At 72.8% G+C, this 230,686-nt stretch carries 171 protein-coding genes, 2 pseudogenes and 2 riboswitches (2 of these 175 cut by a window edge); of the genes and pseudogenes, 87 read left to right on the top strand and 86 right to left on the bottom strand.

Annotated features, from left to right (window positions below; all coding sequences use genetic code 11):
- The 4 genes from ACFYMP_RS09295 to ACFYMP_RS09280 all read left to right on the top strand — a co-directional run.
- Nucleotides 1–1,283, top strand: the 3' portion of a protein-coding gene (locus ACFYMP_RS09295) for an extracellular solute-binding protein (protein WP_388853070.1). It extends 40 nt beyond the left edge of the window; the window shows 1,283 of its 1,323 coding nt (coding positions 41–1,323); the start codon falls outside the window, past its left edge; the stop codon is at nucleotides 1,281–1,283.
- Between the two features lie 91 nt (nucleotides 1,284–1,374).
- The gene (locus ACFYMP_RS09290) at nucleotides 1,375–2,379 is read left to right on the top strand and encodes a carbohydrate ABC transporter permease (RefSeq protein WP_388853067.1); all 1,005 of its coding nucleotides are present in this window, start codon (nucleotides 1,375–1,377) and stop codon (nucleotides 2,377–2,379) included.
- Nucleotides 2,380–2,395: 16 nt separating this feature from the next.
- On the top strand, nucleotides 2,396–3,325 hold the full coding sequence (locus ACFYMP_RS09285; RefSeq protein ID WP_388853065.1) for a carbohydrate ABC transporter permease: 930 nt from the start codon (nucleotides 2,396–2,398) through the stop codon (nucleotides 3,323–3,325).
- Nucleotides 3,326–3,394: 69 nt separating this feature from the next.
- Nucleotides 3,395–4,840: a GH1 family beta-glucosidase gene (locus ACFYMP_RS09280; protein WP_388853062.1), complete on the top strand. Its 1,446-nt coding sequence runs from the start codon at nucleotides 3,395–3,397 to the stop codon at nucleotides 4,838–4,840.
- Nucleotides 4,841–4,880: 40 nt separating this feature from the next.
- On the opposite strand, the gene ACFYMP_RS09275 is transcribed toward ACFYMP_RS09280, so the two are convergent.
- Nucleotides 4,881–5,756 (bottom strand): DNA-3-methyladenine glycosylase family protein, encoded by an 876-nt coding sequence (locus ACFYMP_RS09275; RefSeq protein WP_388853059.1) that lies wholly within the window; start codon nucleotides 5,754–5,756, stop codon nucleotides 4,881–4,883.
- A gap of 223 nt (nucleotides 5,757–5,979) precedes the next feature.
- Nucleotides 5,980–8,559, bottom strand: coding sequence for a PA14 domain-containing protein (locus tag ACFYMP_RS09270; protein ID WP_388853055.1), 2,580 nt, complete (start codon nucleotides 8,557–8,559; stop codon nucleotides 5,980–5,982).
- Between the two features lie 180 nt (nucleotides 8,560–8,739).
- Between ACFYMP_RS09270 and ACFYMP_RS09265 the strand changes: the two genes are divergently transcribed.
- The 10 genes from ACFYMP_RS09265 to ACFYMP_RS09220 all read left to right on the top strand — a co-directional run bounded on the left by ACFYMP_RS09265 (nucleotide 8,740) and on the right by ACFYMP_RS09220 (nucleotide 40,150).
- A complete protein-coding gene (locus ACFYMP_RS09265; protein WP_388853052.1) occupies nucleotides 8,740–9,783 on the top strand; it encodes a LacI family DNA-binding transcriptional regulator in 1,044 nt (347 codons plus the stop codon).
- A 161-nt stretch (nucleotides 9,784–9,944) separates the two neighbouring features.
- A complete protein-coding gene (locus ACFYMP_RS09260) occupies nucleotides 9,945–11,051 on the top strand; it encodes an ABC transporter substrate-binding protein (RefSeq protein ID WP_388853048.1) in 1,107 nt (368 codons plus the stop codon).
- Nucleotides 11,051–12,622 carry a sugar ABC transporter ATP-binding protein gene (locus ACFYMP_RS09255; RefSeq protein WP_388853045.1) on the top strand — a complete coding sequence of 524 codons (1,572 nt, stop codon included), beginning with the start codon at nucleotides 11,051–11,053 and terminating at the stop codon, nucleotides 12,620–12,622. The genes ACFYMP_RS09260 and ACFYMP_RS09255 overlap by 1 nt, the downstream gene beginning before the upstream one ends.
- Nucleotides 12,615–13,577, top strand: coding sequence for an ABC transporter permease (locus ACFYMP_RS09250; protein ID WP_388853042.1), 963 nt, complete (start codon nucleotides 12,615–12,617; stop codon nucleotides 13,575–13,577). Before ACFYMP_RS09255 ends, ACFYMP_RS09250 begins: the two co-directional genes overlap by 8 nt.
- Nucleotides 13,578–13,606: 29 nt before the next feature.
- A complete protein-coding gene (locus tag ACFYMP_RS09245) occupies nucleotides 13,607–14,605 on the top strand; it encodes an ABC transporter permease (RefSeq protein ID WP_388853299.1) in 999 nt (332 codons plus the stop codon).
- 191 nt (nucleotides 14,606–14,796) lie between these two features.
- Nucleotides 14,797–15,225, top strand: coding sequence for an SRPBCC family protein (locus ACFYMP_RS09240; RefSeq protein ID WP_388853039.1), 429 nt, complete (start codon nucleotides 14,797–14,799; stop codon nucleotides 15,223–15,225).
- Nucleotides 15,226–15,864: 639 nt separating this feature from the next.
- Nucleotides 15,865–16,083, top strand: coding sequence for an MbtH family protein (locus ACFYMP_RS09235; protein ID WP_388853036.1), 219 nt, complete (start codon nucleotides 15,865–15,867; stop codon nucleotides 16,081–16,083).
- 395 nt (nucleotides 16,084–16,478) lie between these two features.
- Entirely contained in the window at nucleotides 16,479–30,896 is a 14,418-nt protein-coding gene (locus tag ACFYMP_RS09230) for an amino acid adenylation domain-containing protein (RefSeq protein ID WP_388853033.1), read from the top strand.
- The gene (locus ACFYMP_RS09225) at nucleotides 30,893–38,467 is read left to right on the top strand and encodes an amino acid adenylation domain-containing protein (RefSeq protein WP_388853030.1); all 7,575 of its coding nucleotides are present in this window, start codon (nucleotides 30,893–30,895) and stop codon (nucleotides 38,465–38,467) included. Before ACFYMP_RS09230 ends, ACFYMP_RS09225 begins: the two co-directional genes overlap by 4 nt.
- Before the next feature lie 371 nt (nucleotides 38,468–38,838).
- A riboswitch (SAM riboswitch) is annotated at nucleotides 38,839–38,981 on the top strand.
- Nucleotides 38,982–39,364: 383 nt separating this feature from the next.
- Entirely contained in the window at nucleotides 39,365–40,150 is a 786-nt protein-coding gene (locus ACFYMP_RS09220; protein ID WP_388853027.1) for a glutathione S-transferase C-terminal domain-containing protein, read from the top strand.
- Here the strand turns inward: ACFYMP_RS09220 and ACFYMP_RS09215 are convergent.
- The 4 genes and pseudogenes from ACFYMP_RS09215 to ACFYMP_RS09200 form a co-directional block, all read right to left on the bottom strand.
- Nucleotides 40,095–40,698: pseudogene (locus ACFYMP_RS09215) on the bottom strand (type 1 glutamine amidotransferase). The gene ACFYMP_RS09220 and the pseudogene ACFYMP_RS09215 sit on opposite strands and share 56 nt — an antisense overlap.
- A 77-nt stretch (nucleotides 40,699–40,775) precedes the next feature.
- Nucleotides 40,776–42,245 carry a purine-cytosine permease family protein gene (locus tag ACFYMP_RS09210; protein ID WP_388853024.1) on the bottom strand — a complete coding sequence of 490 codons (1,470 nt, stop codon included), beginning with the start codon at nucleotides 42,243–42,245 and terminating at the stop codon, nucleotides 40,776–40,778.
- A 613-nt stretch (nucleotides 42,246–42,858) separates the two neighbouring features.
- The gene (locus ACFYMP_RS09205; RefSeq protein ID WP_388853021.1) at nucleotides 42,859–43,422 is read right to left on the bottom strand and encodes a type 1 glutamine amidotransferase domain-containing protein; all 564 of its coding nucleotides are present in this window, start codon (nucleotides 43,420–43,422) and stop codon (nucleotides 42,859–42,861) included.
- Between the two features lie 76 nt (nucleotides 43,423–43,498).
- Nucleotides 43,499–43,825, bottom strand: a complete 327-nt coding sequence (locus ACFYMP_RS09200; protein WP_388853018.1) for a plasmid stabilization protein — start codon at nucleotides 43,823–43,825, stop codon at nucleotides 43,499–43,501.
- Between the two features lie 371 nt (nucleotides 43,826–44,196).
- Between ACFYMP_RS09200 and ACFYMP_RS09195 the strand changes: the two genes are divergently transcribed.
- The 4 genes from ACFYMP_RS09195 to ACFYMP_RS09180 are packed head-to-tail and all read left to right on the top strand — an operon-like array spanning nucleotide 44,197 to nucleotide 47,460.
- Entirely contained in the window at nucleotides 44,197–45,300 is a 1,104-nt protein-coding gene (locus tag ACFYMP_RS09195) for an acyl-CoA dehydrogenase (RefSeq protein WP_388853015.1), read from the top strand.
- On the top strand, nucleotides 45,297–46,067 hold the full coding sequence (locus ACFYMP_RS09190; protein WP_388853012.1) for a PIG-L deacetylase family protein: 771 nt from the start codon (nucleotides 45,297–45,299) through the stop codon (nucleotides 46,065–46,067). The genes ACFYMP_RS09195 and ACFYMP_RS09190 overlap by 4 nt, the downstream gene beginning before the upstream one ends.
- Before the next feature lie 38 nt (nucleotides 46,068–46,105).
- Complete coding sequence (locus ACFYMP_RS09185; RefSeq protein WP_388853296.1) at nucleotides 46,106–46,693, top strand: class I SAM-dependent methyltransferase; 588 nt, start codon at nucleotides 46,106–46,108, stop codon at nucleotides 46,691–46,693.
- Nucleotides 46,690–47,460: a glycosyltransferase gene (locus ACFYMP_RS09180; protein WP_388853009.1), complete on the top strand. Its 771-nt coding sequence runs from the start codon at nucleotides 46,690–46,692 to the stop codon at nucleotides 47,458–47,460. Before ACFYMP_RS09185 ends, ACFYMP_RS09180 begins: the two co-directional genes overlap by 4 nt.
- Nucleotides 47,461–47,522: 62 nt before the next feature.
- Here ACFYMP_RS09180 and ACFYMP_RS09175 read toward each other — a convergent pair whose 3' ends face one another.
- Nucleotides 47,523–48,653 (bottom strand): glutathione-independent formaldehyde dehydrogenase, encoded by a 1,131-nt coding sequence (locus ACFYMP_RS09175; RefSeq protein ID WP_388853007.1) that lies wholly within the window; start codon nucleotides 48,651–48,653, stop codon nucleotides 47,523–47,525.
- A gap of 350 nt (nucleotides 48,654–49,003) precedes the next feature.
- On the opposite strand from ACFYMP_RS09175, the gene ACFYMP_RS09170 reads away from it, so the two are divergent.
- The gene (locus ACFYMP_RS09170) at nucleotides 49,004–52,834 is read left to right on the top strand and encodes a GH92 family glycosyl hydrolase (RefSeq protein ID WP_388853004.1); all 3,831 of its coding nucleotides are present in this window, start codon (nucleotides 49,004–49,006) and stop codon (nucleotides 52,832–52,834) included.
- Nucleotides 52,835–52,932: 98 nt separating this feature from the next.
- Here the strand turns inward: ACFYMP_RS09170 and ACFYMP_RS09165 are convergent, their stop codons facing one another.
- Nucleotides 52,933–53,616, bottom strand: a complete 684-nt coding sequence (locus tag ACFYMP_RS09165; RefSeq protein ID WP_388853001.1) for a ScbR family autoregulator-binding transcription factor — start codon at nucleotides 53,614–53,616, stop codon at nucleotides 52,933–52,935.
- Nucleotides 53,617–53,756: 140 nt separating this feature from the next.
- Here ACFYMP_RS09165 and ACFYMP_RS09160 point away from each other — a divergent pair, with 140 nt between their 5' ends.
- Nucleotides 53,757–54,638, top strand: coding sequence for a ScbA/BarX family gamma-butyrolactone biosynthesis protein (locus ACFYMP_RS09160; protein ID WP_388853293.1), 882 nt, complete (start codon nucleotides 53,757–53,759; stop codon nucleotides 54,636–54,638).
- Nucleotides 54,639–54,836: 198 nt separating this feature from the next.
- The gene (locus ACFYMP_RS09155) at nucleotides 54,837–55,526 is read left to right on the top strand and encodes an HAD family hydrolase (RefSeq protein WP_388852998.1); all 690 of its coding nucleotides are present in this window, start codon (nucleotides 54,837–54,839) and stop codon (nucleotides 55,524–55,526) included.
- A gap of 163 nt (nucleotides 55,527–55,689) precedes the next feature.
- On the opposite strand, the gene dhaL is transcribed toward ACFYMP_RS09155, so the two are convergent.
- The 3 genes from dhaL to ACFYMP_RS09140 form a co-directional block, all read right to left on the bottom strand.
- Nucleotides 55,690–56,400, bottom strand: coding sequence for a dihydroxyacetone kinase subunit DhaL (gene dhaL, locus ACFYMP_RS09150; protein WP_388852995.1), 711 nt, complete (start codon nucleotides 56,398–56,400; stop codon nucleotides 55,690–55,692).
- 31 nt (nucleotides 56,401–56,431) lie between these two features.
- Nucleotides 56,432–57,424 carry a dihydroxyacetone kinase subunit DhaK gene (locus ACFYMP_RS09145; protein ID WP_388852991.1) on the bottom strand — a complete coding sequence of 331 codons (993 nt, stop codon included), beginning with the start codon at nucleotides 57,422–57,424 and terminating at the stop codon, nucleotides 56,432–56,434.
- A 108-nt stretch (nucleotides 57,425–57,532) separates the two neighbouring features.
- Complete coding sequence (locus ACFYMP_RS09140; protein ID WP_388852988.1) at nucleotides 57,533–58,282, bottom strand: class I SAM-dependent methyltransferase; 750 nt, start codon at nucleotides 58,280–58,282, stop codon at nucleotides 57,533–57,535.
- Between the two features lie 340 nt (nucleotides 58,283–58,622).
- On the opposite strand from ACFYMP_RS09140, the gene ACFYMP_RS09135 reads away from it, so the two are divergent.
- The 3 genes from ACFYMP_RS09135 to ACFYMP_RS09125 all read left to right on the top strand — a co-directional run bounded on the left by ACFYMP_RS09135 (nucleotide 58,623) and on the right by ACFYMP_RS09125 (nucleotide 63,896).
- Nucleotides 58,623–61,001, top strand: a complete 2,379-nt coding sequence (locus ACFYMP_RS09135; RefSeq protein WP_388852985.1) for a GH92 family glycosyl hydrolase — start codon at nucleotides 58,623–58,625, stop codon at nucleotides 60,999–61,001.
- A gap of 200 nt (nucleotides 61,002–61,201) precedes the next feature.
- Nucleotides 61,202–61,762 (top strand): dihydrofolate reductase family protein, encoded by a 561-nt coding sequence (locus tag ACFYMP_RS09130; RefSeq protein WP_388852982.1) that lies wholly within the window; start codon nucleotides 61,202–61,204, stop codon nucleotides 61,760–61,762.
- Nucleotides 61,763–62,006: 244 nt separating this feature from the next.
- The gene (locus tag ACFYMP_RS09125) at nucleotides 62,007–63,896 is read left to right on the top strand and encodes a CocE/NonD family hydrolase (RefSeq protein WP_388852979.1); all 1,890 of its coding nucleotides are present in this window, start codon (nucleotides 62,007–62,009) and stop codon (nucleotides 63,894–63,896) included.
- A 33-nt stretch (nucleotides 63,897–63,929) separates the two neighbouring features.
- Here ACFYMP_RS09125 and ACFYMP_RS09120 read toward each other — a convergent pair whose 3' ends face one another.
- Complete coding sequence (locus ACFYMP_RS09120; protein ID WP_388852976.1) at nucleotides 63,930–65,489, bottom strand: cryptochrome/photolyase family protein; 1,560 nt, start codon at nucleotides 65,487–65,489, stop codon at nucleotides 63,930–63,932.
- Nucleotides 65,490–65,732: 243 nt separating this feature from the next.
- On the opposite strand from ACFYMP_RS09120, the gene ACFYMP_RS09115 reads away from it, so the two are divergent.
- Nucleotides 65,733–66,470: a hypothetical protein gene (locus tag ACFYMP_RS09115; RefSeq protein WP_388852973.1), complete on the top strand. Its 738-nt coding sequence runs from the start codon at nucleotides 65,733–65,735 to the stop codon at nucleotides 66,468–66,470.
- Nucleotides 66,471–66,687: 217 nt separating this feature from the next.
- Here the strand turns inward: ACFYMP_RS09115 and ACFYMP_RS09110 are convergent, their stop codons facing one another.
- From ACFYMP_RS09110 to ACFYMP_RS09100, 3 genes are all read right to left on the bottom strand, one after another.
- The gene (locus ACFYMP_RS09110) at nucleotides 66,688–68,043 is read right to left on the bottom strand and encodes an NtaA/DmoA family FMN-dependent monooxygenase (protein WP_388852970.1); all 1,356 of its coding nucleotides are present in this window, start codon (nucleotides 68,041–68,043) and stop codon (nucleotides 66,688–66,690) included.
- Nucleotides 68,044–68,053: 10 nt separating this feature from the next.
- Entirely contained in the window at nucleotides 68,054–69,166 is a 1,113-nt protein-coding gene (locus ACFYMP_RS09105; protein ID WP_388852967.1) for an LLM class flavin-dependent oxidoreductase, read from the bottom strand.
- A gap of 197 nt (nucleotides 69,167–69,363) precedes the next feature.
- A complete protein-coding gene (locus ACFYMP_RS09100; protein WP_388852964.1) occupies nucleotides 69,364–69,504 on the bottom strand; it encodes a putative leader peptide in 141 nt (46 codons plus the stop codon).
- A gap of 502 nt (nucleotides 69,505–70,006) precedes the next feature.
- Between ACFYMP_RS09100 and ACFYMP_RS09095 the strand changes: the two genes are divergently transcribed.
- The 6 genes from ACFYMP_RS09095 to ACFYMP_RS09070 all read left to right on the top strand — a co-directional run bounded on the left by ACFYMP_RS09095 (nucleotide 70,007) and on the right by ACFYMP_RS09070 (nucleotide 76,596).
- Complete coding sequence (locus ACFYMP_RS09095) at nucleotides 70,007–70,147, top strand: putative leader peptide (protein ID WP_388852961.1); 141 nt, start codon at nucleotides 70,007–70,009, stop codon at nucleotides 70,145–70,147.
- A 119-nt stretch (nucleotides 70,148–70,266) separates the two neighbouring features.
- A complete protein-coding gene (locus ACFYMP_RS09090) occupies nucleotides 70,267–71,886 on the top strand; it encodes an ABC transporter substrate-binding protein (RefSeq protein WP_388852957.1) in 1,620 nt (539 codons plus the stop codon).
- Complete coding sequence (locus ACFYMP_RS09085; protein WP_388852954.1) at nucleotides 71,883–72,830, top strand: ABC transporter permease; 948 nt, start codon at nucleotides 71,883–71,885, stop codon at nucleotides 72,828–72,830. Before ACFYMP_RS09090 ends, ACFYMP_RS09085 begins: the two co-directional genes overlap by 4 nt.
- Nucleotides 72,827–73,753, top strand: coding sequence for an ABC transporter permease (locus tag ACFYMP_RS09080; protein WP_388852951.1), 927 nt, complete (start codon nucleotides 72,827–72,829; stop codon nucleotides 73,751–73,753). Before ACFYMP_RS09085 ends, ACFYMP_RS09080 begins: the two co-directional genes overlap by 4 nt.
- Nucleotides 73,750–75,537: a dipeptide ABC transporter ATP-binding protein gene (locus tag ACFYMP_RS09075; RefSeq protein WP_388852948.1), complete on the top strand. Its 1,788-nt coding sequence runs from the start codon at nucleotides 73,750–73,752 to the stop codon at nucleotides 75,535–75,537. Before ACFYMP_RS09080 ends, ACFYMP_RS09075 begins: the two co-directional genes overlap by 4 nt.
- A 63-nt stretch (nucleotides 75,538–75,600) precedes the next feature.
- Nucleotides 75,601–76,596: a PLP-dependent cysteine synthase family protein gene (locus ACFYMP_RS09070; protein ID WP_388852945.1), complete on the top strand. Its 996-nt coding sequence runs from the start codon at nucleotides 75,601–75,603 to the stop codon at nucleotides 76,594–76,596.
- Nucleotides 76,597–76,657: 61 nt separating this feature from the next.
- Here ACFYMP_RS09070 and ACFYMP_RS09065 read toward each other — a convergent pair whose 3' ends face one another.
- From ACFYMP_RS09065 to ACFYMP_RS09040, 6 genes are all read right to left on the bottom strand, one after another.
- A complete protein-coding gene (locus ACFYMP_RS09065) occupies nucleotides 76,658–77,155 on the bottom strand; it encodes a GNAT family N-acetyltransferase (RefSeq protein ID WP_388852941.1) in 498 nt (165 codons plus the stop codon).
- Nucleotides 77,152–78,603, bottom strand: a complete 1,452-nt coding sequence (locus ACFYMP_RS09060) for an MFS transporter (RefSeq protein ID WP_388852938.1) — start codon at nucleotides 78,601–78,603, stop codon at nucleotides 77,152–77,154. The genes ACFYMP_RS09065 and ACFYMP_RS09060 overlap by 4 nt, the downstream gene beginning before the upstream one ends.
- A gap of 240 nt (nucleotides 78,604–78,843) precedes the next feature.
- On the bottom strand, nucleotides 78,844–79,605 hold the full coding sequence (locus ACFYMP_RS09055; RefSeq protein ID WP_388852935.1) for an amino acid ABC transporter ATP-binding protein: 762 nt from the start codon (nucleotides 79,603–79,605) through the stop codon (nucleotides 78,844–78,846).
- Nucleotides 79,602–80,498: an amino acid ABC transporter permease gene (locus ACFYMP_RS09050; protein ID WP_388852932.1), complete on the bottom strand. Its 897-nt coding sequence runs from the start codon at nucleotides 80,496–80,498 to the stop codon at nucleotides 79,602–79,604. Before ACFYMP_RS09050 ends, ACFYMP_RS09055 begins: the two co-directional genes overlap by 4 nt.
- Nucleotides 80,499–80,542: 44 nt before the next feature.
- Complete coding sequence (locus tag ACFYMP_RS09045; protein ID WP_388852929.1) at nucleotides 80,543–81,418, bottom strand: ABC transporter substrate-binding protein; 876 nt, start codon at nucleotides 81,416–81,418, stop codon at nucleotides 80,543–80,545.
- A 231-nt stretch (nucleotides 81,419–81,649) separates the two neighbouring features.
- Entirely contained in the window at nucleotides 81,650–81,865 is a 216-nt protein-coding gene (locus ACFYMP_RS09040; protein ID WP_388852926.1) for a hypothetical protein, read from the bottom strand.
- A 203-nt stretch (nucleotides 81,866–82,068) separates the two neighbouring features.
- Between ACFYMP_RS09040 and ACFYMP_RS09035 the strand changes: the two genes are divergently transcribed.
- Entirely contained in the window at nucleotides 82,069–82,530 is a 462-nt protein-coding gene (locus ACFYMP_RS09035; protein WP_388853290.1) for a hypothetical protein, read from the top strand.
- A 24-nt stretch (nucleotides 82,531–82,554) separates the two neighbouring features.
- Here ACFYMP_RS09035 and ACFYMP_RS09030 read toward each other — a convergent pair whose 3' ends face one another.
- From ACFYMP_RS09030 to rpmB, 12 genes are all read right to left on the bottom strand, one after another.
- Complete coding sequence (locus ACFYMP_RS09030) at nucleotides 82,555–83,457, bottom strand: sucrase ferredoxin (RefSeq protein WP_388852923.1); 903 nt, start codon at nucleotides 83,455–83,457, stop codon at nucleotides 82,555–82,557.
- Nucleotides 83,454–84,680 carry a cupin domain-containing protein gene (locus ACFYMP_RS09025; protein WP_388852920.1) on the bottom strand — a complete coding sequence of 409 codons (1,227 nt, stop codon included), beginning with the start codon at nucleotides 84,678–84,680 and terminating at the stop codon, nucleotides 83,454–83,456. The genes ACFYMP_RS09030 and ACFYMP_RS09025 overlap by 4 nt, the downstream gene beginning before the upstream one ends.
- Before the next feature lie 963 nt (nucleotides 84,681–85,643).
- Nucleotides 85,644–87,884, bottom strand: a complete 2,241-nt coding sequence (locus ACFYMP_RS09020; protein ID WP_388852917.1) for a PQQ-binding-like beta-propeller repeat protein — start codon at nucleotides 87,882–87,884, stop codon at nucleotides 85,644–85,646.
- Between the two features lie 134 nt (nucleotides 87,885–88,018).
- Nucleotides 88,019–88,846, bottom strand: a complete 828-nt coding sequence (locus tag ACFYMP_RS09015; protein WP_388852914.1) for an ABC transporter ATP-binding protein — start codon at nucleotides 88,844–88,846, stop codon at nucleotides 88,019–88,021.
- A 3-nt stretch (nucleotides 88,847–88,849) separates the two neighbouring features.
- Nucleotides 88,850–89,977 carry a FecCD family ABC transporter permease gene (locus tag ACFYMP_RS09010; protein WP_388852911.1) on the bottom strand — a complete coding sequence of 376 codons (1,128 nt, stop codon included), beginning with the start codon at nucleotides 89,975–89,977 and terminating at the stop codon, nucleotides 88,850–88,852.
- Nucleotides 89,974–90,999, bottom strand: coding sequence for a FecCD family ABC transporter permease (locus ACFYMP_RS09005; RefSeq protein WP_388852908.1), 1,026 nt, complete (start codon nucleotides 90,997–90,999; stop codon nucleotides 89,974–89,976). Before ACFYMP_RS09005 ends, ACFYMP_RS09010 begins: the two co-directional genes overlap by 4 nt.
- Nucleotides 91,000–91,069: 70 nt before the next feature.
- A complete protein-coding gene (locus ACFYMP_RS09000) occupies nucleotides 91,070–92,131 on the bottom strand; it encodes an iron-siderophore ABC transporter substrate-binding protein (protein WP_388852905.1) in 1,062 nt (353 codons plus the stop codon).
- A gap of 57 nt (nucleotides 92,132–92,188) precedes the next feature.
- The gene (locus tag ACFYMP_RS08995; RefSeq protein ID WP_388852902.1) at nucleotides 92,189–94,015 is read right to left on the bottom strand and encodes an ABC transporter ATP-binding protein; all 1,827 of its coding nucleotides are present in this window, start codon (nucleotides 94,013–94,015) and stop codon (nucleotides 92,189–92,191) included.
- Complete coding sequence (locus ACFYMP_RS08990; RefSeq protein WP_388852899.1) at nucleotides 94,012–95,703, bottom strand: ABC transporter transmembrane domain-containing protein; 1,692 nt, start codon at nucleotides 95,701–95,703, stop codon at nucleotides 94,012–94,014. Before ACFYMP_RS08990 ends, ACFYMP_RS08995 begins: the two co-directional genes overlap by 4 nt.
- A 776-nt stretch (nucleotides 95,704–96,479) precedes the next feature.
- Nucleotides 96,480–97,226: a phosphotransferase family protein gene (locus ACFYMP_RS08985; protein ID WP_388852896.1), complete on the bottom strand. Its 747-nt coding sequence runs from the start codon at nucleotides 97,224–97,226 to the stop codon at nucleotides 96,480–96,482.
- Between the two features lie 337 nt (nucleotides 97,227–97,563).
- Entirely contained in the window at nucleotides 97,564–97,869 is a 306-nt protein-coding gene (gene rpsN / locus ACFYMP_RS08980; protein WP_388852893.1) for a 30S ribosomal protein S14, read from the bottom strand.
- Entirely contained in the window at nucleotides 97,869–98,105 is a 237-nt protein-coding gene (gene rpmB, locus ACFYMP_RS08975) for a 50S ribosomal protein L28 (protein ID WP_388852890.1), read from the bottom strand. Before rpmB ends, rpsN begins: the two co-directional genes overlap by 1 nt.
- A 222-nt stretch (nucleotides 98,106–98,327) precedes the next feature.
- Here rpmB and ACFYMP_RS08970 point away from each other — a divergent pair, with 222 nt between their 5' ends.
- Genes ACFYMP_RS08970 through rpmF form a run of 4 tightly spaced genes read left to right on the top strand, consistent with a single transcriptional unit; the run spans nucleotide 98,328 to nucleotide 100,224 of the window.
- Nucleotides 98,328–98,585, top strand: a complete 258-nt coding sequence (locus ACFYMP_RS08970; RefSeq protein WP_388852887.1) for a type B 50S ribosomal protein L31 — start codon at nucleotides 98,328–98,330, stop codon at nucleotides 98,583–98,585.
- On the top strand, nucleotides 98,582–99,730 hold the full coding sequence (locus ACFYMP_RS08965) for a GTP-binding protein (protein WP_388852884.1): 1,149 nt from the start codon (nucleotides 98,582–98,584) through the stop codon (nucleotides 99,728–99,730). Before ACFYMP_RS08970 ends, ACFYMP_RS08965 begins: the two co-directional genes overlap by 4 nt.
- Before the next feature lie 42 nt (nucleotides 99,731–99,772).
- A complete protein-coding gene (gene rpsR / locus ACFYMP_RS08960) occupies nucleotides 99,773–100,009 on the top strand; it encodes a 30S ribosomal protein S18 (protein WP_388852881.1) in 237 nt (78 codons plus the stop codon).
- Nucleotides 100,010–100,053: 44 nt separating this feature from the next.
- The gene (rpmF, locus tag ACFYMP_RS08955; protein ID WP_388852878.1) at nucleotides 100,054–100,224 is read left to right on the top strand and encodes a 50S ribosomal protein L32; all 171 of its coding nucleotides are present in this window, start codon (nucleotides 100,054–100,056) and stop codon (nucleotides 100,222–100,224) included.
- Between the two features lie 263 nt (nucleotides 100,225–100,487).
- Here rpmF and ACFYMP_RS08950 read toward each other — a convergent pair whose 3' ends face one another.
- Nucleotides 100,488–100,910 (bottom strand): secondary thiamine-phosphate synthase enzyme YjbQ, encoded by a 423-nt coding sequence (locus ACFYMP_RS08950; protein WP_388852875.1) that lies wholly within the window; start codon nucleotides 100,908–100,910, stop codon nucleotides 100,488–100,490.
- A 123-nt stretch (nucleotides 100,911–101,033) separates the two neighbouring features.
- On the opposite strand from ACFYMP_RS08950, the gene ACFYMP_RS08945 reads away from it, so the two are divergent.
- Nucleotides 101,034–102,173 carry an NAD(P)-binding domain-containing protein gene (locus tag ACFYMP_RS08945; RefSeq protein ID WP_388852872.1) on the top strand — a complete coding sequence of 380 codons (1,140 nt, stop codon included), beginning with the start codon at nucleotides 101,034–101,036 and terminating at the stop codon, nucleotides 102,171–102,173.
- Nucleotides 102,174–102,189: 16 nt separating this feature from the next.
- Here ACFYMP_RS08945 and mltG read toward each other — a convergent pair whose 3' ends face one another.
- Both mltG and ACFYMP_RS08935 read right to left on the bottom strand, forming a co-directional pair.
- On the bottom strand, nucleotides 102,190–103,140 hold the full coding sequence (gene mltG, locus ACFYMP_RS08940; protein WP_388852869.1) for an endolytic transglycosylase MltG: 951 nt from the start codon (nucleotides 103,138–103,140) through the stop codon (nucleotides 102,190–102,192).
- Nucleotides 103,141–103,183: 43 nt separating this feature from the next.
- Entirely contained in the window at nucleotides 103,184–105,004 is a 1,821-nt protein-coding gene (locus ACFYMP_RS08935; protein WP_388852866.1) for an ABC transporter ATP-binding protein, read from the bottom strand.
- A 118-nt stretch (nucleotides 105,005–105,122) separates the two neighbouring features.
- Between ACFYMP_RS08935 and ACFYMP_RS08930 the strand changes: the two genes are divergently transcribed.
- Both ACFYMP_RS08930 and ACFYMP_RS08925 read left to right on the top strand, forming a co-directional pair.
- Nucleotides 105,123–105,674: a MarR family winged helix-turn-helix transcriptional regulator gene (locus ACFYMP_RS08930; RefSeq protein ID WP_388852863.1), complete on the top strand. Its 552-nt coding sequence runs from the start codon at nucleotides 105,123–105,125 to the stop codon at nucleotides 105,672–105,674.
- A gap of 83 nt (nucleotides 105,675–105,757) precedes the next feature.
- The gene (locus ACFYMP_RS08925; protein WP_388852860.1) at nucleotides 105,758–108,730 is read left to right on the top strand and encodes an FAD-binding and (Fe-S)-binding domain-containing protein; all 2,973 of its coding nucleotides are present in this window, start codon (nucleotides 105,758–105,760) and stop codon (nucleotides 108,728–108,730) included.
- 57 nt (nucleotides 108,731–108,787) lie between these two features.
- On the opposite strand, the gene ACFYMP_RS08920 is transcribed toward ACFYMP_RS08925, so the two are convergent.
- A complete protein-coding gene (locus ACFYMP_RS08920) occupies nucleotides 108,788–109,525 on the bottom strand; it encodes a hypothetical protein (protein ID WP_388852857.1) in 738 nt (245 codons plus the stop codon).
- 158 nt (nucleotides 109,526–109,683) lie between these two features.
- Here ACFYMP_RS08920 and ACFYMP_RS08915 point away from each other — a divergent pair, with 158 nt between their 5' ends.
- Both ACFYMP_RS08915 and ACFYMP_RS08910 read left to right on the top strand, forming a co-directional pair.
- The gene (locus ACFYMP_RS08915; protein WP_388852854.1) at nucleotides 109,684–111,651 is read left to right on the top strand and encodes an ABC transporter transmembrane domain-containing protein; all 1,968 of its coding nucleotides are present in this window, start codon (nucleotides 109,684–109,686) and stop codon (nucleotides 111,649–111,651) included.
- Nucleotides 111,648–113,429 (top strand): ABC transporter ATP-binding protein, encoded by a 1,782-nt coding sequence (locus ACFYMP_RS08910; RefSeq protein WP_388852851.1) that lies wholly within the window; start codon nucleotides 111,648–111,650, stop codon nucleotides 113,427–113,429. The genes ACFYMP_RS08915 and ACFYMP_RS08910 overlap by 4 nt, the downstream gene beginning before the upstream one ends.
- Nucleotides 113,430–113,728: 299 nt before the next feature.
- Here ACFYMP_RS08910 and ACFYMP_RS08905 read toward each other — a convergent pair whose 3' ends face one another.
- Nucleotides 113,729–114,520: a metal-dependent hydrolase gene (locus ACFYMP_RS08905; protein WP_388852848.1), complete on the bottom strand. Its 792-nt coding sequence runs from the start codon at nucleotides 114,518–114,520 to the stop codon at nucleotides 113,729–113,731.
- Between the two features lie 91 nt (nucleotides 114,521–114,611).
- Between ACFYMP_RS08905 and ACFYMP_RS08900 the strand changes: the two genes are divergently transcribed.
- Complete coding sequence (locus ACFYMP_RS08900) at nucleotides 114,612–117,185, top strand: DEAD/DEAH box helicase (RefSeq protein ID WP_388852845.1); 2,574 nt, start codon at nucleotides 114,612–114,614, stop codon at nucleotides 117,183–117,185.
- Nucleotides 117,186–117,401: 216 nt separating this feature from the next.
- Nucleotides 117,402–118,304, top strand: a complete 903-nt coding sequence (locus ACFYMP_RS08895) for an acyl-CoA thioesterase (RefSeq protein WP_388852842.1) — start codon at nucleotides 117,402–117,404, stop codon at nucleotides 118,302–118,304.
- 32 nt (nucleotides 118,305–118,336) lie between these two features.
- Here the strand turns inward: ACFYMP_RS08895 and ACFYMP_RS08890 are convergent, their stop codons facing one another.
- Both ACFYMP_RS08890 and ACFYMP_RS08885 read right to left on the bottom strand, forming a co-directional pair.
- Entirely contained in the window at nucleotides 118,337–119,605 is a 1,269-nt protein-coding gene (locus ACFYMP_RS08890) for a DUF6397 family protein (protein WP_388852839.1), read from the bottom strand.
- Nucleotides 119,606–119,751: 146 nt separating this feature from the next.
- The gene (locus ACFYMP_RS08885) at nucleotides 119,752–120,153 is read right to left on the bottom strand and encodes a roadblock/LC7 domain-containing protein (RefSeq protein WP_388852836.1); all 402 of its coding nucleotides are present in this window, start codon (nucleotides 120,151–120,153) and stop codon (nucleotides 119,752–119,754) included.
- Between the two features lie 94 nt (nucleotides 120,154–120,247).
- Between ACFYMP_RS08885 and ACFYMP_RS08880 the strand changes: the two genes are divergently transcribed.
- Nucleotides 120,248–120,676 carry a PPOX class F420-dependent oxidoreductase gene (locus ACFYMP_RS08880; protein ID WP_388852833.1) on the top strand — a complete coding sequence of 143 codons (429 nt, stop codon included), beginning with the start codon at nucleotides 120,248–120,250 and terminating at the stop codon, nucleotides 120,674–120,676.
- Nucleotides 120,677–121,016: 340 nt separating this feature from the next.
- On the opposite strand, the gene ACFYMP_RS08875 is transcribed toward ACFYMP_RS08880, so the two are convergent.
- Complete coding sequence (locus ACFYMP_RS08875) at nucleotides 121,017–121,610, bottom strand: histidine phosphatase family protein (RefSeq protein WP_388852830.1); 594 nt, start codon at nucleotides 121,608–121,610, stop codon at nucleotides 121,017–121,019.
- 269 nt (nucleotides 121,611–121,879) lie between these two features.
- On the opposite strand from ACFYMP_RS08875, the gene ACFYMP_RS08870 reads away from it, so the two are divergent.
- The 4 genes from ACFYMP_RS08870 (at nucleotide 121,880) to ACFYMP_RS08855 (ending at nucleotide 124,864) form a co-directional block, all read left to right on the top strand.
- Nucleotides 121,880–122,098 (top strand): CbtB-domain containing protein, encoded by a 219-nt coding sequence (locus ACFYMP_RS08870; protein ID WP_388852827.1) that lies wholly within the window; start codon nucleotides 121,880–121,882, stop codon nucleotides 122,096–122,098.
- A 19-nt stretch (nucleotides 122,099–122,117) separates the two neighbouring features.
- Nucleotides 122,118–122,894 (top strand): CbtA family protein, encoded by a 777-nt coding sequence (locus ACFYMP_RS08865; protein ID WP_388852824.1) that lies wholly within the window; start codon nucleotides 122,118–122,120, stop codon nucleotides 122,892–122,894.
- Nucleotides 122,895–123,017: 123 nt separating this feature from the next.
- Entirely contained in the window at nucleotides 123,018–123,722 is a 705-nt protein-coding gene (locus ACFYMP_RS08860) for a class I SAM-dependent methyltransferase (RefSeq protein ID WP_388852821.1), read from the top strand.
- A 128-nt stretch (nucleotides 123,723–123,850) separates the two neighbouring features.
- Nucleotides 123,851–124,864 (top strand): hypothetical protein, encoded by a 1,014-nt coding sequence (locus ACFYMP_RS08855; RefSeq protein WP_388852818.1) that lies wholly within the window; start codon nucleotides 123,851–123,853, stop codon nucleotides 124,862–124,864.
- A 106-nt stretch (nucleotides 124,865–124,970) separates the two neighbouring features.
- Here ACFYMP_RS08855 and ACFYMP_RS08850 read toward each other — a convergent pair whose 3' ends face one another.
- On the bottom strand, nucleotides 124,971–125,153 hold the full coding sequence (locus ACFYMP_RS08850) for a hypothetical protein (RefSeq protein ID WP_388852815.1): 183 nt from the start codon (nucleotides 125,151–125,153) through the stop codon (nucleotides 124,971–124,973).
- A 191-nt stretch (nucleotides 125,154–125,344) separates the two neighbouring features.
- Nucleotides 125,345–126,421 carry a fatty acid desaturase family protein gene (locus ACFYMP_RS08845; protein ID WP_388852812.1) on the bottom strand — a complete coding sequence of 359 codons (1,077 nt, stop codon included), beginning with the start codon at nucleotides 126,419–126,421 and terminating at the stop codon, nucleotides 125,345–125,347.
- A gap of 1,009 nt (nucleotides 126,422–127,430) precedes the next feature.
- Here ACFYMP_RS08845 and ACFYMP_RS08840 point away from each other — a divergent pair.
- Together ACFYMP_RS08840 and ACFYMP_RS08835 are read left to right on the top strand one after the other, a co-directional pair.
- On the top strand, nucleotides 127,431–127,778 hold the full coding sequence (locus ACFYMP_RS08840) for an SH3 domain-containing protein (protein WP_388852809.1): 348 nt from the start codon (nucleotides 127,431–127,433) through the stop codon (nucleotides 127,776–127,778).
- A 30-nt stretch (nucleotides 127,779–127,808) separates the two neighbouring features.
- Nucleotides 127,809–128,909 carry an MFS transporter gene (locus tag ACFYMP_RS08835; protein ID WP_388852806.1) on the top strand — a complete coding sequence of 367 codons (1,101 nt, stop codon included), beginning with the start codon at nucleotides 127,809–127,811 and terminating at the stop codon, nucleotides 128,907–128,909.
- A gap of 94 nt (nucleotides 128,910–129,003) precedes the next feature.
- Here the strand turns inward: ACFYMP_RS08835 and xylA are convergent, their stop codons facing one another.
- Nucleotides 129,004–130,170, bottom strand: coding sequence for a xylose isomerase (xylA, locus tag ACFYMP_RS08830; RefSeq protein ID WP_388852803.1), 1,167 nt, complete (start codon nucleotides 130,168–130,170; stop codon nucleotides 129,004–129,006).
- Nucleotides 130,171–130,387: 217 nt separating this feature from the next.
- Here xylA and xylB point away from each other — a divergent pair, with 217 nt between their 5' ends.
- The 3 genes from xylB to ACFYMP_RS08815 all read left to right on the top strand — a co-directional run bounded on the left by xylB (nucleotide 130,388) and on the right by ACFYMP_RS08815 (nucleotide 134,007).
- Nucleotides 130,388–131,848 (top strand): xylulokinase, encoded by a 1,461-nt coding sequence (xylB, locus tag ACFYMP_RS08825; protein ID WP_388852800.1) that lies wholly within the window; start codon nucleotides 130,388–130,390, stop codon nucleotides 131,846–131,848.
- A gap of 181 nt (nucleotides 131,849–132,029) precedes the next feature.
- Nucleotides 132,030–133,202: an ROK family protein gene (locus ACFYMP_RS08820; RefSeq protein WP_388852797.1), complete on the top strand. Its 1,173-nt coding sequence runs from the start codon at nucleotides 132,030–132,032 to the stop codon at nucleotides 133,200–133,202.
- A 199-nt stretch (nucleotides 133,203–133,401) separates the two neighbouring features.
- Nucleotides 133,402–134,007: an N-acetylmuramoyl-L-alanine amidase gene (locus tag ACFYMP_RS08815; protein ID WP_388852794.1), complete on the top strand. Its 606-nt coding sequence runs from the start codon at nucleotides 133,402–133,404 to the stop codon at nucleotides 134,005–134,007.
- Between the two features lie 62 nt (nucleotides 134,008–134,069).
- Here ACFYMP_RS08815 and ACFYMP_RS08810 read toward each other — a convergent pair whose 3' ends face one another.
- The 6 genes from ACFYMP_RS08810 to ACFYMP_RS08785 all read right to left on the bottom strand — a co-directional run bounded on the left by ACFYMP_RS08810 (nucleotide 134,070) and on the right by ACFYMP_RS08785 (nucleotide 143,428).
- On the bottom strand, nucleotides 134,070–135,029 hold the full coding sequence (locus tag ACFYMP_RS08810) for a PfkB family carbohydrate kinase (protein ID WP_388852791.1): 960 nt from the start codon (nucleotides 135,027–135,029) through the stop codon (nucleotides 134,070–134,072).
- Entirely contained in the window at nucleotides 135,026–136,507 is a 1,482-nt protein-coding gene (locus ACFYMP_RS08805) for a purine-cytosine permease family protein (protein WP_388852788.1), read from the bottom strand. Before ACFYMP_RS08805 ends, ACFYMP_RS08810 begins: the two co-directional genes overlap by 4 nt.
- 108 nt (nucleotides 136,508–136,615) lie before the next feature.
- A complete protein-coding gene (locus ACFYMP_RS08800; protein WP_388852785.1) occupies nucleotides 136,616–137,617 on the bottom strand; it encodes an ADP-ribosylglycohydrolase family protein in 1,002 nt (333 codons plus the stop codon).
- Complete coding sequence (locus ACFYMP_RS08795) at nucleotides 137,614–138,333, bottom strand: GntR family transcriptional regulator (RefSeq protein ID WP_388852782.1); 720 nt, start codon at nucleotides 138,331–138,333, stop codon at nucleotides 137,614–137,616. Before ACFYMP_RS08795 ends, ACFYMP_RS08800 begins: the two co-directional genes overlap by 4 nt.
- A 179-nt stretch (nucleotides 138,334–138,512) precedes the next feature.
- Complete coding sequence (locus ACFYMP_RS08790) at nucleotides 138,513–141,920, bottom strand: CARDB domain-containing protein (protein ID WP_388852779.1); 3,408 nt, start codon at nucleotides 141,918–141,920, stop codon at nucleotides 138,513–138,515.
- A gap of 575 nt (nucleotides 141,921–142,495) precedes the next feature.
- Nucleotides 142,496–143,428, bottom strand: a complete 933-nt coding sequence (locus ACFYMP_RS08785; RefSeq protein ID WP_388852776.1) for an NADP-dependent oxidoreductase — start codon at nucleotides 143,426–143,428, stop codon at nucleotides 142,496–142,498.
- A 339-nt stretch (nucleotides 143,429–143,767) separates the two neighbouring features.
- Here ACFYMP_RS08785 and ACFYMP_RS08780 point away from each other — a divergent pair, with 339 nt between their 5' ends.
- From ACFYMP_RS08780 to ACFYMP_RS08765, 4 genes are all read left to right on the top strand, one after another.
- Nucleotides 143,768–145,324 (top strand): Y4yA family PLP-dependent enzyme, encoded by a 1,557-nt coding sequence (locus ACFYMP_RS08780; RefSeq protein WP_388852773.1) that lies wholly within the window; start codon nucleotides 143,768–143,770, stop codon nucleotides 145,322–145,324.
- Entirely contained in the window at nucleotides 145,314–146,633 is a 1,320-nt protein-coding gene (locus tag ACFYMP_RS08775) for a pyridoxal-phosphate dependent enzyme (RefSeq protein ID WP_388852770.1), read from the top strand. The genes ACFYMP_RS08780 and ACFYMP_RS08775 overlap by 11 nt, the downstream gene beginning before the upstream one ends.
- Nucleotides 146,634–146,695: 62 nt before the next feature.
- Nucleotides 146,696–147,919 carry an aminotransferase class V-fold PLP-dependent enzyme gene (locus tag ACFYMP_RS08770; protein WP_388852767.1) on the top strand — a complete coding sequence of 408 codons (1,224 nt, stop codon included), beginning with the start codon at nucleotides 146,696–146,698 and terminating at the stop codon, nucleotides 147,917–147,919.
- 134 nt (nucleotides 147,920–148,053) lie between these two features.
- The gene (locus tag ACFYMP_RS08765) at nucleotides 148,054–148,809 is read left to right on the top strand and encodes a class I SAM-dependent methyltransferase (RefSeq protein ID WP_388852764.1); all 756 of its coding nucleotides are present in this window, start codon (nucleotides 148,054–148,056) and stop codon (nucleotides 148,807–148,809) included.
- 46 nt (nucleotides 148,810–148,855) lie between these two features.
- On the opposite strand, the gene ACFYMP_RS08760 is transcribed toward ACFYMP_RS08765, so the two are convergent.
- The 3 genes from ACFYMP_RS08760 to ACFYMP_RS08750 form a co-directional block, all read right to left on the bottom strand.
- Entirely contained in the window at nucleotides 148,856–149,014 is a 159-nt protein-coding gene (locus ACFYMP_RS08760) for a hypothetical protein (protein ID WP_388852761.1), read from the bottom strand.
- A 348-nt stretch (nucleotides 149,015–149,362) separates the two neighbouring features.
- Complete coding sequence (locus tag ACFYMP_RS08755) at nucleotides 149,363–150,895, bottom strand: DEAD/DEAH box helicase (RefSeq protein WP_388852758.1); 1,533 nt, start codon at nucleotides 150,893–150,895, stop codon at nucleotides 149,363–149,365.
- Between the two features lie 309 nt (nucleotides 150,896–151,204).
- A complete protein-coding gene (locus ACFYMP_RS08750) occupies nucleotides 151,205–151,408 on the bottom strand; it encodes a cold-shock protein (RefSeq protein ID WP_363143492.1) in 204 nt (67 codons plus the stop codon).
- Nucleotides 151,409–152,302: 894 nt separating this feature from the next.
- Here ACFYMP_RS08750 and ACFYMP_RS08745 point away from each other — a divergent pair.
- Nucleotides 152,303–152,947 carry a hypothetical protein gene (locus ACFYMP_RS08745; RefSeq protein WP_388852754.1) on the top strand — a complete coding sequence of 215 codons (645 nt, stop codon included), beginning with the start codon at nucleotides 152,303–152,305 and terminating at the stop codon, nucleotides 152,945–152,947.
- Nucleotides 152,948–152,976: 29 nt separating this feature from the next.
- On the opposite strand, the gene ACFYMP_RS08740 is transcribed toward ACFYMP_RS08745, so the two are convergent.
- The 3 genes from ACFYMP_RS08740 to ACFYMP_RS08730 form a co-directional block, all read right to left on the bottom strand.
- The gene (locus ACFYMP_RS08740) at nucleotides 152,977–153,930 is read right to left on the bottom strand and encodes an NADPH:quinone oxidoreductase family protein (protein ID WP_388852751.1); all 954 of its coding nucleotides are present in this window, start codon (nucleotides 153,928–153,930) and stop codon (nucleotides 152,977–152,979) included.
- Nucleotides 153,931–154,054: 124 nt separating this feature from the next.
- Complete coding sequence (locus ACFYMP_RS08735; RefSeq protein WP_388852748.1) at nucleotides 154,055–154,690, bottom strand: helix-turn-helix domain-containing protein; 636 nt, start codon at nucleotides 154,688–154,690, stop codon at nucleotides 154,055–154,057.
- Between the two features lies 1 nt (nucleotide 154,691).
- Nucleotides 154,692–155,993: an alpha/beta fold hydrolase gene (locus ACFYMP_RS08730; protein WP_388852744.1), complete on the bottom strand. Its 1,302-nt coding sequence runs from the start codon at nucleotides 155,991–155,993 to the stop codon at nucleotides 154,692–154,694.
- A 265-nt stretch (nucleotides 155,994–156,258) separates the two neighbouring features.
- On the opposite strand from ACFYMP_RS08730, the gene ACFYMP_RS08725 reads away from it, so the two are divergent.
- The gene (locus ACFYMP_RS08725) at nucleotides 156,259–157,419 is read left to right on the top strand and encodes an ABC transporter ATP-binding protein (protein WP_388852741.1); all 1,161 of its coding nucleotides are present in this window, start codon (nucleotides 156,259–156,261) and stop codon (nucleotides 157,417–157,419) included.
- Nucleotides 157,420–157,470: 51 nt separating this feature from the next.
- Here the strand turns inward: ACFYMP_RS08725 and ACFYMP_RS08720 are convergent, their stop codons facing one another.
- The 4 genes from ACFYMP_RS08720 to ACFYMP_RS08705 are packed head-to-tail and all read right to left on the bottom strand — an operon-like array spanning nucleotide 157,471 to nucleotide 161,182.
- On the bottom strand, nucleotides 157,471–158,865 hold the full coding sequence (locus tag ACFYMP_RS08720; protein WP_388852738.1) for a hypothetical protein: 1,395 nt from the start codon (nucleotides 158,863–158,865) through the stop codon (nucleotides 157,471–157,473).
- 33 nt (nucleotides 158,866–158,898) lie between these two features.
- Complete coding sequence (locus ACFYMP_RS08715) at nucleotides 158,899–159,846, bottom strand: ABC transporter substrate-binding protein (RefSeq protein WP_388852735.1); 948 nt, start codon at nucleotides 159,844–159,846, stop codon at nucleotides 158,899–158,901.
- A complete protein-coding gene (locus tag ACFYMP_RS08710; RefSeq protein WP_388852732.1) occupies nucleotides 159,843–160,514 on the bottom strand; it encodes an ABC transporter permease in 672 nt (223 codons plus the stop codon). Before ACFYMP_RS08710 ends, ACFYMP_RS08715 begins: the two co-directional genes overlap by 4 nt.
- Nucleotides 160,511–161,182, bottom strand: coding sequence for an ABC transporter permease (locus ACFYMP_RS08705; protein ID WP_388852729.1), 672 nt, complete (start codon nucleotides 161,180–161,182; stop codon nucleotides 160,511–160,513). The genes ACFYMP_RS08710 and ACFYMP_RS08705 overlap by 4 nt, the downstream gene beginning before the upstream one ends.
- A 142-nt stretch (nucleotides 161,183–161,324) precedes the next feature.
- Between ACFYMP_RS08705 and ACFYMP_RS08700 the strand changes: the two genes are divergently transcribed.
- Both ACFYMP_RS08700 and ACFYMP_RS08695 read left to right on the top strand, forming a co-directional pair.
- Complete coding sequence (locus tag ACFYMP_RS08700) at nucleotides 161,325–162,290, top strand: pirin family protein (RefSeq protein WP_388852726.1); 966 nt, start codon at nucleotides 161,325–161,327, stop codon at nucleotides 162,288–162,290.
- A 430-nt stretch (nucleotides 162,291–162,720) separates the two neighbouring features.
- Nucleotides 162,721–163,983 (top strand): glycoside hydrolase family 71/99-like protein, encoded by a 1,263-nt coding sequence (locus ACFYMP_RS08695; protein ID WP_388852722.1) that lies wholly within the window; start codon nucleotides 162,721–162,723, stop codon nucleotides 163,981–163,983.
- 219 nt (nucleotides 163,984–164,202) lie between these two features.
- On the opposite strand, the gene ACFYMP_RS08690 is transcribed toward ACFYMP_RS08695, so the two are convergent.
- From ACFYMP_RS08690 to ACFYMP_RS08635, 12 genes are all read right to left on the bottom strand, one after another.
- Nucleotides 164,203–165,210: a sugar kinase gene (locus ACFYMP_RS08690; RefSeq protein ID WP_388852719.1), complete on the bottom strand. Its 1,008-nt coding sequence runs from the start codon at nucleotides 165,208–165,210 to the stop codon at nucleotides 164,203–164,205.
- A complete protein-coding gene (locus ACFYMP_RS08685) occupies nucleotides 165,207–165,857 on the bottom strand; it encodes a bifunctional 4-hydroxy-2-oxoglutarate aldolase/2-dehydro-3-deoxy-phosphogluconate aldolase (RefSeq protein WP_388852716.1) in 651 nt (216 codons plus the stop codon). The genes ACFYMP_RS08690 and ACFYMP_RS08685 overlap by 4 nt, the downstream gene beginning before the upstream one ends.
- A 143-nt stretch (nucleotides 165,858–166,000) precedes the next feature.
- Nucleotides 166,001–166,804 (bottom strand): hypothetical protein, encoded by an 804-nt coding sequence (locus ACFYMP_RS08680; RefSeq protein ID WP_388852713.1) that lies wholly within the window; start codon nucleotides 166,802–166,804, stop codon nucleotides 166,001–166,003.
- Entirely contained in the window at nucleotides 166,798–167,946 is a 1,149-nt protein-coding gene (gene dgoD / locus ACFYMP_RS08675; protein ID WP_388852710.1) for a galactonate dehydratase, read from the bottom strand. Before dgoD ends, ACFYMP_RS08680 begins: the two co-directional genes overlap by 7 nt.
- Nucleotides 167,943–168,707 carry a FadR/GntR family transcriptional regulator gene (locus ACFYMP_RS08670; RefSeq protein WP_388852707.1) on the bottom strand — a complete coding sequence of 255 codons (765 nt, stop codon included), beginning with the start codon at nucleotides 168,705–168,707 and terminating at the stop codon, nucleotides 167,943–167,945. The genes dgoD and ACFYMP_RS08670 overlap by 4 nt, the downstream gene beginning before the upstream one ends.
- A gap of 49 nt (nucleotides 168,708–168,756) precedes the next feature.
- A complete protein-coding gene (locus ACFYMP_RS08665; RefSeq protein ID WP_388852704.1) occupies nucleotides 168,757–169,515 on the bottom strand; it encodes an SDR family NAD(P)-dependent oxidoreductase in 759 nt (252 codons plus the stop codon).
- Nucleotides 169,516–169,581: 66 nt separating this feature from the next.
- The gene (locus ACFYMP_RS08660) at nucleotides 169,582–171,687 is read right to left on the bottom strand and encodes an alpha-galactosidase (RefSeq protein ID WP_388853287.1); all 2,106 of its coding nucleotides are present in this window, start codon (nucleotides 171,685–171,687) and stop codon (nucleotides 169,582–169,584) included.
- Nucleotides 171,688–171,761: 74 nt separating this feature from the next.
- Nucleotides 171,762–172,631 carry a carbohydrate ABC transporter permease gene (locus tag ACFYMP_RS08655; protein WP_388852701.1) on the bottom strand — a complete coding sequence of 290 codons (870 nt, stop codon included), beginning with the start codon at nucleotides 172,629–172,631 and terminating at the stop codon, nucleotides 171,762–171,764.
- Nucleotides 172,628–173,566 carry a carbohydrate ABC transporter permease gene (locus ACFYMP_RS08650; protein WP_388852699.1) on the bottom strand — a complete coding sequence of 313 codons (939 nt, stop codon included), beginning with the start codon at nucleotides 173,564–173,566 and terminating at the stop codon, nucleotides 172,628–172,630. Before ACFYMP_RS08650 ends, ACFYMP_RS08655 begins: the two co-directional genes overlap by 4 nt.
- Nucleotide 173,567: 1 nt before the next feature.
- Nucleotides 173,568–174,860: an ABC transporter substrate-binding protein gene (locus tag ACFYMP_RS08645; RefSeq protein WP_388852696.1), complete on the bottom strand. Its 1,293-nt coding sequence runs from the start codon at nucleotides 174,858–174,860 to the stop codon at nucleotides 173,568–173,570.
- Nucleotides 174,861–175,144: 284 nt separating this feature from the next.
- Entirely contained in the window at nucleotides 175,145–177,289 is a 2,145-nt protein-coding gene (locus ACFYMP_RS08640) for a glycoside hydrolase family 27 protein (protein WP_388852693.1), read from the bottom strand.
- A 327-nt stretch (nucleotides 177,290–177,616) separates the two neighbouring features.
- Nucleotides 177,617–181,681 (bottom strand): discoidin domain-containing protein, encoded by a 4,065-nt coding sequence (locus tag ACFYMP_RS08635; RefSeq protein ID WP_388852690.1) that lies wholly within the window; start codon nucleotides 181,679–181,681, stop codon nucleotides 177,617–177,619.
- 713 nt (nucleotides 181,682–182,394) lie between these two features.
- On the opposite strand from ACFYMP_RS08635, the gene ACFYMP_RS08630 reads away from it, so the two are divergent.
- The gene (locus ACFYMP_RS08630; protein ID WP_388852687.1) at nucleotides 182,395–183,138 is read left to right on the top strand and encodes an SDR family oxidoreductase; all 744 of its coding nucleotides are present in this window, start codon (nucleotides 182,395–182,397) and stop codon (nucleotides 183,136–183,138) included.
- 107 nt (nucleotides 183,139–183,245) lie between these two features.
- Nucleotides 183,246–183,884 carry a TetR-like C-terminal domain-containing protein gene (locus tag ACFYMP_RS08625; protein WP_388852683.1) on the top strand — a complete coding sequence of 213 codons (639 nt, stop codon included), beginning with the start codon at nucleotides 183,246–183,248 and terminating at the stop codon, nucleotides 183,882–183,884.
- A gap of 146 nt (nucleotides 183,885–184,030) precedes the next feature.
- Here the strand turns inward: ACFYMP_RS08625 and ACFYMP_RS08620 are convergent, their stop codons facing one another.
- A complete protein-coding gene (locus ACFYMP_RS08620; RefSeq protein ID WP_388852680.1) occupies nucleotides 184,031–185,323 on the bottom strand; it encodes an MFS transporter in 1,293 nt (430 codons plus the stop codon).
- A gap of 99 nt (nucleotides 185,324–185,422) precedes the next feature.
- Between ACFYMP_RS08620 and ACFYMP_RS08615 the strand changes: the two genes are divergently transcribed.
- The 11 genes from ACFYMP_RS08615 to ACFYMP_RS08565 all read left to right on the top strand — a co-directional run bounded on the left by ACFYMP_RS08615 (nucleotide 185,423) and on the right by ACFYMP_RS08565 (nucleotide 200,005).
- A complete protein-coding gene (locus ACFYMP_RS08615; RefSeq protein WP_388852677.1) occupies nucleotides 185,423–186,346 on the top strand; it encodes a LysR family transcriptional regulator in 924 nt (307 codons plus the stop codon).
- Nucleotides 186,347–186,950: 604 nt separating this feature from the next.
- Nucleotides 186,951–188,813, top strand: a complete 1,863-nt coding sequence (asnB, locus tag ACFYMP_RS08610) for an asparagine synthase (glutamine-hydrolyzing) (RefSeq protein ID WP_388852674.1) — start codon at nucleotides 186,951–186,953, stop codon at nucleotides 188,811–188,813.
- Nucleotides 188,814–189,029: 216 nt separating this feature from the next.
- Nucleotides 189,030–190,055, top strand: a complete 1,026-nt coding sequence (locus tag ACFYMP_RS08605; RefSeq protein ID WP_388852671.1) for an ABC transporter permease — start codon at nucleotides 189,030–189,032, stop codon at nucleotides 190,053–190,055.
- Nucleotides 190,052–190,891, top strand: a complete 840-nt coding sequence (locus ACFYMP_RS08600; RefSeq protein ID WP_388852668.1) for an ABC transporter permease — start codon at nucleotides 190,052–190,054, stop codon at nucleotides 190,889–190,891. Before ACFYMP_RS08605 ends, ACFYMP_RS08600 begins: the two co-directional genes overlap by 4 nt.
- Nucleotides 190,888–192,558 carry a dipeptide ABC transporter ATP-binding protein gene (locus ACFYMP_RS08595; protein ID WP_388852665.1) on the top strand — a complete coding sequence of 557 codons (1,671 nt, stop codon included), beginning with the start codon at nucleotides 190,888–190,890 and terminating at the stop codon, nucleotides 192,556–192,558. The genes ACFYMP_RS08600 and ACFYMP_RS08595 overlap by 4 nt, the downstream gene beginning before the upstream one ends.
- Complete coding sequence (locus ACFYMP_RS08590) at nucleotides 192,555–194,165, top strand: ABC transporter substrate-binding protein (protein WP_388852662.1); 1,611 nt, start codon at nucleotides 192,555–192,557, stop codon at nucleotides 194,163–194,165. The genes ACFYMP_RS08595 and ACFYMP_RS08590 overlap by 4 nt, the downstream gene beginning before the upstream one ends.
- 101 nt (nucleotides 194,166–194,266) lie before the next feature.
- A complete protein-coding gene (locus tag ACFYMP_RS08585; protein ID WP_388852659.1) occupies nucleotides 194,267–195,595 on the top strand; it encodes an LLM class flavin-dependent oxidoreductase in 1,329 nt (442 codons plus the stop codon).
- Nucleotides 195,592–196,293 carry a hypothetical protein gene (locus ACFYMP_RS08580; protein ID WP_388852656.1) on the top strand — a complete coding sequence of 234 codons (702 nt, stop codon included), beginning with the start codon at nucleotides 195,592–195,594 and terminating at the stop codon, nucleotides 196,291–196,293. Before ACFYMP_RS08585 ends, ACFYMP_RS08580 begins: the two co-directional genes overlap by 4 nt.
- Before the next feature lie 5 nt (nucleotides 196,294–196,298).
- Nucleotides 196,299–197,489 carry a 3-deoxy-7-phosphoheptulonate synthase gene (locus tag ACFYMP_RS08575; RefSeq protein WP_388852653.1) on the top strand — a complete coding sequence of 397 codons (1,191 nt, stop codon included), beginning with the start codon at nucleotides 196,299–196,301 and terminating at the stop codon, nucleotides 197,487–197,489.
- 36 nt (nucleotides 197,490–197,525) lie between these two features.
- Nucleotides 197,526–198,602: an AMP-binding protein gene (locus ACFYMP_RS08570; RefSeq protein ID WP_388852650.1), complete on the top strand. Its 1,077-nt coding sequence runs from the start codon at nucleotides 197,526–197,528 to the stop codon at nucleotides 198,600–198,602.
- Nucleotides 198,602–200,005: an aldehyde dehydrogenase family protein gene (locus ACFYMP_RS08565; protein WP_388852647.1), complete on the top strand. Its 1,404-nt coding sequence runs from the start codon at nucleotides 198,602–198,604 to the stop codon at nucleotides 200,003–200,005. Before ACFYMP_RS08570 ends, ACFYMP_RS08565 begins: the two co-directional genes overlap by 1 nt.
- A 326-nt stretch (nucleotides 200,006–200,331) precedes the next feature.
- On the opposite strand, the gene ACFYMP_RS08560 is transcribed toward ACFYMP_RS08565, so the two are convergent.
- The 3 genes from ACFYMP_RS08560 to ACFYMP_RS08550 form a co-directional block, all read right to left on the bottom strand.
- Entirely contained in the window at nucleotides 200,332–202,113 is a 1,782-nt protein-coding gene (locus ACFYMP_RS08560) for a ThuA domain-containing protein (RefSeq protein WP_388852644.1), read from the bottom strand.
- Nucleotides 202,110–204,932 (bottom strand): PQQ-dependent sugar dehydrogenase, encoded by a 2,823-nt coding sequence (locus ACFYMP_RS08555; protein ID WP_388852641.1) that lies wholly within the window; start codon nucleotides 204,930–204,932, stop codon nucleotides 202,110–202,112. Before ACFYMP_RS08555 ends, ACFYMP_RS08560 begins: the two co-directional genes overlap by 4 nt.
- Nucleotides 204,933–205,962: 1,030 nt before the next feature.
- A complete protein-coding gene (locus ACFYMP_RS08550; RefSeq protein WP_388852638.1) occupies nucleotides 205,963–207,159 on the bottom strand; it encodes an FAD-dependent monooxygenase in 1,197 nt (398 codons plus the stop codon).
- Between the two features lie 138 nt (nucleotides 207,160–207,297).
- Between ACFYMP_RS08550 and ACFYMP_RS08545 the strand changes: the two genes are divergently transcribed.
- A complete protein-coding gene (locus ACFYMP_RS08545; RefSeq protein ID WP_388852635.1) occupies nucleotides 207,298–207,831 on the top strand; it encodes a MarR family winged helix-turn-helix transcriptional regulator in 534 nt (177 codons plus the stop codon).
- 174 nt (nucleotides 207,832–208,005) lie between these two features.
- Nucleotides 208,006–208,158: riboswitch (cobalamin riboswitch) on the top strand.
- Nucleotides 208,159–208,343: 185 nt separating this feature from the next.
- Nucleotides 208,344–210,662 (top strand): 5-methyltetrahydropteroyltriglutamate--homocysteine S-methyltransferase, encoded by a 2,319-nt coding sequence (gene metE, locus ACFYMP_RS08540; RefSeq protein ID WP_388852632.1) that lies wholly within the window; start codon nucleotides 208,344–208,346, stop codon nucleotides 210,660–210,662.
- Between the two features lie 57 nt (nucleotides 210,663–210,719).
- Here the strand turns inward: metE and ACFYMP_RS08535 are convergent, their stop codons facing one another.
- The 5 genes from ACFYMP_RS08535 to ACFYMP_RS08515 all read right to left on the bottom strand — a co-directional run bounded on the left by ACFYMP_RS08535 (nucleotide 210,720) and on the right by ACFYMP_RS08515 (nucleotide 216,047).
- On the bottom strand, nucleotides 210,720–213,113 hold the full coding sequence (locus ACFYMP_RS08535) for a SpoIIE family protein phosphatase (protein ID WP_388852629.1): 2,394 nt from the start codon (nucleotides 213,111–213,113) through the stop codon (nucleotides 210,720–210,722).
- 153 nt (nucleotides 213,114–213,266) lie between these two features.
- On the bottom strand, nucleotides 213,267–214,298 hold the full coding sequence (locus tag ACFYMP_RS08530) for an iron-containing redox enzyme family protein (RefSeq protein ID WP_388852626.1): 1,032 nt from the start codon (nucleotides 214,296–214,298) through the stop codon (nucleotides 213,267–213,269).
- Nucleotides 214,295–214,537 (bottom strand): CDGSH iron-sulfur domain-containing protein, encoded by a 243-nt coding sequence (locus ACFYMP_RS08525; RefSeq protein WP_388852623.1) that lies wholly within the window; start codon nucleotides 214,535–214,537, stop codon nucleotides 214,295–214,297. The genes ACFYMP_RS08530 and ACFYMP_RS08525 overlap by 4 nt, the downstream gene beginning before the upstream one ends.
- Nucleotides 214,521–215,210 carry a HemK2/MTQ2 family protein methyltransferase gene (locus ACFYMP_RS08520; protein ID WP_388852620.1) on the bottom strand — a complete coding sequence of 230 codons (690 nt, stop codon included), beginning with the start codon at nucleotides 215,208–215,210 and terminating at the stop codon, nucleotides 214,521–214,523. Before ACFYMP_RS08520 ends, ACFYMP_RS08525 begins: the two co-directional genes overlap by 17 nt.
- Nucleotides 215,211–215,489: 279 nt before the next feature.
- Nucleotides 215,490–216,047, bottom strand: a complete 558-nt coding sequence (locus tag ACFYMP_RS08515; RefSeq protein WP_388852617.1) for a TetR/AcrR family transcriptional regulator — start codon at nucleotides 216,045–216,047, stop codon at nucleotides 215,490–215,492.
- Nucleotides 216,048–216,442: 395 nt separating this feature from the next.
- Here ACFYMP_RS08515 and ACFYMP_RS08510 point away from each other — a divergent pair, with 395 nt between their 5' ends.
- The 8 genes and pseudogenes from ACFYMP_RS08510 to ACFYMP_RS08475 all read left to right on the top strand — a co-directional run bounded on the left by ACFYMP_RS08510 (nucleotide 216,443) and on the right by ACFYMP_RS08475 (nucleotide 223,602).
- Entirely contained in the window at nucleotides 216,443–217,957 is a 1,515-nt protein-coding gene (locus tag ACFYMP_RS08510; protein WP_388852614.1) for a DHA2 family efflux MFS transporter permease subunit, read from the top strand.
- A gap of 535 nt (nucleotides 217,958–218,492) precedes the next feature.
- A complete protein-coding gene (crcB, locus tag ACFYMP_RS08505) occupies nucleotides 218,493–219,068 on the top strand; it encodes a fluoride efflux transporter CrcB (protein WP_388852611.1) in 576 nt (191 codons plus the stop codon).
- 41 nt (nucleotides 219,069–219,109) lie between these two features.
- A pseudogene (locus ACFYMP_RS08500) lies at nucleotides 219,110–219,241 on the top strand (DUF190 domain-containing protein); the annotation flags it as partial.
- Nucleotides 219,242–219,300: 59 nt separating this feature from the next.
- A complete protein-coding gene (gene crcB / locus ACFYMP_RS08495; protein WP_388853285.1) occupies nucleotides 219,301–219,669 on the top strand; it encodes a fluoride efflux transporter CrcB in 369 nt (122 codons plus the stop codon).
- 129 nt (nucleotides 219,670–219,798) lie between these two features.
- On the top strand, nucleotides 219,799–220,137 hold the full coding sequence (locus ACFYMP_RS08490) for a tetratricopeptide repeat protein (protein WP_388852608.1): 339 nt from the start codon (nucleotides 219,799–219,801) through the stop codon (nucleotides 220,135–220,137).
- 549 nt (nucleotides 220,138–220,686) lie between these two features.
- Complete coding sequence (locus tag ACFYMP_RS08485; protein ID WP_388852605.1) at nucleotides 220,687–221,460, top strand: hypothetical protein; 774 nt, start codon at nucleotides 220,687–220,689, stop codon at nucleotides 221,458–221,460.
- A 6-nt stretch (nucleotides 221,461–221,466) separates the two neighbouring features.
- The gene (locus tag ACFYMP_RS08480) at nucleotides 221,467–222,459 is read left to right on the top strand and encodes an SRPBCC family protein (RefSeq protein WP_388853282.1); all 993 of its coding nucleotides are present in this window, start codon (nucleotides 221,467–221,469) and stop codon (nucleotides 222,457–222,459) included.
- A gap of 333 nt (nucleotides 222,460–222,792) precedes the next feature.
- Nucleotides 222,793–223,602, top strand: coding sequence for a GvpL/GvpF family gas vesicle protein (locus tag ACFYMP_RS08475; RefSeq protein ID WP_388852602.1), 810 nt, complete (start codon nucleotides 222,793–222,795; stop codon nucleotides 223,600–223,602).
- A 103-nt stretch (nucleotides 223,603–223,705) separates the two neighbouring features.
- Here the strand turns inward: ACFYMP_RS08475 and ACFYMP_RS08470 are convergent, their stop codons facing one another.
- The 3 genes from ACFYMP_RS08470 to ACFYMP_RS08460 form a co-directional block, all read right to left on the bottom strand.
- On the bottom strand, nucleotides 223,706–224,647 hold the full coding sequence (locus ACFYMP_RS08470; RefSeq protein ID WP_388852599.1) for a D-2-hydroxyacid dehydrogenase family protein: 942 nt from the start codon (nucleotides 224,645–224,647) through the stop codon (nucleotides 223,706–223,708).
- Between the two features lie 178 nt (nucleotides 224,648–224,825).
- Complete coding sequence (locus tag ACFYMP_RS08465) at nucleotides 224,826–225,305, bottom strand: MSMEG_6728 family protein (RefSeq protein WP_388852597.1); 480 nt, start codon at nucleotides 225,303–225,305, stop codon at nucleotides 224,826–224,828.
- Nucleotides 225,306–225,356: 51 nt separating this feature from the next.
- Nucleotides 225,357–225,953: a DoxX family protein gene (locus ACFYMP_RS08460; RefSeq protein WP_388852594.1), complete on the bottom strand. Its 597-nt coding sequence runs from the start codon at nucleotides 225,951–225,953 to the stop codon at nucleotides 225,357–225,359.
- 265 nt (nucleotides 225,954–226,218) lie between these two features.
- Between ACFYMP_RS08460 and pgm the strand changes: the two genes are divergently transcribed.
- The 3 genes from pgm (at nucleotide 226,219) to ACFYMP_RS08445 (ending at nucleotide 229,761) form a co-directional block, all read left to right on the top strand.
- The gene (gene pgm, locus ACFYMP_RS08455; RefSeq protein ID WP_388852591.1) at nucleotides 226,219–227,859 is read left to right on the top strand and encodes a phosphoglucomutase (alpha-D-glucose-1,6-bisphosphate-dependent); all 1,641 of its coding nucleotides are present in this window, start codon (nucleotides 226,219–226,221) and stop codon (nucleotides 227,857–227,859) included.
- Nucleotides 227,860–227,968: 109 nt separating this feature from the next.
- The gene (locus tag ACFYMP_RS08450) at nucleotides 227,969–228,601 is read left to right on the top strand and encodes a hypothetical protein (RefSeq protein WP_388852588.1); all 633 of its coding nucleotides are present in this window, start codon (nucleotides 227,969–227,971) and stop codon (nucleotides 228,599–228,601) included.
- A complete protein-coding gene (locus ACFYMP_RS08445; RefSeq protein ID WP_388852585.1) occupies nucleotides 228,598–229,761 on the top strand; it encodes a PrsW family intramembrane metalloprotease in 1,164 nt (387 codons plus the stop codon). The genes ACFYMP_RS08450 and ACFYMP_RS08445 overlap by 4 nt, the downstream gene beginning before the upstream one ends.
- Nucleotides 229,762–230,138: 377 nt before the next feature.
- Here the strand turns inward: ACFYMP_RS08445 and ACFYMP_RS08440 are convergent, their stop codons facing one another.
- Together ACFYMP_RS08440 and ACFYMP_RS08435 are read right to left on the bottom strand one after the other, a co-directional pair.
- Nucleotides 230,139–230,387 carry a hypothetical protein gene (locus tag ACFYMP_RS08440; RefSeq protein WP_388852582.1) on the bottom strand — a complete coding sequence of 83 codons (249 nt, stop codon included), beginning with the start codon at nucleotides 230,385–230,387 and terminating at the stop codon, nucleotides 230,139–230,141.
- Between the two features lie 118 nt (nucleotides 230,388–230,505).
- Nucleotides 230,506–230,686, bottom strand: partial view of a tetratricopeptide repeat protein gene (locus tag ACFYMP_RS08435; protein ID WP_388852579.1) — the final stretch only. 2,918 nt of this gene lie beyond the right edge of the window; only the last 181 of its 3,099 coding nucleotides appear in the window; its start codon lies off the right edge, out of view — the gene reads right to left on this strand; the stop codon is at nucleotides 230,506–230,508.

Genomic DNA, 230,686 nt, shown 5'->3' with positions numbered 1-230,686 from the left:
CCGCCGTCCTCGCGACCACGGCCCTCACGGCCTCGGCCCTGCTGCTGACCGGTTGCAGCAGTGACGACTCCGACGACTCCGCGGCCGATTCGGACGGGAACATCACGCTGACCCTCGCCGACTACGGTCAGTTCGGTTACAAGGAGGCCAAGCTCCTTGAGGAGTACCACAAGCTGCACCCGAAGATCACCGTCAAGGAGGAGACGACCGCCAACGAGGCGGACTACTACCCGAAGCTTTTGCAGCAGCTGAACAGCAACAGTGGTCTCGGCGACGTCACGGGCCTTGAGGTCGGCCGCATCAAGGAGGTCGTCGACACGCAGGCCGACAAGTTCGTCGACCTGAGCAAGTCGATCAACGTGGCCGACTGGGTCTCCTGGAAGGAGAAGCAGGCGACCAGCAAGGACGGCGCGGTGATCGGCGCCGGGACCGACATCGGGCCCATCTCCCTGTGTTACCGCAGCGACCTCTTCAAGCAGGCCGGTCTGCCGAGCGACCGCGAGTCGGTCGGCAAGGCCGTCGCGGGTGGCTGGGAGGACTACATCAAGCTCGGCGAGAACTACAAGAAGAAGGCCCCCCAGGGGACTTACTTCATGGACTCGGCCAGCGCGATGTTCAACGGCGTGGTCAGTTCCAGCGCCAAGCAGTACTACGACGCGGACGGCAAGGCGATCTACAAGGACAGCCCCGGCGTGAAGGCGGGCTGGGACCTGGCCGCCGAGGCGGCGTCCAAGAAGCTGAGCCAGGGGCTCGCCCAGTTCCAGGACCCGTGGGTCGCAGCGCTGCGCAAGGGCACCGTCGCGAGCGTCGTGTGCCCCGCGTGGATGGCCAACCAGATCCAGGCCAACTCGGGTTCGGCCTTCTCCGGCAAGTGGGACATCGCCAAGGCCCCCGGTGACACGGCCGCCAACTGGGGCGGCTCCTTCCTCGCCGTGCCGAAGTCCGGCAAGCACGTCAAGGAGGCCACCGCGCTGGTCAAGTGGCTGACGGCACCCGAGCAGCAGGCCAAGATCTTCAAGGCCGCCGGTCTGTTCCCGTCCAACAAGGGCGCCTACGATCTGCCCGACGTGAAGGCCGCGAAGCTCCCGTACTTCAGCGACGCCCCGATCGGTGAGATCTACGCCGAAGAGGCCAACGCCATCCCCGAGGCGGTACTCGGCCCGAAGGACGCGGCCATCAAGGACGCGATCTCGAAGGAGATCAACAACATGGAGCAGCGGGGCACCAAGCCCGGCGACGCCTGGAAGGCGGCGACCAGCTCGATCGACAAGACCATCGGCTGATCACCGGGCAGGCGCGGCCCGGCCCCCCGCGGCGGGCCGGGCCGCGCCTGCCGTCCCACGTTCCGCAGCATCCAGGGAAGGACTCCCGTCAGTGGCCACCTCGACCCCCACCCGGGGCACCCGCACCCCGCCTCCCGATCCGTCGGGAAACGGGCCGAAGAGTCTGCCGTCCGGCCGCCAGGCCTGGCGCAGCCGGCTGTGGCGTTTCGACGACAGGTTCTCGCCGTACGCCTACATCTCGCCCTTCTTCCTCGTCTTCGCCGCCTTCGGGCTCTATCCGCTGATCTACACCGGGTGGATCGCCCTGCACCGCGTGGAGCTGACCGGGCTCGACCAGATGGAGTGGGTCGGCTGGGACAACTTCAGCCGGGTGCTCCAGGACTCCGAGTTCTGGAACTCCGTCGCCAACACCTTCGTCATCGGTGTCATCTCGACCGTCCCGCAGCTGATGGTGGCCCTCGGCCTCGCCCACCTGCTCAACTACAAGCTACGGGCGAGCACCTTCTGGCGCACCGTCATCCTCACCCCGTACGCCACCTCGGTGGCCACGGCCGCGCTGGTCTTCGCGCTGGTCTTCCGCGCCGACGGCGGCCTGCTGAACTGGGTGCTGCACTTCGTGGGGCTGGGCGACACCAACTGGGCCAACGGCCACTGGACTTCGAAGATCGCCATCTCCGTCATCGTGATCTGGCGCTGGACCGGTTACAACACCCTCATCTACCTCGCCGCGATGCAGGCGGTTCCCACCGACCTCTACGAGGCGGCCTCGATCGACGGGGCCTCGCGCTGGCAGCAGTTCCGCAAGGTGACCATCCCCTCGCTGCGTCCGACGATCCTGTTCACCATCGTGATCTCGACCATCGGCTCGATGCAGCTCTTCGGTGAGCCGCTGCTCCTCGAGGGCGGCACGCTGGGCTCGACCGGCGGCAACGAGAACCAGTACGAGACCATGAGCATCTACCTCTACAACTACGGCTGGAAGCTCGGGCATCTGGGTCCGGCCGCCGCCGTGGCCTGGGCGATGCTCGGACTGCTGCTGCTGATCGCGCTGATCAACTGGATCGTCGGCCGTCGCGTGCGCAAGAGCGCGGCCTGACCGGGAGCGACCTCACATGACTTCGACGCCCACCACCACACAGGGCCGCCCCCGAGCCCTGACGTCCACCCCCGACATCCCGCCCGCCCCCGGCGGCGGACGCCGACGGTTCCGGATCGGCGCCGGCGAACAACTGCGCGGCGGTCCCCTCACCTACGCGGCGCTCGTCGTCGTCGGCCTGCTGTCCGTCTTCCCGCTCTACTGGACGCTGGTGGCCGCCTCGCACAACCAGCAGCGGGTGCTGGACTCGCCGCCGCCCCTGATACCGGGCGGCAACCTCTTCCACAACCTCCAGGCGGCCTGGGAGCAGGCGCACCTGGGCAAGGCCATCGTCAACACGGTGATCGTGGCGGGCTGCATCACCCTCGCCACCCTGTTCTTCTGCACTCTGGCCGGCTACGCCTTCGCCAAGATGCGGTTCCGGGGGCGCGGTTTCCTCATGACCGCCGTGATCGCGACCCTGACGATCCCCCCGCAGCTCAGCGTCGTCCCGCTGTTCAAGATCATGGCGGACATCGGCTGGGGCGGACAGCTGGAGTCGGTGATCTTCCCGACCCTGGTGAGCGCCTTCGGGGTGTTCTTCATGCGGCAGTACCTCCTGGAGGCGCTGCCCTACGAACTGGTCGAGGCCGCCAAGGTCGACGGCGCGAACAACCTGCGCATCGTGTGGACCATCGTCCTGCCGGTGGCCCGGCCCGCGATGATGGTCCTGGGCATGCTCACCTTCGTCCAGGCGTGGAACGACTTCTTCTGGCCCTTCCTGGCCCTCAACCAGCAGAACCCGACGATCCAGGTGGCGCTCGGTCAGCTCAGCGCCTCCTACACGCCCGACCAGTCCATCGTGATGGCGGGCGCGCTGATCAGCACGGTGCCGCTGCTCGCGGTGTTCGTCATCTTCGGCAAGCAGATCGTCGGAGGCATCATGTCCGGCGCGGTCAAGGGCTGAGGCCCCTGCCGCCGGGCGGTCCGCCGCCCTGACCCACCCCTCAGCACCACCGCATGGGAGCGCTCTCATATGACCGCTGTACGTTCCGAGACCACCCCCCGCCCGACCCCCGGCGGCGCCGGGTTCCCCACCGGCTTCCTGTGGGGCGCGTCGACCGCCGCCTATCAGGTCGAGGGCGCCGCGACCGAGGACGGCCGCACCCCCTCGATCTGGGACACCTTCAGCCACACCCCGGGCAAGGTACGCAACGGGGACACCGGTGACATCGCGGCCGACCACTACCACCGCTTCCGCGAGGACGTCGCCCTCATGAAGGAGCTGGGCCTGGGGGCGTACCGCTTCTCGGTCTCCTGGCCCCGGATCCAGCCCACCGGGCGGGGCCCCGCCGTCGAGCGGGGGCTGGACTTCTACCGCCGTCTGACCGACGAACTGCTCGCGGCCGGCATCACCCCGGTCGCCACGCTCTACCACTGGGACCTGCCGCAGGAGCTGGAGGACGCGGGCGGCTGGCCGCTGCGCGACACCGCCGAGCGGTTCGCGGACTACACCGCGCTGGTGGCCGGCGCGCTCGGCGACCGGGTGCCGGTGTGGACCACGCTCAACGAGCCGTGGTGCTCCGCCTTCCTCGGCTACGGCTCCGGGGTGCACGCCCCGGGCAGGCACGAGCCCGCCGCGACGCTGCGCGCCGCGCACCACCTCAACCTGGCCCACGGACGCGGGGTCGAGGTGCTGCGCTCCCTCCTGCCGGAGTCCGCGCAGACCTCCATCACCCTCAACCTGCATCAGGTGCGGGCGCTGACCTCCAGCCCCGAGGACGCGGAGGCGGCCCGCCGTATCGACGCGGTCGGCAACCGGGTGTTCACCGGCCCGATCCTGGACGGTGCCTACCCGCAAGACCTGCTGGAGGACACCGCGCGGATCGTGGACTGGGACGAGCTGGTCCACGAGGGGGACCTGAAGACGATCTCCGGCCCGATCGACCTTCTGGGTGTCAACTACTACACCCCCACGATCGTTTCGGCCGCCGAGGACGGAGCGGGCGACGCGCGGGACGACGGTCACGGCGCCAGCTCCCACTCCCCGTGGACGGGCGCCGAGGACGTCGCCTTCCACCTCGCGCCGGGCGAGCGGACCGCCATGAACTGGGCGGTGGACCCGGAGGGCCTGTACACGCTGCTGCGGCAGGTGGGTGAGGCGCACCCGGAGCTGCCGCTGATGGTCACCGAGAACGGCGCGGCCTTCGACGACTACGTCTCGCCCGAGGGCCGCGTCGAGGACCCGGAGCGGATCGCCTACGTGCACTCCCACCTGGACGCCGTGCGCAGGGCGATCGCGGACGGGACCGATGTGCGGGGCTACTTCCTGTGGTCCCTGCTCGACAACTTCGAGTGGTCCTACGGCTACGCGAAGCGGTTCGGCGCGATCTACGTCGACTACGCGACGCAGAAGCGCATCCCGAAGTCGAGTGCCCGCTGGTACGCCGAGGTGATCCGCCGAGGCGGGCTGCCGGCCTAGAGAAGCCGCGCCGCTGGAGTACCGCGGCCCCCGAGCGGAGCTACGCCTTCGGGCCGGGCTTGCTCTCGGGGGCCGCGCGCAGCAGGAAGGCGCACCACGAGCGCAACGGGCGCCACTGTTCGCCGATCTCGCGGTAGCGCTCCTCGGGCGCGTCCTTCGCCAGTCCGTAGGCGCTGCGCATCCGCTCCCTCAGCCGCGGCTCCGAGGCGGGCAGGACGTCGGGGGCGCCCGCTCCCCTGACGAGGATCAGCCCGGCGTAGAAGGGACCGACACCGGGGAGCTGACCGAGTCGTTCGACCGCCTTCTCGGTGGGCAGGGCCCGCAGGGCGGCCGCGTCCAGGGTGCCGTCGAGCGCGGCTTCGGCGAGGGCCTGGAGCCGGGCGAGCCTCGGCGGCTCGACCCCGGGCAGCGTGTCCGCGTCGACGACCTGCCGCGGCGGGGGGAAGGCCGCGCGTTCCTCCCCCTGCCAGGTCACCCGCGGGCCGGTCTCCCGCCGCACCCGCCGGCTGACGGTGGAGGCGGCCCGCATCGAGGTGCGGTGTGAGAGCACGGACCAGCACACCGCCTCCCAGGTGCTCCAGAACAGCACCGGGCGCAGTCCGGGGGCGGCCTTGAGACGGGCGGCGACGACCGGGTCGGCGGCGGCGATCCTGGACAGCGGGGTGGCGTCCACGTCCACCGAGAGGATGCGCGCGACGTCGGCGAGCAGCTCGTCGGTCACCGTGCGCGAGGCGTCCACCCGCAGGGTGCGGTTCTCCTGGGTGACGCGGACGGTGGTGGGGGTCCAGTCGCCGGGGGTGCAGTAGGTGAAGTCGAGGAAGGCGTCACCGTGCTCGCCTGCCGTGGGGGGCCAGCCCTCCAGGAAGGCGAGCGAGCGACGCAGGTCGAAGGCTCCGAGAGGGTGCAGCTCGGGCATGTGGGGACCTTCCCGTACGGCGGCCGGGGGTGAGCGGCGGGCGGGTGGCGCGGGCCCCTCCCACCGTGGGGCGCGGCCCGGGACTCACGCTAGGGCCGATCCCCCGCCTCCGCACGGCCGGTGTCACGCGAACGGGGCCGGTCCCGCCGTGGGACCGGCCCCGTTCACCCGTTCGGCACCGGGTCGGGCGGGCGTCGTGCGTCCGGCTGCCCGGTGTGCCCTCTCAGGAGGCCGGGCACCCCTTGACCACCGGCTGGGACGCCTCGTCGATGAGGGCCTTCTGCGCGGCCTTCACCCTTTTGACGTCGGCTTTCATGACGCTGCGGTCGTAGGTCATGAGTCCGTTGAGTTCTCCCTCGACGTCGGCGATCTGGGTGTAGACCGCTCCGTTGCTGCCCTTGCAGGCGAGGGCCTTCACCTCGTCGATCTTCTTGATGTACTCGTCGGTGTACTGCTCCTTCGCGACCCCGATGTAGCTCTGCTGCACGGGCCAGGCGTGTCCCGGTACGGCGAGCCCGAGCCCGCCGTACTCCCCGCTGACGAGGGCGCGTCTCCCGTCGGGCGCGGGCAGTGCGGGGCTCGGGTAGCCGTGCGCGTCGGCGATGTCGCCGTTGCCTCCGTCGACGGCGCCGCAGCAGTTGAGGCCGCTCATGTTGTTGACCAGCCGGGTCGGGTCCCAGGACTTGGCCTGGGCGGCGACGCGGGCCTGGTCGTACTGGCCCCAGCCCTCGTTGAAGGTGACCCACATGATCACCGAGGGGCTGCTGCTGTGCTGGTCGATCATCTTCTTCATCTCGTGCTCGTACTCGGCACGGGCGGCGGCGTCGGGGTTGACTCCGGCGGCCGTCGCGGGCATGTCCTGCCACACGAGCAGGCCCAGCCGGTCGGCCCAGTAGAACCAGCGGTCGGGTTCCACCTTGATGTGCTTGCGCACCGAGTTGAAGCCGAGGGCCTTGTGTTCCTTGAGGTCGTAGGCGAGGGCCTCGTCGGTGGGCGCGGTGTGCAGCCCGTCGGGCCAGAAGCCCTGGTCGAGGGTGGCCATGAGGAACACCGGTTTGCCGTTGAGTACGGTGCGCGGGGTGCCGTTGACCTTCTCGACGGCTATCTCGCGCATCCCGAAGTAGCTGCCCACCTCGTCCTGGCCGACGGTCACCTTGAGCTGGTAGAGGTGCGGGTCGTCGGGCGACCACAGGTGCGGGTCACGGACCGGGACGTCGAGGGGGGAGCCGGTGCGCCCCTTGGCGGTGGCCACCTTGCGTGTGCCGTCGTAGGCGGTCGCGGTGACCGGTACCCCCTCGCGCACGCCGCGCACGTCGACGGCCACCTTCTGGCCCTTGACGTCCGGGGTCAGCTTGAGCGAGTCGGCGTGGTCGGCGGCGACCGGTTCCATCCAGACGGTCTGCCAGATACCCGAACTCGGGGTGTACCAGATACCGCTGGGGTCGAGGCGCTGCTTGCCCATCGGCGGGTTCTCGCCGCCCTGGGCGTCGGTCGGGTCGTACACCCCGACCAGCAGTTCCTGAGTGCGGCCGGGCTTGAGCGCCTTGGTGATGTCGGCGGAGAAGCGGTCGTAACCGCCCTTGTGCTCGGTGACCTTGACGCCGTTGACGTAGACCTCGCTCTGCCAGTCCACCGCGTCGAAGTTCAGCCTGAGCTGTTTGCCGTGCCCGACCTTCCAGTTGGCGGGGACGGTGAAGGTGCGGCGGTACCACATCCGGTCCTCGTGGCGCTCGATACCGGAGAGCTGGGACTCCACGGGGTAGGGCACCAGGACGCGTTCGCCGAGCTTCTTGCCGACCGGTGGCTTCTGACCGGCCTTGGCCGCGGCGAACTGCCAGGTGCCGTTGAGGTTATGCCACTTGTCGCGGGTGAGCTGCGGTCGTGGGTACTCGGGGTGGGCGTTGGAGGGGCTGACGTCCTTGGACCAGCGGGTCTTGAGCTGGTACTCGGAGTCGTTGTCGCCACTGGCCCAGAACGCCTCGACGGTCTTGCCCTCGCGGGTACGCAGACCGCCCTTCCCGTCGTAGCTCAGGTCGACGGAGCCGCCCTGGCCGACGACCGGTTCCTTGAGCGCGACGATCAGGCTGCTCGGGTCCTTCGGGTCGGCCTTCACCCCGCTCAGTGGCCAGTCGGCGCCGCCGATGTTGGCGGTGAGGTGTTCGGCGAGAGCGGCGGGCGGCGCGGCGAGCCTCCGGGTGAAGCCGACGCGCAGGCTGCGGCCGTCCTTGAGGACGGTCGCGGAGGTCGCGCCCTCGTAGTCCCAGCCGTCGGGCAGCAGGAAGGCCGACTGCGGGACGGGCTCCTTGGCCCCTCCGGGCGGGGTCCAGTCGAGGTGGAGGTTGGAGCCCCCGGTGTGCTCGAAGTACTCGACCTTGATGTCGTAGGCGTGGCCGGCTTCGAGGTCGACGGGCTGGGACTTCTGCTCCACCTCCCAGTCGTCGATCCAGTGGTCGATGACGAGTTCGCCGTCGATCCACAGCCGGAAGCCGTTGTCGCCGATCATCGAGAAGGTGTGGGCGCCGGAGTGCTCCGGCACGAGCTTCCCGGTCCAGCGGACGTTGACGTCGTCGGCCTGCCCGGTGGCGGCGTTCAGCCGCGGCTCCAGGTTGTCGACGTCCAGGTCGGGGTCGAAGGCGGTGGTCTTCAACTGGTCGAAGTCGAAGGCGCCCGGGGCGCTCTGCGTGTAGTAGTCGCCCTTGAGCCCGTGGACGGCCACGGGGTCGTCGGCGGCGCTCGCGGCGGGGACCGAGGTCAGTCCCGCGGCTGCCAGAACCGCTGCGCACAGGAGGGCGAGGGGGGACATTCTGCTTCTAAAGCGCACGTACTCCTCCGTTGTCGAGGAAGGGTGGCGGCTCACCGCTGCAGTCTGTACAACGTTGCAAGCAACGGCAGATGGCATGAGAGCACGCCATCTCGCTTACTGTCCAGGGTCATGACAAACACCCCCAGTCGGCGGGGGTGTTGACAAAGCGGAGGAGATTCCGTGCGGGTGAGCCTCAAGGATGTCGCACAGCGGGCGGGTGTGTCGATCAAGACGGTGTCCAACGTCGTCAACCACTACGAGCACGTCACACCGGCCATGCGGACCAAAGTGCAGCGTGCCATCGACGAGTTGGGTTACCGGCCGAACCTGACCGCCCGACACCTGCGCAAGGGCCGTACCGGAATCATCGCGCTCGCGGTGCCGGAGCTGGGCAACCCCTACTTCGCCGAGCTGGCGGGCGCGGTGATCGACGCCGCCGCCGAGCACGACCTGACCGTGCTGCTCGACCACACGCGGGGCGAGCGGGAGCGGGAGGTGCTGGTGAGCCAGGGTTTCCGGGCCCGCGTCATCGACGGACTGATCCTCTCCCCGCTGGAGCTGGACACGGAGGACCTCGCCGCCCGCGCCGACGACGTGCCGCTCGTGCTGCTGGGCGAACGCGAGTACCCGCTGCCCTACGACCACATCGCGATCGACAACGTGGCGGCGGCCCGGCAGGCGGTGCGTCACCTGCTGGACCTCGGGCGCACCCGCATCGCCTTCCTCGGCGCGCGCACCGACTCCCCCAACCGGCCCGCCCAACTGCGGCTCCAGGGCTGGCGGGAGGAGCTGACGGCGGCCGGGATGGACACCTCCGACCGGTTCGCGGCGCCGACCGGGGGCTGGGACCGCGGTGACGGGGCGACGGGCATGGCGCGGCTGCTCGACTCCGGAGTGCGGCCGGACGCCGTGTTCGCGTACAACGATCTGGTAGCGGTGGGCGCTCTGCGCGTTCTGCACGAGCGGGGGCTGCGGGTCCCGTGGGACGTCGCGGTGGTCGGCTTCGACGACATCCCGGAGTCGCGGTACGGCTCGGTGACGCTCACGACCGTCGCCCCGGACAAGCGCGCGATCGCGAGGCTCGCGGTGGAGTCGCTGGTCAGGTCGCTGGCGCGGGCCTCGGACAAGAAGTCGGGCGTGCAGCCGCCGGTGGAGCCGGAGTTGGCCTCGGTGACCGCTCCCTTCGAACTGCTGCAGCGGGAGAGCACCCTCGGAAGGCGCTGACGGGGCCGGTGCGGGGGCGGGCCGGCGAAACCGCGCGTCCCGGAGGGTTTACAGCAGCCTTCCAACGATGTAAAAACCTGACCCACAAGCTGAGTTGACCGCAAGTGCCATTCACCCGCCGGCGCGTTGGCGCCCGGGTCCGTGCCGCAATGGGGACTTCCATGAAGCCGACCGCACTGCTCTACCGCACCACCGTGAAGACCGCGCTGGCCGCCTCCCTCGTCGCGAGCCTCGCGCTGGCGACCGGCTGCTCGAAGTCCGAGGACGAGGGCGGCGACACGAAGGACAAGGGAGCGAGCTCCGCGCAGAGCAAGGACTCCGATCAGGTCGTGCAGACCCCCGAAGCGGGGGGCAAGGGCTGCGCCATCGACACCTACGGGGCGAAGAAGACCGACCTTTCCTCGGCGACGGTCGGCTTCTCGCAGTCCGAGAAGGAGGCGAACCCCTTCCGTATCGCGGAGACCGCCTCGATCAAGGCGGAGGCGAAGAAGCGCGGGGTCAGACTGCTGACCGCCAACGCGCAGTCCCAGTTCTCCAAGCAGATCAGCGACGTGCAGGACCTCATCGCCAAGGGCGCGGACCTGCTGGTCATCGCCCCGCTCAACTCGGACGGCTGGGAGCCGGTGCTGCGTTCGGCGAGCGCGAAGAAGATCCCGATCGTCACCGTGGACCGAAAGATCAACGGGACCGCCTGCAAGGACTACGTGAGCTTCATCGGATCGGACTTCGTCAAGCAGGGCGAGCGGGCCGCCGACAGCATGATCGAGGCGACCGGCGGCAAGGGCGAGGTGGCCATCCTGCTGGGCGCGGCGGGCAACAACGTCACCACCGAGCGCACGAAGGGCTTCAAGGACCGCATCGCGCAGAAGGCGCCGGGCCTGAAGGTGGTGTTCGAGCAGACCGGTGACTTCGCCCGGGAGAAGGGCCAGTCGGTCACCGAGCAGCTCATCCAGTCCAAGCCCGGGATCAAGGGCATCTACGCCGAGAACGACGAGATGGGGCTCGGCGCCGTCAACGCCCTGAAGGGCGCGGGCAAGAAGGCCGGCGCCGTCAAGATCGTGACCGTCGACGGGACGCGCAACGCGGTGCAGGGCATCGTGGACGGCTGGATCTCCGGGGTCATCGAGTCCAACCCGCGCTTCGGCCCGCTCGCCTTCCAGACCCTGGACAGCTTCACCCAGGGCAAGGAGGTCCAGCAGGACATCGTGATCCAGGACAGCGCCTACTCCAAGGACAACGCCGAGGCCGATCTGGGGAAGGCGTTCTGATGCTGACGGTTTCGGGTCTGACCAAGGTCTTTCCCGGCACCCGGGCCCTCGACGGCGTGGACTTCACCGCCCACGCCGGCGAGGTGCACGCCCTCATCGGAGAGAACGGGGCGGGGAAGTCGACGCTCATCAAGGTCCTCACCGGGGTCTACGAGCCGGACGGGGGCACCCTCACCTACCAGGGTTCCCCGGTCCGTTTCGCCACTCCGCTACGGGCCCAGGAGGCGGGGATCTCCACGATCTACCAGGAGGTCAACCTCGTCCCGCTGATGAGCGTGGCCCGCAACCTCTTCCTGGGCCGCGAGCCGCGCCGCGCCTTCGGGCTGGTGGACTTCGGCAGGATGCACCGGGAGGCCGACGAGGCACTGCGCGCCCTCGGCGTCCGGGTCGACGTGCGCCGTCCCCTGCGGGAACTGAGCGTGGGCACCCAGCAGATGGTGGCGCTGGCCCGTGCGGTGGCGGTGGACGCCAAGGTGGTCATCATGGACGAGCCCACCTCCTCGCTGGAGCCCCGTGAGGTGCGGACCCTGTTCGGCGTCATCCGGATGCTGCGCGAGCGCGGGATCGCCGTCGTCTACGTCAGCCACCGTCTCGACGAGCTGTACGAGGTGTGCGACCGGGTGACGGTGCTGCGGGACGGCAAGGTGGTGCACACCGGTCCACTCGCCGAACTGGAGCGCCTGCGGCTGGTGTCCCTGATGCTGGGCAGGCAGCTCGGCGAGGTGCGCGCCGAGGGCGTCACCAAGTTCACCGGGAATCACAGCAACGACACCCGGCCTGTACTGGAGGCGCATGAGCTGACGCTGCGCCACCAGTTGCACGGGGTGTCCTTCTCCGTGCGGCCCGGTGAGGTGGTGGGTCTGGGCGGTCTGCTCGGTTCGGGCCGCAGCGAGACCGTGCGCGCGGTGGCCGGGGCGCTGTCCCCGGACAGCGGGCGGGTGCGGGTGGCCGGACAGGAGGTGCGCACGGGTTCCACCCCGGCCGCGATCCGCGCCGGGATCAGCCTCCTGCCGGAGGACCGCAAGGCCGAGGGGATCGTCCCGGGCCTGTCGGTGCGCGAGAACATCGCACTCGCCGCCCTTCCCGGGCTGTCCCGTTTCGGTCTGGTGGACGAGGGGCGAGTGGACCGGATCGTCGAGACCTTCGTGCAGCGGCTGCGGATCAAGTCGGCCGGGGTGCACCAGAAGGTGGGGGAACTCTCGGGCGGCAACCAGCAGAAGGTACTGCTCGCCCGGTGGCTCGCGATGCACCCGAAGGTGCTGTTGCTGGACGAGCCGACGCGCGGGATCGATGTCGGGGCCAAGGCCGAGGTGCAGCGGCTCGTGGACGAACTGGCCGAGGACGGACTGGCCGTCGTCCTCATCTCCTCGGACCCCGAGGAACTGGTGGAGGGTTCGGACCGGGTGATGGTGCTCAAGGACGGGGCGGTGGTGGCGGAGCTCGCGGGGGACGAGGTGAGCGAGGACCGGCTGATGGCGGCGATCGCCGCGGCGCCGCCGGCCAGGGACGGCGCGGTCGTGGAGACGGTGCGCGTGGACGGCCCGCTGGTGAAGGGGGCGGAGGATGACTGACCTGACGCTGCGCGGGTTCACCGCGGACCGCGACCGGCTGCGCCACCTGCTCCAGGAGTACGGGGTGTACGCGGGCGTCGTCGTGCTGCTGCTCGTCAACATCGTCTTCACGCCCCACTTCCTGTCCGGGGAGAACTTCCGCACCCAGGCCGTGCAGGTCGCCCCGGTCATCATCGTGGCGCTCGGCATGGCGCTCGCCATCGGGACGGAGGGCGTCGACCTGTCGGTGGGCTCCGTCATGGCGCTCGCGACGTCCCTGGTCTCGCTGTACCTCGGGTACGGACTGTGGGCGGCGCTGGTGGTGGCGGCTGTCGGCGGGATGCTGGTCGGGCTCGCGAACGGGGCGCTGGTCGCCTTCGTGGGGGTCCAGCCGATCGTGGCGACGCTCGCGCTGATGGTGGGCGGCCGGGGGCTGGCGCTCGTCCTGCTGCCGCAGCTCAAGGACGTACGCAACGAGGGCATGGCCTCCCTGGGGTCGGGTTCGGTGCTCGGCGTCCCCTACCTCGTGATCATCGCGGCGGTGCTCGCGGTGGTCGTGGCCTTCGTGGTGCGGCGCACGACCTTCGGCCGGCAGTTGCTCGCCGTCGGCGACAGCCGTCCGGCGGCCAAGCTCGCGGGTCTGCCGGTGCGCCGGGTCCTGATCGTGGTCTACGTGTGCTCGGGGCTGCTCGCGGCGATCGCCGGGGTGCTCGCGACGGCGCGGCTCTCGGCGAGCGACCCGACCTCGCTCGGCACGCTTATGGAGCTGTCCGCGATCACGGCGGTCGTGGTGGGCGGGACTCCGCTCACCGGCGGCCGGGTGCGCATCGGCGGCACGGTCGCCGGAGCGGTGCTCATCCAGTTGCTCACCGCCACGCTCATCAAGCACGATCTGCCGCCGTCCTGGACGCAGATCGCCCAGGCCGTGGTGATCGTTCTCGCCGTGTACGCGGCCCGGGAGAGGGGGAAGCGGTGAACAGCACAGTCACGACGCCGGGCACGCCCGTGAAGGACGGACCCGTGGCCGAGGAGGAGACGCTCGGGGCGAGCCGGTCGGAGCGGCTGAGCGCGCTGGCCCAGCAGCACGGCGCGCTCATGACGCTGGTGGTGGCCGTCGTGGTCGCCTCCCTGTGCTTCGACACCTTCATGACGGGCGACAACCTGGAGAACATGGCGGTCTCCTCGGCGTTCCTCGCCGTGGTCGCGCTGGGCATGACCTTCGTGATCATCACGGGGGGCATCGACCTGTCGGTCGGTTCGCTGTTCGCGCTGGGCGGGGTGCTCGCGGCGTGGGGCTCGCGGTACGGGACGGCGGTGGCGCTGCTGCTGCCGCTCGCGGTGTGCGGACTGATCGGTCTGGTGAACGGGCTGCTGATCGCGAAGTCGCGCCTCGCGCCGTTCATCGTGACGCTCGCGGCGATGCTGGGGGCACGCGGGCTGCTGCTCGCGGTGACCGACGAGGGCGCCAACACCTACCTCGTGGACAAGTCGACCTTCTTCGCCTCGCTGGGCCAGGACAAGCTGCTGGGTGTCGGCGTCCCGGTGTGGATCACGGCGGTGCTGTTCGTGGTGGGCGGCGTGGCACTGCGCCGCAGCCGCTTCGGCCAGTACGTGTACGCGGTGGGCGGCAACGAGGACGCGGCGGCCCTCATGGGGGTGCCGGTCGCCCGCACGAAGGCCACCGTGTACGCCCTGTCCGGGCTGTGCTCCGGCCTCGCGGGGGCGCTCAACGCCGCCTGGCTGGTGTCCGGGGTGACGATCCTCGGCAACGGCATGGAACTGGAGGCGATCTCGGCGGTGGTGATCGGCGGGACCCTGCTCAGTGGCGGCTTCGGCTTCCTGACGGGTTCCCTGGTCGGTGTCCTGCTGCTGAAGGTGATCCAGAACATCATCAACCAGATCGGCTCGCTGGACTCCGCGTACCAGCAGGTGGTCAGCGGTGCGTTCCTCGCGGTCGTGGTGATCGCCCAGACCTGGCTGGGCCGGCGCCGACGCGTGCTGTGACGCGTGCGGCGCGGGTGACGCGGGTGACGCGGCTGTCGCGGGCGCAGGAAGGGCGGGGCGGGGCCGGGGGGACCGGCGCCGCCCCGCCCTTCGCCACCCCTTACCCGCGGACATCACGGCCCCGGTGAAAGCCGCGGGTGCGGGTAGCCGGGAGTGGACCGAACGAGCTCCAGGCAGGGAGAAGACACACCATGGCATCCTCATTGCTCGAAGCCGTCGACATCAAGGCCCCCGTGGCGGTGAGCTGGTCGCTGTGGCAGGACGTCGAGCGCTGGCCCGCCTTCCTCAGCCACGTCGAGCAGGTACGGCGCGTCGACGCGAACACGTTCTCCTGGCGGCTCTCGCTTCCGGGCGCGGACAAGAGCTTCGTGGCCGAGCTGACGGAGGTGGTCCCGCAGGAACGCATCGCCTGGCGCACGACCGAAGGGGTGCACCACGCGGGTGTCGTCACCTTCCACCGGCTCAGCGACACGGAGAGCCGGGTGACCCTCCAGATCGAGTACGACCCCGCGGGCTTCGTCGAGCACCTCGGCGCGCTCACGAACCTCGACTCGGCCCTGGCCAACTACGACCTGGGCCGGTTCCAGCAGATGGCCGAACACGAGGCCGGGCGGCACTGAGCGGTCACAGCCTCTCGCGCCCTGCCCCCTCTCGCCCGGCTCGAAGTCCCGGACACGACCGCCGTACGGCTGCCGCCGTGCGGCGGTCGGCTGTTTGTGGGCCCGGTCCCTGTCGCAGTCGTCGTCACGCGGTTCCCCTCGGGACACCGCTCCTCGGGCTGCGGCGCGGGGAACGGGGCGCACACCCGGCGCACGGATGCTCGGGCCCGGGGTCGTGTGCGCGGGGGGACTCCACGGCACGTCCCGGGGTTCATCCGAAATCACCCGGTTCATAGCGGCATAAAAACGGGCAAGCGTGGCATCTGCCGACCGAATACGGCCACAGAGGGCGCTCCGGCATATGTCGCAGGCGCGTTCAGCCGCCAACCCCATCATTAAATACTCGTCGGTAACAGGGCAAGTGTGCGTTTTTTGGCGGCGCGTCCTCTAATGTGATTGGCATGAACGTGCAGACCCCGGGTATCTCGGTCTTCGGTGTGCCGACGGTATGCGGGGGTGTAACGTATCGACATTCCGAACGGCCGAAGTAGCGACGCGAGAGGGCGGGGGCCCGCAGGCCGCGGAATAGATGTGTCGCAACATTCCCGGAAATGACTGATGAACATGACGCGGAAAGAGCGAGAACAGGTGGGGAACGCCGTGACCAATCCGTTCGACGACGAGTCCGGGCGGTTCGTGCCCCTCGTCAACGGCGAGGGCCAGTACTCACTGTGGCCCGCGCATCTCGACATCCCGGGCGGCTGGCGTAGCGCCGGCCCGGAGGGCTCACGCCAGGAATGCCTGGACGTAATCGAAAGCGCGTGGAGCGACATGCGTCCCACCAGTCTGGTGCGGGCGATGGAGGCGGAGGCCGAGTAGCACGGGGCGCCGACGCCGAGGAGACCTCCCAGGTCAGGTGATACTCCGGCGCCCGCCGTACCAACTTCACCCTCGCTTCGATCAGAAATGATCAGGCACAGACAAGTTCGCTCTCATTTCGTCGACAAGTGCTCATTTCCTGTCTATGTGACGGGAATGCATGTCAACGGATGGTATTGGAGCCCGCCTTGTGTGCGCGCGAGGAAGGAAACGGCCGTATACCGGGTCTGAGCAGCCCGGTATACGGCCCTGATAAGCGCTGACGCCCCGGGCACGGTGATGCTCCTCCTCGCTTTCACCGGTCGGCCCGTCATCGACGATCGGCGCAAGGGCGTGCACGTCGTCACGCCTTCTCCGTCGTCCCAGAAAAACTCCTCCCGAAGGTGTCGACCGGCATGCACGAAAACCGCCCGCTCTCCCCGCACGCAGTTCCGGAAGAATTCCTTGAACTGACCCCGGCCCAACAAGGTGTTTGGTATGGGCAACTGGTCGACCCCGACAGCCCTAAATACAACATCGGCGAATGCCTGGAGATTCTGGGCGACCTCGACGAGGAGTTGTTCACGGCCGCGGTGGGACGGGCCGTCGCCGCCTGCGACAGCCTCAACCTCGAGTTCGTCGCGCGGGACGAGACGGTGCGTCAGCGCGTCCTGCCCCGGCCCCCGACCGCTGAGGACCGGCTCAAGGTGATCGACCTCAGCGACGAAGCGGACCCCCAGGCCGCGGCGGAGGGCTACATGGCCGGGGACATGGCCGCGGTCGACCGGCTGGACGCCCCGCGTCACCACCAGGCGTTACTGCGGCTCGGCCCCGGGCGTCACTACTGGTACGTCCGCTACCACCACATCGCTGTCGACGGGCTCAGCGGTGCCGTCCTCGCCCGCACCGTGGCCGACCTCTACGGACGTGCCGTACGCGGTGAGGACCCCGCCGGGATCGAGCTGCCCGCGGCGCCGCTGCGCGCGCTCATAGCCGACGAGGTGGCCTACCGCGACTCGGACCGCTACCAGGCCGACCGGGCCTACTGGACCAGCAGGTTCGCGGACCTGGCCACCGGCGAGGCGGAAGCCGGGCCGGACGGGGCGGACGAGACGCGGGCGCGCGGCGGCGCCCCGCTCATCCGCCGGCGCACCGACGCGCCGGCCGGGCCCGCCGGCGCAGAGGTGCATCTGCACAACGGCGAGACCCTGCCCGTCTCCGTCCTGGAGGACCTGCGCCGTCTCGCCTCCGCCGGGCGTACGAGCTGGACGGCCGTCCTCGTGAGCGCGGTCGCCGCCTACGTCGGCCGGGTCACCGGCAGGGCGGAGGTCACCGTCGGCCTCGCCTCCCACGGCCGGCCCGGTGGGCTGCGGCACATCCCCGGCATGACCGCCACCATCCTGCCGCTGCGCCTGGAGGTCGCCCCCGACACGACGGTCGGAGCGCTCGTGCGGACCGTGGCCACCGAGATGCGCGGGGCCCTGCGCCACCGTCGCTTCTCGCGTGAACAGCTGGTCCGCGAGCTGAACCTGACCGACGGCGCGGCTGGCCTGACCGACATCGTCGTCAACATCATGGGCTACGACTACGGTCTCGACTTCGCCGGCTCCCCCGCCACCTCACGGGTGCTGTCCATCGGGCCGGTCGACGACGTGTCCCTGTTCGTCTCCGAACGGTCGGAGAGCCAGGGCCCGCTGATCGGGTTCGACACCAATCCCGAGCTGTACCGCCAGGAGGACGTGGCCCTGCACCAGCGGGCGGTCGTCTCCTTCCTCGCGGCCCTGGCCCGCGCCGACTCCACCGTCCTGCTGCGCGATCTCCCCCTCCTCGACGGCGCCGCCGCGGAGGCGCTGCTCGCACAGGGACGCGGCGCCGAGCTGCCGGCCCCCGCCGAGGTCCCGGGTCTGCCGGCGGCCTTCTCCGCGCGGGCGCGGCGCACCCCGGCGGCCCCGGCCGTGGTGGACGGTGCCGACACCCTCTCGTACCAGGAGCTGGAGCGGGCGGCGGACGGAATCGCGACGTCCCTGGCCGGCTGGGGTGTCGGCGCGGAGGACGGCGTCGGTGTGCTCGTGGGCCGTTCGGCGGCCGTGGTGTGCGCGACCCTCGGGGCGGTGGGCGCGGGGGCCGCCTACGTGCCGATGGACCCCGACTGGCCGGCCGGACGACTCGACCGGGTCGCCCAGATCGCCCGGGTCCGCGCGCTGGTGGTCGACGAGGCCGCCGCCGTCCTGCCCTGGGTGCGCGAGCGGGCGGCCACACTGCCGGTGCTCGTCCTCAGCCGGCGGGGCGCCGTCCTGCGCGGCGCCCCGCCGCGTCCCGGCCCGCTGCCGCGGGTGATCCAGGGCGAGCGGCTCGCCTACGTCATGTTCACCTCCGGTTCCACCGGACTGCCGAAGGGCGTCGGTGTCACCCACGACGACGTGCTCGCCCTGAGCGCCGACACCATCTGGTCGGACGGCGTCTGCGCGGCGGTGCTGCTGCACTCGGCCTACGTCTTCGACGCCTCCACCTTCGACATCTGGGTGCCGCTGCTGAACGGTGGCCGGGTGGTCGTCGCCCCCGAGGGGGTCCTGGAGGCGCGCGTCCTGCGGGAGGCGGTGCGGCGGCACGAAGTGACCGCGCTGTTCCTGACCACGGCCCTGTTCAATCTGGTGGCCGAGACGGACCCGACGGCCTTCGCCGGGCTGCGCCTGGTCGCGGCGGGGGGTGAGGCCGCGGCGCCGGATCTGATGCGGCGGGTGGCCGCCGCCCTCCCCGGCACGCGGGTCCTGCACGTGTACGGGCCCACGGAGACCACCACCTTCGCCACTCGCCACCCGGTCTCGGCCGCGACGGAGGGCGTCCCGCCCATCGGCCGTCCCCTGGACGGGATGCGCGTGTACGTGCTCGACGACGACCTCGCCGTGGTGCCGCCCGGTGTCGTCGGGGAGCTGTACCTCGGCGGCCGCGGCCCGACCCGCGGCTACCTCGGCCGCGCGGGGCTGACCGCCGGCCGCTTCGTGGCCGACCCGTACGAGGGGAACGGCGCCCGGATGTACCGCACCGGCGACCTCGTGCGCTGGACCGCCGAGGGCGACATCGAGTACGTCGGGCGCGCGGACGGACAGGTCAAACTGCGCGGGTTCCGCATCGAGCCCGCCGAGACGGAGAACGCCCTGCTCGCCGACCCGGACGTGCGGGCCGCCTCCGTCCTGGTCCGCGAGGACGTGCCCGGGGACCGGCGACTGGTCGCGTACGTCGTGCCGACGGCCGGGGCCCTGCCGGACGAGGCCGCGCTGGCCCGTCGCGTGGGACGCGTCCTGCCCGCCTACATGGTGCCCTCGCGGTTCGTGTCCCTCGACGCGTTGCCGCTGAACGCCAACGGCAAGGTCGACCGTCGCGCGCTGCCCGCGCCGCGTGCGTCGGCCGCGGGCCGGGCCCCGCGCACCGCCTACGAGGAGGTCCTGGCCGGCCTGTTCGCCGACGTGCTCGGGGTGCCCGCCGTCGGCGCCGAGGACAACTTCTTCTCCCTGGGCGGTCACTCGCTGCTCGCGACGCGGCTCACCGGCCGGGTCCGCACCGCCCTGGGCGCCGAACTCGACCTGCGCACCGTCTTCGAGCACCCGACGGTGGCCTCACTCGCCGCCGTCCTCGACACGGTGGAGGCGGCCCGGCCCGCCCTCGTCCCGCAGGAGCGGCCCGAGGTGGTGCCGCTGTCCTTCGCGCAGCAGCGCCTGTGGTTCCTCAACCGCGTCGAGGGCCCGAGCGACACGTACAACGTGCCGCTCGTCCTGGAGATCGACGGGCCGCTGGACACGGACGCCCTGCGTGGCGCCCTGGCCGATGTGGTCGCCCGGCACGAGAGTCTGCGCACCGTCTTCGCCGAACAGGACGGCGTACCGCGTCAGGTGGTGCTCGACGCGGACACCGCCGCCGCGCTGGTCCCCCTCGTCGTCGAGCTGCCCCCGGCCGGGGAGGCCGCGGACGACTGGGCCGAGGCGACGGTGCGCCGTCTGACCTCCGCCGCCTTCGACCTGGCGGGCGACGCCACCTTCCGCGCCCACCTGCTGCGCCGGGACGCGGAGCGGCACCTTCTGGTCCTCGTACTGCACCACGTCGTCGCCGACGGCTGGTCCCTCGCCCCGCTGCGCCGCGACCTCGGCGCCGCCTACCGTGCCAGGACCGCGGGCGCGGAGCGCCCGGACTGGCCCCCGCTGCGCGTCCAGTACGCCGACTACACCCTGTGGCAGCGGCAGTTGCTGGGGGACGACGAGGACCCGGAGAGTCCGGGCGCGCGCCGGCTCGCCTTCTGGCAGGAGGCTCTGCGCGGCGCCCCCGACCTGCTCGACCTGCCTCTGGACCGGCCCCGGCCCGCCGTGCCCAGCCACCGGGGCGACGTCGTCCCCTTCGCGCTGCCCGCCGACGCGCACGGCGCGCTCCTCGGGCTCGCCCGTGCCGCCGGCTGCACCCCCTTCATGGTGCTGCACGCGGCACTCGCCCTGACCCTGCACGCCCACGGCGCGGGTACCGACATCCCGCTCGGGACCGCGGTGGCCGGCCGCGCGGACGAGGCCCTGGACGACGCGATCGGCTTCTTCGTCAACACCGTCGTCCTGCGCACGGACCTGTCGGGCGACCCGACGTTCCGGGAACTCCTGGATCGTGTACGGGAGTTCGACCTCGCCGCCTTCAGCAACGGCGACCTCCCCTTCGAGCGGCTCGTGGAGGTGCTCAACCCCGAGCGCTCCGGCGGTCACCACCCGCTGTTCCAGACCATGCTGGTCCTCCAGAACCAGCGCCGGGCCGGGCTCGACCTGCCCGGACTGACCGTCCACGACCGGTCGCGGCACACCGGGATCAGCAAGTTCGACCTGACCCTGTCGCTCACCGAGTACACCGGATCGGCCGAGGACCGCGAGGACGACGGGCCGGCGGAGGCCGGGGCAAGCGGCATCGAGGGATATCTGGAGTACGCCACCGACCTGTTCGACGCCGACACCGCCCACGCCCTGTGCGCCCGGTTCGCACGCGTACTGGAGCAGGCCGTCGCCGCACCCGACCGGCCGGTCAGCGCGCTGGACCCGCTCGCGCCCGGCGAACGCGAGCGCCTCCTCGGTCAGGGGCGTGGGGTGGAGCGTCCCGAGCCCGCCCCCAGCGTTCCGGAAGCGGTCCGCGAGCGGGCCGCCCGCACTCCCGACGCGACGGCCGTGCGGGACGCCCACACGCACCTCACCTACGCCGAACTCGACGCCCGAGCCGACGCCTTCGCCCACATCCTGCGCGAGCGGGGTGTGGGGCGTGAGGACCGGGTGGCGCTCGCCGCGCCGCCGTCGGTGGACGCGGTCGTGGCCATGCTCGGGGTGCTGCGGGCCGAAGCGGCCTACCTGCCCGTCGATCCGGGGTATCCGCCCGCCCGCGTACGGCACATGCTCGACGACGCGCGGCCCGCGCTGCTCCTCACCACCGCGGACCTGCTCGCGGACCTGCCGGTCGGCGAGGCGCCCCGGCTCGCCCTGGACGACCCCTCCCTGCGCCCCTCGGGGGCCGTCCGGCCCCTCCCGCGCACTCCGCATCCGGCGGACCCCGCGTACGTCATCTACACCTCGGGCTCCACCGGCCGCCCCAAGGGGGTGGTGGTGTCGCACGGCGCGCTCGCCAACCACATGGCCTGGATGGGGCGCCACCTCGGCCTGGGCCCGGACGACCGGGTCCTGGCCCGCACGTCGAGCAGCTTCGACGCCTCGGTCTGGGAGGTGTGGCTGCCGCTGATGTACGGCGCCGAGGTCTGCCTCCTGCCGCGGGGCGCCAACCAGGAGCCCCGCGAACTCGTCTCGTGGATGGGCCGGTTCGGCGTCACGGTCGCCCAGTTCGTACCCTCGCACCTGAACCTCGTGCTCTCCGAGGCGGCACACCACGCCGACCTGCCCCGGCTGCGGGCCGTCCTGTGCGGCGGGGAACCGCTGGCGCGCGCGCTCGCCGACGAGGTCCGTGAGCTGTGGCAGGCCGAGGTGCACAACCTGTACGGGCCCACCGAGGCGACCATCGACGCCACGGCCCACCGCGTGGGCGCCCCGGCCCCGGGCACCGCGTCCGAGACGGTGCCGATCGGCCGGCCCGTCGACGCCGTACGCGCCTACGTGCTCGACGGCCGGCTGCGGCCCGTCCCGGCCGGGGTCACCGGGGAGCTGTACCTGTCGGGGGCCGGTCTGGCCCGCGGCTACCTGGAGCGCAGGGGCCTGACGGCCGCCCGGTTCGTCGCCGACCCCTTCGCGGCCGACGGCGCCCGTATGTACCGCACCGGCGACCTCGTACGGTGGAACCGGGAGGGGCTGCTCGACTATGTCGCCCGCGCAGACGATCAGGTCAAACTCCGTGGATTCCGGGTGGAGCTGGGCGAGGTGGAGGCCGCGCTCCTGGCCCGGCCGGGCGTCACCGCCGCCTGCGCGGTGATCCGCGAGGACAGACCGGGAGTGCGCCGTCTGGTCGCCTACGTCGTGGGCGCCGACGCGCGGCCGCGTCCCGCTGCGCTGCGGGACGCCCTCGCCGAGCAGTTGCCGCACTACATGGTGCCCGGCGCCGTTCTCGTCCTGGACGCGCTGCCGCTGCTGCCCAACGGGAAGGTGGACCGGCGCGCCCTGCCCGAGCCGGAATCGCAGACGGGCGCTTCCGGCGGGCCACTCCGGCTCACCCCTCAGGAGGAGTTGCTCGCCGGGATCTTCGCCGAGGTCCTGGGGCGCTCCGTCGTCGGCCCGCACGACAGCTTCTTCGAACTCGGCGGTCACTCGCTGCTCGCCATGCGGGTCATCAGCCGGGTCCGTGCCGTGCTGGGCGCCGAGATCGCGGTGCGCACCCTCTTCGAGCACCCGACCGTCGCGGGCCTGGCCCGCGTGCTGGACGCCCCGGGCCAGAGCCGCCCACCGGTGGTGCCCGTGCGGGAGCGGCCCGAACCGCTGCCGCTGTCCTTCGCGCAGCAGCGCCTGTGGTTCCTCAACCGGCTCGAAGGCCCGAACTCGGCCTACAACATCCCGCTCGTCCTCGAACTCGACGGCGCGCTGGACACGGACGCCCTGCGGGCCGCGCTGCGCGACGTCGTGGAGCGGCACGAGGCGCTGCGCACGGTGTTCCCCGAGCGGGACGGGGTGCCCTACCAGTCGGTCCTGCCCACGGACACCGCCACTTCGCGCCTGCCGGTCGTGAGCACCGCGCCGGGCGAGGTGGAGGGGGCCGTACTGGCGGCGGTGCGCGAGCCGTTCGACGTGCTCACCGACCCGCCGCTGCGCGCGCTGCTGCTGCGCTCCGCACCCGGCCACCACGTCCTGGTGCTCGTCCTGCACCACATCGCGGGCGACGGCTGGTCCCTCGCGCCGCTCGCCCGTCACCTCGGCGCGGCCTACCGGGCCCGGCTCCTCGGCGAGGAACCGGTACTGAGCGCCGGTGTTCCGCTCCAGTACGCCGACTACGCCCTGTGGCAGCACGCCGAGCTGGGCGACGGCGCGCAGCCGGGGGGCGTCCTGCGGCGGCAGCTCGACCACTGGCACGAGGCCCTCGCGGGCCTGCCCGGACTGATCGACCTGCCGCTGGACCGGCCACGTCCGGCCACCACCGACCCGAGGGGGGACGTCCACACCTTCGACGTGCCGCCCGCGGTGCACTCCGGGCTGCTGCGCCTGGCGAGGGAGTCGGGCAGCAGCCTGTTCATGGTTCTCCAGGCGGCCGTGGCCACGCTGCTGCACCGGCACGGCGCGGGTGAGGACATCCCGCTCGGCTCCCCCGTCGCCGGACGCACCGACGAGGCCCTGGAGGACATGGTCGGGTTCTTCGTCAACACACTGGTTCTGCGCACGGACCTGTCGGGCAACCCGAGTTTCCGCGAACTGCTGGTGCGGGTACGGGAGTTCGATCTCTCCGCCTACGCGCACCAGGACGTGCCCTTCGAGCGGCTCGTCGAGAGCGTGAACCCGGTCCGCGCCCGCGACCACCACCCGCTGTTCCAGACCATGCTCGTCCTGCAGAACCAGGAGACGGCCCGCCCCGACCTGCCGGGGCTCACGGTGGAGGACCGGCTCGTCCACAACGGACTGAGCAAGTTCGACCTCACCTTCGCCTTCACCGAGCAGGAGGGCGCGGCGGGCCTCGAAGCCGGGATCGAGTACGCCACCGCCCTCTTCGACCGCGCCACCGTCGACACCCTCGCCGCGCGGCTGCTGCGCCTGCTGGAACAGGTGGCCGCCGATCCCGGGCTGCCGCTCGCGCGCTACGACCTGATGACCCACGAGGAGCGGAGCCGGGTCACGCGGTGGGGTACCGGCCGCGCCCTGCCCGCGGGCTTCGAGGACTCCACCCTGCCCGCTCTCTTCGCGGCCCGGGTGCGCCACGTCCCGCACGCCGTGGCCGTCACCGACGGGGACACCTCCCTCAGCTATGCCGAACTCGACCGGATCTCGGCCGACCTGGCGCAGATGCTGGCGGGCCTGGGGATCGGCCCGGAGACCGCGGTCGGCGTGCTGCTCGGCCGGGCGCCGGCCGTGGTCTCGGTCTCGCTCGGCACGGTCCGCGCGGCCGGCGCCTACGTCCCCCTGGACGCCCGCTGGCCGCGGGAGCGGCTGGATCAGGTCGCCGAGGTGGCGGACGTACGGGTCCTGGTCGTCGACGAGGACGCCTTCGCCAGCGCCTGGGTGAGCGCGGCGGCCCACCGGATGCCGGTCGTGGTCGTGGACCGGCTCGGCCGGGTGTTGCGCGGGGCGCCCGAGCGGCCGGGCCGCCCGCGCCCCGTACCGGGGCCGAACGCCCTCGCCTACGTGATGTTCACCTCCGGCTCGACCGGGCTGCCCAAGGGGGTCGGCGTCACGCACGCCGACGTGGTCGCGCTCACGGCCGACTCCGCCTGGGAGGACGGCGCCGCCGACGCCGTCCTGATGCACTCGGCCTACGTCTTCGACGCCTCGACCTTCGAGATCTGGGCGCCGCTCCTGCGCGGCGGCCGGATCGTCGTCGCGCCGCGGGGCGTCCTGGAAGCGCGCGCCCTCGGTGACGCCGTCCACGAGCACGGGGTGAGCGCCGTGTTCCTGACGACAGCCCTGTTCAACGTGATCGCCGAGACCGATCCGGGCGCCTTCAGCGGTCTGCGGCTGGTGTGCGCCGGGGGTGAACTGGCCTCCCCGGACGCGATGCAACGGGTCGCGGGCAGTGCTCTGGGCGTCCGGGTCCTGCACGTGTACGGCCCCACCGAGACCACCACCTTCGCCACCCGCCACGAGGTCTCCCCCGGCCTGCCGCCGGGCCCGCCGCCCATCGGGCGTCCTCTGGACGGGATGCGCCTGTACGTCCTCGACCAGTCCCTGGAACCCGTCCCGCCGGGCGTCGTGGGTGAGCTGTACCTCGCCGGACGCGGTGTGGCGCGCGGGTACACGGGGCTCGCGGGGCTGACGGCCACCCGTTTCGTCGCCGACCCCTTCGACGCCCGGGGCGGCCGCATGTACCGCACCGGCGACCTCGTGCGGTGGACGCGGGAGGGGCAGATCGCGTACGTCGCCCGCGCCGACAGCCAGGTCAAACTACGCGGCTACCGCATCGAGCCGGGCGAGATCGAGGGCCTGCTCACGAGCTGCGAGGGCGTCGCGGACTCCTTCGTCCTCGTCCGCGAGGACGGCGCGGGCGAGCGCGGCCTCGTCGCGTACGTGGTGCCCGCCGCCGGCGCCCGTCTCGACGCGGGCGAACTCGCCCGGGTCGTGGGCCGGTCCCTGCCCGTCTACATGGTGCCCTCGGCGTTCGTCGTCCTGGACTCGCTGCCGCTGACCGTCAACGGGAAGGTGGACCGGCGGGCGCTGCCCGCGCCCAAGCAGCGGGCCACCGGGGGCGGGCGGGCCCCGCGCACCGTGCGCGAGGAGATCCTGTGCTCACTCTTCGCCGGAGTGCTGGGTCTCGGCGAGGCGGGTGTGGAGGACGACTTCTTCGCGCTGGGCGGCCATTCGCTGCTCGCCACCCGTCTCGCGGCCCGGATCCGGACCGCGCTCGGTGTGGAGGTCGAGGTGCGGACCCTCTTCGAGCACCCCACGCCGGCCGCGCTCGCGGCCGCGCTGGACGGCGCCAAGGAGGCCAGGCCCGCCCTGGTACGCGCCGCGCACCGCCCCGATCCGCTGCCGCTGTCCTTCGCGCAGCAACGGCTGTGGTTCCTCAACCGGTTCGAGGGGCCGAGCGCCACCTACAACGTGCCGCTCGTACTGCGCCTGGACGGGGCGCTCGACGTGGACGCCCTGGAGAGCGCCCTCGTGGACGTCGTCGGCCGCCACGAGAGTCTGCGCACCGTCTTCCCCGACACGGGGGGCGTGGCGCGTCAGCTCGTCCTCGACGCCACCAGCGCCGACCTCGACCTGACCCCCCGGGACACCACCGAGGCGCGCCTCGACGAGGTGCTGACCGCCGAGGTGGCGCACGCCTTCGACGTGAGCGAGGAGCTGCCGGTGCGCGCGCGGCTGCTGCGGCTCGGCGCCGAGGCCCACGTTCTGGTGCTGCTCGTCCACCACATCGCGGGCGACGGGTGGTCCCTGGCCCCGCTCGCCCGCGACCTGGCGGGGGCCTACCGGGCGCGCGTGGAGGGTGTGGCACCGTCCTGGCCCGGACTCGCCGTCCAGTACGCCGACTACACCTTGTGGCAGCGGGCGCTGCTCGGTGACGAGGAGGATCCGTCCAGCCGGGCCGCCCGGCAGCTCGACTTCTGGCGCACCGCGCTCGCCGGCGCCCCGGAACTGCTCGATCTGCCCTGCGACCGGCCGCGTCCCGCCGTGCTGGAACACCGCGGCGACGCGTACGCCTTCTCGGTCGGCGCCGAGACCCACCGGGCTCTCGCCGAGCTGGCCCGCTCCCGCGGGTGCAGCCTGTTCATGGTGCTCCAGGCGGCCGTCTCGGTGCTGCTGTCCCGGCACGGCGCCGGCCCGGACATCCCGCTGGGCACCGCCGTCGCCGGACGCACCGACGAGGCCCTGGACGACCTCGTGGGCTTCTTCGTGAACACCCTCGTCCTGCGCACCGACCTGAGCGGCGACCCCACCTTCGGCGAAGTGGTCGACCGGGTGCGGGAGTTCGACCTGGCCGCGTACGCCCGTCAGGACGTGCCCTTCGAGCGCCTGGTGGACGCCCTGAGTCCGGTGCGGGCGCAGAACCACCACCCGCTGTTCCAGACCATGCTGGTCCTGCAGAACCAGGAGGACGCCGCGGTCGGCCTGTCCGGTCTCACGGTGACGCCGCAGCCGGTGCGCACCGGCATCAGCAAGTTCGACCTGAGCTTCACCTTCACCGAGACCCGCGACGGCGCCGGGCGGCCCGGGGGCCTGGCGGGGGTGCTGGAGTTCTCCACCGAACTGTTCACCCCCGCCACCGCGCACGCCCTGGCCGACCGGCTGACCCGTCTGCTGGGCCCGCTCGCCGCCGACCCGGGCCTGCGTGTCCACCGCGTGGACGTCCTGGACGACGCCGAGCGGGGGGCGTTGGAGAGTGTCGCGCACGGCTCCGTGCGGCCCGTCCCGGCGCGCACCGTGCCCGAGGCGTTCCGCGCGCAGCGCCTGCGGACCCCCGGGGCGGTCGCCGTGCGGGACGGCGCACACGACCTCACCTTCAGCGAACTGGACGCTCTGTCGAACGACTTGGCGCACCATCTGCACGACAGGAACATCGGCCGCGGCGACCTCGTCGCCCTCGCCCTCGCGGGCACCGCCGACCAGATCGTCGCGATGCTGGCGGTGGCCAAGGCGGGGGCCGCCTACCTGCCGGTCGACCTGGAGTACCCCGAGGCGCGGATCGCCCACATGGTCGAGGAGGCCCGCCCCGCGCTGCTCCTCACCCACGGCACCGCCCGGACCGGCCTGCCGCTGCCCTGCCTCGCGCTCGACGACCGGTCGGCGTGGTCCACCGGACGGGCGACACCGCCCGCCGCCGCCCCCGATCCGCGCGACGCGGCGTACGTCATCTACACCTCGGGCTCCACGAGCCGGCCCAAGGGGGTCGTCGTCACCCACGCCTCCCTGACCAACCACATGGCGTGGATGGCGGGCCACCTCGGCCTCACGGGCGCGGACCGGGTCCTCGCCCGCACCTCACCGAGCTTCGACGCCTCCGTCTGGGAGACCTGGCTGCCGCTGCTGCACGGGGGATCGACCTGCCCGGTGCCGCCCGCCGTCAACCACGACCCCGCGGGGCTGCTGGCCCGGATGCGGGAACTGGGTGTGACCGTGGCCCAGTTCGTGCCCGCCCACCTGTCGCTCGTGCTGACCGAGACCGCCTCAGGGGAGCGGCCCACGAGCCTGCGCGCCGTCCTGTGCGGCGGCGAGCCCCTGCCCAGGTCGCTGGCCGCTCGCGCCGCGCTTCAGTGGCGGGTCGAGGTGCACAATCTGTACGGGCCCACCGAGACGACCATCGACGCCACCGCCCACCACCACCGGGACGCCGGAACGGACCCCGCCGCGCAGGAGGGGAGCGTGCCGCTGGGCGGGCCCGTCGACAACACGCGCGCCTACGTCCTGGACGCCGCTCTGCGGCCGGTGCCGCCCGGGGTGACCGGCGAGCTGTACGTCGCGGGTGAGGGCCTCGCGCGCGGCTACCTGGGACGTCCGGGCCTGACCTCGGCACGGTTCGTCGCCGATCCGTTCGGCCCGGCCGGCAGCCGTATGTACCGCACGGGCGACCTCGTGCGGCGGGACGCCGACGGTCTGCTCGGCTATGTCTCACGCGCCGACGATCAGGTGAAGCTGAACGGTTTCCGCATCGAGCTGGGTGAGGTCGAGTCCGCTCTCACCGCGCTCGACGGCGTGTCCGCGGCCTGCGCCGTGGTCCGCGAGGACCGGCCGGGTGAGCGGCGCCTGGTCGCCTACACCGTGCGGGACGGGCACGGGGGCGCCGTTCCCCCCGACAGTGAGCTGCGGGCCCGGCTGTCGGCGGTCCTGCCGCCCTACATGGTGCCCGGCGTCTTCGTCGCGCTCGACGCGCTGCCGCTGCTGCCGAACGGAAAGACGGACCGGCGGGCCCTGCCCGTCCCGGCGCGTCCCGCCACCGACCGGACGGGCGGGCAGCCGCGCACGGCGCGGGAACGCGTCCTGTGCGAGGTGTTCGCGGCCGTGCTGCGCACCCCGGTCCGGGCCGACGACGACTTCTTCGCTCTGGGAGGCGACAGTATCCTCTCCATCCAGGTCGTCAGCCGGGTCCGCGAGGCCGGCCTCGGCATCACTCCGCGCGACGTCTTCCTGCACCGCACCCCCGAGGCCATCGCGGCGGTCGCCGGCACGCTCGGCCAGGACACCGCGGCGCCCACCGAGACCGGCACCGGGGTGCTGCCGCCGACGCCCATCGTCGCGCAGTTCCTGGAGCGGACCGGCGCCACGGACGGGTACAACCAGTCCGGGGTGGTGCGGACCCCGGCGGGCGCCGAGGAGGACCTCCTCGTCGCCGCCCTCCAACTCCTCCTCGACCACCACGATCTGCTGCGGCTGCGGGTGGTCCGGACGGCCGGGGGCGAGCCCGTCCTCGAAGCCCTGCCGCCGGGGTCGGTTCCGGCCCGCGGCCGCTTCACCCGGGTCGACGTCGCGGGGATGGACGCCGAGGCGGTCCGGGCCGCCGTGACCGCGTCGGGCGAGGAGGCCCGCAGGCGGCTGCGGCCCGCGGACGGGAACGTGGTCGAGGCCGTGTGGTGCGACGCCGGGACCCGGGCCCCGGGGCGCCTGCTGCTCGTCGTCCACCACCTGGCCGTGGACGCGGTCTCCTGGCGCGTCCTCACCGCCGATCTGGCCACCGCCTGGCAGATCGTCACCGCTCGCGCCGCGGCGGGCGGACGCCCCGCCCCGGCGGCCTCGCTCCCGGCCGTCCCGACCTCCTACCGCGCTTGGGCGCGGCTGCTGAACACCCAGGCGACCACCGCCGAGCGCGCGGCGGAACTGCCGCTGTGGGAGGCGGCGTTGGCGACGCCCGACCCGCAGCTCGGCTACCGGCCGCTCGACCCCGGTCTGGACACCGCCGACCGGACCCGCACCGTGGTGACCCATCTGCCCGCGAGCTGGACGAAGCCCCTGCTGACCACCGTTCCCGCCGCCTTCCACGCCGGGGTGGACGATGTGCTGCTCACGGGCCTGGCGCTCGCGGTCCGCGCCTGGCGCGGGGAGCGGGCGGCCCGGCTCGGCGGGGAGCGCCCGACGGACACCGGCGTCCTCGTCGACCTGGAGGGCCACGGCCGCGAGCAGATCGCCGAGCACCTCGACCTGTCGCGTACGGTCGGCTGGTTCACGAGTCTGTACCCGGTCCGGCTCGACCCCGGTCCGCTCGACCCCTCCGCCCCGGGCCACTTCGACGCGGCCGTCGTCGAACGGGCGCTCAAACGCGTCAAGGAGCAGTTGCGGGCCGTCCCGGACCACGGCGTCGGCTACGGCATGCTGCGCCACCTCAACCCGGCCACCCGCCCCCGGCTGGCCACCGTGCCGCAACCGCAGATCGGCTTCAACTACCTGGGCCGGTACGTCTCCTCGCCGGAGGGCTCCGGTGAGGCGGGCGCCGACTGGGAGGTGCTGCTCGACGGCGGCGGGCCGCGCAGTCAGGACCCGGACATGCCCGTGCACCACGTCGTCGACATCAACGCGCACACCGAGGACCTGCCGGACGGTCCACGGCTGGTGACCCGCTGGACCTGGCCGGGCGACCTGCTCAAGGACGAGGACGTCGAGGCCCTGTCCGACGCCTTCGCCGGCGCCCTGCGCGCTCTGGCCGAGTACGCCGAACGACCCGAGGCCGGCGGCTGGACGCCGTCCGACCTCCCCCTGGTCTCGCTGAACCAGGCCCAGATCGACCGACTGCAGAACAAGTGGGGTGGACGCAAGTGACCGGGTTCCAGTTGGAGGACGTACTGCCGCTGACACCGCTTCAGGCGGGGATGCTCTTCCACGCGCTGTACGACTCGCGCGAGGTCGACGTGTACACCTCGCAGTTCGTCTTCGAGCTCGAAGGCCCGCTCGGTGTGCCGCAGTTGCGGTCCGCGATCGGCGCCCTGCTGCGGCGGCACGCGAATCTGCGGGTCGGCTTCCTCCACGAGGGCCTGGACGAACCGGTGCAGGCCGTGGCCGCCGAGGTTCCGGTGCCGCTGGAGGAACTGGACCTGAGCACGGCGGACGGGACGGGTACGCCGCAGGAGCGGCTGAGCGCGTTCCTCGCCGCCGACCGGGTCCGGCGTTTCGACCTGACCACACCGCCGTTGATGCGGTTCACCCTGGTGCGTACCGCGCCGGGGCGCCACCGGCTGGTGATGACCAGCCACCACATCCTGCTCGACGGCTGGTCGATGCCGCTGCTCGTGCGGGAGCTGTTCGAGCTGTACGCGAACGGGGGCGACGACCGGGCCCTGCCGCGTGTCACCCCGTACCGCACCTACCTCGCCTGGCTGGCCCGGCAGGACCGCGCCGCCGCCCTGGACGCGTGGCGCACGGCCCTGGACGGCGTCGAGGCGCCGACCCTGCTCTCCCGGCGCGAGGGCGTGGGCGCGGCCGGTTCCGGTGAGCTGCCCGAGTCGCTCGTCCTGGACCTGGGCGAGGCCACGACGCGGCTTCTGCGTGAGACGGCCCGCGCCCACCGGCTCACCCTGAACACCCTGGTGCAGGGCGCCTGGGGGCTGCTGCTCACGCATCTCACGGGGCGTTCGGACGTCGTGTTCGGCACCACCGTCTCCGGCCGCCCGCCGGAGGTGCCCGGGATCGAGACCATGGTGGGCCTGTTCATCAACACCGTTCCGGTCCGGCTGCGCACGGTGCCCGGCGAGACGCTGGCCGCGCTGCTGACCCGGCTCCAGGAGGAGCAGGGCCGCCTTCTGGGCAGCCAGTACGTGGGGCTGACCGAGGTGCGCGACCTCACCGGTCTGGACGCGCTCTTCGACACCCTCGCCGTGTTCGAGAACTACCCGATGGACGCCGAGGCCCTGCGCACGGCGCGGCAGGGGCTGCCGGGCCTGGCCGTCACCGGTTTCAGCGGCACGGACGCCGCCCACTACCCGCTCACCCTCACCATCGCTCCCGGCGAGTCGCTGAGGATCACCTTCGGGTACCGGGCCGCCGCCCTGGACCGCGAGGAGGTGGCCCGTACGGTCGCCCGGATGCGGCACCTGCTGACGGAGATGGCGCAGGGCCTGGACCGCCGGGCCGACTCGGTCGCCGTCCTCCTGGACGGCGAGCGGGAGACGCTGCTCGCGCGGGGGCGTGGCGGCGTGCCGCGCCCCGTCGCCGAGGGCACGGGGGTGGCGGAGGCCGTCGCGCGGTTCGCCGCCCGCCATCCGCAGGCACCGGCCGTCTCGGGCCCGGGGGAGCAGCTGAGCTACGGCCGGCTGGTGGCCTTGGGCGACGAACTGGCCGGTGTCCTGACGGGTCTCGGGGTCGGCGCCGAGGACGGTGTCGGTGTTCTCCTGGGCCGCTCGGCCGCCCTGGTCACCGCCTCCCTGGCGGCCCTGCGGGCGGGCGCGGCCTATGTGCCCCTCGATCCGCGGTGGCCCGCCGAACGGCTCCAGCGGGTCGTCGAGGTGGCCGCCGCGCGTGCGCTGATCGTCGACGAGAGCACCCGCTCCCATCCCTGGGTGAGCGGGCTCGCCCCGGGGGTGCCGGTGGTGACGGTGGACCGCGCGGGGCGGGTGGTGAGCGGCGGCCCCGCGGTCCGGGGCGAGCTGCCCGGGGTCACGGACGGCTCCCGGCTCGCGTACGTGATGTTCACCTCCGGGTCGACCGGTCTGCCCAAGGGGGTCGGCGTGACCCACGCCGACCTGATCGCGCTCGCGGCGGACCGCACGTGGGGCGAGGGGGTCGCGGACGGTGTCCTGCTGCACTCGGCGTACGTGTTCGACGCCTCGACCTTCGAGATCTGGGTCCCTTTGCTCAACGGCGGCCGGGTGGTCGTGGCCCCCGAGGGCACGCTGCAACCCGCGGTGCTGCGCGAACTCGTCACCGAGCACGGGGTGACGGCGGCGTTCCTGACGACGGCGTTGTTCAACGTCGTCGCCGAGTCCGACCCGGGCGCTCTGGGGCTGCTGCGGCTGGCGGCGGCCGGGGGCGAGGCCGCCGCGCCCGGGGTGCTCCAGCGGGTGGCCGCCGCCCATCCGGGTACGGCGGTCCTGAACGCGTACGGCCCCACCGAGACCACGACGTTCGCCACGCTCCACCGGGTGCGCCCGGACGCCCCCGCAGGGGTGCCCCCGATCGGCCGTCCGCTCGACGGGATGCGCGCCTACGTGCTGGACGCGTCACTGCGGCCCGTCCCGGTGGGCGCCGAGGGTGAGCTGTATGTCGCGGGCCCGGGGGTGGCGCGCGGCTATCTGGGGCGCCCCGGCCTCACCGCCGGCCGCTTCGTCGCCGATCCCTTCTCCGGCACCGGGGCCCGTATGTACCGCACCGGCGACCTCGTGCGGCTCGGTGGCGACGGCGCGCTGCACTACGTGGCACGGGCGGACCAGCAGATCAAACTGCGCGGTCACCGCATCGAGCCCGCCGAGGTCGAGGCGGCGCTGCGCGCCCATCCGTCGGTGCGGGCGGCCTGCGTCGTGGTCCGCGAGGACCTGCCGGGCGATCGCACCCTCACCGCGTACGTCGTGCCCGCGCCCGGACACACCACGGACGCGGATCTGCTCACCGCGCACCTCGGCCGCCACCTGCCCGCCTATCTGGTGCCGGGCGCCGTGCAGCCGCTCGACGCGCTGCCCCTGACCACCAACGGCAAGCTCGACCGGGCGGCCCTGCCCGCTCCCGCGAAACCGCGCGCGGCGGTGGGCCGGCCGGCGCGCGGCGCCCACGAGGAGATCCTGGCCGGGCTGTTCGCCGATGTGCTCGGGGTGGAGCGGGTCGGCGCCGAGGACGACTTCTTCGCTCTGGGCGGCCATTCGCTGCTCGCCACCCGCCTCGTGGGCCGGGTCCGTTCCGCCCTGGGCACCGAGACCGAGATCCGCACGCTCTTCGAGAACCCGACGGTGGCCGCGCTCGCTACCGCCCTGGCCGAGGAGAACCGCCCGGCCCGGCCCGCCCTCGTGGCGCGGGAACGCCCCGGAACGGTGCCGCTGTCCTTCGCCCAGCAGCGCCTGTGGTTCCTGCACCGGCTTGAGGGCCCGTCCGCGACGTACAACATCCCCTTCGCCGTACGCCTGGACGGGCCGCTGGACGCGGAGGCGCTGCGGCTGGCCCTGGAGGACGTCCTCGCCCGGCACTCCGCCCTGCGCACCGTCTTCCCCGAGCACGAGGGCGTACCGCGTCAGCACATCGTCGCGCCGCACGAGGCGCGGCTGCCGTTCGGCCGCGAGGACGTGGCGGAGGACAGACTCCAGGCCCGTCTCGACGCGCTCGCGGGCGCGGCGATCGACATCGAGCGCGAACTGCCGCTGCGGGCGACCCTGTTGGGCCTGGCCGAGAACGCCCATGTCCTGGTCCTCGTCATCCACCACATCGCCGCGGACGGTTCCTCCCTGGCGCCCCTCTCCCGGGATCTCGGCGTCGCCTACGCGGCCCGTGTGCGCGCCGAGGCCCCCGGGTGGGCCGAGCCCGCCGTCGACTACGCCGACTACACCCTGTGGCAGCGCCGCCTGCTGGGCGACGAGAGAGCGCCCGAGAGCCTGGCCGCCCGCCAACTCGGTTTCTGGGAGGAGTCCTTGGCCCAGCTTCCGGAGCTGATCGAGCTGCCGTGGGACCGGCCGCGCCCCGCGGTGCCGCGACACGCCGGTGCCGGCCACGAGTTCGCCCTCGACGGCGACACCGCCCGGCGGATCGCGGACCTGGCCCGGACCGGCGGGAGCAGCGTCTTCATGGTGCTCCAGGCGGCGCTGTCCCTTCTGCTGTCGCGGCACGGCGCGGGCGAGGACGTCCCGCTGGGCACGGCGGTCGCCGGCCGTACCGACGAGGCCGTCGCGGACGTCGTGGGGTTCTTCGTGAACACGCTCGTGCTGCGCACGGACCTGAGCGGCGATCCGACCTTCCTCGAACTGCTGGATCGCGTCAAGGAGTTCGATCTCTCGGCGTACGCGCACCAGGACGTGCCCTTCGAGCGTCTGGTGGAACTGCTCAACCCGGCGCGCTCGCAGAACCATCCCCCGCTCTTCCAGACCATGCTGGTGCTCCAGAACCACACTCCGGCCGCCCCCGTCGTACTGCCCGGCCTCAGCGTGAGCGCCGTCCCGATCGGGCTGGGGGTCAGCAAGTTCGACCTGTCCTTCACCTTCACCGAGACGTACGGGGCCGACGGCGCGCTCAGCGGTCTGCGGGCTAGCGTGGACTACGCGACGGAACTGTTCGACGCGGCGACGGTGCGGGGCCTCGCCGAACGCCTCGTCGCGCTGCTCGACGCCGTGAGCGCCGACCCGGGCCGGCCACTGCACACGTACGAGGTGCTCCTGGCTGCCGAGCGCGACCGTCTCGGCGCCTGGGGCACCGGTCCCGACAAGGACCTGCCGCGCTCCACAGTGCCCGCGCTGTTCGAGCGGTGGGCGCGGCGCACTCCGGACGCCCCGGCGGTCCGTGACGCCGGCGCCACCCTCACCTACCGCGAGCTGAACGCGCGCGCCGAGGCGGTGGCCCGCCACCTCGTGGCCCGGGGCGTCGGACCGGAGGACCGGGTGGCCGTCGCCCTCCCCCGCGACCGCGAGCTGGTCGTGGCGCTCCTTGGCGTACTCAAGGCCGGGGCCGCCTACCTGCCACTCGACCCTGACTACCCGGCGGGGCGCCTGTCGTACATGCTCGACGACGCGCGGCCGCGCCTGCTGTTGACCACGCCCGAGGTGCGCCGCCGGCTCCCGCAGACGGAGGTGCCGTACCTGAACGTGGCGGACACCGGGGAGAGCGCCCCGCCCGCGGGCCCGCCCGCCGCGCCCGTGGTGTCCCTCCTGCCGGCGCACCCGGCGTACGTCATCTACACCTCCGGCTCCACCGGCCGGCCCAAGGGTGTCGTGGTCACCCATGGGGGCGTCGGCGCTCTGGTCAGGACGCAGGGAGAGCGGCTGGGCGCGGGGCCGGGCAGCCGGGTGCTGCACCTGGCGTCCGTGAGCTTCGACGCCGCGTTCTGGGAGCTGTGCATGGGCGTGCTGTCGGGGGCCTGCCTGGAGATCGACGCGCGCGAGGCGCTGCTGCCGGGGCCCACTCTCGCGGCCCTGGTGCGCGAGCGCGGCGTCACCCACCTCACCCTGCCGCCTCCCGCCCTCGCGGTCATGCCGCCCGGCTCGCTTCCTTCGGGGACCACGCTGGTGCTCGCGGGTGAGGCGTGCCCTCCCGCGCTGGCACGGGAGTGGGCGCGGGACCGGTTCCTCGTCAACGCCTACGGGCCCACCGAGACCACCGTGTGCGCCACCATGAGCGGCTTCCAGCACGCGCGGGGCCCGCTCGCCCCCGACCGCAGCGTGTCCATCGGTGTCCCCGTCGACGGTACGCGGGTCCACGTCCTGGACGAGCGGCTGGCGCCCGTACCGCCCGGTGTCGTCGGCGAGCTGTACGTGTCCGGTGCGGGTCTGGCCCGCGGATACCTCGGCCGGGCGGCCCTGACGGCGTCCCGTTTCGTGGCCGATCCCTTCGACACCGCGGGGGGCCGCATGTACCGCACCGGCGATCTGGTGCGCTGGACGGGCGAGGGCGAACTGCTCTACGTCTCCCGCGTCGACGATCAGGTCAAGCTCCGCGGCTTCCGCATCGAACTCGGGGAGGTGGAGGCCGCCCTGACCTCGATGCCCGGGGTCCGGGCGGCCTGCGCCATGGTCCGCGAGGACCGGCCCGGCGACCGGCGTCTGGTCGCGTACACCGTGTCCGAGCAGGACACGGCGGGCCCGGAGGAGGCGGAGATCCGGGCCCACCTCGCGGCGGCTCTGCCCGAGCACATGGTCCCTTCCGCCCACGTCCGGCTCGCCGCCCTGCCCGTCACCCCCAACGGGAAGACCGACCGGCGGGCCCTGCCCGCGCCCGGCCCGGCCGCCCCGGCCCTCGGCGGGGCACCGCGCACCGATCGGCAGCGCGCCCTGTGCGCGGCGTTCGCCCAGACGCTCGGCGTGCCCGAGGTCGGCGTCGGGGACGACTTCTTCGCGCTGGGCGGCCACTCGCTGCTCGCCGTGACCCTGGCCCAGCGGATCGGTGAACGCTGCGGCCGGCGGCCCTCCTTGCGGGCGCTGTTCGCGGCTCCCACCGTCGAGGGCGTCGACCGTCTCCTGACGGAGATGGAGGCGGGGACGGGGAAGGAGCCCGAGGAGCCCGCGCTGACGAGCGGCCTCGCCGCCGAGGTACGGCTCGCGGCGGACATCACGGGCGTGGGCCGGGCGGGCCGGGACGGTGTCCCCGCCCCGCGCCCCTCGCGCCCTTCGCCCCGCCCCTTCCTGACCGGCGCGTCCGGCTTCCTCGGCGCCTTCCTCCTGCGCGACCTGATCGAGACCACCGGCGAACCGGTCGACTGCCTCGTGCGGGCCGAGGACGAGCGACGGGCGGCCGGCCGGCTACGGGCCAACCTGGAGCGCTACGGCCTGTGGCGCGAACGGTACGCGGACCTGATCCGTCCCGTGCCCGGCGACCTCGCCGCGCCGGGCCTCGGCCTGCCGCCGCGGGAGCGGGCCGCTCTGGTGCGCCGTCTCGGTCTCGTGCTGCACAACGGGGCGCGCGTCAACTTCGCCGCCGGGTACGGGGATCTGCGGGCCCCCAACGTGGCCGGCACCGAGGAGCTGCTGCGTCTGCTCGCCGATTCGGCCTCCCCCGGCCTGCACTACGTCTCGACCACGGGCGTCTACGCCCCCGACGCCCCTCACGCCGTCATCACGGAGTCGACGCCGACCGGCCCGGCGGCCGGACTGCCGGACGGGTACGCGCGCAGCAAGTGGGTCGCCGAGGGGCTCCTCGGCCTGGCCCGCGAGCGCGGACTGCCGGTGACCGTCTACCGGCCGGGCCGTATCAGCGGCGACACCACCACGGGAGCCTGCCAGGACCGGGACCTGCTGTGGCAGCTCATCAAGGGCTGCCTCCAGGCGGGGATGGTGCCGGACCTGCCGCACGGGTCGACCGACTGGGTGCCCGTGGACTACGTCAGCGCGGCGGTCGTGGCGCTCGCCACCACCGGCGGGCAGGCCGCGGAGCCGTACCATCTCACCCACCCCGAGGCACCCGGCCTGCACACGGTCTTCGAGGTGGCCGCCCGCCTCGGCCACGAGCTGCGCACCGTTCCCGCCCCGCAGTGGCAGGCCCGTGTCGCGGCGCAGCGCGACAACGCGGCGCAGCTGTTCCTCGGGGACGAGGCCGGCGACCGGCACGGGGCGAACGACCGGCGCCGCTTCGACTCCAGCCGGACCATCACGGCGGCGGCGGCGCGGGGCGTGCACCTGCCGGCCCTGACCGAGGAGATCCTGACCCGCTACCTGATCTGGTTTCGCGCGACGGGGTTCCTTCCGGCGCCCGAGGGGGTGCCCGCCCCGTCCTGACGAAGGCCGTGCGTCCAGGCGCGCCCGACGGGGTAGTACCGGCCCCGTCGGGCGCGCGGGGCCGGGCCGGGGCACGGGCCGCCGGATACTGGCTTGCGCCGCCGGGGCGTGCCTTTGAGGATCGTGGCGGACCTCGACGGCACACCGCCGAGGGTCCCTGCCCCTCCGTCCGAGGAAGCCGCTCGATGAAGGGGGCCGGCTCTTCTGGCGCACAACCCCGGCGGTGGGCCGCAAGGGCCTCGTGGTGCGCGCCCGTCCTCGGGTACGGGCCGCGGCGCCCGGCCTCCGGACGCCCGCGCGCGCCTTTCCGAAGTCCGGAGCACGAGACCGGTCTTGACGGCCGTTGCGGGCCCCGTGACACTGGGAAGGACGGTCACGATCGTCAGCGCCCGCGTACGGAGACCCCGCACGCGGTTCATCGGCCCCGGCCCGCTGACAGGCAACCCTTCCGCCGCGATGGGGTGCCCCGGGTGACGACCGGGTCCCGCCGACGGCGGCGGGGCAAGCGTGGTTTGCCTCCGGCGAGCCCGGGAGGGGACTGGTGGGGATGTCCGAAACGGTGCGGGAAGCGACGCGGCTGCCGCGTCGGCGGCCGGCCTCTTCGCGCGCTCCCCGGCGTCGCACCCTGACCCGGCGGCTGCACATCGATCTGCTGCGGGTGTGCAGCGCCGCCGTCCGCCTCCGCTGACGGGACGGGCCGCCCACACTCCTGTGCGGGGCTCCGGCCCGTGTCACACCGCCAGGGTACGACGGGTCCGGACCTTCCTCCGGGCCCCGCCGGGCGGCCCTCTCCCAGACCGTCGTGCGCCGCTTCCGCCCTTCCTGCCGTACGCCCCTCCTTCCGCGCCCGTTTCGCCGGCTATGGACACCCCGCAGAGCCAGATGAGTTGGAGAGCCATGACCGCTACCGCCCCGCACACCCACGACCAGGCGCAGCGCCGTCCCCTCGCGACGCTCGTCCGTCCGTCCCTGCCCGCCCCCGTCTTCCGCGGCCGGATCGGCAGTTCGGCCGCCCGCGGCTTCTATCCGGCGCCGCACCGCTACGAGGTGTACCTGCGCGGCCACTGTCCCGACGCGCTGCGGGTGTTCGTCACGCTGGGCCTGCTGGGCCTGCGCGAGGAGGTGCCCGTGACGGTGCTGGGCACGCCCGGCGTCGCGCCCGCGGCGGAGGCGGGGCTGCGGCACGCCTACGAGGCGGCACGGCACCGCTACGAGGGACCGCTCTCCGTTCCGGCCCTGTGCGACCGGTGGAGCGGCCGGGTGGTCAGCAACCACGCCCCGGACATCCTGCGCGACCTCACCGACAGGTTCCCCTCCCCGGCCTGCGGCGACGGTACGTGCGGGTCCGGACTGCGGCCGGCCTGCCGCACGGCCGACATCGACCGGCTGGAGTCCTTGCTCCACCCCCTGCCCGAGGAGAGCGGACACGCCTGCTTCCGGGCGGCCCTGGACGAACTCGACCGGCGGCTGGCGGACAGCCCCTACGTGTGGGGCGAGGCGCCGACCGCCTCCGACGTCGACGCCTGGGCGGCGCTGCTGTGGCCGGCCGCCGGGTACGGGAGTGAACTGCGGGCCACGCTGGAGGAGCATCCCGGCCGTCGGCGTCTGCTGTCCTACGTCGAGCGGCTCAGCTCGCGCCCGGAGTTCCGGGCGGCGCTGGAGGCCGGGCTCGGTCCGCGCTGAGTCGGCTGTGGCGGCCTCGGTGTGCGGCCGAGGTCACCACGTCGGCGAAGCGGTGGGCCACCGTGCGCCAGGTCCTGGTGGCGGCCGGCTCCTCGCGCAGGGCGAGGGCGCGCAGCGTCTCGGGGTCCGGGGCGCCGTACCGGGACAGCCGGCCGGGGTTCCAGTGGCGGATGCGCTCGGCCGTCGCCTCCGGGTGGAACTGCACGCCCCACGCCGAGGGGCCGACCCGGAACCCCTGGTAGGGGCAGTGCTCGCTGCGCGCCAGCCAGTGGGCGCCACAGCGGGATCGCTCCGTCCAGGGCCCGGCGTACGAGGGCCCGGGTCGCGGGCAGCCACGGGGCACGCGCGTCCTCGTCGGGAAGGTAGGCGCCGCCCAGGACGACGAGCGCCTGGTGTTCGAGCCGTCCGGGGACCGGGGCCCCTTCGTAGGCGGGCACCACGTGTGCCCGTACGCCCCGTTCGGCCAGCCAGCCCGCCCAGGGGCCGAGCCCGCCGCCGGGTCCGTGCTGAAGCACCAGGGCCGTGGCCGTCGTCCTCGTGGTGCTCATGGCCGGCTTTCCCACCTCGTCGACGCGCTTGGGTTGCGTCGGCCACCCTAACCGGGGCCGTGTGCCCGTCCCGCTGTTCAGTCGGCCGTCGAGGCGGTGGGCCGCGGCGGCGCCGGTGCCGTTATCCGCGGCTGCTCGTGGCCCCAGATCATGCGATCGGGCACCCGGCCGCGGTCGCCGCGCGCCAGCAGGGCGTAGAGAGCGCCGGGGATCACGAGCCCCACGATCCAGGAGATGTCCGCTCCACCGAGCCGCCCGACCATCGGGCCGGTGTAGAACTCCGTTGCTATGAATGGGAGTTGGATGAGGATACCGAGGACATAGGTGAGGATGGCCCGCCACCGCCAGGTGCCGTAGCGGCCGGCCGGGTCGGACAGCGCGGGGAGGTCGTAGCGCTCCTTGGCGACGAGGTAGTAGTCGACGAGATTGATGGCGCTCCACGGCGTGAAGAAGATCAGCAGGAAGAGCAGGAACGTGGAGAACGAGTCCAGGAAGTCACCCCGGCCCAGCAGGGCGACGACCGTTCCCGCCAGCATGATGCCGAGCACGTAGCCCGCCCGCCCCCGCGGGCTGAGGCCGCGCTGCGCGCGGAAGCCGCTCACCCCGGTCAGCAGGGACATGAAGCCCCCGTAGGTGTTGAGCACGTTGATGGTGAGTTTGCCGAGCGCGATCACGAAGTAGAGCACCGAGGCGATCAGTCCGCCGCCGCCCAGGCCCACGACGTAGCCGACCTCGTCGCCCACGATGGCTCCGGCGGAGGCGGCCGCGGCGAGCGCGCCGAAGGCCATGGACCACTGCGAGCCGAGGACGGTGCCGGCGAGCGTCGCCCAGAACGTGGTGCGCGGCGAGGTGTCGCGCGGCAGGTAGCGCGAGTAGTCGGCGACGTAGGGCCCGAAGGCGAGTTGCCAGGAGGCGGCGAGGGAGACGGCGAGCAGGAAGGCGGGCAGGTGGAAGGAGTGGTCGGCGAGCAGGTCGCCCAGGGAGACGCGGCGCAGCAGGCGGATGCCGAGATAGACGAAGGCCAGCGCGCACACCGCCCCCGCGACCCGGCCCAGGCGGTGGATGACCCGGTAGCCGATGACGGCCATGACGGCGGTGGCCACGGCGAAGACCAGGATGCCGGTGGTGTCGCCGAGGTGGGTGAGGTGACCGACCGCCTGTCCGGCCAGGACCGTGCCGCTCGCGAAGAAGCCCACGTACATGACGACGACGCACACGAGGGGGACGACGGCCCCGTAGACGCCGAACTGGGCCCGGCTGGAGATCATCTGCGGCAGTCCGAGACGGGGGCCCTGCGCGGAGTGCAGGGCCATGACGGCGCCGCCGAGCAGGTTCCCGAGCAGCAGCGCGATGAGCGACCAGAAGGCGTCGGCGCCGAGGACGACGGCGAGCGCGCCGGTCACGACGGCGGTGATCTGGAGGTTGGCACCGAACCAGAGAGTGAACTGGCTGAACGGTGTGCCGTGCCGCTCGCTGTCGGGGACGACCTCGATGGAACGACGTTCGATCAGGCCGCCCTCGCTTGCGGAGGGCTGGGGAGCGGACATGGCGGACTCCTCGGGCGAGGGGGCGTCCGGGTGCCGCCTGCACACCCGGTTACATAATTTCATTCAGGCTAGGCTTGATTGAATTCTTGTCAATGCTCCCGGTGTCACCGCCCGGAAAACGTCGCGTGACGGAAACCGGCATGTCCACGCGAATACGCGCCAGGCGGGGTGTTCGGCGCGTCCCAAGGCGCGAGCGCCCCTCCTCGAACCCCGCCCGCGCGAAGCCGGGCGCGGTGCGCCTCACGGAAGGCGTCCACCCCGCCGGGGACGACGTCCGCTCCGCCCCTCGCCGCGGGAAGACAGGTACGGGGTGTCGCTTCCACGACCGCCGCGACGCGGGGCCGGAGGCTCGTCGTCCAGCCGCCCGCACGGCCGGCCGGTGCTCCCCCGGCCGACCGCCTCGTCCTCGCGCTGCCCCCGCAAAGGTGCCCCGTGGTGACCGCGGCGTCCGGGGCCCCGCCCGGCCTCCCGGCGGTCCGAAGACCGGTGTCCCGGTACAGCCGGAGACCGCCGACGCGGCTTGGCCCGGCCACTTCCCGGTGTTTCACCGGAGGTGGCCGGGCCAAGGGGATGACGCGGGCTTCGGAGCGGCGCCGAGCGGGGTGGGGGCGCTCTAGCCCAGCAGCGCCTTGTCCACCTCGCCGAGGAAGTCGTCCAGGTCGCCCGGGTTGCGGGAGGTCACGAGGGTGTATCCGCCCGCGGTGTCGGTGACCACGGAGCGGTCCACCCAGTCCTTCGCCCCGGCGTTGCGGATGTCGGTGCGCAGTGAGGGGTAGGAGGTGAGGGTCTTGCCCTCCACGAGACCCGTTTCGACGAGGGCCCACGGGCCGTGGCAGATCGCCGCGATCGGCCGCCCCGTCGAGGCGAAGGCCCGGACCACGCCGAGGGCGTCCTCGTCCAGGCGCAGCGTGTCCGCGTTCAGGGTGCCGCCCGGGATCAGGAGCAGCTCGTACCCGGCCGGGTCGAGGTCCGTGATCGTGGTGTCCGGCCGCACGGTGGTGCCGGGGTCCTTGTCGCTCACCAGGGTACGGATCGGCTCGTCCCGCACGGCCGCGACGGTGACCCGCGCGCCGGCCTTCTTGAGGTGTTCGACCGGGACGACGAGTTCGTCCTGCTCCACGCCGTAGTTGGTGACGAGGGCGAGGACGCTGTGCCCGCTGAGATCTGCGCCGGCCATGGTGTTTCTCCTTCGTGCTTCGGTGCTGTACGGGAACGCCGCCGCGTGCGGCGCCGGTGGGGCGCTGCCGTACGGGTCAGCGGCCCACGGCCTTGCGCAGCTCCTGCTTGTTCATCGAGGAGCGGCCCTTCACGTTCTTCTTCCTGGCCTCTTCGTAGAGCTGGTCGCGGGTGGGGCCCTGCGCGCCGCTGTGCGAGCGTTCGCCGCCGCGCTCGTAGGCGGACTTGGGGTCCTTGGTCGACACCTTGCTCGCGGTCCTCGACTCACCGGAGCGGGCCCGTTCCTTGTTGACGGTGCGGGCGGCGATCTCCTTCGCCCGCCCCTGCGAGGCTCCGCGCTTCTCCTCGCTCTCCTTGATGTCCTCGTACTGCCGCTCCCGCTTGGGGCTCGAACCTGCCGGCATGATCCACCTCTTCCTGCGGCTTCCAACGGTTTCTCCTGGCGGGGCGCCCGCCACGCGGACCGGGTACCCCCGCGGTACGGGATCGCACACCTCGACGCGGCTGCCCATCACCCCACTCCACTGGACGGCACAACGGCCCGGAGCGCTAGCGGGGAGCGCCGGCGGAGGCACCCACCACGCCGCGGCCCGTTTACGCGGCGCGGCCCCGGGCACCCAATCCCAGCCCCCCTTCGAAGCGGCGTCCGCCAGGGAAAGGGCCGGGGGTGGCAGAAGTGCGCGGCCCCGCCGCACCCCACAAAATGCGAGAAGCAGCCATCGAGCCGGATCACGCCCCCAAGGGCGGGTACGCGCCGCGCGAAAGGCACAGGTCGATGTCCCCCACCGTTGATAACCCGACCCAGGTCCCCGACTCCACCGCGCTGCGGGAGGCGGCCGCGGACCGGTTCGCGCGCTGGGCCGCCTCCGGGGCGGCCGAGCTGCCCCTGCCCGGCGGTGGCCGAACCCGGGAGCGGTTCCGGGCCCTGGTCGGCCTGGGCAGAACGGACCTGTCCCTGGCACGGCTCGCCGAGGGGCACGCGGACGCCGCGGCGATCCTCCAGGAGCTGGGGGCCGCCCCGCCCGGCCCCGGGGAGCGCTGGGGCGTGTGGGCGGCGCAGCCCCCCGGTCCCGGGCTCAGCGCCCGGCGCGAGGGCACGACCTGGCTGCTGGACGGGCTCAAGCCGTACTGCTCCGGGGCGCACTCCTGCACGCACGGCCTGGTGACCGCCGACACCGGCGAGGGGCACCGGCTCTTCGTCGTGCGCACCGACCACCCCGGCTACCGGCCCGTGGAGGACACCTGGCAGGCCCTGGGCATGGCGGGCAGCGACACTCCGGACGTCCGTTTCACCGCCGTACCGGCCCGCGCGCTCGGCGGGGTCGACGCCTATCTGGAGCGGCCGGGGTTCGAGCACGGCGGCGTCGGGGTGGCCGCCTGCTGGATCGGCGGGGCGCTCGCGGTCGCGGACACCCTGCACGAGGCCGCCCGCAGGCGTACGGACCCCTTCCTCGCCGCCCACCTGGGGGCCTGCGACACGGCACTGCACGCGGCACTCACGGTGCTCGACGAGGCGGCCGAGTCGATCGACCACGACCCGCTCGACCTGCTCGGCGAGGCCCGCATCCGGGGCCTGCGCGTGCGGGCACTGGCCGAGCGGGTGTGCGCCGAGGTCCTCGACCGGGTGGGACGCGCGACGGGCGCCGGACCGCTGTGCCACGATCCGGGCCACGCCCGCAAGGTCGCCGACCTGACCGTCTACATCCGCCAGCACCACGGCGAACGCGACCTGGCCGCGCTGGGCAGGCTGCTCGCCGAGGAGGAGGAGGTGCGGCCGGCGCAGGAGGGTCCCCACCCAGGCCGCGCCGCGCCCGCGACCGAGGGGCGGGCCGTGCCGACCGGTTCCTTTGCCGGCGGACCGGCGAAGGACGGCGCGTGACCACCACGGACCCCCGCCGGACGGCGGCGGCACAGTCCATCGACGCGCCCGGCACCCCTGAGGCCCGGTGGGCCGCCTGGGCCGCTCTCGCGGCGCTGCCCGCCGTGTCCCTGCCGCCGGGCCCGGTGGTGGTCGTCTCCGCGCACCCCGACGACGAGGTGCTGGGCGTGGGCGGCACTCTCGCGGGCCTCGCCGCGTCGGGGGCCGAGGTGCACCTCGTGACGGCGACCGACGGGGAGGGCTCGCACCCCGGAAGCGTCCACCTCACGCCGCGGGCGCTCGCCGCACGCCGGTCCGAGGAACTGGACCGGGCGCTGGACGCCCTCGGCCTCGACCTCGGCCGGGTGCACCGTGCCGGCATCCCGGACACGGCCGTCGCCGCTCACGAGGACCGTCTCACCGACGTCCTCTCCGCGCTGCTGCGCACGACGGGCGCCGCCCTGTGTCTCGCCCCCTGGGACGGCGACCTGCACGCCGACCACGAGGCGGCGGGCCGCGCGGCGACCCGGGCCGCACGCCGTACCGGCACCCGGTGCGCGCACTACCCGGTCTGGCTGTGGCACTGGGCGGTGCCCGACGACCCCCGGGTGCCCTGGGCCTCGGCCGCCCGGCTCCCGCTCGACGCCGGCGCCCTGGAGCGCAAGCGCCGGGCCCTGGAGCACTTCGTCACCCAGACCGCACCGCTCGGCCCCGGAGAGGACACCGTGATCCTCCCGCCCGAGGAACTCGCCCACCACATACGCCCCTTCGAGGTGATCTTCTCGTGACCGCCGCCTCCGCGACACCCGCGGACTACTTCACCTCCATGTACGCCGGCACCGAGGACCCCTGGGACCTCGCGGGACGCTGGTACGAACAGCGCAAGTACGCCCTGACCCTCGGCGCCCTCCCGCACCGGCGCTTCCGTCGGGCCTTCGAACCGGGCTGCTCCGTGGGGGTGTTGACGGGACTGCTCGCGGAACGCTGCGAGGAAGTGCTCGCCGCCGACCGGGTCGCCTCCGCCGTGGACGCCGCGCGCGCCCGCAACCGCGACCTGCCGCACGTCGCGTTCCGGCATCTGGTCCTGCCGCAGGACTGGCCAAAGGGGAGCTTCGACCTGATCGTGCTGTCCGAGCTGCTCTACTACTTCGACGACGCCACGCTGCGCACCGTCCTGGACCGGGCGGCGCACTCGCTGGCGCCGGGCGGCACACTGCTCACCGTGCACTGGGACCATCCGGTGCCCGACCACGTACGCACCGGCCGCGAGCTGGACCCGTTCCTGGACGCCGCAAAGGGGCTCAGCCCGCAACTGCGTCTGGACGACCCGGACTTCGTCCTGCGCACCTTCCGCCGAGCGCTCGCGGACGGCAGCGCGGCCCCGTCCACCGCCGCGGCGGAAGGGCTGGTGTGACCGGCGCCGGCCCGCGGTGCGGTGCCGGGCCGGCCCCGCGCCGTACCGCGCTCCTCGTCGCCGTCCCGGCGCACGACGAGGCCGAACGGCTCCCCGCTGCCCTGCGCGCCCTGCGGGCGGCGGCGCGGCATCCGTCCCTCCTGCGCGCCGGGGTGCGGGTGCTCACCGTGGTCGCCGCCGACGCCTGCGCCGACGCCACCGCGCGGGTCGCCCGGCGCCACGGCGCGCGGGTCGTGGAGGTGGCGCACCGGAACGTCGGCGCGGCGCGCGCCGCCGCCGTGGGGCACGGGCTGCTGCGGCTGGGGCCCGCGGCCCGCACGGCGTGGATCGCGACGACCGACGCCGACAGCCTGGTGCCGCCGGACTGGCTCGCGCACCAGTGGCTGCGGGCACGGGAGGGCTGGGAGTGCGTGCTGGGCACGGTACGGCTGGAGGCGTGCCCTCAGCTGCCGCCCGAGGTCGTCGAGCGCCACCGTTCGCTGTACTACGCCGACCGTTCGCCGGGCGCCGGCCCCTGGTCGCATCCGCACGTGCACGGCGCCAACTTCGGTGTGTGCGCGCAGGCGTACACCCGGGCAGGGGGTTTTCCCCCGCTCGAACACAGTGAGGACCGCGCTCTCGTGCGGGCTCTGGAGCGGGACGGTGCGCGGGTTCTGCGTACCGACCACTGTCCGGTGCTCACCTCGGGCCGCGGCGATCCGAGGGCCCCGCACGGGTTCGGCGCCTTTCTGCGGGATCTGGCGACGCCCGTCCACCCGGGGGACTGAGCGGCCGGGCCGCACGCGGTGCGCCGTGCGCGGCCCGGCCTCCCCGGGGCGAGAGAGCGGGATCAGGGCTTGAGGACCACCTTGGTCCAGCCGTCGAGCCGGTCGTCGAAGGAGCGGTAGGCGGTGGCCGCCTCGTCGAGCGGCAGTTCGTGGGACACGAGGAACGAGGGCGTGGCCCGCCCCTGGTGGATCAGCTTCGCCAAGGGGCGGTTGTACGCCTTGACGTTGGCCTGTCCGGTGCCGATGCGCTGCCCCTTGAACCAGAACTGGCCGAAGTCGAAGGGCAGCTTCCCCTTCCGGGTCAGTTCGGTGGGCGCACCGTCGTCCTGCGGAAGGAACACGCCGACCACGCCGATCCCGCCGGTGGCGCGCACCGAGGCCACCAGATCGTTCATCGTGGCCTCGGGCTTCTCGTTGCCCTGCGGGTCGTGGGCCTGGTAGCCGACGCACTCGCAGCCGCGGTCCGCTCCCCCGCCGGTCAGGTCGAGGATGCGCTCCACGTGGTCGCCCTTGCTGTCGTCGACGGGCGTCGCCCCCGCCTCCTCGGCGAGTTTGAGCCGGTCCGGGTGCCGGTCCACCAGGAGCACCTGGCTCGCGCCGCGCAGCCGCGCGCTGTAGGCGGCCATCAGCCCGACCGGGCCGCCGCCGTAGACCACGACGGACTCGCCGGGCGAGACGCCGGCGAGTTCGGTGGCGTGGTACCCGGTCGGGAAGATGTCCGCGAGCATCACGTAGTCGTTCTCCTTCTCGGCCGCGTCCTCGGGCAGCACGAGACAGTTGAAGTCCGCCCAGGGCACCCGCAGGTACTCGGCCTGCCCGCCGGCGTAACTGCCCATCTCCGCGAAGCCGTAGGCACCGCCGGGGGTGTCCGAGTCGACCGAGAGGCAGAAGCCGGTGAAGCCGCGCTCGCAGTTCTCGCAGAAGCCGCACCCCACGTTGAAGGGCAGGCAGACCCGGTCGCCCACCTTGACCCGGTCGACCCCGTCACCCACCTCCACGACCTCGCCCAGGTTCTCGTGCCCGAGGGTGCGGCCGGTCTCCATCGTCGTGCGGCCCTCGTACATGTGCAGGTCGGAACCGCAGATATTGGTGGACGTGATCCGTACGACCACGTCCGTGGGCCGCTCGATCCGGGCGTCGGGAACCTCCTCGACCGCCACGTCCTTGGGGCCTCGGTACACCAGTGCCTTCATCGGGTGATCACCTGCTCTTCCGTACTCGCTGGACGCCTGCGCGTGCCCGCCCCGCGGACCGCCTCCGCGGCGGCCGGGCGGACGCACGGGTCCGGGCCTCCCCGCGTACCCGGGCATACCGGCCGTACTCACCACCATGCGCGGCCCGGCCACGGGGCGCATCAGCTGCGCGGCCCGCCCGGCACGGCGGCATCCGCCCCGGGCCCAACCGTCGCTTTCAGGCCAACCTTCTCCCCCGTACGTACGGACTCTTGAACTTTGGCACCGCGCGGGCCCCTACTAAACGTTGCACAGCTTGTTGACAACGTTGTCCAAGGGTCCGTCAAGGACCGGAGTACGAGGAGGCCACAATGCGGTACCGGTCTCGGCACAGACGAGGCTTTCCCGCGGTCGTCCTGGGGACGGCCGTGCTTCTGCTGGCCGGCACGGCCCAGGGCGCGACGGCGGCCACGAGCGCCGCCCCGCACCGTCCGTCGGACACTTTCCGGTCGTCGTTCGAGGACGGGGACCCCTCCCCGGACTGGTTGAGCACGGCCGACACGGATGCCGCCGGACATCCGCGCACCTCGGGCGTGGACGGGAGCTACAGCTCGGGCATCCCGGGCAATGTCAGCGACCACGTCACCGATGTACGGGCCAGCGACGAGAACACCGGCGGCGGGGAGAGCGCGGCGAATCTCGTCGACGGCCTGCCCAGCACGAAGTGGCTCGCCTTCACCCCCACCGCGTGGACGGAGTTCGACCTCGACGCGCCGGCCGCGATCACGCGCTACGCGCTGGTCTCGGCCAACGACCACGACGAGCGGGACCCGAAGGACTGGACCCTCAAGGGTTCGGCCGACGGCAAGGACTGGAAGACGCTCGACACCCGCTCCGGCCAGTCCTTCGCCAAGCGCGCCGAGACGAAGACCTACGACATCGCGGGCCCGGCGGTCGCCTACGCCCACTACCGGCTGGAGTTCACCGCCAACAACGGCGCGAAGGACGCGACCCAGCTCGCGGACGTGCAGCTCTCCACGGGCGAGGACGCCCCCGGCCCCAAGAACATGCAGACGCTGGTCGACAAGGGCCCCTCCGGCTCGCCGACGGCCAAGGCGGGCGCCGGGTTCACCGGCAAGCGCGCCCTGCGCTACGCGGGCACCCACCAGGCGGACGGCCGGGGCTACGCGTACAACAAGGTCTTCGACGTCGACGTCGCGGTCAAGCGGGACACGGAACTGTCCTACCGGGTGTTCCCCTCCCTGCCGGAGACGAACCTCGACTACCCGTCGACCAACGTCTCGGTGGACCTGGCCTTCACCGACGGCACGTACCTGAGCGATCTGGGCGCGCTGGACCAGAACGGGTTCCGGCTCAGCCCCCGCGGCCAGGGCGAGTCCAAGTCGCTCTACGTCAACCAGTGGAACGACCGTTCCTCGGCCATCGGCTCGGTCGCCGCGGGCAAGACCGTGGACCGGGTACTGGTGGCGTACGACGCGCCGAAGGGCAAGGCGAAGTTCCGCGGCTGGGTCGACGACGTCGTCCTCGACCGGAAGGCCCCCGAGGCCCCGAAGGCGCACCTGTCCGACTACGCGCTGACCACCCGGGGCACCAACTCCAGCGGCGACTTCTCGCGGGGCAACGACCTCCCGGCCACCGCGGTGCCGCACGGCTTCAACTTCTGGACGCCGGTGACCAACGCGGCCTCCACGAGCTGGCTGTACGACTACGCGCGCTCCAACAACGCGGACAACCTGCCGACCATGCAGGCCCTGGCGGCGAGCCACGAGCCGAGCCCGTGGATGGGTGACCGGCAGACCTTCCAGGTGATGCCCTCGGCCGCCGCGGGCGCCCCGCCCACCAGCCGTACCGAGCGGGCGCTGCCCTTCCGCCACGAGAACGAGACCGCGAAGCCGTACCTGTACGGGGTCACCTTCGAGAACGGGCTCAAAGCCGAGGTCGCCCCGACCGACCACGCGGCGATGATGCGGTTCCGCTTCCCCGGCGACGACGCCTCCGTCGTCTTCGACAACGTCTCCGAGCAGGGCGGTCTGAGCCTCGACAAGGAGAACGGCACCTTCACCGGCTACTCCGACGTCAAGAGCGGTCTGTCGACGGGCGCCACCCGGCTGTTCGTCTACGGCGCGTTCGACGCGCCGGTGAAGTCCGGCGAGTCCTCGGGCGTCAAGGGCTACCTGGGCTTCGACGCCGGCCGCGACCGCACGGTCACCCTGCGGCTGGCGACCTCGCTGATCAGCGTCGACCAGGCGAAGGCCAATCTGGCCCAGGAGATCCCGGCGGGCCGGTCCTTCGACGCCGTCACCTCACAGGCGCGCGGTGCCTGGGACAAGATCATGAACGTGATCAAGGTCGAGGGCGCGAGCCGGGACCAGCTCACCACGCTCTACTCCAGCCTGTACCGGCTCTACCTGTACCCGAACTCCGGTTTCGAGAACACCGGCACGCAGAAGCAGCCCAAGTACCAGTACGCGAGCCCCTTCTCGAAGATGCCGGGCCCGGACACCCCCACGCACACCGGCGCGAAGGTGGTGGACGGCAAGCCGTACGTCAACAACGGTTTCTGGGACACCTACCGGACCACGTGGCCGGCGTACTCGCTGTTCACCCCGAAGAAGGCGGGTGAGCTGGTCGACGGCTTCGTGCAGCAGTACCGGGACGGCGGCTGGATCTCCCGCTGGTCCTCGCCCGGTTACGCCGACCTCATGACCGGCACCTCCTCGGACGTGGCCTTCGCGGACGCCTACACCAAGGGCGTGAAGTTCGACGCGGAGTCGGCGTACAAGGCGGCCCTGAAGAACGCGACCGTCGTACCGCCCGCCTCCGGGGTCGGGCGCAAGGGCATGGACACCTCCCCCTTCCTCGGCTACACCAGCACCGCCACCGGTGAGGGCATGTCCTGGGCGATGGAGGGCTACATCAACGACTACGGCATCAGCCGCATGGCGGACGCCCTCTACAAGAAGACGAAGGAGGCGCACTACAAGGACGAGTCCGCGTACTTCCTCAACCGCGCGCAGGACTACGTCAAGATGTTCGACGACAAGGCGGGCTTCTTCCAGGGCAAGGACGCCGCGGGCACCTTCCGGCTCCCGGCCGACAAGTACGACCCGCGGGTGTGGGGTTACGACTACACCGAGACCAACGGCTGGGGTTACGCCTTCACCGCCCCCCAGGACTCCCGCGGCCTGGCCAACCTGTACGGCGGCCGGGACGGTCTGGCCAAGAAGCTGGACACGTACTTCTCGACCCCCGAGACCGCCACGGCCGAGTTCACCGGCTCCTACGGCGGGGTCATCCACGAGATGACCGAGGCCAGGGACGTGCGGATGGGCCAGTACGGCCACAGCAATCAGGTCGCCCACCACGCCACGTACATGTACGACGCGGCGGGACAGCCCTGGAAGACGCAGGAGAAGGTCCGCGAGGTCCTCTCCCGGCTCTACACGGGCAGCGCGATCGGCCAGGGTTACCACGGCGACGAGGACAACGGCGAGCAGTCGGCCTGGTACCTGTTCTCCTCGCTCGGCTTCTACCCGCTCGTGATGGGCGGCGACGAGTACGCGGTGGGCTCCCCGCTGTTCAAGAAGGTGACCCTCACCATGGAGGGCGGCCACAAGCTCGTGATCCGGGCCCCGAAGAACAGCGCGAAGAACATCTACGTGCAGGGGCTGCGGGTCAACGGCAAGAAGTGGAACTCCACCGCGCTGCCGCACGAGGTGGTCGCCAAGGGCGGCACCCTGGACTTCGACATGGGGGCCAGGCCGTCGAAGTGGGGCACCGGCAAGAGCGACGCCCCGACCTCGATCACCCAGGACGACAAGGTGGCGAAGCCCCGTTCTGACGTCCTCACGACGGGGCAGGGCCCGCTGACCGACAACACCTCGGCCACCGAGGCCGCCTTCACCTCGGCGGAACTCCCGGTCCAGTCCACGACGAAGGCGATCCAGTACACGCTCACCTCCTCCGACCACACGAAGGCCCCGGCCGGCTGGACCCTTCAGGGCTCGGCCGACGGCAGCAAGTGGCGTGATCTGGACAAGCGTTCCGGTGAGACCTTCCCGTGGGACAAGCAGACCCGCGCCTTCACCGTCCAGCACCCGGGCGGCTACCAGCACTACCGCCTGGTCCCGGACAGCGGCTCGGAGGGCTCGCGGATCGCGGAGGTGGAACTCCTGTCCTGACCACCGCCCGGGGCGGACAGCCGGTTCGCCCCGGGCATCCGACGCGGGGGTGCCCCCAGCCGCACGGCTGGGGGCACCCCCGCGTCGGCCGTTCCCGCTCAGCGCGCCGTGCCGGCGGTCCGTCCCGGGCCGGTGCGCGGGGCGGGGGCGGACTCGGGGCCCATGCACCCGTAGACCCGGCCGAGCAGCCCCGCGGGGTCGGGCACGGACTGGAGGCCGGCGAGCAGCAACAGCCACAGCTCGTCGAGGCGTTCCTCGATCCTGCGGCGGCCGTCGAGCGCCTCCGAGATCGTATGCAGACCGTAGAACGCGCCGACGAGGCCGGCGGCCGCGGTGTCGGGCACGACCCCGGGCCCGAGGTCCCCCTCCTCGCGCGCCTCCGACAGGAGCGCCGACACCTCCTCGATCCAGCCGACGAACGGCACCGGAAGGGACAGCGCGATGCACTGGCGCTCCGTCCACAGCCGCGCGGCCGCCCTGACCACCACGTCGTCCCGGAAGGCGCGCGCCACGTCGTAGCTCAGGGCCACCATGCGCTCCAGGGCGGGCCGTGCGGAGGCCCGGCGCCGGGCGACCAGCTGCGGCCAGGTGTTGAACTGAGCGTCGATGACCGCTCTGGCCAGTTTCTCCTTGCTCGCGTAGTGGAAATAGATCGCACCACTGGTACGTCCTGACCGCTTCGCGATGTCACTGATACTCGTACCGACGAATCCGCGTTCGTCGAACAGGCCCGCCGCCGCCTCCAGGAGTATGGTGCGCGTTCCCTCAGCCCTAACCTGCATTTCGCCCCGATTGCCGTTCGGTTTCTTTCGCCGTAAATATAGTCAGCGACTAGCCCGTTCGGAGCACGCACGCGCGCCCATTCCCCAACAAGAGTGCATTCTGCGATAGGAAAATCAGTTCTATCGAGAGTCCTCAGATGATGTGTCCGTTGAGTTGGTCGCGTACGGTTCCGCGCGAATGGGTCCACCGGTCCTCGGCCGCCGAGGTGCTGATCACCGATGTCGTGGCCCGGACCGGGAACAGGTACGCGGCGGCCGCCGCCTGGTCGAGGTCCCACCCCACCTTCCCGCTCGACGGCAGTGACCTGCACCACCCCCTGCTCATCATGGAAACCCTGCGCCAGCTGGGCATCTACATCCCCCTGCGCCACTTCGGGGTGCCCGAGGACTCCCGGCTCGTGATCGCCGACGTCCACTTCCGCGCCGACCCGGCCGCCGAACCGCGGGCCGCCGCCGCGTGCACCGAGGTGAGCTGCGACGTCCTCGCCACCCACCTGCGCTTCCGCAACGACGGGACCCTCAGCGGTCTGCGCCTGGACGTGACCCTCTCCGCCGCGGCGGGCCCCTTCGCGAGGGGCGGGGGTCTCGTGCACTTCCTGCCCGCGGCGCGGTACGTGAGGATGCGGCGCGGCGGCGCCGACCTGCCGCCCCCACCCCCCGAGCCCGGCCTGCGCCGTCCGCCCCGCCGGCTGCTGGGCGTCGCCCACGACCGGGACGTGGTCATCGCCGCGGACGGCGGGAGCGCGCGCGTGGCCCCCTTCGACGTACGCCACCCGTTCTTCTTCGACCACCCCTCGGACCACGTCCCCGGCGTCGTCCTGCTGGAGGCCGCGCGTCAGGCGGCGGCGTACGCGAGCGGGGGCACGCTGGTGCGACCCAGGGCCGTTCGGATGAAAGCGGCGCGCTTCACCGAGTTCCGGCCCCAGGCCGGCGTCCACATCGCGATCCATCACCGGACCTGCGCATTTCGCATTGTCCAGGGCGAGAACCTGACCACGTTCGGCGCCTTCGAATACGAATAACCCGATGATCATAGCGTTCCGTGAATGATTGACGCGTTCTCACGACCCTCCGTAACGTAATGCTCGTTATTTTTCGGAGTGCACCGAGCATTTCCCCCGCCTGCGCTGGGGGCTCATGAGCGCCGGGACCCAGGCCATTGCGCCGGCCGTCGCGGCCGCATTCCGATCGTGTGGCGTGCCCAGAACGGAAAGAAGCCGATGCGCGCACATCTGTTGAGTTGGACCCCCGCCGCCATCGTTTTTGACTGCGACGGAACCCTGATGGACACCGAGAAGAGCTGGCAGGACGCCAGAACGCTGACGCTCCGGGACTACGATCTCGTGCCCGCCCCGGGTTTCGCGGAGCGCAGTCTCGGCGTCCACTACACCCAGTGCGGACAGCTCATGGCCGAGGAGGCGGGCCGTCCCGAGCTGTCCGACACGCTGGCGAACCGGCTGCTCGATCACTTCAAGAAGCTCGTCGCCGACCACCCCAAGACCATGCCGGGCGCACCCGAACTGGTCGCCACGGCCGTGAAGTTCGCCCCGCTCGCGGTCGCCAGCAACTGCCCCCGGGAGGTCGTGGAGGCATGCCTGTCCAACACCGGGCTGCGGGAACACTTCGATCACATCGTGGTGCCCGGGGAGGGCATCAGGCCCAAACCGCACCCGGACGTCTACCTCACCGCCGCGAGGGCGTGCGGAGCGGCTCCCGAGTCCGCACTCGCGGTGGAGGACTCGGCGGTCGGTGTCGAGGCGGCGGCCCGAGCGGGTCTGCGGGTCATGGGCGTCGGCCCCTGGCCCGGGGAACAGGTGGCCTCCCTCGTCGATCTGTGGGTCGAGGCGCTGGACGAGCCCGACGTCTTCGGCTGGGCGAGCGAGCGCATCCCGCGGCGCTCCAGGGACTGACCGGGCCGAGGACGGGCCGTCGGGGCCGTCGGGGCCCGCGAGGCCGTCGGGCCACCGGCCCGCACGGGCCCGGAAACCACCGGTCCGCCGGCCCGCCGTCCGCCGGCCCGCCGTCCGCGGGGCGGCACCGGCGGGCGGGCGGACGCGGGCGGCAGGGCGGCGCTCAGCCGGTTCCCGATCCCCCCTCGGTCTCGGCCAGGAACGGGGCGACCGCCTCGACCACTCCGCCCGCCGAGGCGAAGAACACGGCTATGCCGACCGCGCCGGGATCGGGCACGTTGGTGGAACGTTCCCCCACGTAGCTGGCGCGCCCCCGGCGGGAGCGCAGCCTCGTGGTGTCCCGCACCCCGCGCCACGCGGCGTCGGCGGCGCCCGCCAGCGCCGCCGACGCCTCCGTGTCGGCGCGGGCCGCCTCCTCCAGGGCCTTGGCGGCCGGGGCCAGGGCGTCCACGAGCGTCTTGTCCCCGGGCTCGGCCTCGCCCACGCGCTGTATGGCACGCAGGCCCTCAGTGGTGCCCTCGGCGAGCGCGGCGGCGCTGCGGGCGTCCTCGGACTCGGTGAGGGCGAAGGCGAGTTCCTGGAAGAGCAGGCCGAACAAGGGTCCGCTCGTACCGCCCACGTGGTCCAGGAAGGCGTCCGCCGCGTACCGCAGGGGCCGCGCCGAGGCGACGACGTGGGCGGCCGCTCCCTCGGCGGGTCCCGGCTCCCCCTCGTCGAGGGAGCGCACCGTCCGGGCGAGCCCGGCGCTGAGGTTGTTGCCGAAGTCCCCGTCGCCCACCTCCTGGTCGAGAGCGGTCAGTTCCTCGCGGGTGGCCGCGACGGAGGCCGCGAACTGCCGCAGCCAGCGTTCCGAGAATGCGTCGTCCATGGACATGTCGGTCTGCCTCCCTGCCGATGGAATCGTTTCACCAGGCGGCTGTACGCGCCGGCGCGTCGAAGTGGCCGACCGTCCGCGGATCGCTTCTGAGGAAGGTCAGGGAGAATCCGCGCATGTCGAGCGCCGTGACGTAGTCGCCCACCAGGGACCGGTCGACGCGCACCCCGGCCTCCTCGAGCACCTCGGTGACCTCCGCGTACACCGTGTACAGCTCCAGGGAGGTGACCGCTCCCAATCCGTTGACCAGGACGACGACCGAGTCGCCGGCCCCCACCCCGAGGGACTCGAGCAGCGAGCGGGACATACCCGCCACCAGCTCCTTCACGGGGGGCTGTGGGACCGTGGAGCGGGCCCGCTCGCCGTGGATGCCGACCCCGTACTCCAGATCGCCCCGCGCCAGTTCGAAGGCGGGCAGGCCGGTCTCCGGAGTGGTGTGCGCGGCCGAGGCCACGGCCAGGCTGCGGCTGCGGCCCACGAGGTCCTCGCCGAGGGCGGCCAGTTCGTCGAGGCCCATGCCGGTGTCGGCCGCCGCGCCGAGGATCTTCTCGACCAGCACGGTGGCCCCGGTGCCGCGCCGGCCGACCGCGACCTCCTCGGACTCGGTGGCCAGGTCGTCGTCGATCAGCACGCGGGCACAGCGGATGCCCTCCCGCGCGAGCCGTTCGGCGGCGATCCCGAAGTTGATCTTGTCGCCGGTGTAGTTCTTCACGAGGTGCAGGACCCCCTCGGGCCCGGCCACCGCGCGGGAGGCGGCGAAGATCTGCCGGTTGTGCGGGGAGGCGAATATCTGGCCCGGACAGGCGGCGTCCAGCATCCCGCGTCCGACGAATCCGACGTGGAGGGGCTCATGCCCGGAACCACCGCCGGAGACCAGGCCGGTCCGCCGTCCGGGCGCACGCTCGACGGCGCTCAGGTAGCCCTCGTCCTCGTGCCAGACGACCGTTTCCGGGTGGGCACGGGCGAAACCGGTCAGTGCCTCCCGCGTGAGGTCGTCCGTGGAGTTCACAAAATACTTCGGCATGGCACTCCGATCCCTCGCCCATCGGGAAACCTGAACTCGGCCGAGTGATGTCGCCCCATCCTCTGGCGTCCCTCGCCCGGCGGCAACCGTTGGGGCCGCACAGCCCGGTCAGTCACCGGTCCGCTCCACTCGGCGAGCGAGCAGGACCCCCTCGTGCACGGACTTCGTCGCGAAGCCCTCCGCCGCCAGTTCACGGCCCAGTTCCGCGGCCGTGAGGGGCCACAGGGTGAAGGTCTCGGCATGTCCGCGGATCTCCCGTCCGTCGCGATGCACGTGGTATTCGAAGCGGGCGCTGATCCGTCCGCGGTCGGGGCTCGTGACGACGCGCGCGCCGTACACGTCCTGTCCGAGCCGCACCCGCGGCAGGGAGGAGGTGCGGGTGGTGCCGGGAACGACGGAGGGGGGTGTCTCGACGGCGAGCAGGGCTCCGGGGCGCAGGGCCCGGTACAGCGCGGGCCACAGGGCCCTGCGTCCGGCGGGCTCCAATCCGGCCACGAGGTTGTGGCACACGGCGGCGTCCGCGACCTCCCGCAGCCCGCTGCCCTGGAGGTCGCACGCGTGGACCGTGACGCGGGCCCGCTGGTCGGCGCCCATCGCGGAGAGCCGGGACAGCAGGGCGGTACGCATCGGCAGGGCCGGTTCGACGGCGTGCACGAGCACCCCGGTGCGGCGCAGCAGCATCGCCGTGACGACGCCGGTGCCCGCGCCGACGTCCAGCACGGCGACCTTCGCCTCCGCGACGAGATCCCGGTAGAGGCGGGTGACGCGGCGCAGGTCGCGTTCCGCCTGGAGAAGGTCGTAGAACTCCGCCGTCACCCCGTACTCGGGCAGGTGCTCGGGCTGCTCGTCCAAGGCCATGCGCCATGCCTGCCCCGCGTCCGGGAAAACCACGCGTGGTTCCGCCACCGCGTGCGTCCGTCCGGGTCGGCCCGCGGAGGCGCGGCCCGGCACGCGGCCCGCGGCGGGCGCCGCGCGGCGATTCCCGGCGCCCGGGGAGCCGACCGTGGCTCGGGGCGCTCGGCCGGGCGCCCGGCGGTGGGGCCGCGTGTCCTCGGTGGGGTGGAAGGGGCGGCGCCGGGGAGGTGGGGGCGGAGCGCAACCCGCCGGTACGCCCCGGCTCTTGACGCTGCACCGGCCGCTGCGAAGAATAGGCGCCGCTTGACAACGTTGTCTCAGCGGCTGGAGGTCGTGCCCCGTCATGTCATGGACTCATCGATCCCGACGGAGGGCGGCCGGTGCGCTGCTCGCCGGGACGCTCGTGGGAGGGGTGCTGCTCGCGCCCTCCGCGCAGGCCGCCGCCGACCGGGGGGCGGCACGGGAACGCCTCACCGACCTCGTCAACCCCTTCATCGGCAGTGAGAACGAGGGAAACACCTACCCGGGGGCCGCGCTGCCCTTCGGGATGGTGCAGCTCTCCCCCGACACCGGCCACACCACCGGCTACGACTACCAGCAGGACCACATCAGGGGGCTGAGCCTCACGCACATCTCCGGCGTGGGCTGCGGGCTCGGCGGTGATCTGCCGGTGCTTCCCACCACCGGGGACGTCACCGAGACCGACGACGCCAAGTACGCCTCCGCGTACAGCCACGACGACGAGGAGGCGCGCCCCGGGTACTACCGGGTGGGCCTGAAGACGTACGGCGTGCGGGCGGAGGCCACCGCGACCGAGCGGACCGGTAAGCAGCGCTACACCTTCCCGGCGACGGACAAGGCCAACGTCCTGCTGAACGCGGGCCAGTCGCTGCACCGGACCGTCTCGACCAAGGTCGAGGTGCTCGACTCCCGCACGGTCCGTACCGCGATCACCGGACGGGGGTTCTGCCAGGACACCGTGCCCTACACGGTCTACACGATCACCCGTTTCGACCGTCCCTTCACCTCCCACGGCACCTGGACCGACGGCAAGGTGACGGCGGGCTCGTCCTCCTCGACCGCCAAGGAGGCCGGCAACGGCGCCTACGTACGGTTCGACACGCGCAAGGACCGCACCGTCGAGGCGACGACGGCCCTCAGCTACGTGGACGCGGCCGGGGCCGCCCGCAACCTGGCCGCCGAGGGCCAAGGCAGCTTCGACCAGGCCCGCCGGGCGGCGGACACGACATGGGAGAAGCGGCTGGGCCTGGTCGCGGCGCGGGGCGGCGACAAGACGCTGCGCCGCACCTTCTACTCCTCGCTCTACCGGTCCTTCCTCGCCCCGAACATCGGCAGCGACGTGGACGGCCGCTATACCGGCTGGGACCAGAGGAAGCACCGGGCGGACGGTTTCACGTACTACCAGAACTGGTCGCTGTGGGACACCTACCGCACCCAGGCGCAGTTGCTGTCGCTGCTCGCGCCGCGCGAGTCCCGGGACATGGCCCTGTCCGTGCTGCGGGTGGACAAGGAGAGCGGCTGGCTGCCCAAGTGGGGCTACGGCACCGTCGAGACGAACATCATGACGGGTGACCCGGTCACCCCCTTCCTGACCAACGCCTATCAGCAGGGCCTGCTCAAGGGCCACGAGGAGGAGGCGTACCGGGCGTTGCGGAAGAACGCGGACGGGGTGCCCGCGAAGGACTCCCCGGCGGTCGGCCGCGAGGCCAACGAGCAGTACCTCAAGGACGGGTACGCGCCCTACGTCAAGGACCGCCCGCACGCCAAGCCCGGGGACTCGGACTTCGACCACGGCGGTTCCGCGACGTTGGAGTACGCCCTCGCCGACGGCGTGCTGAGCCGGATGGCGAAGGATCTCGGGCACGACGCGGACGCGCGGCGCTACGCCGAACGCGCCCAGAACTACCGGAAGGTCTTCGATCCCTCGACCGGTTTCTTCCGGGCCCGCGACGCGCAGGGCGCCTTCACCGGCCCGGCCGACCCGGCGAAGAGCGAGGGCTTCCACGAGGGCACGGCATGGCAGTACCAGTGGATGGTGCCGCAGGACCTGCCCGGTGTGATCGGCCTGATCGGCGGTCAGGACGCCGCGCGGCAGCGGCTGGACTCCTTCTTCGCCTACGACCAGCTGGTGGCCGATCCGGCGAGGACGGCCCGTGAGGTGTGGGTCAACGGCCCGTACGACTACTACAACGCGGACAAGTACAACCCGCAGAACGAGCCGGACCTGATCGCCCCGTACACCTACCTGTCGACGGGGCAGCCGTGGAAGACCACGGACGTCGTGCACGCGGCGCTGACCCTGTTCACCGACGCCCCGACGGGGATGACGGGCAACGACGACCTCGGCACGATGTCGGCCTGGATGGTGCTCTCCGCGATCGGCGTGTACCCGGTGCAGCCGGGCACCGACACGTGGGGTCTGTCGACGCCGGTGTTCGACCGGGTCGACCTGAAGCTGGACCGCCGCTACTACCCGGCCGGCCGCTTCACGGTGTCGGCGCCGGGTACCTCGGCCGATCAGCGGTACACGCGGTCGGTGCGGCTGGACGGCAAGGCACAGCAGCGCACCTACCTGACCACGGACGACCTGCGCGCCGGGCACCGGCTCGACTTCACGGTCGGCGGCGCCCCCTCGGCCTGGGGCACCGCCGCGGCGGACGCGCCGCCGCCGGTGACTCCCTCGCGGCCCGGACAGGGCTGAAGGCGGCCCCTCGGGGCGAGGAAGCACTCCGCGACGCGAGGCGGGCCCACCGGTACCGGGCCGGTGGGCCCGCCTCCGGGCGCGCGGCGCGAGCGGTGGCGGGCCCGGGTGCTTTCGCCACAATGGACGGGGCGCGACACGGACGGACCGAGAACGCCCGACAGCGGGACATCAGCGGACCGAGGAACAGGAGCGGCGCCATGCGCACGCTGGCCATCACCCAGAACATCACCGTGGACGGATCGATCGAGATGCTCACCGACTGGTTCGACCCCGCCGTCCAGGGCGACGACTCCATGGGCGATCTCATGGCCGAGAGCCGGCGCCAGGACGAGCAGGCGGACGCCCTCGTGCTGGGACGGCGCACCTTCGAGGACTTCCGGGGCTACTGGCCCCGGCAGACCGCCGACACCTCGGGGATCACCGCGTACCTCAACCGGGTCCAGAAGTACGTCGTGTCCACCACGCTCACGGAGCCCGGCTGGGAGAACTCCCGGATTCTCGGCCCGGACCCGGTCGAGGCGGTGGCCGCGCTCAAGGCCGGGGAAGGCAAGGACGTCGTCGTCACGGGCAGCATCACACTGACGCACACCCTGATCGCCGCCGGCCTCGTGGACGAGTACCGGCTGTTCGTCTACCCGGCGGTCCAGGGGCGCGGACGGCGGTTGTTCCCCGAGGGCACGGTGATCCCCCGCCTGCGGCTCACGGACGCGCGGAGCTTCCGCAGCGGTGTCGTGTACCAGCGCTACGCCGCGAGCTGAGCGGCTCCGCCCTCCGGGGCGCACACGACCGGAATCCCCGGGCCGCGGCCCGGGGATTCCGGCTTTTCCGGCTCCGGTGCCACAGCCGACGCCAACACCCGTGTACTTGAGTGGGTTTGGGTCTACTTATTCCATAACTGGCCTGTGAACAAGGGGCCGTTGTGGCGTTGCCGTGTCGATCATAGACTTCTCCGCCGTCGGCACCACTTGCACCACTCCGCCCCCCAACGTTCGGGAGAAGCATGTGAAAGCACGTCGCGCGGCCGCCTGGGCCGTCTCCGCACTGGCCACCACCCTCGCCCTGACCGGCGCACTCACCGCCCCCGCCGCCGCTCAGCCGGGCGGGTCGCCGCAGGCCGCCACCGCTTCGCAGGGCGCGACCGGGACCGGGACCGCGACCGCCCCCGTGTCCCACGCGGAGAACGACCGGGTCCCCCAGGGCGCCCTCTGGACCCAGCACTACTTCCCCTCCTCGGACCGCTCCGGCACCGAACTGCACGCCGACGTCCTGCTGCCCGAGAAGAAGGCCCCGAACAAGCGGGTGCCCGTCATCCTGTCGGTCGGCCCCTACTTCGGGCACTCGGGACAGACCGGTCCCGAGGGCTGGACGCACACCGGCCCCTCCTCCCGCTTCCAGGACTTCGTCGAGGGGACCGACCTGTTCGACCAGGGCTACGCCTTCGTCATGGTGGACCTGCGCGGCTTCGGCGGCTCCACCGGCTGCCTCGACTGGGGCGGCCCCGGCGAGCAGGCCGACGTCAGGGCGGCGATCGACTGGGCGGCGAAGCAGCCCTGGTCCACCGGCTCGGTCGGCATGTACGGCAAGTCGTACGACGCGGCCACCGGGCTCATCGGCAACGACCTGGACCAGCGTGCGCTCAAGGCCGTCGTGGCGCAGGAGCCCGTGTGGGACATGTACCAGTACATCTACTCCAACGGAGTGCCGCGCCCGAACGTCACCGGCACCGCTGACGCGTACAACTCGATCGCGACGCTCGCGCCGCTGAGTGACGACGACGCGCGCTACCAGGCCAACGCCCGGTGGGAGGCAAGCCACCCGGAGTGCCTGACGCAGAACTCGGCCGGATACCGGATACCGGACCAGCGCGACAAGCACTGGACCTCGCGGGACCTGGCGAAACTGGCCAAGGGCACGGACACCCCGCTGTTCGTCACGCAGGGCTTCATCGAGAACAACACCAAGCCCGAGGAGATGCAGGAGTACCTGGACAACCACAAGGGCCCCGAGCGCGGGTGGCTCGGCCAGTGGGAGCACGTGCGCGGTGGCGACCGCACGAGTGACGGGCGCCTGTCCATGGGGCGCGAGGGCTGGTACGCGGAGACGCTCTCCTTCTACGACCAGTACCTCAAGGGCATCAAGCCGGCGGTCCGCTACCCGGCCTACTCCGTCGAGGACTCCACCGGCGCCTGGCGCGCCCAGAAGACGTGGCCGGTCGTCGAGCGGTCCGTGTCGCTGCCCCTGGGCGGCGGCACCTACGTGGACGACGGGGGCGCCTCGGGACGCGCGGCGCTCGCCGAGTCCGGCGGGACCGCGCCGAAGGCGCTCCCGCAGCCGTCCGGCGAGTGGGACATGGAGCACGCGCCCGCGCTCGATCCGGCCGCCCCGAAGAACCTGGCCAAGGGGCTGGCGAGGCGTCAGACGGCCGGTGCGGTCACGTCGAGCTTCTTCGTGTGGTCCCAGCCCGTGCGCAAGGCGGTCCGGGTGACCGGCACCCCGCGGATCTCGCTGGACGCCAAGGGGTCGGGCAACGTCATGCTCAAGCTGTACGACGTCGCCCCGGACGGCACCGCCGCGATGTTCGACGAGCAGGTCTCCCTGCTGCGGTCGGGCCGGCTGAGCGTCGACCTGAAGTCGACCGACTGGACGCTCCCGGCCGGGCACGTCCTGGCCGTGGAGATCGGCTCCATCCAGACGGGTTCGTGGCGCGACACGCCCTCCGGCGAGACCATCAAGGTCAGGGACGCGCGGATCGAGCTGGCGCTGGACGACCCGGCCGACGACGTCCGTACCGCCGGTGACCGCTCCCCGTACCTGGACACGTACCTGCGCCAGTACACGGTGGAGCTGCCGGCCGGGAAGCCGGGCTTCACGGTTCCCAGCGGCCGTCTCTAGCCGCCCGGGTCCCGACGTGACGGGAGGCCGGGTTCAGGGGGCGGCGCTCCCCCGCCCGGCCTCCTGGTCGAGCAGCGCGTCGAGGTCCTTCAACCGCTCCAGCCCCCGCACGGGTCGCGCCGTGCGGGGGTTGTGCGCGAGCAGGTCGCGGTGCCGGTGCAGGAAGGCCCAGTACCCGGCGGTGTACGGGCATGCCTCCGGTCCGGTGCGTGCGTCGGGCCGGTAGGCGCAGCCCCCGCACAGATCGCTCATCCGGTGCAGGTACGCACCGCCGGAGGTGTACGGCTTGGAGGTCATGCGGCCCCCGTCGGCGTACTGGGACATGCCCACGACGTTCGGCAGCATGACCCAGTCGTAGCCGTCCACGAAGCAGCGGTGGAACCAGTCGGTGAGCCGCCCGGGGTCCCAGCCGCGCTGGAGGGCGAAGGAGCCGAGCACCATCAGGCGCGGGATGTGGTGGGTCCAGCCCGTGTCGCGCACCTGCTCCAGCACGGTGCGCAGACAGTTCGCCGTCACCGCGTCCGCGTCCAGGTCGCGCCACCACCCGGGCAGCGGTTCGTGGTGGTCCAGGGCGTTGCGGTCCCGGTACTCCTCGCCGAAGTGCCAGTAGAGCTGCCACATGTACTCGCGCCAGCCGCACACCTGCCGCACGAAGCCCTCGACGCTGCTCAGTGGCGCCCGTCCCGCCCGGTACTCCGCCTCCGCGCCCTCGGCCACCTCCAGCGGGTCGAGCAGGCCCAGGTTGAGGGAGGAGGACAGCAGACTGTGGGCGAGCACCCCGTCGCGGGCGAGCAGCGCGTCCTCGTAGGGGCCGAAGGCGGGCAGCCGTTCGGTGAGGAAGCGGCGCAGCGCGGCGCGCGCCTCCCGCCGGGTGGCCGGGAAGCGGCGCGGCCCGTCGCGGCCGACGAAGCGCACCGTGCCCTCCCGCTCCCAGCGGTCCAGGTCCTCGCGCACCTGTGCGTCGACGGCGTCCTCGCGCGGCCGGTAGGGGGCCTTCACGTCGAGGTGTTCCTCGCCGCGGGGCGGGGGCTCGCGGTTGTCGTGGTCGAGGTTCCAGCGGCCGCCCACCGGCTGTTCGCCCTCCATGAGGAGGTCGTTGCGGGCGCGTACCCAGCGGTAGAAGTCCTCCTGCCGCAGGCCCCTGCCCTCGGCGCCGCGCCCGTGCTCGCCCGCCCAGTTCCGGAAGTCCGCGTGGTCCACGAGGAAACCGCGCGGGGGCAGCACGGTGACCCCTTCCAGGTCCCGCACGAGCCGCAGAGCCGCCCGTGAGGTGGGGTGGTGGACGGTGAGCGGGCCGGCGCCGGCCTCGCGCAGTCCCTCCCGGTACGTCTCGGCGCGCACGTAGGTCGCGCGTTCGCCCAGTTCGGCGGCGCGGTGCCGCATCGCCGAGAGGATCAGGTGGGCCTTGGCCCGGTGGAAGACGCGGCGGCGCAGGACCGCACGCGACTCGATCATCACGACGGGCGCCCCGCGGCCGGGTCCCTCCGGCCCGGGGCGCAGGAAGTGCGGGCCGAGCTGGTCCCCGAAGAGCCAGTGCGCACGGGAGGCATTGGCGTCTCCGGAGTGGTCCTGTCGTCGGTCGTGGCCGGCCATCACGGGCTCCTCGGTCGGAGGTGGGACGTTCGGGAGGAAACGGGCACACCACACGCCTACCACCGCGGTCAGACCGTTGCCGGCCGGACATGCGGGCGCACACCCGTCGGGGCGCGGGAAATTTTTCTGTGCCCCTTCTGTGAAGAGTGGTCACTCCTGGGTACTCGCGCTGCGACGTCACGTGCGTGACGGGGCGTCAACATGACAAGGCCGGCCGGACGGTGGGCCGAAAGGGGCGGGACCATGATGTGGACGAGGAAGCGGACGCCGGCGGTACTGGGCACTCTCTGTGCGGGAGTGCTGGTGCTCGCCGGCTGCGGGGACGACTCCTCCGACGAGCCGTTCAAGGGACAGAAGGCCGACGACATAGCGGCGAAGGCCGTCGCCGCCACCGACAAGGCGCCCTCCGTGCACATGAAGGGCACGGCGCACGTCAAGGGCGGCAACACGGTGCGGATCGACGTCCGGCTGGACGACAAGGGCAACTGCGCCGGCACCATGAGCGGTGACGGCGCCAAGGCCGAGCTGCTGCGCTCCGGCGGGGACCTGCTCATCAAGGGGGACCGCACCTTCTGGACCAACTCGGCGCGCGGCAGCGGCGGGAACAGCGGTGACGGCAAGAAGCTCGCCGACCAGCTCGCGGGCAAGTGGGTGAAGTCGCCGGCGAACGGAGCCGACGCCGGACTGTGTGACAAGAAGGGCTTCCTGGCCTCCATGGACCAGGACAAGACGGAGCGCCAGGGCATGCGGCGCGGCGGCACGGAGGAGGTCGGCGGCGAGGACGCGGTCCTGCTGAAGAAGCAGAAGGGCGGCAAGCAGCTGCGGATGCACGTCGCGACCGAGGGCAAGCCGTACATCCTCAAGACCGAGACCAAGGGCTCCGAGCCGAACAGCGTGACCTTCGACGAGTACGGCAAGAAGGTCGAGGTCCAGCAGCCCGCCGAGGACGAGATCGTCGACCCGGCGAACATGAAGGCGTGACGCGGACGGGGCGGGCAGCGGGGCGGGGTGCCGGGCGACCGGCTGCCCCGCCCCTCGCGCGTGTCCGGGGCTCGTCCCGAGGCGGCGTCTCCTCACCGGGACGTCGGCCCATCCGACGGCGCCCCGGCCGGCGGGCGGCCTGCCCGGCCGGAACGGCTCTCGCCTGCGTCGCCCACGGGCGGTGCGGCGCGCCTCGCCGCGCCGCGGGCCGCGCGGCTCAGTCCGCCGGAGGCAGGTCGAGGTGTTCGCGCAGGGTGGAGCCCCGGTACTCGGTGCGGTACACGCCGCGCTCCTGGAGTTGGGGGACCAGCTTGTCGACGATGTCGGCCACGGAGTCCGGGAGCAGGTGCGGCACGATGTTGAAGCCGTCGACGGCGCGGGTGCGGACGTAGCGGGTCCACTCGTCGGCGACGCTCGCGGGGGTGCCCACGAAGGACGGGTGGCCCGGCGACACCTCCAGCGCCAGCTCACGTATGGACAGGCCGCGTTCGGCCGCGAGGTCGCGCCACTTCTGGATGAGGGCCAGTTTGCCGCTGCGGCGCTCGATGGGGATCGTGCCCCGGGAAGGGTCGAGTTCCTCCTCGCTGGGCTCGATGTCGGGCAGGGGGCCGTCCGGGTCGTAGGCGGACAGGTCGGTGCCCCAGTACTGCTCCAGGAAGGCGAGGGCCCGCGGGCCGTTGATCTGCTCGCCGCGCACCCACTCGGCCTTCTCCCGTGCCTCGGCGGGAGTGTCCCCGAGGACGACGCTGGCTCCCGGGAGGATGCGCAGCGAGTTCGGTGACCGGCCGTGGCGGGCCAGCCGGTCGCGCAGGTCGGCGGCGTAGGCCACGGCCTTGCCGTACTCGGTGTTGGCGGAGAAGACCACGTCGGCGTGGCGGGCGGCGAGTTCGCGGCCGCCGTCCGAGTCCCCGGCCTGGAACAGCACCGGGCGCCCCTGTCGGCTGCCCGGCACGGTGGCGGTCGCCCGCAGTCGCACGAGGTCGGTGTCCCGTTCCACCGGACGGACGGAACCGGGGCGCGCCCAGTCGGCGGCCTGTCCGTCGGCGGCGACGGCGTCCGGGTCCCAGGAGGCCCAGAGCGCCTTGGCCGCTTCGACGAACTGCCCGGCGCGTTCGTAGCGGCGTTCGTGCTCCAGCCAGCCGCCGTGGCGGAAGTTGGCCCCGGTCCAGGCGTTGTCGGTGGTGACGATGTTCCAGCCCGCCCGGCCCTCCGAGAGCAGATCCAGGCTCGCCAGCCGGCGGGCCAGGTCGGCCGGGTAGTTGTAGGTGGTGTTCTGCGTGGCCACCAGGCCGATGCGTTCGGTGGCCGCGGCGAGTACGGACAGCTGGGTGATCGCGTCGGGCCGGCCGGCCGCGTCGAGGTCGAACACCTTGCCGCGGTTCTCCCGGACCCGCAGGCCCTCACCGAGGAAGAAGGCGTCGAACAGGCCGCGTTCGAGGAGCCGCGCGATCTCGACGAACGTCTCGACGGCGGTGTGCGAGGGCGCCTGCGGATCGCTCCAGACGAGCTGGGGGCCGACGCCGGTGTAGAACACGCCGAGGTGCAGCTGCGGGCTCGGATTCTGCTCGGTCATGGCACTCACCTCAGGCGCGCGTGGCCGCCGGGGCGGCGAATCGGTTGGTGGGACGGGGAAGGCCGAGCGTCTCGCGCAGCGTGTCGCCGGGCCGGGGCGGGTGCCGCAGCCCGGCCTCGGACAGGAGCGGCAGTACCCGCCCGGTCAGGACCGGCAGGTCGACGGCGAGGACGGCCGGGTGCAGTCTGACTCCGTCGACCGCACCGGCCAGTTCGCGCAGCAGCTCCACCAGTGACTCGGGGGAGCCGACGTGGCGCAGTCGGCCCGTGTCCGGCCAGTCGGCGGCGGCGTCGAGTGCGGCGAGCCGGTCCGCGGCCGGGGTCTGGGCGTCGAGGACCACCTCCACCTCGGCGAACACCAGCGGCGCGCCCGCCTCCCGTGCCGAGGCCGCGCGGGCGGCGACCTGGGCGAGGTCGGGCCGGGCGACGAGGACCACGTCGACGCGCGAATCGGCGGCCGGCCCGTCGGGGGCGAGGACGACGACCTGCCCCTGCGGGGGACGCGGGGTGATCAGGGGTCCCTTCACGGTGAAGGACTCGCCCTCGAAGTCGATGTGGTGCACGCGGTCCGAGTCCAGGAAACGCCCGGTGGCGGTGTCCTTGATCACCGCGTCGTCCTCCCAGGAGTCCCACAGGGCGCGGGCGGTGTCGATGACGTCGGCGGTCTCCTGGAGCACCTCCGCGGCGGTCAGCGGCTCTTCCCCGACGGTGGCGAGGTCGTCCTCGCCGGCCGCCGCGCCGACCACCCAGCCGGCCCGGCCGTGCGAGGCGTGGTCCAGGCTCGCCAGCTGGGTGGCGAGGTGGAAGGGTTCCGTGGTGGTGACGTGCAGGGTGGGCGCGAGCCCGATCCGGTCGGTCAGCGTCGAGACGTACGAGGCGCGGGTCCCGGCCTCCAGCCGGCCTGCGGCGCCCCGGCCCGCTTCGGGCGGCAGCGGGGCGTCGGCGAAGGTGACGAGGCTGAACCCGGCGTCCTCGGCGGTGCGGACCACCTCGCGTACCGCTCCTGGCGACAGGACCGCCCGGGGCGGACGCCCGGAGTGCCGCCACGCGGCGGGGTGGGCCCCGTCCCCGTCGGCTTCGAGGGCGAGATGGAGGCCGGAGGGCCGGGTTTCGCGGTCGGTCATGGGTGAGGTCTCCAGTCGCGAAGTGAGAAAGACGCGGCGCGAGTTGGGCGGTGGGGTGAGCCCAGGCGGGGGGCTTCGGCGGGGAGGAACGCGCCCCGGCGGGTGCGCGGCCGGTCCCGGGGCCGGCGGACCGTGACGGCGCCGGTGGTCCTCGCGGGGCCGCCCCGTCGCGTACCGGCGGGCGGGGCCGGGGCGGCTCAGTGGCGCGAAGGGGTCCCCGGACACAGCGCGCTGCTCACCCGGAGCAGGTCGACGTGGCGCCGGACGACGCAGCACGCGAAGGAGCCGCCACAGCGTGGCTCGCGGCCGTCACACCGGGCCGAGGGTCGAGCCTGCATGACGGTCACCTCACAGCCCTCCGGTCGGCCGGCGGCCCGGACGGGCCGCGGACACGGTGATGGCTGTGCACGTTAATCGTTCGTACTCAGTCGAACAATGCCGCGCCGGGCCGTCGGCACCGGCCTCGGGGCACCACCTCACGCGGGCCTGCCCCGGGTGAAACGGCCCTGACGTGCGAGGGCGCGGCACGCGGGCGCGAGGGCCCTCCTCCTGCGCGAGGCAGGCGCCCCGCGTGCCGGCCGCCGAAGTTCACGCGGGTTCACGCGCGCGCAACGATGCGGCCCCCGGCGCCGTGCCCCTCGCCCTGCCGCACCGCCCGCCGGACCCGCGCCCGGCAGCCCCCGGCCCGGCCGCCGGACGGCGGCGCCCCACCCGGCGGGCGCCGGGCGAAGGCCGCGCGCGGCCGCCGAAGTTCTCTGTTCACAACGGCGTTGGAGCTGCTACGTTGCGGGGCACCGCCACGGCGGACCGTGCCCTGTGTGCGAAAGGACCGCGTCACCCATGCCGTACCAGCCGACTGCCGGGGCCGCCCGCCCGCTCCGCGTCGCCGGTGCGCTCCGCGCGGTGTTCCTCTGCCCGCGCTTCGTGGCCCGCAGGCACATCGACCTGCACCGCGTCTCCAGCGCGATCTGTCACGTCTGACGCTCCTTCCCGCTCGACCACCGGCCCGCCTCACGGCCCCGCCCTGCCGCCCGGACACCGTCGTCCGGACGGAGCGTCGCCGTGCGCGGCCTCCTCCCCTTTTTCCTGGAGCACCGCTGATGTCCGGACCCCGTTCTCGGCACCACTTCGCCCTGCTTCCGCTCGCCACCGTCACCGCTCTCTCCCTGGCGGTCACCGCCTGCTCCTCGTCCGGCGCCGGCGGCGGGGCGGGCGGAGCGGCCCCGCACTCCGGCGGGCACCTGACCTTCGCCCTGGCCTCCGACCCGGTCTGCGTCGACCCGCAGCAGGCGGGCAACAACGACGCGATCTATCCGGCCCGGCAGCTCGTGGACTCCCTGACCGACCAGGACCCGAGGACCGGGAAGATCGTGCCCTGGCTCGCGAAGTCCTGGAAGGTCAGCGAGGACACCAGGACGTTCACCTTCCACCTGCGCCAAGGAGCGACGTTCAGCGACGGCACGCCGGTGGACGCGCGGGCGGTCAAGGACAACTTCGACGGGATCGTCGGCCTGGGCGCCAAGGCCGTGCTGGGCAGCAGCTACCTGGCGGGCTACAAGAGCACCACCGTGATCGACGACCGCACCGTGAAGGTCCACTTCTCCCAGCCCAACGCCCAGTTCCTGCAAGCCACTTCGACCTTCACGCTCGGGCTGCTCGCCAAGTCGACGGTGAGGCTGCCGGCCGAGAAGCGGTGCACCGCCCACCTGATCGGCTCCGGCCCGTTCACGCTCGTCGACTACACGCGGAACAAGGCCGTGGAGGAGCGCCGGCGCGCGGGCTACCGCTGGGGCTCCTCGCTGTGGAAGCACAAGGGCGCGGCCTACCTGGAGAAGCTGACCTTCAAGGTGATACCGGAGTCGGGGGTGCGCACCGGCAGCCTGCAGTCCGGCCAGGTCGACGCGATCGGCGGGGTGGCCCCGCAGGACGAGGCCGGGCTGAAGGGCTCCGGCTTCACCTTGAGCAGCCGGGCCAATCCGGGCCTCCCCTTCGCGCTGACCGCGAACGTGGCCCGGCCGATCACCAAGGACGTGCGGGTGCGCCGGGCGATCCAGAAGGCCGTTGACCGCGAGGAGGTGGTCGACACGGTCCTGAGCGACAGCTACAAGCCCGCCACCAGTGCGCTGGCGAGCACCACCGACGGCTACACCCCGCTGAGCGACCGGCTCGCGCAGGACCCGGTGGGCGCGGAGAAGCTGCTGGACGAGGCGGGCTGGAAGAAGGGGCCGGGCGGCGTCCGGACGAAGAACGGCAAGAAGCTGTCCCTGAAGATCATCTGGGCTGCCAACTTCGGGCCCAACCAGACGGCGCTGGAGCTGGTGCAGCAGCAGTTGAAGAAGGTCGGCATCGAGATCACCCTCCAGTCCACCTCGATCGGCGACTACGTCGCGCTGAGGCAGAAGGGCGACTACGACTTCTCCTGGGGCAACTCGACACGGGTCGACCCCGACATCCTGCGCACCGGGTTCTCCGGCAAGCTGCTCAACTTCGGGCACCTCGGCGACCGCGCGCTGGACGCCGTCCTCGACAAGGAGGCCTCGGCCGGCGATCCCACGCTGCGCGCCCGGCACGTCGCCGAGGCCCAGAAGATCGTCCTCGACAAGGCGTACCAGATCCCGGTGTTCGAGCTCACGACCGTGCTGGGCCTGTCCAAGAACGTGCACGACCTGGACTTCGAGGCCTCCTCGCGGTTGCAGTTCCACGAGACGTGGCTGTCATGAGGAAATACCTCGCGCGCCGACTCGCGCAGTCGGTGTTCGTCCTGTGGGCGGCGTTCACCCTGTCCTTCGCGGTCCTCTACCTGCTGCCGGGGGACCCGGTCTCCATCATGGCCGCGGGCGGCGGCGAGGCCAACGACGTGGGACCGGAGCAGATCACTGAGCTGAAAAAGACGTACGGCCTCGACAAGCCGCTCGTGGAGCAGTACGGCACCCAGCTCTGGCACGCGCTGCACGGCGACTTCGGGGTCTCGGTGCAGAGCGGCGACGAGGTCGGTCACCTGCTCGCCACGAGCCTGCCGAGCACCCTGCAACTCACCTCGGGGGCGCTGCTGCTGGCCCTCCTCCTGGGAGCGGGTACCGCACTGCTCGGGACCTACACCCGCTGGCGCTGGCTGCGGCAGACGCTGCTGTCGCTGCCCGCGCTCGGCGTCTCCTCGCCCTCCTTCCTGGTCGGTCTGGTGCTCGTGCAGCTCTTCTCCTTCCACTGGGGCCTGCTGCCCGCCATCGGCAACGAGGGCTTCAGCAGTCTGGTGCTGCCCGTGATCACCCTGTCGCTGCCCACGGGCGCGGTGATCGCCCAGGTCTTCGCCAAGAGTCTGCGCACCACGCTCACCGAGCCGTACGTGCAGACCGCGCTGGCCAAGGGCGCGAGCCGGGCGCGCGTGCACTTCCGGCACGCCACCCGGAACGCCTCCGTCCCGCCGCTGACGGTGGTGGGCATCCTGATCGGCAATCTGCTGGCGGGGTCGGTGATCGTGGAGACGGTGTTCTCCCGGAGCGGCGTGGGGCGGATCACCGCGACCGCCGTGAGCGCCCAGGACATTCCGGTGGTGCAGGGGCTGGTGGTGTTCGGCGCGCTGGTGTTCGTCCTCGCGAACCTGGCGGTCGACCTCGTCTATCCGCTGCTCGATCCGCGGATCACGGCCGCGGCGGTGGCCCGATGAGCGAGCTGCTGACCTCCGCCACCTCGGCTGGTCCGCCCTCGGCGCAGCGCCCGCCGGTGGAGCCCGCCCCGGCCGTCCACGAGGGCACCGGGAGGCGGGTGCGGCGCGCGGCCCGGTCCCTGGCCCGCTCCCCCGGCCTGGTCCTTTCGGTCCTGCTGCTCGCCGTGGTCCTCGTGTCCGCCGTGTTCCCGACCCTGTTCACCTCGCAGGACCCGCTCTCCGGCGTCCCCCGGGACCGGCTCCGGGGCCCGAGCGCCGCGCACCTCTTCGGTACCGACCAACTCGGCCGCGACCTGTTCTCCCGGGTGGTGCACGGTTCGGCGCTCTCGCTCCAGGCGACGGCGCTGGCGGTCGCCGTGGGCCTGGTGGTGGGCTCCCTGCTCGGACTGCTCGCCGGGTACCTGGGCGGCAGGGTCGACGACGTCCTGATGCGTCTGGCCGACGTCCTGCTCGCCATTCCGAACCTGCTGCTGTCGCTGGCCGTGGTGACCGCGCTGGGCTTCGGCACCGTCAAGGTCGCGATCGCCGTGGGAGTGGCCAGTGTGGCGAGTTTCGCCCGGGTCATGCGCTCGGAGGTACTGCGGGTGCGGGGCGCGGTGTACGTGGAGGCGGCGCGCTCCTCCGGCTCCCGCTGGTTCTCGGTGCTGGCCCGGCACGTGCTGCCCAATGCGTCGGGCCCGGTGCTGGTGTACGCCGCCGTCGACTTCGGCGCCGTCGTCCTGCAGGTGTCCGCGCTCAGTTTCCTCGGCTACGGCGCCGTCCCACCGGCCCCGGAATGGGGCGCCCTGGTCTCCGGCGGCCGCGACTACCTCGCTACGGCGTGGTGGCTGACGACGCTGCCGGGGCTGACGATCGCGGCCACCGTACTGGCCACCAACCGGATCTCCCGCGCGCTCGACGGGGAAGGCGGGCAGACACGATGAGCGGAGAACCACTGCTCGCCGTCAGCGGGCTGCGGGTGTCGTACCGCACGCGTTCGGGCCTGGTGCCCGCGGTACGGGGCGTCGACCTGACGGTGCGGCCGGGCGAGGTCGTCGCCGTGGTCGGCGAGTCGGGCTCCGGCAAGAGCACGACCGCGCACGCGCTCGTCGGACTGCTGCCTTCAGGCGGCGCGCTGGAGGGCGGGCGGGTCCTGTTCGACGGGGTCGATCTGGCCCGGGTGAAGGACAGGGAACTGCGGGCGCGGCGCGGTCGCGACATCGGGCTGATCCCACAGGACCCGATGGTCTCGCTCAACCCGGTGCAACGGGTCGGTGCTCAGGTCGCCGAGGTGCTGCTGATCCACGGGCTGGCCGACCGGGACGCGGCGGCCGGACAGGCGGTGCGCATCCTCGGCCAGGCCGGTCTGCCCGACCCCGAGGTGCGGGCGCGGCAGTATCCGCACGAGCTGTCCGGCGGGATGCGGCAACGGGTGCTCATCGCCGTCGCGGTCGCCGCCCGGCCGAGGCTGGTGATCGCCGACGAGCCGACGAGCGCCCTGGACGTCACGGTGCAGCGCCAGATCCTGGACCACATCGAGACCCTCACCCGGGAGTCGGGTACGGCCGTCCTGCTGATCACGCACGACCTCGGGGTCGCGGCGGACCGGGCGCAGCGGATCGTGGTCATGTCCCGGGGCGAGGTCGTCGAGGAGGGCCCCACCGGGCAGGTGCTGGAGGCGCCGCGGCACGCGTACACCCGGCACCTGCTGGCCTCCGCGCCGAGCCTGGCGGGCGGCAGGCTGGTGACGCAGCGCCGGGGAGCCTCGGCGGCCGGGCGGCGCCCCCGCCCCCGTTCGGCCCCGGCCGCCGCGGGCGCGAACCCAGCCACCACGGGCACGAGCCCAGCCACCACGGGCACGAACCCAGTCGCCCCGGGCACGAATCCGGCCACCGCGGAGGCCGCCGTCACCCCCGCCCGGGGTGTTCCCGCCGCGGATCTCGTGGTCGTCCGAGGTCTCGTGAAGGACTTCCCGCTGCCCGGCGCCCGGGGCGGGGCCAGGACGCTGCGGGCCGTCGACGACGTCGGCTTCCGCATCCCTCGCGGTGAGACCTTCGCCCTGGTCGGCGAGTCGGGCTCGGGCAAGTCCACGACGGCGCGCCTCGTGGTGCGGCTCGCGGAGGCTTCCGCGGGCAGCGTCGTGTTCGAGGGGCAGGACATCACCCGTCTGCGGGGCGGCGCGCTGCGGCGGACGCGGCGGCGGATGCAGATCGTCTACCAGAGCCCGTACGCCTCACTGAACCCGCGGCAGTCCGTGGCGCAGGTGATCGCCGAACCCCTGCGGGCCTTCGGTGTCGGCGGCCGGGCGGAGCGGGTCGAGCGCGCGGCCGGCCTGCTGGAGCGGGTGTCGCTGCCGGTCTCCGTGCTGCGGCGCAGGCCCGCCGAACTGTCCGGCGGGCAGCGGCAAAGGGTGGCGATCGCCAGGGCGCTGGCCCTGGAGCCGGATCTGGTGGTCTGTGACGAGCCGGTGTCGGCGCTGGACGTGTCCGCCCAGTCGCAGATCCTGGAACTGCTCGTCGACCTCCAGCGTGAGCTGGGGCTGAGCTACCTCTTCATCTCCCACGATCTGGCCGTCGTACGGCAGATCGCCGACCGCGTGGGCGTCATGCGGCACGGACGGCTGGTCGAAACGGGTACGACGGACGAGATCTTCGCGGGGCCCTCCCATCCGTACACCAAGGAACTGCTCGCCGCCATCCCCGGCGCCCGGCGGACACCCCTCACCTGAACCGGGCGGCCGGTAGTCCCGGACCCGGCACCACAGGCCCAACTCGACGCGAGGAGCATGGTTTTGGACGTCTACCCATCCTTGACCGACGTGGTCGGCAACACCCCGCTGGTGCGCTTCAACCGGGTCACCGGTGCGGCGCCTGCCCCGGTCTACGGGAAACTGGAGTACGTCAATCCCGGCGGCAGCGTGAAGGACCGCATCGCGCTGTCCATGGTCGAGGGGGCGGAGGCGGCGGGGCTGTTGCGGCCCGGCGGCACCGTCGTCGAGGGCACCTCGGGCAACACGGGGGTCGGCCTGGCCATGGTCGCCGCGCAGCGCGGCTACCGGTGCGTCTTCGCGATCCCGGACAAGAGCAGCGCGGAGAAGATCGCCGTGCTGCGCGCCTACGGAGCCGAGGTCGTCGTCTGTCCGGGCGACGTCCCCCGGGAGCATCCCGCCCACGTGCACTCCGTGGCCGCCCGCCTCGCCGTCGAGATCCCGGGCGCCTGGCTGGCCGACCAGTACGACAACCCGGCGAACCCGCGGGCCCACTACCGCGGCACCGGGCCGGAGATCTGGCGGCAGACCGACGGGAGGATCACCCATCTGGTGGCCGGGATCGGCACCGGCGGCACCATCACGGGAACCGGCGAGTACCTGAAGGAGGCGAGTGGTGGCCGGGTGACGGTCGTCGGGGCGGACCCCGAGGCCTCGGTCTACTCGGGCGGTGACGGCGGCCCGTACCACGTGGAGAGCATCGGCCACTTCCGGCACCCCGAGACGGTCGAGGACACCTGGCCGCGGTCCTATCACCCGGAGGTCGTCGACCGCTTCGAGCGGATCAGCGACCGGGACTCGCTGCTGACCGCCCGGCGGCTGGCCCGCGAGGAGGGCTTGCTGGTCGGCGGTTCCGCCGGGACCGCGGTCGCCGCCGCGCTGCGGGTGGCGGCCGCTCTGACACCGGAGGATCTGGTCGTCGTCCTGCTGCCGGACTCCGGTCGCAACTACCTGTCCAAGGTCTTCGACGACGGCTGGCTCGGGCAGCTCGGACTGCTGGAGGAAGAGGTGCCGGGCTGAGAGCCGCCGGGACCGGGGCGCCACCTGGGCGCCCGGTCGTGGACGGGGGCCGGAACCGTTCTCACGGGGCGCCGGACACCAGAGACTTGGCGAAGCAGATGCTGAACGGGTCCTTCTCGTACGGCGGGTAGGCGGGCACACGCTGCCAGCCCGCCCGCACGTACAGGCCCTGGGCCTCGGGCTGCAACTCGCCCGTCTGGAGCCACAGTCGGCGCGTCCCCCGTTCGGCGGCGGTCGTCTCCACCGCGGTCAGGGCCGCTTTGGCCAGACCGCTTCCGCGGTACCCGGGCACGACGAACACCCGCTTGACCTCCACGCGGTCCGGCAACGCCCGCAGCGAGGCCGTGGCGACCGGCAGACGGCCGGCGTACCCCACCCAGGTGATCAGGATCTCCTCGGCAACCGGCTGCGGCGGCCGCACCCTGCGGTGCTCGAACGGGGCGTAGCGCGGGGCGAGTTCGGTGTCCATGAGACGGCGCAGCCCGCTGGGTGCCGGGGCGTCCCAGCCCTCGGCCGTCCAGCGGACGGTGGCCGGGTGGCCGGTGGGTGTCGTGGTCACAGGGTCTCCTCGGGGACGGGAGCGGGCGCCCGCGGGGATGTGGCGGGACGGCGGTGGACGGTGGCACGGCGCGAAACGGACAGGACGAGGCCGGCCAGGAGCAGGCCCGCGCAGACGCCCATGGACAGCGCGAACGCGGTCCGCGGGACTCCCTCCTCGTGCGCGGCCCCGCGGAGGTAGACCCCTGACACGGCGCTGAGGCAGACGGCCGCGGCGATGCGCTGGGCCATCTGCAGGACGCCCCCGGCCAGTCCGGCCGCCTCCGCGGGGGCGTGCTGGAGCACCTGGGCCTGGTTGGGCGAGACGGTGAGTCCCGAGGCTGCGCCGACCACCGCCTGGGCCGCGGCGAGCGTCACGGGCAGCGCCGCGACCGGCACGGTGAGGGTCACGGCGGCGCTCGCCACGAGGGCGCCGGCACCGAGGGCGAGGCCCAGGCTCACCGCTCGCGGGCCGAGGCGGCGCACCACACGCCAGGCCACCGCCGAGGACAGGCCCATGGCGAGCGCCGAGGGCAGCGCGACCGCCGCTGTGGCCAGGGCGGACAGGCCGAGCCCCGCCTGGAGGAACACGGTCAGCACGAGTGACGCGGCCATCGAGGAGCCGAACTGCGCCATCGCGACGGCGGTCCCGAGGAGGTACGGCTTCGAGGCCGCCAGGGCGGGATGCAGCAGGGGCGGGCGTTTCGCCCGGGAGCGCAGGCGCTGCTGCACGCCCAGGGCGGCGCCCGAGACGGCTGCGGCCGCCGCCCACGACGCGGCGCCGCCGAGACTGTCCGGAGTGGTGATGAAGGGCAGCATCAGCGTCAGCGTGAGCATCCCGGCCAGCAGGAGGCCGCCCACGTCGAGGCCGCTGTGCCGGGCGGTGCGGCGCGGCGGGGGCAGCCGGCGGGAGGCCAGGAACAGGGTGGCGACGGCGCACGGGGCGCTCAGCAGGAGGCACAGCCGCCAGCCCGCGCCGGGACCGAATCCGGCGACGAGCGCCCCGCCGAGGGGTGGCCCGAGCCCCGCCGCGAGGCCCCCGACGACCGCGTATCTGCCGAGCGCCCGGGACCGCTCCTCACTCGCGAAGACGTCCTGAAGGGTGCCGATGACCTGCGAGTTGACGAGTCCGGCACCGGCTCCCTGCACCAGGCGGGCGGTGATCACGGTGCCGGGGGCGCCCGCGGTGGCCGCCACCAGTGCGGCGGCCAGGAAGGCCGAGAGCCCCAGGACGAACAGGCCCTTGCGCCCGCGTACGTCACCGAGGCTGCCACCGGGGACCAGGGCGAGGCCGAAGGCCAGCGAGTAACCGGCCACGATCCACTGGACGCCGGAGGGGCCCGCCGCCAGTGAGTCCCGCAGCGACGGCAGGGCGATGTTGAGGACCGACTGGTCGACGAGGGTGGTGGCGCCGGCCGCCAGGCACACCAGCAGCACGCGCCGCCCGGCGCGGCCTTCTTCTCGCGGCATGGTCACCTGTGTCCGTGGAGCTGTGGCGGGGGCAGACGTCGGGGGCGGACTTCAGCGGCAGGAGCGGCCCACGCGGTCTGTCCGTCGCCCGGCCCGAAGGGGGAAGAGGAGCGCCACGCGGGTGGGTCCGGTGGGGTCCATGACCGGAATCCCATCACACCCCCAGGCACACGTCCGGTGCTGTCGCGAGGTGTTCATACGGCTGCCACACCACGCCGGAGGTGGTGGCGGCCACGCCGCCTACAGCCGCCCGGCCTCGACGATCCGGCGCAGGAACCTCTTGGTGCGCTCCTCGCGGGGAGCGCCGAAGACCTCCGACGGTGCGCCGCGTTCCAGCACCACTCCGCCGTCCAGAAAGCACACCTGATCGGCGACCTCCCGCGCGAAGGCCATCTCGTGGGTGGCGATGACCATGGTCATGCCCTCGTCCTTGACCTCGCGGACCAGGCCGAGGACCTCGCCGACCAGCTCGGGGTCCAGGGCCGCGGTGATCTCGTCCAGGAGCAGCAGCCGGGGCCGTACCGCCAGTGCCCGCACGATCGCCGCCCGCTGCTGCTGTCCGCCGCTGAGGCGGTCCGGGTACTCGTCGGCCTTGTCGGCGAGCCCGAGCCGCTCCAGCAGGTCGCGGCCGCGTTCCCCGGCCTCCTGCCGGGAGAGCCCGTGGACGCGCCGCGGGGCGAGCGTGATGTTCTGCAGGACGGTCAGGTGCGGAAAGAGGTTGTACGCCTGGAACACCACGCCGATCCGGCGGCGTACCGCGTCGGAGTCGGCCCGTGGATCGGTGATCTCCTCGCCGTCGAGCCAGATGGCCCCGTCGTCCACCTCCTCCAGGAGGTTGGCGCAGCGCAACAGGGTGGACTTCCCCGACCCGGAGGCGCCGATCAGGGCGGTCACCGTGTGCGGGGCGACGTCGAGACCGACCCCGCGCAGGACCGGCGAACCGCCGAAGGACTTGCGGACCGCCTCCATCCGCAGCACGGGGACCGGCTCCGGCTCGCTCATACGATCCCTCCCTGGGCCCGCCGCCGGTCCATGCGGGCCGTCACCCAGTCGGTGAGCCGTGTCATCGGGATGGTCAGCGCGACGAAGACGAGCCCGGCGACGACGTAAGGGGTGTAGTTGAAGTCCTTGCCGGCGATGATCTGCGCCGCGTAGACGGCGTCCACCGCACCGGCGATCGACACGAGTCCGGTGTCCTTCTGGAGCGACACGAGGTCGTTGAGGAGCGGCGGCACCACGCGGCGGACCGCCTGGGGCAGTACGACGAAGCGCAGCGTCTGGCCGCTGCTGAGCCCGAGGGAGCGGGCCGCGGCGCGCTGCGAGGGGTGCACGGAGTCGATGCCCGCGCGGAAGACCTCCGCGACGTACGCCGAATAGGTCAGTACGAGGGCGGCACCGCCCAGGAGCACCGGGTCGCTGGTCACGCCTTGGAGACGCAGCGCGGGCACTCCGAAGACCACCATCAACAGGCAGATGATGAGCGGCAGTCCGCGGAAGAAGTCGGTGTACGCGGTGGCCAGCGCCCGCACCGGGAAGAAGACCGGGCCGCGCAGGGTGCGGGCCACGGCCAGCAGGAGGCCGATCACCAGGACGGCGGCGCCGCACACCACCAGCATCCGCAGGTTGAGCCACAGGCCCTCCAGGACGCGCGGCAGGGCGAGGCGCGTGTAGTGGGCGCTGAAGAAGGTCTCCCTGGTGCGGTCCCAGCCGGGCGAGTGGGTGATCAGGAGGTACAGCACGGCACCGGTCACGAGGGTGCTGGTCGCGGCGATCGCCGTCGCCCGCCGGGTGCGGGCCCGGCGGTACCGTTCGCGTGCGAGACGGCGTGGCGAGGGGACATAGGCGTCCTCGTCGTCAGCGAGTGCCTTGTTCGGCGTCCGCGGGGTCCGTGGCATCCGCGGCGTCCGCGGGGTCCGTGGCATCCGCGGTGTCCGCGGTGTCACCTGAGTACCGGTGCGTCGACGGCTTCGGAGAGCCACTTCTTCTCCAGGCCGGCGAGCGTGCCGTCCTCGCGCAGGGCGTCCACCGCGTGGCTCACGCAGGGGGTGAGTGCGCTCTCCCGGTCCAGGACGAGTCCGAACTGCTCGGGTCGCGCGCCCGAGTCGGGGAACTGGCCGACGACCTCGGCCTCGGGCACCTCTGCCCCGGTGATGTAGAAGGCGGTGGGCAGATCCACCACGATGGCGTCCACCTGGCCGTTCTTCAGGGCGGACTTGGCGAAGTCGTTCTTCTGGTAGACGGCGGGGTGCTGCGCCGGTTTCACCACCTCGTTGATGAAGTCGAGGCTGGTGGTGCCCACCTGGGCGCCCAGCTTCACGTCCTTGAGGTCGGCGACGCTCTTCGCGCGGGCGGCCTTGGACGACTTCAGGGCGATGACGGCCTGCCGTACGTCGTAGTAGCCGGAGGAGAAGGCGACGGCCTTCTCGCGTTCCTCGCTGATCGAGACCTGATTGATGTCGAAGTCGAACTTCTTGGCGCCGGGGGCGAACGAGCTGTTGAACGGCACGGTCCGCCAGACCACCGCGTCCCGGTCGTAGCCGAGCCGTTTCGCCACGGCGTACGCCACCGCGGACTCGAACCCCTTGCCGCTGGACGGCTTGTCGTCGACGAACCAGGGCGCGTACGCGGGTTTGTCGGTTCCGACGGTCAGCTTCCCCGGCACCTCGGTAGCGAGTTTCCCCGGGGCGCACGACGCGCTCGCGTCCCCCTTGCCCGATGCCTTCTCCTCCGGTTGGGGAGAGCAGCCGGCAAGCGCCGCGCACAGGGCGACGGCAGCGCAGAGGGCGGTGAGGGGGACGCGGTCGACGAGAAGCATAGCCAGAGCCTCGCAGTGCCCGGACCGGTCTGTCGAGACAGTTGTCCGCATACTGGGAGCGGGTGTTGCGGCCGTGTGAACACGGCTGTTCCCACCGGGAGGGGCGGGGGGCCTCCGCGACGGACACCGCGCCCCGGCCGCCCCGCCGCAGCGGAGGCGACCGGGGTGTCCTGGAGGGAGCCGGGTGCGAGGGCGGGGGCGATGGTGCCGTCTCACTCGGGTGGTGCCGTCTCACTCTCCTCGCGCGGACTCCTGTTCACGGGGGTCGGCCGAGAGGGCGTCCCCACTCTCCCCCGCCCGCCGGTGCGGCCTGCCGGGGCCCTTCTCGCCTGTCTCCGCCTCTTCGAACTCCTTGAGGACCTCCTCGACGGCGGTCTGCGGCGCCGCTTCCCCCCGGGCACCGGAAGCCCGGTGGTCCGTACGTCGCTGCCGGTCGTTCTCCGTCATGACGCTCCTCTCCCTTCCTCTGCTTCGCCCTGCGGGCCTGAGTCGGTCAGGTGCCCGGGACGGAGGGCCTCATGCGTAAGGCCCTTCCGGCCGCCCACGCGGGCTGAGCGTCCGACCCGCCGTCCGCGCACCGCGCGGGGCGCCGTTCGCCCTCCGCCATGTTTCGGGCAGGACGGCGGCCGGGAAACGTGTCGGACATGATCATGATGCGGGATCTCGTACGAGGTGGTGTCGCGGGCGCCGCCGGAACGACCGTGCTGAACGCCGTGACCTATGCCGACATGGCGTGGCGGGGCAGGGCCTCCAGCGGGGCTCCCGCTGAGGTCGTGGACAGGCTCCTCCGGGCGGCGGGCCATCCGGTCCCCGGTTCGGGTGACAGCCGCGACAACCGGCTCACCGGCCTGGGCGCGCTGTCCGGCATCGCCGTGGGCTGCGGCACCGGAGTGGCCGTCGCCCTCCTGCGCCGTGCGGGGGCCCGCCTGCCGTGGTGGCTGGGCGGAGTGGTCACCGGCGCTCTCGCCCTGGCCGCCACCGACCTGCCCATGGCGCGACTGGGCGTCAGCGACCCGGGGATCTGGTCGGCCGGGGACTGGGCCTCGGACGCCGTTCCGCACCTGGCCTACGGGCTGGTGACCTACTCCGTCGTGACGGCCGGGCAGCGGTGACGGCGCGTCAGGCCCCGGGCGGTATCAGGGCGCGACGCGGACCGAGATGACCTCGTAGACGAGGGCCGCGCTCAACTGCGGCCCGTGGCAGGTCAGCTGACGCGGCGGCGTCCGGTGGGACCGCACCTCGACCTCGAAGGCCTCCGGGCCACCCGCGTGTCGTCCGGTGACGCGGATGCTCCAGTGGTCGTCGACGCGGGACGTCCGGGCCACCGCGTAGTCGTGCCGGCCGGCCGGGCCGAAGCGTCCGAGGACCGCCGCGACCGCCGCCTGTTGCGGCGGGAAGAGGTCCGTGTACCCGCGCAGGTGCGCGGCGTGCACTCGGCCGGACAGGTGCTCCCCGACGGCCTCGACGGACGATCCGGCGTCGAGGCGGCCGTAGTAGACGCCGTCGGGCGCGACGACGAGATTGCCGGCGAACCTGTCGCCGCCCACGTGCGTGCACTCCCACACCAGATCCGGCCAGCGGTCGCTGAGGGCACGCGCCACGGGCCGTCCGCGCACCGCGCAGCAGGTGTCGTGCCGGCCGTGGGCACAGACGAGGACCACGGGGGGAAGGCCGGGTTCACCGGGGGCGCCGAGAGCACCCGCGATCTCCGCCAGGTCCTCGTCCCGGCTCCACGTGCCCCACCGCTGGCGGTGCGCTCCGCGGCGGTCGTAGCGCAGTACGGCCCAGCGCGGGGGCCCCTCGGGCGTGCGGCGTCCGTGCCGCCTGACCAGGAGCACCCGTGCGCGCGCCTCCCGGGCGGCGCCGTACACGCGCGCCTTGGTCGCGGGGTCGAGATCGAGGCCGTCGAATCCGTTGGGGGGCCAGCCGCCGCGGTACTCGACGAGGACCCAGACGACGCCGTACGGCGCCGTGCCCGTGATCGGGTCGCCGCGGGCCTCGGCGGCGTCGGCGCAGAAGAAGCGTCCGCTCGCGGTCACGGCGGCGACGTCGGTGTTCTTCGGTCCGCGGGCACGAGCACGCCCGCGTGCAGCAGTCGTGCGACGAGGGCGACGCCGAGGTCACCGGCGGTGTGGACCGCTCCGTCGAGCAGGCGGGCCACCGCCGGAAGGTCCTGCTCGGGGAAGTCGAGCCAGCCGACGCGCGTGGTCAGACGCCTGCCCTCCAGCCTGGCTTCCAGCGCCTCACGCAGCCGTACCGGCGAGCGGGGGCCGAGCCCGTCGACGGCCGCGCGCTGGGCCAGCGGACCCAGCGGCGCCGGGCGTGCCTGGCGCCGCCTCATCCGGTGGAACAGTGGGGCGGGATCGGCCTGCGCGAGGGCCTGTGCGAGGCGGTCGCGGACCATGTCGAGTTCGCCGTCCGGATCGTCCACACCCAGCGGCAGGGAGGCGCGCGTCCCGGGGTCGTCCCGCAGCGCCGCGAGTGCGGACTGGGCGAGTTGTTCGGCCAGCGCGTACCGGGTCCAGTTGTGGACTCCGAGCGTCAGGTGCACCGAGACCTCGCCCTGCGCCCGCGCCGCGTGCAGCCAGCCCCGCGGCAGATAGAGGACGTCGCCGGGCGCGAGCACGGTGTCGAGGTACGGGGTGTCCTTCGCGGCCTCGGCGACGGCGGTGCGGCGGTCGGTCCAGGGCTGGTCGCGCAGCGGGTCGGGGTGAATGGGGCGGTGGACGAGCCAGCGTTTGGTGCCCTCGATCTGCAGGACGAAGACGTCGTGGACGTCGTAGTGGTCGTCGAATCCGCGGTTCTGGGGCGGGGTGACGTAGGCGTTCGCCTGCACCGGATGGCCCAGTTCGGTGCCCAGCCGGGCGGTGAACTCCGCCACCGGGCTCCACGTACGGTGCAGCGCCTGCAGGACGAGCGTGGCGCCGTCGGCGAACTCGCGCCACAGGGCGGTGTCGTCGAGCTGGTCGGGAACGGTGGCACCGACGCCCGCGGCGGAGGTGAAAGCGGACTCCGGAAGGGTCGAGCCGTCCTTGGCCACGCGCAGGAAAGGGGTGCGCAGTCCGCGGCGCGAGACCAGTTCGTCCACGGCGTCGGCGGAGAACAGGTCGGAGAAGTCGCTCGCGCCGCGCGTGAGCAGCGCCGTGCGCGCCCATACCTCACGGGCGAACTCTTCGCGGGGCAGCCCGGTCAGACGTGCCTCCAGGACCCCGGCGGCCGCTGTGGCGCCGGGGTCCTGGTGCTCGGTCCGCGAGGTGGTCAAGAGCGGTCGCCCGAATCGTCGGCGCCGCCGTCCGCCCCGCCGTCGTGCACCCCGGGCGTACCCGACGCGCCGCCGTCCGCAGGGCCTTCCGCCCCACCGTCCGCACCCCCGTCATGCACCCCCGGCGTACCCGACGCGCCGCCGTCCGCGGGGCCCTCCGCCCCACCGTCCGCCCCGCCGTCGTGCACCCCGGGGGTACCCGACGCACCACCGTCCGCGGGGCCTTCCGCCCCACCGTCGGCGCCCCCGTCATGCACACCGGGCGTACCAGCCGCACCGCCGTCCGCCGGGCCTTCTTGCTGGTTCGGGTCCTGCTCGGGGTTGCTCATCGTTCCTCCCGCGCGTCGAATGGCTGACGCGCCGGACTCCCGTAGGAGAGCTCCGGCGCCAGGCAGGGTGATCCCTCGTGGGCACCGCCGCGATCAGCGTACTGCTAGGGGATGAAAGTCTCGATACGAGAGGAAATGGACCCTAGGCACGATCCCGGCTAAAACCGTCATACCGGACGACTCCGCGCGGTTCGCCTCGGCCGGCCCCGCCCGGATCATCGCGCTGACCGGCCACCCGGCGCTCTACGCCGACTGGCGGCCGAGGGCCCTGCCGGCACCCACCTCTCCGTCCGGGCCCGGGACGGTCTGCCCGGCATCGGGCCGGCCGAGCCGTGGTGCCTGCCGCACTCCGAGGTCACCGTGCCCGGTGACCACTTCAGCGTTCCGGAGGACCGTTCCGGCACCACCGCCCTGGCCGTCGACGCCCGGCTCTCCGAGCGGCTTCGCGCGGACCCGTCCCGACGTGAGCTCCCGGATGACCACCGGGAGGCCGGGGAGCGGCCGGGCCCATGGCCCTCGCCCGCCGACGGCGGTCAGCGCGCGCGCCCGGCCTGTGTGGCCCCGTCGCGGCGCGGGCGGCCCGGCCGCTGAGGCGTCCGCGGGGCACGGAAGGCGGCGGCCGGTGCCCGCGGAGTCAGTCCGACTTCGGGGGTTTGCGCGTGTCGAACGCGAAGAGGGTGTTCTCGGTGGCGGCCACGATCACCGCACGGCCCGCGACCGTCACGCGGGGGCTCGCGGCCTGCTCGCCCGTCAGACCGTCGGCCCGCGGGTTCGTGGTCCACAGGAGGCTGCCGTCGTGCGGGGACAGCGCGAGGACCCGGCCCGTGGCCGAGCTGAAGTACAGCGCGCCGGCTCCGGCGGCGGGGCCCGACGCGCCCTCCACGCTTGTCTGCCGCGACCACTTCTTCCGGCCGGTGACGGGGTCGAGCGCCGTGACGAGCCCGGTCTGTCCGCTCACGTAGAGGGTGCCGTCCGCCATGCCGGGCGCCCCCGCGTAGGTCCTGGCCAGACGGGAGTAGGTGACCTTCCGCGAGGCGGGGTCGACCCGCGCCACCCCGTCGTAGCCCGTCAGGTCCATTTTCTCCCTGTGCTCCTTGAGGAGGACCAGCTCGCCGCCGGCGACGCCCATCGGCACGGCGGGGCCGTCGACCTCGATGGGCCTTCCGAGCGTGCCCGAGCGGCGGTCTACCGCGTACAGGGTGGGGTGGCGCACCGCCGAGGCGTCCACCTCGGTACGCGTCGCGCACATCGCGAGGAGCCGTGCGCCCGCCGGGACGGGAGCGCACTGCGTGCCCGCGGGGAAGGACCTCGTCCAGGCGAGTTCACCGCTGTGCGCGTCGCGGGCCTCGAAGCGGGAGTCGGAGGCGTCGACGGTCACGACGGCGGAGCCGGCCACCACGGCGTCCCGCGTCCGCCCCGTGACGGCGTGCGACTGGGCGCCGGACGGCACGGACCACAGCTCCCGGCCGCTCTCGGCGTCGACGGCCACCACCTCGCTGCGAGGGCTCTGCGGATCGTCCTCGGCGGCGAGGCGGTAACCGAGCACCGTGTCGCCGGTCGCGCCCACCAGATGCATGCCCTGGACGGGGACCCCCGGGCTCTTCACCGTCCACGCCCGCGAGCCGTCCCGGGCGCTGACACGGGTCGCGACGACGCCGCCGCCCCCGCAGAACAGCGCGTCCCCGCGCAGGACGCACCGCAGCTCGTCGGGGATGTCCGGGCGGCCGCCCGGCACCGTCTCGCGCCACGGTTTGAAGCCCTCCAGAAGCGCGGCGCCCGGCGCCGCGACGCTGTCACCCCGGGGGCCGGCGCCGTCCCCGCGCGAGCCGCCCGACTCCAGCACCGCGACTCCCCCGCCGATCGCCGCCACCGCGACGGCGGCCGCGAGCACAGGACGCCACCGGCCCCGCAGACGCCGGCCGGGGCGGGCGTCGCCGACGGGGCCGGGAAGGGCCGGAGCGGCGGGCGGGACGTCCGGCGCCGGGGTGGCGGGCGTCGCGGAGTGGTGCTGCGTGATCGTGTCGCGGGTGCGGCCCGCGTCGATCCCGTTCGCGTGGGTCCCGCCGAGGTCGGCCGGCAGGTCCCGCAGCAGTACGAGGAGTTCGTCGGCCGAGGGCCGCCGCTCGGGCTCCTTGTCCAGGCACGACTCGACGACCGCGAGCAGAGCAGTCGGCACGGCTCCCAGCGACGGTTCCTCGTGCACCACCTGATACGCCGTCATGTAGGGGCTGTCCGCGTCGAAGGGTCCGCGGCCCGTCGCGGAGTACACCAGCAGCGTCCCCAGCGAGAAGACGTCGGACCCCGGCCCCACACCACGCGGCGTCTGCAGCTGCTCCGGCGACATGAAGGGCGGCGTACCGATGACCCGCCCCGTCATCGTCAGCGTCTGCTGGTCCACGGCGCGCGAGATCCCGAAGTCGATGACGCGCGGTCCCTCGGGCGAGAGCACGACGTTCGAGGGCTTCAGGTCACGGTGGACCACCCCTACCCGGTGGATGTCGCGCAGCGCCTCCGCCAGCCCGATGGCGAGCCGTCTCAGCTCCCCTCCGTTCAGCGGGCCCTCGCGCGTGATGCGCTGGGCGAGCGTGTGCCCCTCGATGTAGGTCGTCGCCATCCACGGCTGCTCGGCCTCGGGGGCGGCGTCGACCACGGCGGCGGTGAAGGCGCCGCTCACCCGCCTCGCGGCGGCCACCTCCTGGCGGAACCGGATGCGGAACTCGTCGTCCCCCGCGAACTGCTGGTGGATCAGTTTGATCGCGACGGGCCGTCCCGAACTCGTACGGGCGAGAAAGACCGTACCCATTCCCCCCGCGCCGAGCCGCGCCTCAAGCGGATAGCCGCCGATCTCCACTGGATCACCTGCGCGCAGCGACACTCTCGCCGACCTCCTGTCCCCCGTGCACCTCTGCCGAGCCTTCGTACCTGTCCCGCACCCCAACCTAGCGGCAGAGCGGTACGGGAGAGTGCGGCGGGTGAGGTGCGGGCAGCGGGCCGCTCCCCGGCGTCGGTTCAGGCGCGGCCGGCCTCGCGCCGGCTCGGGGCGTCGTGGCGGCCGATGGGGATCACCAGCGGGGTGCCGCTGACCGGGTCCGTGGCCACCTGGCAGCGCAGTCCGAAGACGTCCTCGACGGTCTCGGCGGTGATGACCTCGTCGGGTGCGCCCTCGGCGACGATCCGGCCGGACTTCATGGCGATCACGTGGTCCGCGTACCGGCACGCCTGGTTGAGGTCGTGCAACACCATCACGACGGTGCGCCCCTCGCTCCGGTTGAGGTCGATGATCAGGTCGAGCACGTCGATCTGATGGGCCAGGTCGAGGTAGGTGGTCGGCTCGTCGAGCAGCAGGACCGGCGTGCCCTGGGCAACCGCCATGGCGATCCAGGCCCGTTGACGCTGTCCGCCGGAGAGTTCGTCCACGGCGCGGTCGGCCAGCTCGGTGACGCCGGTCGCGGCGAGGGCCTCGTGCACCGCTAGCTCGTCGGTCTTCGTCCACTGCCGCCACCACGTCTGGTGCGGGGAGCGCCCCCGGTTGACCAGATCGATGACGGTCAGCCCCTCGGGGGCCACGGGTGACTGCGGGAGGATGCCGAGCCGCTGCGCGAGTTCCCGCGCGGGGATGGAGTGCAGTGCGCGTCCGTCCAGCGTCACGGCGCCCCGCCGCGGTGCCAGCAGCCGGGCCAGGGCGCGCAACAGGGTGGACTTCCCGCAGGCGTTGGCCCCGACGATGGCGGTGACCCGGCCGGGTGGGACCACCAGATCGAGTCCGGCGACGACCGCGCGGTCGTCGTAGCCCAGATGCAGGCTCTCGGCCCGCAGGTCGGGGTCGGCGGTAGTCATCGGTCAGCCTCCTGAGCCCGCGCGGTTGACGCGGATGAGCAGCCAGAGCAGCACCGGGGCGCCGAGCACCCCGGTCACGATCCCGACGGGCAGTTCGGTGCCGGGGACCAGTTCGCGGGCGACGACGTCGGACGCGAGGACGACGAGGGCACCGGTCAGGCCGGCCGCGAGCGGCGGCGGCCAGGCCGTGCGGCACAGCCGCTGGGCGATCTGCGGGGCCGCGAGCGCGACGAACGCGACGGGTCCGGCGGCAGCCGTCGCGAAGGCCACCAGCCCGACGCCGGTCACCAGGACGACGAGCCGGACGAGCTGGACCCGGGTGCCGAGCCCCTGAGCCACGTCGTCGCCGAGCAGCAGGGTGCGCATCAGTCGTCCGACCAGGAGGGTCACCGGCACCAGCACCGCGAGGGACGCGGCGAGCGGCGCGGCCTGCTGCCAGTCGCGGCCGTTCAGGTTGCCGACCATCCAGCCGAGCGCGGCCTGCGCCTGGAACCGGCCGCCCCGGGCGACCAGGAAGTCCGTGGCGCTGAGGCACATCCACGACACCCCGATGCCGACGAGGATGATCCGGTAGCCGGTGGTGCCCCGGCGCCAGGCGAGCCCGTACACCAGCAGGGCGCTGACGAAGGCGCCCAGGAGCCCGAGCGCCTGGGTGCCCAGGCCGAAGTCCCAGCCCAGGACGATGCCCGCGACGACGGCCGTCCCGGCGCCCTGCGTCAGGCCGATCATGTCCGGACTGGCCAGCGGGTTGCGGGTCATCGTCTGGAACAGGGCACCGGACATGCCGAGGGCGAGCCCGGCGAGCAGCCCCACCACGGCTCGGGGCAGCCGCAGTTCCCGGACGACGAGAAGGGTGCCCGGGTCGCCGGAGCCCAGCAGGGCGTGGGCCACGTCGGGCAGCGGGATTGGGTACTCGCCGACCGACACGTGCCAACACAGCGTGAGGAACACCGCGACGCACAGCCCCGCGCAGACCACGAGGTGCCGGGGGCGTACGAAGCCGGAGACGGGCGGGACGGTGAGACGGAAGGGCCGGGCGCCGCCGGGACGCGGCGTCCGGGCCGGAGCCGTCGGGGGCGCAGCCGCGGGTGCCTGGGCCGTCGGGGGCAGGGCGTCGGTGGGCACGGTCATACCTCCGCGAGTCGTCGTCGGCGGACCAGGGCGATGAAGAAGGGCCCGCCGACGAAGGCGACGACGACACCGGCCTGGATCTCGCTGGGGCGGTCCACGACCCGGCCGAGGAGGTCGGCCGCGAGCAGCAGCGCGCCCGCCAGGGCTGCCGAGAGCGGCAGCAGCCATCGGTGGTCGGGGCCGAGCCGGGCGTACTGGGCGAGCACGCGGGCGGCGTGCGGCACGACCAGTCCGACGAAGACGACGGGGCCGATCGCCGCGACGGCCGCGCCGGTGAGCAGGGTGACGGCGACGACGCCCTGGAGCCGGACCAGGCCCAGCCGCCGGCCGAGCGAGGCGGCGACGTCGTCGCCGAGGGCGAGACTGTTGAGCGCGGGGGCGCCGGCCAGCGCGAGCAGCGCCCCGGCGGCGAGGAACGGCAGGACGCGCAGGACGGTGGTGGAGTCCTGGTCGGCGAGCGAGCCCGCCGACCAGAAGCGGTAGCGGTCCAGCGCCTCCGGATCGACGAGCACGAGGGCGCTGGTGAGCGAGGACAGCACGGCGGTCACCGCGACCCCGGCGAGGGCCAGTTTCATCGGGGTGGTGCCGGAGCGTCCGAGCCGGCCGAGGAGGTAGACGACGACGCTCGCCGCCATCGCTCCCGCGAAGGCGAACCAGATGTAGCCGAGGAGGGAGCCGATGCCGGCCACCCCGGCGGCCAGTACGACGGCGAAGGCCGCTCCCGCGCTGACGCCGAGGATGCCGGGGTCGGCGAGCGGGTTGCGGGTCAGCGCCTGCATCACGCCGCCCGACAGGCCGAGGGCGCCCCCCGCCGCGAGGCCCAGCGCGGTACGCGGCACCCGTACCGACCACACGATGTCCTCGGTGCGGACCGGGACCTGCTGTCCGGTCAGGGCCTTGAGCACCTGTCCCGGCGGGATCTGCACAGCGCCGAGGCCGAGGGACAGCAGGCACAGCACGAGCAGTCCGACGACCAGCCCGCCGACGAGCAGGGCGGGCCGCCATCGGGCGGGGCGGGTCATGGGGTCGGCTCCACGGTCGGCATTCCTCAAGAAGGTGGTTCGGGCGGTGGGCGGGCGGGTGTGCCGGAGGTCAGGACGCCGGCACGGAGACCTTGGTGGCGGGCTTGCCGTCGACGGCGGCCGCGAGGGCGGGGACGAGCCGGTCGACCGTGTAGGGCAGACTCAGGGGGCTCACGAAGGAGACCGCGCTGCCGAAGTGGCTGCTCTCCTTGATCAGCACCTCCCGGCCCTGCCGGGCGACGTCGAGCTTGCCGTAGAGCGGGTTGGCGTGCAGCTTCTTCTCGTCCTTCGCCGGATCGGTGACGATCCAGACGACGGCGTCGGTGTCGAGAAGGTCGGTGCGTTCCTTGCTGATGTTGGCGCCGAACGCGTCGCCGACGACCTTGCCGAGGCCGGCGGGGAGCGTGAACCCGAGGGCGCTCAGCAGCCGGGACCGGTTGTCCTGCGGGCCGTAGACGTACATGCCTTCGTACGGTGTGGCCATCACGGCGCCTGCGCCCTTGAACTCGGGGTGGTCGGCGGCCGCGTCGCTGATGTGCTTCTCGGTTCTCGCGACGAGCTTCCCGGCCTCGTCCGGACGGCCGAGCGCCTTGCCGATCTGCTCGGTCTGGTCCTGCCAGGAGATGCTCCAGTCCGGGCCGTCCTTCGGCTGGGCGACGACCGGGGCGATCTTGGAGAGGGTGCGGTACTGGTCCTTGGTGAGGCCCGAGTACAGCGCGAGGATCAGGTCGGGGTGGAGCGAGGCGATCTTCTCGACCTGGGGTCCGGTGCCGTTGTCGTGCAGCACGGTGGGCAGGGGCTTGTCGCCGAGCGCGTCCTTCGCCCAGGGGCCGATGGCGCCCTTGAAGTTGCCGAGCCACTCGGTGGTGCCGACCGGGACCTTGCCGAGGGCGAGGACGGCGTCCTGGTCGGAGAGGCCGACGGTGACGATACGCCGGGGTTCCGCCTTGATTGTCGTGGCGCCGTACTTGTGGGTGAGGGTGACCGGGAAGGCTCCCTTGTGCGCCGCACCGCCGGATGCGGAGGCGCTGTGGTCGTCACCTTCGCCGGAGCCGCAGGCGGCTGCGCCGAACAGCAGGAGGGCGGACGCGACCGCGGCGGTCAGCCGGGAGCGGTGGGGCAGGCGGAACATGGCGATTTCCTTCGGGGCGGGGGTCGGTACGCAAAGGGGCCGGTGAGAGGACCGGGTTCAGGGGTGGTCGCCGGTGCGGCTGCCGGACCAGGCGCGCCACAGCCTCGCGTACGGGCCGTCAGCGGCACGGAGTTCCTCGTGGCCGCCGTTCTCGACGACCCGGCCGGACTCCAGCACGACGATCCGGTCGGCGGCCGCGGCCTGGGTGAGCCGGTGGGCGACGATCAGGGCGGTACGCCCGGCCAGGGCGGCCTCGGCCGAGCGCTCCAGTTTCCTGGCACCGGCGCTGCCCGCCTCGGCGGTCGCCTCGTCGAGGACGGCGACCTCGGGGTCGGCCAGGACGAGCCGGGCGAGGGCGAGTTGCTGAGCCCGCGCCGGATCCAGCCGGTGGCCGCCCCGGCCCACGACGGTGTCGAGGCCGTCGGGCAGCGCCTCGGCCCACTCCCGCGCGTGCACCGTGTCCAGCGCGGCGCGCAGTTCGGCGTCGGTGGCGTCGGGCCGGGCCAGGCGGAGGTCCTCGGCGAGCGAGCCGGTGAAGACGTGGACTTCCTGGGTGACCAGGACGACGGAGGCCGGTCCGGCCGATCCGGCGAGGACGGACCCGCCCGTGGGCTGCTGGACGCCGGCGACGATGCGGGCGAGCGTGGACTTCCCGGCCCCGCTGCTGCCGACCAGGGCGACGTGCTCCCCCTTGTCGAGCGTGAGGGAGACCTCGTGCAGAACGGGGGCCCCGGCCCCGTAGGCATGGCTGACGGCGTTGACGGACACCGCGGTCGTGGCGGCCTGCCGCGGCCCGCGGACGGGCTCCGGGGTCGCGGTGTCCTCCTCGTGCGGATCGGTCACACCGACCAGGCGCGCGAGTCCCGCGGCCGCGGACTGGGCGTCGTCCAGCAGCACCAGCGCGGCGTTGACCGGGCCGAAGAGGCTGTGGAAGTAGAGGGCCGCGGCCGTCGCCGTGCCGACCGAGACGGCTCCGTCGTCGACCAGGACATACCCGGTGAACAGGACCGCCGCCAGGCCGGCGTACTCGCCGACGTGCAGCCGCTGGTAGAAGCCGAGCACGAGCCGGACGCTGCGCATGGTCAGGCCGACGGCCGCGCCGGACCGTGCCGCGACCCGGTCCGTGTGCGCGCTCTCCAGCCGGTGGCCGCGCACCGTCGCCGCCCCGCCGATGGTCTCCAGGAGCTGTTGCTGCTGGGCGCCGTTGGCGACGCGCTGTTCGGCGTAGAGGGTGAGCGCGCGGCGCACGTACCAGCGTGCGGTGAGGAGTTGTACGGGTACGGCGAGGAGGGCGGCGAGCAGGAACCGCACGTCGAGCAGGGCCATCGCGCCGAGGGTGAGAAAGATCGTGAGGAGGGAGCGGGTCAGTTCGGGCAGGGCCGAGCGGACCGCTTCGGCGACCCGGGCGACGTCTCCGGTGACGCGTGCGGTGAGGTCCCCCGAGCCGGCGCGCTCCAGCCGGTCCGCGGGCAGTTGGAGGACCCGGTCGATGAACCGTTCCCGCAGTCGGGCCAGGACCCTTTCGCCGAAGCCGGCGATCCTGGCCAGCCCGACGGCGGTCGTGCCGCCCTGCGCCAGGGCGACCAGGACGAGCAGGGCCACGGGCGGGGTGAGCGCGGAGGCGGGCCGGCCGTCCGCGACGATGTCGACGACACGGCCCAGCAGCGGCTGGACGAGGAGCCCGATCGCGGTGGCGGCGGCCAGCACCCCGACGCCGGTCAGGGCTCGCGTCCGGTCGGGCCGCACGAGCAGGCGCAGGGCGGCTCGCGTCCGCGCGGCCGTGGCGACGGGCAGCAGCTCCCTGCCGTCGCCGGCGTCCTCGGTGGCGTCCGGGGCACGGACGCCGGTGTCGGGAACATCCGGTATCCCGGAGACCGTGGTCATGACAGCACCACCGCGCGGTAGAGGGAGTGGCCGCGCACGAGGTCCTCGTGCGGGGCCTCGGCGGCGACGGTTCCGCCGTCGATGAGGACGACGCGGTCGGTCGCGGCGAGCAGCGCCGGGCTGCTCGTGACCAGGACGGTGGTCCGGCCGGCGCGGACCCGGCGGATGCCGGCCGCGATCCTGGCCTCGGTGGCCGCGTCCACGGCGGTCGTCGGATCGTGCACGACGAGCACGCTGCGCTCGGCGGCCAGCGCGCGGGCCAGTGCGACGCGTTGGCGCTGGCCCCCGGAGAGCGAACTGCCGCGCTCGCCCACCGCGGAGCCAACCCCGGCGGGGAAGAGGGCGGCGACCTGATCCACGGCGGCCGCGGCCATGGCGGGGCCGGGGTCGCAGCCGGGCGGGGCGGCCGCGGTCACGTTGGCGAGCAGCGTGCCGTCGAAGAGCTGGGTGTCATGCTCGGCCACCAGCAGGGCCGAGCGCAGGGCTTCGGGGGCGAGTTCGGTGAACGGTGTGCCGTCCAGTTCGACGTGGCCACGGTCCGGGTCGCACTGCCGCGCCAGGCAGCGCAGCAGGGTCGACGCGTCCGCGGAGTCGGTGACGACGATCCCGAGGTGCTCGCCGGGCCGTACGTGCAGGTCGACGGCTTGGAGTCCCTCGTGCCCCAGCCCGCGCAAGCGGAGTTCACCCGGTCCGCGGTCGTCCGGCGCCGCGGTGCCGCCGCTGGTCTCGCCGGGCGCGGCGAGTACGGCGGCGATCCGGGCGGCCGAGGCGCGGCCCTTGGCGAACTCGGCGCCGGCCCAGGCCAGCATGCCGATCGGTCCGGGCAGGAAGAGGGCGAGCCCCACCGCGGAGACCAGGGCTCCCAGGCCGATGGAGCCGTTCAGGACGAGCCGTCCGCCCACCAGGGCGACCAGTGCGATGAACGCGCCGGTCAGGGCGAGCATCAGGCCGTGCTGGAGGGCTTCGGCCCGTGCGGCGCGCAGGTTCGCCGCCAACGACGCCTGGCTGGTGCGCCGGTAGCGGTCGGCGGCGGTGCGTTCGGAGCGCAGCCCCTTCAGGACGCGCACGCCGGCCACGAGATCGGCGGCGACGGCGGAGGCGTGCGCGGCGCTCTCCTGCTCGGCCTCGCTGCGGTGCTCCAGCGGACGGGACAGGAGGTGGCCGAGGACCATCAGGAACGGTGCGCCGACCAGGACGAGCAGCCCGAGGGGCAGCGAGGCCCGCAGCAGGAGCACCGCTCCCATGACGCATCCGACGACGGCGGCCACCGCGAGCGTCAGGGCCATGTTCAGCGCGCCCACACGTCGGGCGTCCTCGGTGGCGACGTTCACCAGGGCACCGGGTGGCCGACCGGTCTCGGCGCCGCCGTGCGGGGCGAGAACCCGCGCGACGACGTCCAGCCGGAGGCGGTGCGCGGCCTGCTCGGCGGCACGCTCCCCCGCCTGGGACCCGTACCGGAAACCGACCGACAGCACGACGTAGACGCCCAGGAGGACCACGAGCCAGCCCGCCAGCGCCGCGCCGTCGGGGCGGGCCACGGCCCGGTCGACGATGCTCCCGATCAACACCGGTACGAGTGCCTCACCGGTCTGGTGCGCGGAACTGAGCACGGAGCCCAGCGCGAGGTCTCTGCGTTGTCCGGCTATCGCACGGCGTATGACGCCGTGTCCGGACTGTTCGGTCCCCACTCACCCGCTCCTAGGCCACGCATGTGCGGGAGAGCGGCTCACGGCCCCACCCCCGAAGTCGGAGGTAAGGCTAACCTTATTTTTCCCGGATGGGCACCACCGTCCGGGGCCGGGTGGATCACACCCCCGAGGCGCTCCCGCCTTCGAGCCTTCACCGAAGACGCGCGCGCCCCCGGCGGCGGCCTCCTGAGTTACTCGGTCAGTGCGACCGGCGGACCGTTCCCCAGCCGCACCGGAAAGCCCCCGACCGGAGAAACCCGGCCACACCTGCCGGTCGGGGCGTCCACGCTCGTGTCCGCCGCACTCCGTTAACGCAACCGCGCGCGTGCCTGACCGTCCCGCACTTACAGCCGTCGGCCGGCATGTCCCGAGGAGTACGAGCAGTCGCAAACCATCGCAAGCTCGATACGGGGCGCCTGAGCTGGAAAAAACCGCGGCGCGCCGGCCGAGAGGAGGAAGACCGCTGCCAGACCGTGGGGGATCGACGATGAGTTGTAGCACGCGTCAAGCCGTTGCTGCCGGTTGTCCCGCGTAGTTCGCGGTACCGCTGGGTCGTGGAAGGAGAGATCGCGCTGCCGCACTGGTTCCGCCGCCTGCGTATCCGCTGGGGGATCCGCGACGACATCCGTCACGCGTTCGTCACCCTTGGCCGCGCCGTCATCCGCCGGCGACGTGTGCGCACGTCACTTTGTCGCGAGTGGGGGCGCGCGGTCGCCCGCGGGGACGGCCTGTTCGAGGTGCCAGAACGCCTAGGCAGCCATCGCGCCAGCGTGACTTCACACCCGGGATCTCAGCACATCGACCTCACAGCCTGGCGCGAACGGGTCGAAGCCGTGCTCGATCAGCCAGCGAACTGCCAGCAGGCTTCGCAACGACCACCACGCGTGGATCACGTCGAGGTCGATGTCGGTGCCGTAGCCGGCGAGGACGTCGTCGAGGTGCTCCTCGTGCCCGAGCGTGAACGTGGCGACGTCGTACAGGGCATCCCCCTGCCCCGCCTCGGACCAGTCGATGATGCCCGTCACCTCGTCGCCGTCGACGAAGACGTGCGCGATCTGCAGGTCGCCGTGCGTGAAGGCCGGAGTCCACGGCCGGAGCGCGGCCTCAGCGACCCGGCGGTTGCGGGTGACCAGATCAGCGGGCAGGAGGTTCTTCGCCACGAGCAACTCGCACTCGTCGTCGAGTTCCGCCGCCAGTGCCTGTCCGCTCCGGCCGGCCCGGCCGGGCCGGGGCGGCAGCGGCGCGTCGTGCAGCGCCCGGATCGCGGCGCCCGCCGCGGCCCACGCCGCCGACGACCCGGTCGACGGCCCGCCGAGGCGCCCGAGCGTCGTTCCCCGGAGCGCGGCGATCGCGAGCACGGGCGGCTTGCGCCACAGGACTTGCGGGGTCGGGACCGGTGCGAGGGACATCGCCTCGACCTCGATGTCGATACGCGCCTGATCGGCGTCCACCTTCAGAAACACGTCACCGACGCGCAGGGTCGCGCGCTCGGAATGGGCGACGACAACTTTGACCTCTTCCATGGGCGACCAGTATCCGGGAGGCGATCGCCGACGTCGCAAGATTTATAGCGTGCGATCACGCAGCCGACCGAGGGGAGGAGACGGCCTCGGCACCGGATTCGGCGACCAGGCGTCCGCGCTCGGTCTCGCACGAGCCGGCGAGAGAGGCGATCGCCGGGGAGGTGCGCGTCGGCGCACACGACCCCAGGCGGCCCGACGTATCGCCGATCGTGCGGCGGGACTGGAGGAGGGTCGAACGCGCCAACGGTCCCGGCCCCCTCGCGAAGCATCCCCGGACGCGGAGAGGGGACGGCACGAGTGAGTGTGCCGCCCTGCCGCCCCCTCTCCCGTCGAACCGCTACCAGGACGACTTGGTCACTCCGGGCAGGTGTCCGGCGTGGGCGTGCAGACGCAGGCTGACCCGGGAGAGTCCGAACTTGCGGAGGTGGCCGCGAGGGCGGCCGTCGGTGCTGTCGCGGTTGCGCACCCGGGTCGCGCTCGCGTCCCGGGGCTGGCGGGCCAGCTCCGCCCGCGCGGCCGCCTGCGCCTCGTCCGTGGCCCGGGGGGACGCCAGGACGGCCTTGAGTTCGGTGCGGCGCCGTGCGTAGTGGGCCACGATCCGCTTCCGCTGCTCGTTCTTCGCGATCTTGCTCTTCTTCGCCATCAGACGCTCTCCCCTCGGGCCCGGACGCGGGCGACGGCGGCCTCGATGCCGATGGCGTCCACCGTCTTGATGGCGCGTGCGCTCAGTCGCAGGCGGACGTTCCGCCCCTCACCGGGCAACCAGTAGCGCTTGTTCTGGATGTTGGGGTCGAACCTGCGCGTGGTGCGCCGGTGCGAGTGGGAGATCTTGTTGCCGAAGACCGGCCGGGCGCCGGTCAACTGACAGTGCGCGGACATGCGGGTGCCGCCTTTCTCTTCACCGGCGTACCGGTAATGGAAATCATTGTCGTATGCTACCTGTCATGACCCGCACCGAGGCGCGCCCGGTCATCAAGCTCCGCTCCACCGCCGGTACCGGTTACGCCCCTGTGGCCGGCCGCCACACCGAGTTCCGCGAGGAACGCTGAACCCGCCCGCCCCCAACTCAACTCAACTCAACTCAACTCAGGGAGTACATCCATGAAGGCCGGAATCCACCCTGCCTACGCTCCGGTCGTCTTCCGCGACAAGGCCGGTGACTTCGCCCTCCTGACCCGCTCGACGATGACCAGTGACAAGACGATCAAGTGGGAGGACGGCCACACCTACCCGGTGGTCGACGTCGAGACCTCCTCGGCCAGCCACCCCTTCTACACCGGCACCGCCCGCGTGCTGGACACCGCCGGCCGCGTCGAGCGCTTCGAGCGCCGCTACGGCCGCGGCGAGGGCCGTCGATGACTCCCGAAGGTCCACTGCCGGTGGTGATCGTCGCCGGCCTGCACGCCGACGCCCGTCGCGCCACGGTCGACCGCCTGCTGCGCGAGGTGCCCGGCAGTGTCGCCCTGCACCACGACCTGTCCACCGCTCCGGCGGGCACCGTGCGCCGCAGCGTCCGGGACGCGACGGGCGCTCTGTCCTCGGGTGAGGCCCCACTTGTCAACGACTGCGCCTGCTGCGCGTTGCGCGAGGATCTCGTACCCGAACTTGAGCGGCTGGCCGAGGGCGCTCTCACCCGGCTCGCGATCGTGGAACTGTGGGACTCCGTGGAGCCCCACGGCATGGCCGAGGTCATCGCCGCCCACGGCGAGGGTGCCTTCCGGCTCACCAATGTGCTGACCGCCGTGGACCCCGCACTCGTCCTGCCCTGTCTGTCCAACGGCGACGACCTGGCGGAGGCCGGGCTCGCCGCGGCCCCGACCGACCGGCGCACCGTGGGCGACACCTTCGCGCGGCAGTTGGAGTACGCCCCCCTGGCCGTGGCGGACAGTCCGGGCGCCGAGCCCGACGACCTCGCCCTACTCAGGCAGTTGCACCCGGCCGCGGATCAGGTACGCCTCGGGTCACAGGGGTTGGGCGCCGCCGCGGTCGCCGGTTTCGACGTGGCCGCGGCGGCGAGCGCCCAGCACCCGGCCTGCGCCCGCCTCCCCCACGACTGCGACGAGGAGGGCGTCAGCACTTTCGTCTGGCAACGCCGTCAGCCCTTCCACGCCGGCCGCCTCTACGAGGCCCTGGAGGACCTGTGCTGTGCCGCGGCCCGCAGCCGAGGCAGGTTCTGGCTGGCGGACCGGCCCGACAGCCTTCTCGCCTGGGAAGCGGCCGGGGGCGCGCTGTGCGTGGAGTACGCCGGTCCGTGGATGGCCTCCCTCCCCGACGCCGCCTGGGAGCTGATGCCTGCCGAGCGCCGCACCGCGGCGGCGCTGAGCTGGCATCCCGAGCACGGCGACCGCTGTCAGCACCTCGTCTTCACCTCCCCCGGCCTCGATCGCGCGGGGCTGCTCGCGCTGCTCGACTCCTGCCTGCTCACCGACGACGAGCTGGCGTCCGGACCGGATGCCTGGACGCGACCCACCGGCTTCGACCGGCTGCTCGACTCCGCGGCCTGATCCGGCCCACCGACCGCACACGACCCACGACCAAGGAAGTCCATGCCCCGGCACACCCAAACCGCCCTCGCGCACGAGAACCGGCCGAACCCGCTCGACGCCGCCGACGTCACCTACATCGACTACAAGAACACCGACCTGCTGCGGAAGTTCCTCTCCGACCGGGGCAAGATCCGCTGCTGCCGGGCCACCCGGGTGACGCGGCAGCAGCAACGACAGCTCGCCACAGCCATCAAGAACGCCCGCGAAATGGCCCTGCTCCCCCACTCCACCCGCTGACTCTCCCACCACACCCCCGGCGCCCTGCCGACGAAAGGACCCCCGTGGCCGTCCCCAAGCGCAAGATGTCGCGCAGCAACACCCGTCACCGCCGCGCCCAATGGCGGGCGAACACCCCGCCTCTCGTCCCCGTCACGGTCGAAGGACGCACCTCTCTGGTGCCGCAGCACCTGAGGAAGGCGTACGAACGCGGCCTCCTGCGGCCGGCGGACTGACCCGGCCGACCAGCCGAGAGCCGGTGACCGCCCTCACCGGTTCTCGGCGCGGGGAGCAGAACCGCGCATGATCACCTCCGGTGGGACGACGTCGGTACCAAGCTTGACCTGGCCGGGTGGTGCCCGGCGCCCCGTTGGACGCCACCTCCACGGCGTCGACCGGCACCGCACCCTGCCGGAAGTACGTCTCCACCGCGGCCACCGGACCGCACGCGCCGGACCGGATCACCGCATCAGGTACGCCGGATTCCGGTCGTCCCGGGTCATCCCAGGAAACTCAGCCGCACCCGCCGGTCCGGGTTGTCCACGTTCGTGTCCACCAGGCACACCGACTGCCAGGTGCCGAGTTCGAGGCGGCCCGCGACGACCGGGAGGGTCGCGTGCGGGGGGACGAGGGCGGGCAGGACGTGGTCGCGGCCGTGGCCGGGGGTGCCGTGGCGGTGGTGCCAGCGGTTGTCGGGGGGCAGGAGGGCGCGCAGTGACTCCAGGAGGTCGTCGTCGCTGCCGGCGCCTGTTTCGAGGAGGGCGATCCCCGCGGTGGCGTGCGGGACGAAGAGGTTGAGGAGGCCGTCGCGGCCGGCCGCCTGTTCCTGGAGGAAGGACTCGCAGTGGCGGGTGATGTCGAGGACCACCTCCTGTCCGCCGGTGTGGACGTCGAGGACCTGGGTGCTGAATGCGTCGGTCATGGCGGCATCCTCGCGCACTTCGCGGGGCGGCGGAAAGGAACGCGCCGTGGTCCCGGGCGGGCCGGAGTGGCTCGCGCCGTGACCGGCGGGAAGATCCCCTGGCGTCGTGCCGTTGGAAGGGACGTGAACAGTCAGGGCGCGGTGCGTGAGGTCGAGGTCGTCGTGGTCGGGGCCGGGCAGGCGGGGCTGTCGGCCGCCTATCACCTGCGCAGGAGCGGGTGGGAGCCCGGTCGCGACTTCGTGGTGCTGGACCACACCGCCGGGCCGGGCGGGGCCTGGCAGTTCAGGTGGCCGTCGCTGACCTACGGCAAGGTGCACGGGATGCACTCGCTGCCGGGCATGGAGCTGACCGGGGCCGACCCCGGGCGTCCTTCCTCCGAGGTGGTCGGCGAGTACTTCGCCGCGTACGAGCGGGCTTTCGGGCTGCGGGTGCGTCGGCCGGTCGACGTCCGGGCCGTGCGTGAGGGGGAGGGCGGACGGCTGCGGGTGGAGACCACGGACGGGGTGTGGTCCACACGGGCGCTGATCAGCGCGACCGGCACCTGGGACCGTCCGTTCCTGCCGCGCTGTCCGGGACAGGAGACTTTTCTGGGGCGGCAGCTGCACACCGCCGGCTACCGGGGGCCCGGGGAGTTCGCGGGGCTGCGGGTCGTGGTGGTCGGGGGAGGCGCCTCCGCGACCCAGCACCTCCTGGAGATCGCCCCGCTCGCGGCGGAGACCACCTGGGTGACCCGCAGGGAGCCGGTGTTCCGGGAGGGGCCGTTCGGCGAGGAGGAGGGGCGGGCCGCCGTCGCGCTCGTGGAGGAGCGGGTACGGCGCGGGCTGCCGCCGCGCAGTGTCGTCTCCGTCACCGGGCTTCTCCTCAACGACGCCCTGCGCGCGGGCCTGGCGGACGGCACTCTGGACCGCCGGCCCATGTTCGAGCGGATCGTCCCCGACGGGGTGGTGTGGGCCGACGGCCGGCACGCGGGGGCCGACGTCATCCTCTGGGCGACCGGATTCCGTCCCGCCGTCGCGCATCTGACGCCGCTCCGTCTGCGCGGTCCGGGCGGTGGGATACGGCTCGAAGGGACACGGGTGGCGGCCGATCCGCGTATCCACCTCGTCGGCTACGGCCCCTCCGCGAGCACCGTCGGGGCGAACCGGGCCGGCCGGGCCGCCGTACGCGAGGTGCGCCGGCTGCTCGGCGGTCCGGACGGGAGCGGCGGGGCGGGGCCTGCGGCCGGGTCCGGCGTGCTCGGCGCCGGTGCCGCGGTGGCCTGATCCGGCCCGGTACGGGTCAGGGGGCCGGGGGTGCCGTGCCGCGGCGCCGGTTGAACTCCGCGACGTTCTTCTGGTGCTGGGCGTAGCTCCCGGTGAAGCGGGTGTCGCCGGGGCCGACCGTCACGAAGTAGAGCCAGTCACCGGCGGTGGGGGCGACCGCCGCGCGGACGGCCTGTTCGCCGGGGCTCGCGATGGGGGTGGGTGGCAGTCCGCGCCTGGCGTAGGTGTTGTACGGGCTGTCGGCGCGCGTGTCCTCGCCGGTGGTGTCCAGAGTGCTGCGCCCCAGGGCGTAGTTGAGGGTGGAGTCCATCTGGAGCGGCATCCGGCGGTGGAGGCGGTTGTAGACGACTCGCGCCACGCGCCCCATGTCCTGGTCGGTGGCGGCTTCCGCCTGCACGATGCTCGCGACCTTGACCGTCTCGTACGGGGAGACCGTCGCGCGGCCGGTGGCGGCGGCGGGGCGGCGGCCCGCGAACCTCTCGTTCGCCGTGCGCACCATGTAGCGCAGCACCGAGGCGGGCGTCGAGTCGCCAATGAGGGGGTACGTCGCCGGGTACAGGTATCCCTCGGGGTTGCCCTTCGCCGCGGCCGGCAGGGGCAGGTCGGCCGAGGCCACGCTCTTCTCCGTGGTGCCCTTGGACAGCCGCAGGGCGCGGTCGACGGCGTCGTACACCTGGCGGGCCCGCCAGCCCTCGGGGACGGTCAGGGACCGGGGGCTCTCCCTCTCCTTCCCGGACAGCAGGAGGGGCACGGTGATCGCCGCCGCGACGGCGAGGACTCCGACGATCAGCAGGCTGAGGCGGCCGCGGCGCGTCAGGCGGTGACGGCGCCTTGGGCCGCCGCGCGGGGCCGGGGGCCGACCCGCGAGCCCGTGCCCGGGGCCTGACGCTCCTGCGGCGCCCTTGTCCCGGCCGTCCCGGTCGCCATGGCCCTGGGCTCCGCCTCGCGGGTCGCGGTGTGGTGTCATGTGGGCACGCTAACCCGGACAAACAGGTGAAATCGACCACCGCCTACGCTGTCGGTTCGAGTCTGGCTTCCCGCTGGTCACGCCGGGTGTCGTGCCGCACGAGCGCGGCATAGGCACCGTCGAGGGCGAGCAGTTCCTCGTGCGTGCCGCGTTCGGCCGAGCGGCCGGCCTCCAGGACCATGATCTGGTCCGCGTCGCGCACCGTGGACAGCCGGTGGGCGACGGTGATGGTCGTGCGGTGCGCGGACAACTCGTCGATGGCCTGTTGCACGGCCCGCTCGGTCGCGGTGTCCAGGGCGCTGGTGGCCTCGTCGAGGACGAGTACGGGCGGATCGCGCAGGATGGTCCTGGCGATCGCGAGTCGCTGCTTCTCCCCTCCGGAGAACCGGTGTCCACGCTCGCCGACCACGGTGTCGTAGCCCTGCGGGAGGGACGCGATGTGCTCGTGGATCTGGGCCGCTCGGGCGGCGGCGACCAACTCCTCGTCGGTGGCCTCGGGCTTGGCGAAGCGCAGGTTCTCGGCGACCGAGGCGTGGAAGAGGTAGGTCTCCTGGGAGACGACGCCGACGGAGCGGGCCAGGGTGTCGAAGTCGAGGTCGCGCACGTCCACCCCGTCGAGGGTCACGCGCCCGCCCGTGACGTCGTACAGCCGGGGCACGAGGTGGCTGAGGGTGCTCTTGCCGGAGCCGGTCGGGCCGACCACGGCGAGGCTGCCACCGGCCGGGACCGTCACGTCGATGCCGTCGAGGACGCGGGCGCCGTCCGGCTCGTAGCGGAACTCGACGTGCTCGAAGCGGACCTCCCCTCTGGCGCGCTCCAGTCGTACGGGCCGCGGGCACTCGGTGATGTCGACCGGCAGGTCGAGGTACTCGAAGATGCGCTGGAAGAGCGCGAGGGAGGTCTGGATCTGCACGCCGGTGGCGAGCAGGCTGACCGTGGGCCGGAACAGGCCCTGCTGGAGGGAGACGAAGGCGACCAGGGTGCCGATGGAGATGCCGGGGCCGCCGAACTGGAGGGAGAGCCCGGCAGCCCAGTAGATGAGGGCGGGCATCGCTGCCATGACGATGCTGATCACCGACATGCGCCAGCGCCCCGCCATGCTGGAGCGCACCTCCAGGTCCACCAGCTCCTCGGACTCGCGCGCGAAGGAACGGGTGAGCGAGTCGGCCCGGCCCATGGTGCGGCCGAGCAGGATGCCGCTCACCGACAGGGACTCGGTGACGGTGGCGGCCATGACGGCCATCTGTCGTTGCCGCTCGGTGGTGATGCGCTTGCGCTCCCGGCCGACGTGCCGGCTGATCAGCACGAAGACGGGGAGCAGCAGCAGGGAGACGACGGTCAGGCGCCAGTCGAGGGCGAGCATCGCGAGGACGGTGGCGATCACGCTCGTCAGGTTGGAGACCAGCGAGGTCGCGGTGGAGGTGACCGTCGCCTGCATCCCGCCGATGTCGTTCGCGATGCGCGACTGCACCTCTCCGGTGCGGGTGCGGGTGAAGAAGGCGAGCGACATGCGTTGCAGGCGCCCGTAGACCGAGGTGCGCAGATCGTGCATGACGCGCTGGCCGACGGTGGTGGAGATGAGCGTCTGCAGCACGTTGAAGACGCTGTTGACGACCGCGCTGAGGATCATGCCGAGGGCCAGCAGGCTCAGCAGGCCGGTGCGCCCCTGCGGGATGGCGGTGTCCAGGACCTCGCGCAGCAGGAACGGGGTGACGACCGAGACGAGGGAGGAGGCGGCGACGAGCAGACCGACCACGGCGAGCCGGCCTCGGTAGGGACGGAACAGGCGCAGGACGCGCCGGATCTGGCGCGGTTCGTCACCGGCTTTGACCGGCGGGGTCCAGTTGATTTCCGGGGGACGCATGGGCTCCTCAGGGGTGCGAGGCGGCCGGGGGCGGAACGCGGCCACGAGACGGCGAAAGAGATCATAGCTCATTGTTACCTAGGTACACAATGAACCCCCTCCTGTTAATATTCCCCGCATGACCCCCTCCCCTTCCGGCGGCCACGCCGAGCAGCACGAGACGGACGTGGCCGACGGCCCACCCGACCGGGACGGCCTCCTCGCCGAGCAGTTGTTGCGGCTCACCCGCCGGCTGCACCGCATCCAGAAGCAGAACCTGGAGCCCCTCGGCATCACTCCGGCGCAGGGCCGGCTGCTGCGCGCCGTCGCGGGTTTCGGCCGGCCGCCCCGGATGGCGGATCTGGCCCGGCGCCTTGAGGTGGTGCCGCGCGCGATCACGAGCCTCGTCGACGGCCTGGAGACGGGCGGACGGGTGCGCCGGGTGCCCGATCCCGACAGCCGTCGGGTCACGCGGATCGAGCTGACGGACAGTGGTCGTGACGCGCTGAACCGGCTGCGCGGAGCCCGCCGGGGGGCGGCCGAGGACGTACTGGCTCCGCTCACCGCTCAACAGCGCGACCAGTTCAGCCAGTTGCTCGCGAGGCTGGTTCCGGAGGGAGAGCACTCGCACGAGGTCCGCCCGGACGCGGACGCCCCCTCGCCCGAGCCCCGCGGGGACTCTGGAGGATAGTGACAAGAAGCGCTGACGGCGGGGCGGGGGCCCGGCCGGGGCACGTTCGCCGTACGCACCAACATGCGAGGGAGCACCACCACATGCCGCTGCTGGACCCTGACCCGAACGCTCTGCGCCCCGCTTCCCGGCCCGAGGCGGCCCATGACCGGGTGCCCGACGAGCGGGCCGGCGGCACACCCGAGCCGCTGCGCGGCGATCTGATCGGGCTGCTCGGGGCGGACAAGGTCCTCACAGGCGTCTCCGATCTGGTGCGGTACGCCTCGGACGCCTCTCCGTACCGCTTCCTGCCGCAGGTCGTCGTGGTACCCCAGACCGTGGAGGACGTGGCCGCCGTCCTCGCCTACGCGCACCGCGAGGGACGCGAGGTGGTGTTCCGGGCCGCCGGGACCTCGCTCAACGGGCAGGCCCAGGGTGAGGACATCCTCGTCGACGTCCGCCGGCACTGGGCGGGCGTCGAGGTGCTCGGCGACGGGGAGCAGGCACGGATCGGGCCGGGCACGACGATCGTGCGCGCCAACACGACGCTGGCCCGCCACGGCCGGGTACTGGGCCCGGACCCGGCGAGCGCGATCGCCTGCACGGTGGGCGGGGTGGTCGCCAACAACGCCTCGGGCATGACCGCGGGTACGACCCGCAACTCGTACCGGACGGTGCGCTCGATGACGGTCGTGCTGCCCTCGGGCACGATCGTGGACACGGGGGCGCCGGACGCCGACGCCCGGCTGGCCGAGGCGGAGCCGGAGCTGTGCGCGGGGCTCCTGGCGCTCAAGGCCGAGATCGAGGCGGACGGCGCGCTGGTGGCCCGGATCCGCGCGAAGTACGAGATCAAGAACACCAACGGTTACCGGCTGGACGCGTTCCTCGACGGCGACAGCCCGGTGTCGGTTCTGCGCGGTCTGATGGTGGGCTCCGAGGGCACCTTCGGGTTCATCTCCGAGGTCGTCTTCGACACGCTGCCGCTGGACCGCGAGGTCTCGACGGGCCTGCTGTTCTTCCCCTCCCTGCCGGCCGCGGCGGCGGCGGTGCCGAAGTTCAACGAGGCGGGCGCGATCGCCGTCGAGCTGATGGACGGCAACACGCTGCGCGCCTCGACGAGCGTCGCGGGGGTACCGGCGGACTGGGCCGGGCTGCCGAAGTCCACCGCGGCCCTGCTCGTGGAGTTCCGGGCGCCCGACGAGGAGGCGCGGAGGGCGTACGAGCGGGTCGCCGCGGAGGTCATGGAGGATCTGGAGCTGGTCGCTCCGGTCGCCTCCGTCACCAATGAGTTCACCCGGGACAAGAAGGTCGTCGGCGGGTACTGGAAGGCCCGCAAAGCCTTCGTGACGGCGGTGGGCGGATCGCGTCCCTCGGGTACGACCCTCATCACGGAGGACTTCGCGGTGCCGCCCTCGCGGCTGGCGGAGGCCTGCGAGGCCCTGCTCGAACTCCAGACACGGCACGGCTTCGACGCGGCCGTCGCCGGGCACGCCGCCCACGGCAACCTGCACTTCCTGCTCGCCTTCGACGCCGCGAGGCCCGAGGACGTGGAGCGGTACGCCGCGTTCATGGACGAGTTCTGCGCCCTCACGGTGGAGCGTTTCGACGGCTCCCTCAAGGCGGAGCACGCGACCGGCCGCAATATCGCCCCGTTCCTGGAACTGGAGTGGGGCCCGCGGGCGACGGAGCTGATGTGGCGGCTCAAGGAACTCCTCGACCCCGCCGGGGTGCTCGCCCCGCGCGTCGTCCTGGACCGCGACCCGCGCGCGCATCTGCGGGGCCTCAAGACGATTCCCCAGGTCGAGGCGATCGCCGACCCGTGCATCGAGTGCGGCTTCTGCGAGCCGACCTGCCCCAGCCAGGATCTGACGACGACCCCGCGCCAGCGCATCGTGCTGCGCCGCGAGATGATGCGCCAGGACAGCCATTCCCCCGTCGAGGAGGGGCTGCTCGACGCCTACGGCTACGACGCCGTGGACACCTGCGCCGGTGACTCGACGTGCAAGCTGGCCTGTCCGGTCGGCATCGACACGGGCATGCTGATGAAGGAGTTCCGTCACCAGCGGCACTCGGGCCGCGAGGAACGCGTCGCGACCCGCACCGCGAAGGACTTCAAGACGGTGGAGGCCGGGGCGCGGCTCGCGGTCGCCTCCGCGGAGAAGATCAGCGACAGGCTCCTGGGCGCGGTGACGCGGACCGCGCGCAAGGCGGTGCGCCCCGATCTCGTACCGGAGTGGCTGCCGGAGGTGCCGGGCGCGGCGGCGCGCCGGCTGCCGCGCACCCCCAGGTCGGAGGCGGTCGCGGTCTACTACCCGGCCTGCGTCAACCGCATCTTCGGCGGTCCGGAGGGTCCGTACGAGCCCTCGTTGCCGCAGGCGGTCGTCATGGTCTCGCAGCGGGCCGGGAAGCCGGTGTGGATTCCCGATGACGTCGAAGGGACCTGCTGTGCGACGATCTGGCACTCGAAGGGCTACGAGGACGCCAACACGGTGATGGCCAACCGCGTCGTGGAGGCGGCCTGGGGCTGGACGCGCGGCGGGGCGCTGCCCCTGGTGGTGGACGCCTCCTCCTGCACCCTCGGCATCGGGCACGAGGTGGTGCCGTACCTGACGGAGACCAACAAGGAACTGCACGCGGCGCTGACCGTCGTGGACTCGCTGGTGTGGGCGGCCGAGGAGTTGCTGCCGCGTCTGACGGTGCACCGGAAGGTGGCCTCGGCCGTCGTGCACCCGACGTGTTCGATGCAGCACCTCGGGGACGTGGACGAGCTGGTGGCCGTCGCCTCCGCGTGTGCGGACGAGGTGGTACTGCCGGACGACGTGGGCTGCTGCGCCTTCGCGGGCGACCGGGGGCTGCTGCACCGGGAGCTGACGGAGTCGGCGACGGCGAAGGAGGCCGCGGAGGTCACCTCGCGGCAGTTCGACGCGCACCTGTCCGCGAACCGCATGTGCGAGGTGGGCATGGACCACGCCACGGGCGGACGCGGATACTACTCGGCTCTGATGGAGCTGGAGCGGGCGACCCGCCCGCCGCGCTCCCCCGGACGGACATCCACGGCGGAAAGCGCTGGGGCCTGAGGGCGAGCCGGCGACGGCGGAGGGGACGGGTGACCCCGCCCCTCCCGCCTCGTGGCCTCAGGCGCTGAGGTGCTTCCTGTCGCCCATGACCACGACCGGGTGCCGCGCGGGGTCGAGCGTGGTCAGCAGCGTGCGCATACCGGCCTTCGGGATGCTCACGCACGCGGAGGTGCCGCTGCCGTGGTCCATGTGCAGCCAGATACTTCCGCCCTTGGTCTGGCCCTCGGGGCGGGTGGGGTCGTTCGGCGGGGTGCCCTTGACGCGGTTGTAGTCGATGGCGACGACGTAGTCGAAGTCGTGCCAGTGGGACTTGGCCCAGTAGTGGGGGGCCTGGATCGAGGCGGTCTGCGTGTACGGCAGTCGCGCTCCGGGATCGGCCAGGACACCGCCCGCGTCGCTGAGCGTGTACACCCCGACGGGGCTGCGCTTGTCGTTCTCGCGGTGGTCGGTGGTCCACCCTTTCTTGCCGTTGTGCCCCTTCCAGCGGGCGGCCTGGTCCCACGTGCTGCCGTGCTTGGCGTACAGCACGACGGTGGAGTCGGCCGAGTCGGCGCCTTCCCCGTAGACCGCGACGACCTGACGGCTGTTGCCGGGAATCCGCTCCTGGAGGCGGTCCCCGACGCCGGGGATGCGGGTCAGGCCGGTCGTTCTGGCCTTCTGCGCGGAGGGACTTGAGCGCGGGGCCTTGTGCGCCGTGCTCGCTCCCCCGTCGCCGTCCCCCGAGGAGCAGGAGGTCACCAGGGCCAGGACGGCCACTGTGCCGACCACGATTCTTGCCGTACCCGCGCTACGCATGGCACCCATCCTCGCATCCGCGGGCGAGGGTCCTCACGGCGCCCGGTGCCGCGGCTGCGGGCGGCCGATTCTTTGCCGGGAGGCGAAAAACCGTTTGCCTTGTCCCCGTCTCCGGAGCGAGTCTTGCCGGGTTTGCTCACCCTCGCACCTGGGACATCATGCACATTCGCGATCTTCCGTACCCGGACCCCGGAGTACCCGACGTACGGTCGGGCCCTCGATTCCTGTACTGGCTCGGCCGCAACCAACTCGGTGGCCAGACCAAAGCGCTCGGCTGGGGGGTGCTGCACTTCACCGGCATCGCCTGCCTGCCCTACCCGGTGGGACTGGCCGTGCAGGCCGTCTCGGACGGGGGCGAGGGGGCCGGCCGGAGGCTGGCCCTGTCCGGGCTGCTGCTCGCTCTGTGCGGGGCCGGTGTGGCGGTCGGGGACGTGATGCTGCACCGCGCGGCGGTCACCAACTGGATCACGGCGGCCGCGCGCATCCAGCAGTTGCTGATCCGGAAGGCGGCGCACCTCGGCTCCGGGCTGACCCGCCGGGTCGCCGCGGGTGAGGTCGTGGCGGTGTCCACGGGGGACGTCGAGAAGATCGGCTGGTTCGTCGAGGCGCTGTCCCGGTTCCTCGCGGCCGCCCTCGCCGTCGTCCTGGTCTGTGTGGGCCTGCTCGTCTACCAGCCCGCGCTGGGTCTCGTCGTGGCGCTCGGCGTGCCGGTCGTCGGGCTGTCGGTCCTGCCGCTGCTCCCGCCGACCGCGCGCCGCGCCGACCTCCAGCGGGAGAAGGCGGGCCGGGCCACCGAACTCGCCTCGGACACGGTGGCGGGGCTGCGCGTCCTGCGCGGCATCGGCGGCGAGGAACTGTTCCTCGGCCGCTACCGGGCCGCCTCGCAGGAGGTGCGCCGGGCCGCCGTGCGCAGCGCCCGCCTGTGGTCCCTGATCGGTGCCGTGCAGGTGCTGCTGCCGGGGCTGCTGATGATCGCGGTGGTCTGGTACGGCGTACATCTCGCCCGCGAGGGGCGGGTGACGGTCGGTGAGCTGGTGACCGTCTACAGCACGGTGACGCTGCTGGCCTGGCCGCTGCGGCACATCGAGGAGATCGCCATGGCGTACTCCTTCTCCCGTCCTTCCGCCAAGCGCGCCGCCCGGGTGCTGGCTCTGCGCCGGGACGACCTCTCCGGGGACCTCGCGCGGCAGGCGGACGCCTCTGAGGCCGGTGCCCCCTCCCTGAGGCCGGTGGAGACCTCCGGCTCCCTCTCGGGCGAGTTGTACGATCCGCTGACCGGTCTGCGGGCCGAGGCGGGCTCGTTCACCGCGGTGGTGTGCGGCGACCCGGACGCGGCCGGCCGGCTCGCGGAGCGGCTGGGCGGACACGCCCCCGACGCGGCGGGGCTCCCCTCGGTGCGGCTGGGCGGGACGGCGCTGGACGGCGTTCCCCTCGCGGCGGCCCGCACGGCGGTGCTCGTGCAGGACAAGGACCCGGTGCTGCTGTCGGGCACCCTGCGCGAACTCCTCGACGTCCCCGCCTCCGGAGCCGTCTGCGCACGGGCGGCGCTGGACGCGGCGCAGTGCGCGGACGTCCTCGCGGCGCTCGCCGAGACGGGCGGCGGCGAGCGCGGAGCGGACCGGGACCCACTGGACGAGTGGATCACCGAACGGGGCCGTTCCCTCTCGGGCGGGCAACGGCAGCGGCTGGCGCTCGCCCGCTCCCTGGTCACCGACCCGGAGGTGCTGGTACTGGACGAGCCCACCTCGGCGGTCGACTCGCACACGGAGTCCGCGATCGCCGAGGGGCTGGTGGGTCTGCGGCGGGGGCGCACGACCGTGGTCATGACCTCCTCCCCGCTTCTGCTGGACCGCGCCGACCGGGTCGTGCTCGTGGCCGGGGGCAGGGCCGTGGCGAGCGGTCCGCACCGGGAACTGGTGCGCTCCGAACCGCGCTACCGGGCCGTCGTGACGCGGGAGACCGACGAGGAGGCGGCGGCCAGGACCGTCGAGGAGACCCCCTCCCCCACGACGGGCGCCGCCGGGCAGGCCGGCGACGAGGCATCGGCGCGGACGACCGCGCCCACCGCACGCGGCACCACGGAGCTGGAGACCGCCCCGCGGACGCAGATCGAGGAGAAGGCATGATCGGGCTCGCGCCCCCGGACTACGATCCGGCGGCCCCCACCACGACCACGACACTGCCCGTGGGCAGCGCGGCCACCGTACGCGCCTATGTCCGCGAGCTGTTCGGCCGGCACCGCCGCCCGTTCCTGCTGCTCATCACGGTGAACGCCGTCGCGGTCGTGGCCTCTATGGTGGGGCCCTACCTGCTGGGCGATCTCGTCGAAAAGGTGTCCGAGGGCTCCGACGACATCCCGCTGGGGCAGACCGTCACGATCTTCGTGGTGGCGCTCGTCATCCAGACGCTCTTCATCCGCATGGTGCGCCTGCGCGGCTCGATGCTGGGTGAGGAGATGCTGGCCGATCTGCGTGAGGACTTCCTCGTGCGTTCGGTGAAGCTGCCGCCGGGTGTCCTGGAGCGGGCCGGGACGGGCGATCTGCTGTCCCGCATCACGACGGACATCGACCGGCTGGCCAACGCGATGCGGGAGGCGGTCCCCCAGCTCGCGATCGGCGTGGTTTGGGCGATCCTGCTCCTCGGCGGTCTCGTCGTGACCGCACCGCAGCTGGCCCCGGCGGTGCTGATAGCCGTACCCCTGGCGGTGGTGGGCTGCCGCTGGTACTTCCGGCGGGCCCCGAAGGCGTACCGCTCCGAGGCGGCCGGATACGCGGCGGTCGCCTCCGCGCTCACCGAGACCGTCGACGCGGGGCGGACCGTGGAGGCCCACCGCGTCGGCGACCGGCGCATCGCGCTCACCGACCTCCGTGTCGCGCAGTGGACCGCGTGGGAGCGGTACACGCTGTGGCTGCGTTCGGTGCTGTTCCCGGTCATCAACGTCACCCACACGACCGTGCTCGCGGCGGTGCTGATGGTCGGCGGGGTCTTCGTCCTCCAGGGCTGGATCGACGTGGGGCAGCTGACGACCTCCTCGCTCCTCGCCCAGATGCTGGTCGAACCGGTCGGACTGATCCTGCGCTGGTACGACGAGCTCCAGGTGGCGCAGGTGTCGCTGGCCCGGCTCGTGGGCGTCGGCGAGATCGAGCCGGAGGAGGGGGACGCCTCGGTGGAACCCTCGGGCCGCCGGGTGCGGGCGCGGGACGTGCGCTTCGGCTACCGGCCGGACGTGGACGTCCTGCGCGAGGTGACGCTCGCGGTGGAGCCCGGCACCCGGCTCGCGCTCGTCGGCCCCTCGGGCGCCGGGAAGTCGACGCTGGGCCGGCTGCTCGCGGGGATCTACGGCCCGCGCACCGGCTCGGTGACGCTGGGCGGGGCGGAGCTGTCCCGGATGCCCGCCGAGGCGGTGCGGACCCACGTGGCGCTGGTCAACCAGGAGCACCACGTGTTCGTGGGCTCGCTGCGCGACAACCTCCGGCTGGCCCGCGCCGAGGCCGAGGACGCGGAGTTGTGGGCGGCGCTCGGCGCGGTCGACGCCGACACCTGGGCGCGCGCGCTGGACGACGGTCTGGAGACGGAGGTCGGTTCGGGGGGCTTCTCCCTCACTCCGGCCCAGGCGCAGCAGATCGCGCTCGCCCGGCTGGTGCTGGCCGATCCGCACACGCTCGTACTGGACGAGGCGACCTCGCTGCTCGACCCGCGCGCCGCCAGGCATCTGGAGCGCTCGCTCGCCAGGGTGCTGGACGGCCGGACGGTCGTGGCCATCGCGCACCGGCTGCACACGGCGCACGACGCGGACGTCATCGCCGTCGTCGAGGGCGGCCGGATCAGCGAACTCGGCAGCCATGACGAGCTGGTCGCCGCCGACGGGGCGTACGCGGCTCTGTGGCGCTCCTGGCACGACTGAGCGCGCCACCGCGCCCATGGCTGAACAGGACTGAAAAGGCTGAGCGGCGCCTTCTGAGCGCCCTCGACGGCCCGGCGGTACGCGGGGTCGTCGGGGGCGCTTTCCGTCGCGCTCAGCGGCCGGCGGCAGGACGCCGGACGCCCACAGGCCGGGTGCGCCTCACCGGGGCACTGGACGGCACCGGCCCGTATTCGGCGAGGCGGTCGGCGCGGTAGGGGGCGCGGCTGTCAACGCAGCAGGGGGCGCGGCTGGCTGTGCGGCATTCGGGTCCTGTTCCGTGCACGGGAGGCGATCCCGGCTCATATGACGTTGAGCGCCGCGAGTCCGCCCGCTCCGCCGAGCAGCATGAACACCGGCATGAGGATCTTGATCTCGACCCAGCTGCCCGCCCTGAAGCGCATGAACTTCGGCGGCCCGAGGGGGTACCAGCGCTTGCGGCCTATCGGCAACGGCCACAGGATCGGGCAACCGGAGACGGTGAGCGCGTCCCCGATGTCGTGGATCAGGGCGCCGAGCACGATCGGCAGGCCCAGCCACAGGTACTCCTGTCCCGGGTCGGTGAAGAGCCATCCTGCCCCGTTTCCCGGCCTGTCCATGATGTCGGCGATCATCCAGGCGCTGGTCGCGCCCAGCAGCCACACCAGGACGTCGCTGGAGACCCTGGCCTGGCGCCACAGAAGGCCCTCGATGGCCAGCACCATGTGCACGAAGAGGATGGCGAGCACCGCCCAGCGGCCGCCCGTCACGGCCAGCCCCGACGCGCCGGCGCCTATCAGGACCGCCCAGAACCAGGTGTGGGTGAGGGTGCGGTGTCCGCCGGTCCTGCGGGGGTCGCGTTTGCCCTTGGTCGCCTTGTAGACGCCGTAGGAGAGCGCGTCCACGAATCCGCACACCCAGCGCGAGAGCGGCCCGAAGGCCCGGGAGATCGTCGCCGACTTGTGGTCCAGATCGGGGGCGAGTGCCGAGCCCGCACAGATCAGCGCACCGGCCACCAGGACCGGCCACGGCATCGTGTGCCCCTCGGCCGCGGCCAGCGCTCCGATCCCCAGCCAGGCGGCCGCCCCGGAGAGCGAGTGTGCCGGACCCATCATCGTCCTGTCCCCCTGGTTCTTGCACCGCTGTGCAGTTGATGACCCGTCCGACACCCGTCCGTCGTTTCGGCGCCGGTTCAGGGTAGCCCCCATGATCGTCGCCCGGTCGGGCGATTCCCCCCTCACCGGCCGAGGAAGGCAAGATGGAGGGGTGACCCTTATCGATCAGCTGCCTCCGGATGCCGACCCCGACGCTCTCTACGACGCCTTCGCCGCGTGGACCGAGACCCAGGGCATCACTCTCTACCCGGCCCAGGAGGAGGCGTTGATCGAGGCCGTCTCGGGCGCGAACGTCATCCTTTCCACGCCGACCGGCTCGGGCAAGAGCCTGGTCGCGGCGGGGGCGCACTTCGCCGCGCTGGCCCAGGACAAGGTCACGTTCTACACCGCGCCGATCAAGGCTCTCGTGTCGGAGAAGTTCTTCGACCTGTGCAAACTGTTCGGCACCGAGAACGTCGGCATGCTCACCGGAGACGCCTCCGTCAACGCGGACGCCCCGGTGATCTGCTGCACCGCCGAGGTGCTGGCCTCCATCGCCCTGCGTGACGGCAGGAACGCCGACGTGGGCCAGGTCGTCATGGACGAGTTCCACTTCTACGCGGAACCCGACCGGGGATGGGCCTGGCAGATCCCGCTGCTGGAACTCCCCCAGGCCCAGTTCGTCCTCATGTCGGCGACGCTCGGTGACGTCTCGATGTTCGAGAAGGACCTCACCCGCCGTACCGGCCGGCCGACCTCGGTGGTGCGCTCGGCGACCCGCCCGGTCCCGCTGTCCTACGAGTACAAGCTGACCCCGATGACGGAGACGCTGACCGAGCTGCTGGAGACGCGGCAGGCGCCGGTGTACATCGTGCACTTCACGCAGGCGCAGGCCGTGGAGCGGGCGCAGGCGCTCATGAGCATCAACATGAGCACGCGGGAGGAGAAGGACCGGATCGCCGAGCTGATCGGCAACTTCCGGTTCACCACCAAGTTCGGCCGCAACCTCTCGCGCTACGTGCGGCACGGGATCGGCGTGCACCACGCGGGCATGCTGCCGAAGTACCGGCGCCTGGTGGAGAAGCTCGCCCAGGCCGGGCTGCTGAAGGTGATCTGCGGCACGGACACCCTCGGCGTCGGGGTCAACGTGCCGATCCGCACGGTGCTGTTCACCGCGCTCTCCAAGTACGACGGGACGCGTGTGCGCACGCTGCGGGCGCGCGAGTTCCATCAGATCGCGGGCCGGGCCGGGCGGGCCGGTTTCGACACCGCGGGTCTGGTCGTGGCACAGGCCCCCGAGCATGTCGTGGAGAACGAGAAGGCGCTCGCGAAGGCCGGCGACGATCCGAAGAAGCGCCGCAAGGTGGTCCGCAAGAAGGCCCCGGAGGGCTTCGTGGGCTGGGGCGAGAACACCTTCGACAAGCTCATCGGCTCCGATCCCGAGCCGCTGACCTCCCGCTTCCGGGTGACGCACACGATGCTGCTGTCGGTCATCGCCCGGCCGGGCAACGCCTTCGAGGCGATGCGCCGGCTGCTGGAGGACAACCACGAGCCGCGCAAGCAGCAGCTGCGGCACATCCGCCGGGCCATCGCCATCTACCGTTCGCTGCTGGACGGGGGGATCGTCGAGAAGCTGGACGCGCCTGACGCGGAGGGCAGGATCGTCCGGCTCACCGTCGACCTCCAGCAGGACTTCGCGCTCAACCAGCCGCTCTCCACCTTCGCGCTGGCGGCCTTCGACCTCCTGGACCCCGAGTCCCCCTCCTACGCGCTGGACATGGTCTCCGTCGTGGAGTCCACCCTCGACGACCCCCGGCAGATCCTCGCCGCGCAGCAGAACAAGGCGCGGGGCGAGGCGGTGGCCGCGATGAAGGCGGACGGGGTGGAGTACGAGGACCGGATGGAGCGGCTCCAGGACATCACCTACCCCAAGCCCCTGGAGGAACTGCTCTTCCACGCCTACGGGACGTACCGCACGAGCCACCCGTGGGTGGGTGACCACCCGCTGTCGCCGAAGTCGGTGGTACGGGACATGTACGAGCGGGCGCTGACCTTCACCGAGTACGTGTCGCTGTACGAGCTGGCCCGCACCGAGGGCATCGTGCTGCGCTACCTGGCCAGCGCCTACAAGGCCCTGGAGCACACGGTCCCCGACGACCTGAAGTCGGAGGACCTGGAGGACCTCATCGCGTGGCTGGGCGAGCTGGTGCGCCAGGTCGACTCCAGTCTGCTCGACGAGTGGGAGCAGCTCGCGAACCCGGAGACGCTGACCGCGGAAGAGGCCCAGGAGAAGGCCGATCAGGTCAAACCGGTCACCGCCAACGCGCGCGCCTTCCGGGTACTGGTGCGCAACGCGATGTTCCGCCGGGTGGAACTGGCCGCGCTCGACAAGGTCGGGGAACTCGGCGAGATGGACGCCGAAGCGGGCTGGGACGCCGAGGCGTGGGGCGAGGCGATGGACGCGTACTGGGACCGGTACGAGGATCTGGGAACCGGCCCGGACGCGCGCGGACCGCGCCTGCTGTTGATCGAGGAGCGTCCCTCGGACGCCCTGTGGCGTGTGCGGCAGATCTTCGCGGACCCGGAGGGCGATCATGACTGGGGCATCAGTGCCGACGTCGATCTGACCGCGTCCGACGCGGAGGGCCGCGCGGTCGTCCGTGTCACCGCGGTCGGGCAGCTGTAGGGCCTGTCCGACGATTTCCGTCTGCCGCGCGACGCCGTGCACGCGTTCTCGCGGCACCGGGCGCATTCCCGAGTACGTCCAGTACGAGGGCCGACGCCCGGCACCCCGAGGGCACGCACCTGACGCCGCGCGGGCCGCGCCCGCATTCCCCGCCGTGGACCTGTCCGGCCACGGCGGGTGTCCCGACCAGGCCCGCGAGAGGGAGTCCCGCACACCATGATCCCGCCCGACGACGAGGTGCGCCCCGAGCGCCTGGTGGATCTGCTCGACCTGGAGCGGATCGAGGTCAACATCTTCCGGGGGCAGAGCCCCGACGAGTCGCTGCAACGAGTCTTCGGCGGGCAGGTGGCGGGACAGGCTCTCGTCGCCGCCGGCCGGACGACGCCACCGGACCGGCCGGTGCACTCGCTGCACGCGTACTTCCTGCGTCCGGGGCGGCCCGGCGTCCCGATCGTCTACGAGGTCGAACGGGTACGGGACGGCAGGTCCTTCACGACGCGGCGTGTCACGGCGGTGCAGCAGGGGCGGACCATCTTCGCCCTGACGGCCTCCTTCCACCTCCCCGAACCGGGGGCCTTCGCTCATCAGCTGCCGCCGGCCAGGGAACTGGGTGATCCGGAGGCGCTGCCCCGCCTCGCGGACGAGGTGCGGGAGCATCTCGGCGGTCTGCCTCAGGAACTGGAGCGGATGGCCCGCAGGCAGCCCTTCGACATCCGTTACGTGGACCGGCTGCGCTGGACCGCGCAGGAGGCGGCGGGCGCGGAGCCGCGCAGCGCGGTGTGGATGCGGGCGGTGACCCCGCTCGGTGACGATCCACTCGTGCACACGTGTGCGCTCACCTACGCCAGTGACACGACCTTGCTGGACGCCGTCCGGCTGCCGGTCGAGCCCTTGTGGGGTGCGCGGGTGCTCGACCTGGCCTCGCTGGACCACGCGATGTGGTTCCACCGCCCCTTTCGCGCTGACGAATGGCTGCTCTACGAGCAGGAGTCGCCGATCGCCACCGGAGGTCTCGGGCTCGCCCGCGGCCGTATCTACGACCGGTCGGGGAACCTGCTCGTCTCGGTCGTGCAGGAAGGGCTCTTCCGTCCTCGCGACGACGGGCCGCCCGCGCGGTAGGGCTCGCGCGGGGCGGGTCGGCCGCGCGCACTTCACGGCCGCCGCCAGGGCAGCCGCAGCCACGTCCGAAGGCGCGCGGGAGCGGGGTCTGCCCGGCGGCGCTTCCGCCGCCCGCCGCACTTTCGTTTCCCCATCTCCAGTGGTGGCGCGGGTGCCACCGTGGGCACCGTGGGCACCGTGGGCACCGTGGGCACCGTGGGCACCGTGGGCACCGTGGGCACCGTGGGCACCGGCATGGTTTCGGTCGGCGCGAGAGACTGCGGCACTGGCGAGGGGCAGGTGTTGGCGGCCCGGCCGGGCCGGGGCTCCGCGGCCGGCGCCGGGCGGGGCACTCGGGCCGGCCGGGGCGCCGGGCGAACGGTACGGGCGGCTCGCAGTTCCTGACCGAGACGGGTGCTCAGGAGCGCCCTCTCCTCAGCGCCCCGGGCGTGGAGCACGGGGTCGAGGACCGCGTCGACCGGGCTTCCCGGCACGGCCAGGCGACAGGGCTCGGGGCGCAGCCGGTAGAGGTAGTCGCACTCGGCGGAGTCGGGAACGAGCGCGGCGACAGTCTGAGGGCCGAGTTGCGCGGCGAAGAGCGCCGCGCGCTCCCAGGGATCGCTCGTGACGCGGTCCAGACACTCCCTACGGCGCCGACGCCAGGTGACCGGCCGCAGATCCTCCGCCGGTTCGGGCCCGAGCCGCTCGGTGAGGGGGCCCTTCAGCAGGTCGGGTCGCAGGGCGGCGAACTCCCGCAGCTCCACCACGCGGTACAGCCAGACCACGACGCGGTAGCGGTTCACGTAGAAGCGGACCGGGACGAGCTGACCGCAGCGGGCAAGCCGTCCGAAGCGGGACGGCGCGATGTGGAGCAGGGCCGCGGCTTCCGCGGTACCCGCCGTACGCACCTGCTCGCGCAGACTCGCGGGGAAACCAGGAGCCGCGCGCAGCCGTGCGACCTCCTGTGCGGCAACGGTGCGCGCCGAGCCCGCGTAACCCGGGGTGGAGGTGAACAGGCCGATCTCCGCCGCGAGTTCGAACTCCCGTCTGCCGAGCCCAAGTGCGTCGGCCGCTTCGGCCGGAAGAAGAGGGGGCGCGGCTTTCGACGTGCGAGGCGGCGGCGCGGGAGGCCGTCCGGGCGTGAGAGGCGGTCGGGGTGTGAGAGGCCGTCCGGGTGGGGGCGTCCGCCTCGACCGGAGGGGCCGCCCCGAGGTGAAGCGCGGTCCGGCCAAGGCTCCAGCCGCTTCGACGGCGACCTCCCGTCGCCGCACCGGCCCCGGCGCCGTGCCGATCGATCGATTCTCTGTGTGTTTTCCCGCCATGACGAATTCCCCCGTACGACGCGTTCAGGTCTCGGGAGAAAACGTAGCTCCGGGGACGGACTTCGCGCTCGACCTGTGGATAACTCACAAAGGGCGAGGTGGGAGGGGGTGGGACGGCTGTTGGGGCAGAGCGGTGGGAGGGGCGGTCAGCCGGTCTGCTGGGGCCGGCGGCTGCCGACGCCGAGGTGCTCACCGACCCGGTTCACGAGGAGCGTCATCTCGTAGGCGACCTGGCCCACGTCCGCGTCGGCGGCGCTCAGGACACACAGACAACTGCCGTCACCGGCGGCGGTCACGAAGAGCAGGGCGTCATCGAACTCGATCATGGTCTGCCGGACGCCACCCGCGCCGAAGTAGCGCCCGGACCCCCGCGCCAGGCTGTGCAGCCCGGAGGAGACGGCGGCCAGGTGCTCGGCGTCCTCCCGTGCCAGTTCGCTGCTCACCCCGGTGACCAGGCCGTCGTTGGACAGGACCAAGGCGTGCCTGACGCTCGCGACACGCTGGGTCAGTTCGTCCAGGAGCCAGCCGATTCTTGCGTTCTGCGCCACGTTCCGCACTCCCCGTCCGACAACGTCCCCCGACCGGAGGAACCGCACTGCCAGCCTTCCCCACCCCCACGGTCTCGGCAAGCAGGATGGTCACATGGCACACAACATGACCGATGAGGAATGGCAGAACTTCGTCTCCAAAGGGACAAGGACGGGAAAACTGGCCACGGTCCGGGCGGACGGCAGGCCCCACATCGCCCCGATCTGGTTCGTACTGGATGGCGGCGACGTGCTCTTCAACACCGGAAAGGAAACCGTCAAGGGGCGGAATCTGGCCCGGGACGGGCGCGCCGCGCTCTGCGTGGACGACGACCGTCCTCCCTTCTCCTTCGTGACCCTGGAGGGGCACGTCGAGATCACTGAGGACTCCGAGGCCCTCGTGGCGTGGGCGACCCGCATCGCCGAACGGTACGTGGGCCCCGAGCAGGCCGAGGAGTTCGGCAGGCGCAACGGTGTCCCGGGCGAACTCGTCGTACGGCTGCGCGTCGACAACGTCGTCGCCGTGGGAGGGGTCGCCAACTGACGCGAGTGCGGGTCAGCCGCGCCTGACCTGTGCGGCCTCCGGTCCGCGGACGAACCGCCCGTGGACCGGAGACTGTGGCAGGGCAGACCGACACGGTCACCTTCGGCGCGCGGGCCCAGGTCCGTCGCACGGCGAACGTCATGTGCGACAGCGATCCGCAGGCGTCCCCGTCACGTTCTCCAGCGATCCCCGGCGCCCCCTGACGCGCCCTCAGCCGCCACCGGCGGCGAGCCGGCCCGGATGGCCCGCTCTCAGCCGGGCACCGGCGGCGAGCGGCCCGGATCTTCCCGTCAAGGGCCCGGCATCGACACACGCGAGACGCGCCACCGCGGCCCGGCCGTCAGTCCCCCGCGCTCCCCAGACGGAGGTTCCACCGTCCCGAGCGGCCGGAGAGTTCCGTGACACTCAGCGGCCGGACGTCCAGGCGCCAGAAGGCCTCCGCAGGCAGACGCAGGGCGTGCACGACGGCCGCGCGCACCACGTCGGGCTCCGCGACCAGGACGTGCCGGCGTCCGGCGGTCGCCTCCTCCCCCTCGGCGAGGCCGGTGAGCCCGGCGCCTACCCGGCGGATCAGCGCGTCCAGCGGTTCACCACCCGGCGGGGTGTACCGCGGGTCTCGCAGCCAGCGTCCCACGGCCTCCGGTTCGGCGGCCAGCAGTTCGTCGAGCGCGCGCCCCCGCCAGTCGCCCACGGACTGTCCCGCCAGCGACCCGTCGGGGCTTCCGTCCAGGCCGAGGACCTCCGCCGTCTCATGGCACCGGAGAGACGGCGAGAGCAGGACGCGTCCGTGGCGGGGCGGGTGCACGAGGCCGGCGAACCGGGCGGCCGCGGCTGCGGCTCGCCCCCGTTCGGTGAGCGGCAGGCCGTCGTCGAAGACGGACCGTTCGAGAGCGACACTGCGGGCGGGTGAGACCAGCATCACGCGCACCGTCATGTCCGGCCTCCCGCCGTGTCCCGCAAGGCCCTTGCGCAGAAACCCACTTGGGCCCGGTCCTGTGTCGCCCGCGCCGAGACGCTCTCGACGTACGGACTGGTGAGCGATATCGTCCCGGTGACATTACCCGCGACATGACGGAACCCGGTGAGAGCCCGGGACGGTCGCGCCACTGTATGCCGGTCTCGAACCGGTCGAGTCAGACCCGTCATGCCGTAACCCGAGCTCCATCGACCGGGACGCGAGTTCCCTACCGGAGGCCCACTGCCATGGCGCAGTCTGTCGTTCAGCCCACCGCGGGCACCACCACACCGCTTCGTCTGCCGATCCGCGCCGTCCTTCCCTGGGCCGCGTTCTTCGGCGTCCTCATGCTGGCCCTGCTGTACTTCGTCGGCGCCGAACAGGGCGCCACCTCGGTCTTCTCGGGCACGGGCGTGCACGAGTGGGTCCACGACGGCCGGCACCTGCTCGGCTTCCCCTGCCACTGACGGGGCGGCACCGATCTCCATGAACTCCGCCACAGTCAGAAACCTCCTGGTGCGCGGCATGCTCGCCGGCCTCGGGGCCGGCCTGCTCGCACTCGTCGTCGCCTACCTGCTCGGGGAGCCCCGGGTGGACGCGGCGATTTCCCTGGAGGAAGGCCACTCCCACGGCGCGGGCGGCGGGCACGAGCACGAGGTCGAGGTCGTCAGCCGAGGGCTGCAGTCCACCGCCGGTCTGGCGACGGGCGTCCTCGTCTACGGGGTCGCCTTCGGCGGCATCCTGGCCCTGGCCTACTGCTTCGCCCTCGGCCGCGTCGGTCGCTTCGGCCCCCGGGCCACGGCCGCGCTGATGGCCGCCTCCGGTCTCGTCGCCGTCTACCTCGTCCCCTTCTTCAAGTACCCGGCCAACCCGCCGGCGGTGGGCGACCCGGACACGATCGGCAAACGGACCGCGCTCTACGGTCTGATGATGCTGCTGAGCGTGTTGCTCGCGATAGCGACGGTCATCGCGGGCAAGCGGCTCGCTCCCGTTCTCGGGAACTGGTGGGCCACGGTCGTGGCCCTCGCCGGATTCGGGGTGGCCGTCGGTCTCGCCTACGCCTTCCTGCCGTCCGTCAACGAGGTGGGGCACGATTTCCCCGCCACGCTGCTGTGGCAGTTCAGGGTCTCCTCGGTCTCCATCCAACTGGTGCTGTGGACGGCCTTCGGACTGCTCTTCGGTGAACTGGCTCAGCGTCTGCTGGCTCCGGCCGCGCGCTCCGCCCGGCAACAGGGGGCCAAGGCAGCCGCTTCGGCTGTCTGACCTCCTCAGCACCTCGACAGCGCTCCCCCGGCGCCGGCTGTCCGGTCCGGGTACGGCGAAGCGGCCGGCCCTTCACGGGTGCGGCCGCTTCGCCGTACCCGGACCGCGCGGGATCATGGCGGCATGAGCGGTCACGATCACCCCCCTGTACAGGAGTTCTTCGGCCCGCGCGCGGCCGGCTGGGACGACAGGTTCGCCGGCGACCTGCCCCGGTACGCCGCCGCGACCCACGAACTGGCGCTGCGGCCGGGCGAGGCGGTCCTGGACGCCGGCTGCGGCACCGGCCGTGCTCTGCCGCCGCTGCGCGAGCGGGTCGGGCCGGCCGGCACGGTGCTCGGCGCCGACCTGACGCCCGAGATGCTGGGCGAGGCCAGGCGCAGGGGGCGGGACGCGGCGGCGCTGCTCCTGCTCGCCGACGTGTCCCGGCTGCCCCTCCGCGCGGGGGCGCTCGACGCGGTGTTCGCCGCCGGCTTGATCGCGCATCTGCCCGAACCGGTGGCCGGACTGCGGGAACTGGCCCGGGTCGTGCGCCCGGAGGGCCGGCTCGTCCTGTTCCATCCGCTCGGCCGGGCGGCGCTCGCCGCCCGGCAGGGCCGCCACCTCGGTCCCGGGGATCTGCGGGCGAGGCCGCGCCTGACCGCGCTGCTGTCCGCCGCCGGCTGGCACCTGCTGACGTACGTCGACGAGGACGAGCGCTTCCTCGCGGTCTCGCGGCGCTCGGCCGGGACCGGGACCGGCGGAGAGACCCTCGCAGGCGCCGTCAGCGAAGAAGCGGCCAGCGGCGCAGGGGGACCCGGCGCGCGGAACGGCGGGGAGGGGACCACGTGAAGGCTTCGCGGCGGCCGTGTCCCGGAGTCTCGACGCGAAGGTTACCCGCTGGTTAAGGTGCGCCGACCGACGGCACACACGCCGCGGCGCACGGACGGTGCCAGGCCGGGCACGGAAGGGAGACGGACGTGCCGCAGACGGAGCAGCCGGGCGCGCGGGACGAGCAGGACGAGGCGCTCTACGTGCTGACGGCGGCTTTGCTGACGCCGGCCCAGTTCCCCGGCGCACTGGGGGACGACTTCCCCGAGGCATGCGCACGGCTCGGTCTGCCGCCTGCCGCGCTCGGCTACGGTCTGGTGCTCGGCCAGGACGGGCACGGAGCGCGGTGGACGGTCGTGGTGGGGGACGTCTCGATGGTCGCCGTGGCGATCGCCTCCTGGGACTGCGGGATGGAGTACGCCCTCTCCCCCGCCCCGGAAACGGTGGTGGCCTCCCTGCCGGGCTGGCCGATGGCGCTCTCGGTGGCGGCACCCGGTGTCCCCGCTCCGCACGATCCGGTACCCGGAGAGGACGGTACCGGGGGACGGGCGCCCCTGGTCCCTCCCGCCGAGGAGGGCTGGGGTCCGGCCCAGCGCAGACTGGGCGCCGACGAGATCGCCCGGCAGTGGCATGTGTGGCGCGGGCAGATAGCGGACGAGGAGTTCCTGCCCGTCCCCTCCGGGAACGCGGCAAAGGACGCCGAGGCCGGGCCTGCGGACCCACCGCCTACGGTCGCCGTACGCGGCACCTCCCCCGGCACCGCGTCCGGAGCCGGAAGGCGCGAGGGCGGGGCGGACGAGGAGAGCGGCGGCGACGGGCGGGAGCAGACCGCCGGCACCGACGACTCCGATGGCAGCCGGGAGCGGACGGGTTCCGCCCGGCCCTCGCCGGTGGTCCGTGGCCCTGTGCGCCGGGTGCTGGCCGAGGCGCGTGGATATCTCAGTGCTCCGCCACCTCCGGGCCGGGTGCGGTCGGCCTTCGCCACGAACGAGGCACGGATGTTGCGGGCCGACGGGCCGGGGTGGTCGCTCGTGGCCCGGACCGACGACATCGCCTTCGTCCTCGTGGACGAGGAGCCCGGCGAGATCTTCCCGGTCGGTCGCGGGCCCGAGTTGCCCGGTCTTCTGAGCGCCCTCGACGGGATCGCGGTGCGCCCCGCCTGAGCGTGGCAACCCACCTCGGCGGGCCGCCTCGCCCGAACGGGGCGCCGCCTCCGGCCACCGGCGGCAGGGCCGGCGCTATGGTCCCGCCCTCAGCGCCCCGGACGGCTCAGCGGCCCAGTTCCTTACGCCCCACGCGGCGCAGTCTGCGTCGCTGGGAGGGGTCCAGGGCCAGGTAGGCGGCGGCCGGCACCCCGAGAATGATCAGGAGAGCCGCCCACCAGGGGAGCCAGATGAGCAGGATCAGGCCGACGACGGCTCCTCCTGCGGCTACCTTCGCGTTCTTCGACATCTGTGTCGCCTCCTCGGCGGCCACCTGCCGCCCTCTGCACTGAGAACGGCAGCGCGCCCGCGACGGTTCCAGTGGATCGCCGTGGTGGACCCTGACGCAACCCTGATTTCGTCCCCCGGCCCGCTTCCGGGTCCTCGTCCATGTCCCTTCTCCCGCAGGCCTCCCGCAGGTCTCCCGCAGGGCGGTTTCCTCTATTCTCCCGCGCGCAGCGGCTCCCCGACGTCGTGCAGGTGGCCGAGGGCCTGACGGTAGGAGTCGACCAGCCCGGTCTCCGTGTAGGGCAGGCCCAGGTCTCGGCAGTGGGCGCGCACCAGCGGGCGGGCCAGACGCAGGTGCGGGCGGGGCATGCTCGGGAACAGGTGGTGCTCTATCTGGTAGTTGAGACCGCCGAGGAACCAGTCGGTGACCGGGCCGCCGCGGATGTTGCGCGAGGTCAGGACCTGGCGGCGCAGATGCCCCCAGCGTTCTCCGTCGGGGTCGGGCATCTCCATGCCCTTGTGGTTGGGGGCGAAGGCCATCCCGAGGTGCAGTCCGAAGACCGCTTGGTGCAGCACCAGGAAGAGCAGCGCTTTGAACGGGGACAGGACACTCAGCAGCAGCGTCAGGTAGGCGGTGACGTGGACGAGCAGCAGCGCCCCCTCGACCAGTCGCTCTCGCGGCGACTGGCGGCGCAGGTCCTGGAAACCGTGCACCTTCAGGGCGAACCCCTCCAGCAGGGTGAGCGGGAAGAAGAGCCATGCCTGGTGCCGGGTGAGCCAGCGGTGCAGCCCGGTGCGTTCCGCCACCTGATCCTGGGAGAAGACCAGGACGTCGGCGGCGACGTCGGGGTCCTTGTCGACGTGGTTGGGGTTGGCGTGGTGGCGGTTGTGCTTGTCGTTCCACCACGCGTAGCTCATGCCCAGCAGGAGATTGCCGTGGACGAGGCCGATCAGCCGGCCGATTCCGCGATCGGAGGTGATCTGCGCGTGCCCCGCGTCGTGACCGATGAAGGCCGTTCTGGCCGAGAAGACCGCGAGAGGCGGCGCGAGGAGCAGGGTCCACCATGTGTCGCCGAGCACGATCATCCCGGTCACGACGGCCGCGAGGCTCAGTGTGTTCACGAGGACGGCGCGGACGTACCAACCGGTGCGGCGCTCCAGAAGCCCCTGCCCCTTCACCGCGCGCAGCAACGGAGTGAACTCGCTGCCCTCACGCGGTGTCCTGTCCGGCTCCGCGATCAGGGAACCGCGAGGGCGCGGCAGCGCCGGGGGTGGGGTGGTCTGGGTCATGAGAACTCCGGTGGCTGGTGGATGCGGCCTGTGCGTCGAACGTACGGCGCGAGCACGGACCGCGACCATGAGGCAACCCCCCGTACCCACCTGCGGTCTGCCACGCCCCGCACCCTGAGGCTGGCCACAGCGTGCGGGTGCGTCCAGCCCCCGTCGCGCGCCTGCGTTCCTCCGGGTTTCAGCCCGGATGGGTTGTCCTCCGCGCCCTGCGCGTCCAGTAGGCAACTTTGACGAATCCCGGTAGCCGTGCCGAATCCCGCCGGGAGTCGTGCTGCTCGTACCACCACCGTCGGTGCCCGCCTCCTGGACCGCCGGTGTTGTCGTGCGCCGGCGGGTCCCCGCGGTGCTGCTCCCGGTAGGTTCCCGCGCTGCCCGTGCGGACCCGGCTGTGGGCCGGTGGACGCGTGTACTCCACAGGGCTCTTCTGGGGTGCCGCGGCCCCGCTGGCCCTCCAGTTCACCGCCAGGGGCTCGCAGCTGCCCGGTGTGGGCGCCGACGGGCGGGCCGCCGGGCGGGCCGGGCCGCTGCGTACGGCGGACGTCGAGCGGGTGCGTGATCTCGCGGCGGCGATGCCGCCCGAGGCGCAGATCCCGCGACGGCGTACGCCCTCACCGCGGGCGACGAGCAGGAGGACGAGAACCCCCCGGCCACCTGGCCTCCGCGGGATCGGGCGTCTGAGGGGACTCGCCCGGAAGGAGACCGGCCCCCGGCCCAGGGGTCCTGGCTGACGGGCCCCTGTCCCCCGAACGGACGTCTTCGCGGCCGTAAACCTCCCGGCACGGGCGTCGTGAGGCGTTCCAGGTGCGACACCGCCGGTCGAACGGGCGCCGCGAACACCGCGGAGTCCACTCGTTCCCTTCAGCGATTGATCGTTCTCCGTTGATCCACAAAGGTGGAGCCCGCCGGAGGCCCGGGTCGTGCGTGGTGTCAGGACCACGCCCGGCCCGGTCCGGCACCACGGACACCCGAAGGGTGCGCCGTGCCGACGCACGATCAACGGGAGACGCACATGCTCGGTACGAAGACGAAGCGCGCCCTCGCCCTGGGCGGGGCGAGTCTGGCGCTGGCCGGGGCGGGTGTCCTCGCCGCCTCACCGTCGTTCGCCGCCACCTCGGTGACCGCGTGGACCTACGGCAACGTGCACGCCGGACCGGCCAAGGGCGAGCGGGTCGTCAGCCATGTCAACGCCAACTACAGCTACGACGCGTTGTGCTGGCTGGAGGGCGATCTCGTCAACGACAAGGGGATCAGCAACCGCAACTGGGTGCGCCTCCAGCTCAACAGCGGCGGGATCGGCTACGTGAGCGCCATCTACCTGAAGGGCAACGACAAGGGGAACGTACCCAACCACTGCTGACCGCGTCGGCAGCTAAGACGGCCGGTGGGGGTGCCCCGTACCTCCTGGGGCGCCACCACCGGCACGGTGGCCCCTCCTTCGATCATGCTGGTGGCGGCCGGCGCCTCACTCGTGCTCTTCCTGAGCGTCCCGCTCGCCGCCCTGGGCGGTTTACTGAGCCTCGGTCTCCTCCTCGGCGTCGCCCTGCTCACGGGGACGGCGGCCGTGTTCTTCCAGACGGCGTACACCGCCTACCTGCCGGGCGTTCTGGACCCGGCCGACCAGTCCGAGGGCAACGCCAAGCTGCACGGCGGCGCCTCCGCCGCGCAGATCGCGGGTCTCGGCTCCGGCGGTCTCTTCGCCCAGGCGGCGGGGGCAGTGAACCGGACACTGGTGAACGCCGCGACCTTCGCGGTGCCCCTCCTGTGCCTGCGGGGCATCGGGTACCGCGAGCCCGCCCGTGTCCGGTCCGCGGGGCGGGGCGGTGCGATGGCGCGGGAGGTCGTCGAGGGGCTGCGTCTGGTGGCGCACGACTGGTGGCTGCGGACGCTGACGCTGTTCGGGGCCTGCTCGAACCTCGCCCTCATGGGATACCAGTCGCTCCAGGTGCTGTTCCTGGTGCGCGAGGCGGGGGCCGGCTCGGGGACGGCCGGTCTGCTGATCGCGGCGGCGGGGACGGGTGGGGTCGTGGGCGCACTCGTGGGCCGCCGGGCCGCCCGCCGGTTCGGCTCGGCGCGGGCGACTCTGCTGTGCGAACTCGGCCTGCCCGTGGGCGCCTTGTTCATCCCGCTCACCTTCGACGGTCCCGGGCTGCTGCTGTTCGTGCCCGGCGGGTTCAGCGTCTCGGCGGGGGTCGTCGGGGGCAACGTCGTCAAGGCCGGGTTCCAGCAGCGTTACTGCCCGCCCCGGCTGCTGGGCCGGCTGACGGCGAGCACCGCCTTCCTCAACTACGGGACGATTCCGCTCGGCGCCCTCCTGGGCGGGACGCTCGGCACCGTACTCGGTGTACGTCCGGCTCTGTGGATCATGACGGCGGGGGTACCGCTCTCGGCGCTGGCCCTGCTCTTCTCACCGGTGCGCCGGGTACGCGAGCTGCCCACGGCTCCCGGGGCCTGCGCCTCGCTGTCCGCCGAGGCCACCGGCGCGCGCTGAGCGGCCCCGCGAGCACAGACGCGGCCCCGCGAGCACGGACGGTCCGGCGGTCGAGGGGCGACCGCCGGACCGAGGACGCGCAGGACCGCGCGGGTCAGCCCCGGACGCCCAGCAGGTGGTCGATCGCGAGCTGGTCGAGCGCCTCGAAGGCCATGCCGCGGGCCGCGGCGACCTCCGCGTCGAAGCTCTCGTACGCCGATTCGTCCGCCAGGAGGCCCGCCAGACCGTCCTCGGCGGTGGGCGCGGCGAGCTGGTCCAGACGGGCCGCGCGCAGCGCCTCCTGGACCTTCGGGTCGGCCCGGAAGGCGGCGGCCCGCTCCTTGAGGATCAGGTAGTTGCGCATGCAGCCGGCCGCCGAGGCCCATACGCCGTCGAAGTCCTCGGTGCGCGGCGGCTTGAAGTCGAAGTGGCGCGGCCCCTCGTAGCCGGCCGTCTCCAGCAGGTCCACGAGCCAGAAGGCGGACCGCAGGTCACCGGCGCCGAAGCGGAGGTCCTGGTCGTACTTGATGCCCGTCTGGCCGTTGAGGTCGAGGTGGAACAGCTTGCCCGACCACAGGGCCTGCGCGATGCCGTGCGCGAAGTTGAGCCCCGCCATCTGCTCGTGGCCGACCTCCGGGTTCACGCCGTACATCTCGGGGCGCTCCAGGCGCTCGATGAAGGCGAGGGCGTGCCCGACGGTGGGCAGCAGGATGTCGCCGCGCGGCTCGTTCGGCTTCGGCTCGATGGCGAAGCGGATGTCGTAGCCCTGCTGGACGACGTACTCGCCGAGCAGGTCGAAGGCCTCCTTCATCCGGTCCAGGGCCAGGCGGATGTCCTTGGCACCGCCCGACTCGGCGCCTTCCCGGCCGCCCCAGGCGACGTAGGTCCCGGCGCCCAGCTCGACGGCCAGGTCGATGTTGCGGATGACCTTGCGCAGCGCGAAGCGGCGTACGTCACGGTCGTTGGAGGTGAATCCGCCGTCCTTGAAGACGGGGTGGGTGAACAGGTTGGTGGTGGCCATCGGGACGACCAGTCCGGCGGCGTCGACCGCCTGGCGGAAACGCTTGACGATGCCCTCCCGCTCGCTCTCCGTGGAGGCGAAGGGGATCAGGTCGTCGTCGTGGAAGGTCACGCCCCAGGCGCCCAGCTCGGCGAGCCGCTGCACGGACTCGACCGGATCGAGGGCCGGGCGGGTGGCGTCCCCGAAGGGGTCCCGGCCCTGCCAGCCGACGGTCCACAGACCGAAGCTGAACTTGTCCTCCGGGGTGGGCTGGTAGTTCATGTGCGGCTCCCTCGCCTATTTCGTCATGCCGGTTTACAAATTAGACTCCCGAGGCGCACCTGTGAAGAGCGGGGGCCGGAAAGCCTTCACCCCGCGCTCGCCGGGCTCCGCTCCGGGGCCGCGGTACTGGACGCGGCGGCCGAAGACGGGTAGCCCTTCGGGCAGGCGTGGCAGCGGCCGGCGCGGGACGCGGCGGCCTCCCGGAACGGAGAGAGTGATGACAGCACCCGAGCAGGCCGAGGGCCCGTTCGTCGTCGGGATCGACAGTTCGACGCAGTCGACGAAGGCCCTGGTCGTGGACGTACCCACCGGGCGGGTCCTGGCGAGCGGCCAGGCCCCGCACACGGTGACGGGCGGCACCGGCAGGGAGTCCGATCCCGAGCAGTGGTGGAACGCGCTGACCGACGCTCTCGCGCAGTGCGGTCCGGCGGCGCGGCAGGCGGCGGCCGTGTCGGTCGGCGGCCAGCAGCACGGACTGGTGACCCTGGGCACCGACGGCAGGCCGGTGCGGCCCGCGCTGCTGTGGAACGACGTCCGCTCGGCGCCGCAGGCCGAGGCGCTGATCGAGCGCCTCGGCGGGCCCAAGGCGTGGGCCGAGCGCACCGGCAGCGTTCCGGGCTCCTCGTTCACGGCGACCAAGTGGGCCTGGCTGGCCGAGCACCAGCCGGAGGCGGCGGGCGCCACGGCGGCGGTGCGCCTGCCTCACGACTACCTCACCGAACGGCTCACGGGACGCGGCACGACCGACCGGGGCGACGTCTCGGGCACCGGCTGGTGGAACGCGTCGACTGAGGAGTACGACCGGGAACTGCTCGACCTGATCGGCCTCGACCCGGCGAAGCTGCCGGAGATCGTACGGCCCGGGGAGGTCGCGGGCACGGTACGGGAGACGGCGGGGCTGCCGTTCGCGGCGGGCACCCTGGTCGCGGCCGGCACCGGGGACAACGCGGCCGCGGCCCTGGGGCTCGGGCTGCGGCCGGGCACCCCCGTGCTGAGCCTGGGCACCTCTGGCACGGTCTACGCGGTCTCACGACACCGCCCCGCCGACCCGAGCGGCACCGTCGCGGGCTTCGCGGACGCGCGCGGCGACTGGCTGCCACTGGCCTGCACACTCAACTGCACCCAGGTCGTGGACCGGGTCGCGACGCTGCTGGGCCTCGGCCGGGAGGCCGTGCAAGAGGGCGGGGAGGTGGTCCTCCTCCCGTACCTGGACGGTGAACGCACCCCGAACCTGCCCGGCGCCTCGGGCCTGTTGACGGGGCTGCGCCATGCGACGAGCGGCGGACAGCTGCTCCAGGCGGCCTACGACGGAGCGGTGTACTCCCTCCTCGACGCGCTGGGACTGGTCCTGGGGCAGGAGTCCGGTGACTCCCGCGAACCGCTCCTGCTGATCGGCGGCGGGGCGCGCGGGAGCGCGTGGCAGCGCACGGTGCTGCGCCTGTCGGGCCGTCCCGTGCAGGTGCCGCAGGCGAGGGAGCTGGTCGCGCTGGGCGCTGCGGCCCAGGCGGCGGGCGTCCTGACCGGTGAGGACCCGGCCGCGGTGGCCCGGCGCTGGGGAACGGCCGACGGACCGGTCCTGGAGGCGGTCGAGCGGGACGGGGCGACCCTCGCGCGTATCGCCGGGGTACTCTCCGACGCGGCGCCGCTGCTGGGCGGCGGTAGGACATCCCGGGCGTGACCGGGTCCCGGAGGTGAGGGACGGCGCGGGCGGCCGGACGACGACGAGAGGCGAGGCGGCGGGCGTTGAGCGTGCGAGCGTACGACGGTGGGCGGACCGGCGGGGCAGACCGGGCGGCGGGGCGGCGCCCGCCCGCCGTCCGGGCGGGCGCCGCCGCTCCCTGCGCGAAGGCGGGCCGGCGATGACCGCGGCGCTGCCCGACACCCAGCAGGGGATGCGGCGTCGCAACCTGTCCCGGGTCATGCACACGGTCGCCGCCCACGGCCCGCTGTCGCGGGCGGGGGTCGCGGCGCGGATCGGGCTGACCCGGGCCGCCGTCTCCACGCTCGTCGACGAACTGATCAGGGCCGGTCTGCTGGACGAACTCGGCCCGCAGCGGCCCGGCCGGGTGGGCCGTCCCGGTTCTGCGCTCGCGGTCAGCCCGGAGGGGCCGGCCGGGCTCGGCGCCGAGATCGGGGTGCACCATCTCGCGGTGTGTGCGATCGACCTGAGTGGAGCCGTGCGGGTACGGGAACTGCGCCCGGTGGACAACCGCGACCGGGCGCCGGAGCCGGTCCTCGCCGAACTCGGCGCCCTGGTCGAGGAGGTGACGCGGCGGGCCCGGGGTCTGGGACTGCGGCCCGCGGGGCTCGCCCTCGCCGTCCCGGGCCTCGTGGCACGTGAACAGCCGCTCGTGGTGCGGGCGCCCAACCTCGGGTGGGTGGACGCGGACCTCGCTCCGCTGCTGCCGCGCGGTCTGCCCGTCACCGTCGACAACGAGGCCAACTTCGGCGCCCTGGCCCAGCTGTGGACGCAGGAGGAGTCCGCCGAGGACTTCATCCACGTCTCGGCCGCGGTCGGTATCGGGGCGGCGGTCGTCCTCGACGGCCGGCTGCTGCGCGGCACGCACGGTTTCGCGGGTGAACTGGGGCATGTGCCGGTACGGCCCGAGGGACCGGCGTGCCCCTGCGGGGGCCGGGGCTGCCTGGAGCAGTACGCGGGGCAGGAGGCGGTGTGGCGGGCGGCGGGCCTTCCCCCCGGGACCGGCGGGATCGGTCTGCTCGTGGACCGTGCGGAGAGCGGGGACAAGGCCGTGCTCAAGGCGCTGCGGGGCGCGGGCAGCGCGCTCGGCATCGCCCTGTCCGGCGCGGTGAACCTGCTGGACCCGCACGGGGTCGTGCTCGGCGGGGCCCTCTCCCCGCTCGCCCCGTGGCTGCTGCCGCCCCTGCGCAGGGAGCTGACGCGTCGTACGGCGACGGCGAGCCGTCCGGTCTCGGTGTCCGCGCTGGGCCGGGAGGGGCCGCTCCTGGGCGCGGCCCACTCGGTGGTCCGCGCGGTCCTGGACGATCCGGTGGCGGTATCCGTCGCCGGCTGAGACGGCGCCGCGAGGGTGTCCGCCGGGCGCCGATTCCCTGGCTGTGGCGGCGTGTTGGGCGAAGGACCGCCGGTTTTCGGACAGAGAGGGCCGGGAATCGCCCCGTCTCCTTCCCGGGCCGGTTCCCAGCCCGTACCTTCGTTCACCCTGGCCGCGTCCGGCGGCGGACCCGGCGGCCCCACCAGGAGACGAGGCACCCATGGACCACGCGAGACCGTCGCTGCCCGGCCGGCGCGCACTCCTGCGGGGGGCCGCGCTGGCCGCCGTACCCGCGGCGCTGCTCTCCGGCGGCCCGGCCCAGGCCGGGGAATCGGTGTCCATGGACTACCCGGGCTCGGAGTGGGTCCCCGCGAGCGCCTCCAACTACACGGTGGCCACGCGCCCTTCGCAGTATCCGGTGGACTACGTCGTCATCCATGTGACGCAGGAGTACTACCAGGACACCCTGAACATCTTCAAGAACCCCGCCAAGCAGGTCAGCGCGCACTACCTCGTACGCTCCGCCGACGGGCACATCGCGCAGTGCGTGCGGGAGAAGAACGTCGCCTGGCACGCGGGCAACTGGGACTACAACACACGCAGTATCGGGATCGAGCACGAGGGCTGGGTCGACCAGCCGAAGTACTTCACCGACGCCCTGTACGCGGCCTCCGCCAAACTGACCGCCGCCGTGTGCGACACGTACGGCATCCCGAAGGACCGCACCCACATACTCGGCCACGTCGAGGTGCCCGGCACCGACCACACGGACCCGGGCAGGCTGTGGGACTGGACGAAGTACCTGCGGCTGGTCAACCTCTCCTGAAGCGGGCTGTGCCGGGGGCCGGGAAGTGACCTTCCCGGCCCCCGGCACAGCCCCTTTTCCATTTACCCCAGGGCGTCCGCGACGCGTCGCGCGAGCGGGTCGGAGCCGAGGAAGGCGAGCAGTTCCGCGCGGTCGGGTGCGGTGGCCGGGCCCTTCCTGCTGACGGCGTGCGCCGCCGCCGCGTTGGCCGCGCGCGCCGCCTCCGCGGCGGGCAGTCCGGCGCCCAGGAGCGCGAGGAAGGCGCCGACGTGGGCGTCGCCCGCGCCGTTGCTGTCCACGGCGGTGACCGGGAATCCGGGGACGTGGAGGGCCGGCTCGTCGGCGAGCGCGAGCACACAGCCGTCCTTGTCGGCCCGTACGAGAACCCCCGCGCCGGGCCGCAGAAGCGTCCGCAGCTCCTGGGCGGCCGCCTTGCCCTGTGCCCCGGTCAGCAGCCCCGCCTCGCGGCTGTTGCAGCTGAGCCAGTCGGTGCGGGCGAGGACCGGTGCGAGCACCTCGGCCGGGATGTCGGCGACCAGCGGCCCCGGGTCCAGGCACAGGACGACGTCCTCGGGGAGCCCGGCCACCAGACCGGCGAGCAGCGGGCCGTTGCCGGGCAGGGCGAGCGCGTAGCCGGAGAGCTGGACGGTGTCCCCGGGGCGCAGCTCCTCCCGGACCCGTCCGGTCTCCCCCGCGGTGAGGGCGCCCTCGATGCCGAAACTCGTGACGAAGGTGCGTTCGCCCTGGTCGACGAGGGCGACGGTGAACCCGGTGTCCCCGTCGGTGCGGGCGGGCAGCAGCAGAGCGACGTCCTCCCGCGCGAGGGCCGAGCGGACCAGATCCCCGTAGGGGCCGGTGCCGTGCAGGCCCGCGTACACGGCGGGTGCGCCGAGTCTGCGGGCCGCGACAAGGGTGTTGAAGCCGCCGCCCGCGGTCAGTTCGGTGCGCGTGGCGATCACGTCCCCGCCGCGTTCCGGCAGCGCCGGGACGTCGAGGACGAGGTCGGCGATGACGTTGCCGACCAGGACGAGCCGGGAGCTCATCGAAGGGCCTCCTGAGTGGGCTGCGGGCTGCTGTCGGCGGACGGGCCGGCGGAGGTGTCACGGCCTGTCCGGCCACCGAGGGCGTAGAGGACGGCCGCCACGGCCATGGTGATGGCCCAGCCGAGCCCGTTGGTGCCCAGCCAGGTGTCGGCGAACGGGCCCGAGAACCACACGTCGTCGGCGCTCGTGGACGCCTCGGTGAACAGGAGCCCCGCCACGATCGCGAGTGCCCAGGCGGCCACCGCGGGCAGCCGGAACCCGGCGGTGTACCAGTAGCGGCTGCTGCGGGTGCGGTCCATGAGGGCTGCGGGGTCGTAGCGCCGACCGCGCGCCGAGTCGACGAGGACGATGCCGATCCAGGCCGAGATGGGCACGGCGAGCAGGGTGAGGAAGGTCGAGAAGGGGCCGTAGAAGTCGCCGGCGACGAGCATGAAGTAGATGCCGCCGAGGAACATCAGCAGGACGTCGATGCCGACCGCGAGGGGGCGCGGCACCCGGACACCGAGGGTGATCATGGTGAGGCCCGCGGAGTAGGTGGACAGGTGGTTGGACATGAGCAGTCCGCCGAAGGCCGCGACGAGGTAGGGGACGGCCATCCAGGAGGGCAGCAGGGAGTTGATCGCGGCGACCGGGTCGGCGGCGCTCGCGAGGGTCGAGTCACCGGCCGACAGCAGGGAGCCGAGCGAGACGAGGACCACGAGCGGGATTCCCGCGCCGAAGGCCGAGGCGGTCACGAGCCGTCCGGCGGGGACCGAGCGGGGCAGGTAGCGGGCGTAGTCGGCGCCGGCGTTGGCCCAGCCGATGCCGGTGCCCGCCGCGATGAACCCGATCCCGCCGATCACCGCGCTCGTGGGGCCCGCGCCGGCGTTCAGCACCTTGTCCCAGTCGACGGTGGAGACGAGGAAGCCGATCACGACGAGGTTGAGCACCCCGAACACCACGGTGGCCCACTTGTTGATCCACATGATGGTGGCGTGGCCGAGCCCGCTGATCAGCAGGGTGCACGCGATGAACACGAGGAGGCAGACCAGTGTCAGTACGGTGCTCTGCCCGACGCCGAAGAGGTGGTTGAGCAGGGCGAGCAGCGCGTAGGCGGCGGTCGTGGTGGTGATGGTCTCCCAGCCGACCCGGCTGAGCCAGCTGATGAGGGTGGGGCCCGCGTTCCCGCGCTGGCCGAAGACGGCGCGCGAGAGGGTCAGGGCGGGGGCGCCGCCCTTCTTGCCCGCGAGGCTCAGCACACCGACCAGGGCGAAGGAGCCGACCGAGCCGAGGACGGCGACAAGGATCGCCTGCCAGATGTTGAGCCCCCGGAAGGCGACCAGGGTGGCCCCGAGGGGCAGTCCCAGGATGCTGATGTTGGCGGCGAACCAAGTCCAGAACATCTGGCTGGCACGGCCGTGGCGTTCACTGTCCGGGACGGGTTCGATGCCCCGGGTCTCGACGGTTCCGACGCGATCGTTCGTCTTTGAAACGGTCATGACGGACCTCCTTGCGTGGTGGTGCGGTGGGGGCTGGGGCCGTGGGCGGTCCGCTCCCCGGCGCCGCGCGGTTTCGGGGCGCGGCCCGGGGCGTGCGGGAGGCGCGGCTCAGCGGAGGGCGAGCAGGCGGGTCGCGAGCGGTTCGAGGTCGAGGGAGTTGACCTCGCGCAGGGTGCGGACGGCGTCGGCGGGCAGCGCCGAGAGACCGTGGACGGAGCCCGCGACGGCTCCGGCGATGGCGGCGATGGTATCGCTGTCCCCGCCGAGGTTCGCCGCCATGAGCGCGGCCCGCCAGGGGTCGCCCCCGGTGAGGGTCAGGACGGCGAAGGCGGCGGGTACGGACTCCTGGCTGGCCACGCTGGTGCCGACGAGGGCGCAGATCCGGTCCAGAGCGGTGCTCTCGTCGAGTCCGGCGGCGAGTTCACAGGCCCACTCGATGCGGGCGGCGATGTCGGCGCCCGCGATCCAGTGGCCGCGGCGGGCCCCGGACCGGGCGGCCTCGACGGCGGCGGCGACCGCCTCCTTGAGGCTGCCCCCGGCGACTCCGGTGCTGACGGCGGCCGCGACCGCCGCGGCGCCCGCGATGCCGACGGTGGTGTCGTGGGTGACCTGGCAGGATTCCACGACCCGGTCGAGGAAGGGCTCCAGCGGACGGCGGTCGAAGGCGATCCCGACGGGGGTCACCCGCATCGCGGCGCCGTTGGTGGAGCCGTTGCGGCCCGCCTCCTTCGGGGGCACTCCGCGGGCGACGGCCTCCAGGGCTGCCTTCGTGGAGGGGCCGAGCAGGTCCAGCGAGCCCTTGGCCCGCATGTCCTCCTCCCAGCCGATGAGTTCCTCGGCCAGGCGCAGCGGGTCGACGGTGCCCCGGCCCTCGACGATCAGGCGGCCGACGATGACGGCCTGATCGGTGTCGTCGGTGACCGCTCCGGCCGGCATCCCGGCGCTGACCGGGTTGTCGGGGCGGGCCGGTTCGAATCCCGTGAGATGTCCGTAGACACGGGCGACGTCCGCGCGGGACATGACCTGGGTGGGCATGCCGAGGGCGTCACCGAGGGCGAGGCCGTAGTAGGCGCCGAGGGCGCGGTCGAGCTGTGGGGGGTGGGTGGTCACGGGTGGCCTCCGGGGCCTGAGCGTACGTGCAGTTCGAAATGGGCCGGGTCGAGAAGGCTCGTGATCTGTTCCACCACGGAGCCGTCCGCCGCCCGGTAGACCTGGGACAGGTGGAGGAACGCCTCCCCCGGGGTGCGGTGCAGCAGCCCGGCGTCCTGCGCGCCGAGACCGCGCACGGTGACCTTGCCCTCACTGGAGTGGGCGATGCGGCCGTGGGCGAGGAGGGTCTTGTTGAGGGACCCCTCGCGCAGACCGGTGTGCGCCACCTCGGCCAGAGGACCGACGGCCGGTACCCGGCTGCGCTCCAGCGAGACCCCCGGCCCGCCGTCGAGGCGGCGCACCCGGTCCAGGGCGAGGAACACGTCCTCGCCGAGTCCGAGGCTGCCGGCCAGCGCGGGATCGGTGACCGTGTCGAGGCGCAGGACCTCGGTGGTCAGGGTGGTGGCCTGTCCGGCCAGCGCGTGCGTCCAGCCGAGCCGGTTGTCCAGCGGCGTACCGTCGAAGGTGACGATGGAGCCGATCCCCGCGTGGGTGGCGATGAGCCCTTCCTCGCCGAGCGCGTGCAGGGCCTGCCGCAGGGTGGTGCGGCTGACACCGAAACGCTTGGTCAGCGCGTGTTCTCCGGGCAGCCGGCTCCCCCGTTCGTGGACCCCGGCCCGGATCTCGGCGGCGAGGACCTCGGCGATGCGTTGATGTTTATGTACCTGTCCAGGCATGTCTAGAACATAGACCCGCTGCCTCGCCCCCGTCCAGACCCGAGTGACGTACGTCCCTTTCCGGCCCCGGCCTCTCGCGTCGGCGCGGGTCTGCCGCGCGCACGAACGCCTCCCCTCTCTTCCGTCCGGACCGGACGGAAGAGAGGGGAGGCGGAAACGTGGACCGTACCCCGCCGGGGTCAGGGCTTGTTCGGTGTTCCGTTGATGACGAACTGCGAGCCGGGTTCGACGCGCACGTCGCCGTCGGCCGAGTTGCTGATCGTCACGTTGGACAGGGTCGCGCTGCCGCGCGCCCCGCTCATCGCGAGGATGCCGGAACCGTTGTTCGACTTGTCGATGCGGACGTCGTTGATCTTCACGCCCGGTATCGCGCCGCCACCCGTCTTGAACTGGATGCCGTCGTAGGTGGAGTCGAGGATGTCGGTGTCCCGGATGGTGACGCCCGGGATGTCCTGGCCCTGCGCGAACAGGGTGATGGCCCCGAACTCCTGGTCCTCGTTCCAGAACGCGCCGCCCGTGCGGTGCAGGGTGTTGCCCGCGATGAGGGTCTGCCCGGAGAACGGGAGCGGGTCGTGGTCGGTGGCCAGCATGATGCCCGGGTAGTTCATGGTGTCGGAGATGACGTTGTTCTCGATGGTGTTGCCGAAGCCGCCGTAGACGGCGATGCCGTTGGCCCGCCACGGGAGCTGGATCGTGTTGTTGCGGAAGTGGTTGTTGGAGCCGACGTCCACCGAGGTGTCCTTGACGTACTTGCTGGCCCAGACGGCGAGCGAGTCGTCACCAGTGTTACGGAAGGACGAGTTGTAGACGGTGGAGTTGCGGGTGCCGTTGGCGAAGTTGATGCCGTCGGCGTAGGTGTTGCGGATACGCATGCCGCTGAACTCCAGCCCGTCGCCGGGGCCCCACAGCTCGGGGATGTTGGAGTAGTCGCGCCCGGCCCAGACCGCGACGTTGGCGTGCTCGATCCACACGTTACTGATCTTGGTGTCCTTGCCGAAGCGGCCGTTGAGGCCCACTCCGCCCTCCGCGTTGCCGTCCCCGCCCCGAATCGTGCCGGAGCCGAAGATGGCGATGTCGGAGATCTGCGTGTTGTCGTCGATGTCGAAGCCGAAGTTGCCCTCGTGCGGGTGGTTGATGCCGCCCGCGTCCTGCGGCGCGGTGAGGGTGTAGAGCTGCGAGTGCCACATGCCGGCGCCGCGGATCGTGACGTCACGGATGCCGACCTGATTGTACTGGCCGCGGTTTTGCGGGTCGTCGGTCAGGATCTTCTGCTCCTGACGCCACTGGCCGGCCGGAATCCAGACGCAGGAGATCTGTCCCTTCTGGTCGGCGGTGACGGCGCGCTGGATCGCGTCGGTGTCGTCGATCCCGTCGTTGGGGACGGCCCCGTACTCGGTGATCGAGGTGCAGTTCGCGGGCTTCGCGGTGGGCGCGGCGACCTGTTCGAGGTCGATCAGGTCGATGACGTAGAAGGCGGCCGAGTCGCCCGCGTCGCGCTGGAGTCGGAACTTGGTGCCCTGGGGGTAGGTCTGCGTGAGCAGCGCGTGGGACTCGTCGAACAGGCGCCTGGCGTCACCGCCGGGGCGGTTGGTGAGTCCCTCGGGGTCGTCGGTGCTGCCGTACAGCCAGCTGTGCTTGGAGGTCAGGTTCAGCTTGCGGACGAACTGGCCGTCCGCGTACAGGCTGATGGTCGCCTCGGCTCCCCCGCCGCCGGCGGCGTCCGGGATCGAGTTGCGTACGACGATCGAGTTCGAGGCGGTGGTGGAGGTGAACTCCACGTACTCGCCGGTGGAGTTGAGCCGGACCGACTTGCGTCCGGAGGACTCGGTCGCGAAGTTGGTGTGGCCGAAGGTGCGCTTGGCGTCGGTGTTGAGCAGGGTGCCCTGGTAACGGGCGTCCTCCGCCTCGTACTCGGTGTACGGCACGGCGGCGCCGCGTCCGACGACGATGGAGCGGGCGAAGACGTTGTTGTTCTCGTCCGTCTCGGTGACCGTGTTCGTGGCGTCGGCGGTGGCGGTGAGGGTGGCACCTCCGCTGGTGGCCTTCCAGGTCCCGGAGATCGCGACGGTGACGGACTCGCCGGCGGGAACGGCGGGGGTGGTGCCGTTGAGCGTCGTCGTCCCGGCCGTCAGACGGGTGACGGTGCCGGCCGGGACGGCTGTGGTGCCCCGGTTCTGGACGGACACCGAGAAGCTGACCGAGGCTCCCACGGCCGGGTTCTCCGGGTTGGTGGTGATGGAGCGGACCAGCAGGTCGGGTCCGGGGCTCTGCGAGACGACGAGCCGCGAGGCGGCCGTGCGGCTGTTGTTGCCGTTGTCCTGCTCGATGACGGTGTCGGTCGGGTCGACGACGGCGGAGACCGTGTACGAGCCCATCGCCTTGCGGCCGACCTCGACGGAGACGGTGGCGGAGGCACCGGCGGCGAGCGCGGGGACCTGGGCGCTGCCCGCGACGGCGCCTTCCAGGCTGACGTCGACCGTGGTGGCGGGCGCGGCGGCGGTCCCGGCGTTGCGGACGCCCGCGCGGACGGTGATCTGGTCCTTCTCCGACGGGGTGGCCGGGGTCCAGTTCAGGTCGGTGAGCGTGAGGTCCGGGTTGGGCGCGGCGGTGCCGACCACCTGGACCTCGGCGACCTGGGCCCCCGGGGCGCCGGTGTTGGAGGAGAAGGCCAGCCGGATGTCGGCGGCCCGCGCCGTGACGGGGATCGTCACGGTGTTCTTGTTCCCGGCCGGGCTGAAGGCGTAGTCGGCGCGGCTCTTGAGCGAGGTGAAGCCGGAGGCGGACTGGCCCCGGCCGAGCACCTCGATGGCCTGGGTGCGCGCGGACCACGCGGCGTCGGGGTTGAGTTTGACCACGACGGCCTGGACGTCGGCGTCGGCGCCGAGCTTCACGGTGAGCGAGGCGGGCGTGCCGGCCGACTCCCAGTAGGTGGTGAGGCTGTCGTCATTGGCGTTGGCCGCGACGAACGACTGGGTCGTCGAGGAGGCCTCGATGGGCTTGTTGCGCGCGAGGTTGGTGCCGTTGACGGGCGGGTCGCCCGGGTCGGTGCCACCGCCCCCACCCCCACTGCCGTAGACCTCCACCTCGGAGAGCTGGGCGGCGCTCCAGCCGGAGTTGGCGCTCACCTGGACGCGGACGTGACGGACCTCGGAGGCGGCGAAGTCGAGCGTGACGGTATTGGCCGAGGAGGGGGTGAACGACCGGGCGGCGGAGGCGGCGAGCGTGGTGAACGAGGAGCCGTCAGCGCTGCCCTGGACGCTCAGCGTCTCGTTGCGCGCTTCCCAGGTGGTGGGGAGCTTGAGGGTGACCCGGTTGACGGAGGTGCGTGTGCCAAGGTCGACCTGGACCCACTGGGGGAAGGCGTTGTTGGGGCCTTCCCAGTACGACTGCTGGCTGCCGTCGGTGACGTTGCCCGCCGCGTACGGGCCGTTGACGCCGCTCGCGGTGGCCGGGCGCCCGAGGGCCAGGTTGGGGCCCGGCGCGGCCGCGGCGGCCTGGGCCGTGGTGGCCGGGAGGAGTCCGAGGGCGATCAGGCAGGCCGCGAGCAGGCCGGTGATCCACCGCCGGACGGTTGGCTTCCGTCTCATGCTGTTCCTCAGTTCGACGAGGGGGAGGAGAGGGGGTGCGTGGACGTGCGGAAGTGCAGCCAACGCGCGGCAGCGGAACGGGAAGCCCCGGCCAACCGACGGCTTGGCAGTTTTTTGAGCAAACTAGTCAATGTTTTGCGAGCACTTAGTGGATAGATTTCTGTCAGGTCAAGGTTTTGTCAACGGCCGCGACAGCACTCGCACCCCGCGTTACCTATCTGTCACATGAGGTGAGACCGGTCGCCGTCCCCGGCGCCCGCATCCGGCCCGCTCACACGCCGGTCACGGCGACCCGGGTGCCGCCGCGGAGCGCCATCCCCGAAGGTGCTGACGCGGTGACGGGTTTCTCGCGCGGGAGCACCGCGCCACCGCCGTGCGGAGCCGCGTCGTGGCCGATGAGGGACACCGTGGCCCCACAGCAGGACGAGCGCACGGGCGCGCAGGCGCACAGGCGCACAGGCGCACAAAGGCACAGGCGCACCGAGGCACCTCACAGGACCGCGGCGAGCACGCGGACACACCGCGACCGTCGTGAGCGGCGGCCTCGCAGGCCGCGCGTCACTCCCCGCCTGGACTCAGGGAACGAGGACGATCTTTCCGTGGGTGTGGCGCTGTTCGAGTGCGGCGAAGGCGTCCTGGACCCGGTCCAGCGGGTAGGTCGCGGCGATCGGGATCTCGACGCGGCCGGCGGCCACCAGTTCCGTCAGTTCGCCGAGTACCTCGCGACTGGAGGCGTCGGCGCTCCCCTTGGTGAGCGCCCCGGCCTCCTGGGCCTTCGCGAAGGAGATGATCGTCTCGATCCGGTGCGGCGGGACGCCGAGGTCCAGGGCGAGTTGGACGTACTGGGGGCCGAAGAGGTCGATGAAGGCGTCCACGCCCGTGGGGGCCGCCGCGCGCAGGGCGTCTTCGAGTCCCTCGCCGTAGGGGAGCGGGGTCGCTCCGTGCCCGGTGAGCCAGTCGGCGTTCGCGGCCGAGGCGATGGCGAGGGTGCGCGCGCCGCGCACCGCGAGCAGCTGGACGACGACGCTGCCGACGCCACCGGCCGCCGCCGAGACGGCGACCACCTCCCCGGGCCGCGGCGCCACCGCCTCGACCGCCGCCCACGCCGTGCATCCCACGACGTACAGGGCCCCCGCGACCTCCCAGCTCAGGGCGGCGGGCTTGCGGATCAGCTGATCGGCGGGCACGACGGCGTGCGTGGCGTGGCTGGAGCGCCGCCACGAGTAGCCGAGCACCTCGTCACCGGGCACGAAGTCCTCGACACCCTCGCCCAGGGCGGTGACGACACCGGCGAGATCGCTGCCCTGCCCGGAGGGGAAGGCCGACGGGTACAGCTCGCGCATGGCGCCCGAGCGGATGGCGGCCTCTCCGGGGTTGATCCCCGCCGCCCGGACCTCCACGAGCACCTCCCCCGCCGAAGGCTCCGGCACCGGCACCCCGGCGACGTACAGGACGTCCCGGTCGCCGTAGCGGTCGAAGCGCACGGCTCGTGCCTGGGTGGTGTTCATGTCTCTCCCTGGACGGGTGGACGGCGGCCCCGAAGAGCGCGCTCCGCGACGTCTTTGCGGCAAAGGCGGCGCGTCGAGGAGACGGGCCGCTTCCGATTCTGTCGCCCCCACCCCTCCCCCGCATCCCCGCGCCCGCGTCGTGCGCCGGTGGAACGCGGGGGCGGGAAGGGGCCCTCGCGAGCCAAACTCGGTTACCCAGGCATGGAGGCCCCGCCACCTGGACAGCATCGATATGACAATCATGTCAGAAAGGGGGCTCTCGTCATCCGGTTCACCCCCGCGCCCACCCCGGACCGCCCCGCCCGGACCTGTGCCTCCGTCGGAAAGTGAGTGCCCTCCTTGCCCGCCGCCCCCCTGTACCTGGAGCCGAGGCTCGCTCCGCGGCTGACGTCGTTACTGGCCTCCGGCGACTTCCTGCACCCTTTGGTGGACGGGCTCGGCACCCCGCTCAACGTGGTGCTGCCCGAGCAGATCGCCGAGAACGTGCGGGGCTTCCGCTCCGTCTTCCGCCGCCACCACCTGCGCGGCGCCGTCCACTTCGCGCACAAGGCGAACCGGTCGAGCGCCCTGGTGCGCCGGCTCGCGAGTACCGACGCCTCCTTGGACGTCGCCTCCCTGGAGGAGCTTCAGCACGCGCTGTCCTGCGGGTTCACCCCGGAACGGATCGGCGCGACGGGCCCCAAGGAGCCGGAGTTCCTGTGGCTCGCGGCGCGCACCGGGGTCACGGTGAACGTCGAGGGCGCGGCCGAACTCGACGCGCTCGCCGCCCTCGTGCGCCGCCACCGCCTGCGCCGCGCCCGCGTTCTGCTGCGGCTGTCGGACTTCGCCGGCGAGCGGGCGGGCGGCGGCGTGCGCCTGTTGAGCCGGCGCAGCCGGTTCGGTACGCCGATGAGCGAGTTGGACGCCCTGCTGAAGGTCGCGGACCGGCACCGGGAGGCCGTGGAGGTCGCGGGGGTCGCGTACCACCTGGACACCACCAGCCTCCAGGAGAAGGCCGCCGCCCTGGAGGGCTGCGTACGGGCGATGAACGAGTGCCTGGAACACGGCCTGCGGCCGACGGTGATCGACATCGGGGGCGGGTTCGGCGTCAACTACCTGGCCCACGAGGCCCAGTGGGAGACGTACACGACGCAGCTCACGCTGGCCGCGCTCGGCCGCCGGCCGCCGATGACCTGGCGCCGCCACGGCTACGGGCTCAGCAACGACGGGGGCACGCTGCGCGGGAGCCTGGAGCTGTACCCCTCCTACCGGCAGGTGGCCGGGGCGGACTACCTCGACACGCTGCTCACGCACGCCGCCCCCTCGCTCGGCCGGCCGCTCGGCGAGGTCCTGCTGGAACACCTCTTCGACCTGTCGGTGGAACCGGGCCGCGCTCTGGTCGACCAGTGCGGGGCGACACTGGCCCGCGTCCTGGAGGTGCGCGGCGGGGACGAGGCGGAGGAGGTCCTCACGGTGCGCCTCGGGATGAACGCCGACGACTGCGCCCTGGAGGAGCACGGCATCCTGCTCGATCCGGTCCTGGTACCGCGCCCCGGGGCGGGGCGGCGGGAAGCGCGGGAGGGCGGCAGGCCGGTCCGCGTGTACCTGCACGGCAACCTGTGCCTGGAGTCCGACCTGATCACCCGCAGGATCGTGCATCTGCCCCGGCGCCCCACCCCGGGCGACCTGCTGGCCTTCCCCAACACCGCCGGATACTGCATGGACTTCAACGCCTCGCTCGCCCAACGGCGCCCGCCGGCCCGCAAGGCCGCGGTCCACCGCGCGGGCGGCACCTGGCACTGGAGTCTCGACGATCTCTACTGGCCCCTGCACGTGCCGGAGGACCCGGCGGACACCGCCGCGCGCCCCCCGGCCGCTTCCACAGCCGACGTACACGAGGGATTACATGAGGTATGACAGCGTTCTCGACACCATCGGGGACACCCCGCTGGTGCGTATCGACCCGGCTGTGCACGGCCTGCGCAACATCGACCTGTACGCCAAGCTCGAACTCGCCAACCCCTTCGGCTCGCTCAAGGACCGGGCGGCCTGGAACATGGCGCGCCCCGGGCTCGCCTCGGCCGTCGAACAGGGCGGCCGGATCGTGGAGTTGTCGAGCGGGAACACCGCGAAGGCGCTGGCCGTCATCGCGGGGATGCACGGAATCGGCTTCACGAGCGTCACCAACCGCATGAAGATCCCCGAGATCAAGGAGCTGCTCCTGCTGCTCGGCGCGGAGATCGAGGAGCTGCCGGGGCGGAGCGAGTGTCTCGACCCGAGCGATTCCGAGGACCCCCTGACCCTCTTCCACCGGCGTCTGTCCGAGCCGGGCAACCCGGCTCTGCACACCGACCAGTACTTCAACACCCGCAACGCCGAGGCGCACGAGAGCGGAACGGGGCCGGAGATCGTGGCCGACCTCGACGGCCGGGTGCCCGACTGGTTCGTGGCCGGGGTGGGGACGGCCGGGTCCTCGTCCGGGGTGGCCCGGTCCTTTCGCGAACGCGATCCGAAGGTGCGGGTGCTCGGCCTGGTCGCCGGCAAGTCGGACTTCGTGCCCGGTATCCGCAACATCGACGAGGTGCAGGAGGTGGGGCTGTTCGATCCGGCGAACTACGACCTGATCGACACGGTCAGCTCCGACGACGCGATCGACGGGATGCTCGTGCTCAACCGGCGTTGCGGCATCCTCGCCGGGCCCACGGGCGGCGCCGCCTACTTCGGCGCGGTGCGCCACCTGCGCGAGGTGGACGCGGGGCTCACGCACCGCGCGACCGCCGTGTTCATCGTGTGCGACCGGGTGGAGAGCTATCTCAGCTACGTGCGCGGGCGGCGGCCCGAACTCCTCGGGCGGCGCCCCGCGGACAACTCCCTCGGCTCGCTCTCGGAGGCGGACCTGGACACGGCGACGGTCATCGGCGTGGACGAGGCGCAGGAGTGGCTCCTGCACGAACGACCGCTCGTCGTGGATCTGCGCGGCCCCTACGCGTACGCCGCGCTGCACATCGAGGGGGCGATCAACATCGTCGACGAATTGTTCGAGGAACTGCTGCGCGGCGGGCTGCCGTTCAGCAAGAAGCAGCCCGTCCTGCTGGCCTGTCCGGTGGGCGAGAAGTCCGTCCGGTACGCGGCCCTGCTGAGCCGCATGGGCCATCCCGACGTCCGCAGCCTGTCCGGCGGTATCGTCGCATGGCGCGACGCGGGCGCCCCGCTGGTCCGCGAGTGAGCGCTCGTCCCGGCCCCTGCCCCGCCCCCTGTTTCTTCGCCGCACTCAGAAGGTGACGTCCCATGACAGTCCCGGGTCCCGCCACACCGGAAGCGGTGGCGTCGGACGAACCGCCCGTCTGGCAGCGGGAGGTGCGCGCGCAGTTCCCGATCATCACGTCCCATCCCCGCCTCGCCTATCTCGACAGCGCGGCGACCGCCCAGAAGCCGCAAGCCGTCCTGGAGGCGGTGCAGACGTACCTGACGACGTCCAACGCGAACGCGGGACGCGGTACGTATCCGTGGGCCAACCGGACCACCCGCCTGGTCGAGGAGGTCCGTGAGCGCGTCAAGTCCTTCCTGGACGATCCCGAACCAGCGTGCTCGCGCGTGCACTTCGTGAGCGGGACGAGCGAGGGGCTGCGGATCGTGGCCCGTGACTGGCTGGCCGGGCAGCTCGTGGACGGCGACGAGATCGTGATCCCCTTCGCCGACCACGAGGCGAACGCCGCGCCGTGGCTGGAGGCCCGTGACCTGCTGGCGGCGCGCGGGGTGCGCGTCGCCGTCCACGAGCTGCCGTGCCAGCCCGGTTCGGGGGACTACGACATCCCCGCGCTGAGGCGTCTGCTCTCCCCCCGCACCCGGTTCGTCGCGGCGACGCACGTCCACCACGTCTACGGCCAGGACATGAACGTCCACCGCATCCGGGAGGCGGTCGGCCCGGACGTCGTGATCTGCCTCGACGCGGCCCAGAGCGTCGGTCATCTCCCGGTGTCGGTGCGGGACCTGGACGTCGACTTCCTGGTCTTCTCCGGGCACAAGGCGCTGGCCCTGCCGGGCACGGGGGCGGTGTGGTCGCGCGGAAGGCGCGGCGCCCCCTTCGCCCCGGCCGGCTGGGAGGGCACCCCGAACACCGTGGGCATCGCGAGTCTCGGAGCGGCCCTCGACTGGCTCGACGCGACCGGCCTCGAACGCATCGAGCGGTGGACCGTGGACCTCGCGGCGCGACTGACCGAGGGGCTGCGCTCCCTGCCGGTCTACGAGGTGGCCGGCTGTCAGCTCAGCCTGGCGCGTGACTCCCCCGTACAGCGAAGGCACGGCATCGTGACCTTCCGGCACCGGGACATCGACGCGGCGGACCTCGGGTTCATCCTGTTCAGCCACGGCTTCATGGTGCGGGCTGACGCGCTGTGCCAGGCCGGCGGCGGTGAGAAACGCGGTTCGGTACGGGTGAGCCTGCACGCGTACAACACGCCCGCGGAGATCGATCGTCTGCTGGAGGTGCTGGCCGGACTGACCCCGCGCTGAACCGGGCGAGCCCTCCCGGTGTCACCCGTTTGACGCCTCGTCGATTTGCACCTCCCCCGGTTTTTGGAAATGATTTTCACCTGTAGGTTCGGGGTCTGTGCGCACGGACGACACGGTAGAGGTGGTAGTGCGAGATGAGTGTGAGCATGCCGACGGCCGCGCGGTGGGTGAACCGCTGGGAACAGCAACAGCAGCGGTACGCCATCGACCGGGAGGAGCGCTTCGTCGTCGTCGCCGACGTGGTGGAGCACGTCACGGCGGGCCAGGACCGGCCGCGGGTGCTGGACCTGGGCTGTGGCCCGGGTTCGCTCCCGGCCCGCCTCGTACGGCGGCTGCCGGGGGCCGAGATCGTCGCGGTCGACATGGACCCGGTCCTGCTCGAACTCGCCCGCGCCCGGCATCCGGACGCCGCCCGGTACGTCGAGGCGGTGATCGGCGAGCCGGGCTGGACCGAGCGTCTGGCCCTGTCCGGGCCGCTGGACGCCGTCGTCTCCACCACCGCCCTGCACTACCTGTCCGAGCCCGTGCTGCGGCGTACCTACGCGCGGCTGACCGGGCTGCTGCGGCCCGGCGGGGTACTCATCAACGCGGACCACCTCTCGCAGGACGCGCTCGGCGTCGCCGAGATCGCGGCGTACGTCGGGACCCGGCGCGCGGAGCGCCGGCACGCCTTCGACCACGAGGACTGGGAGACCTGGTGGGCCGAGGCGGAGCGCGACCCCGAACTCGCCGACCTGTGCGCGCGCCGCCGCACGGGCGCCTCGGCCGGCAACGCCGGATCGCTGACCCTGGCCCGGCACGTGGAGCTGCTGCGCGAGGCCGGGTTCGGCCCGGCGAGTCCCGTGTGGCAGGTGGGCAACAGCTACGTCCTGGTCGCCGTCAGGGAGTGATCGTGGCAGCGCCGACGCCGTGCCGGGCGCTGCGGCACGGACCGGATCAGCCGGTGCTCAGGTAGACGCCGCCCGCCACCACGATCACGGCGAAGACGAGGAAGACACCGATGAAGAGCAGCAGCTTGCCGACGGCGGGAGCGGGCTCGTAGGAGCGCGGCGCCGGGGCTTCGCCCGGCTCCGGGGGTGGATCGGTCGAGTTCACGGCCGTTCCTCTCGTGCTGGCAGTGGGTCGCCCGCGGCCGGGCCGTCGGCGGGGGACCGAGACGCCCCCGGCCCGCTCCCACCGTACGACGCGCCCTCGGGACGCCCGAGGGCGGCTGTCCGCCCCGGAAACGCGGACGTGCGGGGGGGCCCCGCGGCCCGGGGGGCCCCGGCGGGGGGGGGGGTTGGGGGACGGGGGGGGGCGCCCCCCCCCCCCCGGCCGGCGCGCCCCCGCGGGGGGGCGGCCCCCGCCCCCCCCGCGCGCCCCCCCCCCCCCCCCCCCCGCGCGCCGCCCGCCGCCCGCGCGCCCCCCCCCCCCCCCCCCCCGCGGACGGTGAGCGATTTCCGGTCAGGCGGCGTCGCGCCGCACCCGCGCGGCCTTGCGCGCCTCGGCGGTCTGCCGGGCCTCCGACACCCGTCGCGAGGAGCCACCGGAGCGGCCCGGCCTGCTGCCCATGCCGCGGAAGGGGGCACCGCCCCGCTGGCGGGGCCGCTCGGCGGCGACCGGCGCGGCGACGACGGGCACCCCGGAGGGGGCCTTGGCCCCGGTGATGCGGCTCAGCTCGGCCTCACCGGAGTGGACCTGCGTGACCTGCGGAGTGATCCCGGCGGCGACCATCAGCCGGCTCATCTCGCGCCGCTGGTTGGGCAGGACGAGCGTGACGACGCTGCCGGACTCCCCGGCGCGGGCGGTACGGCCGCCCCGGTGCAGGTAGTCCTTGTGGTCGGTGGGCGGGTCGACGTTGACGACGAGGTCGAGGTTGTCGACGTGGATGCCCCGGGCGGCCACGTTGGTCGCGACGAGCGCGGTGACGTTGCCGTTCTTGAACTGGGCGAGCGTGCGGGTGCGCTGCGGCTGGGACTTCCCGCCGTGGAGCGCGGCCGCCCGGACACCGCTGCTCAGGAGGTGCTTGGTGAGCTGGTCGACGGCGTGCTTGGTGTCGAGGAAGAGCATGACGCGTCCGTCGCGGGCCGCGATCTCGGTGACCGTGGCGTACTTGTCGGCGTTCTGCACGTGCAGAAGGTGGTGCTCCATGGTGGTGACCGCGCCCGCCGAGGGGTCCACGGAGTGCACGACCGGGTCGTTGAGGTAGCGGCGCACCAGCAGGTCGACGTTGCGGTCCAGGGTCGCCGAGAACAGCATGCGCTGTCCGCCCGGACGGACCTGATCGAGCAGCTCGGTGACCTGCGGCATGAAGCCCATGTCGGCCATCTGGTCGGCCTCGTCGAGGACGGTGATGCTCACCTGATCGAGGCGGCAGTCCTTGCGCTCGATGAGGTCCTTGAGCCGGCCGGGCGTGGCCACGACGACCTCCGCGCCGGAACGCAGCGCCCCCGCCTGCCGGCCGATCGACATGCCGCCCACGACCGTGGCCATGCGCAGCCTGAGCGAGCGGGCGTAGGGGGTGAGCGCGTCGGTGACCTGCTGGGCCAGCTCCCGGGTGGGGACGAGGATCAGGGCGAGCGGCTGCCGCGCCTCGGCTCGCCGCCCGGCCGTGCGGGCCAGCAGCGCGAGCCCGAAGGCGAGGGTCTTCCCGGAGCCGGTGCGGCCCCGGCCCAGGACGTCCCGGCCGGCGAGCGTGTTGGGCAGCGTGGCGGCCTGGATCGGGAAGGGCTGGGTGACGCCGACGGCGCTGAGGGTGGCGAGCAGCTCGGCCGGCATGTCGAGGGCCGCGAAGTCCTCCACCGGAGGCAGCGCGGGCGTCACGGTGACCGGCAGAGCGAACTCTCCCTGCACCGAGGGACGCCGGCTGTGACCGCCGGAGCGGTTGCCGGGACGGCCCTGTCCCTGGCCCTGCGGGCGGAAACGGGCACCCCGGTCCCCGCCGCCGGAGCGGCGCGGATTGGAATAGCGGTCGTTCGTGCGAGATGAGCGGTTCACAGAGAACCTTTCCTCGATATGGCACGTATCGAGGAATTCCCGGCGAGAGTGCGCCGCACGAATCACAAGAACGAGCCGGACAAACAGAAGGAGCGGCAGCGGCGGACCGGATCGGACCGCCGTGACGCGGTGCGCCGGACCGTCGCATTCCACCGGATCGGTGAGTACGGCGCGGTCGGACGCGGAGGGGGGCACACGCAGTGGCGTGTCACCGCCCTGAGCACAGCTTACGGGGCGCGGCCCCGAAAACGGCAATGGGCTGGGGCCCGCACCACGGGTGCGGGCCCCAGCCGAGTCCTTCGCCAGGTGTCAGGCGGGGACGATGTTCTCCGCCTGCGGGCCCTTCTGGCCCTGCGTGACGTCGAAGTTCACCTTCTGGCCCTCCGTGAGCTCACGGAAGCCCTGGGTGGCGATGTTCGAGTAGTGAGCGAAGACGTCGGGGCCGCCACCCTCCTGCTCGATGAAGCCGAAGCCCTTTTCGCTGTTGAACCACTTCACGGTACCGGAAGCCATGTACGTCTCCTTCGGAGCAGTGTCCGGCACCCGCACTTTACGGGCACCGATGTCGCCGCAATGTGCCCCGTCCGGAGAAAATCACCAGAAATACAAAAGTGCCCGGCCGCCGAAACGGCCGAAGGCACTTGAAGTTTATGGGAACCACAACTGCAACTGGATCAAGATTAGCACGGTTGGGCCGCCGTGGCACGGTGCACTGCCCCGGGTTTTTCCGGGCAGCCACAAATCCTGCCCACACTGACGAGATTTTCTGATACGGCTGGGACAGATTTGGTGGGCGCCTCAGGAGAATCCTCGCAGGATGGCCCGGAATCCCCGGGAATCAGCGCATCCCCGGGGCGCCCCCGCCCCCCGGACACGCGGAGGCGGCCCGGCGGGTCGAACCGTCCGCCTCCCGGCGTGTCGACCGGCGCGGCCCGCGAGCACTCCCCCGGTCTCCGCGCACAGGACACAACGACGGGCACACTGTGCACAGTGCAGAATGGCCCGGCCGAATTGTGGGGCACAGCGTTCCGCGCCCACCGGCCGCGCACCCCGGGCCGCCTTCCTCCGCAGCCCGGCGGATTGACCCCTTCCGCGTTTCCCCCGCACCTGTCGACTCCGGCTCACCGTCCGCGAAAGGACGAGGTCACAGACACTTTCCGTGAAGCTCTGCGGACCGATGGCGGATATCGGCCGTCCCCTCGGCAATTGCCGTGCAAATGTGGCGGGAATTGAGCGGAGTTCACTGTCCCGGGCGCTGGATAATCGTGGCCCGACGAGGGATTCGCGACCCGGACGGCCTCGTGCGTAACGGCAGCCTCTTCGGCAGCTGCTCCTTCGGCGGAAAGCGGACCGCCTGCGCCCGCAGGTGACAGGGCCGGTTGTCGACGCGAAGGACTGCCTGCTGTCATGCACGAAGAGTTCCTGTGCCATGTCACCGCCTACGGCGTGAGCGGCGGTACCAGGGTGGGCGTACCGCTCGGTGTCTATCGTGCGCCCTCCCTGCCACTGGCGGTCGCGTGGCTCCGGGAGCGTGCCGACTGGCTGGCCCGGCTGCTCGACCCGGAGCCGGAGGCCCCGTGGCTGCCGGCCGGCTGCCTCGTCGAGGCGGCCGAACGGGCCTGGGCGGTGCCGGACGCGCTGCGGGCGTGGAGCACCGACATCGACGGGCACTTACGCCTCGCCGAGGACTTACTCGCCGGGGAACTCGTCGAGGTCCGCTGGCACGACGAGTCCGTCGAGTACGAGTTGCTCGCCGAGTCCGTGGACGCGGCCCGGATGCGCCGGGTGAGCCCTCCCCCCACGAGCGCCGGGGCCGGGGCCGGCGAGGTGCCGGGCGAGGACACGAGGCGGCGCGCGGCCGCCGCGGTGGAGGAGAGCGCGACGCTGAAGTTCGCGGCGGTACGGCTGGAGGCCCGCAGCCGGGGGCCGAACTCGTACTTCGGTCTGCGGGTACCCGCCCCGGCGCACACCCCTGACCCCCAGCGGGGCGGGCGGCCGGGCAGGAGCGGTGGCCTGCGCCTGCGGGAGCGGCTCAGCCGCCGGAGGAGCTGAGGCCCCGCCCCTGTGCCGGTGCCGGACGCTCAGGGAATGACGCAGATACGGCCGGTGCTGGCTCCGTCGGCGACCTTCTGCACCGCCTCGGCCGCCTGCTCCAGCGGAAGGCGTGCGGAGACCAGCGGGGCGATGGCGCCCTCGGCGGCGAGTTTCGTCAGTTCCCGGTGGCACGCGCCGATCGCCGCGGGGTCGTGACGGGCGTACAGCCCCCAGTGCAGCCCAAGGATCGAGTAGTTCTTGACCATGGCGTGGTTGAGCGCGGGTGCCGGGACGGTGCCGCTGGTGAAGCCGACGATCACGATGCGCCCTTCGAAGGCCACGCACTTCGCGGACTTCGCGTAGGCCTCGCCGCCCACCGGGTCGTAGACGACGTCGGCGCCCCGGCCGCCGGTGAACTCCTTGACCCCGGCGATCAGGTCGTCGGTGTGCCGGTCCAGGACGAGGTCGCAGCCCAGTTCGCGGGCGGTTCGCGCCTTCTCCGGCCCGCCGACGACGCCGATCACCTTCGCCCCGGCCGCCCTGCCGAGCTGGACGGCCGCGCTGCCGACCCCGCCGGCCGCGGCGTGGACGAGCAGCGTCTCACCGGGCCGGATCGCGGCTCGGCGGTGCAGCCCGAACCAGCCCGTCTGGTAGCCGATGTGCAGGGCGGCGGCCTGCGCGTCGTCCAGGGAGTCGGGGGCGGGCAGCGTGGCCGCCCCCTCCATGACGGCGTAGTCGGCGAAGCCGCCGTACGGGAGGGCGGGGGTTCCGATGACCCGTCGTCCGTCCTCGGTGCGGCCGCACAGCTCCACTCCGGGCGTGAACGGCAGGGGCGGCCTGATCTGGTACTGGCCCCGGCACAACAGCGCGTCGGGGAAGTTGACGTTGGCGGCGCTCACCCGGACGAGTAGTTGTCCGGGCCCCGGCACGGGCCGTTCCACCTCCGCGAGCCGCATCGACTCGACCGGTTCGCCCGTCTCCCGCACCTGCCATGCCCGCATCGGACCTCCAGCGCCTTCGGGGGTATGTCCTCGCCCGGCATACTAAGCGGTCGGTAAGACGCGGGGGAAGGCCCGGGAGCGGCCGGGTCCCGGCACGGGGACCGGGGCCGGGGCCGCTCACCGCTCAGTCCGCCGTACGCCGTTTCGGGCGGGCCCGGACGTGCATGCGCTCGCCCTGCGGGCCGAAGAGGCTGAGCACTTCGACGGGGTGGTCCTCGGCGGGCCCGAACCAGTGCGGCAGGCGCGTGTCGAACTCGGCCACCTCCCCCGGGGCCAGGACGAGGTCGTGCTCGGCGAGGACCAGACGGAGCCTGCCGTGGAGCACGTACAGCCACTCGTAGCCCTCGTGGGTGCGGGTGTCCGGCTCCTCCATGCCTTCGATGAGCATGCGGTAGGCCTGGAGGCCGCTGGGGTGGCGGCTGAGCGGGTACATCCTGCGGTTGTGCCGCAGGATCGGCTCCGAGCGCACCCGGGGGTCGGCCACGGGCCGGGTGCCGACCAGTTCGTCGAGGGCGACCTGATGGGCCCCGGCCAGGGACAGCAGGAGTTCCAGGGTGGGCCGGCGCAGGCCCGACTCCAGCCGGGAGAGCGTGGAGACGGAGATCCCGGTGGCCGCCGACAGCCCGGCGAGGGTCGCTCCGCGTTCCTTGCGCAGCCGGCGCAGGCGGGGCCCGACCCCGGCCAGGACGTCCTGGGCCGTTCGCGCCTCCCGGGCGGGGCCGGGCGCGTCGTCCGGGGCGTCCCGCAGCCGTTCGCCCATGTCACGCCTCGCCGCGCACGAGCCCCAGCAGCCGGTCGAGGACCCGCTCGCCACCGGCCCGCAGCCCGTCGTGCTCGAACTCGTCGGTGACCCAGGTGCGCAGTCCCCTGACGGTGCGCGCGGTGCGCAGGGAGTGGGCCGTGTCCACGTACATGTCGTCGTGATAGACGGCGGCGGCCACCGGCACCTCGTTGCGCTCCAGGCGCGCGGGGTCGTACAGCGGGGCCCAGTCGGTGCGCTGCGCGAGCAGTTCGGCGGTCTCGCGCAGCGGGGCGAGGGAGGGGTCGCAGTGGAAGGCCCAGGGGTGCACGGACTCGCCGGTGAACAGGACGGGCGTGCCGGAGGCGAGGGCCTTCTCCGCGTCGAACTGCGGGAACTCGGCGCGGACCCGTTCGGCGGCCCAGCCGGTGGGCCGGTGGTCCTGGGCGTAGATCGCCTCGTGCAGAAGGGCGTACAGCGGGTGGGCGGCGTAGGAGAGCGCCCCCTGGGCCGCCTCCTGGAAGGCGTCGGAGAGCCTGGGCCCGGTGGCCGTCCGCACGAAGGCGTTCTCCAGCAGGTAGTGCAGCCGGTGGCTGCCCTCGCCGCCGCCGAGCATGATGCCGAGGGACTGGAACGCCTCGACGGTGAGCCGGTAGCCGCCGTTGAGCACGGGCCGGTAATCGGCGAGGTGTTCGGCGATGCGGCGGACCCGGTCCACGTCCTGCGGATAGCGGGCGTAGTGCGCGCTGACCTTGCGCTCGATCCTCGGATAGGCGGCGCGGTACACGTCGTCGGCGTGCGCGTCGAGGGAGGGCAGGCCGCCGGTGAGCAGCGCCGCGCTCAGTCCCTCGGGCGCGCTGGAGAGGTAGCGCGTGACGCAGAAGCCGCCGAAGCTCTGGCCGAGCACGGCCCAGGGGGCGCCGCCGGTGAGCGTCTCGCGGATCAGCTCGCAGTCGCGCACGATCGCGTCGGAGCGGAAGTGGGCGAGGTAGTCGGCCTGCTCGCGCGGTCCGCCGCGCAGGGGCAGCGTCTGCCGGTCGGCGGGGGTGGAGCGGCCGGTTCCGCGCTGGTCGAGGAGGAGGACCCGGTAGTCCCGCAGAGCGCGGCCGAGCCAGGCCTCCCGGCCCACGAACCGCCTCGCCCCGAAGCCGGGGCCGCCCTCCAGGTACACCAGCCAGGGGCGGTCGCCCGCACCCGGGTCGGTGGCGACGACCTCGCGGCCGTACACCTCGATCTGCTCGCCCTCGGGCCGGTCGTGGTCGAGGGGGACGGTGAAGAGCCGGTCGGTGAGGACGACTCCGGGCTGGCGGTAGGTGGCGGCCATGGTGCTCCTGGGGTGGTGGTGGTGCGCGGACCTCCCAGTTCAGCACATGCCGGCCGGCCGCTCCTCCCCCGGCCGCCCGGTGCGCCACGCTCTTTGGCGGCGCGCGCCTGATGCCGCATCGGGCGGGGCGTGCTTACGCTGACGGGCAGCCGTTGACCGACGAGGGAGCCGCGATGCGCGTCGCTCTGTGCCCGACCTGTGTGCACGACCCCCTGTTCCCGTGGGCGGGGGCATCCGCCCGCGGGCACGCGGGAGGTGGGGGGCGGTGATCCGCTTCGACCGGGTCGGCAAGCGCTACCCCGACGGCACGGACGCCGTCCACGATCTCTCCTTCGAGGTCGACGAGGGCGAGCTGGTGACCCTCGTCGGCCCCTCGGGCTGCGGCAAGACCACCACGATGATGATGGTCAACCGGCTCATCGAGCCCACCTCGGGCCGTATCGAGGTGGCGGGCGAGGACGTGATGTCCGTGGACCCGGTGCGGCTGCGGCGGCGTATCGGCTACGTCATCCAGCAGGTCGGCCTGTTCCCGCACCGCACCGTCCTCGACAACACGGCCACCGTCCCCGAGCTGGTCGGCTGGAAGCGCTCGCGGGCCCTCTCCCGCGCCGCCGAGCTGCTCGACCTCGTGGGGCTCGACCCGAAGACGTACGGCGGGCGCTATCCGGGGCAGTTGTCGGGCGGCCAGCGCCAGCGGGTCGGGGTCGCCAGGGCGCTGGCGGCCGATCCGCCGGTCCTGCTCATGGACGAGCCCTTCGGCGCGGTCGACCCCGTCGTACGGGAGAGGCTCCAGAACCAGTTCCTCGACCTCCAGCGTTCCCTGCGCAAGACGGTGCTGCTGGTGACGCACGACATCGAGGAGGCGGTACGGCTCGGCGACCGGATGGCGGTGTACGGACCCGGGAGGATCGAGCAGTACGACACGCCCGCGACGGTCCTGGGCCGTCCGGCGAGTGCCTACGTGGCGGAGTTCGTCGGCGCCGACCGGGGGCTGAAGCGGCTGTCGGTCACCGAGGTGCGCCCCGACGACCTGGAGGAGCCGCCGGTCGCGCGCTGCGCCGAGCCCGCCGGGCACGCGGCGGACCGGATGCGGTCCGAGGGCGCCCGCTGGGCCGTCGTCCTGGACGACGAGGGCGCGCTGCACGGCTGGGTGGGCCTGGAGGAGGTCGCGCGCGCGGAGGGGCGTACGGTCGGCGATCTCGCCCACCGCATGAACGCGTGGGTCCCGGTCGGTTCGCCGCTCAAGGGGGCGTTCGGGGTGATGCTCCAGCACGACGCCGGCTGGGTCGCGGTGCTGGACGGGGCCAGGTTCCTCGGGGTGCTCACTCCGGCGAAGCTGCACGAGGCGCTGCGCCGCTCGGTGGACGCGGACGCGCGCGGCGTGGGCCGCGAGGAGGCCGCCTTCGACTCGGTCCCGGACGCCTGAGGCACGCCGTGCCCGCAGGTGCGGCGCGCATCCGCGCAAGGGCACCGGCCGTCACTGGGTACGGCTGGGCACCGCGTGCGCTCCGGGGGCGGCGAGGACGAAGTCCTGACGGGTGACGCGGCCCTCGCGGGGCAGGACGCGGGTGACGGCCGGGGTGTGTCCCCTGGCGATGGCGAGAACGCTCACCCAGTTCTCGTCGAGTCCGGCCGCGCCCCAGCGCCCCTCCTCGTCGGTGACGGTCTTCAGCAGTTGCCTGCCGCCCTCGGCGAGGACGGTGATGAACACACCGGACGCCGGGCGTCCGTCGTCGTGGAACACCTCTCCGCCGAGCACGGTGGTGCGCTCACCGAAGGGATCGTGCGCGCCGGGGGTGACGGCGTGCGGGACGGGGGTCTCCAGCGCGGGGTCCTCGACGGGGGCCTCGGCGGTGGTGGGGCCGACCCTCTCCTTCTCCTTGCGGCGCATGAGGACGGCGCCCAGCACGACGAGCAGGACGCCCCCGGCGATCCAGGCGCACAGGACGAGTGTGGGCCGCAGGACACCCTTGCCGTCGAAGTAGAAGACGCCGTGGAGCGCGTCGATGACGTTGCCGAGCGGGAAGACGGGATGCAGCGCCCGGAAGAAGCCGGGGACCATCTGGTAGGGGATGGCGCCGCCGCTGGAGGGGATGGACAGGAGCACGAACAGGGTGATGGCGACGCCGGGGATGAACTGCCGTACGAACGGGACGAGTCCGAAGGTGGTCCAGGCGATGGCCTGGGTGAGCAGGAAGGCGTAGAGGATGCCGAGCGGTTCGTCGGGCACGATGTGCATGGCCCGGCCCACGAAGTAGCCGACGACGCTGATGAAGGCGGACAGGCCCACGATCGTGAGGAGCTTGCCGCGCCGGGTGAGGTTCACGCGGATGAGCATCATCACCACGATGTAGGCGCTGATGTTCCAGGACATGGCGAGGTAGAAGAGGCCGGTCCCGGTGGCGTCGCCGGAGGCGGTGGGGACGAGTTCGACGGTGCGCAGTCGCTGACCGCTCTGCTCGGCGAGGGGCCCGAAGGCGCCGCTGACGGTCTGTTCCAGCAGCCCCCCGGCGGCTTTCGCGAGGTAGAGGGTGGACTGCTGGCTGTCGGTGGTGAAGGCGGCCGAGACCTCGCGGTCGAGGACCTTGGAGCGGGCCTCGGCGGCGTCTCGCGCGGGCCGGACGGCGAAGGCGCCGGGCGCGGCCCGGTCGAGGGCGGCGCGTACCCGGTCCGCGGCGGCCGGCCCGGCGACGGCCACCCGTACGTCGTGCGGCTGCGGATTGTGGAAGGGCAGGGCGTAGCAGAAGAGGAAGCCGAAGAAGAACAGCAGCGGGAACCACAGTCCGCCGGCCAGGGTGCGTACGAGGTGGGACAGGGCGCTGCGCCGGCCGGAGCCGTCCGGGAGCTCCTCGGCAGCGGTTTCCGCGGTCATCGTGGGCCCTTCTGAGTGCGGGTGCGGGAGCGGTCAGACGAGGTGCTTGCTCCTGAGGTAGTCGCGGGCCACGTCCTGCGGCAGCCTGCGCCAGCTGTCCACGCGCCGGTTGAGGTCGGCCAGGTCGGACGTGGTGAGCACGGTGCTGAGCCGGCCGAGGGCCTTCGCGACCCGCGCCGAGCCGGCCTGCGCGCGGTTGACGACGGGCACGAGGTAGTCGGCGTTCTGCAGTCTGCGGTCGTCCTTGAGCAGGACGAGCCCGAAGTCGGGGAGGGTCGCGTCGGTGGTGGTCGTCGCGACCATCTGGGCGGTGCCGTCCTGCACGGCTTTCTTCGCCTGCGTGGTGCCCAGGCCCTTGGGGTCGATGCCGGTGATGTCGATGCCGTACGTCGTGCGCAGTCCGGGGGCGCAGTAGGGGCGGGTCGCGCACTCGTCGCCGGCCGCGATCCGTACCCGCAGTCCGGAGCGGCCGAGGTCGCTGAGCGTGCGCAGCCGATGCTCGCGCGCCCAGGTGGCGGAGACGGCGTAGGCGTTCTGGTCGACGGCGCGGCCCGGGTCGAGGACGCTCAGCCCGCGCGGGGCGGCGAGCCGGCGCAGCTCTCGCAGGGTCGTGTCGAGGTCGGGGGAGCCCACCGGGCGGGCGTCGGGCCCGTTCTTCTTGGTGTTCAGCCAGTCGGCGAAGGTCGCCGCGTACTCGGGGACGAGGTCGATCTGCCCGGACTCCAGGGCGGGTTCGTACAGTTCGCGGTTGGAGACGGTGAGGGTGTCGGTGCCGTAGCCGGCCTCGCGCAGCAGCAGGGCGTACATCTGGGCGAGCAGATCGCTCTCGGTGAAGCCGGCCGAGCCGATGGTGAGGTGCTTGTTGTCGCCGGGCGGGGCGGTGACCTCACCGCGGTTCTCCAGCGAGGGCCCGGTCGAGCAGCCCGCGAACAGGAACAGGGCGGCGAGGACGGTCACGAGGAGCGGGTTGCGCGGGCTCATGCCACCTCCCTCCCCCGGTGCGGCAGGAACCGTTCCGCGAGGACGAAGGCGCCCTCCACGAGCAGCGCGAAGACGGCGACGAGCACGGCGCCGGCGACGACCTGCGGGGTGGAGGCGAGGTTGAACCCGGCGGTGATGATCCGGCCCAGTCCGCCGCCGCCCGCGAGCGCGGCGATGGTCGCGGTGGCCACGAGCTGGACGGCGGCGACGCGTACGCCGGTGAGAATGAGCGGCAGGGCGAGCGGCACCTCGACGCGGCGCAGCATCTGGGTGCCCGTCATGCCCATGCCGCGCGCGGCGCGCACGATCTCGCGGTCGACACCGCGCATGCCGACGTAGGCGTTGGTGAGCAGCGGCGGCAGGGCGAACAGGACGAGAGCGAGGATTGTGGGGCCTTCGCTCCAGCGGCCGACCGGGGTCAGCAGGAGCAGGACCAGCACGGCGAAGGTGGGGACGGCGCGGCCGACGTTGGAGAGGTTGACGGCGAGCGCGCCGCCCCTGCCGAGATGTCCGAGGACCAGTGCCACGGGCAGGGCGAGCAGGCAGCTGACGAGGAGGCACACCGCGGTCAGCACGAGGTGTTCGAGCAGCCGGTGCCCGATGCCGTTCTCCCCGGCCCAGTGCGCGGAGTCGGTGAGCCAGTCCCAGGAGTCGCCGAGGGTCTTCATACGCGGGTCCACGGGGTGAGCAGCCGCTGGACCAGGAGCAGCAGCAGGTCGGCGAGGACGGCGATCACGACGCACAGCACGGAGGCGGTCAGGACCTGTGCCTTGAAGAAGGTGTTCATCCCGGAGTAGACGAGGTTGCCGAGCCCGCCGAAGCCGACGATGGCGCCGACGGTGACGAGGGAGACCGCCGAGACGGCCGCGATCCGCAGGCCGGCCATCGACGCGGGCAGCGCGAGCGGCAGTTCCACGGTGAGCAGGAGCCGCACGGGCCCGTATCCCATGCCCCGGGCGGCCTGCCGGGTCTCCTCGGGCACGGCGCGCAGTCCGGCGAGGATGTTGCGCACCAGCAGCGTCAGTGAGTAGAGGACGAGTCCGGCGACGACGAGGGTCGCGGAGAGCCCGTAGAGCGGCAGCAGCAGGGAGAACATGGCGAGCGAGGGGATCGTGTAGAGGATGGTGGTGGCGGCCAGCACGGGCCCGGCCGCCCAGCCCCAGCGCCGGGCGAGTACGGCGAGCGGTACGGCGAGGGCGAGGGCGATGCCGACGGAGACGGCCGTCAGCTCGACGTGCTGCACGACGGCGTCGAGCAGGATGTGCCGCCGGGTGCTCAGGTACTCCCCGCAGATCCACTCGTTACGCGCGAGGCAGTCGTCGGGGGTGGCTCTCACCCGTTCATTGCACCGGGGCGGGCGCCGCGCGGCGCGCTGGGCGGCGCCGTACGGGTGGCGCGGCCGGAGCGCGGCCCTCCCGGTGCCCGGCGCGGAAGGGCGCGCTGTCGCGGCTGAGGGCGGTGGGTCTAGGTTGGGTCGCATGAGCAACCTGGACACGCGTCCCCAGCCGAAGGTGTGCGGCGGGCGCGGCTTCGTCGTCGCCGAGCCCGTCCGTGAACTGCTGAGCCCCCGCCACCTGCGGCTCGGCGAGTCGACGGAGGTGCGGCGGCTGCTGCCGAACCTGGGCCGGCGCATGATCGGCGCCTGGGCCTTCGTCGACCACTACGGCCCGGACGACATCGCGGACGAGCCCGGTATGCAGGTCCCTCCGCACCCGCACATGGGACTGCAGACCGTCAGCTGGCTGCACGAGGGCGAGGTGCTGCACCGGGACTCGCTGGGCAGTCTCCAGACCGTGCGCCCTCGCGAACTGGGCCTGATGACCTCGGGCCGGGCGATCTCCCACTCCGAGGAGAGCCCGAAGTCCCACGCGCGTCTCCTGCACGGCGCCCAGCTGTGGGTCGCTCTCCCCGACGCGCACCGGCACGTCGAACCGCACTTCGAGTACCACCCCGACCTGCCGACCGTCGAGGCGCCCGGACTGACCGCGACCCTGCTGCTCGGCTCCCTGGACGGCACGACCTCCCCCGGCACCGCGTACACCCCGATCGTCGGCGCGGACCTGAGCCTGGCCTCGGGCGCGCGGGCGCGGCTGCCTCTGGAACGGGACTTCGAGTACGGCGTCCTCGCGATGTCCGGCGAGGTCGTGGTCGACGGAGTCCCGGTCGCCGCCGGCTCCCTCCTCTACCTGGGCTGCGGCCGCGAGGAACTGCCCCTGCGCGCCGAGTCGGACGCCTCGGTGATGCTCCTGGGCGGCGAGCCGTTCGCGGAGGAGCTGATCATGTGGTGGAACTTCGTCGCCCGCTCCCAGGAAGAGATCGTGAAGGCTCGCGAGGACTGGACGAAGGGGGCCCGGTTCGGCGAGGTGAAGGGGTACGACCGAGCCCCGCTACCGGCACCCGAGCTGCCGCCGGTGCCGTTGAAACCACGTGGAAGGGTGCGCTGACCGGGGAGTGTCCCGTCTTCTGGGCGGATAGACCCGAGAGGATGTCTCCGACCGCCTCACCGACTCAGCTTCTTCCGCGGTGGCCGCCAGCGGATGGACGGTGGGGCTTGCCCCAGGCTTCCCTGTCGTCCAGGGGTGAGGTCCCCCGTGCGGAGGTACGGGTGCCGGGAAGACCGCGCGGGCGCGGGTGGTTGCGGGCCTGACGGGGGGTCAGGCGCGGCTCGTGCCCCGCCGCGTGCAGGGTGGCGAACCGCGTCCAAGGGCCTTGTGGGGCGCTGTCGGCCCGGCTAGGTTGCCGGATGCGCCTGTTGGCGGAAGGGCGGACTGCCACCGCCTTTCCTCCCCCCACCACGGCGGGCGCGGTACCCCTGCGCGGCCGCACTCCAGGGACGGCCGGGCCGAATGAGGCAGACCGAAAGGGCATCCCCCCATGAGCATCTCCCGACGTTCCTTCCTCGTGTCCGGCGCCGCCGTGGCGGCCGCGGCGGCCGGTGGTGTGACGGCGACGCAGGCCGGCGCGTCCCCCGCGCCCGCCGCCGGTCCGGCCGCCTCCCCCGTGGGCGACGTGGTCGGCAAGATAACCGTCGGCTACCAGGGCTGGTTCGCGTGCAAGGGCGACAGCGCCCCGATCGACGGCTGGTGGCACTGGAGCCCCGACATGGGCAAGGCGCCCGCACAGGGCGCGAGCAGCGCCAAGTCCTGGCCCGACGTGGCGGACTACACACGCACCTATCCCACCGCCATGGCGGACCTGAACGGTGGTGGCGAAGCCGCTCTGTTCTCGTCCTGGGACCAGCAGTCGGTGGACACCCACTTCCGCTGGATGCGGGAGCACGACATCGACACCGCCGCGCTCCAGCGCTTCAACCCGTTCAGCCCGGAGGGGCCCACGCGCGACGGCATGGCGCAGAAGGTGCGGCAGGCGGCGGAGGCCGCCGGCCGGAAGTTCTACATCATGTACGACGTCACCGGCTGGACCTCGATGCAGTCCGAGATCAAGCAGGACTGGACCGAGAAGATGAAGGCGCACACCTCCTCCAGCGCCTACGCGCGGCAGAACGGCAAGCCGGTGGTGTGCGTATGGGGTTTCGGGTTCAGCGACGACGCGCGCCCCTTCGCCCCGGGCCCGTGCCTCGATGTCGTCAACTGGTTCAAGGATCAGGGCTGTTACGTGATCGGCGGGGTGCCCACGCACTGGCGCACCGGCACCGAGGACTCGCGGGCCGGCTTCGGGGACGTCTACCGCGCCTTCCACATGCTCTCGCCGTGGATGGTGGGCCGTATCGGCAGCGCCGAGCAGTCCGACCAGTTCTACCGCGACGTCAACACCCCCGACCAGGCGGACTGCGACGCGCACGGCATCGACTACCAGCCGTGCGTGATGCCCGGTGACCTCCAGGAGGGGCAGCGGGCCCACGGAGACTTCATGTGGCGGCAGTTCTACAACATGAAGCGGGTGGGCGCGCAGGGCATCTACATCTCGATGTTCGACGAGTACAACGAGGGCAACCAGATCGCGAAGACGGCGGCGACCGCCGCCGACGTTCCGTCCGGCTCCGGGGTCAGGGCGCTGGACGAGGACGGCACCGCCTGCTCCTCGGACTACTACCTGCGGCTGACCGGCGACGGCGGGCGCATGCTCAAGGGCGAGCTTGCGCTGACCGAGACCCGGCCGACGCCCACCACCGTGTAGTGGTAGGGCAGTTGCGACCGTGAGGGGGCCGAGCGCCTGAGGCCGATGTGCACGAGGTGTACGAGGCCCGGCACCCCCTGGATCACGGCAGCAGGCGCCCGGACTGCCTCCCGTGCCGCCCGGACCACGGGGCAGGTGCGCTGAACCGGCCGTGGACACCCGGCGGCGGGAACCGCCCCGGGGCGCGCTGGAGAGGCGGAGCGCGGTGGCGCGGGCGGCTCACACCGGCCCCGGCGCCACCGCCGCCCACTGCTCGTCGTCGGCCGCGAGCAGCTCGCGGAGCCGCTTCGGCGGCGGGAGCGGGCCATGGTCGGCGGTGACCGAGAGCGCGGAGGCGGCCGTGAGGTGGCCCAGGCGCAGGGCCCGGACCGGGTCGTGCTCCGCCTCGGTTCCGTACCGGGCCGCGAGGAAGCCGGCGGCGAAGGCGTCGCCCGCCCCGACCGGCTCCAGCACCCGCACGCGGGGCGCCGGCACCACGCACCTCGTCCGGCCGTCGAAGGCGGTCGCGGCCACGGAGCCGTCCTTGACGACCACGGTCGCCGGGCCCGGCAGCAGTTCCCGTACCGCCGTCGCGTCGGGGACGGCGCGGGGGCCGCCCCAGAGGCCCTGTGCCTCGTCGAGGCCGACGAAGACGATGTCGGCCCGGTCCGCGAGGTCGCGCAGCACACTCGCCGCCTTCGCCGGTCCCGGCCAGAGCGCGGGCCGGTGGTTGACGTCGAAGGAGACGGGGCGGAGCCCGGACCGGTCCGGGTCCAGCGCCTCCTCGACGAGCGCACGGCAACTGGCCGACAGGGCGGCCGTGACGCCACTGAGGTGCAGCAGCCGGGCCTCTCGCAGGGAGGGGTCCGCGAGCAGTTCCGGGCCGAGCCCGGCGGCGGCCGAGCCCTTCCGGTAGTAGTGCACGCGCGTGGTGCCCGGGGCGCCGGGGTCCTTCGCCAGGAGCCCTGTGGGGCGGGCGGCGACGGTGCGTACTCCCGACACGTCCACCCCCGCCGCCGCGACCTTGCGCAGGACCAGCCGCCCGAAGGGGTCCTCGCCGACGGCGGAGACCCAGCGGGCGGGCGTGCCGAGGGCGGCGAGGTACATGGCGACGTTCGACTCCGATCCCGCGACCTCCAGGCGCAGCCGGTCCGCCGTGTCGAGTGGGCCCACCGGTTCGGGGGCGAGCGCCGCCATCGTCTCCCCCACGCACACCACGGGTCCGCGGCCCCGCTCCGTCGCCCTCAACGGGACACCCCCGCGCACGCGGCGAGGGCGCGAAAAGCGCGGGCGCGTTCCCGCAGTGCCTCCAGGTCCCCGCCGGCGTTCGCCGCGTCACCGAGCAGCGGCCCGCCGACCCCCACCGCGAGCGCGCCCGCCGCGAGATAGGCGGGGACGGCCTCCGCGTCCACCCCTCCGACCGGCACGAACGGCAGGGCCGGGAAGGGACCGCGCAGCGCCCGTAGGTAGCCGGGCCCGCCGACGGCCGAGGCGGGGAAGATCTTGTAGGCGCTCGCGCCCCGGTCGCGCGCGGCCAGAACGTCGGTCGGCGTCATCACCCCGGCCAGGACGGGCAGGCCGAGTTCGGCGGCGGTGGCGACCGCCTCGCTCACTCCGGGGGTCACGAGGTAGTCGGCGCCCGCCGCCCGCGCCGCGCGGGCCTCGGCTGCGGTGAGCACCGTACCGGCGCCGAGCGGGGCGTCCGCCCCGAGGGCGGCGCGGGCGCGGGCGAGAACGTCCAGGGCGCCCGCACCGGACAGGGACACCTCGATGAGCGGTATCCCTTCCTCCGCGAGGGCGAGGACGGCCGCGAGGGAGGCGTCCGGGTCGTCGCCGCGCACGATCGCCAGCAGGCGGTGCTCACGCAGGGCGTCCAGCAGGTCGAAGGAGGTCATGGCCTTGCTCCCGGGGTCGGTCGATGGGGAAAGGGGATGCCCGGAGGCACACGGGGCCTTCGGGGAACGCGCGCGCCGGCGGCCGTGCGCACGGCGGGTGGTCGGCGGTCACCGGTGCGGTGCCCGTCCGCCCCGCGAGGCCCCTACGCCTCGCCGGGCGGCGCGTCCAGGGTCAGCCGCCAGCGCACCTCGCCGGAGTCCGGTACGCGGGCTGCCTCGGAGTCCTCGGCCGAGGCGAGGTCGAAAACCCGGCCGAGCATCGGTTCGACGCCCACGGAACGATAGGGGGACGGGGCGGGGAAACCCCCGAGGTTGCGCCACAGCGCGACGGAGACGGGCTGCCCGGCGGCCTCCAGCCGCAGCCGCAGCACGTGCGGTCCGTCCCGTACGAGCACCTCCGGGGCCTCCACGACGGCGCCCACCGCGGAACCGTCGTCCGGGCCGAGCCGGTCGAGGTGGTGGCCCCGCGCGGTGGGCCACTCGCCCGGCGACCACTGGTTCCCGCCGTCCGGGTACAGGCGCAGCCGCGCGCCGGCGGGCAACACGATCCGGGCCGCGGCCGAGAGATCCAGCAGGGCGTGCGCCGCCCACAGGAAGCGGTAGCCGGGGGCGGCCGTTAGCCGGTAGTCCGCCACGAGAGTGTCACCCCCCGGCCCGGGGGCGATACGGCGTGCGAGGCGGAAGTCCGGGGTGCGCGTGCGCTCCTCGCCCGCCGACCGCCACCAGGCCCTGCTCCACACGTCCCCGTGGTCGGGCACGCCCCGCACGGTGGGCAGGCACTCCTCCAGACCTCCCGCGTCGACGAACGCGTCTCCCGGCCGCACCCCGGCACGGCGGGGGTCGGCGCGGTGCCACAACCACTCCCGGCCGCCGGCCCGCAGCGAGGTCCACCGGCCGCCGTGCGCCGGGTCGGTCACCGCGCGCGGGGTGCGCCCCTCGCTCACCATTCGGCGAAGGCCCCGTCCTCGTGGCGCCACACGGGGTTGCGCCAGCGATGCCCGAAGCGGTCGGCGGCGCGTACCGCCTGCTCGTCGATCACGACCCCGAGCCCTGGCAGGCCGGAACGCTCGGCATGGCCGTCGGTGAAGCGGAACGGCTCGGTGTCCACCAGCCACGAGAGCAGATCGGCCGTCTTGTTGTAGTGGATGCCCCTGCTCTGCTCCTGGATCAGGAAGTTCGGTGTGGCGAAGGCGACTTGCAGACTGGCCGCGAGCGCCACCGGGCCGAGGGGGCAGTGCGGGGCGAGCAGGGCCCCGTAGGTGTCGGCGAGGGAGGCGATGCGGTGCACCTCGGAGATGCCGCCCGCGTGCGAGAGGTCGGGCTGGGCGACCGCGACGCCGGCGGTGAGCGCGGGCAGGAAGTCGGCCCGTCCGTAGAGCCGTTCGCCGGTGGCGATGGGTACCGGCCCCGCCGCCGCGACCAGGCCCGGCAGCAGGTGCCCCTGTTCCGGCAGCAGCGGCTCCTCGACGAACAGGGGGTGCAGGGGGGCGATCTCGTGGAGCACCCGCCGTGCCGCGGCCGGGGCGAAGCGGCCGTGGAAGTCCACGGCCACGTCCCGGCCGGCGCCCAGCACCTCGCGTACGGCGGCCACCCGTTCCACGACACCCGCCGTCTCGGCCGGGGTGCCGATGGCGTTCGCGCGGCCCGCCGCGTTCATCTTGACCGCGGTGAAACCGGCTTCCACCTGCGCCCGGACCTCCTCGGCCAGCCGCTCCGGTTCGTCGCCGCCCACCCACGCGTACACGCGCACCCGGTCCCTGACCGCCCCGCCGAGCAGCGCGTGCACCGGGACGCCGTAGGTCTTCCCCGCGATGTCCCACAACGCCTGGTCGAGACCGGCGACCGCGCTGGAGAGCACCGGGCCGCCCCGGTAGAAACCGCCCTTCGTCATGACCTGCCAGTGGTCCTCGATGCGCAGCGGGTCCTTGCCGAGAAGGTACTCGGCGAGCACCTCGACCGCGGCGCGGACGACTTCCGCGCGCCCCTCGACGACCGGCTCTCCCCATCCGACGACGCCCTCGTCGGTCTCGATCCGGCAGAAGAGCCAGCGGGGCGGGACGAGGAACGTCTCCACACGTACTATCTTCACGAGGTTTTCCGGTCCTTCGCAGTAGTACGGACGCCGGTGGCCGGTTGCCTTCCGGGAGGGCCGTGGACCCTGCCGAGGTCGCGCAGGGCCTGGTCGAGCAGTGAGCGCATCGCCTGCTCGGCGCCCGCCGGGTCGCCGGCCCGTATCGCCTCCACCACCGCCCGGTGACTGGGCAGCGGGTCCTCGCCGAGCGAGGAGGAGTGCACGATCTCGTCGCGGTGCGCCAGCCCGGACTCGATGACCATCTCCATCCGGTCCAGCAACTCGTTGTGCGTCGCCGCGAGCAGCGCCCGGTGGAAGGCCAGGTCCGCGGCCACGGCGTGCGCCGCGTCCCCTTCCGTGCCCATGGCTTCCAGCGCGGCGTCGAGTGCGGCGAGGTCGTCGTCGGTCCGGCGCAGCGCGGCGAACCGTGCGGCGGCCGGCTCGATGACTCCGCGTACCTCGTTGAGGTCGTGCAGCAGGCCGTCGTCCGTGCCCGCGGTCTTGCTGTCCGTGAACTGCCAGCGCAGCACGTCGGCGTCGAGCAGGTTCCAGTGCGCGCGAGGGCGTACGAAGGTGCCGCGCTTCTGCCGGGCGTCCACCATCCCCTTCGCGGCGAGCACCTTCAACGACTCGCGCAGCGTTGTCAGGCTCACGTCCAGCTCCGCCTGAAGCCCCACCAGATCGAGTGTGGCGCCCTCGGGCAACTCTCCGCTGAGTACCCGGCGCGCGAGTGTCTCCACTGTCTGCCCGTGCACCCCGCGACGCGCGTATGGCGTCATTCGTTCTACCCCTCTCTTCACGCCGGCCCGGTCCCGGGCCGGCGCTCCGTCATGCGGACGCCTTGGCGACGCTCCAGCCGCCGTCCACCAGAAGACTGGCACCAGTGATGAAGCCTGCCTCGTCGGCCGCGAGGAAGGCGACGGCCGCGGCCACTTCCTGCGGAGTGCCGAAGCGCCCCACCGCCGTCTCCGCGATGCTGCGTTCCCGGTCCTCGGCCGCCACCCTGTCCCACGCGGCGGTGAGGACGGGACCGGGCAGCACGGTGTTGACGCGGACCCGGGGGCCGTACTCGACGGCGAGCTGGCCGCCCAGCGACAACAGCCCGCCCTTCGTCGCGGCGTAGGCCGGGTGCCCGGGGATGCCCTTGTGGGCGTGGACCGACGAGGTCAGGACGATCGCGCCACGCCGCTCCAGCAGGTCCGGCAGGGCCGCCTTGACGCCGAGGAAGGCGCCCGTGAGGTTGACGGAGAGCTGCCGCTCCCACGAGGTGAGCGCCATCTCGTGCGCGGGCCGCACCTCGACGGTGTAGGCGTTGCTGACGAGGACGTCGACCGGCCCGAAGCCGTGCGCCGCTTCCAGTACCCGGTCCCAGTCCGTCGCCTCGGCGACGTCGGCGTGGACGAAGACCGCCCGCCCGCCACCGTCACGGATCGCGGCCGCGACGCGCTCACCGGCCGCTTCCGAGACGTCGGCGAGCACCACGGCGGCTCCTTCGTCCGCCAGCCGGTGCGCCGTCGCCGCGCCGATGCCGGAGGCGGCACCGGTGACGACGGCCACCTTGCGGGTGAAGCGGGCTGCGCTGTTCATGTACGGATCTGCTCCTTGAGACGGGTCGCGCGGGGCGCGACGGAGACCGGGGGGCGGGGCGCGGGGTCAGCACCGGGCCAGGACGACGAGTGCGGCGTCGTGCTCGGCGCTCCAGGCGAAGGGCAGCCCCGTGTGCCGGAGGTAGGCGCCGCTGTACTCCTGGCCCGAGCTCTCGTCGCGGTAGCGCGCGAGGGGGTCGAGGCCCCGCAGCCGCAGCCGCGCAGCCCGGCCGGGCACCAGCGGCGCACCGTCCAGCGGCCCGGTGCTGAACGCCACCACCGCGAGCCGTCCCCCGTCGCGTGCGGTGTGCTGAATTCCGTACGAGGGGTCCCCGGGCGTTCCCAGCAGATGGACCTCGCCGTGGTGGACCAGCTCCCGTACGTCCTTGTACCGCGCGATCCAGCGCGCCGCGGTGGCCCGTCGCCCGGCCGGCCACCGCCGGATGTCCGCGCCGATTCCGAGGACGCCGGAAACGGCGCTGGCGAAACGGAAGTCGAGCGAGCGCGGTCGCGGGTCGAAGAGGCCCGGGGAGTCGGTCACCCACGCGCTCATGGTGTGCGGGGCGTGCGCGTGCAGGTAGCCGTACTGGATGGCCAGCCGGTCCATCGGGGCGGTGTTGTCGCTGGGCCAGACGACGTCCGTCCGGGCCAGGGTGGCGTGCTCGATCCGGCCGCCGCCGCCCGCGCATCCCTCGACGGTGACGTGCGGGTGGCGCTGCCTGAGGTGGTCCAGCACGCGCAGGTACCCGGCGACGTGCTCGGCGTCCAGATCGACCTCGTCCGGGCGTACTCCGGGCCGGCCGCGCTCGGTCGGCGGTCGGTTCATGTCCCACTTCAGGTAGGAGACGGCGTGCTCGTCCAGCAGCCTGTCCAGCGTCGAGAGGACGAACTCCTGGACGTCCTCCCGGCCGAGGTCGAGCAGCAGCTGGTTGCGCACGAGCCGGGAGGGGCGCCCCTCCACTCGGTAGACCCACTCGGGGTGTTCCGCGTACAGACGGGAGCGGGGGCTCACCGCCTCCGGTTCGACCCACAGGCCGAAGTCCAGGCCCAGCGCCCGTACGTCCTCGACGAAGGCGTCGAACCCGCCGGGGAAGGCGGCCGGGTCGGGGTACCAGTCGCCGAGCCCGCCGGTGTCGTCGTCCCTGCCGGGGAACCAGCCGTCGTCCACGACGAACAGTTCCACCCCCATGTCGGCGGCCGTGCGCGCCAGTTCCAGCTGCGAGCCGGCGTCCACCGCGAAGGAGGTGGCCTCCCACGAGTTGTAGAGCACCTTGCGGGTGCGGTGCAGGCGGTCGCCCGAGAGGTGTCGCTCGTAGCGGTGCCACACGCGGGACAGCCCGCCGAGCCCCTCGGCGCTGAACGCGCAGGCCAGCCGGGGAGTGGTCACCGTCTGCCCCGGCCGGAGCAGGACCGCGCCCTCGTGCGGGACCCTTCCCGCGCGCACCCGCACCGCGCCGGAGGGTTCCGCGTCGGCGCTGATACGCCAGTTCCCCGGCCACGCGAGCGCGATCCCGTAGGTCGGGGTGTCGCCCTCCTCGGGCCGCGCGGCGTCCTGGACGGCGAGCCAGGGGGCGTAGGCGTGGCCGGGAACCCCCTGCGTGCTGCCGATCTCGAACCGGCCCCGCCGCAGGTCGGTCCGCGTGCGGGTGAACTCCTGCGACCACTGACCGCTCAGGCAGGTCAGCCGCGCTCCCGCGTCGCCGACGGGCACGTTCACGGCCGCGGAGTCCAGCCGCTCCAGCCGCAGCGGTTCCGCGCCCGTGCAGCTCAGCTCCGTCCAGCGCAGCAGTACGTCCGTCAGCGGCACGCTCTCGTAGCGCAGCACCACCCGCAGGCCGAGCCGCTCGTCGAGGAAGGTGAGCGCGAGCGAGCGGTCGCCGTCCTGCTCGGCGCCGGCGAAGCGCCACCACACTCCCCGCTCGCCGTCCGGCCGCGCGACGACGAGGTCGGCGCCGGTGAAGGGCCGCAGACCGTGCGGTATGTACTCCGCCGGAGCGGCGTCCGCCGGGGTGAGGAAGTGGGTGCGCCGCGACCAGTCCAGCGGCGAGGGGCCCTCCTCGGCACCGCGCGGCCCCCACGCCGACAGTTCGGGCCACTGCCCGCAGCCGGGCCCGTCCCCGTCCCCTTCGCCACCGAGGGCGACCGCGTAGACGGTGTTCTCGGTGCGCAGCAGCCACCGCTCGGGGGCCGTGTCCGGTGTCCGGGCGGGCTCCGTCCCCTGCGGGCCGCCCGTCGTCCCGTCTGTGCTCACTTGACCGCTCCAAGGTTGAGTCCGGCGACGAAGTGCCGTTGGAACCGCAGGAAGACGATGACCGTCGGGGCCGCGGCGATGACCGAACCGGCGGCGATCACGTTCCACATCGAGACGTATTCCCCCTGGAGTCCGATCAGCGAGGCCGTGATGGGCATGTGGGAGTCGGTGCGCAGCACGGTGATCGCCCACAGCAGGTCGTTGAAGATCCACGTGAAGGACAGGGCGCTGAGCGCCGCCAGGGCGGGCTTGGCGAGGGGCAGGATGATGCGCCAGTAGATCTGTCCTGCACCGGCGCCGTCGATCACCGCGGCCTGCTGGATCTCCGGTGGGATGGCCCGCATGAAGCCGTGCAGCACGAACACGTAGAAGCCCACTCCGAAGCCGACCTGGACGCCGATCAGGGCGTACAGCGTGTCGTACAGACCGAGTATCTCGCTCAGCTTCGACACGGGGATCAGCAGGATCTGCGGCGGCAGCAGGTTGCCGCCGAGCATCAGCAGGAGCAGCGTGCGCCGCCCCGGCACGTCGTAGCGGCTGAGGGCGAAGGCCGCCATGGAGGCGAGCAGGAGGGACAGCAGGAGCGTCGGGATCGTCACGAGCAGGCTGTTGATCAGCGCCCGTTGCTGGCCGCCCTCGCTCCACGCCTGCCCGAAGCCGTCGAGGGTGAAGGAGTGGGGCAGGCCGCCCAGGCCGTGCGCGGCGATGTCGTCGAAGGACCGGGTCGCGGTCACGAGAACCAGGATGACGGGCAGGAGCCACAGCAGGGACAGCAGTCCGGCGCTGAGGTGGAAGCCGGCGGTCGCGGCCCGGCGGCGCAGGAGCCGGTCGCCCGCGGCGCCGCGTGTCGTACGGGGGGTGCTCATGAGTCGGCCTCCCGGAAGGCGCGCACCAGATAGGAGGCGATGACCCCGAAGGCCAGGACGAAGATCGCCACCGCGAGCGCGGAGCCGTAGCCCAGCCGCAGCGACTGGAAGGCGGTCGAGTACATGTAGGTGCTCAGTAGTTCGGAGGAGTGGTAGGGGCCGCCTCGGGTGAGGGCCCACATCACGTCGAAGGAGCGCAGCGAGTCGATGACGATGACGGAGAGGACCACCGCGTTGACACTGCTCAGTTGCGGGAGGGTGATGTGCCGGAACTGCTGGACGCGGGAGGCGCCGTCGACCTTCGCCGCCTCGTACAGCGCCGGGTCGATCCCCTTGAGCCCGGCGAGGTAGAGCACCATCACGTAGCCGATCTGCCGCCACAGGGCCGGCAGGATCACCGCGTACAGCGCCGTCTGCTCGTCGGCGAGCCAGGACCGGGTGAGGCTCTGGAGCCCGATCCCGTCCAGGACGTGGTTGATCAGCCCGTCGGGCTGGTACATGGCCTGCCATACGAGTGCCGTGGCGACCAGGGAGAAGACGACGGGCAGGAAGAGCGCGGCCCGGTAGAAGCCGACCCCGCGGCGCTCCTGCTGGAGCAGCAGCGCCGCGCCGAGGCCCAGGAGCGCGGACAGTCCGCCGAAGAGCACGAGCCACAGCACCGTGTGCAGGACGGCGGAACCGAAGACGGGGTCGCCGAACATCTCGCGGTAGTTGCCGAGCCCCACGAACTGCGGGGCCGAGACGCCGTCCCACTTGGTCAGGGACAGGTAGAAACCCTGGAGAGCCGGCCAGAAGACCCAGAACGCCTCGGCGAGCAGCGGCAGGAACACGAAGGCGAGGACCATCGGGGGTACCCGGGTCGCCCCCTTGCGCCGACGGGTGCGGGTGGGCCGCTCGGTGTCCCGCGTCGGGGCCTGCGCGGTCAGGAGCGTCATATCACTGGCTCCAGATCTTCTGCGCGTCCCGCTGCCATCTGGTGAGGACGGAGCCGATCTTCTTCGGCTCGGAGAGGTAGTGCAGGAGCGCGGTGTCGGCCGTGGGCGCGAGCGCGTCGCTGGAGTCGCGGTTGAAGAACTGCGTGAGGTCGGAGGCTGATTCGATCAGCGCACGGCCCTTCTTCACCAGCGGGGTGCCGCTGTCCTTGGCGTCGGGGTGGGTGGGCAGGGAGGTGCCGGAGGAGCTCTTGAGGTAGATCTCCTGCGCCTCGGCCGTGGCCAGGTAGCGCAACAACTCCTTGGTCTCCTCGGCACGTCCGGTCCGCGCGCTCGCGAAGTACCCGTCCGTGGGGGCCTCTTCGACCATCGGCAGCTTGGGGTCGATCATCGGGAAGCGGAAGAAGTCGATGTCGTCGAGCTGTTCCTTGGGCGTGGAGTCCGCGAAGAAGGTGCCGATGAGCATCATCCCGGTACGTCCCTGGAGCAGCGCGGTGGTCGCGTCCTGGAAGGGGAGCGCCGTGCCGTTCTTGTCGAAGAAGGGCAGCGCCTCGTCCCAGCGGTCGAAGACCTTGCGGACCTCGGGGTCGTCGAAGCGGTGCTCGCCCGCGAGCAGCGCCCGGTGGTACTCGGCGCCGTTGATCCGGATGTTGAGGTAGTCGAACCACGAGGAGGCGACCCAGGCCGTGTTGCCGCCGGCCCCCAGGCCGATGGGGGCGACGCCCTTCGACTTGAGCTTGTCGCACAGGTTAAGGAACTCGTCCCAGGTCTTCGGCTCCCGCACGCCCCACTTGGCGAAGTTCGACTTCCGGTAGAAGACGCCCCACCAGTAGTAGGTCGAGGGGACGAAGACCTTCTTGCCGGAGGCCGCGGTGCACAGGCTGTGCAACGCCTTGCTGTAACCGGAGAGTTCGGGCTTGGACCAGATGTCGGTGAGGTCCAGCAGCAGGTCCCTCCTCGCGTACGCCTCGGCCACCGATCCGGGGTACCACGTGAGGACGTCCGGCGGGTTGGCGGAGGTGAGGTACGTCGGGAGCTGCGTGCGGAAGGTCTCCGAGGCGACGGTGTTGAGCCTGGCCCCGGCTTTGCCGCGCGTGCCGAAGGCGTCGACGACCTTCTGCATCGCGGCCTTGGCCTGGGGAGCGGAGAGGTTCGACTGGAGCGTGACCGCGCCGCCCTTCTTCGCGGTGCCGCCGCTGGTCGAACCCGAGGTGACACAGCCACTCAGCAGCGCGGTGGCGCCCATCGCGCTGGCGCCGGCGAGGACGGCACGGCGGCTCGGTACGGGGGTGATCATGGGTGAACTCCTAGAGGGCCAGCGATATATGGCCGGAGGAGGCGAAGCCCGGGTCGCTGATCCCTGACGGACGGGCTTCGCTCGGCGAGTACAGACTGACGAAGCGCCTGACGCGCTGTCAATATTAATTAGTATTTTATTTTTTCCATGGGGTGGATCTGCGGCTCATCGATGCCCTCGGGGACGTGCACGAGGAGGCGGGCCGCCCCGGTGACGGCGGCGGCGTCCCACGCGTCTGGGGCGCCGCCGCCCAGGAGGTCCCGGCGCCGGGGAACCGCGGAGGGTCAGAGGCGGGTGAGCCGCACCTGTCCGGTCACGCCGCGGAAGGCGGCCACCAGGCCACCGCCGTCGACGGCGAGTCCGGGCGCACCGGAGAGGGCGGCACTCGCGAACTCCGGGCGCCTGGTCCAGTCCGACCACGCGTCCTGTCCGGCACCGTCCGTCGTGAGCGAACGCTGCCAGACCGTGTAGTCCCCGGCCCGCGCGAGGAGCTTGACGGTGTCACCGCTGACCGCCAGCGCGGGGCTCCCGCTCACCGTGCCGCCGAGCGAGGACCACGGCGACCAGTGGCCGTCGGCCCCCTGCGTCCTGGTCCACAACGAGTCGTCCGTGGCGCGCACCACGACACGGGTCACTCCCCGGGAGTCCACGACGGCCGAGGGGTCGTCCTGGACGCCGAGGCCGGCCGGGGTGCCGAGCGAGGTCCACGCGCCGCCGTCCACGCTCCTGGTCAGGAGCGACCCGTCGGTGCCCCGGCCGAACAGCCGCGCCCCACGTTCCCCGTCGGCGGCGGTCAGGGCGGGGGCCGAGGTGAGCCGTCGGCCGGCGACCCGGGACCAGGCGCCCCAGCGGTGCCCGTCGAAGCTCCTGCGGTACGCGAAGCCGTCCGTGCCCCGTACGGCGACGTCGAGGCCGCCTCCCGCGGAGGCCGTGACCGCCGGCCGCCCGACGACGCGGCCGCCGACGGGGCCGCCCAGGGAGGTGCCGCGTCCGGCCGTCCGCGCCGCGTCCGGGCCGCTGAACCGGCGCAGGGCCCCTCGCTCGTCCCGCACGAAGACGTTCACCCGGCCGCTCGCCTCCCGCACCACGGAGGGGTCGGCCTCGGAGCGGGCGCCGAGCGGGACGCCGGGGGCGGCGTCCTCACCCGCGAGCGACAGGAAGGCCGTGCCGTGCGCCGGTACCCGCACGGTGTACGAACCGTGCCGCGTGCCCCGGTTCTCGCGAGCCCGCAGGTCGCGCACCCGCACCGCTCCGCCGAGTCCGGCGTCCGCGAAGGACACGGTGCGCTCGGCCGCCTTGTCCGAGCGGTTGAGCAGGACGACGGCCCGGCGCCCCGAGCCTTCGAGTACCTTGCTGTACACGTCGCCGGTCGCGTCGGAGGCGACCCGCACGCCCTGGACGGCCATCGGGTCCTGGTCCACCGCGATGATCTCCGGGTTGCGCAGGGTCCGCGTCATCTCCTGTGACAGGGTGCGCGGATCGGAGCCGATGACGAGGGGGGACGCCATCTCCGCCCACATCACGAACTGCGTCGTCGACTCCTCACGGGTCAGCTCGGGGGTCCCGTCCGCCAGCGGCCGCATGGGGATCAGGTAGTCGGGGTCGTTGTAGTGGCCGGGGCTCTGCGCCTCCGGGTGCCAGGCGTTGCCGTCCATGTTGCGCAGGACGTTGGGCCACTGACCGGGTGAGGGCTCACCGAAGGCGACGTCGGTCCCGGTCCGCCAGGAGTCGGCGGTCGTCGGGCCGTAGGTGTAGGCGTTGTGGGCGTCCTGGGCCGGGGTGTGCGGGATGCCCCAGTCGTCCGTGAGCGGGTTGCAGAGATTGACCAGCATGGGCCGGCCGGTCCTCGCCACCGCCGCGCTGAACTCGCGGAAGGCGGGCTCCGGATCCGCCTTCTCCGTGATGCCGCACAGGAAGTCGACCTTGACCGCGTCGAACTTCCAGTCCGCGAACTGCTGGGCGTCCTGCTGGTAGTGCCCCCTGCTGCCGAGCCCGCAGGACTTGCCGCCGTCGTAGGTCCCCGCGTCGGTGTAGATCCCGGCCTTGAGCCCGCGCGCGTGCAGGTAGCTGACGAGGGAGGGGATGCCGGAGGGGAAGCGTTCCGGATGTGCGACGAGCCGGCCCGAGGCGTCACGCGGCTCGTCGGCCTGCCAACCGCCGTCGAGCCAGACGATGTCGTACCCGCTCTTGGCGAGACCGCTGGAGAGGAGGTGGTCGGCGACGCTCTTCACCTCTTTCTCGGTGGGCGCGCCGAGCCCGAAGTACGTGTTCCAGCCCATGTAGGGGGTGGGCGCCTGAGGGCCTCGCGCGGCCGGGGAGAAGGCTGACGGGCCGGCGGGGGCGGCGGCCTGCGCGGTCGGCGTGAGGGCCCCGATGAGCGCCGCGGCGAGCAGAGCGGCGGACGCCGCTGTGGCACGTGAGGGTGTCACTGAAGTCTCCTGACGAGTTGGCTGCCCAAGACAGTGCGGGCGCCGGGAGACACTGTCAACGATTCTTACTAATAAACTAAAAAATGAGCGATGGCCGTTCAGGGCGCCGAAGTTGGCGGCGCGCCCCCGGGGCGGACGGATCATGAAAAGGCGGGAGTTGACCGGTGGGCGGCATCAGAGCAGCTGCGCCGTCCCCCGTCCGGCGGTTTTCCCCCGCTGCCACCCGTCGGTCCCGGCTCCGCGTCGGTCCACGACGGTGCGCGCCCTCCCGCACGCGACCGGGCCGGGACCGCGTACGGCGGTCCCGGCCCGGTCGTCGGTGAGGCGTCAGGCGGTCGTGGTGGACGGGTGGCCGTTGAAGGGCTCGGCGTGGACGCTGAGGCGGGCGGAGGTGGTCCGGCGGGGCCAGGAGAGGGTGACGGTGCGGCTCTCTCCCGGCAGGAGCCACAGGTAGTTGTCGCTGTAGAGAGTGGGCAGGACGCGGTCGCCGCCCCGGGCCTCGCGCAGCGACAGGCGGGTCATCGCGGCCACCGAGCGGCCCCGGTTGCCGACGCGCACCCGCACCTCCTCGCGGTCGCCCGTCCGCGTGCGGCCGGCGGTGGTGAGGCTGAGCCGGGCGTCGGGGAGGGTGCCGAGGGCGCGCATCGCCTCCGGGGTGCGGTGGCGCCAGTAGGTGTTCTCGGACAGGAGACGGCCGCCGGAGGTGCTGAGGGTGAGCCGCAGCAGGTGCAGGGCGGGCAGAGCGGCGGTGAACTCGCTCGTGAAGGCGCGGGTGCGCGTGGCGGCCGGCAGGTCGAGGCGGGTGGAGCGGGCCCGGCCGAGCTGCCTGCCGTCGAGGTCGTACAGCCGCGCCTCGACCCGTACGTCCTTCAGGCGCTCACCGGTGTGGTTGAGCGCGAGGACCTCCCACTTCTCCGGGTCGGCCTGGACGTGGAGCGGTTCGCAGGCGGAACGGGCGCCGTAGTAGGTGCCGTTGACGTCGAAGTCGTAGTCATAGGTCTGCCACACGGTGCTGTGCCACGCCGGGTGGGACATCCACAGCATGAGGCCGGTGGCGTCGTCCCACAGGTGGGCGTTCCACGCCTCGAACATCGCGCGCGCGTTGTCGTAGTTGACGAACTGGGCCTTGCGGGCGAAGTCGTCGAGGTCGCGCGCGGTGCCGAGGCGCCGCTCGATCGCCGCCTTGTAGTGCTGAGGGGCCTGGTTGCCGTTCTCGCTCCAGTCGTGGTGGTACCAGGCGCCGCCGATGGGCCACTCCGGCTCGTCGCCGGTCATGGCGCGCAGGCTCTCGGCGGTGGAGACGACGGGCATGCCGATCTCGGTGTGGAAGCCGAAGGAGCCGCTGCCGTACGTGTCGGCGCGGAAGTAGCGCTCCGGCTCGACGTAGCCGTAGGGGCCGCCGCCGGTGATGATGCCGCCCGCCGAGTTGTTCTGGTAGAGCAGTCCGGGCGCGAGCTCCTGGACGGCCTCGCGCATGCCCCGGTCGATCGCGGCGGGCGGGTCGCCCTCGTTGGCGCCGCACCACACGACGACGCTCGGGTGGACGCGGTAGCGCAGGACGGTGTCCCGGGCCTGGGCGACGAAGACCTCGTGGTCCGGGGCGTCCATGCCCCACGCGTTGGGGAAGTCGTTCCACACGAGGATGCCGTACTTGTCGCATGTGGCGAAGAACTCCTCGCGGTCGCAACTGCCCACCCAGTTGCGGATCATGGTGAAGTTCATGTCGCGGTGCATGCGCACGGCCGCGTCCAGGCGTTCCTCGGGCATACGGCGCAGAAGCTCGTCCCAGCCCCAGTTCCCGCCGCGCGCGAGGACGGGCACGCCGTTGACGCTGATCCGCAGCGGCTTCGGGGTGTTGTCGACGCTCGCGACGTCCCGCCACGTACGGCCGTCGTCGGAGACCTGCACCGTGTACGTCTTCGGGTAGGCGCGTTCCCACAGCGCCGCGACGCGGTCGAGGGTGCGGGCCTCGCCGAGGTCGAGGGCGATCCACTGGTCGTCCTGTGCCGCGGACGACCAGCGGGTGTCGTCGCGGCCGTCGGTGGCGTGCGCCGCCGGGTGGTCGGACTCCTCGCTCGACGCCGAGACGGTGGCCTGGCGCGCGAGGTCCTTCCCGTCGCGCGGCACGCTGAGCGACCACAGCGAGGTGCCCCAGCTCGTCGCCCGCTTCCCGCAGGCCAGCCGCACCCAGCGGGCGGTGACCTCGGGGAACTCGGTGACACGCAGGCTCGCGTCGGCGTTGCCGAAGGGCAGCGGCAGAGCCGAGTTGTCGACGCTCGCCGCGTCGGTCCACGTCTCGCCGTCCGAGGAGACCTGCACGACGAAGGTGCGGGCGTAGGCGCGTTCCCACGTGAGGTCGACGCGGTCGAAGTCCTGCTCGGCGCCGAGGTCGACGCGCAGCCACTGCCCGTCCTCGTACGCCGAGGACCAGCGGGTCGCGGGGTCGCCGTCGGTGGCGTGCGTGGCGGCGCCCCCGGGCCCGTCGGTGGAGGAGGCGGTCGCCTCGGCGTGCAGGGCGAGGTCGGTGCCGGGGCGCTCGCCGTCGAGGACGGAGAGCGTCCACAGCGAGAAGCCCCAGTCCGAGGCCCGCTCCGCGCAGTCGAGCCGTATGTAGCGGGCTTTGCGGCGGCCGAGGTCCACGGACTGGACGGCGGCGTCCTCGGCGGCGCCGAAGGGCAGCGGCACCTCGTAGGCGTAGCCGAACTGCCGGATGCCGAAACGGGTCGTACGGCGGTCGCTCTCGGTGCCGTCCACGGTCGCGGTGAGCCGCAGGTCGTAGAGGTGCGGCTCACCGAGGCCGTTGGGCCACCACAGCTTCGGGCGGCGCAGACGCAGCGCGGCGAAGGCGTCCGGCGCGAGCACCGCCTCCGTCTCCTCGCCGGCGCGGACGGTCACGCTTCTGGCGACCTTGACGCCCTCGAAGGCGGCCTCGACGCGGACGGTGTGGTCGCGGGTGTCCGCGTTGCGCACGGGGACGACGACGCTGACCTCCGCGACGGCGGTGTCCGGCAGCTTCGGCAGCACGGTGTCCACGCGCGGGTCACCGAGGACGACCTGCCCGGTGGCGCGCAGCCGTACGTGGTTCCAGATCCCCGCGCCGCGGTCGCGGACGGCGGGCATCCAGTCCCAGCCGGAGGAGGCGAGGTAGGTGGGCGAGTTCTTGTTCATCTGCTCCGCGCCCGCGTCCACCCACGACTCCCCCGCCGGGCCCTTGTCGCCGGGGCTGCCGGGCACCGGCATGGGGCTGACGCGGACGGCGAGAGCGTTCTCGTCGCGCGCGGCGAGCAGGTCGGTGACGTCGAGCGCGGCACGCGCGAACGGGTGGCTCAGCTCTCCCGCCCGGTGGCCGTTGAGCCACACCTCGGCGGCGTGGTTGACCCCGTCGAACTCCAGCCACACGCGGCGCCCGCGCCCGGTACGCAGGCCACGCGGGGTGGTGAAATCCCGTTTGTACCACCACGTGTGACGGGAGAGCGCCTCGGGGACGCGCAGGTTGTTGAGGCCGGACACGGGGTCGGGCAGCTTGCCCTGCTCGACGAGGGCGCCGAGCACGGTGCCGGGGACGAGCGCGGGCAGCCAGTCGCTCGTGTCGACGGTGGCGCGGGAGAGCGCGGCGCCACCGCCCTCGACCCGGTCGTCCATCGTCAAGACCCAGCCGGACTCCAGCGGTACCGTCCCGTCGTCGGCGAGGGCGAGCGCGGGGGCGGCGTGGTGGTGGGTGCCCCAGTCGGTCCAGCCGGTGGCGGCGGGGCGGTGGCCGGGCTCCTCGCCGTAGACGGCGAAGCCGTTGAGGCCGAGCGGCAGCGGCCCGGAGCGCTTGCGGGAGGTGAGCCGCACCCAGCGGCAGCTGACGGGGCGGGAGAGCGTGATCTCGGTGCGGCCGCCCTTGCCGTCGGTCGTACGGTGCACGCGCTGCCACGTCCTGCCGTCGGTCGAGACCTCCAGGTCGAAGGCGGTGGCGTAGCTGGAGAGGTTCTCCTTGCCCGTGGTGCCCGAGCGCGGGTTGCCCGTCGTGGGCGGCGTGAAGACGGGGTCCCCGGCGGCGGCCTCGAACACGAGCCCGACCCGGCTGACGCGGCACCGGGCCTGGAGATCGACGCTGATCCACTGCGGGTCCCCGGCCGCGGCGCGCCAGCCGCTGCCCCGGGGTCCTGGCACGTCCAGACCGTCCACGGCGAAGGAGCCCGGCGTCGGCGCGTAGTCGGTCGAGGAGACGCGGACGGGCCGGTGCAGGGCGAGTTCGCGGGCCTTTTCGGCGCCCCCCTGGGCGTGGGCGGCGGCGGGGGTGAGGGCGTCGAGGCCGAATCCGGCGAGGAGCGTCGCTCCGGCGACGACGACTCCGCGCCGGGTCGGACGGGACAGGGAGAGGGCGGTGGACGGCTGCTCGGACATGCGGTGGGTATCCCTCGGGCAGCGCCCCGGACGGCCTGACGCCGGTGCGGGCGACGGGACGGACGGGACGGTGGCGGCACTTGACAACGTTGCCAGCGCAACTGACGGTCACATTCCGCGCTTTGACAACGTTGCCATAGCCTCTGCGTCACCTGTGACGCCTGTCAAGAGACGTGCGAGGGTCTTGTGAGCGGACAGGGGCGGGCGGCGCGAGCCGCCCCGGGGAGGCTCGTCCGGACGGTGAGCCCCGTACGCCGGGGGCGAAAAGAGCGCCGGCAGGGCCTCGCCCCGGCCAAGGCGGCGAACCCGGCGCGGACTCTGGGCGCCCGCGAGCGGCCTCGGACACCGGGCACCGGGCACCGGGCTTCCCGAGGAGCGACGTGGCGCTCGTACTCGGCGGTCGCCCGCTCGGTCATGTCGCGGCCGGAGAAGGCGCGCGGCGGCGACGGCCGGGCGGCGACCGGGTGGAGGCCCGCCACGCGGGAGGCGAAGGGCCCACCGGCCATGCCGGGACCGGCCAGAGAGCGGGCGCGCTCGTCGCTCAGGGCACGGCGGCCGGTGAGGCGGCGCAGACGAGCGGCCCGAAGGGGCTGTCGACGGCGTTCTCGACCGAGAGGTCCGCAGAGCAGACCGGCACCTCATATGGACAACCCGTCCACTTCTTGCTTATATGAACAACGCGTCCACATCCTTACGCCCCACGGAGGACTCCCATGAGCACCACCACCCCCTCGCCCCGGGTCGCCCTCGTGACCGGCGGCTCCGGCGGTATCGGCCAGGCCGTCGTCGAGCGGCTCGTCACCGACGGCTACGCGGTCGCCGTGCACTACGCGGGCAACCAGGCCAAGGCGGACGCCCTGGTGAAGAAGGTCGAGGCGTCGGGCCACTCCGCGCTCGCCGTCGGCGGTGACGTCGCGGACGAGGAGGCCATGCGGGCCGCGTTCGACCGGACGGAGGCCGCGTTCGGCGGTATCGACGTCGTGGTGAACACGGCCGGCGTCATGCTGCTCTCCCCCGTCGCCGACCTCGACCTGGACGACCTCGACCGGATGCACCGCACCAACATCCGCGGCACCTTCGTCGTCTCCCAGCAGGCCGCCAGGCGGCTGCGCCCGGGTGGCGCGCTCATCAACTTCTCCACCTCGGTCACCCGCGCGAAGTTCCCCTCGTACGCCGGCTACGCGGCGAGCAAGGCGGCCGTGGAGGCCATGTCGCTGATCCTGGCGCGCGAGCTGCGCGGCAGGGACATCACCGTCAACGCGGTGGCGCCCGGCCCCACCGCGACGCCGCTCTTCCTGAACGGCAAGGACGAACAGACCGTCGACAACCTGGCCAAGGCGGTCCCGCTCGAACGGCTCGGCACCCCCGAGGACATCGCCGAGACCGTCGCCTTCCTCGCCGGGCCCGCCCGCTGGGTCAACGGCCAGGTCATCTTCACCAACGGCGGGCTCGCCTGAGCCCGCACGTCCCGCACGCGGGGTCTCGCGCCGTGGCCGGTCCGCGACCGCCCGCCGGGATCAGCGCCTTCCGCGTCGGCGCGCTCACGAACGAAGGAGGCCCCGAGATGTCCACCCCGCCCACCCGTCCCGGCATCGGTTCCCAGCGCCGGGGCCGCGGGCGCCGGCCCGCGCACGAGGTGCGCGCCGACGTGCTGCGCGCCGTCGGTGCCCTGCTGCTCGGCGACGGGCTCGCCGCCCTCACCTTCGAGCGCGTCGCCCGCGAGTCGGGCGTGAGCCGGACCACGCTCCACAAGTGGTGGCCCTCCGTCGGCGCCCTCGCGCTCGACGGCTACTTCCACGCCGTCGAGGACACCCTCGCCTTTCCCGACACGGGCGACCTGCGCGCCGACGTCACCACCCAGCTGCACCACTTCGTACGGCTGATGACGAGGACGCCCGCCGGGCGGCTGCTGACCGAACTCATCGGCCGCTCCCAGACCGATCCCGACCTCGCCGCCGAGTACCGTCGCCTCTACTCCTCGGGGCGCCGACAGCTCGCCACCGAGCGCTTCCTGCGCGCGCAGGAGACCGGCCGGATCCGGCCGGGCGTCGATGTGGGGGTGCTCGTGGACCAGCTCTGGGGCGCCGTCTACCACCGTCTCCTCATCCCTGACGAGCCCGTGGACGAAGCCTTCGTGGACGCGCTGGTGGGCAACTTGTTCGAGGGCGTCGTACCGGCTCCTGAGAGGCCCCGCCTCGGGTGACCGGCTCTCCCCGGCCGCACGGGCAGCGAAGTCCCTCTCCGGGGCTCGTCGCGGGCCCGCGTGCGTCACGGACGAGCGTCACCGGGCCGGGGCCGGCCACGAGAGGGGCGCCCGTTCTCGTGGCGCCCCGGCTCGCGGCGCGCCCCTCAGGGGGTGGGGTCGCCGGTCCGCGCACCCGCGACGTTCTCCCGCGCGCCTCCGGTCGCGGCGGCCGCTTTGACGGTCCGTCCGGGCCTGGGGGCCAGGTGGGGGCCGAGCAGTCCGACGGCCAGGGCCACGGCCACCAGTGCGGTGGCGCTCCACAGCAGGGAGGTCATACCGGCCCGCTCCACGACGACGCCGCCGAAGAAGGCGCCCAGGGCGATCGCCGCGGTGAAGACACCGACGTACAGCCCGGTCACGCGCTCGACGTGGTGCGGGGCGGCCTGCGTCATCCAGATCTGGCCGGCCACCGACAGCCCGCCGTAGGCGAGGCCCCACAGGGCGACACTCGCGCCGGTGGGACCGGCGAAGGCGCCGAAGAGCGCGAGCAGCGCGATCGCCACACCGATGCCCACCGTCAGGCCGAGGACCGTCGCGCGGGCGCGGCGCGCGGCGAGGGCGCCGGCCGCGAAGTTGCCGGCCAGCCCGAAGACGCCGTAGACCAGCAGCACCAGGGCGACCGCGCCCCCTGACATACCGGTGCGCTCTTCGAGAAGGGGCCGTACGTAGGTGTAGGCGGCGAAGTGCGCGGTGACGAGGAAGACGACCAGCACCAGACCGACCGTCACCGGCCCGCTGAACAAGGCGGTCCGGCGGCCCGGCGCGCTGTCCGGGGCCGAGGGCGCGGGACGGGGCAGACGGGGCAGCGCGAACGCGAGAGCGGCGGCGAGGAGCAGGGCGGCCACGGACAGCGCGGTGAACGCGGCACGCCAGCCGAAGGCGTCGCTGACGAGCGTGCCGAGGGGGACGCCGAGCACGGAGGCCACCGCGACCCCGCTGACGGCGACGGACACGGCGAGGGCCACGTTGCGGGGTGCCACGAGCCGGGTCGCGACCGCGGCCGCGAGGCCCCAGACGGCGCCCATCCCGAGGCCGAGGACGACGCGCGAGACCACCAGGAGCCCGAAGCCGTGCGCGACCGCGCTCAGCGCGTTACCCGCGGCCAGCACCACCATCGCGACGGCCAGGACGAGGCGCCGGTCGACCCCGCCGAGCAGGCGGGGCACCGCCGGGGCGGCGACCGCGGTGACCAGTCCGGTGACGGTCAGGCTGGAGCCGGCCGTTCCCGCGCTGATCTGGAGCCCCTCGGCCATCGGGGTCAGCACGCCCACGGGCAGCATCTCCGAGGTCACGACCACGAACGTGCTCAAGGCCACCACCGCGACCGCCGCCCACTGCCGGGGGGTGGTGCGTGCCGGGTCGGGGCCGGTGTTGCGAACCGGTGCGTGCGAATCCATGACACCAACAAAGCAGTGCGGCCCCGGCGGGATCAACAGCCGTCTTCTCAAGGGTCGATGAGCTAGAGTAATCGATGCCGCGCACGGGGAAGGGACACGATGAATCAGGTCCACATCCAGGAGATCGAGTGCCTGCTCGTGCTGGCCGAGGAGTTGCACTTCGGCCGCACCGCCACCCGCCTGGGCTACTCCCAGAGCCGCGTCAGCCAGCTCGTCGCCGCACTCGAACGCCGCGTGGGGGTCAGGCTGGTCGACCGCACCAGCCGCAGCGTGGCGCTCAGCCGGTTCGGCGCTCAGTTCGTCGAGGAAGTGCGCCCGGCCCACGAGGCGTTCACCTCCGTGATCGTCCGGGCTCGCGCGCGGGCCGGCAGCGGCAGCCTGCGCCAGCTGCGCATCGGTTTCCACGGCAGCGTCTACGAGGAGGTCACCGAGGCGTTCCGCCGGCTGCGCGCCCACCACGAGGTGACCATGGCGCTGAGCGAGATTCCGCTGGGCTCCCCCTTCTCCGCCGTGCTGGACGGCCGGCTCGATGCCGCGGTGGTCGAACTCCCGGTCAACGAGGCCGCCTTGACCATCGGCTTCCGCTTTCCCCCACAGGACCGGCTGCTCGCCCTCGCCACCTCCCACCCGCTCTCGGGCGCCGAACGCGTCCACGTGGAGCACCTCGCGACCCTGGATCTCCTGCACCCCGTCGGTGACGCCCCCGACTACTGGAAGGCCGCCCGCGTGCCCCGCTCCACCCCCGCGGGCACTCCGATCCGCTCGACCACGGGCATCACGACCGCCCAGGAGGGACTGGCGCTCGTGGCCTCCGGCGAGCACGGCATGCTGGTGTGCCGGCCACTGGCCGAACGGGCCACGCGCGGCGACGTGCGCTACCTCCCCGTCGAGGGGCTCGACGAACCGTCCCAGCTCGGCCTGATCTGGCGCACCGACCGCGCCTACCCGCAGCTGACCGCGCTCGCACGGCTCCTGCACCAGGAGTTCACCCGCCCAAAGGCGACCGCACCACTTCCCGCGTGATCCGTCCCGCGCGTTCACCTGAGGACACGTCGGGCAACACCCCGGCAAGACATCGCAACACCCCGATAAAACAACGGACTTGATGGCCCATCAGGCGCCCGGATCAGCGCCGTCTCGCATACTGGGAAGGTTGCTGAGACGCCTTGCGCACGCCCGTGGCGCCCCGCAATCATCCAAGCATGAGCACTCCGACCCCCACACCTGTCGCGCCCTCCGGCGTGCGTTGTGGCGTGGTCACAGGCTTCTGTTGTCGGTCCTGAACACCTGCCACACGGTTCGGTCCCGACCCCTGCCGGCATGCCGCGTCCTCTCGCGCCGCCGTCGGCCCTGACGCCTCCGGAGTCACCATGGTGAACGACACCACTCACTCTCGCACGCGCCCTCGGCGCCGCGCGGAGTGTCCCGTTGTCCGCTCGGAGCCCTGTCCTCGCTCCACGTCCCCCCTACGCCCTTCCGCGTAGCCGAGGCATCTTCCCGCCGGCCCGGGGCGCGGCGACCGACACGACGGCCTCCGGGCAACGGCGCCCGCCCGCCGTCGCGCCCCCATGGCGGATCCCCCCGGATCGCAGCAGGTCAGAGAACATCAGGAACGGGAGAATTTCTCGTGTGCGGAATAGTCGGCTGGATTGATTTAACCGGTCTGGGCCCGGACGCGCCCGCCATCGCGGAGAAGATGAACGCCGAGCACGAGCACCGGGGCCCGGACGGATCGGGTGTCTGGCTCTCGCGGTACGCCGTGCTCGCCCACCGTCGGCTCTCGGTGATCGACATCGAGAACGGGGAGCAGCCGATGCTGCATCCCTCCACTCCGGGCGCCGAGGCCCGCACCGTGCTCTCCTACAACGGTGAGCTGTACAACTACCGCGAGTTACGCCGTGAGCTGGCCGGACGGGGCCACAGGTTCCGCACGTCGAGCGATACCGAAGTGGTTCTCGCCGCCTGGGTGGAGTGGGGTGTGCGCGCCGTCGAGCACTTCAACGGGATCTTCGCCTTCGCGGTGTGGGACGAGAGCGAGGAGACCTTGTGGCTCGTGCGCGACCACCTCGGCGTGAAACCACTCCACTACCACCAGGAGGGCGACCGTCTCGTCTTCGGGTCCGAGGTGAAGTCCATCCTCGCGCATCCGGACGTGGTGGCGGCGGTCGACGAGGCAGGTCTGCGGCAGTTGCTACTGCCCATGCTGAAGTTCCCGGGCACCAACCCCTATCGAGGCATCTGCGAGGTGCTGCCCGGACAGGTGCTGGAGTTCTCCCGGCGCGGGGTGCGCACGACCACGTACTGGAAACTCGCGGACTTCGTGGGACGCGAGGCCGAGGCGAACGACCTCGGCAGCGCGGTCGAGGAGTTGCGCTCACTGCTGGACGACACCGTCGCCCGGCAGACCGTCGCGGACGTGCCGGTGGGCACCTTCCTCTCGGGTGGGCTGGACTCCTCGGTCGTCACAGCGATCGCGGCCGCTCTGCCGGGCCGGGCCGGCCGGGTGAGTTCGTTCTCCGTGGACTTCACGGACGCCGCCGGGTCGGCCGACTCGCGCTCCGCGCTGGACCGGCGGTACGCCCGCGAGGCCGCGGACTGGATCGGCTCGCGGCACTCCAACATCGTGCTGGACAGCGGTCTGCTGGCGAGCGGCGCCGTGCGGGACGCCACGGTGCGCGCGCGTGACCTGCCGACGGGTTTCGGGGACCTCGACGCGAGCCTGCTCCTGCTGTGCCGCGCGATCCGCGAGCACGCCACGGTCGCCCTGTCCGGCGAGGCGGCGGACGAGATCCTCGGCGGCTACCTCTGGTTTCACGATCCGCGCGCGGTCTGGGCGGACACCTTCCCGTGGATCGCGGACAGCCCCGCGCACGGCTACCTGCACCAGCGCGTCCTGAGCACGATCTCCCCCGAACTCGTGAAGGAGTTGCGCGTCGAGGAGTATCTGCGGGACGAGTACACGACGGCACTGGCGGAACTGACCTTCGCACCGGGCCTGAGCCGGCCGGAGCGGCGGCACCGCGAGATCATCCACCTCGCCATCACCCGTTTCCTGCCGACGCTGCTGGACCGCAACGACCGCCTCAGCATGGCGGGAGCCCTGGAGGTGCGGGTCCCGTTCTGCGACCACCGCGTCGTGCAGCATCTGGTGACGCTCTCGCAGCACATCCACAACGCGGGGGGCCGGGAGAAGGGCGTCCTGCGCGACGCCGCCGCCGGTCTGCTCCCGGTGGACGTGCTGGAGCGGAAGAAGTCGCCCTACCCGACCACGCCCGATCCCGACTACTCCCGCAAGCTTGAGGAGCAGGTCACGGAGGTCCTCGCCGACCCGCCCGACGGGCTCGGGGACATCTTCGCCGAGCACGTCCTCGCGCCGGGCCGGGTGACCGACTCGGCCAGATCGCACGGGCTCGTCAGCAACTTCGAGGGCGAGGTCCTCCTGAACTTCGCCTCGTGGCTACGGCAGTACACGCCGAAGCTCGCGATCTGACGACCTCCGCCGGGCCCACGGCCCGGCCGGCACACCCCCACCGGCACCACTCGCCGGGCACATCAACGCAACGAACCGGAAGTGCGGCTTGTCCACCCTCCCATTCTCCCTGTCCTCCTCCACCCCTCGACGGACGCACCGGGGTCGTGCCCCGGGCCACCCGGGTGCGCGCCGGGCCGTGCGCCCCGCCCCCCGGCACGGAAGAGGTGTCCCGGCATGACGGAGACCCCGCACGAGGTCGTGCCACAGGTCACCACCCCGGGTGGTGCGGCCGCGAGCCGGTCCACCACGGCGTACGTCCTGCGCCGCTGCGGCTATTTCGTGGTCGTGGTCCTCTCGGTGTACACCCTGTCGTTCTTCCTCCTGTACGCCCTGCCCAGCGATCCGGTCGCCCTCATGCTGGAGCGGCGGTCCGGGGGCGCGGGCGGCGGCACGCCGGAGCAGATCGAGGCGCTGCGCGCGCAGTACGGGCTCGACCAGCCCCTGCTGGTGCGCTACGCCGACACGCTGGGGCATCTGGTCCGCGGTGATCTCGGCACCTCCTTCCAGTCGGGGAGGCCGGTGCCACAGATCCTCGCCGCCGTGGCCCCCAACACGCTGGGGCTGGCCGCCGGCGCGCTGCTCGTCGCGGTGCCCTTCTCTCTCGGGCTCGCGCTGGTGACCTCGTGGCGACGGGACGGTCTCCTGCACCGGGTCCTGGTCAACGTGCCCGCGCTGGTGGCCGCGGTCCCGGCGTTCTGGCTCGGGCTGCTGCTGGTGCAGTTGTTCTCCTTCACCCTGCGGTGGGTGCCTTCGGCGGGGGCGAGCGGCCTGTCCGGACTGGTGCTGCCCTCGATCGCACTCGCCCTTCCGGTGTCGGCCTCGCTGACGGCGGTCCTGGTCCGCGGCCTCGACGACGTCCAGCGGGCGAGCTTCGTCGAGCTGCTGCGCGCACGCGGTCTTCCCTGGCGACGGGTGTACCTCGCCCACGTGGCGCGCAACGCTCTGCTGCCCTTCGTGACCCTGACCGGGCTGACCGTCGGGGGCGTGCTGGTCGGCACCGTCATCACCGAGACGGTGTTCGCCCGCGCGGGACTGGGGCGGCTGCTCGCCTCGTCCGTACAGACCCAGGACGCGCCGGTGATCCTGGCGATCGCGGTGCTCGCGGCCGTGGTGTTCGCCGCCGTGAACCTCGCCGTCGACCTGCTCTACCCGGTCCTCGACCCGAGGACGCGACACCGAGGCAGTGGAGCCCTCTCATGACCGCGACAGCCCTTCCCACCACGCGCGCCCGGCGGCCGCGGTCCGCCCTCCCGTGGGTCGCGCTCCTCGTGCTGGCTCTCGTGGCGGTCGCCGCGCTGCTGCCCCGGACGGCCGCGCCGCAGGACGCGTTCGCCCAGAACGTCGCCGAGCGGCTGCGCCCGCCCTCGGCCGGGCACCTCTTCGGTACGGACGAACTCGGCCGGGACCTCTTCAGCCGGGTCGTCCAGGGCACCCAGGCGAGTCTGGCGACGGCTCTGCTCGCGCTGGCCTTCGCGTTCGGGCTCAGCGTCCTCGTCGGCCTGACGGCCGGCTACTTCGGGGGCCTCGCCGATCGCCTGCTGATGGGCGTCGTCGACGTACTGCTGGCCCTTCCGTCCCTGCTGATCTCGCTGCTGATCGTCTCGGGGCTGGGTACCGGTCCGGTCAACCTCGCCGTCGCCGTGGGCATCGCCTCGGTCCCCTCGCTGGCGCGCGTCACCCGCGCCGAGGTGCTGCGGGTCAGCGCCCAGACCTTCGTGGAGGCGGCGAGCGGCTTCGGTCTGTCCCGTTTCCGCGTCCTGCTGCGGCACGTCCTGCCCCACGCGCGCGGTCCGATCGTCGCGCTGGGCGCCCTGGAGCTGGCGACGATGGTGCTGTCGGTCTCCGCCCTCAGTTTCCTGGGGTACGGCACCCAGCCCCCGGCCCCGGAGTGGGGCAACCTCATCGCGGGCGGGCGGGACTACTTCGCCACCGCGTGGTGGCTGACCACGCTTCCCGGCGCCGTGCTCGCGTGCGTCGTCCTCGCCCTGCACCGGGTGGGGCGCGCGCTGGGGGCCTCGGAGGTGGGCCTCGTATGACCGCCACAACCGAGACCACGACCGGCCGGGGCGTGCTGCTGCGCGTCGAAGGGCTCACGGTCGCCTACCCGGGGCGTCGCGGCGAGGACGGGACGCTCGCGGTCGACGGCCTGTCGTGCACCGTCCCCGAGGGCGGGTCCGTGGCGATCGTCGGTGAGTCCGGCTCGGGCAAGTCGACGACCCTGCACGCGCTGCTCGGCCTCACCCCCCGCACGGCCCGAACCGGCTTCGGACGACTGGAGTTCCGGGGCGAGGACGGCGAGCTGCGCCCGGTCGGCGACCCCCGCGAGCTGCGGGGCCGCTCGGTCGGGCTGGTGCCCCAGGACCCGGTGCGCTCGCTGGACCCGCTGATGCGGATCGGCGCCCAGTTCGCGGAGCTGCACCGGCACTTCCTCGGCCTCACCGACCGGGAGGAGAGCCGGGCCCGTACGCTCCTCGCGCTGGAGTCCGTGGGGGTCGACCGGCCCGCGCTGCGGGTGCGGCAGTACCCGCACGAACTGTCGGGCGGGCAGCGGCAACGCATCCTCATCGCCCTCGCTCTGGTCGCCGGGCCGCGTCTGCTGCTGGCCGACGAACCGACCTCCAACCTGGACACCACCGTCCAGCGGCGCGTACTGGATCTCTTCGACGAGGTGCGCGCCGCGCGCGGGCTCTCCCTCCTGCTGGTCACGCACGACATCGCGGTGGCGGGCCGGCGCGCGGACCACCTCGTCGTGATGCGCGCCGGGCGCGTCGTCGAGTCCGGCCCGACGCCCGAGGTACTCGGCTCGCCGCGGGACCCCTACACGCGGCAACTGCTGACCTCCCTGCCGAGCGGGCTGCCCGCCCGCCCCGCCTCGCCTGTGGGGGAAGCCCCGCGCGTGGTGCTCGAAGCGCGCGGCCTGAGCCGGTCCTTCGCCGGTGGGCGCGGCCGTGAACGCGTGGACGCCGTCCAGGACGTGAGTCTGCGCCTGCGGCGGGGCCGTACGCTCGCGGTCGTCGGGGAGTCAGGCGCGGGGAAGTCCACCCTGCTGCGGCTGCTGACCGGGCTGGAGCGCGCGGACCGGGGCGAGGTGTTCCTGGAGGGGGCGCGGGTGCGTCCGGGCCGCGGGGCGCGTACGGACTTCGCCCGCCGGGTGCAACTCGTGTACCAGAACCCCGCGCGCAGCCTGAACCCCTCGCTGTCCATCGGCCGTGTCGTCGCGGAGCCGCTGGAGGCGCACCGGATCGGTGGCGCCCGTGCGCGGGCCGCGCGCGCCCGTGAGCTGCTCGAACAGGTCGAGCTTCCCGCGGCGTACGCCGAACGCCGCCCCCACCAGCTCTCCGGTGGGCAGTTGCAGCGGGTGGCGATCGCACGGGCGCTCGCGCTGGCCCCGGACGTCGTCGTCCTCGACGAGCCGGTCTCCGCGCTCGACCAGGCGGTGCGTTTCGCGCTGCTGCGGCTCCTCGGCGAGATCCAGGAGCGCAGCGGTGTGGCCTACCTGCTGGTGTCGCACGATCTCGGGGTGGTGCGCGCCGTCGCCGACGACGTCCTCGTCCTGCACCGCGGCCGGGTCGAGGAACGGGGGCCCACGGCCTCCGTCTTCTCCTCGCCCACGAGCCCTTGGACACGTGCGCTGCTGGACGCGGTACCCGAACTCCCCCTCTCCTCCCCCGTCTCCACCCACGACAGGAAGACCTCACGATGACCCGCGGTCCTCTGACGCGCCTGCTCGCCGGCCCCGCGGCCGCCGCGCTCCTCCTGACCGGCTGCACGGCCGCCGCCGACACCTCCTCCGGCACCGGGGGCGACGCGACGCACCTGCGTGTCGCCTACGGCTGGTACCCGACCTGCCTCGACTACGCGCAGTCCAACCCGTACGCGCTCTTCGGCAGGCAGGTGCTGGACACCCTGCTGAGCGAGAACCCCAGGACGGGCGAGCTGGAACCGTACCTGGCCGACTCCTGGAAGAGCCTGGAGGGCGGTCGCGCCTACGAGTTCACGATCCGGAAGGGGGTGACGTTCAGCAACGGCGAGAAGCTGACCGCCCAGGTCGTCGCGGACAACTTCGAGACGCTGTGGAAGATGTCCGAGCAGGGCGTCTCCCCCACTCCCGGGGCCTATCTGCGGGGCTACCGGGGCGCGAGGACCGTCGGCGCCCGAAAGGTGCGCGTCGAGTTCAAGGAGCCCAACGCGGGGTTCCTCCAGGCCAATGTCGAGGGCCAGTTCGGGATCGTCGCTCCCGCGTCCCTCGCGAAGTCGCCGAGCCGCCGCTGCGCCGAGGGCACGATCGGTTCGGGCCCCTTCGTCCTGGACAAGGCGGTCCAGGACGAACGGGTCGAGTTCACGAGACGTGAGCACTACGACTGGGCGCCCGCCTCCTTCCCCCACCAGGGCGCTCCGGCGGTCAAACGGCTGACGGTGCAGATCGTCCCGGAGGAGAACCTCCGCGCCGCGGGCGTCGTCGCGGGCGAGTACGACCTCGCCTACTCGATGACCGAGACCGGGCTCGCGCAGGCCAAGAACCAGGACGCGGTCAAGTCCGTCCTGGCGCCCGACCGCAGCGTGGTGAACACCTTCGTCGTCAACACCTCCGATCCCGTCCTCGCCGACCCCGCCGTACGTCAGGCGCTCCAGCACGGGATCGACCGCGCCAAGCTGGTCGACACCTTCTACGGCAAGGGCGTCGAACCGGCGACCGATGTCGTCTCCGGCGGTCACCCCGACTACCTGGACCACAGCGAGCTGCTCGCCTACCAGCCAGAACGCAGCCGCTCGCTCCTGGACGCCGCCGGCTGGGTGAAGAGCAAGGGCGGCATCCGCGCCAAGGACGGCCGGCCGCTGCGCCTCACCCTGACCTTCGCGGGCGCCGACATCGGGTCGGACGCCTCCGGCTGGGAGTTCGTGAAGGACAACCTCGCCGACGTGGGCATCTCCCTCACACTCCACCGGGTGTCCGACGCGAAACAGGCGGACCTGCGCAAGTCCGGCGACTGGCAGCTCGCGGTCTACCAGGGCGCGAGCCGGGGCGACGCCGACGGGATCGCGGCGTTCTACTCCACGCGGTTCACCACCTGGCACGGTCAGGCGGCCCGGCCCGAGGTGGACGGGCTCCTCGCGCGGCAGGCCGCGACCGTGGACCCGCGGAAGCGGCGCGCGCTCGTGCAGAAGGCCACCGGGGAGATTCTCCGCGAGGGCTACGGAATCCCGGTGTTCGACTCCGCGCAGGTGGCGCTCGTCCGCACGTCGCTGCGGGGGCTGACCTTTCCGTTCAACTCGTGGGAGCCGGTCTTCCAGAGCGTGACGAAGAGCTGAGTCCCCCGCCGGTCCGTGGCGGGCACGCCCCCGGGAGGGACACGCCGCGCCCCCGCACGCCTTCGTGAGCGCGCGGACCGGCTCACCACTGAGAGGAAACGATGACCACCTCGCCACCCACCGCCGCCGGCCGGACCGGCTCCGGGCGGGCCGCAGGCACCCCGACCGTGCTGCTCAACGCGCAGTACCTGCCGTCGAGCCGGGACTGGCGGACCGAAGCGGGCCGCGCCGACTCGCCGTTCCTGCTCGACACCTTCGTCCGCGAGGCGCGGAAGGCCGAGGCCGCCGGCTTCGACGCCTTCTTCCAGGCCGACTTCTCCGGAGTGAACCGGGCGGGGCTGCGGGCCGGACCCCCGCTCACGGTGTTCGAGCCCTTCCAGGCCGCCGCCGTCATCGCGGGGGCCACCGAGCGGATCGCGGTCATGCCGACCGTGTCGACGCTGCACACCCACCCCTCCTCGTTCGCGCGCTCCCTCGCGAGCCTGGACCGGATCTCCGGCGGCCGGGCCTGGGTCAACGTCGTGTCCTCCTTCCGGCCCGGTACGGCGATCGGCGTGCGGCGCGCGGTCGGGCCCGAGCGGCGCCACGTCCAGACCGAGGAGTTCCTCGACGTCGCGAGGAGGCTGTGGGCGAGCTGGCCGCCCTCTGCGAACCTCCCGGACCCGGCGACGGACCGCTTCGTACGCGAGGACCTGATCACGGACCTCGACCACCACGGCGAGTTCTACGAGCAGTCGGGCCCCCTCGACATGGCGCCCTACTCGGCCGCGTTCCCCTTCACCCTCCAGGCCACCTCCTCGCTGGAGGGGCTGCGCCTGGCGGCCCGTACCGCCGACGGTGTCTTCGCCGGGACGCCCACCCTCGGGGCGGCGAAGGAGCTGCGCCGCATCCTGCGCCGGGAGGCGGGCGAGGCCGGGCGCGGCGCGGACGACGTGGCCCTGCTGCCGGGCTGTTACCTCGACATCGCCCGTACGCCCGAGGAGGCCGAAGGGCTGCTGCGCGCGCGGCGGGAGGCCGCCCGCGCCGCGGACGGGCAGCAGGCCCTGAAAGAGCTGCGCGGACGCTTCTCTGGGCTGCGCCTGGACCAAGTGGGCCCGGCCGATCCGCTCCCCCGCGACGTGCTCCCGCAGGACCCGGACGAGGTCTTCGCAAAGCTCGGCTCGCGCTACCTGCCGCTGTGGGACCTCGCTCGCGAACCCGGCCTCACCGTACGGGAGTTCACGGCGCGGGTGGCCGCGCTGAGCGAGCACGCGCGGTTCGTGGGCACCCCCGAACAGATCGGGGACGAGTTACGCCGTTGGTACGACGAGGGCGGGGTCGACGGATTCCAGACGATCCTCGGAAACGACTTCGACGCACTGTGCGAACGCGTCGTCCCGCGCTTCCTCGGCGACAGAACACCCCCCACCACGAGAGGCATCCGCACATGACCGAACGCGAGTACACCCGGGCCCCGGGCGCGTCCACCACCGAGGCGGCCGCGCCGCCCGCCGACCCCGCCCGCCGTACCGCCCTGTGGAAGCGGCGGCTCTTCGAGGCGGAGGCGGGACTGACCCGGTTCGTCGTCGAGGCTCGGGCGGGCGTGCACATGCAGGACCTTTTGAGGGTCAAGCACGCCATCTTCGAGTCACTCCCGCAGGGCGAGGGGGAAACGGAGTGGAAGGCGGCCTTCTTCCGGGGCCAGGCGCTGATGGAGGAGTTCGTGGTGGCCCACTTCGGCCACCAGGATCTCGCGGCCTGGGCCGTGTCGAACAGTACGATCTACGCGGCCGTCGACCCCGGGCCCAAGCACGACGCCGTCGTTCCGCTCGAACGGCTCGACGCCCAGGCCGCTCTCTACGACTCCGACACCCAGTGGGTCGAGCACGGCAGCGACCGCGCGGTCCTGCGGATCAAGCACTGCTCGATCTGGGACTACCGCGAGCTGGCACGCGCGCGCGGCGTCACCATCACCCTCGATTCCCCCTGCGAGTACTGCGTGCCCGCGACGACCGGAATGATCACCAACAAGGGCCTCAGCGCCGCGCACGAACTCACCGAGGCGCCCAGCGGCAACGGCTGCGTCTGGACGACCTCACGCGAACCCTCCCGTCAGGTCCAAGGCCACCACCCCGTCTCCGAAGGATGACCGACATGACCGGACAGTCCGTACCCGATCTGCCCTTACTCGCGGACCAGGCCCTGGAGCGATTCCGCGACCTGCCCGCCCGTCAGCAGCCCGAGTGGCCCGACCCGGAGGCGCTGCACGCGACCCTCGGCGCGCTGCCGCACCAGGATCTCGTCAGCCGCGAGTCGGTGCGGGAGCTGCACGACGAACTCGCCCACCTGGACGGCGGCGGCGGGCTGATCCTGCAACTCGGCGACTGCGTCGAGGACATCGACACCGATGTGAACGCCCGCACCCGCGACATGATCGCCTTCCTGACGCACTTCCGTTCGCACCTGCGCACCCGCACCGGCCGGCATGTCGTCGGTGTCGGGCGGCTCGCCGGGCAGTACGCGAAACCGCGTTCGCAGGACCACGAGGTCGTGGGCGGGGTGAGGCTGCCCAGCTTCCGCGGCCCCATCGTCAACTCCCCGCATCCCAGCGCCCAGGCACGCCGGCCCTCACCGGCCCGTATCGTCCGGGCGCACGCCGCCGCGCAGACCTCCTACGCGGCGATCGCGGACCACCACCGGGCGACGGCGCACCTCGACCCGGTCTGGACGAGCCACGAGATGCTGTTGCTGGACTACGAGCTGCGCTTCCTGCGGCAGGGCGACCGCGGACATCACCTCGCGACCACCCACTGGCCCTGGATCGGCGCGCGCACCCGGCAGCTGGACGGGGCGCACATCGCCGTCGCGGCCACCCTGGACAACCCCGTGAGCGTGAAGATCGGGCCGGACACCTCGCCCGAGGACGCGGCGGAACTCGCCGCCACGCTGAACCCCCGTGACGAACCGGGCAAGCTCACGTTCATCGCGCGGATGGGCCACACGCACACCGATCGTCTGGGCCCGGTCGTGCGCGCCGTGCACCGGCGGGTTGAGCACGTGCACTGGATCAGCGACCCGATGCACGGCAACACGGTGACCGGGACGTACGGGTTCAAGACCCGCCACGTCGAGCACGTCATCGCGGAGCTGACCCGCTTCCAGGAGGTCGTCATCGACGCGGGGCGGCGTCCCGCGGGCCTCCACCTGGAGGCGACGCCCGAGGACGTGCACGAGTGCACCCAGGACTTCGACGAACCACGCGACCCGGCCCGCTACCGGACTCTCCTGGACCCCCGGCTGAACGCCGAGCAGACGGCCCGGGTCCTGAGCCACTGGTTCGTGTGACCCTCGCCCACCCATTCGCCTAGGAGAAGAACACCCATGACCCGTTCCCTGCTCGAACTCGAAGAGGCCGCGGCGATCGACCCCGAGGAGTACCTGCGAGCGGCCCTGCGCTGGCACTTCCACGAGGACACCGGCTCCCCTCTGTGGCTGGACCTCGCCGGGCGGCTCGGTTTCGACCCCGTCCACGACATACGTTCCTTCGAGGACCTCGGCAGGTTCCCGGACATCTCCGCGCACCTGCGTGACCGGCCGGTCGCGGACCTCGTTCCCCGAGGGCTCGCCCATGAGCCGGTCCCCTCGGTCTTCGAGACCGGAGGGACGACGGGCTCGCCCAAGCGCCTCGTCTACACCGACCGCTGGGTCCGGCGCGCGCTCGCGTGGAAGACGGCGGAACTGCGGGAGGCGGGTTTCCCCGCCGGAGAGCCGTGGCTGGTGGCGATGCCCTCCGGCCCGCACGCCTTCGGGCACACCACCCGGCTCCAGGCGAAGGCCCTGGGCTCGCTCCTGCACACCGTGGACCTCGACCCGCGCTGGGTGAAGAAGCTCATCGCCTCGGGCGAGAGCCCCGCCCCCTACGTCGCCCACCTGATCGACCAGATCGGGCACGTCGTCCGGACGCAGAACATCGCGGCGATCACCACGACCCCGCCCGTGTTCTGCGAACTCCTCCTGAACGAGGAGCTGACGGACCGGCTGCGGTCGACGCTGAAGTACGTGGCCTTCGCGGGCGCGCACCTCGACGAGGACACGCATGACCTCATCGCGGACGCCCTGCCCGGCACCGTGATCCAGAACATCTACGGCAGCACCATGGTGCTGACCACGACGCGGCCTCGGGCCGGGACCGGGGCCTCGGCGCCCGTGCACGACGGCTACTCGCCGTTCGTGGTCTTCGCCGTCGTCGACCCCGACACCCACGCTCCCGTCCCGTTCGGCGAACGGGGTCAGGTGCGGATGACCCACATCAGCAGCGGGATGTTCATCCCCAACAACCTGGAGCGGGACTCGGCGGTCCGCGAGCCCGCCCCCGCCGGGGCCGCGGGCGACTCCCTCGGCTCGCCCCGGCCCCTCGCCGCGTTCGACGGGGAACCCGTCATCCAGGGGGTGTACTGATGGGCCGGCAACCGGTTGGCGACGACCAGGCGCCGGAGCTGCTCACGCTGCCGCTCCTCACGCACCGCGGAACGCGCGGCACTCGTGCCACAGAGACCGTCCGCGCCGTCGACGGCCGTCCCCTGGCCTCCCTCAGCCTCGGCCCCGACCTGCTGGTCTCGCAGAGCCTCCTCGCCCTGAAGCGCGCCGCCCCGCTGCCCGCCGACGAGCGCGCCGAGCGTCTGGAGGAGGCGTCGCGGCGTTTTGTGGAGGACGTCCTGGGCGGCCTCTCCTTCGAGGAGCACTGCCGTTACGTCCGCCAGGTGTCGGGGCACAACGCGCCGCTCACCGAGGAGCTGAGCCGGGCCGTCGCCGTGGCGATCGCGCGGGCGCCGGAACGCGCCGACGCGGCCCGGCCGAACGGCTCGCTCCGCTCGTGGGAGGAGGTCGCCGAGGGAGCCGCGAGCGGCGTGTGGACGCGGCGGGGCGAGACGCTGGCCGCCGTGCTCTCGGGCAACGCGCCCACGATCCAGAACGGCTGGCTCCAGGCCCTCGCCCTCGGGTACCGGGTCGCGGTGCGGCCCTCCCGCCGGGAGCCCTTCACCGCGTACCGGGTCGTGCAGGCGCTCCGCGCGGCCGGGTTCCCCGACACGAGCGCCGTGTACCTGCCGACGGCACACGAGGGGGTACCGAACCTTTTGCGCCGGGCCGACCTCGGGCTGGCCTGGGGCGGTGACGACCTCGCGGCCCGGTACGGCTCCGCACCGGGGATCAAGGTCGGCGGGCCGGGGCGCTCCAAGACGCTCGTGACCCGCGAGCGGCTCTCGTCCGCGGTCCTCGGCTCCCTCGCGGACTCGGTCACCGCCCTGTCCGGCTCGGCCTGCGTGAACACGACCTCGGTGCTGGTCGAGGGCGACCACGAGGACTTCGCGCGGGAGCTGGCCGGGGTGCTGCGCGCCCGCGCGGCCGGCCGGCAGACGACGGCCGCCCACCTCGGCCCGCGCGTGTCCCGGGAGACGGCCACCGCGCTGATCGGGTACCTGGAGAGCGGGGCCGTCCACGCCCACGCGGTGATCCCGCTCGACGAGGTCGCGACAGCCCATCCGGAGGGGGGCGTCGTCCTGGGCCCCGCCGTCTTCGCCGTCGCGGACCCCGAGGACCGGCTGCACGCGACGGAGCTGCCGTTCCCGTGCGTGTGGGTCTCGCCCTGGACGAAGGCCGACGGACTGAGCCCACTGCGCGGTTCGCTCGTCGTCAACGCGCTCACACAGGACGCGGACCTCGTCGGCGCGCTGCTGCGTGAGCCGAGCATCGGCAACGTCCACCTCGACGCGCCGACCGTGTACAGCCGGGGCACCCTCCCGCACGAGGACTACATCGGGGACTTCCTGATGCGGAACAAGGCGGTCGCCGTGGCCCTGTGACCCCTCGCCCCCGGGCCGGTACCGGCGCCCGGCGGCGTGTCCGTGACGCGGGTCCGGGAACCTCCGCCGGGGCCGGCCCGCCGGGGCCGGTCGCGGCGGAGGACTGTGGGGCCGTGCGCCCGCGTCCGCGGACCGCTCCCGCCAGGACCTGCGCGCCCTTCTCGTCCGGGGCGTCCGGGGCGTCCGGCTGCTCCGGTACCGGGCGGGTGCGTGAGAGGGGCGGCAAGGCGCTTCGGCGTCGCGCCCTGCCGCCACCACCGGCCCGTTCGAGCGGCCGGTCCCGCCACCGGCGCCCTCCACGCCGATGACGGTGTCGAGCGGGTCACTCAGCCGGCGAAGACCCATTTCTGGTTGGCTCCGGTGCCGCAGGTCCACAGATGCAGCCGCGTGCGGTCGGCGGAGGACACACCCTCCGCGTCAAGGCACTTGCCCGACTGCGGATTACGCAACGTCCCGTCAGCCACCGCCGTCCACCTCTGCGCCCCGGAACCGTTGCACCCGTACAGCTGCACCTTCGTACCGTCCGCCGTCCCACCCCCACTGACATCCATGCACTTGCCCAACGCCCGCAAAGAGCCGTCCGAACCGGCAGACCACCTCTGCGCCGCACTCTGATTGCACGTGAACAACTGAATCTGCGTCCCGTCCACCACCGCACCACCCGCCACATCGACACACTTACCACCGATACCGGTGATCGCCCCCTCCCGAGGACCGGTCGCACCGCCGAGTTCCTTGATCCGGACGTTCCGGAAGGAGACCTCGTCGCCGTCCCCGTGGTTTTGCAGGCCGATATGGCCCTGCCGGAGACTGCGGACGGGGTCGGTGTTGGTGAAGTCGTTGATCCGGCGCCCGTTGAGGAAGACCTGGAGGCGTTCGCCCTCCACCCGGATCTCGTAGGTGTTCCACTCCCCCGGGGAGTTCAGGGCCGCGTCACGGGCGGCGAGATCGGCGGACTGGAAACCGTAGACGGAACCGGTGGTGCGGTCGGCGGTGTCGGTGGCGTCGATCTGGATCTCGTACCCGTTGTTGACGGCCGACCAGGGGTCGTCGGAGGCCGGGAAGCCCACGAATACACCGGAGTTGTCGTCTCCGTCCTGCCGCCAGTCGAGTTTCAGCGAGTACGACGCGTACTCCCTGGCCTGGTACCAGAGCAGGCCGAGTCCGCCGCGGGAGGTCAGGGTGGCGTCGGACTCGGTGAACGAGCCCGGACCGGCCTGCTTCCAGCCGGTGGTGCCCGAGGTCCCGTACAGCGTGGTGTAGCCGGTTTCCGGACGGCAGTCGGCCTCGGTCAGCTCGGCCGCCCAGCGGATGCCGCCGAGCAGATGCCGGCGGAAGGCCGGATCGCTGTAGGAGTCCTCGGTGTGGCCGCCGCCGGTGTAGAAGGCGCGCCCGCCGGCGTAGTCCTTGCACCAGGCGATGGGGTGGTCGCCGCTCATACTGCCACCGCTGTAGCTGGACTCGTCGAGCGAGGCCAGCACGTGGGCCGAAGTGCGCGGATTGGTACGGTAGTTGTACCACTCGTCGGTCCGCTGCCAGCTGGGGCCGAGGTGGGCGGTGGCGTCGTGGGCGCGATCCTCCACCGTGACCCTGGCGGGCTGGACGGCCGGGTGGGACTGGAACAGGGCGCCGGCCAGACCGGCGTACCAGCTCCAGTCGTACTCGGTGTCGGCCGCCGCGTGGACGCCGACGTAGCCGCCACCGGCCGCCATGTACCCCTCGAAGGCGGTCTGCTGGGTGGCGTTGAGGACGTCGCCGGTGGTGGAGAGGAAGACGACGGCCTCGTATCGGGCGAGGTTGGACGCGGTGAAGGTGCCGGCGTCCTCGGTCGCGGTGACCGTGAAGTTGTTCGCCGCGCCCAGCTCACGTAGAGCGGTGACGCCCTCGTCGATGGAGGAGTGGCGGAAACCGGCGGTCCTGGAGAAGACCAGCACGTCGTACGCGGGGTCGGCGGCGGCCGCCTTCGCCGGGGCGGAGGCGGAGGGTTCGAGCGTGCCGGGCCCGGTGGCGGCGGTCGCCGCGGCGGCGGGCAGGGCGGCGACGCCGAGCAGGCCGCAAGCGGCCCAGCGGGCGAGGCGTCCGAGAGGTCGCGTCGGTCGTCGGCTCATGGCAGGTCCCATTTCTGGTTGGCTCCGGTGCCGCAGGTCCACAGATGCAGCCGCGTGCGGTCGGCGGAGGACACACCCTCCGCGTCAAGGCACTTGCCCGACTGCGGATTACGCAACGTCCCGTCAGCCACCGCCGTCCACCTCTGCGCCCCGGAACCGTTGCACCCGTACAGCTGCACCTTCGTACCGTCCGCCGTCCCACCCCCACTGACATCCATGCACTTGCCCAACGCCCGCAAAGAGCCGTCCGAACCGGCAGACCACCTCTGCGCCGCACTCTGATTGCACGTGAACAACTGAATCTGCGTCCCGTCCACCACCGCACCACCCGCCACATCGACACACTTACCACCGATACCGGTGATCGCCCCCTCCCGAGGACCGGAGGCACCCGAGGTGGTGACGGTGAACTCGTCCACGTCGAAGAGGGCTCCGCTGCCGCCCTTGAAGACGAGGTGGAGCGTGGTGGTACCGGCCGGGCGGTTGGTCAGGTCGGTGGAGACGTCCCTGAAGGTCTCCCAGCTTCCCGTGACGGGGACCGCCACGGAGCCGAGCAGGGTCCCGGTGGGTGAGCCGGCGCGGACCTCAAGCGTGCCGCCGGCACCGGCGGAGGCGACGCGCGCGGTGAGCTTGGTGGCGTCGTCGAGGGCGTAGGGCTTGAAGGAGATCCAGTCGCCGTTCTCGATGTTGCCCACGGTCTTGCCGCCCTGGGCCGCGGCGTGGCTGACGACCGACACTCCGGCGGAGCCGCCGTAGTGCTCGGCCTGGCGGTGGCTGGGCTGGCTGATGTGCTCGTCGTGCGTGGTCAAAGCGGGCTGTCCGCTCGCCCCCTTGTCGGTGTACTCGGCGTCCCAGACGCCGAAGATGTTGGCGTTGGGATCGTGCTCGCCGTCGGCGATGGTCTGCACGGTGCCGGAGCACCCGGTCGCCGAGGTCTGCGGGTGGCCGTGGCTGTCGTGGCCGATGATGAAGGTGACCTTGACCTTCGAGCAGTCGACGGCGCCGTCCTCCGGGTCGGTGACGGTCACCTTGAACGGCACCGCGGCGCCCGGGTCGATGATCCGGCCGTCGGCGGGCAGTTCCAGTTTCACGGTGGGCGCGGTGTTGCCCACGGTCACCGTGACGGAGGCGGTCGCCGTCCGGCCGGTGCCGTCGGAGACGGTCAGCTCGGCGGTGTACTGACCGTTGGCGGTGTAGGTGTGCGTGGGGCCGGCCGACGTCGACGTACCGCCGTCACCGAACTTCCAGGCGTAGGTCAGCGGATCGCCGTCGGGGTCGGAGGTGCCCGCCGAGGAGAACCGCACGGTGAGCGGGGACTTGCCCGAGGTGCGGTCGGCCGAGGCCTGGGCGAGCGGGGAGCGGCCGCCGGTGACGTTCTCGATCCGGTAGAGGGCGCTGTTCTCGTCCCCGTTGAAGTAGCCGGTGCCGTAGTCGAGCACGTACAGCGCGCCGTCGGGACCGAAGGCCATGTCCATGACCTGGGTGCCCTGCCAGGGGAAGGCGTTGACGGACTGTACGGTCCCGTCGCCGGCCTGCTCGATGCGCTTGATCCACTTACGGCCGAACTCACCGGCGAAGAAGTCCCCGTCGTAGCTCTCGGGGAACTTGACCTCGGAGGTCGAGGCCGCGTCGTAGTGGTAGACCGGACCGCCCATGGGGGACTCCGAGCCACTGCCGAACTCCGGGACGGAGCCGCCGTCGTACGGGATCCAGGCGGGCTGGGCCGCGGGCAGCTCGGTCAGGCCGGTGTTGTGCGGCGAGGTGTTCCTGGGCGCCGCACAGGAGAAGGCGGCGCCGGACGTGGAGGTGGCGAAGTCGTAGTCGACGTAGGCGTCGTTCTTGCCGGTGCAGTAGGGCCAGCCGTAGTTGCCGGCCTTGGTGATCCGGTTGAACTCGACCTGTCCGGCGGGCCCCCGGGTGGCGCTCGCGGTGCCCGCGTCGGGGCCGTAGTCACCCAGGTAGACCGTGCCGGTGGGCTTGTCGACGGTCATCCTGAAGGGGTTGCGGAAGCCCATGGCGTAGATCTCGGGCCGCGTCCTCGCGGTGCCCGGGGCGAAGAGGTTGCCCGCCGGCACCGAGTAGCTTCCGTCGGCGTTGACCTTGATCCGGAGCACCTTGCCGCGCAGGTCGTTGGTGTTCCCCGCCGAACGCTGGGCGTCGTACGCGGGGTTGCGGGTGGGCCGCTCGTCGAGGGGGCTGTAGCCGTCGGAGGCGAAGGGATTGCTGTCGTCCCCGGTGGAGAGGTACAGGTTGCCCTGCGCGTCGAAGTCGATGTCGCCGCCGACGTGGCAGCACAGCCCCCGGCTCGCGGGGACGTCGAGGACCTTCTTCTCACTGGCGGTGTCCAGGGTGCCGTCCGTCCTCAGGACGAAACGGGAGAGCCGGTTGACACCGTCGAAGGGGGCGAAGTCGGCGGCCGAGCCGTCCGCGGGGGCGTCTCCGGAGGGGGTGGAGAGTTTCGGTGCGTAGTAGAGGTACACGAAGCGGTTGGTGGTGAAGGCGGGGTCGACACCGACACCTTGCAAGCCCTCCTCGTCGTGCGAGTAGACGTCCAGCTTGCCGGCGACTCCGGTGGTGCCGGCCGCGTCGGTCAGGCGCAGGGTGCCGTCCCGCGAGGTGTGCAGGACGGATCGGTCGGGCAGCACGGCCAGCGTCATCGGCTCGCCCGTCTCGGCCACTCCCTTGGCGAGGGTGACCTGCTGGAACTCCGGCGCCGCGGGGGCCGCTTCGGCTGGGGTCTGCTGGACGGTGAACACGCCCGCGGTGGCGAGCAGGGTGCCGGCGAGCGCCGCTAGGGGTCGGGTGAGTCTCCTGTGCACGCGCGTCCTCCGTGGAGTCAACGGGACTGAGTGGTCTCGCACAGGCGCGCGCCGTCGCGCCGGGGACGCGGGCGCCGAGGGAGGGAGGCGCACGCGTCCTTGTTGTCCGGTACAGGTCAGGAAGGTAATGGCATTTCCCTCGCCCAGGAACCTTTTTGACGCATCAGTCCGGAACTTTTATCCGTGAGGGGACAAAGTGGCTGGCTCCGGCCCCCGGCCTCGAACGCGGAGGACGGGCCCCACCGGGGGCGAGCTGGTCGATCTCGGCACCGACCACCTCGCCGGGGCGAGCTTCCCGACCCGGTCGACGCTCCGGGTGGGGGCGTCCTCGGTGGACAGCGGCCCGCCCTGGTGACGCGTCGAGACGCGCAGACGGCCGTCGGCCCTTGTACCGCGGGACGAGGCGGCCGACAGTGCCCGGAACGGCGGCGCGATCCGGAAGCCCGCCTCCAGCGTTCGGCCGCCGGTGGCGAACCCGCCCAGAATCCGGCACCGGCCGCCCGGCTCCCGTGGCCGGGAGGGCGTGTACACCTTCTTGTCATCGCTCACGGGAGCTCTCGCCCCACTTCGTGCGCGGACACGTTCGGGCAACGAGCGACGGTACGTCCGGGGGGAGCCGGCATCGCCCCGGTGACCGGAGGGCACCACGCACAGGACGAGGACGAGGAGCGGGCCGAGGACGAGCAGGGGCCTGTGCCTCGACCCGAACTCCCCCGGGGCCACGACGAAGGACCAGAAGGACGCGACCGGTCCGAGGGGGCGTCTCGGGCGCGATGACGGTACCGGTCCGCGGGGTCAGACGGATCGCCACCGTGCGCGCGCTCACCGTCGCGTCCCGCGCTACGGGGGCTTCGGGGCCCCACACCTGCGCGGCTGCGAGGTACGGGACGGGGCACCGGCGCCCCGCCCAGGACTCCCGCGCCGACCGCCGGTGGCTGCCCTTCGTGTTCTGCGACGGTGGGCGGCGGTCCGGTTGCACGCGAGACCGGGTGCCATCCCTCACCCCCCGGGAGGGCAGAGGGGCGCGCGCTCAACGAGCCGGGTACTCAGGCAGCGTCAGAGCGGTGTGGGCCTCCTCACCTCCCGCGGCGGGGAGGAGGCCGGGTGCGGACCGCAACGCCTCGTTGCGGCGGGCCAGTTCCGGCGCGGTGCGGGGCACCAGGGTCGCGCCTCCCGAAGTGGCGAGCGCCTGGTTCCTGGTCACGAACTCGCGCATGACCCGCTCGTAGGCGGTGAAGGCCGCGCCGTGGTCGGTGTGGGTGGCCAGTTCACCGGCGAGGACGTAGGCGCCGACCAGCGAGAGGCTCGACCCCTGGCCGGACATGAAGGACGGGGCGTAGGCGGCGTCGCCGACCAGGGCCACTCGGCCCCGGTGCCAGGACGGCAGGTGGATCTGGCTCACGACGTCGAAGAAGAGGTCGTCAGCCGCGCGCATGGCGGCCACCAGACGGGGGACCTCCCATCCGTCCCCCTCGAACTGCGCCGCCACGAGGTCGCGTTGCGCCTCGGGAGCGCGGAAGGCGCTGTAGGGCGCCTCGTCCCGCGCGAAGTTGAGGAAGCCGTACACGGGGGCCTGCGGATCGGTGGCGTAGAGGACGGCGGCCCTGCCGGGGGCGTTCCAGGCGAGGCCCTCGTGCGAGAGTCCGAGGTGGTTGGGCAGGGTGAAGCCGGCGAAGCAGTGGCCGAGGTAGTGGTGGAACCGCTCCTCGGGCCCGAAGACCAGACCGCGGGTGTTCGAGTGCAGTCCGTCGGCGCCGACGACGAGGTCGAAGGTGCGCCGCTCGCCGCCGCGGAAGCTCACCTCGACGTGGCCGGGGCCCTCGGTGAGGGTGTCGATGGAGTCGCCGAAGACGAACTCGACGCGGTCGCGCACGAGTGCGTACAGCTGGTCGGCGAGATCCCCGCGGCGCACCTCCAGGTCACGCCCCTCTACACCGCCGGTCACCACCTCCGGGCGTACGGCGGCGAGGAGCGCCCCCTCCTGATCGAGGAAGGAGATCCGCCTGCTGTCCACGTGGGCCCGTTCCAGCCGCGGACGCAGGCCCATGCGGGTGACGACCTCCATCGCCGTCCCGCGAATGTCGATGGGGTACCCGCCGGCCCGCAGGTACGGCGCTTTCTCCACGACGGTGACCTCGAAGCCGTAGTGGTCGAGCCAGTAAGCCAGAGCCGGTCCGGCGATGCTGGCACCGGAGATGAGGACGGTCCTTCGGGCGTGGTGATTCATGGGGTCGCTCTCCCAGCCGTGCTCGGTACGCTCAATGATGCGTACTTTAGGTATCCTTTTTGGGCGGAGACGCCCCCCCGGGCGTGCCGCTTCCACCACCATATAGATACCTACTTTAGGTAGGCAAGTGAGGCGAGGATGAGCACTCCACCACCCCTCCCCGAGGGCGACGCCCCTACCGTGCCGGCGGACGAGGCCCTGGGCCGGGAGGTGATGCCCCGTTTGATGCGGCTGAGCAACGCCCTCAGCCGGGGCCGGCTCACCGAGCGCGCGATGGAGTCCGTGGACCTGAGGCTGGACCGGCCGGCCCTGTCGGTCCTTCTCACTCTGCACATGGCCGACCGTCCCCTGCGCGTGGGAGAGATCGCGCAGCGCATGGAGATGGCCGGTCCGCACATCACCCGGCAGGTGAAGGAGCTGGAGCGCAGGCATCTGGTCCGGCGCGTCGGCGACCCGCTGGACCGGCGGGCCAGCCTCATCGAGCCGACCGACTCCGGCGCCGCGGGAGCCGCCCGGTACGTCAGCACCCTGTTCGGCTGGTTCGCCGAGGCGGTCGCCGACTGGGAGGAGGAGGACCGCAGGACCTTCGGCCGCCTCCTGACCCGCTTCGCGGACGACTTCACCGCCCGTCTGGCGGCGGCCGACGACCGGACGCCGCCGGCCGCCTCCTGACCGTGCCCGCGGGCGGCGCCCTCCCCCGGGCGTGTCCTGCCGGCGGCGTTCGCCACGCCGACGTGCGCCACCCGCACCATCCGCATGCTGGACGTGGCGCTCCGCGCGGCCGTGGCGCACCGTAGGCTGGTCGGCGCAGCTGGTTCGCCCCGTCCGCCAGGCGGGAGGCGTCGCAAGAGGGAACCCGGTGGGAATCCGGGACTGCCCCGCAGCGGTGAGCGGGAACGACCGCCGTCATACGCACTGGGCCCCGGCGTACGGGACCTGGGAAGCGACGGCCAGTAGGTGTCCTCCCCCGAGAGGACGGGCCCGCGAGTCCGAAGACCTGCCACTGCCCGCGTACGACCGGCTCGTGCGCGGACATCCCGGTGACCTCGTGGGCGGGTCGGCGTACATACCCGGCGGAGAGTCGCGCGTGCCCGGCACGTGAGGCACACCGCCCGGTTCGTCACCCCTTCGCGCTCGCGTGCCGTCCCCGGGATTCAGGGACTCGTCTCGCGAAGGAGATCTCCGTGACCCCCAAGTCCGCAGCCGCGGCAGCACGGTCCACCGTGTACGGCTACCCCCGTCAGGGCCAGAACCGGGAACTGAAGAAGGCGATCGAGGGCTACTGGAAGGGCCGGGTCGACGCCGCCTCGCTCCACTCGACAGCCGCCCGGCTGCGTCGCGCCCACTGGCGGCAGCTGGCCGAGGCCGGGATCGACGAGGTACCGACCGGGGACTTCTCGTACTACGACCACGTCCTGGACACCAGCGTCATGGTCGGCGCGATCCCCGAGCGTCACCGTGCGGCGGTGGCCGCCGACCCGCTCGACGGCTACTTCGCGATGGCGCGCGGCAGCGCGGACCTCGCACCGCTCGAAATGACGAAGTGGTTCGACACCAACTACCACTACCTCGTTCCCGAGCTGGGCGCGGACACGGTGTTCAGCGCGGACTCCGGCCGACAGGTCGCCGAGCTGCGTGAGGCCCTGGAACTCGGCCTGAACGCCCGGCCGGTCCTCGTCGGCCCCGTCACCTACCTGCTGCTCGCCAAGCCCGCGCCCGGGGCGCCGTCCGGCTTCGACCCGCTGACCCTGCTCGACCGGCTGCTCCCGGTGTACGCCGAGATCCTCGCCGACCTGCGGGCGGCGGGCGCCGAGTGGGTGCAGCTCGACGAGCCCGCCCTCGTGCAGGACCGCACCCCGGCGGAACTGAACGGCGCCGAACGCGCCTACCGTGAACTGGGCGCCCTCACCGACCGCCCCAAGCTGCTCGTGGCCTCCTACTTCGACCGCCTCGGAGAGGCCCTCCCGGTCCTGGCCAAGGCGCCGGTGGAGGGACTGGCCCTGGACTTCACCGAGTCGGCGGCGGCCAACCTCGACGCGCTCGCCGCCGTGGGCGGCCTGCCCGGCAAGCGCCTGGTCGCCGGTGTCGTCAACGGGCGCAACATCTGGGTCAACGACCTGAGCGGGTCGCTGGCCGTGCTCGGCACCCTGCTCGGCCTGGCCGGGCGGGTCGACGTGTCCGCCTCCTGCTCCCTGCTGCACGTCCCGCTCGACACCTCGGCCGAGCGGGAGATCGAACCGCAGATCCTGCGCTGGCTCGCCTTCGCCCGGCAGAAGACCGCCGAGATCGTCACCCTCGCCAGGGGGCTTGCGGGCGGTACGGAGGCGATCACCGCACAACTCGCCGCCAACCGGGCCGATCTCGCCTCCCGCGCGCACTCGCCCCTCACCCGTGACCCGGCCGTACGCGCCCGAACCGGCGCCGTCACCGAGTCCGAGACCCGTCGCTCGCAGCCCTACGGTGAGCGGGCAGCCGCTCAACGCGCCCGTCTCAAGCTGCCGTTGCTGCCGACCACCACCATCGGCTCCTTCCCGCAGACCACCGGGCTGCGTACCGCCCGCGCCGACCTGCGCGCGGGACGGATCGACACGGACGGCTACGAGGACCGCATCCGGTCCGAGATCCGGGAAGTCGTCTCCTTCCAGGAGAGGGCCGGGCTGGACGTGCTGGTGCACGGCGAACCCGAACGCAACGACATGGTGCAGTACTTCGCCGAGCGGCTCACCGGCTACCTCGCCACCCAGCACGGCTGGGTCCAGTCCTACGGCACCCGCTACGTCCGCCCGCCGGTCCTGGCCGGCGACGTCTCCCGCCCCGAGCCGATGACGGTGCGCTGGACCACGTACGCCCAGTCCCTCACCGACCGGCCGGTCAAGGGCATGCTCACCGGCCCGGTCACGATGCTCGCCTGGTCCTTCGTCCGCGACGACCAGCCCCTCGGCGACACCGCCCGACAGGTCGCCCTCGCCCTGCGCGACGAGGTCGGCGACCTGGAGGCGGCCGGGACCCCGGTCATCCAGGTGGACGAGCCCGCCCTGCGCGAGACCCTGCCCCTGCGCGCCGCCGACCGGCCCGCCTACCTGGACTGGGCCACCGAGTCCTTCCGCCTGGCGACCGGCGGCGCAGGCCCGGCCACCCAGATCCACACCCACATGTGCTACGCCGAGTTCGGCGACATCGTGGCGGCCATCGACGACCTCGACGCCGATGTCATCAGCCTTGAGGCGGCCCGCTCCCACATGCGGGTCGCCCACGAACTCGCCGGACACGGCTACCCGCGTGAGGCCGGGCCCGGGGTGTACGACATCCACTCCCCCCGCGTACCGAGCACGCGGGAGGCGGCCGCCCTGCTGCGCGCCGGACTCGGGGCCATCCCCGCCGAACGGCTCTGGGTCAACCCCGACTGCGGCCTGAAGACCCGCGGCTGGCCCGAGACCCGTGCCTCCCTGGAACACCTCGTGGCGGCCGCGCGGATCGTCCGCGAGGAGCTCGGCAGGTCCTGACCGCGCGTCCCAGGAGGGCCGGGGCCGCCCGGTGCGCCCCGGCCCGGCGCCGTCCGCTCAGTCGGCCGACAGCTCCTGCTCGACCCAGATCGTCTTGCCCGTCGCCCCGTACCTGCTGCCCCAGCGCAGGCTGAGCTGCGCGACCAGGAACAGTCCTCGCCCGCCCTCGTCGGTGGAGTGCGCGCGGCGCAGCCTGGGCTGGGTGTTGCTGGGGTCGCTCACCTCGGTGATCAGGAGCCGGTCGCGGATGAGGCGTACCCGGACGGGACCGCCCGCGTGGCGGACGGCGTTGGTGACGAGCTCGCTGACGATGAGGGAGTGGGAGAAGCTCAGTTCCCCAAGGCCCCACGCGGCGAGCTGTCCGGTGGCGGCGTCCCGGGCCCGCGCCACCACTTCCGGTGCGGCGGAGAACTCCCATTCCGCCACCGCTTCGGGTCCGAGAGAGGCGGTCCGGGCGAGGAGCACCGCGGTGTCGTCGCGGCGCGGACCGTGGTCCTCCTCGCCCCCGATGAGGGCCCGGCCGACGGACGTCAGGTCGTGGTCGCCCTCGCGCTGAAGGGCGTGCAGCCGTCCGGCGAGACGGCCGACGTCGTCGTCCACGTCCAGGCCGGAGCCCTGGAACACGCCGTCGGTGTACAGCGCGAGCACGCTGCCGGGCGGTACGTCGACGGTGGTGGTCTCGAAGGGCTGTCCGCCGACTCCGAGCGGGGGCCCCGGCCGGACGGCGAGCGGCACGGTCACGCTGTCCGGAGGGCTCATCAGCGGGGGCAGGTGGCCCGCGGAGGCGATCGTGCAGGTGCTGGAGACGGGATCGTGCACGGCGATCAGGCAGGTGGCGCCGACGGAGTCGCGGTGTTCGGGTTCCGCTTCGGAGGCGAGCCGCGCGACGAGGTCATCGAGGTGGGTGAGCATCTCGTCGGGGCCCAGGTCCATGTCGGCCAGGGTCTGCACGGCGGTGCGCAGGCGTCCCATGGTGGCGGCGGCGTGCAGTCCGTGTCCGGTCACGTCGCCCACGACGAGCGCCGTGCGCAAGGAGGACAGGGCGATCGCGTCGAACCAGTCGCCGCCGATCTCGGAGCCCTCCTCGGCGGGCCGGTAGCTGCCCGCCGTCTCCATCGCGCTGGTGCGGGTCATGAACTGCGGGAGCAGGCGCCGCTGGAGGGACACCACGGAGCGGTGCTCGCGCCGGTAGCGGCGGGCGTTGTCGACGCTGAGCGAGGCGTGCGCGGCGATCTCCGTCATCAGGTCGGCGTCCTCCTCGTCGAAGGTGTGGGTCGCGCGGGTGCGCCACACACCGGCCACGCCCAGGAGCAGGTCCCGGGCGAACAAGGGGGCGAAGATCACGGAACGGCCGTCCTCCGGGGTGAGAACCGGCAGGTGCGGGGTGCCCGCCATCCGGCGTTCCAGTTCCTCCCGGTCCAGGACGACGGTGCGGCCCGACTGGAGCGCCCGTACCAGGGGGCGGTCGGGGAAGGGGGGCACGGACTCGCCGGGCTGGAGCAGCCCGGCCGGCCAGTCGCCGTCGGCGCGGCGCACGGCCGTCCTGCGCAGGTGCGGGTCGCCGCCGCCGAGAGTCCGTGGTGGCTCGTCCCCGGCGAGAACGGCTTCGGACAGGTCGACCCAGGCCAGGTCGCCGAAGGCGGGGACCAGCACGTCGGTGACCTCCTGCGCCGTCCGCAGGACGTCGAGCGTGACGCCGATGTCGGCCGCCGCCCGGTGCCGCAGCTCACGACGGCGTTCCGCTCTCCAGTGCTCGGTGGCGTCCGTGAGCAGGACGGCCACTCCGGTCGGGCGGCCGTCGCGCCCCGTCGTACGCACGGCGGTCACCGAGAACGACCAGTCCCCGTGCTCGCCGTTGCGGGGGGTGATGCGCTGTTCGTCGCCGACCAGCGGGTCTCCGGTCTCCAGCACGTGGCGCAGGGACGCCTCGGCGGACCGGCCGTCCTCCTCCGCCATGAAGTCGCTCAGGCGGCTGCCGACCGGGAGGGTCAGCCCGGCGAAGGTCTCCTCGGTGATGTTGGTACGGACGACGACCAGATCGGTGTCGCGCAGGACGATGCCGAAGCGCTTCTGCCCGAGCAGGGCCCGCACCAGCGCCTCCCCCTGCTCGGCGCGGCTCGCCCGCTCGGCGGGGACCGCGAGGATCAGCCGCTGCGCGGAGCTCTCCAGGGCCTTGTCGCCGTAGCGGACGGTGATCACGTCTCCCCGCGCGGTGCGCAGCGCGGCGGTGCCGTAGGCGGGGACGGGGGCCGAGGCGGCGGCGTACCGCGCCCAGGTGGGGCGGTCGGCGAACAGGCGCAGCACGGAACGGCCGAGGACCGTGCCGGCGGGGCGTCCCAGCAGCTCCGCGGCGGCCCGGGACCACTGGGTCACGATGCCGCGACGGTCGAGGACCGCTGTGGCGACACCGGCGAACAGCTCACCGTCGTCGGGTGTGCTGGGTGCGCTCATGCCGGGGTCACCACCTCGAGGGTCCACTGCTGCGACATGCTGCTTCGCCAATTCTTGCCACCGGGAGCCGTGGTTTTCCTGTTGGGCGCAGGCCGAGAGGGCCGTTTCGGTGGGTGGGAAGGACCACGGAGCGGGCCCACGGCGCGCGCCTCGTCACTGTGGCACCGGGCGGGCCGGCGTGCCGAGGGGGGCGCGCAGCGCGCTGCGGCCCGAGCGCCAGGAGGCGAGGAGGTGGGCGCCGAGCCGGTTCTCCAGCAGGGTGGTGGACTCGACGCCGAAGACGACGTCGGCCTCCAGGTCGGGGTGGTCCTCCAGCAGCCCGCCGACCACGTCGCGCCGTACGACCTGTTCGTGGACGGCGTCGGCCTCGACGTGCTCGGTGTAGAAGAACTCGGCCGCCGGCCCCCCTCCGGTGCGGCGCAGCGCCTCGGCCAGCCGCCGGGAGCCGGGCGAGGAGGTCACCTCCACCCAGGCGAAGTGGCCGACGAGGCTTCCGCGCAGCGCCCGGTGCAGACCGAACAGCGACATCTGGTTGACCGTGGCGAGCGCCTCCGCGGGCGCGTGGTCGAGGTAGCCGCCGTAGCCGGCCTCCAGGCCCAGGCCGGCCATGAGTTCGGCGAAGAGCCGCGCGTGGACGCGCTCGGCCCGTCCCGCCCCGAACTCGTCGTACTCGACGGCGACCATCGCGGCCTTCGACCGGCCCTGCAGCCGGGGGATCACCCAGGCGTGCGGGTCGGCCTCCTTCAGGTGGTACAGGGAGCGCAGGGCCGCGTACTCCCTCAGGTGCCGCAGCTCCCCCTCGTACTGGAGGTACTGGGCGACGCTCGACGGATCGCGTCCCGCCGGCTCGACGAGCAGGTCCTCGAAGGCGGCGGACACGGTGCCGCCGGTACCCGTGTCCGCCCGCAGGGCCGCGAGGTAGCTCCGTTCCAGGCGTTCGCGCGCGGCGAGCAGCACCGGGTCCCACTCCCGGGCGTCGTCCACCCCGGCGAAACCGCGGTAGTGCAGTTCGTACAGCACGTACAGGGCCAGTTGCAGGTCGTCACCGTACGGGTCGGCGTCCGGGAGTCGTGGCGTCAGGGGCCGGTCCTCGGCCAGGGCCGCGATCACCGCGTGCGACACGGGGCCGCGCGCGGTGGGCAGTGGCGGCCCGGTCGTCGTCGGGGGCCTCTCTTCACGGATCATGGCGTCCCCTGCTCCTCCGGGTCGGCGGGTTCCTGCGGCGGGGCGGGCCGGGCCCTGCGGCGGTGGCTGGCGTCGCACCAGGGGGCGGTGCGGGTGCGGCGGCAGGTGCACAGGGCGACGAGGAAGCGGTCGGAGCGGCTGACGCCACCGTCCTCGCCGACGACCTCGACGGGTCCTTCCACGAGCAGCGGGCCGTCCCGGGCCACGCGGACGCGGCGGGTCTCACGGTCGTTCGGCACGGATCACCACCACCTCTTCCCGGTCCTCCTCCGGTCCCAGCAGCCCGGTGTTCCTGAGCCAGCCGAGCCGCGAGCGGGTGACGGGTCCGAAGGGGATTCTCGCCCGGTCGCTGACCGAGGTACGCAGTCCCGCCTCGGTCAGCTTGCGCACCGTCGTGTCCGTACCGCACAGGGCCGAGTGGACCAGGAGCAGCACACCGCCGCTGCGCAGCGCCGCGGGGGCCAGAGCGCACAGGTGGTCGACCACGGCACGGCCGTCGTGCCCCGCGTCCCAGGCGCGCGCCGCTCCCCTGACGGGCGGTCCGGGGGTGGGAGCGGGCACGTACGGCGGGTTGCTGATCAGCAGGTCGTAGCGGCGCGCGGTCAGGGCCGCGACCGCGTCGTGCCGGCGCACGGTGAGCCGCTGGCCGCTGAGCAGGGCGTTGGCGCGGGCCGAGAGCACCGCGCGCCAGGCGATGTCCACGGCGGTCACCCGTGCTCCGAGCCGGGCGGCGTGGACGGCGAGCACCCCGCTGCCGGTCCCGATGTCGAGCAGGTCGCGCGGGCGGGCGCCGGGTGCGAGTTCCCTCTCCAGCGCCAGCAGCAGGAGCCTGGTGTCGGACTGCGGCGCGTAGACGCCCGGCAGCCGCAGCAGGCGGCCCGGGGGCGTGGCGTTGGTGATGAGGGCGGTCATGGCACGACTCCTGTCCTCGTCCCCGCGCGTCCGTGTCCGCTCGTGTGACGTGCGGTGGGCCCGCCGGGTCCCCCGCTCGATCCTCCGTCGGCCGGGCGCATCCCACCACTGGAGCGGTGCGGCGCCCGCGGGGGAACCGGGCCGTGACAGCGGGGCAACCGGGGCGTGACAGGGGAGAAAGGCGGAACCGGGCACCCACGGGAGGAAGGGGCGGGGCCCCGTGCCCCCGAAGCGGGACCCGTGCCCCCGGCGGGGAGCGGAGGCGTGCGGTGGGGATGATCAGAGCCCGAGGGCGGGCAGGATCACGGAGCGCACGTAGGAGCGCAGGAAGGCACGGTCGACGGCGTGGTCCTCGACCAGTTCCCTGGCGATGACCCCGCCGATCATCATGTGCGCCAGGTAGTCGATGGCCGGGTTGTCGGCGGCCACCTCTCCCCTGGCGACGGCACGGCGCAGGATCAGCCGCAGGACGTCGTTCTCGGGCTCGATCAGCAGGTCGCGCAGGGCGTGCATGAACTCGGGGTTGGTGTGCGCGACGTGGATCAGGCTGCGCCACAGGGCCGTCTGTTCCTCGGTCTTGCTCTCCTCGTAGTGGTCGACGAGTGCTTCGAGGTCGCCGCGGAGCGATCCGGTGTCCCCACAGGCGCTGGGTGAGGGCTTGCCGTGTCTGAGGGCTCGCGCGACCAGTCCGGCCTTGCCGCCCCACTGGCGGTAGAGGGTCGCTTTGCTGACGTGCGCCCTGTGGGCGACGGCGTCCATCGTGAGCGACTCGTAGCCGCGTGCGCGGACCAGATCGAGTACCGTCTCATAGAGCGCGTCGGCTCGCTGCGCGCTCATCCGGCCGGGCGCTGATCCGCTCGTCACTGACACGCTTCGCACCCTCCGTACCTGAGCCGTCTCGGGCCGAGCTTACCAAGAGACGGCAAAGAAACGAAACTGTTTCGTTCGCGCGTGCGCCGCGATCAGGACCCACGAGGGCCCGAGAAATGGCCGCTGAGCTGCATATTCCCGATATGGGTAGGCGATCCGGCAAAGAGCGCGGCGCGTGGACACACCCGGTGCCGCTTTCCCATCGCACACCAGACCACGTACGGTTCGTGTACGAAACCGTTTCGTTCCGGCAGGCCCGAGATCCCAGCGCTGTGATCCGGCCCCTGCCCGGCCCGTCGCCGACGGCGCCTCGCCGGTTTCGCCAGAGTGTTTCTTCGAACGCGTCCCATGGAGCACTTCCCATGAACGAATCCGCCCAGACCCTCGACGAGAAGGTCGCCCCGTCCCCGCCGTCCGACGCGACCGACCAGGCACACCACCACGCGCGCCGCTGGTGGGTACTGGTCGTCATCGCGCTGGCCCAGCTCATGGTGGTGCTCGACGCCACCATCGTGAACATCGCGCTGCCCTCCGCCCAGCACGCCCTGGGGTTCAGTGACGGCAACCGCCAGTGGGTCGTCACGGCCTACGCCCTGGCCTTCGGCAGCCTCCTGCTGCTCGGCGGCCGGCTGGCCGACCTCTTCGGCCGCAAGAACATCTTCCTCGTGGGCGTGGTGGGCTTCGCCGCCGCCTCGGCCCTCGCCGGTGCCGCCGGAAGCTTCGGCGTCCTGGTCGTCGGCCGTGTGCTCCAGGGGCTGTTCGGCGCCCTGCTCGCCCCGGCCGCGCTGGCCCTGCTCAACGTGACCTTCACCGACGCGAAGGAGCGGGCCAAGGCCTTCGGCATCTTCGGTGCGATCGCCGGTGCCGGTGGCGGTGTCGGCCTGCTGCTCGGCGGTCTGCTGACCGAGCACCTGAGCTGGCGCTGGACCCTCTACGTCAACCTGATCTTCGCCGTGCTCGCCTTCGTCGGCGGCATGATCTTCCTGAACCGCGGCACCTCGACCGAGCGGCCCAAGCTGGACCTGCCGGGCACCTTGCTGGCCTCGGCCGGCCTGTTCGGTCTCGTCTACGGCTTCTCGAACGCCGAGACCCACGACTGGTCCTCGCCGCTGACCTGGGGCTTCCTGATCGCGGCCGTGGTCCTGCTCGCCCTGTTCGCCTGGTGGCAGACGCGCAGCCGGCACCCGCTGCTGCCCCTGCGGATCCTGACCGACCGCGACCGTGGCGCCTCGTTCATCACGGTGGCGATCTCCAGTGCGGGCATGTTCGGGGTCTTCCTCTTCCTGACGTACTTCCTCCAGGCCTCCCTGGGCTTCACCCCGGTCAAGACCGGTCTCGCCTTCCTGCCGATGATCGGCGCCCTGATGGTCACGGCCCAGCTGGCGACCAACGTCCTGCTGCCCCGTCTGGGCGCCCGGCCCATCGTGCCGGTGGGCCTGGTGATGGCGGCCGCCGGTCTGGCCCTGCTGACCCGCCTGGACCTCTCCAGCACGTACGCGGCCGACGTGCTGCCCGGACTGCTGGTGATGGGCCTCGGCCTCGGCCTGGTCATGCCGCCCGCGATGAGCCTCGCCACCAGCGGGGTCGACGCCCAGGACGCGGGTGCCACCTCCGCCGCGGTGAACACGATGCAGCAGGTCGGCGGTGCCGTCGGCACCGCGCTGCTCAACACCCTCGCCGCGAGCGCCGCGACCAGCTACCTCGCGGGCAAGCAGCCCACCAAGGCGGTGCTGGCGCAGGCGCAGCTGGAGAGCTACTCGACCGCCTACTGGTGGTCGGCGGGCTTCTTCGCGGCCGGCGCGGTCATCGCGCTGCTGATGTACCGCAGCGGCAAGCCCGCCGCCGCCGAGGAGGGGACGCCGGTCGTCCACATGTGACGGCCGCACCCACCTGGGAGCCGACTCCCCGGGGCGTGTGAGCGGAGCGCCCCGTGAGCCGGCCGCCGGCCCGGGTCCGCGTGGGGACGACGGACCCCTGACCGACGGCCCTGCCCGGTCGTGGCCCGCCCCCCCCCCCCCCGGGGCGGGGGGCCCCGGGGGGGGGGGTGGGGGGCCCCCCCCCCCCGCCCCGCGGGCCGGCCCGGGGCGCCCCGCCCCCCCCCGGGGGGGGGCGGGCACGACCGGGCTTTCTTCGTTCCGTCCCCTACCGGCCTGGAGTTCTCGCACGACCCGGACGAACCTCGGCCGGCCCGTGCGGAGGCGCCCGGCGAACCCGCCCGGTGGCGCGACGCGGTCGTCCACCGGGGCCGCCCCCGCAGGCGGGGCTATGCTGTCGGCTGAGTGCCGTCACGCCGGGCGGACGCACTCGCGGCGGTGGGGCCCGCCGTACCCGAACCGCGGCAGACGCCGCCAACGGTCCCTACTCGTGAGTAGTGCTGCCCGCGTCCCGGGCGGCTCACGTGTGGGGAGAGGTATGCGTTCGAACAGGCCCGGTCGGCCGGAACGGAACTCGGCACGGCCCGCCCGCGCCGCCGAGCCGGTGGACCCGGACATCGAGGACGTGGAGCCCGGCGGGCGCCAGCCGGACACCCGGGCGTTCCTGCGCGGGCGCGCCGGAGGCCGGGCGGCCCCGGGGCGCTCCCAAGGGCCCGTGGTCGGTGCCGTCTCGGCGGGCGGTGTCCTCGGCGCGCTGGCCCGGTACGGCCTGGGGCTCGGGTGGCCCACCGCGCGCGACGCGTTCCCCTGGACGACCTTCACGATCAACGTCCTCGGGTGTTTCGTGATCGGCGTCCTGCTCGTCGCGGTCACCGAGATCTTCCCGGCCCACCGGCTGCTGCGCCCCTTCCTGGGCACGGGTGTCCTCGGCGGGTTCACGACCTTCTCCACGTACTGCGTCGACATCCAGCAACTGATCGCGCACGGCCGTCCCACGACCGCGGTCGCCTACCTCGGGGCCACCGCCGTCGCGGCGCTCGCCGCCGTCACCCTCGCCGCCCGCCTCACCAGGCGGCTGCTGGGACACCTCGCGAAAGGGACCTTGCGACCGTGACCGAGTCCACCGCGCCCGAGCGCTGGACGGCCGTCGAAGGGGTGCGGCCCACCGTGCTCGTCGACGACACCGACACCTGGCACCACCGCCCCGTGGACGGCGAGATCGTGCACCGCGCGCACGCCGCGGGGCTCGCGGGCGCCCCGGTCCTCAGCGGGGCGGAGGGCTACGGCGTTCATCAACCGGGCGGCGGCACCGATACCGGCGCGGGCACGGGAGGGGCACCCACATGATCAACGCGCTGCTCGTCGCGCTTGGGGCGGCCGTCGGCGCCCCGCTGCGCTATCTCACCGACCGTTCGGTGCAGTCCCGGCACTCCGGGGTCTTCCCGTGGGGCACCTTCTGCGTGAACGTCGCGGGCTCCCTCGTGCTCGGGATCGTGACCGGCGCGAGCCTGTCGGGTCTCGCGGGTGAACGGGTGCGGCTGCTGCTGGGCACGGGACTGTGCGGGACGCTGACGACGTACTCGACCTTCTCCTACGAGACGCTGCGGCTCACCGAGACGGGGAACCGGTTCCAGGCCGCGGCCAACGTCCTCGGTTCCGTCGCCGCCGGGATCGGCGCGGCCACGCTCGGGTACGTGCTGGGCCGGGCGCTGTAGTGGCCGTACGGTCGCGGAGCACCCAGTCGTGGAATATTCAACTTTCCGCTCCGGTTACACCGCGTGCCAGGCAGCATCGGCCGGGGCCGCCACTCACAGGGCGGCGCCACCATCTCCAGGAGGGACACCGTGACCGACGCCTACTTCGAGTTCGGTACGCCCGCGGACCGCTGGGACCGGGCGCAGATGTTCTTCGCCGCCAAGGAGTACGGCACGGCGGCCCGGATTCTGCGCGGACTGGTCGAGGAGGACCCGCGGAACACGGCCGTGCGGATGCTGCTCGCCCGTTCCTACTACCACTCGGCGCAGCTGGGCCGGGCCGAGCGGGAGCTGCGTGCCGTCCTGGAGCGTGACCCGGTCGAGCACTACGCGACGCTGATGCTGGGCCGCACCCTGGAGCGCCAGGGCAGGGACGCCGACGCGGCTCCCTACCTGCGGCTCGCCTCCGCGATGTCCGGCGAGAGCTGAGGCGACCTCGGCGGGCTGTCCTCCGCCGTCGCTGACAGAACGCCGCCAGAACCGGACCGGTGACAGAACGCCGCCAGAACCGGACCGGTGACAGAACGCCGCGAGAACCGGGCCGAGGCCCGGCACGAGCCGGAGAAGGCCCCTGACCGACGACCCGCCGAGGTCGCGGTCCGGGGCCTTCTCCATGCGCCGAGGCGGTCCTGCGGCCGGACCGGCCTGTCCGCCGGGACCGGCCCCGAGGGCGGCGCTCCCGTTCGGGTGTACAGCGCGGGCGGACCCGGCGCCCTGCGGCCAGGCTGGGCACATGGCAGAGCACCGTACCCGCTCCCCGGGCCCCTCCCTCAGGGCCACGGCCCCACTCACCTGCCCAAGGGCGCCGGGGAAGCGGCGGGACACGCCTGCCGGGACTGCGACCACGACCTCACCGACGGCTGAGAAGGACGGACGTCACGCCAGCACCACCGGAGTCGACGGGCGGCCCGAGACGGGCTTGTCCACCGGTCTGCCCCGCCCCCGATCCGCGTTGTCCCCTGCCCCGGGAAGACAGACATGAACGACAACAGCAAGGCCGTCCTCGCCGCCGCGCTCGCCGGCGGCTATCTCCTGGGCCGCACCCGCAAGGCGAAACTCGCCCTCGCGGTCGGCTCGTACCTCGCCGGACGTCGCTACGGGCTGTCCCTGCACAGCCTCACACCCCGCGGCCTCCTCGACGAGGGACTGACCCGGCTGCGGGAGACACCGCAGTACGCCGCGCTCAGCGAACAGGTGCGGCAGGAACTGCTCACGGCGGGCCGGACCGCCGTCTCGGCCGCCGCCGACCGTCACCTCACCTCCCTCGCCGACCTCCTGCGCGAGCGCACCTCCGCTCTGACCGGCGTCTCCGTCGGCCCCAAGGGCGAGACACCCGACGAGGAGGAGAAGGAGAAGGACGGACCGGAGGAGGCCACCGACGAAAACGACGCAGGCCCCGAGGACGGCGAGGGCGGCGAGGAGAACGGCGCTGGGGACTCGGGCGAGGACGGACCGGCGCCCGGCTCCCATCGGCCCGGCCGCCGCCCGGTCACTCCTCCCGGCGACATCGCGAAGACCTCCTCCCACCGGGCCCCGACCAAGAAGGCGCCCGGCGGGAGAGTGAACCCCGCAGAGAAGACCGCCGCGGCGAAGCGGGCCTCGGACGACGGGACGGCCAAGAGGAAGGCTCCGGCCAGGAAGGCCGCGCCCGCCAAGGAGGCCGCACCCGCGAAGAAAGCCGCCAGGAAGAGCACCCCGCGCGGGGCGGCCGGTACCGGCCGGAGCGCCGCGCCCTCACGACGGGCGAAGTGATCAATGATGGCAGCGGAAAAGAGCGGTGCGAAGGACGAGGAGAAGCCCTCCGCACTGGAGCATCTGTTCGAGGAAGTCACCTCTCATCTCGAAGCCCTGGCACAGCACTTGGCTGACAAGGCGGGAGACAAGGTCAGCGACCTGACCGGCAAGCTCTCCGACATCGCCGAAGGGACGGGCGCGCGCGCGGGCGCCCGTGTCCTGGGCGGCGAGTCTCCTGTGAAAGCGCTGTTCTCCGAGAAGACGAAGGACGTGAAGAGCAACGTGGTCGGCAAAGTGAAGGGCGCCTTCGGCAAAGGCGGCGGGGGCGACGAGGGCAGTGGCGGCGGGGGCGGGGGCGGCGGCGCCGCGGGCGACCTCAAGATCACCAACATCATCGAGACCCTGGACGTCGGCGTGCCCGTACGCACCGCCTACGACCACTGGACGCAGTTCGAGGACTTCAGCGGCTTCATGAAGGGGGTGAAGTCGGTAGACCAGAAGGACGAGGTCAGCACCAACTGGAACGTCAAGGTCGCTTTCTCCGCACGCAGTTGGGAGGCGACGATCGAGGAACAGGTGCCGGACGACCGGATCGTGTGGAGCTCCGAGGGTGCCAAGGGCAGCACCCACGGTGCGGTGAGCTTCCACGAGCTGGCGCCGAACCTGACCCGCATCGTCGTGGTCGTCGAGTACTCCCCCGCGGGCTTCTTCGAGAAGACCGGCAACCTGTGGCGCGCCCAGGGCCGCCGGCTCCGCCTGGACCTCAAGCACTTCGCCCGGCACGTCACCTTCGCGGAGGAGGACGAGATCGAGGGCTGGCGCGGGGAGGTGCGCGACGGCGAGGTCGTCCGCTCGCACGAGGACGGCCTGAAGGACGACGAACAGGACGAGGACGCGGGCCCGGAGGACGAGGAGAACGAGAACGGGGTCGAGGACGCCGAGAACGGCGACGAGGCTGAGGAAGAGGACGACGAGGACGACGAGGACGCGGACGAGACCGAGGACGCCCGGGTCTGAGGCCGTGACCGGTCTCGGCCCGCAAGGCGGCCGGGAGCGGGACCGCGTGCCACCCGGGACGGGCGGCACGCACCTCGCCGACCTCCTCGAAGGGGTCCTCGGCGAGGGCTTCCGGATCGCCGGGGACCTCGGGACCGGTCTGCCGGACGTCGTGTCCCCGGAGACGTCGTGTCCCCGGACGTCGGAGCCTTTGGTCCGCGCTCTTACGGCGTGCCGGAGGCGGCGTCCGGGGTGGCGCACCGGTTCCGGGGCCCTCGCCGGGCCCGCGGCGCCCGCCCCGGCGGGGGCCGGTCGGGCCGGCTCCCTCTCATCCACGCGTCGCGGGAGGACCGTATGAGCCGTTTGAGCGTCGCCACCTACGTCTACGCCGTTCGCCGCTGCGGGGGCGCCGAGGTGCACGTCCCCGGGCACCCCGGCGGTGGCGCGGTGCGACTGCTGCCGTTCGGGGCGCTGGTCGCCGTCGTGCAGGACGTGCCCGCCGAGGACTTCACGCGGGAGGCGATGCGGCGCCGCCTCGCCGACCCCGGGGAACTGGAGCGGTGCGCGCGGACCCACGACGCGATCGTGACGGCCTGCGCCGACAGCGCGCCCACCGTGCCGCTGCCGCTCGCCACGCTGTACGCCAACGACGTGCGGGCCCGCGCGGCGCTTGAGGAGCGCGAGGAGGACTTCGGCGCGGCGCTGCACCGCCTGGCGGGGCATGTCGAGTGGGCGGTCAAAGTGCACCGGGACGGCGCGGGCCCGGTCCTCGGCGGCGCTGCGGGGCCGGCCCCGGCGGCCGGTCCCGCCGAGGAACCCGCGGGGCCCGGCGGCGGGCACACGTCCTCGCGCGAGGTAAGCGAACGGCGGGGGCAGCACGAACAGGGCCTGCACGTGGCCGATCTGGTGGACCGGACGGTGCGCTCGGTGGCGGTCGCGGCGGTCCGCCGCAGGCCGCACGGCGTCGAGGTGACGGGCCTGGACCGTCCGCAGGTGATGAACGCCGCGTATCTGGTCGCGCGGGAGGACCACGTCCGGCTCAGCAGGCTGATCAGCACGCTGGAGGCCGATCCCCGGCTGCGGGGCTACGCCGTGGAGGCCACCGGCCCCCGGGTGCCGTACTCCTTCGCGGGCGACGAGGACCCGCGCGGGGAGACGGTGTGAAGGCGCCGCCGCGCGACGGTCAGGAGCGGCCGCGTCACGCCAGCTCCTGAGCCCGGTCCGGCCCCGGCCCACCGCGCGCACCGCTGTGCGGCGGCGTCCGGCATCAGTTCAGCACGCGGACCGGGGCTCCTTCGGCGTAGGCCCTGATGTTGTCCGCCGCCTGCCCGTAGAAGACCTCGTAGGTGCCCTCGGTGACGTATCCGAGGTGCGGGGTCAGGACGGTGCGCGGGGCGGTGCGCAGCGGGTGGCCGGCCGGCAGCGGCTCGACGTCGTACACGTCGAGGCCCGCCCCGGCGATCCGCCCTTCGTGCAGAGCCTCGACGAGGGCGGGGGTGTCGATCAGCGGGCCGCGCGAGGTGTTGACGAGGTAGGACTCCGGCCGCATCCACGACAGTTCCGTGCGTCCGACGAGGCCGGTGCTGCGTTCGCTCAGCTTGTAGTGGACGGTGACGACGTCGGCGGTGGAGAAGAGTTCGCGCTTGGGGACGGGCTCGGTCCCGAGTTCGCGTGCCCGCTGCGGGTCGAGGTTGCTGCTCCACGCGAGCACCCGCATCCCGAAGGCCCGCCCGATCGCGGCGACCCGCGCGCCCAGCCGGCCGAGGCCGACCACGCCGAGCACGCGGCCGTCGAGATCACCGCCGAGAGTGTGCTGCCAGCCGCCCTCCCGCATCCCGGCGGCCTCGTCGGGCAGGTGGCGCACGAGGGACAGGATGAGGCCCCAGGTCAGTTCGGGGGTGGCGGAGACGGGGCTCCGCGTCCCGCACACGGTGACGCCCCGTTCGCGGGCGGCCGCCAGGTCGATGGAGGCGTTGGCCATGCCGGTGGTGACGAGCAGCCGCAGGGCCGGCAGCGCTTCCAGGCGTGCGCGGGTGAACGGGGTCCGCTCGCGCATCGCCACGATCACCTCGCAGTCCCCCACGGCGGCGACCAGTTCCTCGGTGCTCGTGAGGGGGTCGTGGTGGAAGACGACCTCCGCCCCGAGTGCGGACCAGTCGGCGAATCGGTGGGCGACCTTCTGGTAGTCGTCCAGCACGGCGACGCGCACGGTGTGTCCCTTCGACGGCGGATGACGGATCGGCGCCGATCCTAGGCGGTCGTCCGGTCGTCCGGTCGTCCGGTCGTCCCGTCGTCCCGTCTTCCGGCCGTTCGTTCGGGCGACTGCCTGGGGGCGGCCTGGGGGCGGGAGGGGCCGCCCGGAGCGCGGGCGCGCGCTGGAGGGCGCGTCACCCCGCGGCCGTGTCCTCCCGGTCGGAGCGCGGCCACACGTAGGGCAGGTCCTCCGGGGCCCCGGGGAACCGGGGCAGGTAGAAGTCCGGGGCCTTGCGGACGAGGGCCGAGCGGTGGCTGAGATGGAACTCCTCGTCGCCGAGCCACGGCGGGAGTTCACCGGCACGGGCCAGCACGTCCTGCGTACGGACCCGGCTGATCCCCCGGGCCGCGCGCAGGTCGGCCCGCAGACTCGCGGCGCACGTGTCGGCCCGGCCGGTACGGGTCCACTCGGCGCACACGTCGAGTCCGTAGCGCACGAGGGCCTCCTCGTAACCGGTCCACATGCGCACCGCCGGGTGGCGGCGCCAGCCGTGGCCGGGCACGGTCAGGCCGCGCAGCACCTGGAGCGCTTCGACGCGCTGCTTGCCGAGGCGACGGGCGTCGAGGGACTGGGCGCTGCGGACGAAGTCCGGGTACGGCAGGAAGGTCTGCATGACGGGTCCCTACCGCACCCGGGCCCCGATGGTGCGTGTCCGGCGCGGGCTTCAGCCGATGGGGAGCCTCTCGCGGGCGGCCGCCGTGGCCGATCCCGCCGCCGAGCGCGCCGAGTGGGAGGCGTCGGCGAGGGTGTGTCGCGCGCTGTCGGCCACCTCCTGCGCGGCGTGCGTGGCCTGACGGGCCGTGGCCAGGGCCTCCCGTTTGCCGGAGCGGGCGGCGGCGCGGGTGCGGTAGGCGACGGACGGTTTCCCGTGGGTGTCGGCCGCCGCGACGAGCAGTCCGCCGAGCAGGGACAGGTCCTTCGTGAACTGCACCCGGGCCCGCCTGCGCTCATCGGGGTCCTCCGCCGTCCGCCAGGCGTGGCCGGACAGCGTGGTCGGCAGGAGGCTCGCGGCCAGGGCGAGGGCGCAGACCCGCGGGGAGCGGCCGAGGGCGAGCAGGGTGCCGGCGCCGAGTTGCACCGCGCCGTTGAGGCGGGCAAGTCGCACCGGGTCCTTCGTCAGAGGCCCGGTCCGGGCCGCGAGGGGCACCAGCACCGGAGCGGCGGCCGACGCGGCGGCGTGCGGGTCGCGAAGGGTGCGCAGTCCCCCGCTGACGAAGGACGAGGCGAGCAGCGGACGGGCGATTCTCCTGAGGACAGCCATGGCGCTCGCCTGCCCGGGTGGCGCGACGGCATGCCCGGACGGGACGGGCGGACGGCACGGTGACTCTGGGCCCGGTCCGCGAGGCCGGTCCGGTGCGGTGCGCGTCGTCAGGGAGGCGGCGGGGCAGGTGCCGGACAAGGGGGCGACGCTGGATGATGGGCCCGCGCCTGCGCGAGGATGCCCCGGCGCCCCGGGCCCCGGCCGTCCAGGTCCTGTGACCTGAGACCGGGACCTGACGACCTAAGACCTGAGCGAGGAGTGGCAGATGCCCCACGAACGAGCCGGACAGCCCGCGCGGCCGGAGAACCTCACCGACGTCGCCCGGCTGGTGACGGCGTACTACGCGCTGCACCCGGACCCCGAGGACCCGGCCCAGCGGGTGAGCTTCGGCACCTCGGGACACCGGGGTTCCTCGACCTCGACGGCCTTCAACGAGGACCACATCGCGGCGACCAGTCAGGCGATCTGCGAGTACCGGGCCCGCCAGGGCACGGACGGCCCCTTGTTCCTCGGGGCGGACACGCACGCGCTGTCCGAGCCGGCGAAGGTGACCGCGCTGGAGGTGTTCGCCGCGAACGAGGTGACGGTCCTCGTCGACGCGGCGGACGGCTACACCCCGACCCCGGCGGTGTCGCACGCGATCCTGACGTACAACCGGGGGCGCGGCGAGCACCTCGCGGACGGCGTGGTGGTGACGCCCTCGCACAACCCGCCCGGTGACGGCGGCTTCAAGTACAACCCGCCGAGCGGCGGACCGGCCGGTTCGGAGGCGACGGGCTGGATTCAGGACCGGGCCAACCAGATCATCGCGGGCGGGCTCAAGGAGGTGCGCCGCGTCCCGTACGCGCGGGCCCTCGCGGCGCCGACGACGGACCGTTACGACTTCCTGGGCACCTACGTCGATGATCTGTCCTCGGTCCTCGACCTGGAGGCGGTGCGCGGCGCGGGGGTGCGGATCGGGGCGGACCCGCTGGGCGGGGCCTCGGTGGACTACTGGGCGCGGATCGGGGAGCGTTACGGCCTCGACCTCACGGTCGTCAATCCGCTGACCGATCCCACCTGGCGGTTCATGACGCTCGACTGGGACGGGAAGATCCGGATGGACTGCTCCTCGCCGTACGCGATGGCCTCGCTCATCGAACAGCGGGACCACTTCCAGATCGCGACCGGCAACGACGCGGACGCGGACCGGCACGGCATCGTCACCCCGGACGCGGGACTGATGAACCCCAACCACTACCTGTCCGTCGCGATCGGCTACCTGTTCTCGCACCGTCCCCGGTGGCCGGTGGCCGCCGGGATCGGCAAGACGCTGGTGTCCTCGGGGATGATCGACCGGGTCGCCTCCGACGTGGGGCGCACGCTCGTCGAGGTACCGGTCGGCTTCAAGTGGTTCGTGGACGGGCTGAGCGACGGTTCGCTCGGTTTCGGCGGCGAGGAGTCGGCGGGCGCCTCGTTCCTGCGCAAGGACGGCTCCGTGTGGACCACCGACAAGGACGGCATGCTGCTCGCGCTGCTGGCCTCGGAGATCCTGGCCGTGACGGACAAGACGCCCTCCGAGCACTACGCCGGGCTGACCGCGCGCTTCGGCGCCCCGGCGTACGCGCGGATCGACGCGCCCGCGACGCGTGCGGAGAAGGCGGTGCTCGCGAAGCTGTCGCCCGATCAGGTGAGGGCCGGCACGCTGGCCGGGGAGCCGGTCACCGGGGTGCTGACCGAGGCCCCGGGCAACGGCGCGGCGATCGGCGGCATCAAGGTGACGACGCGGAGCGCGTGGTTCGCGGCGCGCCCCTCGGGCACCGAGGACGTGTACAAGGTCTACGCCGAGTCCTTCCAGGGCCCTGAGCATCTCGCGCTCGTCCAGGAGGAGGCCAAGGCCGTGGTCGCGGCGGCGCTCGAAGGCTGAGCCTCCTGTGGCCGGGGCGCGGGCGGCGGCCGGGCCGCGAGGCGTCCGCGCTTCGGCCGTACGGCCTACGGAGGGTGCGCGGGAGGGGCGGCCTGCTCAAGGTGGGCACATGCGCCTTCCCGCCGCCCCCTCCCCCGCTCTCCCGGGGCCCGCGGAACCCGCGGGGTTCTCCGGGCCCCCCGGCCTCCGCCGTACCGCCGCGTTCCTCGCGTTCAGCACGGTCGCGGCGCTCACCGCGGGCTGGCCGCTCGTGGCGCGCGCGGTGCCGGACGGCGAGGGGCTGGGTGCGGGACAGGTGTTACGCCTGGGTCCCATATCGACCCAGCGGGTGAGCCTGCGGGTCACGGGCGTGGGCTGGCGGCTGAGCCGCGACCGGAGCGACACGGGCACGGACTTCGTACTGACCCGGGACGGGATACGGCTGCGCGCGAGCCGGGTGGGGCTGACCCGGCCGCAGGACGCGGACCGGCTGTGGACCGGTCTGCGGCAGGTGCTGCGCGCCTCCGACGGAGGGGCTCGGCTCGGGGCGCCGCGTGTGGTGCGTACCGACACGGGGCGCGCGGGGCAGACGGGGAGCGTCTCGGAGGGCGGGCGTTCGGGGCGGGCCTTCGCCTTCGCGTCCCCGGCGCGTGACTACGGGCTTCAGGTGGTGGTCCTCGGGGAGCCGGGCGCGGACGCGGGAGCCCTGCGGGAGGGCTACGCGCTCGCGCGTACGGCCGTCTTCGCGCGGGAGGGGGTGTGAGCGGCCTGGACCCGGCGATGGTCCCGGCGCCACAACCGGCGGCACCGCCCGCCGGGGCCGTGTCCGGTGCCGGCGGGCGGGACGCCCTGCGGGCGCGGGCGGGGCGGGCGGGACTCGTGTGGGCGCTGGCGGCGGTGTGCGCGGTGGGTCTGGTGGTGCTCGGCTGGAGTTTCCGGGGGACGGTGCGGGTCTTCGCCGGTACGGCGGTGCTCTCCGCCTTCCTCCTCCTGGTCGCGCTGTACGCCGGTGTCACGGCTCTGCGCAGAATCCGTCCGCTGCGGGCCCCGCCGCGTGGCTGGTCCTGGGCCGGGGTGTGCTGGGGCGGTACGGCGGCGACGGGCTGCGCGCTGCTGGCCAACGGCGGCCTGTCGGCCCTGTGGTCACGGATCGGCGGCGTCGGCTTCGGTTCCTCGTGGGGGGCCGCTCTGACGGCGCCGCTCAACGAGGAGTGGCTGAAGACGGCCGGGGTGGTTCTGATCGCGGTCGCCGTACCGGTGCGGATGCGCGGCCCGATGGACGGCTGGACGCTCGGCGCGTTCACCGGTATCGGCTTCCAGATGACGGAGAACTGGACGTACGCGATGAACAGCGTGCTCATGGACGGGGGTACGTCGGCGGGCGATTCGGCGCTCCAGTCGATCGTGGGCCGCGTCGGCTTCACGGGGCTCGGCTCGCACTGGACGATGTCGGCGGTCGCGGGCACGGGCGTGGGGCTGTTGCTGTGCGGGCCGCCCTCGACCTGGCGGGGGCGGCTGGCCGGGGCGGCCGGCTGTCTGCTGACCGCGATGGCGATGCACTGGTTCTTCAACGCGCCCCTGCTGGTGGGCGTGGTGGGCACGGCGGCGAAGACGGGTCTCAACTTCTGTGTGGCGCTCGGTTTCTATGTGGTGCTGCGCCACCGGCTGCGACGGCGTGCGCGTGCGGTGCTGTTGTCCCCCGGTACGCACCCCGGCGCGGCCCGCCTGCTGACCCGGGGCGGTCGTCGACGCGCCCGCGCGGCGCTCCCGCTGGGTCCGGGCCGGGACGCCCACGCCCGGCTGACGACGGCCCAGTTGGACCTGTTGGAGGAGACGGCGGCCACCGGGCACCCGCGTCCGGCCCTCGCGCGGGCGCTCACCGAACGGGTGACGGCCGCCCGGGTCGCCGTGCCCACTCCGTGACATGAGGGAGTGGGGTCGCCGCGCGGGAAGCACGGTAGCGTGTCGGCCCTCGCGGCGGGGACCGGATCGCGGACTTCTCCCCGGGGTCGCGCGGCGCAGGCATGGACGGCCCGGGGAGAGGGCATAGGATCGCGCAGATTCAGCGAAGGGATGGCAGTGCGATGGCCTCAGGCATCTGCCCGTGCGGCGGCTCATTCAGTACCGGCGACCCGGGCCCGGACGGCCGGATCACAGCCCTCGTCCACCGGGACGCGGACAGCAACGTCGGGCCGTGCCCCTTGGAGCAGCGGGAGAGCACACCGGGGGTGCGGGGGCGGGAGCCGGGCCAGTGACGGCACGCCGGGGCGCGCGGCCTCAGCCGCACGCCCCGGCGGGGTTCAGGCGGCGGCCGGGCTGTACGGCATACAGGTCCGGGTCGCCGCGAGCGCCGTGGCCGGCGTCGGCGTCAATATCCCCCCGACGACCGGCACGGCCACCAGGAATCCCAGAACGATGAATCTGCCGAGCCCAGAGAGCCGTTTGGTGCTTTTCACTACAGGAATCTCCTCGATCCATTTATTTGCATGCACCACAGAGATGACGGCCGGAAGTCGGCACGACATGCCCGCTGCGGCGCGTTCTCGCATGCAGATAGTAGATCAACCACAAAGCACTCACGCACCACTTCGCGAGCAATGATCGTGAGGATTCCGGGGAAATTCCCAGGGTCATTGAATATCTTTTTGGCATATGCCAGGGCAGTATTCAGATGCTATCCGGCAGCCCCTCGTCCGCCGCGAGCGCCCTGAGCGCACGGAGCGTGTGGGCCGCCTCGGAGCGCGAGCCCAGACTGTTGCTGATCTCCAGGCTCTGCCGGAGATGCTCGGCCGCCGCCCGCGCCTGCCCCATCGCCTGCTCGGTCCGGCCAAGATCGTACAGAACGGTC

Source organism: Streptomyces sp. NPDC007088 (genome assembly GCF_042869355.1).
Taxonomy (GTDB): Bacteria; Actinomycetota; Actinomycetes; order Streptomycetales; family Streptomycetaceae; genus Streptomyces.
The sequence above is the reverse complement of the archived record's forward strand: the minus strand, read 5'-3'. Positions and strand labels throughout refer to the sequence as shown.

Excerpts from the sequence above, each read along its gene's own strand:
- ACFYMP_RS09285 (WP_388853065.1), top strand. The coding sequence starts at position 2,396 with ATGACTTCGACGCCCACCACCACACAGGGCCGCCCCCGAGCCCTGACG.
- ACFYMP_RS09280 (WP_388853062.1), top strand. The coding sequence starts at position 3,395 with ATGACCGCTGTACGTTCCGAGACCACCCCCCGCCCGACCCCCGGCGGC.
- ACFYMP_RS09275 (WP_388853059.1), bottom strand. The coding sequence starts at position 5,756 with ATGCCCGAGCTGCACCCTCTCGGAGCCTTCGACCTGCGTCGCTCGCTC.
- ACFYMP_RS09270 (WP_388853055.1), bottom strand. The coding sequence starts at position 8,559 with ATGTCCCCCCTCGCCCTCCTGTGCGCAGCGGTTCTGGCAGCCGCGGGA.
- ACFYMP_RS09260 (WP_388853048.1), top strand. The coding sequence starts at position 9,945 with ATGAAGCCGACCGCACTGCTCTACCGCACCACCGTGAAGACCGCGCTG.
- ACFYMP_RS09255 (WP_388853045.1), top strand. The coding sequence starts at position 11,051 with ATGCTGACGGTTTCGGGTCTGACCAAGGTCTTTCCCGGCACCCGGGCC.
- ACFYMP_RS09250 (WP_388853042.1), top strand. The coding sequence starts at position 12,615 with ATGACTGACCTGACGCTGCGCGGGTTCACCGCGGACCGCGACCGGCTG.
- ACFYMP_RS09240 (WP_388853039.1), top strand. The coding sequence starts at position 14,797 with ATGGCATCCTCATTGCTCGAAGCCGTCGACATCAAGGCCCCCGTGGCG.
- ACFYMP_RS09230 (WP_388853033.1), top strand. The coding sequence starts at position 16,479 with ATGCACGAAAACCGCCCGCTCTCCCCGCACGCAGTTCCGGAAGAATTC.
- ACFYMP_RS09220 (WP_388853027.1), top strand. The coding sequence starts at position 39,365 with ATGACCGCTACCGCCCCGCACACCCACGACCAGGCGCAGCGCCGTCCC.
- ACFYMP_RS09210 (WP_388853024.1), bottom strand. The coding sequence starts at position 42,245 with ATGTCCGCTCCCCAGCCCTCCGCAAGCGAGGGCGGCCTGATCGAACGT.
- ACFYMP_RS09205 (WP_388853021.1), bottom strand. The coding sequence starts at position 43,422 with ATGGCCGGCGCAGATCTCAGCGGGCACAGCGTCCTCGCCCTCGTCACC.
- ACFYMP_RS09200 (WP_388853018.1), bottom strand. The coding sequence starts at position 43,825 with ATGCCGGCAGGTTCGAGCCCCAAGCGGGAGCGGCAGTACGAGGACATC.
- ACFYMP_RS09195 (WP_388853015.1), top strand. The coding sequence starts at position 44,197 with ATGTCCCCCACCGTTGATAACCCGACCCAGGTCCCCGACTCCACCGCG.
- ACFYMP_RS09185 (WP_388853296.1), top strand. The coding sequence starts at position 46,106 with ATGTACGCCGGCACCGAGGACCCCTGGGACCTCGCGGGACGCTGGTAC.
- ACFYMP_RS09175 (WP_388853007.1), bottom strand. The coding sequence starts at position 48,653 with ATGAAGGCACTGGTGTACCGAGGCCCCAAGGACGTGGCGGTCGAGGAG.
- ACFYMP_RS09170 (WP_388853004.1), top strand. The coding sequence starts at position 49,004 with ATGCGGTACCGGTCTCGGCACAGACGAGGCTTTCCCGCGGTCGTCCTG.
- ACFYMP_RS09165 (WP_388853001.1), bottom strand. The coding sequence starts at position 53,616 with ATGCAGGTTAGGGCTGAGGGAACGCGCACCATACTCCTGGAGGCGGCG.
- ACFYMP_RS09160 (WP_388853293.1), top strand. The coding sequence starts at position 53,757 with ATGTGTCCGTTGAGTTGGTCGCGTACGGTTCCGCGCGAATGGGTCCAC.
- ACFYMP_RS09155 (WP_388852998.1), top strand. The coding sequence starts at position 54,837 with ATGCGCGCACATCTGTTGAGTTGGACCCCCGCCGCCATCGTTTTTGAC.
- dhaL (WP_388852995.1), bottom strand. The coding sequence starts at position 56,400 with ATGTCCATGGACGACGCATTCTCGGAACGCTGGCTGCGGCAGTTCGCG.
- ACFYMP_RS09145 (WP_388852991.1), bottom strand. The coding sequence starts at position 57,424 with ATGCCGAAGTATTTTGTGAACTCCACGGACGACCTCACGCGGGAGGCA.
- ACFYMP_RS09140 (WP_388852988.1), bottom strand. The coding sequence starts at position 58,282 with ATGGCCTTGGACGAGCAGCCCGAGCACCTGCCCGAGTACGGGGTGACG.
- ACFYMP_RS09135 (WP_388852985.1), top strand. The coding sequence starts at position 58,623 with ATGTCATGGACTCATCGATCCCGACGGAGGGCGGCCGGTGCGCTGCTC.
- ACFYMP_RS09130 (WP_388852982.1), top strand. The coding sequence starts at position 61,202 with ATGCGCACGCTGGCCATCACCCAGAACATCACCGTGGACGGATCGATC.
- ACFYMP_RS09120 (WP_388852976.1), bottom strand. The coding sequence starts at position 65,489 with ATGGCCGGCCACGACCGACGACAGGACCACTCCGGAGACGCCAATGCC.
- ACFYMP_RS09115 (WP_388852973.1), top strand. The coding sequence starts at position 65,733 with ATGATGTGGACGAGGAAGCGGACGCCGGCGGTACTGGGCACTCTCTGT.
- ACFYMP_RS09110 (WP_388852970.1), bottom strand. The coding sequence starts at position 68,043 with ATGACCGAGCAGAATCCGAGCCCGCAGCTGCACCTCGGCGTGTTCTAC.
- ACFYMP_RS09105 (WP_388852967.1), bottom strand. The coding sequence starts at position 69,166 with ATGACCGACCGCGAAACCCGGCCCTCCGGCCTCCATCTCGCCCTCGAA.
- ACFYMP_RS09100 (WP_388852964.1), bottom strand. The coding sequence starts at position 69,504 with ATGCAGGCTCGACCCTCGGCCCGGTGTGACGGCCGCGAGCCACGCTGT.
- ACFYMP_RS09095 (WP_388852961.1), top strand. The coding sequence starts at position 70,007 with ATGCCGTACCAGCCGACTGCCGGGGCCGCCCGCCCGCTCCGCGTCGCC.
- ACFYMP_RS09090 (WP_388852957.1), top strand. The coding sequence starts at position 70,267 with ATGTCCGGACCCCGTTCTCGGCACCACTTCGCCCTGCTTCCGCTCGCC.
- ACFYMP_RS09085 (WP_388852954.1), top strand. The coding sequence starts at position 71,883 with ATGAGGAAATACCTCGCGCGCCGACTCGCGCAGTCGGTGTTCGTCCTG.
- ACFYMP_RS09080 (WP_388852951.1), top strand. The coding sequence starts at position 72,827 with ATGAGCGAGCTGCTGACCTCCGCCACCTCGGCTGGTCCGCCCTCGGCG.
- ACFYMP_RS09075 (WP_388852948.1), top strand. The coding sequence starts at position 73,750 with ATGAGCGGAGAACCACTGCTCGCCGTCAGCGGGCTGCGGGTGTCGTAC.
- ACFYMP_RS09060 (WP_388852938.1), bottom strand. The coding sequence starts at position 78,603 with ATGCCGCGAGAAGAAGGCCGCGCCGGGCGGCGCGTGCTGCTGGTGTGC.
- ACFYMP_RS09055 (WP_388852935.1), bottom strand. The coding sequence starts at position 79,605 with ATGAGCGAGCCGGAGCCGGTCCCCGTGCTGCGGATGGAGGCGGTCCGC.
- ACFYMP_RS09050 (WP_388852932.1), bottom strand. The coding sequence starts at position 80,498 with ATGCCACGGACCCCGCGGACGCCGAACAAGGCACTCGCTGACGACGAG.
- ACFYMP_RS09045 (WP_388852929.1), bottom strand. The coding sequence starts at position 81,418 with ATGCTTCTCGTCGACCGCGTCCCCCTCACCGCCCTCTGCGCTGCCGTC.
- ACFYMP_RS09040 (WP_388852926.1), bottom strand. The coding sequence starts at position 81,865 with ATGACGGAGAACGACCGGCAGCGACGTACGGACCACCGGGCTTCCGGT.
- ACFYMP_RS09035 (WP_388853290.1), top strand. The coding sequence starts at position 82,069 with ATGATGCGGGATCTCGTACGAGGTGGTGTCGCGGGCGCCGCCGGAACG.
- ACFYMP_RS09015 (WP_388852914.1), bottom strand. The coding sequence starts at position 88,846 with ATGACTACCGCCGACCCCGACCTGCGGGCCGAGAGCCTGCATCTGGGC.
- ACFYMP_RS09010 (WP_388852911.1), bottom strand. The coding sequence starts at position 89,977 with ATGACCGTGCCCACCGACGCCCTGCCCCCGACGGCCCAGGCACCCGCG.
- ACFYMP_RS09005 (WP_388852908.1), bottom strand. The coding sequence starts at position 90,999 with ATGACCCGCCCCGCCCGATGGCGGCCCGCCCTGCTCGTCGGCGGGCTG.
- ACFYMP_RS09000 (WP_388852905.1), bottom strand. The coding sequence starts at position 92,131 with ATGTTCCGCCTGCCCCACCGCTCCCGGCTGACCGCCGCGGTCGCGTCC.
- ACFYMP_RS08995 (WP_388852902.1), bottom strand. The coding sequence starts at position 94,015 with ATGACCACGGTCTCCGGGATACCGGATGTTCCCGACACCGGCGTCCGT.
- ACFYMP_RS08985 (WP_388852896.1), bottom strand. The coding sequence starts at position 97,226 with ATGGAAGAGGTCAAAGTTGTCGTCGCCCATTCCGAGCGCGCGACCCTG.
- rpsN (WP_388852893.1), bottom strand. The coding sequence starts at position 97,869 with ATGGCGAAGAAGAGCAAGATCGCGAAGAACGAGCAGCGGAAGCGGATC.
- rpmB (WP_388852890.1), bottom strand. The coding sequence starts at position 98,105 with ATGTCCGCGCACTGTCAGTTGACCGGCGCCCGGCCGGTCTTCGGCAAC.
- ACFYMP_RS08970 (WP_388852887.1), top strand. The coding sequence starts at position 98,328 with ATGAAGGCCGGAATCCACCCTGCCTACGCTCCGGTCGTCTTCCGCGAC.
- ACFYMP_RS08965 (WP_388852884.1), top strand. The coding sequence starts at position 98,582 with ATGACTCCCGAAGGTCCACTGCCGGTGGTGATCGTCGCCGGCCTGCAC.
- rpsR (WP_388852881.1), top strand. The coding sequence starts at position 99,773 with ATGCCCCGGCACACCCAAACCGCCCTCGCGCACGAGAACCGGCCGAAC.
- ACFYMP_RS08950 (WP_388852875.1), bottom strand. The coding sequence starts at position 100,910 with ATGACCGACGCATTCAGCACCCAGGTCCTCGACGTCCACACCGGCGGA.
- mltG (WP_388852869.1), bottom strand. The coding sequence starts at position 103,140 with ATGACACCACACCGCGACCCGCGAGGCGGAGCCCAGGGCCATGGCGAC.
- ACFYMP_RS08935 (WP_388852866.1), bottom strand. The coding sequence starts at position 105,004 with ATGCGTCCCCCGGAAATCAACTGGACCCCGCCGGTCAAAGCCGGTGAC.
- ACFYMP_RS08930 (WP_388852863.1), top strand. The coding sequence starts at position 105,123 with ATGACCCCCTCCCCTTCCGGCGGCCACGCCGAGCAGCACGAGACGGAC.
- ACFYMP_RS08925 (WP_388852860.1), top strand. The coding sequence starts at position 105,758 with ATGCCGCTGCTGGACCCTGACCCGAACGCTCTGCGCCCCGCTTCCCGG.
- ACFYMP_RS08920 (WP_388852857.1), bottom strand. The coding sequence starts at position 109,525 with ATGCGTAGCGCGGGTACGGCAAGAATCGTGGTCGGCACAGTGGCCGTC.
- ACFYMP_RS08915 (WP_388852854.1), top strand. The coding sequence starts at position 109,684 with ATGCACATTCGCGATCTTCCGTACCCGGACCCCGGAGTACCCGACGTA.
- ACFYMP_RS08910 (WP_388852851.1), top strand. The coding sequence starts at position 111,648 with ATGATCGGGCTCGCGCCCCCGGACTACGATCCGGCGGCCCCCACCACG.
- ACFYMP_RS08905 (WP_388852848.1), bottom strand. The coding sequence starts at position 114,520 with ATGATGGGTCCGGCACACTCGCTCTCCGGGGCGGCCGCCTGGCTGGGG.
- ACFYMP_RS08900 (WP_388852845.1), top strand. The coding sequence starts at position 114,612 with ATGATCGTCGCCCGGTCGGGCGATTCCCCCCTCACCGGCCGAGGAAGG.
- ACFYMP_RS08895 (WP_388852842.1), top strand. The coding sequence starts at position 117,402 with ATGATCCCGCCCGACGACGAGGTGCGCCCCGAGCGCCTGGTGGATCTG.
- ACFYMP_RS08890 (WP_388852839.1), bottom strand. The coding sequence starts at position 119,605 with ATGGCGGGAAAACACACAGAGAATCGATCGATCGGCACGGCGCCGGGG.
- ACFYMP_RS08880 (WP_388852833.1), top strand. The coding sequence starts at position 120,248 with ATGGCACACAACATGACCGATGAGGAATGGCAGAACTTCGTCTCCAAA.
- ACFYMP_RS08875 (WP_388852830.1), bottom strand. The coding sequence starts at position 121,610 with ATGACGGTGCGCGTGATGCTGGTCTCACCCGCCCGCAGTGTCGCTCTC.
- ACFYMP_RS08870 (WP_388852827.1), top strand. The coding sequence starts at position 121,880 with ATGGCGCAGTCTGTCGTTCAGCCCACCGCGGGCACCACCACACCGCTT.
- ACFYMP_RS08865 (WP_388852824.1), top strand. The coding sequence starts at position 122,118 with ATGAACTCCGCCACAGTCAGAAACCTCCTGGTGCGCGGCATGCTCGCC.
- ACFYMP_RS08860 (WP_388852821.1), top strand. The coding sequence starts at position 123,018 with ATGAGCGGTCACGATCACCCCCCTGTACAGGAGTTCTTCGGCCCGCGC.
- ACFYMP_RS08850 (WP_388852815.1), bottom strand. The coding sequence starts at position 125,153 with ATGTCGAAGAACGCGAAGGTAGCCGCAGGAGGAGCCGTCGTCGGCCTG.
- ACFYMP_RS08845 (WP_388852812.1), bottom strand. The coding sequence starts at position 126,421 with ATGACCCAGACCACCCCACCCCCGGCGCTGCCGCGCCCTCGCGGTTCC.
- ACFYMP_RS08840 (WP_388852809.1), top strand. The coding sequence starts at position 127,431 with ATGCTCGGTACGAAGACGAAGCGCGCCCTCGCCCTGGGCGGGGCGAGT.
- xylA (WP_388852803.1), bottom strand. The coding sequence starts at position 130,170 with ATGAACTACCAGCCCACCCCGGAGGACAAGTTCAGCTTCGGTCTGTGG.
- xylB (WP_388852800.1), top strand. The coding sequence starts at position 130,388 with ATGACAGCACCCGAGCAGGCCGAGGGCCCGTTCGTCGTCGGGATCGAC.
- ACFYMP_RS08820 (WP_388852797.1), top strand. The coding sequence starts at position 132,030 with ATGACCGCGGCGCTGCCCGACACCCAGCAGGGGATGCGGCGTCGCAAC.
- ACFYMP_RS08815 (WP_388852794.1), top strand. The coding sequence starts at position 133,402 with ATGGACCACGCGAGACCGTCGCTGCCCGGCCGGCGCGCACTCCTGCGG.
- ACFYMP_RS08810 (WP_388852791.1), bottom strand. The coding sequence starts at position 135,029 with ATGAGCTCCCGGCTCGTCCTGGTCGGCAACGTCATCGCCGACCTCGTC.
- ACFYMP_RS08805 (WP_388852788.1), bottom strand. The coding sequence starts at position 136,507 with ATGACCGTTTCAAAGACGAACGATCGCGTCGGAACCGTCGAGACCCGG.
- ACFYMP_RS08795 (WP_388852782.1), bottom strand. The coding sequence starts at position 138,333 with ATGCCTGGACAGGTACATAAACATCAACGCATCGCCGAGGTCCTCGCC.
- ACFYMP_RS08790 (WP_388852779.1), bottom strand. The coding sequence starts at position 141,920 with ATGAGACGGAAGCCAACCGTCCGGCGGTGGATCACCGGCCTGCTCGCG.
- ACFYMP_RS08785 (WP_388852776.1), bottom strand. The coding sequence starts at position 143,428 with ATGAACACCACCCAGGCACGAGCCGTGCGCTTCGACCGCTACGGCGAC.
- ACFYMP_RS08775 (WP_388852770.1), top strand. The coding sequence starts at position 145,314 with ATGAGGTATGACAGCGTTCTCGACACCATCGGGGACACCCCGCTGGTG.
- ACFYMP_RS08770 (WP_388852767.1), top strand. The coding sequence starts at position 146,696 with ATGACAGTCCCGGGTCCCGCCACACCGGAAGCGGTGGCGTCGGACGAA.
- ACFYMP_RS08765 (WP_388852764.1), top strand. The coding sequence starts at position 148,054 with ATGAGTGTGAGCATGCCGACGGCCGCGCGGTGGGTGAACCGCTGGGAA.
- ACFYMP_RS08750 (WP_363143492.1), bottom strand. The coding sequence starts at position 151,408 with ATGGCTTCCGGTACCGTGAAGTGGTTCAACAGCGAAAAGGGCTTCGGC.
- ACFYMP_RS08745 (WP_388852754.1), top strand. The coding sequence starts at position 152,303 with ATGCACGAAGAGTTCCTGTGCCATGTCACCGCCTACGGCGTGAGCGGC.
- ACFYMP_RS08740 (WP_388852751.1), bottom strand. The coding sequence starts at position 153,930 with ATGCGGGCATGGCAGGTGCGGGAGACGGGCGAACCGGTCGAGTCGATG.
- ACFYMP_RS08735 (WP_388852748.1), bottom strand. The coding sequence starts at position 154,690 with ATGGGCGAACGGCTGCGGGACGCCCCGGACGACGCGCCCGGCCCCGCC.
- ACFYMP_RS08730 (WP_388852744.1), bottom strand. The coding sequence starts at position 155,993 with ATGGCCGCCACCTACCGCCAGCCCGGAGTCGTCCTCACCGACCGGCTC.
- ACFYMP_RS08720 (WP_388852738.1), bottom strand. The coding sequence starts at position 158,865 with ATGACCGCGGAAACCGCTGCCGAGGAGCTCCCGGACGGCTCCGGCCGG.
- ACFYMP_RS08715 (WP_388852735.1), bottom strand. The coding sequence starts at position 159,846 with ATGAGCCCGCGCAACCCGCTCCTCGTGACCGTCCTCGCCGCCCTGTTC.
- ACFYMP_RS08710 (WP_388852732.1), bottom strand. The coding sequence starts at position 160,514 with ATGAAGACCCTCGGCGACTCCTGGGACTGGCTCACCGACTCCGCGCAC.
- ACFYMP_RS08700 (WP_388852726.1), top strand. The coding sequence starts at position 161,325 with ATGAGCAACCTGGACACGCGTCCCCAGCCGAAGGTGTGCGGCGGGCGC.
- ACFYMP_RS08695 (WP_388852722.1), top strand. The coding sequence starts at position 162,721 with ATGAGCATCTCCCGACGTTCCTTCCTCGTGTCCGGCGCCGCCGTGGCG.
- ACFYMP_RS08685 (WP_388852716.1), bottom strand. The coding sequence starts at position 165,857 with ATGACCTCCTTCGACCTGCTGGACGCCCTGCGTGAGCACCGCCTGCTG.
- ACFYMP_RS08680 (WP_388852713.1), bottom strand. The coding sequence starts at position 166,804 with ATGGTGAGCGAGGGGCGCACCCCGCGCGCGGTGACCGACCCGGCGCAC.
- ACFYMP_RS08670 (WP_388852707.1), bottom strand. The coding sequence starts at position 168,707 with ATGACGCCATACGCGCGTCGCGGGGTGCACGGGCAGACAGTGGAGACA.
- ACFYMP_RS08665 (WP_388852704.1), bottom strand. The coding sequence starts at position 169,515 with ATGAACAGCGCAGCCCGCTTCACCCGCAAGGTGGCCGTCGTCACCGGT.
- ACFYMP_RS08655 (WP_388852701.1), bottom strand. The coding sequence starts at position 172,631 with ATGAGCACCCCCCGTACGACACGCGGCGCCGCGGGCGACCGGCTCCTG.
- ACFYMP_RS08650 (WP_388852699.1), bottom strand. The coding sequence starts at position 173,566 with ATGACGCTCCTGACCGCGCAGGCCCCGACGCGGGACACCGAGCGGCCC.
- ACFYMP_RS08645 (WP_388852696.1), bottom strand. The coding sequence starts at position 174,860 with ATGATCACCCCCGTACCGAGCCGCCGTGCCGTCCTCGCCGGCGCCAGC.
- ACFYMP_RS08635 (WP_388852690.1), bottom strand. The coding sequence starts at position 181,681 with ATGTCCGAGCAGCCGTCCACCGCCCTCTCCCTGTCCCGTCCGACCCGG.
- ACFYMP_RS08630 (WP_388852687.1), top strand. The coding sequence starts at position 182,395 with ATGAGCACCACCACCCCCTCGCCCCGGGTCGCCCTCGTGACCGGCGGC.
- ACFYMP_RS08625 (WP_388852683.1), top strand. The coding sequence starts at position 183,246 with ATGTCCACCCCGCCCACCCGTCCCGGCATCGGTTCCCAGCGCCGGGGC.
- ACFYMP_RS08620 (WP_388852680.1), bottom strand. The coding sequence starts at position 185,323 with ATGGATTCGCACGCACCGGTTCGCAACACCGGCCCCGACCCGGCACGC.
- ACFYMP_RS08615 (WP_388852677.1), top strand. The coding sequence starts at position 185,423 with ATGAATCAGGTCCACATCCAGGAGATCGAGTGCCTGCTCGTGCTGGCC.
- ACFYMP_RS08605 (WP_388852671.1), top strand. The coding sequence starts at position 189,030 with ATGACGGAGACCCCGCACGAGGTCGTGCCACAGGTCACCACCCCGGGT.
- ACFYMP_RS08600 (WP_388852668.1), top strand. The coding sequence starts at position 190,052 with ATGACCGCGACAGCCCTTCCCACCACGCGCGCCCGGCGGCCGCGGTCC.
- ACFYMP_RS08595 (WP_388852665.1), top strand. The coding sequence starts at position 190,888 with ATGACCGCCACAACCGAGACCACGACCGGCCGGGGCGTGCTGCTGCGC.
- ACFYMP_RS08590 (WP_388852662.1), top strand. The coding sequence starts at position 192,555 with ATGACCCGCGGTCCTCTGACGCGCCTGCTCGCCGGCCCCGCGGCCGCC.
- ACFYMP_RS08585 (WP_388852659.1), top strand. The coding sequence starts at position 194,267 with ATGACCACCTCGCCACCCACCGCCGCCGGCCGGACCGGCTCCGGGCGG.
- ACFYMP_RS08580 (WP_388852656.1), top strand. The coding sequence starts at position 195,592 with ATGACCGAACGCGAGTACACCCGGGCCCCGGGCGCGTCCACCACCGAG.
- ACFYMP_RS08575 (WP_388852653.1), top strand. The coding sequence starts at position 196,299 with ATGACCGGACAGTCCGTACCCGATCTGCCCTTACTCGCGGACCAGGCC.
- ACFYMP_RS08570 (WP_388852650.1), top strand. The coding sequence starts at position 197,526 with ATGACCCGTTCCCTGCTCGAACTCGAAGAGGCCGCGGCGATCGACCCC.
- ACFYMP_RS08565 (WP_388852647.1), top strand. The coding sequence starts at position 198,602 with ATGGGCCGGCAACCGGTTGGCGACGACCAGGCGCCGGAGCTGCTCACG.
- ACFYMP_RS08560 (WP_388852644.1), bottom strand. The coding sequence starts at position 202,113 with ATGAGCCGACGACCGACGCGACCTCTCGGACGCCTCGCCCGCTGGGCC.
- ACFYMP_RS08550 (WP_388852638.1), bottom strand. The coding sequence starts at position 207,159 with ATGAATCACCACGCCCGAAGGACCGTCCTCATCTCCGGTGCCAGCATC.
- ACFYMP_RS08545 (WP_388852635.1), top strand. The coding sequence starts at position 207,298 with ATGAGCACTCCACCACCCCTCCCCGAGGGCGACGCCCCTACCGTGCCG.
- ACFYMP_RS08535 (WP_388852629.1), bottom strand. The coding sequence starts at position 213,113 with ATGAGCGCACCCAGCACACCCGACGACGGTGAGCTGTTCGCCGGTGTC.
- ACFYMP_RS08530 (WP_388852626.1), bottom strand. The coding sequence starts at position 214,298 with ATGATCCGTGAAGAGAGGCCCCCGACGACGACCGGGCCGCCACTGCCC.
- ACFYMP_RS08520 (WP_388852620.1), bottom strand. The coding sequence starts at position 215,210 with ATGACCGCCCTCATCACCAACGCCACGCCCCCGGGCCGCCTGCTGCGG.
- ACFYMP_RS08515 (WP_388852617.1), bottom strand. The coding sequence starts at position 216,047 with ATGAGCGCGCAGCGAGCCGACGCGCTCTATGAGACGGTACTCGATCTG.
- ACFYMP_RS08510 (WP_388852614.1), top strand. The coding sequence starts at position 216,443 with ATGAACGAATCCGCCCAGACCCTCGACGAGAAGGTCGCCCCGTCCCCG.
- crcB (WP_388852611.1), top strand. The coding sequence starts at position 218,493 with ATGCGTTCGAACAGGCCCGGTCGGCCGGAACGGAACTCGGCACGGCCC.
- ACFYMP_RS08485 (WP_388852605.1), top strand. The coding sequence starts at position 220,687 with ATGAACGACAACAGCAAGGCCGTCCTCGCCGCCGCGCTCGCCGGCGGC.
- ACFYMP_RS08480 (WP_388853282.1), top strand. The coding sequence starts at position 221,467 with ATGGCAGCGGAAAAGAGCGGTGCGAAGGACGAGGAGAAGCCCTCCGCA.
- ACFYMP_RS08475 (WP_388852602.1), top strand. The coding sequence starts at position 222,793 with ATGAGCCGTTTGAGCGTCGCCACCTACGTCTACGCCGTTCGCCGCTGC.
- ACFYMP_RS08465 (WP_388852597.1), bottom strand. The coding sequence starts at position 225,305 with ATGCAGACCTTCCTGCCGTACCCGGACTTCGTCCGCAGCGCCCAGTCC.
- ACFYMP_RS08460 (WP_388852594.1), bottom strand. The coding sequence starts at position 225,953 with ATGGCTGTCCTCAGGAGAATCGCCCGTCCGCTGCTCGCCTCGTCCTTC.
- pgm (WP_388852591.1), top strand. The coding sequence starts at position 226,219 with ATGCCCCACGAACGAGCCGGACAGCCCGCGCGGCCGGAGAACCTCACC.
- ACFYMP_RS08450 (WP_388852588.1), top strand. The coding sequence starts at position 227,969 with ATGCGCCTTCCCGCCGCCCCCTCCCCCGCTCTCCCGGGGCCCGCGGAA.
- ACFYMP_RS08440 (WP_388852582.1), bottom strand. The coding sequence starts at position 230,387 with ATGCGAGAACGCGCCGCAGCGGGCATGTCGTGCCGACTTCCGGCCGTC.